The following is a 222,849-nucleotide window of genomic DNA, read 5'->3' as shown; positions in this document are numbered from 1 at the left end:
ATGGACCCGCTCTTGCCGCAGCCCTCGCGGATTGGCAAGGGGCTCGGCATGACCGACTGGACCCCCCACACGGCGCGCGCCAAGGACTGGTTCGAGACCCTTCGCACGCAGATTTGCACCGAATTCGAATCCATCGAGCGCGAAGCCGGATCGGACGCCGCGTTCGAATACACGCCGTGGAACCGCGAGGAAGACGACAACGACAATCCCGGCGGCGGGGTGCGCGGGGTGATGAAGGGTCAAGTCTTCGAAAAGGTCGGCGTGAACGTCTCGACGGTCCACGGCAACTTCGCACCGGGGTTCGCGGCGACCATCAACGGGGCAGACGAGGACAATCCCGGTTTTACCGCGACCGGCATCAGCCTGGTCGCGCACATGGCCAACCCGCACGTCCCGGCGGTCCACATGAACACCCGCTTCCTGACCACCGGCAAGGCGTGGTTCGGTGGTGGAGCGGATCTCAATCCGCCGATCCCGTACGAAAACGACACCGCTGAATTCCACGCCGCCTTCCGCGCCGCCTGCGCAGGGCACAACCCGACCTACTACGACAAGTTCGCCAAGTGGGCGGACGACTACTTCTTCATCCCCCATCGCGGGGTGCACCGCGGGGTGGGCGGGATCTTCTACGATCACCTCGAATGCGCCGACGATGCCGCGTGGGAACGGCATTTCGCGTTCACGCAGGACGTCGGCCGCGCGTTCCTCGACGTGTTCCCCAAGCTCGTGCGGCGGCGGATGGCAGCGGACTTCACGCCCGAGGACAAGCTGCAGCAGCTCCAGTGGCGCGGGCGCTATGCCGAATTCAACCTCGTATACGACCGGGGGACGCTGTTCGGCCTCAAGACCGGTGGCAATATCGACGCCATCCTGATGAGTCTGCCGCCCGAGGCGGTCTGGTCCTGATCATTCTGGTGCGTAGACCCGCACCCAGTCGACCTCCATCGCCAGTTCGCCGCGCTTGATCCGCTCGGCGGTTTCGGCGGGCAGGCCGGGGTATGGAGTCTTCACGCCGTTGACCTTCAACGGATAGGCGCCGCCGAGTGCGAAATTGACGATCACGTGCTCGGGGTTGTCGAACACCCACTTGCCATAATGCTCGACCATCGGTTTGGAGACGCGGTAGGTCAGCCGCCCGTCGACGAAGAATTCGACCCCGTCCGGCGTCCATTCGGCGGCGTAGACGTGCCAATCGGTCGCGTCCTCGCCCGCCGGGAAATAGAACCGGTCGACGAAGGGCGTTTCGCCCGAATACTTCGGACCGTGCATGGCGACGCCGGTCCAGCTCTTGTCGCCGACATACTCCATGATGTCGATCTCGCCGGTGGTCGGCCAGGGACCGTTACCGAGCAGCCAGAACGCGGGCCAGACACCGACCGCATCGGGCATCCGGAGACGCGCCTCGGCGCGGCCGTACTTGAAGTCGAACTTGCCCTTGCTCTCGATGCGGCCGGAAACGAAGTCGGCCTTGCGCTTGGGGTGCGGGTCGGCGCCGGGAGCGAAGCGGGGGGTGAGGACGAGGTTGCCGCCCTTGACCTCGATCGTGTCGGGCCGGTCGAGATAGGCCTGCTGCTCGTCGTTGACCCAGAAATCCGCGCCGATCACCTGCCACTTGCTTCGATCGAGCGCGGTGCCGTTGAATTCGTCCGAAAACAGCAGCGTGCGGGCGGTGGGTGCGGTTTCGGCATCTGCCGGCACGGTCGCGCATCCGGCAAGCAGGGCGGCGGCAATCAGGGCGAGCGATCTCATGAATGGCCTCTCCGTCTTATCTTGTGAACGTTCCCATAGCGCGCACAAGCCTTGCTGCCAAGACCGCTTTCCGCCACCGGGAGCCGACGCCCGGTCCGTTCGTTGACCGGGTACCGGATCGCCACACAGGAAAACCATGCACCGCTGCCTGACCCCGCTCGCCCTGCTTCTCGCCACCGCCGCTTGCACCACAGCGAGCCCACCTGAAGATAATCGCCGGACGATGGTCGCACCGATCCTGACCAGCGCCGACGCGCGCGATCCGCAGACCTACGCCCAGCCGCAGGTTGCGCGGGTGACGCACGTCGATCTCGACCTCGCGCTCGACTTCGCGGGCAAGGCGGTCGGCGGCACCGCCACGCTGGACGTGCTCGCCGCGCCCGATGCGCGCACGCTTGTGCTCGACGACAAGGGTTTAGCAATCAGCCGCGTCACCGACGGGGCGGGCACCGAACTGCCGTTCACGGTCGGCGCCGCCAGGGAAGGCATGGGCGCTCCGCTGACGATCACGATGGGCCCGGGGCCCGAGTGCCGCAAGGTCCTGATCCAGTACATCGCCGCCCCCGATGCCGAGGCGCTGCAGTGGCTCTCGCCCGAGCAGACCGCGGGCAAGGCGCAGCCGTTCCTATTCAGCCAAGGACAGGCGATCCTCAACCGCACATGGATTCCCACGCAGGACAGCCCCGGCATCCGCCAGACCTGGCGCGCGCGGGTGACCGCCCCCAAGCCGCTGACCGTGGTCATGTCGGGCCTCAAGGTCGGGCAGACCGAGGACCTGGGTGACCGGCGCGCGTTCACTTACGCGATGGACAAGCCGGTCGCGCCCTACCTGATCGCGATCGCAGCAGGCGACATCGCGTTCCAGTCGCTGGGCAAGCGGACCGGTGTCTGGGCCGAGCCCGCGACGCTCGCCGCGGCCGCCCACGAGACCGCCGACACCGAGAAGATGGTCGAGGCGGCCGAGGCGCTCTACGGCCCCTATCGCTGGGGCCGCTACGACATGATCGTGCTGCCACCGAGCTTCCCCTACGGCGGTATGGAGAATCCGACGCTCACATTCCTGACGCCGACGTTCATCGCGGGCGATCGAAGCCTCAACGGCCTCGTCGCGCACGAATTGGCGCACTCGTGGTCGGGCAACCTCGTCACAAACGCCAACTGGGCCGACAGCTGGCTCAACGAGGGCACCACGAGCTACTTCGAGAACCGCATCGTCGAGGCGCTTTACGGCACCAAGCGCGCGCGGCAGGAAGCGGCGCTGAGCTATGCCGACATGATCACCGATCTCGAGGATGCGGGGATGACAGATCTTCGCACCGCTCTCCATTTGTCCGACAGCGTCGCCGATTCCGAAGGCGGTCTCGGCGGTGTGGTCTACGACAAGGGCGCGCTGTTCTATCGCACGGTCGAATCCATCGTGGGCCGCGAACGGTTCGACGCGTGGTTGCGGCAATGGTTTGACAACCACGCCTTCCGGCCGGCGACCAGCGCGATGCTGCTCGCGGACATGAACGCCAACCTCGTGAAGGGCGATGCCGCGCTGGCGCAGCGGCTGATGCTCGACCAGTGGATCTACCAGCCGGGCCTTCCCGCCAACGCGGTCAAGCCCGACCCAGCCGCGTTCGCCGAGGTCGATGGCGCGGCCAACGCCTATGCGTCGAGCGGTTCGGCTCCCGAAGCTGCCTGGGCCGGCTGGACTTCGGCGGAGCGAATGCGCTTCCTTGCCAAGGTGCCCCAAGAGCGCAGCGTCGCGCAGCTCGCCGCTCTTGATGAGGCGCTGGGTCTTTCGCAGACGGGCAACAACGAGGTCCTCTTCCTCTGGCTCAAGCTGGCGATGGCCAACCGCTACGATGCCGCGGTGCCGCTTACTGAGACGTTCCTGTCACAGGTCGGTCGCCGCAAGTTCGTCGCCCCCTTGTTCGAGACGTTGATGGGCGAAGGTGCATGGGGCCAGGCTCACGCCAAGCGCATCTATGCCAAGACGCGCGGCGGATACCATGCGGTGACGCGCGGGACGGTCGACAAGCTGGTGCTTAAGACGGGCTGAGCCAGGCCCGCAGCACCAGCGCGACCGCGCCCAGCGCCGCGATACTCCCGGCCCAGATCGCCGCCATCCAGGCGAGGCGCTTCCACAGCGGTTGCGTCTCGCTCAATGGTAGCCGTCCTCGTCCACCTTGCCCCGGAATACCCAGTACGACCACGCGGTGTAGGCGAGGATCAGTGGCATGGTGATCGCGACGCCCACGAGCATGAACGATTGGCTGCGCGCGGGCGCCGCGGCATCCCAGATGGTAACGACGTTGGGAACGACGAATGGCCACATCGACACTCCGAGGCCCGCCATTCCAAGCAGGAACAGTGCGAGGCTGAGCCAGAACGGGATGGCATCGCGTCCTGCGGCCAGTGAACGAAACAGCGTGTAGGCCACGATGGCAGTCAGGAGCGGGACGTTGGCCGCGAACAGCACGTTGGGCATAGTGAACCAGCGTTGGAAGTACTGGGTCTCGAGGAGCGGGGTATAGAGACTTACCCCGGCCAGCAGCACCAGCGTGGCGATCGCAGCCCGCACGGCGAGCTTGCGCGCGTGATCCTGCGCGGGGCCTTCGAGCTTCCAGACGAGCCAGGTGCTCCCCAGCAGCGCGTATCCCGCCACGGTACCGAGGCCCGTGAGCAGTGTGTACGGGGTCAACCAGTCCCACCAGCTTCCGGCGTAGGCGCGGTCGGCTATCTCGATACCCTGCAGCAGCGCGCCGAGCGTCATCCCTTGCGCGAGCGCGGCGACCAGCGAGCCGCCGGAGAAGGCCATGTCCCAGAATGCGCGGTGACGGGGGTCGCGCCAGCGGAACTCGAACGCCACGCCGCGGAATACAAGGCCGAGCAGCATCGCGATGATCAGCGGGTAGGTCGCCGGGAGAATGACTGCGTAGGCGAGCGGGAAGGCAGCGAACAGGCCGCCGCCCCCTAAAACGAGCCACGTTTCGTTGCCGTCCCACACCGGCGCGATCGAGTTCATCGCCGCGTCGCGCTCGCCGCCCACCTTGAAGGTCGGGAACAGCACCCCGATGCCGAGGTCGAACCCGTCCATCACGACATACATGAACACCGCGAATGCGATGAGAAAAGCCCACGTCACGGGGAGGTCGATCACCGTTCGGTCTCCCCTTCGTGGCGCGGCGCCTGGCCATCGCCGATGTGGTGGGCAGCGGGGGTGATGCCGGCAGCACGGATGGGACCGGCCACGCCGTCCTCAAGGCCGCTTTCTCCGGTCTGCACTCCGTCGGCCATCAGCTTGAGAATGTACCAGACCCCCGCGCCGAACACCGCGAAGTAGATCACCACGAACGCGGCAAGGGAGGTAGCGACGGCGGGCGCGTCGAGCGGGCTGGCGGATTCGGCAGTGCGCAAGAGGCCGTAGATCGTCCAAGGTTGGCGCCCGACTTCGGTCGTCACCCAGCCCGCGATCACCGCGACGAAACCCGCCGGACCCATCGCCACCGCAGCCCGGTGTAGCCAGCGCCAGTCATAGAGCTTCTTGCGAACCCGTCCGAGCAGGCTCCACAGCCCGATTCCGAGCATCGCGAAGCCGATCCCGACCATGATGCGGAATGACCAGAATACGACGCCCACGGGCGGTCGATCCTCGGGCGCGATCGTGTCGAGTCCGGCAAGTGGAGCATTGGGATCGTGCTTCAGGATCAGGCTCGAAGCCTTTGGTATCTCGACCGAATAGCGGACTTCGCCCGCCTTGCTGTCGGGGATCCCGAAGAGGATCAGCGGTGCGCCGTTGGGGTGGCTCTCGAAGTGCCCCTCCATCGCCATGACCTTGGCGGGCTGGTGCTCGAGCGTGTTGAGGCCGTGGGCATCGCCGAGGATGATCTGCACCGGGGTCGCCAGCGCGGCCATCCACATGGCCATGTTGAACATGGTGCGCGCATGCCGCTCTGCGGGGTCCTTGAGCAGGTGCCACGCGCCCACGCCGCCGACGACGAACGCCGTCGTGAGGTAGGCTGCAGTGATGGTGTGGAGCAGACGGTAGGGGAAACTGGGGTTGAACACGATCGCCCACCAGCTCGGCCCCGGCAGGAACTGCCCGTTGGCGGCGATCTCGTAGCCCGCAGGCGTATGCATCCAGCTGTTGACCGACAGGATCCAGAACGCGCTTATGAAGGTGCCGAGCGCCACCATGCAGGTCGCCGCGAAGTGGAGGCCCCTGCCGACCTTCTTCATGCCGAACAGCATGACCCCGAGGAAACCCGCTTCAAGGAAGAACGCGGTGAGCACCTCATAGGCCATCAGCGGCCCGATCACCGGCCCGGCCTTGTCCGAGAAAACCGCCCAGTTGGTGCCGAACTGGTAGGACATGACGATCCCGCTCACGACGCCCATCGCAAACGCCACAGCGAAAATCTTCAGCCAGAATTTGAACAGGTCGAGGTAGCGTTGTTTCCCTGTTTTCAGCCACAGCCCCTCGAGAACCATCAGGTAGCTCGCCAGCCCGATCGAGAACGCCGGGAAGATGAAATGGAAGCTCACCGTGAAGGCGAATTGCAGCCGCGCGAGGAACAGGGCGTCTAGATCCGGCATTTCCCCTCTCCTATGCGCCGTCCCTTCACTCCGCTCAATCCGACTTTCGACACCCTTTGTTGCAAGCCGTGCAACTTGTGCAATGCGGAAAAACACTTGCCAGCGGGCTCCGCGTCCGCACATCAGGTATGACATGCTGCGCCAGTACGAACTCGTAGAGAGGGTCAAGGAATACGACCCTGACGCCGACGAGGCGCTGCTCAATCGCGCCTATGTGTATACTGTCCAGAAACACGGCACCCAGAAGCGCGCGAGCGGCGACCCGTACTTCAGTCATCCGGTCGAAGTGGCGGGACTGATGACCGACCTGAAGCTCGACCAGGAAACGATCATCACGGCACTGCTCCACGACACCGTCGAGGACACGCTGGCGACGATCGAAGAAGTGGAGAGCCTGTTCGGGGAAGACGTCGCGCGCCTTGTCGACGGGGTGACCAAGCTCTCCAAGATCGAGGCGATGCCCGAGAACGAGCGGGCGGCGGAGAACCTGCGCAAATTCCTCCTCGCCATGAGCGAGGACATCCGCGTGCTGCTCGTGAAGCTGGGCGACCGCCTGCACAACATGCGCACGCTCCACTTCATCAAGTCGCCCGAGAAGCGCAAGCGCATCGCGCGCGAGACGATGGAGATCTACGCCCCGCTCGCCGAACGGGTCGGCATGTACGAATACATGCGCGAGATGCAGATGCTCGCGTTCGAGCAGATCGAGCCCGAAGGTTATGCCACGATCACCGGGCGGCTCGCACAGATTCGCAGCGCCGACGGCGGCCAGGTCGATGCGATTGCGCTCGCAATCAAGCAGGCGCTCGCCGAGGCGGGCCTGAAGGTCGAGGTCACGGGCCGCGAAAAGCATCCCTATTCGATCTGGCGCAAGATGGCCGAACGACACGTAACCTTCGAACAGGTGAGCGACATCATGGCGTTCCGCGTCGTCGCGGAGAACGATGAGGACTGTTATCGCGCTCTCGGGGTCCTGCACACGACTTGGCAGTTCATCCCGGGTCGTTTCAAGGATTACATTTCGACACCGAAGACCAACGGCTACCGGTCGCTCCACACCTCGCTGATCTACGAAAATTCGATGCGGGTCGAAGTGCAGATCCGAACCCGCGAGATGCATCGCCGCAACGAATTCGGCCTCGCCGCGCACTGGGCCTACAAGCAGGGCGACCGGCCCGATGGACAAGTGGGCTGGCTGCGCGACCTGATCGAGATCGTCGACGCCAGCCACGATGCCGAGGAACTGCTCGAGCATACGCGGATGGCAATCTACCAGGATCGCATCTTCGCCTTCACGCCTAAGGGCGCGCTTCACCAGATGCCCAAGGGCGCCACCCCGGTCGACTTCGCCTTCGCGGTCCATACCGACCTTGGCGCGCAGACCATCGGCGCCAAGATCAATGGGCGGCACATGCCGCTGCGCACCGTGCTCAACAACGGCGACGTGGTCGAGATCATCAAGGGCAAGAACGCCGAGCCGCAGTTGAGCTGGCTTGGCTTCGTCACCACCGGCAAGGCGCGCGCCTCGATCCGCCGCTCGGTGCGGCTCAAGGAGCGCGAGGAAGTCGCCACTTTGGGGCGCAAGCTGTTCGACGAGATCGCTGCCCGGCTTCCCGCCAAGATCGGCAAGAAGGCCATCCGCGATGCGGTCAAGCGGCTCGAACTCGAGGACGAGGACGAGCTGATGTATCAGGTCGGCGCCAACCGCCTGTCCGACCACAAAGTGATGGAAGCGCTGGTCCCCGGCAGCACGGCCAACCTCGATGCGAACGAAGCGGTGCCGCGTCAGGAGAAGGCAATTTCGATCCGCGGCCTCACTCCAGGCGTCGGCTTCCATCTCGCCGACTGCTGCCATCCGGTCCCCGGAGATCGGATCGTCGGCCTGCGCCGTCCGGATACCTTGGTGGAGGTCCACACGATCGACTGCCTCGAACTTGCGAGCGGGATCGACGCCGACTGGATCGATCTTAACTGGGGCAAGGACAGCCACGGCGCCATTGGCCGGCTACGCGTGACCCTTTACGACCGTCCGGGCACGCTCGCCGAAATGGCGGGTCTGTTCGCGCAAAACCACGCGAACGTGATCGTGATCGAGCAGACGCAGAGCGACCACCCGTTCACGACCTACGACGTCGAACTCGACGTAGACGACCTCGCGCACCTGACCCGTATCCTCAGCGCCCTGCGTGCGAGTGATGCCGTGGCGCAGGCCGAGCGACTGTGAACTGAACCACGGCGGTTTCTCAACCCATGCGCGTCGCGTTGTTCGAACCCGAAATCGCAGGGAATGTCGGTGCGGTGCTGCGGCTTGGTGCGTGCCTAGGGGTGGCGATCCACCTGATCGAGCCGATGGGTTTCGCGTGGGACGACCGGCGAGTCCGGCGCACCGCGATGGATTACATCGACCACGTGGATGTGACCCGCCATGCGGGCTGGGAGGCCTTCGCGCACACATTGGGTGATGCGCGCATGGTACTGTTCACAACCAAGGCGAGTTTGTCGCCCTACGATTTCCGGTTCGAATCGGATGACGTGTTGCTGTTCGGCAAGGAAAGCGCCGGTGTGCCCCCGCATGTTTTCGAGGCAAGCGAGGCACGGCTGCGGATTCCGATGCGACCAGAAGTTCGTTCGATGAACCTCGCCTCGTCGGTCGCGCTGGCGATGGGCGAGGCGCTGCGGCAGGTTGGCGGAATGCCGGTCTAAAGAAGGTCTAGGTCGACTGTCACCAAATCGCCCTCGGCGAGGTCTTCCGCCCGCAACACTGTTTTGCCGACGAGCAGCCACAAATCTTTGCCTTGCCCTGACGATGGGCTGGTCGGGGTGGAGGGGAAGACCGATGTCTTCCACCGTGTGCCACCGATCCGGGCCATTACCTTGACCGAGCCGAACCCGCGCCGGGCGCCGAATTCGAGACGGTGGAGCCGTTCATGGTGCGTGATCACTTCCGCGTCCGCGCCGCTGATGGTGACGAGATGATAGGTCCCTCGCTCGCCGCGCCAGCATTCCAGCGTGGTGGAGTGCGCCAGATCACTCACTTGGCTTCTGGGGGCTGTCGCCGCACCGGGACAGGGATGTTACAGATGTCGGCACCACCGGCGGGGACGTTGAAGAACGGGTCGCGTCGGTTCGCACGCGCTTCGGCGTAGCGGGCGAAGGTCTCACCCTCGGCCGAAAGATATTGATACGTCGGCAGGCCAGGCACATCGCTACCCATCCGGATCGAGGCGATCTGCGTGCGCTCTGCGGGCGTCTCGTAGAAACCGAGCGCGGCGGCCCCTCGGGGCAAGGTGGACTGATGCTCGATCCCCTCGATCACCCGGCCGACCACCGCGATGTTGCGGTCGAGATGACGCGGACCGTGGCCGATAACGGTGTAGAGCTCAGCTCCGGAGCCCGCGTCCGGCGACAGATTGCGACCCACTCCCACCGCACCGTAGCAGTGGATCGGCCACGCCACGTCCGGGCCGTGAGGTACCCGCCGCATGGCCGTCGTGCCGTCGAGGCCGAGTGCAACCGGAAATCCGCCCACGAACGAGAAAGCGCCCGCGTATGGATCGGCGATCTTGAACCCGGGAGCGTCGGGGATGGCCGTACGGATCGGCGAGTATGTTTCGCCCAGCGGGACGCGCCCCGCATTGGTCCACGCGAATTGGGTCCTGAAGTCTTTCGCTGCGGCGACGTAGCCATCCGCGTTAGTCGCCTGCATCCCCTCCGGCAGTGCCCGGGCTTTCGCTGCTTCTTCGCCGTCGGGGTCGCCCCACTGGACCACGTAGTTGTCTTGCGCGCGGACGATCGCGAGCCCGTCCCACCAGTGCGCCTTCGCTAGGGTGCGGATGTTGGCGATCCATGGCTGGCTGAACGGTTTCGGTAGCAGTTGGATGACCACCCGGCGGGCATTGCCCCTCGCATCGGGCGCCAAGTCCATCACCAGCAGGTCATCGGGAGTGATCGCCACCCACTCGCTCGCAGCGGCCCCTGCAACAATCTCGCCGGGCGAGGGCGGGACTGCGGGTACGGACTGGGCAGCTACGGGGGCAGCGGCAGGGGCGGCGAGGAGGGCGACCGTCAGGGCGAAGTGCTTGATCATCCGCGCGTTGTGACACGCCCGCGCCGCAAGGCAAGCCCGTGACCTGTGCTTAGTCGGTCGCGTCTTCCAGCGCGTGCATGTCGGCGTCGCTCAAGCCGAAGTGGTGTCCGATCTCGTGGATGACGACATGCGCGACGAGGTGCTCGAGATCATGGCCGTCTGCGATCCACTCGTCGAGGATCGGCTGGCGAAACAGCCTCACCCGGTTTGGCATCTGGCCGCTGTCCGCGATCGACTGTTCGGTCAGGCCGATACCTTCGAACAGGCCGGTCAACTCGAATGGATCCTCGATGCCCACGGCGGCCAGCGTTTCTTCGTCGGCGAATTCCTCGACGACCAGCACGACGTCACCGACGTGCGCCGCGAACTCCGTAGGCAAGCGCGACAGGGCGACGCGGGCGAGCATCTCGAATTCCTCGGGCGAAGGCGGGGGGCCGAATGAGCGGGTCATATCGCCAAGTTAGGGTGCCGAGCCCCGCTTGTCAGCGCCTCCAACCCCCGCTAGTGCGCGCGGCCTGTCCAGTGCATGCGGAGCGGTGGCCGAGTGGTCGAAGGCGCTCGCCTGGAAAGTGAGTATACGTCACAAGCGTATCGAGGGTTCGAATCCCTCCCGCTCCGCCACGACATAAATATCTGATATGGAACAATTTTCGTCCAACTAGAAAGCGCGCAGTTCCGCGCAATTCTGCGCCTCCGACCGGTCCGCGGAGAGCAAACTCTAGGCCTGAATCTGCCCAATCTGTCGGGGATTCTCTGCAGGCCTTGCGAGTGGACCGGAATCGCAATCGTCGTGCATTTGTTGGACCGCGCGTCTGCGCGCTGCCAGCGAAGTGACGGCCCCCGGCCCATCGCATCGAAGCGGCGGGCAGCACCAACAAGCAGCGGCGCCGAAGCGCCGCGCCGCTAGTTGCTCGTCTCTTGAGTGTCAGCCTGCGAGCAGGTCCCACTGCTCGTCCCAGTTGAGCGGCAGGTCGTTTTGCCTAAGCCACCGAGCGGTGAGGTTGACCGGCTGGGTCCCGGCGAGGATCGCGTCGATGATCCGTGGGGAGAGGAAGTTGATCCGGATCACCCGCGACATCCAGGAATCGTTGACCCCTTCCTTGCGCGAGAGGGTGGCGATGTCGATCTCGCCGGTCGCAAGGTGGTCCCACCAGCGCCTGGCGGTGACCAGCAGCGCGACGAGGCCTGGGTCAGCGGTTCCCGCGGTCGCTGCCAAACCGTTCGAATGAACGAGGCGCACCGCGCGGCCGGTGCGGGTCAACCTGACCTTCGCGATGAGGCTGATGACGTCGGCACGAGTTCTGTTGTCCAGCTCGAGCTTGAGCCTTTCTACGAGCGCTTCAGAAGATAGCTCCACCGTGATCTCGCTCGCCCGGACGCGCACGCTGCTCACGAGTTCGCGGACGAGTTGGTAGTCCTTTGCGCGAACCTGCTCGGCCAGTCCCTCGGCCATCGCCATCGTTTGCCGGAGGTAGCCCGAGTGCAGCGTCAACCCGGCCCTAGCCGTTAGCCCGATCGGGTCGTCGAGCGCCTCGGCGACACGCTCGATGACCGCTGCCTCGATCTCGCGCGCCGGGATGCGCATACCACTGGCGCTGTCTGCGTTCGGGTCATGCTGGAGCGCGCGGCTGACGTAGTAGCGATATCGGCTTCGACCGGGAAGGCCTCGACCCAGTCGGGGGCAGGTTTAAATGCCATGGGATTTCTCCAGGAATCTCGGAATGAAGGAAATACGCCCGACCCCGCGCGACGCGGCCGGGCGGAAAGCAGCAGGTTAGGCGGGCGCTTCGATCGGAATGATCGGCTGGTGCGAACCGGGGAAGGCAAGCGCTTCGTCGCCGCCGTCGCTCACCGCGGGCGCAGCTTCTACGTTGTCTGCGAGAACAGAGCGTTCCTCTGCAACTTCCGCAAATGTCCGTCCGGTGCTTTCCAACAGTGCCTGCTCGCCGGTCATATTTTCCCATCGGCGGATCGCGACATCGACATATTTGGGCTCGATCTCGATCCCGTAGCCCTTGCGCTTGGTCCGCTCGGCAGCAAGTATTGTGGTGCCCGAGCCCATGAAGGCATCGAGCACGATCTCGCCAGGGTGAGTGACGTCCCGGATGGCATCGGCGACGAGAGCTACCGGTTTGACGGTTGGATGATCGGCGAGATCTTCCATCCGGTTCTTTCCGAACGAGTTGACCCCGGCGTAGTCCCAGACGTTGGTCCGGTACCGGCCGTGCTTGCCGAGCTCGACGTTGTTGGTGTGCCGCGCCTTGCCCTTCTTGGCGATGAAGACCAGTTCGTGCTTCGAGCGGTAGAGCGAACCCATTCCGCCGTTGTTCTTATTGAAGATGCACAGGTTGAGGTGAACGAGATCATTGACCTCGAGCGCCGCGACCAGCTCGCCCACGTGGCGGTGGTCCATGCACACGTCGAGCACGGCCCCGTCCTTGAGATGGGGGAGCATCTTGGCGAGAAAGTCCGCCAGGAAGGCCGTGAACTGGGATTTGCTCATCTCGCCAGACGCCATCGCGAATTCGTCGTGGCTGACCTTGCCCAGCCCGCAAATGTGCCCAGAGACGGGTACGTTGTAGGGCGGATCTGTGAACACCATCGCCGCGATTTCGCCAGCCAGCAGGGCCGCCCAGCTCGTGGCATCAAGACTAGATCCGCACAGCAGGCGGTGCGGTCCGAGCTGCCAGAGATCGCCAGGCCGGGTCACCGGGCTACCGGGCGGTGCAACTTGCTCGTCAGCGGAGTCGCTAGGCGCGCCGCTGTCGTCGTTTGCCACCGCGTCTTCGAGGATCAGGTCGATCTCGGCGCTATCCCAGCCGAGCACCTCGATCGGGCTCTCGTCGAACTCGATGATCGCGGCCAGTTCGATCGCCAGCGCGTCGGCATCCCACTGCGCCATGCTGGCAAGCTTGTTGTCTGCAAGCCTGTATGCTCGCACTTGCGCGGCACTCCAATGGTGGGCGACGATCACGGGGACTTCAGTCATCCCGATACGCTTTGCCGCCTCGACCCGCGCCTCGCCGGCAACGATTGTATCATGCTCATCGATAAGCACGGGCATCGTGAACCCGAACTCCTCGATGGAGCCGCCCAACTTGACGAGTTGCTTCTCGGGATGCTTGCGGGGGTTGTTCTCGTACTTCTTGAGTGAGGCAATTGGGCGATACTCGATCGACCCTAAGCGTCGTTCGAGAGCGGCGAGTTCATTGCAAAGGACTGGCGCCGTCCGCGTTCCGTTTTTGGTAGTCATGGAAAATGAGTCCTGCTTGCTGGCCAGCAAGGAGGAGCGACAGGTGCAGAATTGAATGTGAGAAATGCAGTCCAGTCGCCGCCCCCCGCCGTACTGGCGAGTAATTACGTGGCGGTGATGGCGATGCCCTTGCGCGTCGCGCGGGACCTATCGCCGGCGAGAGCAATCGAGCTCTACTGAACTGCAACCATAAGCCGACCTGTGTAAGTGTCTCTGACCCGCCGGATTTGGGTTGCGTATCGCGCAGCACAAGAGGGGGCCGTCTAAATTCCTACCTCTGCGTTGCCTGTTAGCGCCTATTCCCACGAACTGTTCCCTCGTCTGCGTTCAAAAAATCCCAGATATCATTTTAGGGAATTGGGCGGAGGGAATGGCAGGCTTCTGCGGGTTCCAGTGCGTGCGCGACCCACCAACGGCGACTGATTTTAGCGAAATCGCTGTATTTTCCCGCGTAACAGCGATTGCCAACCAGAGAGCGGTTCGCCCCGATCCTGCTGCTCCGCCACGGACTTATGAGCATATCGCAAACGCAACCTGCCCGGCTGCCTCGGTCTGGCCGCCTGGTCCGCCGCTGGATGCGCACCGGGTTGTTGCAAAAATGTAGCGCTTCGGCGGTTGAAGTTCGGACCGGTTGACGACCTCCGCGCCGGTATGAAACCTTCGCGCCCGGCACGATGAAGCATTCGATCGACTATCCGCTCGCCAATCGGCCCGTCATGGGGTTCGCGGACGAGTATCCGGCGGGCATGCTCGACCCGCTGCACAGCCACGCGCGCTCCCAGCTCACCTATTGCACCGCCGGGGTGATGATGGTCATCATCGCCGAAGCCGTGCTGATGTTGCCGCCGCGCCGGGCGATCTGGATACCGGCTGGAACCGAGCACGAGGTGCGTTGTCGGGGCCCGGTCTCGTCGCACACACTATATATCGATCCCGCGCTCGATCCATCGCCTCAGGGCGCCCGCGTGATCGAGGTGACCGACCTCGTGCGGGCGCTGGTCATGGAAGTCGGCAGCTTCGATCCCGATTACGACCTCAACGGCCGCGAGGGCGACATCGCGCGCCTGCTGTTGTCGGAGATACGGCGGATGGCGGTCACGCCGACCGACGTTCCGATGCCGCAGGACGAACGCCTGCTGCGCGTCTGCCATGCGTTGATTGACGATCCGACCGACGATCGCGATCTCGACGAATGGGCATCGCTCGCGGCGATGGGGCGGCGAACCTTCACCCGGGCGTTTCGGCGCGAGACCGGCGCGGGCCTTGCGACCTGGCGCCAGCAGGTGCGGCTGATGGCGGCGATCCCCAAGCTCGAGGCCGGACAATCGGTCACCACCGTCGCCTATGATGTGGGCTACGAGAGCGCCAGCGCCTTCACCGCGACGTTCCACCGCGTCTTCGGCGCCGCGCCGAGCTCCTTTATCGCGCGGCCGCGGGAGGAGCGGATCGACTGATGGCGCAACCGGGGCCGGGCTTTCCATCGCGTCCGATCTCGGCCAGATCCTCGCCCCGATAGAGCCGCCCGCCTTTCATAACGAACGCGATGGCCCGCGCATTGGCGATGTCGAGCCGGGGATCCATGTCGAGGATCACGAGATCGGCGAGCTTGCCGGGCTCCAGCGACCCGAGGTCAGCATCCCGTCCGATCGTGCGCGCGCCGCCGATGGTCGCCGCCTCGAGGATATCGGACGCGGGCCAGCCGCCAAGCTGGTGCGCTTCCATCTCCCAGTGCGTGCCGAGGCCCGGTACTTCGCCGTGCGCGCCGATTGCAACCAGCCCGCCAGCGCGCTTCACCGCCAGCGCGCTCGCGGCAATGGCGGGGAAGGTATAGCCCGACGGATCGCGCCACTCGCGCTGCCAGAACTTCTGGTCGCGAAACCACGAGGGGGCGAAGCGTGCGTACTTGGCATCGTCGTGCGGGGTGTCGCGGGCAATGAAGAAATCCTGCGCGGGATAACCGCCGTGGGTGATCTGCAGCGTCAGGTCGTAGCTGATGCCGCTGCGGGCGAGCAGTTGCACCATGTCGTCGTGCAGCACGGGCGGCGGGATCGCGTGCTCGTTGCCCGAGTAGCCGTCAAGGATCTGCGACAGGTCGAGCTTCGCGGCGAGCGCGCCCTCGGTCGTCGGCTGGAGGCCCAGCGCACGAGCGCGTTCGACGATCCACTGGCGCACGCGTCGATTGCCGGTGCGGTACATCTTGATATTCGAAAGACGATAATGGTCGCGGTAACGCCGGAGCACCGCATCGACTGCCTCGGGCGACCGGAAATCGTTGAACGAGAACAGCGCCGTCGCGGTCGAGAAGATGCGCGAACCCGTCGTCAGCCCTGCGTCGACGGCGTCTTGATAGGCGAGCATGTCGATCGTCAGCGTCGACGGGTCGAACGCGGTGGTCACTCCGTAAGCCAGGTTCGCAGCCGGTCCCCAGGCTGAGAAATCCAGCACGCCGCGGCGGATGTCGGCGACATGGTCGTGCACGTCGACGAGGCCGGGTATCACGAAGCGCCCGGCCAAGTCGCGCACGACCGCGCTCGTTGGCACCTGGATCGAGCCGCGCGGGCCGATCGCGATAATGCGGTCGCCATCCACAAGCAGGTCGGCGTTTTCGACTGCGCCCGCTGGACCCATCGTCAGCACCGTCGCTCCGCGCAGCAGCGTGCGGCTTTGCAGTACGTCGCGCGGAAGGGTGACGACAGCCTCGGTCGCGACCGCCGTGCCGCCTTCAATCGCCTGCCGATACATCGTCGATCCGACCGACCAGAAAATCGAGCGGCCATCGGCACTCCAACCGAAGTAGTCGGCTCCGACGTCGGTCAGCTTGCGGTGGTTTGTCTCGGCGTCCGCGAGATCGATCGGTGAGCCGTCTGCTGGCAGGGTAATCAGATGAAGCTGCTGCGCGATCTGGGCAAGTGCGTGGCGGCCGTCGGGGCTGACCCGAAGGTCGTCCGCCTGCGCGGAGCCTTCGGCGAAGTACCAATTCGCTCCGACTACGCTCGCAACCCGTGTGTCGGTGTCGGCGCGGTGGACGCCGTCGGGCCGGTTCACGAGCACAGTCCCGTCTTCGAGGAAGTGCGGGGTTCCGCCGATCGAGCCCTTGGCGAGGACGCGGCCGGTCCCGAGATCGATCAGTTCCGCCTCCCGAAACAGCCCGAACTCGACATAGCTTGCACGCCGGTCGGCGCTCGATGACCGGATGACCAGAACGTGACCGTCGGGCGAGTAGACCGGATGGGTATAGAAGGCGTCCTGACGGCTCAGTCGCCGGGGCTTGCCGCCGCGTGCGTCGACCTCCCAAACGTGCCCGCCTTCCACCGCGGTCCACGTGACGAACAACAGGCGCTTGCCGTCTTTCGACCACGAGGACTGGAACTGGGGCGGCAGGCTCTCGGCGAGCGGCTTGGGCGCTCCGCCCGCAACGGACTGCGTGTACATCCGCCCGAGCGCCGAGAATGCAAACGTGCGCCCGTCGGGCGACAAGGCGGGCGCCTGCACAATCCGGGCACGCACCGGCCCGGTCTCGACGCGCGTCGGCACGCGGGCCAGCGGTCCAAGTCCCTGCTCGATCTTTGCGGTGAACGGTATGTCGGCAATCGCACCGTCGGCGATTGCGATCCGCTTCAGCTTGCCATCGCGCGTGAACACGATCGACCTGCCGTCCGGAGTAAAAGCCAGGTGCGGCGCGACGTCGCTCCAGTAGGACGCCTGCAGCGAGTCCGGGTCGAGTTCGGTCAGGTCGCGGTCGGTGCCGGCGGCCAAATCGCGCAGTCTGAGCCAGGTCTTGCCGGTGCGCCTTTGGGCGTAGGCGAGCCAGCGACCGTCGTGCGAGAGGGCGGGGCGGAAGGCGCTCGCCTGCACCTTGCCGAGGCGGATGTCGCCGACTGCCTTGACCAGCGTCTCCTCCGGCCCACCTGCCACGGCGCGGCGGACGATGCGCCATTCGACCGGTTCGGCAAGGTCGAGGTCGCCTTCGTGCGATGCGTAGTAGAGCCATTTGCCGTCGGGCGACGCGACCACACCGAGCGCGTGATGGAGCGTGTCTCCGGTCTCCGTCGAACGGTTCGCCACCACCACCGCCGCAGTCCCGCCGCGCACCGGGTATCGCCATAACTCGTAAGCGTTGCGGTCGGGGCGATAGCGCGAGACGAGCAGCGAGCGGCCGTCCGCGCTCCACGCAGGGGACGCGAAGATCGGATCGTCGTCGTGAAGACTGACTTGTCGGGCCTCGCTTCCATCGGGGCGCATGACCCAGAGGTTTTCCGCGCCCGATCGATCGGAGAGGTAGGCGATCCACAGCCCGTCAGGCGAGAACGCGGGCTGCGTCTCGACCGCCATACCGCCCGAGATGCGCGTGGCTTCACCTCCTGAAGCCGGGAGAGTGTAGATGTCGCCGAGGATGGCAAAAGCCAGCGTTCGGCCGTCGGGCGAAAGATCGGGCTGGAGGCCGGTCGCCTCGTCGACTGTGAACGAGACGGTCCGCGCGGGCTGGAGCGGAAGCACCTGGCCCGGCTGCGCGGGCGGCGTGGGCGGCAGGCCCGATTGCCGGTCGTCCTGCGCCAGCGCGGGCAGGGCGGCGGAGCATAACAGGAGGCCGGCAACCGAACGCGCCAGTTGCCGGCCCCTGATCGTCATATTCGATGCGTCCTCAGAACTTGTAAGTCGCGGTCCCGATGACCTGCCGGCCGGCGCCAAAGGTGCAATTGTTCGGACCCGCGCAGCGCGCGACGTAGCGCTTGTCGAACACATTGGAGCCGTTGATCGCGAAACGCCAGTCCGGCGTGTCGAAGTGCAGGATCGCGTCGAACAGGGTCGAGGCGTCGCTGATGTAAACCAGCGGGTTGAACGGACCCGGAAGACTGCCCGCGCTCTTGCTGACGTGGCGCACGCCTGCACCGAACCCGAACCCGGCAAGCCCGCCGCGCTGGAACGTGTAGTCGGCGAACAGCGATGCCTTGTGCTTGGGCGTGACGGGCAGCGGTGCGCCGATCTCGACCGCCACTTCGCTGTCGAGCACCTCGCTGTCGGTGTACGAATACGAGCCGTTGATCGAGAGCTGCTCGCGGATACGCGCGACAAGCTCGATCTCCGCGCCCTTGACCTCGACCTCGCCGCTCTGCGTGGCGGCGAGCGGGGGCGCGGTGACCGGGCCGTACGAGGCGCTGGTGACGTTCTTCTGGGTGATCTTGAACACCGCCGCTGTCGCCAGGATGTCGACGTCGGGACCAAGGCCGCGCCCGTCGTACTTCACGCCGCCTTCCCATTGTTCGCCGGTTGTCGGCTTGAACGCGTTGCCCGCGGCATCGACGCCGAGAGTGGGCTCGAACGAGGTGGCATAGGACACGTACGGGATGAAACCCGACGGCGTGACGTAGCTCGCACCCGCGCGCCAGGTGAACTTGTTCTGGCTGGACGGGGTGCCGAAGGATTCGAGATCGACCCAGTCGTACCGGCCGGACAGGAGAAGCCGCAGCCCGCCGATCGACACTTGGTCCTGCAAGTAGGCGCCGGTCTGGTTCAGGTTCTGGTTGGTGTAGGGAATATTCGTGGCGGGGCGCGGATAGGGCGCGCCGACGTTGTAGACCGGGTTGTAGATATCGATCACGCCTCCCGCGGCGAAGGCGAAGCCGAAGAACGCCTCGTTCGATACGGTCCGGTGATCGACGCCCGCGAGCAGGTTGTGCTCGATCGCGCCGGTGCCGAACGTGCCTGCCAGCCGCCCGTCGATGCCGAACGAGTTCACGTCCTCCGCATAAGGAAAGATCGAGCGGGTGATCGTGCGGTTATCGGCGTTGATGAACGCGTTGTAGATCACGTCCTGGGCTTCGCTGTAGTCGGACCAGCGCGCGTTGATCGTGGCATTCCAGCTTCCGCCGAATTCCTGCACCAACTCGAACCCGGCACCCCACTGGGTCCGTTCGTAGCGATTGTAATCGGGCTCGCCGAGGTTGACCGAGCGCTTGATCGGCCCGTTCGGGTTGGGCAGGAGCGTGCCCTGAACCGGCAGGAAGCCGTTCGTGTCGCCGTTGACCTCGTCGTATTGGTAATAGGCGAGACCGGTCAGTCGGGTGGTCGGGCCGAGGTGGAGCGTGGCCGAAGGCGCGGCGTAGATGCGCTTGGCATGGACGAAATCGCGTTCGGCGTCGCGGTCGCGGATCATCACGGTGCCGCGCACGTCGAGCCAGTCGGTCGCCGCGCCGGTCGCGGTCATGCCGAGCTGCTTGTAATCGTCCTCGCCGTACTTGAGCGAGATCTCGCCACCGAACTCGCTGGAGGGGCGGCGGCTGGTCTGGTTGTAGATGCCGCCCGGCGGGGCGCTGCCGTAGAGGACCGAGGCCGGACCTTTGAGGATGTCGAGGCTTTCGAACGCGTAAAGATCGACGCCGTTCGAGAAGATCGTCGTCGTCACGGGAGTGGCGAGACCGTCGATGAATTGCTTGGGCGGGAAGCCGCGCACCTGGATGAAGTCGAAGCGCAGGTCGGGGCCGTAGTTCTCGCCGGTCGCACCGGCGACATAGCGGACGGCCTGCTGGGCATCGATGAAGTTGAGCAGGTCGATCTGGTCGCGGCTGACGACGCTGACCGATTGCGGAGTCTCGGAAAGCGGAATGTTGCTCTTCGTCGCGGTCGCGGCGCCCTCGGGCACGTAGTTCTTCGCGGTCACGACGATGACCCGCTCGCCCGAAGCGTCGGTCGTCGCAACCGTTTCCACGTCCCCTTGCTCATCGGGAGGGGGTGCATCCTGCGCGCTGGCGGACGAGGCAAAGATCAGGCTGGTGGCGGCGACGGCGATCCCGGCCGTTGTCGCGATGAGAGTGGAAGACTTGCGCATCGAGCGTCCCCTTCTGCTGCTCGTTGAGCGGCGATAGTATCCTACCGCAGCGCAACATGTTTGCGTGATAGGGCCGAACATCGTTCCGAATCGGCCATGTTGACGAAGTAAATCCGACACAAGTCGACTGCAGCCTTCATATGATATTGCGAACTAATTGCAACAACCGTTTCTGTCCCCTTCGCGATGGTCTTTGGCCCCCCGCGCGATGACGCTCGATCGGACCCCGGTTATCACGATCGGGCAACTGGCCGCTCGTCGTGACGGGAACGGCCACGGGTCGACGACCGAGGGGACACGATGCGCAACGCCCTGCTGCAAATCCACCGTTACACCGGGCTGGTGACGTTCGTCTTCCTGGCGATCGCATCGATCACCGGGTGTATTCTCGTGTTCCGCGCGCCGATCGACCATGCCCTCAATCGCGACCTGTTCGAAGCGCGGTCCACCGCCGCCACCGCCGAGGCGAGCATCGCCGCGGTCTCGAAGTGGCAAACGGCCCATCCCGACCTTCAGGCTTTGAGCTTCCCGCTCCATCCCGGCGAGAACCGCTCGATCGCGCTGACCGTCGCTGCCAAGCCCGGCCACACGGCACCCGATTTCGACGAGGTATTCATCGAGCCTGCGACCGGCGCCGAATTGGGTAGGCGAAAGAGCGAGCCGGGCATCGGTCCGCGCTCTTTCGTGAAGGGCGTGGCCGATCTGCACTTCGACCTCGTCGCAGGCGACTGGGGGCGCTGGTTCCTCGGCGTGGTCGCGCTCGGGTGGTTTCTCTCGGCGCTCGCCGGATTCTATCTCACGCTGCCGGAGCGGGGCAGTTTTTGGAAGAGCTGGTGGCGCACCTGGCAATTCCGCCGCTCGAGCCCGACGCCGCGCCTGCTGCTCGACCTTCACCGCGCGAGTGCGCTGTGGCTGTTCCCGTTTCTCCTGCTGCTCGCGGCGACTTCGTTCGTGATGAACTTCTTCGGCGAGCTCTATGCGCCCGCGGTCACCGCGATGTCGCCGCTGAAGCATGATTTGTTCGACGACGAAGCGCCTTTTCCCGAAGGCGCGACACCCTCGATGTCGCTCGCGCAAGGCTTTGCCGCATCGCAGGCGCACGCGGCGCAGACCGGCCTCGAGTGGAAGCCCGCGACGATGCTCTACCTGCCGGAGTGGAACTTCTACGGCGTTAAATACTCGCCCGAGGGTGTGCTCGATTATTCGAACCTCGGCCCGGTGGACTACTACGTCGACGCTAACACCGGCGCCTATCGCCACCAGGTCGATCCCTACAGCGACAGCATGGGCCTGAAGGCGATCCGGGTCGTCTATCCGCTGCACAGCGGCGAAATCTTCGGCGTGGCGACCGTGGTGCTGGTCTTCGTGCTCGGGCTGGCGACGCTGCTGCAATCACTGACGGGAGTCTACATCTGGTGGAAGAAGCGCAAGTCGCGGGTCGCAGCCCGGCGCACCAGGCGGGCGAGGGCGGCAGCATGAACGGCGACGACATCGATCCGGACATCCGGGAGTTCGTCAGCCGCGTGAACGCGGCCTATGCCGAGCACCTCGGTGATGGACCGGCGGACTTTCCGGCGCGCCGCGCCGCCGCCGAAAAGGTGCGCGAGCCGTGGCGTGCCGGCGGCCCGAACATGGCTTCGAGCGAGGACCGCCGGGTCGGTCCGTCGAATGTCGGTGTGCGGATCCACAGACCGACGACGGACGCGCCTTTGCCGACGCTGGTCTACATCCACGGCGGTGGCTGGACGACCTTCAGCCTCGACACCCACGACCGCCTGATGCGCGAATACGCCGCGCGGGCAGGATGCGCGGTGGTCGGGATCGATTACAGCCTGTCGCCCGAAGCGCGGTTTCCTGTGGCGCTCGACGAGATCGCCGAGGTGCTGGCGTGGCTCCGCGAGGAGGGCGCCTCCATCGGTCTCGATTCGCGGCGGCTTGCGATCGGCGGCGACAGCGCGGGCGGCAATCTTTCGGTCGCCAGCATGGTCCGCGCCCGCGACCGGGGCGAGCCGCTCGTCCAGGCCATGCTGCTCAGCTACGGCGCCTTCGACGAAGAGGTACGCGATACCCACGCCCGCTACGGCGGCGATGCCTACATGCTCACTCCGCGGGAGATGGACGACTTCTGGCGGAACTATCGCGGCGAGGATCGCTCGCCCGATCCGGTCGCGCGGCCGCTGCTGGCGGACCTGACCGGATTGCCGCCGACATTCCTGTGCATTGCCGAATGCGACATCCTCGCCGACGAGAACCGCGAGATGGCCCGGCGCATGGAAGCGGCGGGCGTCGACGTGACCGCGGTGGTTTATGGCGGCGCGACACACAGCTTCCTCGAGGCGGTGAGCATCTCCCCGCTCGCCGACCGCGCGCTGGCCGAGGCGTCGGCGTGGCTCAGGAACAAACTCACCGGATGAGGGGACCGTTCACCGACGTCGCGGACGCCGATCTCGACAGGTTCCTGGCGCAAACGCCGATGTGCTGGATCGTCCCGCATACGGCGGTCGAGGCGGCGATCCTGATGCCGGTGGTCGCCAGCCGGGATGGTCAAGGCCTGTCGCTGCTCGGGCACTTGCCGCGCCGCGCCCCGGCCACCGATCGGCTCGGCAGCGATGGACGGGCGAGCTTCCTGTTCTTCGGCGCGAACGGCTACGTCTCGCCCGCGATGGCCGGACGCGACGACTGGGCGCCGACCTGGAACTTCACCTCCGCCCGCCTGACGGGCGAGATCGCGATCGACGAGGCGTTGACGCGCGAAGCCGTCGAGGCGGCCGTGGCGCTGATGGAAGGGCCGGATGGCTGGCGCATCGATGCGGTCGCGCATCGGGCCGAGGCCTTGCTTGCCCGCGTTATCGGGTTTCGAGCCGACATTTCCGAGGCTGTCCCGCGCTTCAAGCTCGGGCAGGACGAAGACCCGGACACTCGCAAATCGATCCGCGCAGCCTATGCCGGAACCTCGCTTGGCGAGTGGCTGGCAGCAGGAGACGGGGCATGATCGCCCGCACGCTCGCCGCGGGAGCGGCGCTGCTTTCCGCGAGCGCAGCGTGGGCGGACCCGCCCGCGCATCCTCCGCCGCTCGAACCGGAAACGGCGGCCAATCCACTGGAATTCGATGTCGTATACACCGCCGATGTGTGGCGCGCCGAAGGGGGCGTCGGCCAAGGCTGGCGTTATCTCGACAATGTCGATGTGACGCTGGCGGCGGACCTCGAACAACTGGCCGGCATCACCGGCACACGCGCCTTCGCCTACGTTCTGTACAACAACGGCAAGTCGCTGAGCGAACTCAACGGCGATGCGTTCGTTGCGAGTAACATCGAGACCGGCGTGCGCGCGCTGCGGCTCTACGAGGCTTGGATCGAACACGACTTCGCGCCCGGTGCCAGCCTGCGCGCAGGCCTCTATGATCTCAATTCCGAGTTCGACGCGCTCGAAACGTCTTCGCTGTTCATCGGCAGCGCGCACGGCATCGGCCCCGACATTTCGCAGAGCGGTGCAAACGGGCCTTCGATCTTTCCCGTGACCAGCCTCGCAGCGCGGCTTGCGGTCGAGGTCGCGCCCGGGGCGACTTTGCGCGCCGCGGTACTCGACGCTGTACCCGGCGATCCGGCGCATCCCGCACGCACGGCCATCATCCTGGGCGAAGGCGCGCTCGGTATCGTCGAGGGTGACGTCGCCTTCGGAGCGGCACGGGTGATCGGCGGTGCGTGGCGCTACAGCGAGGGGCAACCGCGGATCGACGGCACGGGCGCGTCGGCGAGCCAGGGCGCGTACCTGCGAGGCGAGACCTGCCTGTCGGGCGGCGAAGATTGTGCGCTGAACGGCTTCGTGCGCGCCGGCATCGCATCCGGCGCGACCAATCCGTTCAGCGGGTTCCTTGCTGCCGGGCTGACGCTGGCGCTGGGCGAGGCGACCCTCGCGGGCCTTGCGATCGCGCACGGCATTGCGGGCAAGCCGCAGCGCCGCGCAGATTCCGACTTCCGCGACGAGACGGTGATCGAGGCAACCGTTGCCCACCGGCTCGCGCCGTGGCTGACGGTGCAGCCGAATCTGCAACTCATCCGCCGGTCGAGCGCTGCAGGAAATCGTAACGCGCAAGCGCTGGGCCTGCGCGTCACGTTCGAGCCGTTTCGCTTTTAGGCAAGCTCGCGCGCGCCCAAGATCAGGTCTTCGACCACCAGCGGATCGGCCAGCGTAGACGTATCACCGACCTGGTCGGGCGTGCCCTCGGCGATCTTGCGCAGGATGCGGCGCATGATCTTGCCAGATCGCGTCTTGGGCAGGCCAGGCGCGAACTGCAGCGCATCGGGCGAGGCGATCGGCCCGATTTCCCCGCGCACGAACTGGCGCAGTTCCTGTCGCAGTTCGGACGAGCCGTCTTCGCCGGCATTGAGCGTGACGAACGCGTAGATGCCCTGGCCCTTGATATCGTGCGGCATGCCCACGACCGCCGCTTCGGCGACCTTGGGATGCGCGACGAGCGCGCTCTCGATTTCGGCGGTGCCCATGCGGTGGCCGGAGACGTTGATGACGTCGTCGACCCGGCCGGTGATCCAGTAGTACCCGTCCTCGTCGCGGCGGCAGCCGTCGCCGGTGAAGTAGGTGCCGGGATAGGTCGTGAAATAGGTCTGGAAGAACCGTTCTGGATCGCCCCAGACCCCGCGCATCTGGCCAGGCCAGCTCTGCGTGAGGACGAGGTTGCCCTCGGTCGCGCCAGCCAGTTCGTTGCCCTCCGCATCGACGAGGCGTGGGGCCACGCCGGGCAGGGGCAGCGTGGCGCTGCCGGGCTTGGTCGCGGTCGCGCCGGGAACGGGGGCGATCAGGGCGCCGCCGGTCTCGGTCTGCCACCATGTGTCGACGATCTCGCACCGACCTTCACCGACGACGCGGTGATACCATTCCCACGCCTCGGGATTGATGGGCTCGCCCACGGTGCCGAGCAGGCGGATCTTCGACCGGTCGTGCGCGGTGACGAACTGGTCGCCCTCGCGCATCAGCGCGCGGATCGCGGTGGGGGCGGTGTAGAAGATCGTCACGCCGAGGCGACTGGCGGTTTCCCAGAACCGGCCGTGGTCGGGGTAGCTTGGTACGCCGTCGAACATGACCGTCGTCGCGCCGTTGGCGAGCGGACCATAGACGACATAGCTGTGCCCGGTGACCCAGCCCACGTCGGCAGTACACCAGAATAGGTCGCCGTCTCTTGCTCCGAACAGCAGGTCGAACGTGCTCGCGACCCACAGCAGGTATCCGCCGGTCGTGTGCATCACGCCCTTGGGTTTGCCCGTAGAGCCGCTGGTGTAGAGGATGAACAGGGGGTCTTCTGCATTCACCGGCTCGGGCGGACAGTCGGCGGAGACTTCCTCGCGCAGATCGTCCCACCACAGGTCGCGGCCCGCGACGACGTTGACCGGAGATCCGGTGCGGCGAACGAGGATGACCTTTTCCACCTTGGCGCGTTCAAGCGCCTTGTCGGCATTCGCCTTGAGCGCCACCCGCCTGCCGCCGCGCAGTCCCTCGTCGGCGGTGACCAGCACGCGCGCACCGCAGTCCTCGATCCGGTCGGCGAGGCTGTCGGGCGAGAAGCCGCCGAACACCACCGAGTGGACCGCTCCGATCCGCGAGGCCGCGAGCATCGCGATCGCCGCCTCGGGGATCATCGGCATATAGATCGCAACCCGGTCGCCCTTGGCCACGCCGCACGATCTGAGGGCGTTGGCCATCCGGCACACCTCGCCGTGCAGTTCGCGGTAGGTGAGGGTACGCCCTTCGCCGGGCTCGTCGCCTTCGAAGACGATCGCGGGACTGTCGCCGCGGGTCGCAAGGTGGCGGTCGATGCAGTTGACCGAGACGTTCAGCTCGCCGTCTTCGAACCAGCGAATACCGAAGTCCGCTTCGTCAAAGCTGCTGCGGTCGGCCTGCGTTGGAAAGCGCGACCAGTCGAGCCGGGTGGCTTCGCCCAGCCAATAGGATTCGGCGTTGGCGGCAAGCGCGGCATGGCGCGCGGAGAGCGCTTCGGCAGGGGTCATGGCATCCTCCCAGGGTGTCTTGCGGCAACGCTAACGGGGGGAGGGCAGTCAGCGCCATTGCACTTTGGCCGGATGCGGCCGCCGGTTGGACAAAGGTGCAATGTCGCCGGTGTGCGGCGCGTGCGATGCGAGGGCAAAGCACAGTCTTACGTGACGAGAGGACCTGACATGCACTTTCGCCCCATCCTTGCCGGTTCCGTGCTGGCGCTCGCCCTGTCGGCCTGTTCGGGCGGCACCGAAGACGCCGCCGAACCGGCCGCGACTGCTGCCGCGATCGCTCCCGCATCCGAGGCCGCATCCGTGCCGACCGCCGAAGCGACTGCCGCGCCCGATCCGATAGCCAGCGCCACGGCCACCCCGACGCCCACGCCGAGCGCGTCCGCCAAACCGGTCCCGACCCCGACGCCGACACCGGTGAAAGTCGCTGCTGCCGCACCGCCCGCAAGCTGGGCGCGCTGCGCGGTGTGTCACGATGCGACCAAGGGCGGCGCGGACAAGCTCGGCCCGAACCTCTGGGGCACCTATGGCGCGAAAGCCGCGCAAGGCAGCTTCGCGTTTTCCGAACCGCTCAAGAATTCGGGCCTCGTGTTCGACGAAGCGACGCTGCACAAATGGCTCGAGAACCCCCGCGCGCTGGTGCCGGGCAATCGCATGAGCTTCCCCGGCCTCAAGGACGCTGCCAAGCGCCAGGAAATCATCGATTACCTGAAGCAGCAGCGTTGAATGGGAGGCGGCGCGGGCGTCCGCATTCCCGCGCCGCCGACGCCGTTTAACGAGTGCGGTAGATCGTCGGCTGGATGTCTGTGAACTTCGCCACGTCGCCCATGATCTCGGGCGTTCCGGCACTGCCCAACGCGGCGTCGATCGCGGCGTCACTCTCGAAGTCGAGCGCCACCATGCACGCGAAGGGCTGGTCGTCGCCCGCCGGCCACAGAACATCGGCTCCGGTCATTCCGGCGGGAGCCCAGTGCTTCTCCACCAACGGGATATGCGTGCCGGTGTAGTAATTGGCATCGAATTTCGCGCCGTCATGGCGGGGGTAGGCTACGACAATCTTGGGCATCGGGCGTCCTTTCAGGGTTGTGATTGCGGTACCGAAACGGGGCGGGTGGTGACAAGCCTTAGACCGGCCGCGTGCCAGCCGTCGGTCCCTTCGGACAGCCACCAGACGCCCCGTAGACCGCGACTGGCGAGCCGCCGGGCGGCATTCCAGCTCATCCAGCAATCCGCACGGCAAAACACGACGACCGGCCTCGCTGGTTGGCGCTTGCGGGCTTTCGCGACCGCTCGCTCGAGGCCGCGCCAGAGTATCGGGTCGACTGGCGAACGGCCCGTTTCGGGATGCCAGGCGGCCCCCGCGATGGTCTCGTGTTCGAGGGACAAACGCCAGCGACCGGTCGTCGGGTCGCGAACGCCGCCTTCGGCCGGCATGACATCGATGAACAGCGCGTCGCCTTGCTTGGCGAGTTCGATGGCAGTGGGCAGGGCGATGCGGGCTGCGGGCGCGGGATCGGCGGTAACCGGAGTGCGATAGCGTGCGGTGCGGTAGCCGTGTGCGTCGAATACGGTGTCCTGCCCGATACCGGGGGTGCCGAGCGACAGAGCCAGGACCGCCAGCGCTGCCGTCATTCGCACGCAAATCCTCCACGGCACTCCAAGCGCCCTTTGTCCCAAAGTCCTATGTGCGCGTGATCGCGCGCGCGATACATACGACCTTGGTATGATGCGCCCGACGATCCTGCTCGCCTTGCTTTGCGCTGCCGCTCCCGCGATTGCGCAGGACCCGCCCCCCGATCCGCTGGCATCGCCGATGTGGGAATACCATGCGGCCCGCATTTTCGGCGGGGCGCCGGTCGTGTTTGACCCGCGTGTGAAACTTGAATTGCCGATGATCGCCGAGAACCAGCGCGCGCTGCCGGTCACCATCGACGCGCGCGGCCTGGGTGACGTCCAGCGAATCGTGCTCTTCGCCGACCTCAATCCGATCCCGGTCGCAATCGATTATCGCCCGGTCGCCGCCGCGCCGTTCGTGGCGACCCGGATGAAGCTCGACCAGCGCACCCCGGTTCGCGCCGCAGTGCTAACCGCCGACGGCACCTGGCACGTCGCCAGCGAGTGGGTCGACGCGGCAGGCGGAGGATGCTCCGCGCCCCCGCTCAGCCGGGTGAAGGGCGACTGGGCCGAACATCTCGGGGAGATGCGCGGGGCGGCCTGGGCCGAGGGCGGCGAGACGCGCGTGCGGGTCGCCTTCCGGCACCCGATGGACACCGGGCTGGTCGAGAACATCCCGGCCTACAACATCGAAAAGCTGACCGTCACCGGAGCCGGCGGCGAAAAGCTCGCCGAGATGACGGTCTACGGCTCGGTCGCCGAAGATCCCGCCTTCACGGTGATCGTGAACGACGCCTCGGGCGACCCACTGGCGGTCGCGGCGCGCGACACCAACGGCCTCGAATTCACCGGCGCGCTGTCACCCGCAAGCGGCCGCCGGATCGCTTCCGCCCGACCGTGAAGTTCAGCCGCAGGGCCGCTATCGCCGGCGCGCTGGCGCTACCCGCAGCCGCGCGCGCCGAGCAATACGGCGGCACCTACGCGCCTGTCGCGGAGCCGGTCGCCGATGGCGTTTGGCTGGTTCGCGGCGCCGACGAGGCGATCGGTTTCGCCAACGGTGGCGCGATCGCAAATGGCGTCATCCTGGCGAGCGACGCGGGTGCGATCCTTTACGATGCCGGACCCTCGCTCGGTTATGGCAAGGCGCTGGCGAACCTGGCCGAGCAGGTGACCGGCAAGCAGCCCGCCGCGGTCTACCTCAGCCACCTCCATCCCGACCATGCGTTCGGTGCCGGGGCGTTCGGCGCGGCGCAGGTTCATGCGTTACCCGGCACCCGCACCGAGATCGAGCGCGACGGCAGCGGGTTCTCCGATGCGATGTACCGGATGCTGTCGGGCTGGATGACCGGGACCGAAGTCATCCTGCCCACTGGCGACGTCGCCGACGGTCCGGTTACGATCGGCGGGCGGCGGCTGCGCCTGTTCGCACTCGCCGGACACAGCGGCGCCGATCTCGCGCTGCTAGACGAGGCGACCGGCACGCTCATCGCGGGCGACCTCGTCTTCCACGACCGCGCCCCGGCAACGCCGCACGCGCACCTGCCGACATGGCGCGCCAGTCTCTCTGCGCTCAAGGCGATCCCGCACAAGGCGCTCGTCCCCGGCCACGGCCCGCTCGATCGCCAGGGGCGTGCCATCGCGCAGACGCGCGACTGGCTCGACTGGCTCGAGGGCTCGCTGCGCGATGCGGTGGCGCGGGGGTTGGACATGACCGAGGCGGGCGCGATGCCGATCCCCGACCGGTTCGCCAAAATGCAGGCCGCGCGCTACGAACTGCAGCGCAGCGTCGTCCATTTCTACCCTGTGCTGGAAGCGGAGATGCTGCCCCGGGTCGACGGCTAGAACGCGAAGCGGAGCGCGGCGGATATCCTTCGCGGCATCCCCGGCGCATAGGCCCTCGGATCGTCGGCACCGGGCGCTTCGGCCAAGTCGATGTCGTCGATCTCGGCAAAGGTGCCGAAGTTGCCGTACTTGCGGTCCAGCAGGTTGCGCACCTCCCACAGCAGCGTGACACCGCGGGCGATGGCCACGTCGCCGCGCAGGCCGAACACCGCATATCCCGGAACCGGCGCGTTGTCGTTGCCGTCGTCCCCGGCAAGCACCTGACCCGAGCGCAGGCGCGCGTTGGCGGCGACGGTCCACCCTTCACCGGCATATCCGGCGCGCAGGTTCAGCGCATGACGGGGGATGCCGGGGAGCCGGTCGCCCGCCTCTACCTCTATCGTGCCGTCATCGTCCGCTTCCGGGTTCGCCGGGCTGCTGACGGTAAAGTTTGAGCGGAAGCGGGCGTCGGTGAAGGCGTAATCGGCGCCCAGTCGCCAGCGGCCGGGGCGCCACTCGAGCGCGGCTTCTACTCCCTGGCGGCGGCTGCGGCCGAGGTTCACGAAGTAGGCGCGGCCGCGCACGGTGCTGGCGATGTGGCGGATGTCGTCGCGGCTGTCGCTCCGCCAGAGCGACAGATGGCCGTCGAGGCTCTCGCCCGATCGCCGCGCCTCGGCATGAAAGCTGCGCGCCTTGACCGGATCGAGCGGCGGGTCGGCAACGAAGAAGTTGGCGAGCGCGCAGGGGCTGGTCGGCTCAGCGCACGACAGTTCGGCGGGGGTCGGATTGCGGCTCGTCTCGGCATAGCCTGCGCTCACCGACCAGCCATCGGCGGGCCGGAAATCGATCTCGGCCGACGGAGCGAAGTCGCGAAAGCGGTGGCTGCCGTTGAGCGCTGTGCCGATGCGGTCGATCAGACGCACGCGATTGTCCGACCAGCGCGCACCGAGCTCGACCGAAAGAACCTTGGCAAGCGGGATCTCGGCACTGGCGAAAACCGCGAAATCGTGCAGCTTCGACACCACCGAGACGGGGGTCAATGCACCGCTGGCGGAGGAGAGGAGGGTTCCGATTTCCTCGACCGAGCGATCGTCCTCCAGCTCGGACAGCACGCTCTCGGCAGCGAAGACGGTGCGGTAGCTTTCCCAGGCGAAGCCGAGCGCGAAGCGGCGCTCGCCCCCGGCAGTCTCGCGCTCGTCGAGCCATTGCATGCCCGCTCCGCCGCCGCGGGTGCGCTCCTCGCCGCGATTGGTGACCGCATAGTCGTCCACCCCAGGATCGGCCGCGACGGCATTCCCGGCAGGATCGAGCAGCGGATCGCTCGCTTCGTCGTCGGCGCCTTCGAGGCACAGGAAGCGCACGTCAGCGTCGCACGCGTCGAAATCGGCAAGGTCGCCGTTGAGCGCACCGCGCCGCAACGACTGGTAGTGCAGCGTGCCTTCGATGCGGCCCGTCTCGCCGAGGTCGATCCGGGGCAGCAGCGCCGCGCGCCAGTACCGCGAATCGATGATGTCGGGCGTGGTGAATACCGCGTCGTAATCGGCGTCCAGCAGTTCGACCGGGGCGACGCCGTTGCCGTGGAGGCTCGTGTCGGCTCCGACCAGCTTGGCGTCGATCGCCCAGCCGTCGCCCTGGTGCCCGACCGAGGCGAAGCCCCGGAGGAGACGCGAGGGGCTTTCGTCGCGCCAGCCGTGGTCCCGCTGGGCGTCGAGCACTAGCATCCCCTGCGGTCCGCCGACCGACACAGTGCCGCCGAAGCCGCCGAAACTGTCGCCGCCCGCGGTCACTTCGCCGCCGGGCGTCTCGCGCCGCGACACGGTGGTGAGCAGCAGCGCGCCACCGAGCGCATTGCGGCCGTAGACCGGGCTCGCCTCGCGCAATTGGGCGCCGGCCAGTGCCGCTTCGGGTAGCAGGTCGAGCGCCAGCGTATCGCCGAACGGCTGGTTGAAGCGGATTCCGTCGAGGTAGACCGCCATGCCCTGTTCGGTGCCCTGCAGCGCGCCGGCGGTGTAGCCGCGCCAGGTGATCGAGGCGGCCCACGGGTTGCCTTGCGCCTCCGAGATCGAGACGCCCGGTGCCTCGCGCGCAAGGGCGGTGGCAAGGTCTGCGCGAGGGGCGGCGGTGATCGCCTTGCCGTTGACCTCACTCACCTCGTCGGCGTCGACCGACCCGCCGGGCGCGATGACGACGATCTCCTGCGCCGCGGAAGGCGCGGCGACCGCGAGCAGGGGGACCAGGCCGACCAGCCGCATCAGAGCATCCGGCGCAGGACCTCGTCGCGCAGCACGAAGTGATGGCGCAGCGCCGCCGCCACGTGGAGCAGGGCGAGGCCGAGGAAGAGCCAGCCGAACAAGCCGTGCGCCGTGCGGCTGAGCGTGTAGACCGCGCTGTCGCGCACGATCGCCGCCTTCGGCACGTCGAACAGGCCGAACCACTCGAGCGGGTACTTGCCCGCCGACGCCATGACGTATCCGGTCAGCGGCATGGCCAGCATCAGGATGTAGAATATCACATGGACCGCCTGCGCCGCGCCGACTTCCGCTCGCGACATCGTCACCGGGTACGGCGGCCGGGCCCATGTCAGCCGCCAGCCGATGCGGACGAGCGTAAGGACAAGGATCGTCAGGCCGACTGCTTTGTGCAGCGGGATCAGTCGAACAGTGTTTTCAAGCGCTTCATTGACCAGTCCGCTCGCGAGATTGAAGACCACCAGCAGCGCGATCGTCCAGTGCAGCGTGCGGGCGACCGCGTTGTAGCGGACGGCGTCGGGCATCGTCACAGCCCCACCTTGATACCCGCCCAAACGGTGCGCGGGGTGCCGTAGTCGATCGACCCGCCCTGGTTGCGGGTCACGATGTCCTCATCCGTCAGGTTCTCGCCGCGCAGCACGAGCGCGAACCGCTCCGACAGCGGCACCTGCACGAACGCATCGAAGGTCGTCACTGCGGGCAGCCGATCGGTCTCGAGGTCGTCCTCGAACTGGAGGCCGACGTGCCGGACGCTGAGCGAGACCAGCGCGTTCGCGGTCGGTCTCCACGCCAGCGAGCCGCCCGCCGCCCAGCGCGGAGTCTGCGCGGGTCGCTTGCCGTCGAGTGCGGCGGCCACGCCGCTGCCACGCGCCTCGGCGTCGGTGTAGGCGAGCGAGCCGCCGAGCCGGAACGCGCCGAAGGTCAGCCCCGCGCTCGCCTCGATCCCGCGCGCGGCGATCGCGTCGATGTTCTGCCGCTGGCGAAGGTTGGTGCCGATGGTGACGTTGGCGATCGCGCGCTTCACGGTGTTGTCGAAGCCGGTCAGCGACAGGGCGACCGCATCGGAAGGGGCGAAATCGACGCCCGCCTCGAAGCCTTTCAGTCGCTCGTTGCGCAGCGCCGCGTTGGCCTGCGTCGTGACCGGGAAGACGGTGAACGGTCGGTAGAGCTCGTTGAGCGTCGGCAGGCGCAGGCCGGTGTAGGCGGCCGCGCGCAATCGCAACCCGCCGCCGAGCCGCGCGACCGCGCCGCCCCGGAACGAAGCCTCCCAGTCGCCCCGGTCGGGGTAGGCCAGGTTGCTGACCGTCGCCCCCGTCGGCCCGCGGGCGATGAAGAAACCGTCGCGGATGGTCGTGCGATCAGCCCGTGCGCCGCCGGTCAGCGTCAACGCGCCGAGCGTGAGGTCGTTCTCGATAAAGAAACCGAGGTCGGTGTTCGTGCCGCCCGCATTGCGGCGCTGGGTGACCGCGCCGGTCGTCGCATTCAGCGCGGTCTCGTAGAGCTCGCCGACCGACTTGCGGTAATCGACGCCGAGCCGCAGCACGTTGGCCTCACCCATCGGCGGGCGCAGCTCGAGCTTTCCGCCGATGCCGGTGGCCGGCGTGTTGCGCTGATCGAGGGTTGGGCGAAAGCTGGTCGAACTCACCACCACGTTGGTGAAGTTGCGCGCCTGGACGTAGCCGATGAGATCGAACTGCCATTCTCCGCGCCCCACGAGGCGGAGTGAGGCGTCCTGCCCTTCCATCGAGGTGTCCGCGCCCGCGAACCGCAGCGTGCGTTCGTCGCGATAGGCGATGGCGCGGGCCTGCAGCTCGATCGTGTCCGAGACCGGCGCGACCCCGCGCGCCTGGACCGACCACGCGTCGTAAGCCGCGCGCACCGATGCGGGTACGCGCTGGGCGATCGGAGTCGTCCAGAACCCCTGGCCCCGGTCCCAACGCCCCGAAATCGTCGCAAAGCCGCTGCCGAGCCGCGGCGCGACAGTGAGGCTGGTCTCGGTCTCGCCCCGATCGTTGACGAGCGCCTGCCCGCTGACGGGGCCGAGCGCGGCGGCATCGGCGCTGGTCAGCTCGATCGTCCCGGCCAGCGCGCCCGCGCCGAACGGGCCCGACCCGCCGCCTCGCGTCACCCGCGCGCTGGCGAGCCGTTCGGGCGCGATCGCGCTGAACGGGATGTAACCGAAGAACGGGTCCGCCATCGGTACGCCGTCAAGCAGGATCTGCGCCCTGCTCGACGCGTTGCCGCCGAGGGCTCTCAGCGTAGCGCCCTGCGCGCTGGGATTGCTCGAGCGGCTGTCGGAGCGGCGGAACTGCTGGAAACCCGCGACGTTCGCCAGCGCATCCTCGATCCGTCCCGAACCCGTCGAGACGATCTCCTCCCGATCGATGACCTGCGTTCCATAGGCCGGAGTGGCGGGTGTTTCGGGCAGGCCTTCTCCCGTCACCACGATGACCGGACCTTCGGCTTCGTCACCCGCGTTCGCGCGGGCGGGCGTGCCGACGCAAAGGGAGGTCGATGCACAACCGAGCAGGAGGAAAGCCGAACGTGTCACGAGGAAAAGCACCTGTCAGAAAGAGTCGAACCGGCGACCGCCATTGCGACGGCCGCCGGTTCCCTGGTGTGCATAATGCGGCCCGACGGGGCGGCCAAGCTTAGAAGAACAGGATCCCGCCCAGCGCGATCGTGTCGCTCTTCGCCGTGTTGCCGTTGTGTGCTTCGGCCTTCGACGCGGTGTACTCGCCGATGAGCGTGACCCATCTGGTCAGCCCGTAGCGAACCTGGCCGACCCAGCTCGAATTGGTGTCGAGCAGGGCGGGGTTGGCCAGCGCGTCGGCGGCGTTGGCATAGTCCAGCGAGCTTTCGCCGTAGCTGCCGCCCAACGAGAACTTGCCGAACATCGCCATCGCCTGCCCGTAGAAGCCGTGGCTCTTGCGCGGATTGCCGGCCGAGTCGGTGTCGAACAGGTTGAGCACCGTGGTCCCGAGGCCCTTGGCGTCGTAGTAGTAGCCCACCAGTGTGACCGGGCCCGCGGTGATTTTGGACCCCAGGTCGATGCCGCGGCCGGTGTAGCTGACGCCGCCCAGCGAGTTGTGTTTCTGCGACAGGCCCGAGACCCAGAACCGGGTGCCGATCCCGCCCAGCTTGGCGTCGTAGGAGATCTTCGCCTGGTAGCCGGGGTTGCTGTTGGACTGCGCCGGGCCGGTGAGCGACGACAGCGGCTGAAACACCCCGAGCGAGACCTGCGCACCGCCGAAGTTGGGCGAGGAGTAGGTGATCTGCGGCTGGAAGTCGGTGTAGATGTATCCCACCCCGATCCGGCCGAGCGTGGTGTTGCCCGGCGCCACGTTGCTGCCCGGCGTGCCGCCAGACAGAAGCGTGATGTCGTTGAGGATGCCCTCCGACCCGAACAGGCCGATATCGCGCCCGATCTTGAATTCGCCGAACCCGCCGCCGACCGTGAGGTAAGTCTGGCGGAAGTCGATGCCCGCCGTCGCCAGCGCGGTCGGCTGGCCGCCGTTGTTGGCCCCCAGCACGCCCCAGGCGGTGCTGTTGATGCCCGGGTACATCCCGAAATGGGCGCCGATGTCGAGGCCCGCCTGCTTGGTCGTTACGTCGACCTTGAGGAAACCGGGGAGCAGGCCGTTGCGGACCGAGCTGGTGTTGTTGCCGCCCACGTTGGCGACGCCGCCTACTACCGTCGTCGTCGGCCCGGCCGTTTGCGGGCTGTCGTGGACGTAGAATCCGTTGACCGAGCCCGAGAACCTGATCGTCGCCGGACCCACGTTGAGGCCGATACCGCTTTCGGTCATCGTGACCAGGCGGTTGGCATCGAGCGCGCCTTCCGCCTTGGCCATCGCGGGCGCACTGGATGCCGCAACCGCCACGGCCTGGGCCTCGGCCTTTTCCTGCGCCAGCAGCGTCGCGTATTCCTCGTCCGTCAGGATGCCCTTTTCGTGAAGTCGCTTGAGCAGGGCTTCCGAGCTGCCGGCCAGTGCCGGAGTGCTGAAGCCGCAGAGCGCGACGGCCGCAACCGCACCGCGCAGGAGTGTCCTGGAAAGCATGTCCTTCCCCCTTTTCCGTTGTTCGCCGTCTTAAGCGGCCGCGAAAAGGATGCGCCGGGCAGGGGCGCGCAGGAATTGGACTTTGGTTGTGAGACTTTGGGATAAGGCTCGGCGAACGAAGCATCAGGGCGCGATCGCGACGCCCCACGGGCCCTTCCCGGCGGGGATCGTGCCGACCACTTTCATCGCCGCAACATCCACGACCGACACGTCGTCGCTCGTGCCATTGGCGACTATCGCGCGGCGCCCGTCAGCCGTCACTGCCAGGTGCCACGGGCGACCGCCGACCTTGAGATAACCGGTGACCTTGCGGCTGGCGACGTCGATGAACGCGAGCGAATCCGCCCGACCGAGAGCGACGATCGCGGTCTTGCCGTCGGGTGTGAATCGGATGCCGCAGGGCAGCACCTTGTAAGGAACGACGCCGGGTGGGGCGAAGTCGATCGTCTCCACGATCTCGCGGGTGGCAACGTCGATGACGTGGACCTTCTGGCCGATCTCGGCGGCTATCCACACCTGCTTGCCGTCGGGCGTGAACTCGATGTGGCGCGGGCGCACGTCAGTTTCCGTCTCGGCAACCGTCTCCCGCGTGGCGATGTCGATCCACGAGACGATGCTGTCTTCCTCGCTCGCGACGAGCAGCCACTTGCCGTCGGGGCTCTGGGCGATGCCCTCCGGCTCCTCGCCGACCGCGATTTGCCACGCGACTTCGCGCCGGGAGAGGTCGATTGCGGTCGTCGCGGCATCGTCCTCGTTGGCGACGAACAGCAGTTTGCCGTCATGCGAGGCGAAGAACTGTTCGGGATCGTTGCCTGCGGGGAGCTGGGCGATCAAGGCACCCGTCGCGCGGTCGCGGACTTCCACGGTGTTGTCGAGGCTGGCGCAGATGAGCAGGTACTTGCCGTCGCGGCTGAGGGTTATCCCGCGCGGCCTGCGACCGACCGGAAAGTCGGCGACCCTCGTCCCCGTCGCAAGATCGATGACGGTAATCGAGTCGGAGCGTTCGTTGCTGACATAGGCGGTTTCGGCCGACGCCGGCGCAGCCAGCACGAGACCCGCCGCCATTGCCCCCCAGATCACTTTCCCAAGCATGGCGGGGAACTTAGTCCCGCACGAGAGTGCGCGGGTATTGTGCGAAAGTACAATGGGTGAGGCGCCGTGCATCGGGCTATCAGAGGTTCAAACAAGAGCCCTTCGGGAACGCAATCCGGGCGCAGAGGATACCTGATATGAGCAAGACCTTCGGCCGGGCGCTGCTCGGCATCGCATCGATTTCGCTGAGCGTGGCGATGGCCCCGCAGCTTCTCGCCCACGGCGATGTGACGCCGCAGGCGGTTGACACCAGCGCGCTGCCCGACATCGCCGGCGGCAACGACGTCTGGGCGACGACCAATCCCTATTCGGGCAATGCCAAGGCGATCGAAATCGGCGCCTCGGCGTACAACCAGAACTGTGCGCGGTGTCACGGCCTGCAGGCGATCAGCGGTGGCATCGCGCCCGACCTGCGCTACCTCGAACTCGGCGAGTCCGGCGACGAATGGTACCTCGAGCGCTATCAGCATGGCTCAGTTCGCGACGGCAAGGTCTATATGCCCCCATTCGGCGAAGTGCTCGGCCAGAAGGCGGGCTGGGCGATCCGCGCGTGGCTCGAAACCCAGCACTCGGAAGAATAGGCGTGCAGCGGAGGGGGTTTCTCGGCGGCATTGCGGGAACCGTATGCGCTCTCGCATGCGGTGCGCCGATCGCTGCCGCGCCGCTGGAAAAGCTGCGCGAGACAGGCGGAATCCGCATCGGGCTCTACAAGGACAACCGTCCCTGGTCGTGGGAGAGCGAAGGCCGGCCGGCCGGGATCGACGTCGACCTCGGCAAGGCGATTGCGGCCGAACTGGGGCTGCGGCCCGAGATCGTCCTGTTCATGGCGGATGAAAGCGTCTCCGACGACCTGCGCAACGTCGTCTGGCGTGGCGGCCTGCTCGGCTTCCAGGCGTGCGACGTGATGCTGCACGTGCCGTTCGACAAGGAGTTTGCCAAGACCGAGGACCAGGTGGTCTTCGTGGCGCCGTATTACCGCGAGGACTTCACGGCCGTCTGCAGTCCGCAAACCAAAAACTGCGATGCACCGCCGCAGCTGTTCGTCGGCAAGTCGGTCGCGGCGGAGATGGAATCGATCCCCGACATCTACCTCATGGGCAGTTTCGGCGGCGTCCTGCGGGGCGATGTGAAGCACTTCTCCGACGGGTATTCGGCGGCCAGCGCAGTGCATGAAGGGACGGCCGATTTCGCGGTCGCGACCCGCGCGCAGATCGAGGCGGCGATGAAGGATCACCCCGACCAGCGCGCCCAGCTTCGCAAGAGCCCGTTGCCGCTGCTCCCCTCCAAGGGGTGGGACATCGGCATGGCGGTCAAGGAAAACAGCCGCAGCCTGGGTTTCGCTATCGAGGAGTCGGTCGAGACAATGGCTGCCGACGGACGGCTCGCGGCGATTTTCGCTTCGCACGGTGTCGCGTGGCAGGCAGCCGAGATCACCAGACCGCACGCCTGAGGCCCCGCGCCTAAGCCTAAGGTCCAATTGTTGGCTGGCAGGGCGGGGATAGGCTGCCCTTCGTAATCGGAACCGTTCGCGATCAACGCGGCGGGCCGCTTCGACAAGAATGATACAGGAGGGAAGGATGAAGGGCACCTATTCGAAGATGGTCGCGGCTCTCGCGCTTGCCGGCACCGCGCTGGCGAACCCGGCGATGGCCGAAGGGCCAACCAACGCGGACCTGATGAACGACGCCAACACCCCCGGCGACGTCGTCAGCTATGGCATGGGTCCGTGGCAGCAGCGGTTCAGCCCGCTCAAGGAGATCAACACCGGCACGGTCAAGAAGCTGGTGCCGGTTTACTCGGCATCGCTCGGCGGCGAAAAGCAGCGCGGCCAGGAATCGCAGCCGCTGATCTACGACGGCGTGATCTACGTCACCGGCTCGTACTCTCGCCTCTACGCGTTCGACAGCCGCACCGGCGAGAAGCTGTGGCAGTACGATGCCCGCTTGCCCGACGGCATCATGCCCTGCTGCGACGTGGTCAACCGCGGCGCCGCGATCCACGGCGACAAGGTGATCTTCGCCACGCTCGACGCGCACCTCGTCGCGCTCGACCGGAAGACCGGCAAGGTTATCTGGAACAAGGAAACCGCCGATTACAAGGCGGGTTATTCGGCCACTGCTGCGCCGCTGATCGTCAAGGACATGGTCATCACCGGCAACTCGGGCGGCGAATTCGGTGCTGTTGGCGCGGTCCAGGCGCGCAACGTCAATACGGGCGAGCTCGTCTGGAGCCGTCCCGTCATCGAGGGCCACATGGGCACCCTCAACGGCAAGGACAACGGGATCACCGGCAAGACCAACGCGACCTGGCAGGGCGACCTGTGGAAGACCGGCGGCGGCGCGACCTGGCTCGGCGGCACCTACGATCCGGGCACGAACCTGCTTTACTTCGGAACCGGCAACCCGGCGCCGTGGAACAGCCACCTGCGCCCCGGCGACAACCTCTACACCGCGTCGACCGTGGCGATCGACGCCGATACCGGCGTGATCAAGTGGCACTACCAGACCACGCCGCACGACGGATGGGACTTCGACGGCGTGAACGAGTTCATCCCGTTCGACGCGACCATTGGCGGCAAGCCGATGAAGCTGGGCGCCAAGGCCGACCGCAACGGGTACTTCTTCGTGCTCGACCGGACCAACGGCAAGTTCGTCTCGGCCAACAAGTTCGTGATGCAGACGACCTGGGCCAATGGCTTCGACAAGACCGGCCGTCCGAACTTCATCGCCGCCAACCGGCCGGGAGCGCCGAGCGGCAGCGAGAAGGGCACCGTGGTGTTCTCGTCGCCCTCGTTCCTCGGCGGCAAGAACTGGATGCCGATGGCCTACAGCCAGGACACCGGCCTGTTCTACATCCCCTCGAACGACTGGGGCATGGACATCTGGAACGAGCCGGTCGCCTACAAGAAAGGCGCGGCCTATCTCGGCGCCGGGTTCACCATCAAGCCGATCGCGGACGATCACATTGGCGCCCTGCGCGCGATGGATCCCAAGACCGGCAAGATCGTGTGGGAATACAAGAACAAGGCTCCGCTGTGGGGCGGGGTCCTGTCCACCGGCGGCAATCTCGTCTTCACCGGCACGCCCGAAGGCTACCTGAAGGCATTCGACGCCAAGTCCGGTGAGGAACTGTGGAAGTTCAACACCGGTTCTGGCGTGGTCGGCTCGCCGGTGACGTGGACGCAGGACGGCGAGCAGTACGTCGCGGTCATGTCGGGCTGGGGCGGCGCGGTCCCGCTGTGGGGCGGCGAGGTCGCCAAGACCTTCAAGGACATCAGCCAGGGCGGCGCGCTCTGGGTGTTCAAGCTGGCGAAATAGGCGCAGGATAGCCGGGCATCGCGTGGTCTCCCTTCACGCGATGCCCGTGCTTCTGTAACGGAAACATCGATGCTCGCGACGACGACGGAAATGATGGTCCCGGTAAGCGACACGCCCACGCCCGAACGGGTGCTCATCGTCGACGACCATTCGCTGGTCCGTGACGGGATGCGCAGCCTGCTTCAGGCCAGCTTTCCCGACTGCGCGATCTACGAGGCCGCGAGCTTCGAGGAAGCGATCGAGCGGCTCGGCGAAGTGGACGAGGTCGACCTCGTCCTCCTCGACCTCAACATTCCCGATACTTCGCGCCTCTCGGGTCTCCAGCAATTGCGCGACGATTTCCCGAGCACGCCGGTGGTGATGGTCTCGGGCGCCTATGACCGCACCACGGTGCGCGAGGCGCTGGCGGCGGGTGCTGCCGGGTTCGTGCCCAAATCGCTGCGCAGCGAAGCCATCGTCGACGCTCTGATGCAGGTTCTCGCGGGCGAGATCTACGTGCCCGACGTCCTCAACGACGACCCGCAATCGCGCGAGGAGGAGTCGATCCGCAAGCGCATCGACAGCCTGACCCCGCAGCAACGCGTGGTGCTCGGCCATCTCGCAGCCGGTCGGCTGAACAAGCAGATCGCGCACGAGCTCGATGTGTCGATGACGACGGTAAAGGCCCACGTTTCGGCGATCCTGCAGAAGCTCAACGTCTTCAGCCGCACCCAGGCGGTGATACTGGCGAACCGGATCGGAATCGGCGACTGACGGCGATCAGCTGCCGTTCGCGGCACTTCCCGTACCTTCGATCTGCCTGAGCAAGGCGCGCAACTGCGCCGGTTTGACTGGCTTGGTCAGCACCGGAAGGTCCTGCGAGAGCAGGTCCTGCTTCACTTCCTTGCTGCGATCCGCGGTGATCACGATTGCCGGCAGCGTACCTGGGTGAACGGCGCGCAGGCGCCGAATTGCCTCATCCCCGGTCAGTTCGCCATCGAGGTGATAGTCGGCGATCACGAGGCCGGCTCCTGCCCGCGCAGCCGCCAGGGCATTGGGAGCGTCCGGGTCCGTAGCGGTAACCACCTCGATTCCCCAGTTGTCGAGCAGCGCCGCCATGCCTTCGAGGATGTCGCGATCGTTGTCGATCACGATGACCTTGCCGCTGGCAAGGGCTGGGCGGTGGGCCGAGCGGCGTTGCGGCTCGCCAACTGTTTCACCCGGCTCTGCGCGCGGCACCGTCAGCGAGAAAGCCGACCCGTTTCCTATTTCCGATACCAGCGCGATGTCGTGGCCGAGCGCAGCACACATCCGCTTGACGATCGCCAGGCCCAATCCCTTGCCCGGGCGGCCTCGCGCTGGCTCCAGGCGCCGGAACTCCTCGAACACGGTCTCGCGTTCGGTCTCCGGAATGCCCGGACCGGTGTCGGAGATGGTGATCGTGATCGTCTCGTCGCTGTCGGTGGCGGTCACGCGGACTTTACCGGCATCGGTGTAGCGGATCGCGTTCGACACGAAGTTCTGCAGGATACGGCGCAGCATCCGCACATCGCTGGTGACCCAGAGGCCCGTCTGCGGAATGTCGAGCGCCAGCCCGCCCGAGCGTGCGAGTGGACCGAATTCGATCCGAAGCGCATTGAGGATCCGGTCGAGTTCGATGGGCGCGACTTCGGGTTCGATGGCCCCGGCGTCCAGCCGCGAGATTTCGAACAACGCTTCTAGGAGGTCCTCGACCGAATCGAGCGCGACGCCGGCTTGGCCCACGAGGCCACGCGCCTTTTCCGGCAGACGCCGTTCGTCGAGCGCCGATACGAAAAGGCGCGCCGCGTTGAGCGGCTGGAGCAGGTCGTGGCTGGCGGCGGCAATGAAGCTGGTCTTGGAGCGGTTGGCGTGTTCCGCAGCGGTCTTGGCGGCGATCAATTCGGCCTCCACCGCCCGCCGCTCGGTCACTTCGGTTTCGAGCTCGGTGGTTCGTTCGGCGACCCGTCGTTCCAGCGTGGCGGCCACCTCGAGCCGTTCGGTCACGTCCTCGAACGTCATCACCATCCCGCCGCCGGGCATGCTCGCGCGGCGTACCTCGACCACGCGCCCGCTGCTCTGTCGGCGCAGCGCCACGACTTCGGCCGAACCGGCCGGCAGCCAGTCAAGCGGTCGTTCGGAACCCAGCGGCCCGTTAAGCTGTTCGCATGTCTCGAGCATGCGGGGATGCGTAGTGACGAGCGCGAATTCGTCCTCGGCTAGGCCAATCGTGCGCAGGAGTTGGCCATTCCACGCAACCAGGTTCCGCTCCGCATCGAACACCGCCACGCCAAGACGGATCGTGTCGAGCGTGGTCTGCAATATGGCGCTCTTCTCGGCGAGTTCGCGAGCGCGCTCGCGCGCATCCTCGGATTTCACCTCGGTGATGTCGGTATAAATACCGACCGTGCCCCCCTCGCTGGTGCGGAGTTCGTTGATCTGCACCCAACGCCCGTCTGCGAGCGCCTGGACGTGAGCACCCGCAGCGCTGGCATGCTTGGCGAGCCGGTCGGCAATCCACCTCTCGGGCGAAATCAGCGAGCCGACCGTTCCGCCGCTGCGGCCGATCATCTCGGCGATCTGCGCGAATGTCAGCCCGTCCTCGCCGTGCGCTCCAACCTCGGGATAGAACCCGAGATAGGCCCGGTTGTACATCACCAGACGGTCGTCCGCATCGTACAGGGCGAACCCGTCGGACAAGCTTTCGATCGCGTCGCGCAGGCGCGCGCGGGTGGCATCGGCATCGCGGTGCGCGGTCTCGAGAGCGGCGTTGACGACGCCCAGCCGTCCGAGCGCTTCTTCCAGTTCGCCGGTCCGTTCGCGAACCATCGCTTCGAGCGTTATCGCGGTTTCGAACATCGAGAACGCGCTGCCCTGAATGTCGGTCGACCGCTCGACCCGGTCTATGAGCGCCTGGTTGATCTTCTCCAGCCTCCGCATCCTCTCGCGCAGCGCGGCGACTTCGTCCACTTCCCCGGCGACAGGGCGGATTGTGCGCGAGGCCATCAGCGCCCGATCGCCAAACCACTGAAGGTCTGGTTGACGTGGGCCGCGAGGAACTGCTCGCCATATGTGCTGAAGCCGACGACGCCGTGCTCGGAATAGAGCGCCGAGACCGGGCCGACGAGCTGGCGCTGCTCGGCGTCGATCCGGTTGAGCACGCAGTCGAAGCCGACGATGTGATCGACATCGCCGACGTGGTTTTGCAGCTCGCCGAAAAGGTCGCGCATCTGGGCGACGCGATCGATCGGTTCCCCGATGGTCAGCACGATGCCGGTGTCGATCGCGCAGTAGAACGTCAGGCTGCCGTCGGGGTTGGCGGTCTGGATCGACCGAACGTGATAGGTACCCCCGGTGCGAACCATCGGCGGGTGCGCTGCAAAGAATGCCGCATCGAGCGGTTCGGTCGGTCGCCCGGCGAGCCGGCGGTATTCCTCCGCCGCGGGCGCGGCGTTGATCTCGAACACCACGCGGCTTTCGGGATCGGCTTCGGTCACCACCATCTTGGCGGGGCCGGGCCGGTAGTGATTGGCCGAAAAGGCATGAAGTGGGCGGTTGCTGGTGAGGATCGCGATGACTGCGGCATCCTGGTGGAACCGGCCGCCGAACAGCACGAAAGTTTCCTGAAAGAGGAGGCCATCTCCGCTCGACCCCCCGATGAGCTGGATATCGCCGAGCGCATCCTGCGCGGTCATCGTCAGCACTTCCTCGCGGTGCGACAGGCCGTCGACGAGGAACAGGGCAGCCTGATGGAGGTGAGTGCCGAGCGAGCTGCCTTCCTGCCGGGCATTGGCCGCAAGGTGACGGATCTGCCGCTGGGCATTCTCGCGGTCGAAATCGTCGAGGTCGGCGAACGGCAGCACCAACATGGTGAAGCTGTCGGCGGGAAATCCGACAAACAGCAGACTGTCGGTATCGTAACCGCGGGCGGTCAGTTCCCCCGCGCTGGTACAGCCGATCAGCGGTACGGGACCAAGATGGGCGCAAATCGCGCCGGCGAGCTCGTCACGCGCGAAACGGTGCGAGCAAAAGAGCAAGCCGCCGGCGAGCTTGCGATCGCCGACCGCCTCGGCGATCTCGGCCACGGCGCGCGCGGGATCAGCGGCGTGCGAGGATGCCGCTATGATTCCGTCGGTTCCGCCATGGCGTGGCACGTGCACGCGTTTCTCCCAACTTCGGTGCCCGTTTTCGGGTCTTCGATTGTCATGCGCACCGTAGAGGCCTCGTGCGCGCCTTCAAGGCGCAATCGCGCGGTCGTCAGGGTGCGGTATAGGTATCGCCGGTCGGCGGATCGCCGGCCGCTTGAAGAATGCTCGCTTCGTCGTCGGTGAAGATGCGGCTGCGGACAATGAAGCGGACGCCCTCCGGCGCCTCGAGGCTCATCCCTGCGCCGCGGCCCGGTACGACGTCGATCGTCACTTGCGTATGCCGCCAGTATTCGAATTGCGCGCGGCCGATCCACACCGGGGTATCACCCGCGACATGGCCCAGCAGCACGTCTTGCGCGCCGACCCGGAACTCGCCGCGCAGGAAGCACATCGGCGCCGAGCCGTCGCAGCACCCGCCCGACTGGTGGAACATCAGCGGGCCGTGCGTGGCCGCGAGCCGCTCCATCCAGCCGGTTGCCTCGGGCGTGGCAAGGACGCGTGGTGGCAGGGCCTCCGTCATAGCCGCCAGACGGCGAAATGGGCAGGCGAGGAAATCCCCGCCTGCCCGAGATTTCCCTGTCCGGTTCGCCCTGGGAGAGGTCGGGACGTGTAGAACCGGACAGGGATATGCGGCGCTCCGCCGGCTTCCATCAGAAGAAGCCGAGCGCCTTGGTCGAATAGCTGACCAGCATGTTCTTGGTCTGCTGGTAGTGGTCGAGCATCATCTTGTGCGTTTCGCGCCCGATGCCCGACTGCTTGTATCCGCCGAACGCTGCGTGGGCCGGGTAGGCGTGATAGCAGTTGGTCCACACGCGGCCCGCCTGGATCGCCCTTCCGAAGCGGTAGCAGGTGTTCGCGTTGCGGCTCCACACGCCTGCGCCGAGGCCATACAGCGTGTCGTTGGCGATCGAGAGCGCTTCCTCGTCCGACGAGAACTTGGCGACCGACACGACGGGGCCGAAAATCTCCTCCTGGAACACGCGCATCTTGTTATGCCCGGCGAGGATCGTCGGCTTCACGTAGTAACCGTCGCCCAGTTCGCCTTCGTGCCGATGACGCTCGCCTCCGGTGAGGACCTGCGCGCCCTCGTTCTTGCCGATGTCGATGTAGCTGAGAATCTTTTCGAGCTGGTCGTTCGATGCCTGGGCGCCGATCATGGTCGACGGGTCGAGCGGGCTGCCGAGCTTGATCGCCTCGACCCGCGCAACCGCCTTTTCCATGAACCGGTCGTAGATCGATTCATGGACCAATGCGCGGCTCGGGCACGTGCAGACCTCGCCCTGGTTGAGGGCAAACATCGCGAAGCCCTCGAGCGCCTTGTCGAGATAGTCGTCGTCGTGATCCATCACGTCGGCGAAGAAGATGTTCGGGCTCTTGCCGCCCAATTCGAGCGTGCAGGGGATGAGGTTCTCGCTCGCGTACTGCATGATCAGGCGGCCGGTCGTCGTCTCGCCTGTAAAGGCGATCTTGGCGATGCGCGGGTTCGAAGCCAGAGGCTTACCGGCCTCCAGGCCGAAGCCGTTGACCACGTTGAGCACCCCGGCGGGCAGCAGGTCGCCGATGAGCTCCATCAGGACCATGATCGACATCGGCGTCTGCTCGGCGGGCTTGAGCACCACGCAGTTGCCGGCGGCGAGCGCAGGGGCGAGCTTCCACACCGCCATCAGCAGCGGGAAGTTCCACGGGATGATCTGCCCGACCACGCCCAGCGGTTCGTGGAAGTGATAGGCGACGGTGTCGTGGTCGATCTCGGCGATCGAGCCTTCTTGCGCGCGAACGCAGCCGGCGAAATAGCGGAAGTGGTCGATCGCGAGCGGCAGGTCCGCCGCGGTCGTTTCGCGGATCGGCTTGCCGTTGTCGATGGTCTCGACCATCGCCAGCATATCCAGGTTGTCCTCCATCCGCTGCGCCATGCGGTTGAGGACATTGGCGCGTTCGGCGGGCGAGGTGCGGCCCCAGGCTTCCTTCGCGGCGTGTGCGGCGTCGAGCGCCAGCTCGATGTCCTCGGCGGTACCGCGGGCGACCTGGCATACCGACCTGCCGGTGACCGGCGATATATTGTCGAAGTACTGGCCCTTGACCGGGGCGACCCACCTGCCGCCGATGAAGTTATCGAACTTGTCCTTGATCAGCGACTGACCGCTGAACTTGCTCATCGCCTGTTCCAGCATTTCCGACTCCCATACGATAGACGTTATGGGGCCAGCTTGGGCCTCTCGGCAGGGTGCGCCAATTATACCTTCGTCGGAGAAGGTCGGCCCTCAACCTCGCGCAGGACCGAAGCGGGCGACGAGGTCGTAGGCGGAGCCGACGAAGTGCTGGCGGACGTGCGTCACGCCCACGTCGCCGCGCCAGGTGCGCCGCTCGACGAACAGGCACGGCGCGCCATCGGCAATGTCGAGTGCTTGGGCGGTGCGGCGATCGGCGGCGACCGCCGCGATCCGCGTTTCGGCTTCGGTCCAGGGCACGTGGCTCAGGAGCCAGGCGCCGGGAGAGGCTTTGGCGAAAGTCTCGTCTGCGATCGCGGGCACCGCGGCGAGGCTGACATGCCGCAGTTCGTGGGCAAGGGGAGTCTCGTCGGCATAGTGCACGCCCTCGAGCTCGAGAAGTTCGCCCGCAAGCACCGGATCGCCGTTCACCTGTGCACGGCGCACTAGCTCGAACCGGTAGGCTTGCCCGCGCCCGACGACCTCCTGCTCGAGATCGGGAATGTCGAGCACCATCGAATGCACCCGCGGTTGGGCGACGAACGAACCGGCACGCTTGCGACGGCTGACGAGACCGGCGCTGCTGAGTGCCGACAGCGCCTTGTTCACGGTCATCCGCGCGCAGCCGTACTGCTCCATCAGTTCGCGTTCGGTCGGTAGCCGTGCACCCGGCAAGAGCTCGCCCGCCAGGATCGCGCGCTCGATATCGCCGCGGATGCGCTCGTGAAGCGGACCGCTCATGCGAGAATCGCAGCGAGCGTTTCGCGGTAGCGGCGGGCGACGGCTTCGCGGGCGACATGGCGGCCGCCCTGGATCACGGGCTTGCCGCGCCGCCACACAGTGTCGATCGCGCTTTTTCCTGCGGCGAAGACAAACGAATCGATGATTGCCTGTCCATCGCGCGAGACCAGCGAGGGGTGATCGGCGTCAAGCGAGATCATGTCGGCGGGCTGGCCCACGACGATGCCCGGCATCGCGCCAAGAGCCTGCGCTCCGCCTGCGAGGCTTGCCTCGTAGATCGTCTGTCCGGTGGAGCGAACCTCGTCTGCCGCGAGCACGTTGCGCGCGCGGCGCGAGAGGCGCTGGCCGTATTCGAGAAGCCGCAGTTCCTCGGTCATGTCGATCAGGACGTTGGAATCGCTGCCAATGCCGTACCGTCCGCCCGCGGCCTGGAACTCGCCCGCCGGGAACAGCCCGTCGCCGAGGTTCGCCTCGGTGATCGGGCACAGCCCGACGACCGCGCCGCTGCGGGCGATTGCCAGCATTTCACTTTCGGCCAGGTGAGTCGCGTGGACGAGGCACCATGCGGCGCCGACGTCGGCATGGTCGAGCAACCATTCGACCGGGCGTTGCCCGCTCCAGGCAATGCAGTCCTCGACCTCGCGGACCTGCTCTGCGATGTGGATATGCATGGGGGTGGGCCCGGCGAGCTGAGCCAGCATTGTCAGTTCGTCTTCGGTGACCGCGCGCAGACTGTGGGGCGCGACCCCCACCAGCGCATCGGGAACGTCGGTCGCCGCCGACCGGGCGCTGTCGAGAAGGCGCGCAAAGCCGTCGGGATCGTTGACGAACCGCCGCTGCGCCTCGCTGGTCGGCAGTCCGCCGAAACCGCCGTGGGCGTAGAACACCGGAAGGTGCGTGATCGCGATCCCGGTTTCGGCGCTAGCCGCGAGCGAGGCGAGCGACATTTCCGCCGGATCGTCGAACTGCTGCCCCGACAGATCGTGGTGGAGGTAATGGAACTCGCCGACGCGGGTGAACCCGCTCTCCAGCATTTCGACATAGGCCATCGCGGCGATCGCATGGAGGGCCAGCGGATCGAGCCGCCCGACGAAGCGGTACATCGCTTCGCGCCACGACCAGAAGCTGTCGCCGCCGCTGCCGCGCACTTCGGCGAGTCCCGCCATTCCGCGCTGGAATGCGTGGCTGTGGAGATTGCCCATGCCGGGCAGCCCGATCGCGTGGCGCTCGTCGGCAGCAACGGCCGGCGCGCTTTCGGTTATCGCGGCCACCAGTCCCGCGGCATCGACCTCGATCCGCACGTCGCTTCGCCAGCCGGACGGGAGGAGCGCCTGTCGAAAATGAATCGCTTGCTGCATCGGGTTCCTCTTGCGCGGATAATGTCTATACTTTTATAACGCCGCTGGCAACGAGGAGAGAGTCGCCGATGCACGTCGACAGGGTCTGGAGAAACGCGCGGCTCGTGACGATGGCCGGGCCCGACCTCGGCGTGATCGACGACGGCGTGATCGCCGCGAAGGACGGCGTGATCGCCTACGCCGGCCCAAGTTCTGACGCGCCCGCCTTCGAGTCGTCCGAGACTGCCGACTGCGAAGGCCGCTGGATCACCCCCGGCCTGATCGACTGCCACACACACCTCGTCCACGCAGGCAACCGCGCGCACGAATTCGAGTTGCGGCTGGAAGGCGCGACCTACGAGGAGATCGCGCGCGCCGGTGGCGGCATCGTCTCGACCATGAAGGCGACTCGCGCCGCGAGCGAGGACGAACTCGTCGCCTCGGCGCTGCAGCGGCTCGACGCGTTGCTGGCCGAGGGCGTGACGACGATCGAGATCAAGTCGGGCTATGGGCTCGACAGCGACAGCGAACTGAAGATGCTCCGCGCCGCCCGTCGCCTAGGCCACGAGCGCGACGTGTCGGTCTGCACCACGTTCCTCGGCGCGCACGCCGTCCCGCCGGAATTCGCGGGCGATACCGACGGCTACGTCGCGCACGTGATCGGCGATATCCTGCCGGCGGTCGCGGAGGGCGGGCTGGCCGATGCGGTCGACGCCTTCTGCGAAGGTATCGGCTTCACCCCGGCCCAGACTGCGCGCGTGTTCGAAGCGGCGGCGCATTACGGCCTTCCGGTGAAGCTCCACGCCGAGCAGCTCAGCAACCTGTCGGGGGCGGCGCTTGCGGCGCAGCATGGCGCGCTGTCCGCCGATCACCTCGAGCATCTCGACGAGGCCGGCGTGGCCGCGATGGCCAAGGCGGGCACCGTCGCGACGCTGCTACCGGGCGCGTACTACTTCACTCGCGAACACAAGCTGCCTCCCATCGAATTGCTGCGACAAGCGGGCGTGCCGATCGCGCTGGCGACCGACTGCAATCCTGGCACCTCGCCGCTTACCTCTCTGCTGCTGGCGATGAACATGGGCGCGACGCTGTTCCGTCTCACGGTCGCCGAATGCCTCGCCGGAGTTACCCGCAACGCGGCGCGCGCGCTGGGACTTGCCGATCGCGGCGTGCTCGCAGCCGGCCTGCGCGCCGATCTCGCGATCTGGGACATCGAGCGTCCCGCCGAACTCGTCTATCGCATGGGCGCGAACCCGCTCCATGCACGCATCCGGAGTGGTCGATGAACACCGAAACGCTGGTCCCCGGCGCCGTCTCGCTGGCGCAGTGGCGGGCGATCTATCGCAGCGCGCCAATTCGGCTCGATCCGGGTTGCGCCGACGCGGTGGCGAAAAGCGCCGCGACCGTCGCGCGCATCCTCGAAAAGGACGAGCCGGTCTACGGCATCAACACCGGGTTCGGGAAGCTCGCCAGCGTGCGCATCGGGACGGGCGACCTCGCGACGCTCCAACGCAACATCGTCCTGAGCCACGCAGCTGGCACCGGTGCGCCTTCGCCCGACGCGGTCGTGCGGCTGATGATGGCGCTGAAGCTCGGCAGCCTCGCGCAGGGTGCCTCGGGTGTCCGCCCGGAAACGGTCGCGCTGATCGAAGCGATGCTGGTGAAGGGCGTGATCCCGGTCATCCCGTGCCAGGGCTCGGTCGGCGCGAGCGGAGACCTTGCGCCGCTGTCGCACATGGCCGCAACCATGATCGGCGTGGGCGAGGTGACGTTCGACGGCGTGCGCCAGTCGGCGGCGCAGGGCTTGCGCGCGGCGGGGCTCGCGCCGCTCGAGCTCGGTCCGAAGGAAGGGCTGGCGCTGCTCAACGGCACGCAATTTTCGACTGCCAACGCGCTCGCCGGTCTGTTCGAGGCGGAGCGCCTGTTTCAGTCGGCGCTCGTCACCGGAGCGCTCTCGACCGAGGCGGCCAAAGGATCGGACACCCCGTTCGACCACCGCATACACGTGCTGCGTCGCCATCGCGGCCAGATCGAGGTCGCCGATGCGCTGCGCGACCTGATGGCGGGCAGCGCCATCCGTGCAAGCCATCTCGAGGACGATGCCCGCGTCCAGGACCCGTATTGCCTGCGGTGCCAGCCGCAGGTGATGGGCGCTGCGCTCGACGTGTTGCGGCAGGCCGCCGCCACGCTCGAAACCGAAGCGAACGGCGTGACCGACAACCCGCTGATCTTCACCGACACCGGCGAGGCACTATCGGGCGGCAACTTCCACGCCGAGCCCGTTGCCTTCGCCGCCGATATGATCGCACTCACAATCTGCGAGATTGGCTCGATCGCCGAGCGGCGCATCGCGATGCTGGTCGACCCCGCGCTGTCGGGACTGCCGGCCTTCCTCACCCCGCGACCAGGCCTCAATTCGGGCTTCATGATCCCGCAGGTGACCGCGGCCGCGCTCGTCAGCGAGAACAAGCAGCGCGCATACCCCGCGAGCGTCGATTCTATACCGACGTCGGCCAACCAGGAAGACCATGTCTCGATGGCGGCGCACGGCGCGCGGCGGTTGCTCGAGATGGCCGACAACGCGACCGCGGTGATCGGGATCGAACTGCTGGCGGCCGCGCAGGGGATCGATTTCCATGCGCCGCTGGCTTCCAGCACGGCTCTGGAAAACGCGCGCGCGACGGTCCGCGCCGAAGTGCCATCGCTTGACGAGGACCGCCACTTCCACCCCGACATGGAAGCCGCCAACGCGCTGGTCCGTTCGGGCAAGCTCCTTGCCAGCGTCGGTCGGGCGCTGCCGGGCGTCGCATGAGCGACTGGCTCGCCATCCATCGCGGGGAAGCGCCGCTGGTCGTCGCCTTTCCCCACACCGGTACCGGCCTTGCCGACACGGAAGGGCAGTTCCGCTCGCCCTGGCTGGCGCGGCGCGATGCCGACTGGTGGGTGGACGAACTGTATGCCTTCGCCCGCGATCTGGGTGCGACTACGGTGCGGACCGCGATCAGCCGCAGCGTGATTGACGTAAATCGCGATCCGTCTGGCGTCTCGCTCTATCCGGGGCAGGCGACGACCGAGCTGTGCCCCACGACGACGTTCGACGGCGAGCCGCTTTACGAAGGCGATGGTCCGGACGAAGCCGAGATCGCCCGCCGCCGCGATACGTGGTTCGCGCCGTACCACGCCGCGCTGAAGGCCGAGATTGGGCGACTGAGGTCGCAGCACGGCAGCGTGGTGCTCTTTGACGCGCATTCGATCCGTAGCCAGGTTCCGCGCCTGTTCGACGGCGAGCTGCCGCTGTTCAACATCGGCACCAACGGCGGCACGACCTGCGACGCGGCGCTTGAAACTGCGATCGCGGAGATCTGCGCCGCGAGCGGCGAGAGATACGTCGTCAACGGACGCTTCAGGGGCGGCTGGACCACCCGCCACTATGGTCGGCCCGAGCACGGCGTCCATGCCGTGCAGATGGAACTCGCCATGCGGGGCTACCTTGCCGAGCCCGATAGTCCCACCGAGGCCAACTGGCCCGTTCCGCTCGACCCCGCACGCGCCCAGCCGACCCTTGCGGTGCTGCGCAATGTCCTTGCCGCGTGCCTCGCTTTTGCCCGAGAGAAAGCCTGATTCCATGTCCCGTATCGACAACACCCGCGTGATCAAACCCGCGACCGGCACCGAGCTCAGCGCGAAGAGCTGGCTGACCGAAGCACCGCTGCGGATGCTGATGAACAACCTCCACCCCGACGTCGCCGAGCGGCCCGAGGAGCTGGTAGTCTATGGCGGGATCGGCCGCGCCGCGCGCGACTGGCAGAGCTACGACACGATCGTCGAGACGCTGCGCCGCCTCGAGGCGGACGAGACCCTGCTTGTCCAGTCGGGCAAGCCGGTGGGCGTGTTTCGCACCCATGCAGATGCGCCGCGCGTGCTGATCGCCAACAGCAACCTGGTGCCCGAATGGGCGAACTGGGAGCATTTCAACGAGCTCGATCGGCGCGGCCTTGCGATGTACGGCCAGATGACCGCCGGATCGTGGATCTACATCGGCACGCAAGGGATCGTGCAGGGCACGTATGAAACCTTTGTCGAGATGGGCCGCCAGCATTACGGCGGCGACCTGTCGGGCCGCTGGCTGCTGACCGGCGGGCTTGGCGGAATGGGCGGGGCGCAGCCGCTCGCAGCGGTCATGGCGGGCGCATCGTGCCTCGCGGTCGAATGCCAGCCGAGCCGGATCGAGATGCGCCTGCGCACCGGCTACCTCGACAAGGCCGCGAACTCGATCGACGAGGCGATGGCGATGATCGAGGCCGCGAAGACCGAGGGCAAGCCGGTCTCGGTCGGCCTTCTCGGTAACGCCGCGGAAGTGCTGCCCGAGATGTTCGCGCGCGGCATCCGGCCCGACCTGCTGACCGACCAGACCAGCGCCCACGACCCGGTCAACGGCTACCTGCCGATCGGCTGGACCGTAGCCGAATGGATCGAGCGGCGCGAGCGCGAGCCGGACGTCGTCGCCAAGGCCGCCAAGGCATCGATGGCCGAGCATGTCCGGGCAATGCTCGCGTTCCAGGCCGCCGGAGTGCCGACCACCGATTACGGCAACAACATCCGCCAGGTCGCCTTCGACGAGGGCGTGACCGACGCATTCGCCTTCCCCGGGTTCGTCCCCGCCTACATTCGACCGCTGTTCTGCCGCGGCGTGGGGCCGTTCCGCTGGGCCGCCCTATCGGGCGATCCGGACGACATCTACAAGACCGACGCCAAGGTGAAGGAGTTGCTGCCCGACGACGCGCACCTCCACAACTGGCTCGACATGGCGCGCGAGCGGATCCACTTCCAGGGCCTGCCCGCGCGCATCTGCTGGGTCGGCCTCGGCGACCGGCACCGGCTGGGCCTCGCCTTCAACGAGATGGTCGCAAGCGGCGAACTGAAGGCACCGGTCGTGATCGGCCGCGACCACCTCGACAGCGGCTCGGTCGCCTCGCCCAACCGTGAGACCGAGGCGATGAAGGACGGGAGCGATGCTGTCAGCGACTGGCCGTTGCTCAACGCGCTGCTCAACACGGCGAGCGGGGCGACCTGGGTCTCGCTCCACCACGGCGGCGGCGTGGGAATGGGCTATTCGCAGCATTCGGGTATGGTGATCGTCGCCGACGGCACACCGGAAGCGGCGGCGCGGCTCGAGCGTGTTCTGTGGAACGACCCGGCGACCGGCGTCATGCGCCATGCCGACGCGGGCTACGATATCGCCCTGGATTGCGCGCGCGAAAAGGGGTTGGACCTTCCCGGCATCCTCGACTGAGCCGACCCGTCAAGCGGTGGCAGCGCTCAGCAGCACCGCGGCCAGACCCTCCGCCGGGCTCTCGCCAGCGCGGTAGACCAGCCCGATCGTTCGCGCGTGGGCGAAGTCGGCCAGCGGCACGCGCACGACGCCGGGCGCGGTGAAGCGGTCGGGCATCACCGTTACGCCGAGACCCGCCGCGACATAGGCGAGCGCCTGCTGGTCGCGCGTGGTCTTTGCGGAAAAGAACGGGCGCACCCCGCGCTGGGTAAAATGCCGGCTGGTTTCGCTCAGCAGTTCGCAGTGGCGGCGGGCGATCATGGTCTCGGCGGCGAGGTCCGCCGCATCGATCTCCGCTTCGCGCGCGAGCGGATGGCTTTCGGGCAACGCAAGCGAGTAGCCCTCTGTCCACAGCGGCACCGCCTGCCACTGCGCGTCATCAAGGGGAACGATTGTGATCGCGGCATCCAGTCGTCCCGCTGCCAGCCTCTCTGCCAGTTCGCGCTCGCGGCCCTCGACCAGTTCGAGGCGCACCGTGTCGAGCTTCGCAAGATCTGCAGTCGCTGCCCGCACGAAATCGAGCGGCAGGGTAGCCAGCACGCCCAGCCGATAGGTCCGCCGGGGCACGTCCGCCTCGCCCAGCCGCTCGGCGGCGTTGAACTGCGCCTCGATCTGACGCGCGTGGACGGCGAGTCGCGCCCCTGCGGGCGTGGTATCGACGCGGCGGTTGGTGCGGTTGAACAGCGGCGTGCCGACGAGCGCCTCAAGCTTGGCGATTCCGACCGACAGCGTGGGCTGCGACACGTTGCACGCCTCGGCCGCGCGGGTGAAATTCCCACGGTCGATCACGGCAAGGAAATATCGCAGCAGGTAGCGATCGATCATAGACGACTTCTATGATCAAGGGCGGTTACGTTCAATTTCTTTTCCTTGGACGTCCGTGGTATCCGCACCGCCGACAAAGCGAGGGAGAGTTATGCGCGCCACCCCTGATTTCGATTTCCAGCTTGGCGAAAGCGCGACGATGATCCGCGAGGCGACTGCCCGCTTCGCCGACGAGCAAGTCGCGCCGCTGGCCGAGAAGACCGACCGCGAGGACTGGTTTCCGCAGGAACTCTGGCCCGCGATGGGCGAGCTGGGCCTGCACGGGATCACGGTCGAGGAAGAGTGGGGCGGCCTTGGCCTGGGCTATCTCGAACACGTTATCGCGGTTGAAGAGATTAGCAGGGCCAGCGCCTCGGTCGGCCTTAGCTATGGCGCGCATTCGAACCTGTGCGTCAACCAGATCCGCCGCTGGGGCAACGACGAGCAGAAGGCGAAATATCTCCCCAAGCTGGTCAGCGGCGAACACGTCGGCAGCCTTGCCATGAGCGAGGCGAGCGCCGGGTCCGACGTCGTCTCGATGAAGCTGAAAGCCGACGCGGTGCAGGGCGGTTACGTCCTCAACGGCACCAAGTTCTGGATCACCAACGCGACCTACGCCGATACGCTGGTGGTCTATGCCAAGACCGACGGCAGCGCCGGTTCGCGCGGGATCACGGCATTCCTGATCGAGAAGGACGACGCGGGATTCTCGATCGGCCAGAAGATCGACAAGATGGGCATGCGCGGCAGCCCGACCGCCGAGCTTGTGTTCGACGATTGTCACATCCCCGAAGATCGGATCATGGGCCCGCTGAACGGCGGCGTAGGCGTGCTGATGAGCGGGCTGGACTATGAGCGCGTGGTGCTCGCCGGCCTGCAACTCGGCATCATGCAGGCCTGCCTCGACACCGTCATCCCTTACCTTCGCGAGCGCAAGCAGTTCGGCAAGCCCATCGGGGCGTTCCAGCTTATGCAGGCCAAGGTCGCCGACATGTACGTCGCGCTGCAATCTGCGCGCGCATACACATATGCGGTGGCGAAAAGCTGCGACAGCGTACAGACGACCCGCTTCGACGCCGCGGGCGCTATCCTGCTGGCGAGCGAAAACGCCTTCCGCGTGGCGGGCGAGGCGGTGCAGGCGCTGGGCGGCGCGGGCTATACCAAGGACTGGCCGGTCGAACGCTACCTGCGCGACGCCAAGCTGCTCGACATCGGGGCGGGAACGAACGAGATCAGGCGGATGCTGATCGGCCGCGAACTGATTGGGGCGGCCCAATGACCGGACAAGAACAGTGAGTGCGCCCACTCTCACCACCAAGCTCGACCGCGAGAGCGCCGAGGCTAAGGCGCGGTTTGCGCATAGCAAGGGGCTCGCCGACGCGCTGCGCGCCAAGGTCGCCGAGGCGGCGCTGGGTGGGCCGGAGAAGCATCGCGAGCGGCATGTGGCGCGCGGCAAGCTGTTGCCGCGCGAACGGGTGGAGCGCCTGCTCGATCCGGGTTCGCCGTTCCTCGAGATCGGGCAGCTCGCGGCGAACGGGATGTACGAGGGCGACGTCAACGGCGCCTCGGTGATCGCCGGCATCGGGCGCGTGTCCGGGCGGCAGGTGATGATCGTCGCGAACGACCCGACGGTGAAGGGCGGCAGCTATTACCCGATGACGGTCAAGAAGCACCTCCGCGCACAGGAGATCGCGCAGGAGAACCGCCTGCCGTGTGTCTACCTCGTCGATAGTGGCGGCGCGAACCTGCCCTACCAGGCCGAGGTCTTCCCCGACCGCGAGCACTTCGGACGCATCTTCTTCAACCAGGCGAACATGAGCGCGCTGGGCATCCCGCAGATCGCCTGCGTGATGGGGAGCTGCACCGCGGGCGGGGCCTATGTGCCTGCCATGTCCGACGAGACGGTGATCGTGCGCGAGCAGGGCACGATCTTCCTCGCCGGTCCGCCGCTGGTAAAGGCCGCGACAGGTGAGGAAATCACCGCCGAAGACCTCGGGGGCGGTGACCTTCATGCGAGGAAGTCGGGCGTGGTCGACCACCTCGCCGAGAACGACGAGCACGCGCTCACCATCGTGCGCGATATCGTCAGCCATCTCGGCGCGAACCATGCTGGGGCAAAGGACGTGGCACTGAAAGAGCCGCGGCCGCCGAAGTTCGATCCCGAGGATCTTTACGCCGTGATCCCCGACGATGTTCGCGCGCCCTACGACGTGCACGAGGTCATCGCCCGCATCGTCGACGGCAGCGAGTTCCACGAGTTCAAGGCGCTCTACGGCAGCACGCTGGTCTGCGTCTTCGCGCATATCTGGGGCATGCCGGTCGCGATCCTCGCCAACAACGGCGTGCTGTTCTCAGAAAGCGCGCAGAAGGGCGCGCATTTCATCGAGCTTGCCTGCCAGCGCCGCATCCCGCTGCTGTTCCTCCAGAACATCTCGGGCTTCATGGTCGGCGGGAAGTACGAGGCGGAGGGCATCGCCAAGCACGGCGCGAAGCTCGTCACCGCGGTCGCCACCGCCACCGTGCCCAAGGTCACCGTGGTGATCGGCGGGAGCTTCGGCGCGGGCAACTACGGCATGTGCGGCCGCGCCTATTCCCCGCGCTTCCTGTTCACTTGGCCCAATGCTCGCATCTCGGTGATGGGCGGCGAGCAGGCGGCAAGCGTGCTGGCGACGGTCCACCGCGACGCCGACAACTGGACCCCCGAACAGGCCGAGGCCTTCAAGGCGCCGATCCGCCAGAAGTACGAGGACGAGGGCAACCCATACTACGCCACCGCGCGGCTGTGGGACGACGGAGTGATCGACCCCGCGCAGACCCGCGACGTGCTCGGCCTCGCCTTTGCCGCCGCCCTCGAGGCCCCGATCGCCGACCGCCCGGCGTTCGGCGTGTTCCGGATGTAATCGCGATGATGAAGAAGCTCCTGATCGCCAACCGCGGCGAGATCGCCTGCCGGATCATGCGCACCGCGCGCGAAATGAGGATCGCGACGGTCGCAGTCTATTCGGATGCCGACGCGAAGGCGCTGCACGTGCGCAGTGCGGACGAGGCGGTGCATATCGGTCCGTCTCCTGCCGCGGAAAGCTACCTGCGCGGCGAGAAGATCATCGCCGCCGCCAAGGCCACCGGGGCCGACGCGATCCATCCGGGATACGGCTTCCTGTCCGAGAACGCCGACTTTGCGCGGAGCGTGATCGCGGCAGGGCTGATCTGGGTCGGTCCGAAGCCCGAGAGCATCGAGGCGATGGGCCTCAAGGACGCGGCCAAGAAGCTGATGCGTGCCGCCGGGGTTCCGGTGACGCCGGGCTACGAAGGCGAGGACCAGTCACCCGAGCGCCTGCGCCGCGAGGCCGATGCGATCGGCTATCCTGTGCTGATCAAGGCGGTCGCGGGCGGCGGCGGCAAGGGAATGCGCAAGGTCGATGCGGCGGAAGACTTCGAGGCCGCGCTGCAATCGTGCCGGCGCGAGGCCGCCGCGAGCTTCGGCAACGACGAGGTGCTGCTCGAAAAGTGGATCACCTCGCCCCGCCATATCGAGGTGCAGGTGTTCGGCGACAGCCACGGCAATGTCGTCCACCTGTTCGAACGCGACTGTTCCTTGCAGCGCCGCCACCAGAAGGTGATCGAGGAAGCCCCCGCCCCCGGCATGGACGAGGCCACCCGCGAAGCGATCTGCGCCGCCGCCGTCCGCGCCGCCAAGGCGGTCGACTACGAGGGCGCGGGGACGATCGAATTCATCGCCGACGCCAGCGACGGCCTGCGCGCCGACCGCATCTTCTTCATGGAAATGAACACCCGCCTCCAGGTCGAACACCCGGTGACCGAGGAGATCACCGGGGTGGACCTGGTGGAATGGCAGCTAAGGGTGGCGAGCGGCGAGCCGATCCCGCTGAAGCAGGACGAGCTGAGCATCAACGGCTGGGCGATGGAAGCGCGGCTTTATGCCGAAGATCCGCCGAGCGGGTTCCTTCCCTCGATCGGGCCGCTCGACCTGCTCGACCTGCCCGACGACATCATCCGTGTCGACACCGGGGTCGAGGAGTGCGACGCCGTCTCTCCGTACTACGACCCGATGATCGCCAAGCTGATCGCTTATGGCGGCACGCGCGACGAGGCGATGCTCGAGCTGGCGTCGGGTCTCTACGGCCTGCGCGTTTGGCCGGTTAAGACCAATGCCGCGTTTCTTTTGGCCTGCCTCAATGATCCCGATTTCCGTGCCGGAACCGTGACGACCGGGTTGATCGGCGATCGCGGCGATGCGCTGGTCGATGTCGAGCCTGCGGGCGAGAACGAGTGGCAGGTCGCTGCCCTGTCGCTGTTCGCGCCCTATTTCGCGGCGGGCGATGCGCCGGGATCAGGGCCGTGGACGGCCAACATGGGCTTTCGCCTCAACCGCGACGCCGACCCGCGAATCACGATCCAGCATGGCGGCGAGCGTAGGACGATCATGCTCGAGGAGAGCATCGACGCGACCGGCTTTGCCACCGCGATCGACGGCGGCGTTCTCGCCTATCGGCAGGGCCAGCCGTACCTCTTCACCTTTCCCAATTTTGCGGGCGGCCCCCACTCCGCCCACGACGGCGATATCCTCGCTCCGATGCCGGGCAAGGTGATCGCCGTTGACGTAGCCGAAGGTGACAGCGTCGCCGCCGGGCAGCGGTTGCTGGTGCTCGAGGCGATGAAGATGGAGCACGCGCTCACTGCGCCGTTCGACGGGACCGTGGCCGAGCTTTCGGTCAGCGAAGGCAGTCAGGTGCAGGTCGAGGCGTTGCTGGTGCGGGTGGAGGCGGTGGAGGGCTGAGGCCTCCTACTGCTCGACGCCCTTGATCTTCCCCCATTGGCGCGCGGCGGTGTAGCCGAGGTAGCCGGTGCCGAAGAGCGCGTAGAGTTCGTCCGGCAGGCCGCGCAGGTAGGCGGTCATCGACGCGGCGATGCGCGTCGCAGCGTCGGGCTGCATAAGCGACAAGATGCCGATCGGCAGCGCGGCGAGGATCATCGCGTACATCACGTAGAGGAAGCTCGGCCGCGCGCGGCTGGTCCAGGGATCGGTCGACTGCGCCTCGGTCACGATCGCCGACAGGCGCGCCTCGATCTGCTTCAGTTCCTGCGTGCCCTCCAGTTCGAGAACCGCGAGCTTGGCCCGCGCACGCGCCTCCTTGTCCGGGATCACCTTGTCGATGATCGAGGCGAGGGGGCCGATGATCGTTTCGAGGATTGCCATGCCGCTTCTCCGATGATTCGGCCAACCACTAACCAAAACGGTACGTGTAGGAAAATGGATTATCCGATTACGCGCTGATGCTTGCCGTTTGACTTGCTCTGCGCAGCTTCGCAAAAGGCCCAGTGAAAGGGATTGCGGATGCGGAAGATTTCGGGCGCGGCGCTGGGATTGGCGTTGGCGCTGACAGCCACGGCGGCACAGAGCGCCGAAGGCGATACCGACGGTGCACTGAAGGCGCTGTATCAGTCTTACTGGGACTGGCAGGTCGCCGAGCAGGGCGCGATCGAGCGGGCCGACGGCAACCTCGATCCCGGCGCGATCATCCCCGCCGCTACGCCCACCGCCCAACGTGCCCGCGCGGCGAAGGCGGCGGAGTTCCGCACACAGCTCGCCGCGATCGACCGCGCTTCGCTGTCGCCTGCCGAGAAGGTCAACGCCTCGGTGCTCCAGGCGGTACTAACCGAGACGATCGAGGACGCGCGCTTCTCCGAATGGGAAATGCCCTTCGACAGCGATTCCAACTTCTGGTCGTACTGGGAAGCGCCGCGCCGGTACGAGACGGTCGCCGAGTACGAGCGATACATCGCCCGGATGCGCGCCCTGCCGCGCTATTTTGCCGAACAGCAGGCCAATGCCCGGGCCGGGCTGAAGCGCGGGTTCAGCGTCCCCCGCGTCACGCTCACGGGCCGCGAGGCGAGCCTGTCCGCCTATGTCGTCGATGCGCCCGAAAAGAGCCCCTTCTGGCGCGCTTTCGCGGATATGCCCGCGCGCTTTTCCGATGCCGACAAGGCCCGACTGCTCGCCGAAGGCCGCTCCGCAATCGCCGACGCGGTGACCCCCGCATACGCCGGGCTCCTCGCCTTTCTGCGCGACGAGTACATCCCGCAGGCACGCACGACGCTGGCGGCCGAGGCGATGCCCGATGGCAAGGCCTATTACCGCCAGCAGATCCGCCAATACACTACGCTCGACCTCGCGCCCGAGGCGGTCCACAAGATCGGCCTCGATGAGGTCGCCCGGATCGAGGGCGAGATGCGCAAGGTCATGGCCGAGGTCGGCTTCGCCGGCACCATCGCCGAGTTCAGCGAAAAGCTGCGCACCGATCCCAAGTACGTGGCGCGCACGCCCGACGAACTGCTCGGCGTGTCGGCCTACGTGGTGAAGCGGGTCGACGGAAAGCTCGCCGACTACTTCGGCTTCCTGCCCCGTCGCCGGTTCACCATTCGCCCGGTCGCCGATGCGATCGCGCCGTTCTACACCGCGGGCCGCGGCGGGCTCGATGCGTGCCAGATGAACACGCACAACCTGCCCTCCCGCCCGCTCTACAACATTCCCGCGCTGACGCTGCACGAATGCGCGCCGGGGCACAGCTTCCAGATGGCATTCCAGCTCGAACAGGGTGAGCAGCCCAAGTTCCGCCGCAACATCTACTTCAGCGGGATGGGCGAGGGGTGGGGCCTCTACACCGAGTTCCTGGGCGAGGAGATGGGCATCTATCGCACGCCGGAGGAACGGTTCGGCCGCCTGTCGTACGAGATGTGGCGCGCGGCGCGGCTGGTGATTGACACTGGCATCCACCACTACGGCTGGGACCGCGACAAGGCGGTTGCCTATCTCGCGAACCGCACTGCGCTGTCGCGGCACGAGGTCGGTACCGAGGTCGACCGGTACATCTCGTGGCCCGGGCAGGCACTCGCCTACAAGCTTGGCGAGATGACCATCCGCCGGATGCGCACCAAGGCGGAAGGGGCGCTCGGCGACACGTTCGACATCCGCAAGTTTCACGACGTCGTGCTCGCCTTGGGCTCGATACCGTTGACCGAGCTCGAATCGCGGATCGAAGCGTTCATCGCGGATGGCGGGCAGGGGCTTCCCGGTGTAACCTACGACTGACATGGCAGGGGAGGGGCAGGCGTGACCGTGCGGCGAAACCGCGTGACATCGTTCGATGTGGCCGAAGCGGCGGGCGTCAGCCAGTCGACCGTCAGCCGCGCGCTCGCGGGTTCGCCCGCGATCACGACCGAAACCCGCGCCCGGGTAGAGGCGGCCGCGGCAGCGCTCGGCTATCACGTCGATGCCCGCGCCGCCCGGTTGCGCAGCGGCCGGACGGGGACCCTGGCGATCGTGGTCGTGGGCCGCGCGGGGTTCGACCCCACGCGGGTCAGCGGCTTTCACTACGCGCTCCTCGGCAGTACCTGCGCGGCGGTGGCGGAATGCGGCTACCAGTCGCTCGTCTCGTTCCAGTCAGAACCGGGAGAGTTCTCGTGGAACTACGTCGCGCAAGGGCAGGCCGACGGGCTCATCGTGATGGGCACCAGCGTCAACCGCGCGGCGTGGGGCGACCTGCTCGCGGCGGCGCCCGAAGGCCCGGTGGCGGTGTGGGGCGCCCCGTTCGACGACGATCGCTGGGTGCGCGCGAGCAATCGCGAAGGCGCGGTCCTCGCGGTCGAGCGGCTGGTTGCTGCGGGGCACCAGCGCATCGCCTTCTTCGGCTCGGTCGATCCCGAGCATCCCCAGTTCGCTGAACGCTATGCCGCCTATCGCGAAGTGCTCGAGCGGCACGGACTGCCGGTCACCGGTCCGCACGAAGTGCCCGGCGACGACCGCGTCGCTGCGGGACGGACTGCACTTGCATCCCTGCTGGAGGCCGGCGAGCGGCCCGATGCCGTGTTCGCCGCCAACGATGCCATCGCGCTCGGCGTGCTCGAGGGGCTGGGTACAGCGGGCATCCGCGTGCCCGAGGATTTCGGCGTGGTCGGTTTCGATGGCCTTGCCGCCGGGGTCCATTCGCATCCGCCGCTCACGACGATCGAGCCCGATTTCGCCGAGGCGGGTCGGGCGCTCGTCGCACGCATCTTCGCGCTCGACGAAGAGCCGCTGCGGCGCGTTTCGGTCAACCTCATCGAGCGCGGCAGTGTGCGCGCGGCCCGCCCCGACTAGCGCGGGCGTGGGAGCGCCGTCGTTATCTTGAGCGCTTCCATCGAAAAGCTCGAGCTCACGTCGTTGAGGCCCGGCACTTCGGCGATCAGGCGCTGGTAGATGCGGTCGTAGTGCGCGATATCGCGCACGCTCAGCTTGAGCAGATAATCGACTTCTCCCGCCATGCGGTGGCACTCGGTGATCTCGGGGATTCCGGCGATTCCGCTCGCGAATGCTTTGAGCCAATCCGGATCGTGGCGCGCGGTCCGGATGCTCACGAACACCGTCGTCGGCAGGCCGACGGCTACGGGATCGAGGATCGCGACCCGCCGGGCGATGATCCCGGCTTCCTCCATCCGCTTGATGCGCCGCCAGCAGGGGTTGGTCGATAATCCGACCCGCTCGCCGATGGACTGGATCGGCAGCGATGCGTCGCGTTGCAGTTCGCCGAGGATCGCCCAGTCGAGGTTATCGAGTTCCATGAAGATGCCATATCATGGGATGAGATTACCGTGAAGTCGACAAATGCCGCAAAATTTGGGACACTTTTTTAGAGCATTGCTGGTATCATCGCTGCGTCGATCGAAGGGGGACCCAAAATGAGCCTGCGCGGACTGTTCCATGACCACCCGGCCTCGGTGAACGAGACCTATGGCCAGCACTTCGCCCACGCGGGCGGATTCGGAATCCGCATGATCCTCGGCGGGTTTGCTTGTCTTCTCCACGGCATCTTCCCGTTCCTGTTCGTGAAGACGGGTAGCGCACAGGTGACGGTGCTGCATGACCGGATGGTGACCAATCGCACCAAGCCGCTGCCGGGTATCCTCGATTTCGTAATCTGAGCGATCCCGCTCGCATCCACGAGCAAAGGTTGCGGGGAGGCAAGCTGAGATGGGACGACCTCCCCGCGCCGACCAACCTGTCCGCAAATTCCCGGCCATGCCATGATGGCGCGCCGATGATTTGCCGATGGACCGGCACAAATGGCAATTTGAGAGGGGAATGGCGGCTTGTGCCGACGTGCTTTGCGAGGGAATCGGCGGCTTCAGCCGCCGGGGCCACTGGTCGGGACGAGAGGATTCGAACCTCCGACCCCCACACCCCCAGTGTGATGCGCTACCAGGCTGCGCTACGTCCCGAGACCAGTGGAGGCGCGCCTATAGGAGCGGGTCGGCAGCATGGCAAGCGGGGTCGATCCGGTGTGGCGGCGAAGCCACGCTCGACCCGCAATTGCCCTCATCGGGCGATGCTGCTAGGCGCGCCCCCATTGTCGCCGGACGGCTTGACCCCATCTGGCCGCTACCTTCCCTTCGATCGAACGGACCGAACTGACGATGCTCGATATTCTTGCCGCCGCACCCGCCGCGGCCGCACCCCCGGTTTGGATCAGCTGGCTGCCGATCGTCGGCATGATCGCGATCTTCTGGTTCCTCCTCATCCGCCCGCAGATGCGCCAGCAGAAGGCCCACCGCGAGAAGATCGGCGGCCTCAAGAAGGGCGACCAGGTCGTCACCGCAGGCGGCCTCGTGGGCAAGGTACTCAAGGTCGATGAGCATTACGTCGATCTCGAACTCGGCCAGGGCGTGAAGGTCAAGGCGGTGAAGAGCACCATCGGCGACATCATCCCGCCGGGCGGCACCGCGGCCGCGAACGACTGACTTGACGATTTTCCAAGGGCGCTGACCGACCGATGCTCGATTTTCCGACCTGGAGAAAAGCGTGGCTGTGGCTGCTAACCGCAGCTTGCGCGCTGGCCGCCATTCCGTCGCTGTTCGCGCTTGCGAACCTGCCGTGGCCTTCCGCCCTGCCGGAACCCTTGGTCAATCTCGGCCTCGACCTCGCGGGCGGTAGCCACATCCTGCTCGAGGCCGAACCCGGCCAGATCCGCGCGCAGCGGATCGAGAACATGGAAGAGACCGTGCGCACGACGATGCGCCGGGCCGAGCCGCAGATCCGCATCGGCGAGGTGTCCTCTGCCGGCGGGCGCCTCAGCTTCATGGTCGAGGACATGAGCCAGGTCGACCGCGCGCGCGAACTGCTGCTGCCCAACATCAACGGCACGGGCACCGTGCGCGAGTGGGACCTGCAGGTGGTCGACGGGACGCGCTTCGTGCTGACCCCGACGACGCAGGGCCTCACTGTCGCGGTCGACAACGCGATGCAGAGCGCGACCGAAGTCGTCCGCAAGCGCATCGACGCGCTCGGCACGCGCGAGCCGACGATCATCCGCCAGGGCGACACCCGCATCGTGGTGCAGGTTCCCGGCCTGCAGGACCCGCAGGCGCTCAAGGACCTGCTCGGCCAGACCGCCAAGCTCGAATTCAAGCTGGTCGACCAGACCGCGCTGCCGAGCGACGTGGCGCAGGGCATCGCCCCGCCGGGCAGCGAGATCTTCCCGTTCGCCGAAGGCTCCGACACGCCGGGCCAGGCGCTCGCCGTGCGCCGCCTCGGCGGCATCCGCGGCGACAGCCTCGTCAACGCGCAGCAGTCGTTCGATTCGCAGAACAACAACGAAGCCGTGGTGACGATCCAGTTCGACCAACAGGGCGCGTCGAAGTTCGCCCAGCTGACGACGCAGAACGTCGGCAAGCCGTTCGCGATCATCCTCGACAACAAGGTGCTGTCCGCGCCGAACATCAATGAACCGATCCGCGGCGGCACAGCGCAGATTTCCGGCGGTTTCTCGGTCGAAACGGCGAACCAACTCGCGATCGCGCTGCGTTCGGGCGCGCTGCCGGTCGACCTGACCGTGATCGAGGAGCGGACCGTCGGTCCCGACCTCGGTGCGGACTCGATCAAGAAGGGCGGCATCGCACTGTCGGTCGGCCTCGGCCTGCTGATGCTGTTCATGATCGCGACCTACGGCCGGTTCGGAATCTACACCTGCATCGCGCTGATCATCAACGTGCTGATGATCCTCGGCGTGATGGCTTGGCTCGGCGGAGCGGCGGCATTGACGTTGCCGGGTATCGCCGGGCTCGTGCTGACGGTCGGCGCTGCGGTCGACGCGAACGTGCTGATCAACGAACGCATCCGCGAGGAACGCGCGCGCGGCCGCAAGGTCGTGCAGGCGGTGGAAATGGGCTACAAGGAAGCAAGCCGCGCGATCTTCGACGCCAACATCACCAACACGATCGCCGCGGTGATCATGTTCCTGTTCGGCAGCGGCCCGGTCCGCGGCTTCGCGGTGGTCCTTATCATCGGCATCATCACCTCGGTGTTCACCGCCGTGACGCTGACCCGCATGTGGGTCGCCGGCTGGCTGCGGCGCGCCCGTCCGTCCGACATCGTGCTTTGAGGAGCGACATCCCATGAAACTCCTGAAGCTCATCCCTGACAACACCAACATCCGCTTCCTGAGGTGGCGCGTGCCGTTCTACGCGGTCAGCCTGCTGCTGATGGCGGCCTCGTTCGGCCTGCTCGCGACCAAGGGCCTCAACCTCGGCGTCGACTTCGTCGGCGGACAGATGATCCGCATGACCTTCGTCGATCAGAAGGACGCGCCGCTCGCCGACTTGCGCGAGCGGATCGATGGCCTCGGCTATGGCGAGCCGATCCTTCAGCAGTTCGGCCAGCCCAACGAGATTTCGGTGCGCATGCGCCTGCCCGACGATGCGGCCAACCGCACCGCGTTCGCCGAGAAGATGGCGACCGACATCGTCGGCACCGTGCGCCAAGCCTATCCGCAGGTCCGCATAGACGGGGTGGATTCGGTTTCGGGCAAGGTCTCGGGCGAGCTGTTCCGTGACGGTATGCTCGCGCTCGCGCTCGCGGCGCTCGGCATCTCGATCTACATCTGGGTCCGCTTCGAGTGGCAATTCGGCGTCGGCGCATTGTTTGCGCTGGTCCACGACGTAACGCTGACGCTGGGAATGTTCAGCCTGACCCAGATGGAGTTCGACCTCAACATCGTCGCCGCGCTGCTGACGCTGATCGGGTATTCGCTGAACGATAATATCGTGGTGTACGATCGCGTTCGCGAGAACCTGAAGAAGTATCGCAAAATGCCGATCGCCGAACTGCTCGACCTCTCGGTGAACGAGACGTTGAGCCGCACGGTGGTGACGTCGCTGTCGCTGCTGATCACGCTCGTCGCGCTGCTGATCCTCGGCCCCGACGTGATCTTCGGGTTCACCGCGGCGATCACGCTCGGCATTTTCGTCGGCACCTACAGCTCGATCTACATGGCGACTCCGCTTCTGATCTGGCTGGGGGTGAAGTCCGACAGCTTCGTGCCGAACGAAGGGCCGGACAAGGCGGAACTGGTCGCGCGGGGCGAAAGCCCCGCCTGACGAATAGTCTGCTCGGTCTCGCGCGTCAGGTGCGGGCCAGCAGGTCTTCGTAGTATTCCGCGAGCGCGGCGGCGTTGGCTTGCCAGCTGAACCGGTCGGCCATGGCCGAAGTCGCTTCGTGCAGCGGCGGGTCGGCGATGATCTCTCGCACCCCGGCGGCGATTGCGGCGGGGGTCCGTTCGACGATCACGCCTGCCTCGGGTGCGGTCACGACTTCGCGTGCGCCGCCCGCATCGGTGATGACGAGCGGCGTGCCGCAGGCGAGCGCCTCGACCCAGGCGTTCGCGAGGCCCTCGCTGGCGGAGGGCAACACCATCGCATCGGCCGCCGACAGCACCAGCGGAATCAGGTCGTGGTCGAGGTTGCCGAGGAAGTGGACGCGCCCCGCCAGACCGCGCGCGGCGACACGCTCGCGCAGGGTAGGTTCGTCCTCCCCCCGGCCGGCCAGCAGCAGGACGGTATCGGTCGGCAGGTGCGTCATCGCGTCGATCACCAGCGCCTGTCCCTTGCGCGGGATCAGCGCGCCGACCGTCACGAGGATCGGTGCCCTCTCGGGCAGGCCCACTGCGAGTTCCCGCGAAAGGCGGCGGCGGAGCTGCGCGTGCTGGAGTGGGCGGAACCTGTCGCGGTCGAGCCCGGTGTAGTGCCGCACGATCTTGTCGGCGGGCAGGCCGATCGCGGCCATGTCGTTCGCCAGCGCGCCGCACACCGCGAGCAGGCCGTCGGCCGCCTCTCCTGCTGCGAGCACCTGCGCCGCGGTGTCGGGCCGGGTGCCCCAATAGTGAATGTCCGCCCCCCGCGCCTTGATCGACAGCGGCAGGTCGAGGGCGGCGGCGATCTCCGCTGCGGCGGGACCGTCGGGGTAGAAGAACTGCGCATCGACGAGGTCGAACGGCGCCTCCGCGTGCAGACGGCGGGCGATCGGCAGGACCTTGCGGGCGATGAGGCGAGGGTTGAGGCGGGCGCCGAAGCGCGGGATCGTGCGGAATGTCGGGCGATGGACCTCGACCCCGTGTTCGGTCCCGCCGACCGCCGCGCGCTTGAGCAGGCCATAGCGTCCCAGCGCCAGCGGTGGCAGGGCGATCGGGTTGATGACTGTCACCCGCCAGTCGCCGCGCGCGGCCAGGGCCTCGAGACTGCGCGCGACGAAAGTGCCGAACCGCGGCATCGCCGGGTTGGGATAGAGCGTCGCCAGCGAAAGGACCCGGCGCATCGGCGCTAGAGCTTGCGGACGAGCATTTCGGCGACAGCGATCCACGCCGGATCGTCGACCACCTGCTGCTTTTGCCCCGCGCCCACGGGCAGCACGCCCACCTTGCCGCTCTGCCGGTCGATCAGCCGCCCGAAGGCGAAGCGACCGCCCTTGCGCGGCACGAGGACGTCGCGGTTGATCGCCTTTCCCGCGTCGGCGGGCGCGATCTGCCGCAGCCAGAGCTGGTCGCCGGCACGATATTCGCCCGCACTCGTCTCGATCGACAGGACCACGCGAATGTCATCGCCGCCGAGTTCGGTGGGGAGCAGCGCATCGCGCGGCGCACCGAGCGGTTCCGCTCCGCCGTCGCCGAGTTGGGCCACGATCTGGGCGCGGGCCTTGTCTTCGGACCGCACGAGCATCTCGGCATCGACCCCGAGTGCGCCCGCGATACGGTCCATCCACTTGATCGAGAGGTTGCGCATCCCCGTCTCGAGCCGCCCGATCGTTTGGGCGGTGGTCGGCGGTACGCAGGCTTCGGCAAGCTGGGCCAGGGTCAGGCCCTTGTCGCGGCGAATGTCGCGGATGCGGTTGATCACGAAAAGCTCCTAACCAGATCGGTTTTTCACTTTCCTACATGCAACCAAACTTGGCAAGCGCCGAATCCACGCAAACGGAGGAACAGGATGCGCCAACTCGTCGAACGCGAACTCACCAGCGAGGGCCCGCGCCGCAGCGGCGACGTGCGCGGGAAGGCCCGCACGGTCACGGTCAACCTGGCGGAATCGCCGCTCGCCTGGCTCCATGCGCGCGGGCATCTCGACGACCGGCTGTTCGATGCGGGCGAGCGGCTGCGCAGCGATTACGAGCGCGCGCAGCTATCGCCCAGCGTGACGATGCGATGGGAACCGGTTCGGGTGAAGTCGACCGGGGACGCGGGCCTCACCCCTGGCGAGAAACAGATCGCCGCCAAGGCGCGCTTCGACGGTGCGCTCGCGGCGGCCGGGCGTGGGCTCGAGGACGTCCTGTGGCGAGTCGTCTGCGCCGGGGAAGCCTTGCCCGATGCTGAGCGCGCGCTCGCCTGGCCTGCGCGGAGCGGAAAACTGGTGCTGCGACTGGCGCTCGACCGCGTGGCGGACTTCTACCGGATCGCCTGAAAAGGATTCCGGTGTATACTTCGTGTAACCTTCCGGCTCAGCTGCCGATACGATCAGAAGCGGCGAGGTTGCGACCGACGCGCACCGTCTGCACCACGAAAATCGAGATCAGCAGCAGCGCCAATCCGCCGAACAGGATATCGAACGCATTGAATCCAGCGATCCGCCCCACGTCCGGCCCGAGAATCCCCATGGTGATCGTCAGCGCGACGAGGATGATGCGCAGTTCGGTCGGGCCAGCGCCCATGTGCGACAGTGGGAAATCGCCTGCGACCTTGGCCAGCAGAAATGTGTGCACTGCCAGCAGGAGGTACGCGACCACCGCGAACATAGCGACGTCGACCCGCAGGTACGGGCTGAGGCCGATCCCGCCGAGGATCAGGAGCGAGGCGAACCCGTCGGCACTATGGTCGATGAAATAGCCGAACCGGGGTCGCTCGATCCCGCGAAACCGCGCGATCGTCCCGTCGAGCGAGTCGCCGAACCAGTGTACGAAATATCCGACCACCGACACCACGAGCCACGCCGGGTCGTAATTGCTCAAGGCATATCCGAGCCCGATGGCCAGGGCCGCCAGCAGCGCGAGCGAAGTCAGCCGATCGGGGGTAACCGAGGCGGGCAGGCGCGGACAGATCCACGCGAGCAGCCGCTTCTCTCCCTCGGCGAGCACGTTACGCTGGATGCGCCGCGGGCTCTGTAACGGAACAGTCATGCGGGGCGCATTGCGCGCCCGAAGGTGAACGGCAAGCGAATTCGGACGAAGCGAGGAACCGCAAGGCTCCATCCGCCTTCCTCTTGCGAAGGAGTCCGCAGCGATGAAGCTCTACTATTCCCCCGGTGCCTGCAGCCTCGCCAGCCATATCGCGCTCGTCGAGGGCGGCGATGCGTACGAGAAAGTGCGGGTCGACTTGAAAGAGCACCGCACCGAGCACGGCGACGATTTCTACGCGATCAGCCCGCGCGGCTATGTCCCCGCGATCATCGACGGCGAATATGGCTTGGTGACCGAGAATCCCGCTGTCCTAGCCCTCGTCGCGGAGCGCACCGGCAGCCTGCCGACGGGCGAAGCCTATTACCGGATGCTCGAGTGGGTCGGCTTCGTCGGCACCGAGATCCATTCCGGCTACCACCCGCTGTTCGGCGGCGCGCCGACGAGCGAGCAGGCCGAGGCCAAGGTGGCGCTGGCGAAGAAGTATGCGCTCGCCGCGAAGCTGATGGACGGTGCCAATTGGCTTGCCGGTAACGGTCCGACGGTCGCCGACAACTACCTGTTCGTGACGACGCTGTGGGCGCGCAAGTTCGGGGTCGAGCTGCCGGCCGCGATCGTCGAGTTTCAGGATCGCAACCTGGCCCGGCCCGCCGTAAGGCAGGCGATGGCGGAAGAAGGGCTGGGCTAGCCCTCGACCGCCTCGGCGAGTTCGAGCCAGCGTTCTTCTGCCGCGTCCTTCTCGGCGCGGGCGTTGGCGATCCCTTGCGAGATGGTCGCGAACCGCTGCGGATCGCGGGTGTAGAGCGCGGGATCGGCGAGAATGTCCTCGCCCTTTGTTATCGCCTTCTCCAACTCCTCGATCCGCGCGGGCAGCAGCTCGTAGTCGCGCTGGTCCTTGTAGGAGAGCTTGGCGGCGCGCGCAGGCGGCGGGGGCGGGGCGACCGGAGCCGATGCTTTCGCCTGCTTCGCGACCGGAGCAGATGCAGCCCGCCGCCGCGCCGCCCAGTCTTCGTAACCCCCGGCGACGACATCGACCTTGCCGCTGCCGTCGAGGCCCAGCGTCATGGTCACCGTCCGGTCGAGGAAGTCGCGGTCGTGGCTGACGATCAGCACGGTCCCATCGTAATCCGCGATGACCTCCTGCAACAGGTCGAGCGTTTCCAGGTCGAGGTCGTTGGTCGGTTCGTCGAGCACGAGGAGGTTCGACTTGCGGGCGAATTCGCGCGCCAGCAGTAATCGGCTGCGTTCGCCGCCCGACAGGGTGCCGACCTTGGCATCGACGATCGAAGGATCGAACAGGAACTCCTTGAGGTAGCCCTGCACGTGCTTGCGACCGTCGCCGACGTCGATCCAGTCGCCGCCTTCGGCAAGCACCTGTCGGACGGTCTTGTCGGGCGCCATCAGGCTGCGCTGCTGGTCGATCATCACGCCGGTCAGCGTCTTGGCGATCGTTACGGTGCCGGTGTCGGGCGTCATTTCGCCGGTGAGCAGCTTGAGCAGCGTCGTCTTGCCGGTGCCGTTCGCGCCGACGACGCCGATGCGGTCGCCGCGCTGGATGCGCAAGTTGAGGTCGCGGATGATACGGCGCTCGCCGAACGACTTCGACACCGCGTCGGCGACGATGACGGACTTCGACTTGAAGTCTTCCTCCACCGCGAGCTTGAGCTTGGCGGTGCCCTGCGGGTCGATCATCGCCGCGCGCTGGGCGCGCATCTGCCAGAGCTTCTCGAGCCGTCCCTGGTTGCGCTTGCGCCGTGCGGTGACCCCGCGTTCGAGCCAGTGCGCCTCGATCTTCAGCTTCGCGTCGAGCCGTTCGGCGTTGCGCGCTTCCTCGGCGTAGACCTGATCCTCCCACGCCTCGTATCCACCGAAGCCGACGTCCTTGCGCCGCATCGAGCCGCGGTCGAGCCAGAGGGTAGTGGTCGTGAGCCGCTTCAGGAACGTGCGGTCGTGGCTGATCACCACGAACGCACCACGAAAGCGCGTCAGCCAGTCCTCGAGCCAGTCGATAGCGGCGAGGTCGAGATGGTTGGTCGGCTCGTCCATCAGCAGCAGGTCGGGGTCCTGCGCCAGCGCGCGTGCGATCGCCGCGCGCCGCCTTTCGCCGCCGCTGGCCTTGGCCGCCTCGCGTGTCATGTCGATGCCGAGCTGCCCGGCGATCGCTTCGACCTCGTGCACCGCGGGCGGGTGCACACCGGCAAGCGCCCAATCCATCAGCGTGACATGATCGGTGAAGTCGGGCTCCTGCTCCAGCAGGACGATGCGCGTGCCGGGTTTGACCTTGCGCAGCCCTTTGTCCGCCTCGATCTCGCCGTCGATCAGCCGGAATAGCGTGGTCTTGCCCGCTCCGTTGCGGCCGATCAGCGCGATCCGGTCGCGCGGCCCGATGTGGATGTCGAGTCCACCCGTCTCGGGGCCGCCGAACAGCCAGCGCCCGCCCTGTTGCAGGCCGAGACCTTCCCAGCTGAGGATCGGAGGTTGTGCCATGGGCCGGTGCGCCTAGCCGCCGCACCGCCTCGGAACAAGCCGGTTCAGCGGCGCGTAATGACGCCGAGGCCAATCGCCCGGTTGAAGGAGACACTGTAACATGATCCGCACTTTCATTCCGCTTGCCGCAGCCGCCGCCATTGCCGCCCCCGCGATGGCTGCCGATGTCCAAGTCGCGAGCCAGGGTCCGGTGGTCGAATTGTCGATCACCGAAACGGTCAAGGCCAAACCCGACATCGCCGAGGTCAGCGCTGGCGTCACCACACAGGCGCCCACCGCGGTCGAGGCGATGGCAGCGAACGCCAAGGCGATGGATGCGGTGGTCGCGCGGATCAAGGCGCTCGGCATTGCCGCCGCCGACATCCAGACGACCGGCATCAACCTCGGCGCCCAGTACGATTACGACCAGGCGCAGCAGCGGCAGGTCTTCCGCGGCTATCAGGCGTCGAACCGCGTCACCGTGACCTTGCGCGACGTGAAGCGGACCGGCCCGGTGCTCGATGCGCTCGTCGCTGCCGGGGCGACCGACCTCGGCGGACCGAACTTCTCGATCGACGACGATACGGCACCGCGTGCGCAGGCGCGCAAGGCTGCCTTCGACAAGGCGCAGGCCCAGGCGACTGAATATGCGCGCTGGGCGGGTTATACTGGCGTGCGGCTGCTGTCGGTCAACGAGGCGGTGAACCCCGGGCGGCCGATCCCGATGATGGAGCGCGGCATGGTGGCGATGGACGCTAAGGCCACCCCGGTTGAACCCGGCCTTGTGGGTACGGCGGTCACCGTCAACGTCACGTTCGAGATGACTCGCTGAACGGAACGCGGCGGCGACATTCACGGGTTGTTCAATGGGTCAGGGGTAGGCATCACTCCGCCATGAACAAGATCGTTGCCTCGATTGTCGCCGCCGCGCTCCTTGCGCCCGCCGCGCCTGCGCTCGCGCAGCAGCGCAGCGACCAGGGCGAAGCGCGGAAGGAAATGCGCGCGGGTAACGTGCTGTCGCTGCGCCAGATCGAGGGCCGCGTGCTGCCGCAGATGCGCGGGGCCGAGTACCTTGGCCCCGCCTACGATTCGACCGCAATGGCCTATCGCCTGAAGTTCATTCGAGATGGGCGCGTCACCTATGTCGACGTCGATGCCCGCACTGGCCGCGTGCTTGGCGTATCCCGCTAAGCGTCTCCGGAAACTTGTCACTCGGTTGACGCGTTCATGTTGAGCGCCCACATCCGGGTCGCACGATAGAACGGGGACCACTCGCCCATGCGCATTCTGATCGTCGAGGACGAGCCAACCCTCGGCAAACAGCTCAAATCCACGCTCGAGCAGACGGGCTATGCCGTCGATCTTTCGACCGACGGTGAAGACGGGCACTTTCTCGGCGCGACCGAGGAATACGATGCCGTGATCCTCGACCTCGGTCTGCCCGAGATCGACGGGCTGACCGTGCTCGGCATGTGGCGCAAGGAAGGGCGCAAGTTCCCCGTCCTTGTGCTGACCGCGCGCGATTCGTGGTCGGACAAGGTTGCCGGTCTCGACGCCGGGGCCGACGACTACCTCGCCAAGCCGTTCCAGACCGAGGAGCTGATCGCCCGCCTGCGCGCGCTGATCCGCCGCGCATCCGGCAACACTTCGAGCGAACTCACCGCCGGGCCGGTCCGGCTCGACACCCGCTCGGGCCGCGTCACGCTGTCGGGCGAGCCGGTCAAGCTGACCGCGCAGGAGTACAAGCTGCTCAGCTACCTGATGCACCACAAGGGCAAGGTGGTCAGCCGTACCGAGCTGATCGAGCACATCTACGACCAGGATTTCGACCGCGATTCCAACACGATCGAGGTCTTCGTCACCCGCATCCGCAAAAAGCTGGGCGCGGACGTCATCACGACCATCCGTGGCCTCGGTTACAGCCTCGACGACCCCGACGAGCAGCCCCGCGCGAACTGAGCCCGCTGCCGGCGGCGCGGGCGACCAGCCCGTGCCCGACGCAGCGGCGACCGCCGCGCCGGCCTCGCCGCCGCATACCGGCAGCCTGTCGCGCCGGATGCTGCTCATCGCGTTCGGCTGGATCGCGATCCTGCTGCTCGCGGGCGGATTCGCGCTCGACCGGACGCTGACCAACCTCGTCGAGAAGAACTTCGACGATCAGCTCGGCTATATCATGACCGCGATGGTCGCCTCTGCCGAGATCGCATCGGACGGGGAGGTCTATTTCATCCGCCCCTTGGGCGACCAGCGCTTCCTCGAGCCGAACAGTGGGCTCTACTGGCAGATCAGCGGCGAAGGACACGACGATTACCCCAGCCGCAGCCTGTGGGATCGCAGTCTGCAGGTGCGCCGCGACTACACCGATTCGCAGTTGCATATCTATGATTCGAACCAGTTCCCGGGCGAGGAACTGCGGGTTGCGGAACGCTCCATCATCCTGCCGGGAAGCGACGTTCGCTGGTGGTTCACCGTCGCGGCGAGCCGGGGCGAGCTCGATTCGCAGCTCTCGCGCATCCGCTCGATCCTCTACTGGAGTTTCGCGATCCTCGGCTTCGGCTTGTTCGGCATGGCGGTGCTGCAAAGTTGGTATGGCCTCGGCCCCTTGCGCGGCGTGCGCCGGGCAATCCAGCACATGCGCGTGAGCGGGGTGAACCGGGTGACCGATCCGCTGCCGCTCGAAGTGCAGCCGCTGGTCGAGGAATTGAACGGCCTCCTCGCACACTCCGAAAAGCAGGCAGAGGAGGCGCGCACCCATGCGGGCAACCTCGCCCATGCGCTGAAGACGCCACTCACCGTGCTGACCAACGCCGCGACCGCGCACGATCCGCAGCTCTCGGAACTCGTGTGCCGCGAGACCAAGACCATGCAGCGGCACGTGGAGCACCACCTTGCCCGAGCGCGCGCGGTTGGGCGCCGTGCGACGGGCCTGTCGCGCGCCGAGGTCTGGCCGAGCGCGCAGGCAGTGTTGCGCGCGGTCACTCGCATCTACGAGAACACCAGGTTCGACCTCGACGGGAATGCCGAAGCAGTCGTTTCGATCGAGCGGCAAGACCTCGACGAGATTCTCGGCAACCTGATCGAAAACGCCGCCAAGTACGGTGGCGGGAGCGTGTTCGTGACGGTCGATGCCGAGCCGAGCGACACGCACTGCATCATCTGGGTCGAGGATGATGGCATGGGCATCCCAGACGCAGAGCGCACCCGGATTTTCGATCGCGGCGCGCGGCTCGACACCGGCAAGCCCGGCACCGGCCTAGGCCTTTCGATCGTGCGCGACGTGGCGGAAATCTACGGCGGGGATGTCACGCTGGACGAGAGCGAGGACCTTGGCGGACTGCTCGTGCGGCTGATCCTGCCGCGCGCGGCCAGGCAACCGGACTAGCTGGCGCGCGCCTGCTCGTGATGGCGGATGACCTCGTCGATCACGAAGCGGATGAACTTCTCGCTGAATTCGGGGTCGAGGTGCGCGTCTTCGGCCAGCTTGCGCAGGCGGGCGATCTGCGCCGCTTCGCGTCCCGGGTCGGCTGGGGGAAGGTTGGCCTGCGCCTTGTATTCGCCCACTGCCTGCGTGATGCGGAACCGCTCGGCCAGGATGTGGATCAGCGCGGCATCGAAGTTGTCGATGCTCTTGCGATAGGCGGCCAGCACGGGATCGGGGATTTCGCTCATGGTCGGGCCGGGACGATAGCGGCGATTCCGCGCTTGCCAAGAAGCCAAGGCTTTTCCATGGCCAAGCCATGAGTGCGTGCCCATGACAGCAGAGATCGTCCCGCTCCACCGCCCCGGTGCGCAGCCCTCGCTCGACCCGATGCTCGCCCTGACTGCGCCGGGGATGAACGCGGTGAATGCCGTGATCCTCGACCGCATGCAGTCGCGCATTCCGCTGATCCCGGCGCTGGCCGGCCACCTGATCTCGGGCGGCGGCAAGCGGCTGCGACCGATGCTGACGCTCGCTGGGGCGGAACTCGTCGGCTACAACGGGGCGCGGCACCACAAGCTCGCCGCAGCGGTCGAATTCATTCACACCGCGACCCTGCTCCACGACGACGTCGTCGATGGCAGCGATCTGCGGCGGGGGAAGGCTGCGGCCAACATCATCTTCGGCAATCCCGCGACCGTGCTGGTCGGCGATTTCCTGTTCAGCCGCGCGTTCGAACTGATGGTCGAGGACGGCAGTCTCAAGGTGCTCAAGATCCTCTCGAACGCGAGCGCGGTGATCGCGGAGGGTGAGGTCGACCAGCTCACCGCGCAGCGCCAGATCGATACCAGCGAGGAACGCTATCTCGCGATCATCCGCGCCAAGACCGCCGCGCTCTTCGCTGCCGCCAGTCGCATCGCCGCGGTCGTTGCCGAGTGCGACGACCGGCACGAACAGGCGCTCGACGAATACGGCCGCAACCTCGGCGTGGCGTTCCAACTTGTCGACGACGCGATCGATTACGATTCGGATGCCGGCACGATGGGCAAGGCGCGAGGCGACGACTTCCGCGAAGGCAAGATGACCCTGCCGGTGATCCTCGCCTATGCCCGTGGCAGCGAAGAGGAGCGCAAGTTCTGGCAGGCCGCCATAGCCGGTCATAACGCCGGCGACGACGCGCTCGACGAGGCGACCCGGCTGATCGCGAAGCATGACGCACTGGCAGCGACACGCGAACGTGCGCGCCATTTTGCCCAGCGGGCTATCGACGCGCTGTCGATCTTCCCCGACAGCGCCGCGCGCCGGGTGATGACCGAAGCGGCCCAATTCGCGGTTTCTCGCGGGTATTGACCTGCCGCCCGTTGCGCTAGGGCACCGGACGTGAGTTCCGACCTGCCGATCCACGCCGTGTTGCCCGATCTCGTCGCCGCTCTGCGCGAGCGGACGGGGGCGGTCCTGATCGCGCCGCCGGGCGCGGGCAAGACGACCGCTGTCGCGCCCGCGCTGATCGGCGAAGCGTGGTGCACCGGCCAGGTCATCGTTACCTCGCCGCGCCGGGTCGCGGCGCGCGCGGCGGCGGAGCGGATGGCCGAATTGCTCGGCGAGAAGGCGGGCGAGACGATCGGCTACGCCACCCGGATGGACAGCCGACAGTCGGCGCGGACGCGAGTGCTGGTGGTGACCGAGGCGATTCTCGTCAACCGGCTGCTCGACGATCCTGAGCTTGGGGGCGTGTCGGGGATCCTGTTCGACGAGGCGCACGAACGGCACCTCGACGGCGATCTCGGTCTGGCGCTGGCGCTGGAGAGTCAATCGGTGCTGCGCGAGGACCTGCGGCTGGTGGCCATGTCCGCGACGATCGACGGGTCGCGCTTCGCCCGCCTGCTGGGCGAGGGCTCCCCGGTCATCGAGAGCGCTGGAAAGGCCTTTCCGCTCGAAATCAGGTGGCTGGGATCGTCTCCCGACAAGCGCACCGAAGACGCGATGGCGGACGCCGTCGCTGCTGCGTGGCGCGAGAACAAGGGCGACGTGCTCGCCTTCCTGCCCGGCGTCGGGGAAATCGAGCGGACGCGCGAACGGCTGGAAGCGCGGCTGAAAGACGCGATGATCCTACCGCTCCATGGCCAGGTCGACCCTGCCGGACAGCGCCTTGCGATCCGGCGCGATCCGCAAGGTCGACGGCGCATCGTGCTTGCGACGAGCATCGCCGAAACTTCGCTGACGCTCGACGGCGTATCGGTCGTGGTGGACAGCGGCCTTGCCCGGCGGGCGGAGTTCGACAAGGCGGCGGGCACCACCCACCTCGTGACCGGGCGGGCGAGCCAGGCGGCGGCGACGCAGCGCGCGGGCCGTGCGGCGCGGCAGGGACTGGGGGTGGCCTATCGCCTGTGGGAGGAGGCAGCGCATCCGGGGCGCCCGCCGTTCGACCCGCCCGAAATGCTCACCGCCGACCTCGCACCGCTCGTGCTGGCGCTGGCTCAGTGGGGGGCGGGCGATCCGGCGGCCTTAGCGTGGCTCGATCCGCCGCCCCCGGCGGCGCTGGCTGCGGCCCGGGCGCGGCTCGAAGGTCTCGACGCACTCGACGCGGATGGCCGCATCACCGATCGGGGCCGCAAGCTCGCCGCCCTGCCGCTCGACCCGGCCCATGCTGCGATTGTATTGGCCGGCGCGGAGGCAGGGGCGGGGGACACCGCCGCGCGCATCGCGCTGTTGCTGCAGGAGCGCGGATTGGGCGGCCGGGGCGACGACCTCGAACAGCGTCTGTCGCGCTGGAACGGTGATCGCGGTGCTCGGGCGGAAGCAAGCCGCAAGCTGGCGGCTGGCTGGTCACGCAAGGCGGAGTCACTCGTGGGCACGGTAGCACGCTCGGCTGTCCCGCCCGCCGTGCTGCTTTTGGCCGGACTACCCGACAACCTGGCGCGGCGACGCGACGCTTCGGGCGAGCATTGGTTGTCCGCGGGGGGGCGGGGCTACCTCCTCGACCCGGCTAGCTCGCTCGCGCGCGCCGAGTGGCTGGCGATCGGCGACGCCCAAGGGCAGGCGAAGGGCGCGCGGATTACCGCCGCGCTCCCGCTGACCACAACGGAAGTCGAACGCTGGCTGGCGGACCGCATCGAGCGGCGCAGCGTGCTCCAGTGGACTGGAAGCCGGGTCGAGGCGCGCCTCGAGCGAAGGATCGGTGCGATCACGCTCGCCAGCGGACCCGACCCCGCGCCGGACGCGCAAGCGGTTGTGGATATGCTGGTGGAGAAGGCGCTGGATAACCTGTCGGCAGTCGTGCCTGCCGAACTGGCCGCGCGGGCGCAATTTGCCGAGGTTGCTGCATTGAGCGCCGAAGAATTGCGCGGATCGGCGGATATTTGGCTCCGGCCACTGCTCGCAGGTCGGCGCGACCTTGACCTACCGCGCGGAAAGATCGTCGATGCCTTGCTAGGCCTGCTCGACTGGGACGCCCGCCAGCGCCTCGACCGACTGGCCCCGCGCGAATTCGCCAGTCCCGCGGGGACGACACACCCCATCGATTACGCGGGCGACGACTCGCCGAGTGTCGAAGTGCGGGTGCAGGCGCTGTTTGGGCTCGAATCGCATCCGATGGTCGGCGACACGCCGCTGCTGTTGAAACTTACCAGCCCGGCCGGTCGTCCGCTGCAGGCGACCCGCGATCTGCCCGGCTTCTGGCGGGGCAGTTGGAAAGATGTGCAGCGCGACATGAAGGGCCGCTATCCCCGGCATCGCTGGCCCGACGAACCATGGACGGAGAAGCCGAGCCTCAAGACGAAGAACGCCTTTCAACGCTCGGGAAGCTGAATTAAGGGACCCTCATGACCGCCAGAATCTACCAGCGACCCAAGAACGCGATGCAATCGGGCAAGGCGCTCACCGATCAGTGGGTCCTGGAGTTCGAGCAGTCGGAGGCACGCCAGCCTGATCCGCTGATGGGCTGGACCGGCAGCGGCGACACGCAGGCGCAGGTGATGCTGAAGTTCGCCACGCGCGAGGAGGCGCAGGCCTATGCGGCGAAGTACGGCATCCCCGCGCGCGTCCACGCCACCCCGCCGCGGAACCTGAAGATACAGGCCTACGCCGACAACTTTAGATGACCCTCAAGCGCCGGGCGCGGCCCGTCCGGGCCGCTTGGCTTTCCTCGCATAAGCTCGGGCGGCCGTTCGTTTCCTTCGCTTTGCATGAGCTTGATTAGCGTGCGAGTTGCCGCCATATGCGCCGCCGGGAGTCGGTCGGACGTTTGCGTTCGCTCACCGGGTCAGGTCCGGAAGGAAGCAGCCCAGGTGGATTGCGACGGGTCGGCCGGCTCCTCATTATCCCCAATCGCCGACATGACTTTCGCATCGCGAAGCCCTAGCTTCGCCGCATGACCGATTCCGGGGACATGTTCGGCGATACCCCGTCCGACGACGAAGCCGACGATGCGGCCGAGGTAAGACCCACGGCAGCCGAGTTGGAGGCTGCGGGGCAGAACTCGATGTTCGGCGATCCGGCTTCTGCTGCCGCGCCTGAACCTCTCCCTCCGCCACCGCCGCCGCCACGGTCCGCTGCTACACCGTCCGCTGCTACACCGCCCGCGCAGTCGGCTCAGCCCTATCGTGTACTCGCCCGCAAGTACCGTCCGCGCACGTTCAGCGAGCTCATCGGGCAGGAGCCGATGGTGCGTACGCTGGCCAACGCGATCAAGCGGGACCGACTGGCGCACGCGTTCCTGATGACCGGGGTGCGCGGGGTGGGCAAGACTTCGACCGCACGGCTCATCGCCAAGTCATTGAACTGCGTCGGGCCCGACGGGAAGGGCGGTCCGACGATCGACCCGTGCGGCGTGTGCGAACCCTGCGTCGCGATCGCCGAGGGTCGCCACATCGACGTGATCGAGATGGACGCCGCGAGCCACACCGGTATCGACGACATCCGCGAGATCATCGAGGCGGTCCGCTACGCCGCGGTCAGCGCTCGGTTCAAGATCTACATCATCGACGAGGTTCACATGCTGTCGAAGCAGGCCTTCAACGGCCTGCTCAAGACGCTCGAGGAACCGCCCGGCCACGTGAAGTTCCTGTTCGCGACGACCGAGGTCGAGAAGCTGCCGGTGACCGTCCTGAGCCGTACCCAGCGGTTCGACCTTCGGCGCATCCCGGCCGAACTGCTCGAGCAGCACTTCGCGAGCATCTGCCGACAGGAAGGCGTCGAGGCCGATGCCGAGGCGCTGCACCTGATCGCCGCCGCCGCCGAAGGGTCAGTGCGCGACGGACTCTCGATCCTCGACCAGGCGATTGCCCACGCCGATCTCGATACCGAAGGCAAGGTGACCGCCGAGCGCGTGCGCGACATGCTCGGCCTCGCCGATCGCGGCGCGCAGCGGCGCCTATTCGCGAGCCTGCTCGAAGGCGATCCACAGAGCCTCCTCGCCGCGCTTGGCGACCAGCACTCGCTGGGGGTCGAGCCGCTGGCGTTGATGCGCTCGCTGATGGACCTCACCAACCGTATCACGGTCACCCAGGTGGGCGGCAGCGGCGCCGATGCGCCCACCGCCGAGGAACGCGCTACGATCGAGGACTGGGCCGCGCGGCTTGCGCCTGGTCAGCTTCACCGACTGTGGCAGCTCCTCCTCAAGGGTTACGACGAGGTGAGGGGCGCGCCGGACCCGCTCGTTGCGGCGCAGATGGCGCTATTGCGCACGCTCCACGCTGCCGATCTGCCGGATCCGGGCACATTGGCGAAAAAGCTCGAGGAGGTCGCTTCTCGGCCCGCCTCAGCCGCGTCGGTGGCGGGCCAAGGTGGGACCGTGGCGCCGGTCGCCGCCGCTCCGAAGTTCGATTGGGTCGAGCTTGTCGAGCGGATCGAACGCGAGACCGGTTCGCTCCACCTCGCCTCGCGATTGCGGATGCAGGTCCGTCCGGTCGAACTCACCGGCGATCGGCTGGTCTACGCCCGCGCGCCCGGTTTCAGCGATGACCTCGCGCCGGAACTGCGGCAGGCCCTCCTCGACCTTACCGGCCAGCGCTGGACCGTCGAACAGGTCGCCGAGGGCGGCGAGCCCACGCTCGTCGAACGCCAGGCCGAAATGAAGGCCGAGGCGGACGCAAAGATGCGCGCGCATCCGCTGGTCGAGGCGACCTTTGCCGCATTCCCAGATGCCCAGCTCGTCGCTGACGACGATGCGGGCGCACCCCCTTGGAGACGAAACGCATGAAATCGATGGAAGAGATGCTCGCCGCCGCGCAGAAGGCCGCGGAGACCATCCAGCAGCAGATGGGCGATGCCCAGGCCAAGCTCGACAGCCTCGAGGTCGAGGGCGTCGCGGGCGGCGGCCTCGTCAAGATCCGCGCCACCGCCAAGGGTCGCATACTTTCGGTCTCGATCGACGACAGCCTGATCGTGCCCGAGGACAAGCAGATGCTCGAGGATCTCGTCACCGCGGCCTTCAACGACGCGCGGGGCAAGGCGGACCGGGTGGCGGGCGAAGAGATGGCGAAAATCCAGTCGGGGATGGGGCTGCCGCCGGGTTTCAATATCCCCGGCCTCGGCTGAGGGTGAACTTGGCCCTAACGGACACATGCGTGGTTAACCCGATTTAATCTGCGCGCGAAGTGAGGCATTCTGCCGAAATGGGCAGGGCCTCGGTCTCGATCCTGATTGCGGCGAGCGCGGTATTTCTCGCGGCCCCGGCTGCTGCGCAATCCGGCGTGGCGACTTCGTCGATCGACGTGTCGCTGGTGGTCGAGCCGGCGTGCAACGTCACTGCCGCTCCGCTCTCGTTTCGCGGCACTGCCGGTCGAACTATCGATGCCGAGGCCGGGATCGCCGTAACCTGCAACGGCGAGACCGCCGTGGCGGTGCGGATCGACGGAGGCACCAACGCGCTCGGATCCGAACGGCGATTGCGGGGCGAGCGGGACCATGTCTCGTACGCTGTCTATTCCGACCTGGCGCGCGGCCAGCGGTGGGATGCCGGGCGGGCGATCACCGGTGTGGCGCGCGACGGGCTTTTGAACCTGACCGCATACGGTCGGGTCGAGCAAGGCGCGACACTTGCCGCCGCCGGCGCCTACTCGGACACGATCGCGGTCACCGTCGAATTCTGAGAGGTTACCTCCGTCCACAACGGGGGAGCGGATCGGGATTGCACGGCTGCAACCGCGACCCCATATCCGATGCCAAGGACGGATATTTCGCATGAATCAACTTTTCCCCCTGCTTCCTCTTCGCGACATCGTGGTTTTTCCCGGCCAGGTCGTGTCGCTCTTCGTCGGGCGCCAGAAATCGGTCGCCGCGCTCGAGGCCGCGATGGAGGGCGACAAGGACATTTTCCTGCTCGCCCAGCTCGATCCGGGCACCGACGACCCTTCGGACGATGACCTTTACGATGTTGGCGTGGTCGCGCAGGTGCTCCAACTATTGAAGATGCCCGACGGCACCGTCCGTGTGCTTGTCGAGGGCGGTGCGCGCGCCGAGCTCGTCGCGATGCGCGTTGAGAAGGACCATCTCGTCGCCGAGGTCGAGGTCAAGCAGCCGGTCACCGCTGCGGGCAGCGAGGTCGTGGCGATGATGCGCCAGGTCGTCGAACAGTTCGGCGAATACGCCAAGCTCAACAAGAAGCTGGGCGAGAATGCCAACACCGACCTCGGCGAGATCGACGATGCCGGCGAACTCGCGGATACGATTGCCGCCGCGCTGGCGGGCAAGGTGTCCGACAAGCAGTCCATGCTGACCGAGCGCGATCCGCTGAAGCGCCTTGAGATGGTCATGTCGGTGATGGAGGGCGAGCTTTCGGTCCTTCAGGTCGAGCGCAAGATTCGCGGCCGCGTGAAGCGTCAGATGGAGAAGACCCAGCGCGAATATTACCTCAACGAACAGTTGAAGGCGATCCAGAGCGAGCTGGGCGGCAGCGACGGCGAGGATGGCGACGAGATCGCCGAGCTCACCGAAAAGATCGCCAAGCTCAAGCTGTCGAAGGAGGCGCGCGCCAAGGCCGAGGGCGAGCTCAAGAAGCTCAAGACCATGCAGCCGATGAGCGCCGAGGCGACGGTCATTCGCAACTACCTCGACGTGCTGCTCGGCCTGCCGTGGGGCAAGAAGTCGAAGCTGAAGCGCGACATCGCTCGCGCGCAGGCGGTGCTCGACGAGGACCACTACGCGCTGGAAAAGGTCAAGGACCGGATCGTCGAATACCTCGCGGTTCAGGCGCGCACCAACAAGCTGAAGGGGCCGATCCTGTGCCTCGTCGGCCCTCCGGGCGTGGGCAAGACCAGCCTCGGCAAGTCGATCGCCAAGGCGACGGGTCGCGAATTCGTGCGCCAATCGCTGGGCGGCGTCCGCGACGAGGCCGAAATCCGCGGTCACCGCCGGACTTACATCGGCTCGCTGCCCGGCAAGATCGTCTCGAACCTCAAGAAGGCGGGAACCAGCAATCCGCTGTTCCTGCTCGACGAGATCGACAAGCTTGGCCAGGATTTCCGCGGCGATCCCGCTTCGGCGCTGCTGGAGGTGCTCGATCCGGAACAGAACAACAAGTTCCAGGATCACTACCTCGAGCTCGACCTCGACTTGTCGGACATCATGTTCGTCACCACTGCGAACAGCCTGAACCTGCCGCAGCCGCTCCTCGACCGGATGGAGATCATCCGTCTCGAGGGCTATACCGAGGACGAGAAGGTCGAGATCGCCCAGCGCCACCTCGTGCGCAAACAGGTCGAGGCGCATGGCCTCAAGAAGGGCGAGTTCGAGCTGACCGAGGATGCACTGCGCGACCTGATCCGCTACTACACCCGCGAGGCAGGCGTCCGCACGCTCGAGCGCGAAATCGCGCGGCTGGCGCGCAAGAGCTTGCGCAAGATCCTTGAGAAGACGGTCGAAAGCGTCACGATAACGCCGGAGAATCTCGGCGATTTCGCCGGGGTACGCAAGTTCAAGCACGGTGTTTCGGAAGAAGAGGCGCAGGTCGGCGCAGTGACCGGGCTTGCCTGGACCGAAGTCGGCGGCGAGCTGCTGACGATCGAAAGCGTGACGACGCCGGGCAAGGGCGAGGTCAAGACCACCGGCAAGCTCGGTGAAGTCATGAACGAAAGCGTTGCGGCCGCCTTCAGCTTCGTGAAGGCACGCGCGCCTGCCTATGGCATCAGCCCCCGGCTGTTTCAGCGCAAGAACATCCACATCCACTTGCCCGAAGGCGCAGTGCCCAAGGATGGACCGAGCGCGGGCATCGGCATGGTCACCTCGATCGTCTCGACGCTTTCGGGCGTAGCGGTGCGCCCCGACGTGGCCATGACCGGCGAAGTGACCTTGCGTGGCCGTGTGCTCGCGATCGGCGGCCTGAAGGAGAAGCTGCTCGCTGCTCTTCGTGGAGGGATCAAGACGGTCCTCATCCCCGAGGAGAACGTCAAGGACCTCGCGGAGATACCGCAGAATATCAAGGACGGACTCGAGATCGTGCCCGTGGGACACGTCGATCAAGTGCTCGAACGTGCGCTCGTCGCGCCGCTCGATGCGATAGACTGGACCGAGGCTGACGATCTGGCGAGCCAGCCGGGGTCGAATCCCGCTGGAGATGGCGCGACCGCCCATTGATCGGGCGAACATCGGTCCGGATTTGGTGCGGTTTGCGTGCGGTGAGGCGACAAATCGCTCCATCCGCCGCAATCCCATCAATTCTTCCGGATTAATCTTTGACTCACGCCTTTAAAGGCATTCTTCTCCGCGCTTTCGTGCTGGCGATTCTGTCGCGCCGGCTTCGTGCGCTGCAGTGAACAACAAGGGGGAAGGAATGAACAAGAACGATCTCATCGGATCGGTTGCCGAAACCGCGGGTCTCTCCAAGAGCGACGCCGCGAGTGCGGTCGAGGGCGTTTTCGATGCGATCACGGCGGCGCTCAAGAAGGGCGACGAGGTGCGACTGGTCGGCTTCGGCACCTTCTCCGTCGCGCGCCGCAAGGCCTCGACCGGGCGCAACCCCCGCACCGGCGAGCCGATGAAGATCAAGGCGTCGAACCAGCCGAAGTTCAAGGCTGGCAAGGTCCTGAAGGACTCGGTCAACTGACCGGCTGCCGGGGGTTCAAGGAGCGCCCCGGCAATCCACTGACACTTAGTCTATCCGCACGAGTGCCGTCGGTGCGCTCTTCGTTCGTGCGTTGATCGTCCAGCCGAGCGCTCGGCCGTTGGCCGCAGGCTTCGGTCCTTCGTCGGTATTGTTGGCGAGAATTTCGCCATCGGTCGTGATCGTGAAGGTGCCGTCGATACGCGGCATTGCGGGCATCTGTTCACCGTCCTTGCCGGCGGGCATCGGCATCCCGCCCATGCCGGCCATCATGCCCTGGAACGGATTGCCGCTCGATTGGGGCGCGAAGCCCGGGGCGTCGATCCGCACCGTACCGTCCGCGCGCCGCGTCACCGCGACGAACACGTTGACCATCGGGAAGCCTTCCATGGTCGGGAACTGGAAATCGTGGTCGATCTTGCCGGTCAAAGCGAAGCTCACGTCGAACAGGCCGTCACCCTTGTGGTCGACGCGCCTCCAGCCCGCCTGGCGGCGCAGCTTGGCGGCGAGTTCGTCTGCCGCGGCCGGATCGGCCGGGTCGATCCCGCCGAGCATCGCGCGCATCGATTCGGCTTCCTGTGCCTTTTTTTGCGCCCGTTCGGCGGCACCTTCTTCCCAGGCCGCGCGCTGGTCAGCGAGTTCCTCGTCGGTGCATTCGCGCTCTTCGATATCATCGGTGTAGCAGGTGTCGGCGGTAAATTCGTCCGAGCCCGCCTGGTTTCCCATCTGCGCAAGCTTGCTCAGCGCCATGAGATGAATCTCGCCATCGTAGGTGTAGGTGAACGCGCCGCCCTTGCGCAGGTCGAGCGTCGAGGCGAACTTTCCCGGCCACAACAGGCAGCCGCTCAGCACCAATGCCATCGCCACAACGAAACCGGCACCGGCGATCCGGCGCATCGTTAGACTACCCCCCATAAGCCCCCCCTCAGTCGGGCCGCGTGGCGACCGCGTAGAGCGCGACCGCGGCGGCATTGGATACATTGAGACTTTCCATCGCGTCGGAAATCGGCAGTTTGGCCAGTGCGTCGCAGTGACCCGCGATATTGTGCCGCATCCCTTCGCCCTCCGCGCCGAGCACCAGCGCGACGCGGCCCGTGGGTAGGGCCTCGGCGAGTGTCGCCTCGGCCTCGCCGGCCAGCCCGATCCGCCAGTATCCGGCCTCTGCCAGCTCATCGAGCGCGCGGGCAAGGTTTACCACGCGGATCCATGGCACGATCTCAAGCGCGCCACTGGCCGACTTCGCCAGCGTGCCCGATTCGGGCGGGGCATGGCGGTCCTGGGTCACGATCGCCGCCGCGCCGAAAGCCGCCGCCGATCGCATGATCGCGCCGACGTTGTGCGGGTCGGTCACCTGGTCGAGCACGAGGATCGGCGCATCGTCGCCGCCGATCACGTCTTCGAGGAACACGTCGTCGAGCGGGCCGCATTCCAGCACCAGACCCTGGTGCGGTGCGTCGCGAGCGACGAGGCGCGCAAGATCGGCTGCATCCGCCCACTCGACGGGAAAGTCGCTCGGCAATTCGCCGTCGAGCGAAGCGACGCCTTCGCGCGTGGCCCACAACTTGCGGTGGCTGCGTTCGGGGTTCTTGAGCGCGGCCTCGACCGCGTGCCGGCCCCACAGCCGTACCTGCCCGGTGCTCGCGCGGCCGGAACCGCGTCCGCCCTGCATTCGTCCCGCCCGTCCGCGCATCGCGCGCTTCTTCTCGCCTTTCGCCATTCGAGCGCCCTGCCAGCAGGGCCATTGACAGGCAAGCGCCGCTTCGCCATTGCGCGCCTTCCTCGGCCGGCCGGCCCCTAAGCGGGGCTCATTTCAATCGGAACGGCAGGCCCTGTGTGGACAGGTGGCCGAGTGGTTAAAGGCAGCAGACTGTAAATCTGCCCGCGCAAGCGTACGCTGGTTCGAATCCAGCCCTGTCCACCACCTGCCCTCCTAAGCGCCTGTTTTATCATCGTTTTGAGGAGGGTTGGACAAGGCCAGTTCTTCAAGGTTGGACAAAGCGCGGTCCGCCAGGGCGGGGCGGTTGGCCTGGGCGCGGTACTTGGCGAAGGTCGCGGGTTTCTTGTGACCGGTGACTGCCTGGCCTTCGGCGTCGGTCGCGCCACTTTCCGCGAGTCGGCGGCTCGTGGCCTTGCGCAGTCCGTGCAGCGTGCAGTTGGGCAGATCGGCATCGTCGCACCATTTGCGCATCCGGTTGCCGAGGCCGGCGTCCGTGAATGGCTTTCCGAACTGGGTCGTCACGAGGTAGCGGATCGGCGCTGCAGGAAGCGCGTCGAGCGCGGCGCGACAGGCGGCGGTCATTGGCACGCTGGTCTGTTCGTTATCCTTCGCGTGCGCGACGACGATGCGCCCGCCCTGCAGATCTTCACGGGTCAGCTTGGCCACGTTGCAACGCCGCGCGGCGGTGTTCAGCGCGAGCTCGAGCACGAGGCGGGCCATCGAGCCGAGCGGGTGCGCTGCGCGGTACAGGGCGATCTCCGCGTCGGTCCACGTGTGAAAGCCCTTCCCGTCAGGGAACTTCTCGGTCAGCCGGGCTGGATTGTCGGTGCGCCAGCGGAGCCGAATCGCCTGGTCCATCAGGCCCGACAGCATCTTACGCAGCACGTTCGCAGCTCCCGGCGTATCGGCCATGCCCGCGAGAATCGCGTCGAGCCAGGCCACCGTCACCGCTGCGGCAGGACGCTCGCCGTAGCGCCGACCCTTGCGATCGACGCGGTCGAGGAAGCGCTCGATGATGCGGCCGTGCACGTGCTTCGTGTTGTCGGCTTTGCGCTCCCACCGGGGCGTCTTCTTCATTCGGGCGAACAGGTCGTCGAGGCTGCGCGGCGTGACCGGCCGAGCCGATGCCACGGGAGGGGGCACTGTGGGCCCGGCGGTCAGCAGCTCGGCCAGCGCGGCGTGGAATTCGGCGGTGTTCGGTTCGCCGGGCAGATAGCGGCTCGGCCAGCCCGATCGGCGGAAGCGGTAGCGAAGCTTGCCGTGGCGATCGCGCACGGCGTTTACGTTAGCCGGAAGGTCAGGTGTCGTCATCTTCCCAGTCCTCGGGATGCGGCTCGGGCGGCGGCGCCGATTCGCCGAGGATGATCTCGATCCGCTGCGCATTCAAGTCGAGCACGATCCGCGCAGGCACGCCCGAGGCCACGGCACACTCCGTAGCGCGGGCGATGTCGGCCTTCGTGATGCGCGCGGGGGCGGTCATATCAGCTTCGGGGCTGGGTCGCGGGCACGGTCGCGCTCGGCGGCCCATCGGTCGATGGCTGCTTTTTGCTCGGCCTCGGGAGCGGTTTTCAGTTCACTGTTCGCCGCGACGAATCGCGCGATGCAGTGGCCGATCTTCTCCGGGCAGCCGTCCCACCAGTGCCAGCAGCTGCCCGGTCCCAGGGCGGGATCGCGTGAACAGATGGACTTGCGCGCCATCAGGCGGCCTCCGCTTCCCGACAGGCAAGGCTGGGGGCGTCGACCGACAGGCCCTCGCGTGGTAGAGTGTGCGTCACCCCGCGCGCAGGGAAATGCCCGGCCTGCGCATCACCGGCGACCCGGCTGCTGTTCGTCGTCGGCAGGGTCATGCGTCTGCCAGCTCATCGCGCTTGGCGAGCCACAAGAGGCGCATCGCGACCGATGTGCGAGCGCGCCCCATTCGCCGGGCGATCTCGATCTTCGTAACACCCTTGGAAGTGAGATCGATGAGCTGGTCATCCTCGGCCTGTGTGAATAGCCGCATCGTGCGGCCATCGCCGCGGGCGTAGGCAATCGGCCTAGTCGGCACCGGACGAGGCTTCTCGCGCGGGGAGAATGCGCCCTGCTTGAGGCAGTGGTACAGCGCCGCGCCGGGCGAGACGCCGAACTTCATGCCGATCCGCTGGTGCGACCACCCCCGCTCTCGCAGCTCGGCCATCTGGGCGACCTGGTCTTCGGTCAGCTTGCTCATCCGGGCCACCCTTCGATGTGCTTCGCGCAGGCGTTGCGCAGGTCGATCAGGGCTTCGCGGTAATCGTCGTCGCAGGATTCGATCTCTGCCAGGCGCAGGTCGATCGCGTGGACGTTGGCCTCGGCCAGCTTCTCGACCACGCCGAGGTCGCCGAAGTGGCCCTCGTCATCGTGCATCAGCAGACCGGTGACTGCGTCGGCGGCCTGGTGCGCGGCGATCAGGGCGGCGGAGCGGCTCACGGCGCGACCGGGTGCGGGGTGGTGGACCAGGCGCTCGGCACGGCGACGTCCGGCCAGGTGCGGCCGCCGACGACCGCGACCAGCGCGAGGGCGGCGAGGATCGCGCCGGCGATCAGCAGGCGGTCGCCGATGTCGTCGGCGCGGCGCTTGCGCAGCTGGCGATCGTGGAATGGGTCGGGGCTTTCGTACTGCATGGCTTCGGCCTCGCATTGAACGGTGTGGATGGGGTCAATCACGGCGTGGCGGCCGCGAAGAGGGTCGCGAAGGCGCAGAAGCCCAGCAGCAGCGCGGCGGTGCCGAGAGCGTCGCGGATGGCGGCGGCGCGGGTCACGCGGTCCACCATGCGACGATGCCGCCGATCGAGATGAACGCGGCGACGATCGCGCCGGGGATCCAGTGGGGGACGCGGATCATGCAGCCTCCTGCAGTTGGTCGTTGGCGATCACGCGGGGTGGACACCCGCACCAGATCGCGAGGTATTGCAGGCGGGTGGCCTGCTCGGCCCGGCGCGGGTCTGTGGGGTGTTCCATTGCTGACGAGACCGCCGCGTCGCGGCTGCGGGCGAGTTCGGCGCGCATGTCGTTCGGGTCGCACAGGCGCAGCGCGGCGATCGCGCGGGCGTGAGTCTTGCCGTCCGGTTCGTGGCGGCGGATATCCTCGAGCATGCGGGCGGCCTCGGGCGGCTCGGCCCCGGCGTGGAGCGCGAGGGCGAGCCACGGCATCAGGCGCGCGTCGGCCTCCTCGGGCGACCAGCGGTGCGCGGCGACCATGTGGCGCGCGGCGGCGAGGCGTTGCTGCCACTCGGCATCGGCGAGGCGGGCGACGTGGGTCATTGCTTGTCGGCCCCGGCCGAGCGAAATTTCCGATCCAGAAGCTCGTTCGCATTCGCTATCGCATCTTCTACCGAAAGCAGTGGATAGCCGTGGAACGGGCGGGCGTGGAGCGCGAAGAGAAGCGACTTGAGCGCTCGTTCAGTCTGCCCGTGATGGAATGAGGCGCGGTTGGCATCCGCCAGCATCTCTACCAGCAGCCATTTGAGGTTGTCGGCGCTGCGAATGCCAGCCCATGTTGCCATCTGCCGCGCTACTGCGCCCGCTGAAACGGTGCCGTCCTTGCGCTCGTCGGCTACGTCCGCGTCAACGGCGGCATACTGGCTAGCTGGATAGACGAAGACATCGACGCCCTCGATTGTCATGGGTTCGGGCGCGTTGGGCCTCGGCTCAAGCTGCTCTACGATCGACTCGCTTACAGGCTGGTCGGGGGGTGTGGTGGTCATCACCGGCGGCCCCGGGTGCGACGTTGCTTGCGGCCCGCGTGGAGGGCGGCGTCTTCGGTGGGGTAGAGGTCGCGTTCCTCGACCGTGGTGTTTCCGCTCGACCCGCGATCGTCGTACCAGTGGCCGGAAATCCGCGTGTACGTCTTGACCAGGCAGGTGCGCTCTTCGCCCGGTTGTGCGGGCGGGTTGCGGCGGAGCACGAGCACGCGCTGACCGGTGCCGCGGCGGTAGCCGATGCTGCCGACCTGCGGCAGCGGGGTGTCTTCGGTGAATTTCGCGGCGAGCATGGGTTTCTCCACTGGCTGGTGGGTTATCCCGATAATGATGGGTTTTCCCATCGTCAAGCGGTTTCGATGGGAAAACCCATCACGCTTGTTTCACGGCCGGCGGTCGCGCAGTCTGGCCACGCTCGATCGCACGAGTGGCAGGGGAAACAGATGCCGAAGAGTTATTCGGTCGGGATCGTGGGGGAATCGAACTACCAGGCGGCGATCCGCAACTTGCGCGAGGGCGAGCGCGTGTTCCTGCAGCCCGAGCCCGACAATCCGCACGATCCGCGCGCGATCGCGGTGCGCGACGGTGAGGGGCAGACGATCGGATATATCCCGCGCGACAGCTGGCTGACCGGCGCGATCATCGACGAGGGCAAGGGATCCCGCGCGCTGGTCGAGCGGATCGACGGCGGCGACAGGGGGCGGCCGAGCCTGGGCGTGGTGCTGGCGGTGGAGCTGGGCGAGAAGGGGGCGCCGGTCGTGGCGGCAGCGAAGCCCGCGTCCGCCGTCGCTCCGGCGCAAGGGGAGCGCAACCGGCATTCGGTGCGGAACGGGCTGATCGGGATAGGCGGGCTTGTGCTGGTGCTGGCGATGTGCACGCCCGACGATGCGAAGGACGGGGGTGGTGCGGACGCGCTACCCAGCGGAGCGGCATCGTCTGCGCTTGGTGCACCGGTGCCGGAGAGTTCCGCGGGCGCGCGGGGCGCGGAAGCGGCGGCGGCGATCGCGAAGGAAAAGGCCGGATGCGAGAAGGCGCTGGCGGGGCTGACCGACACGGGTCTGATCCGCGAGCGCGAGGGCGACACTGTAGTCGTGGAGGATGCGAACTGGGCGGGGCTACCCTATCGCGACAAGGTCAACGTGCTGCGCGCGGTGGTCTGTGTGCGGACCGGCAAGTTCGAGCCTGTGGGCAGCGACAAGGCATCGGCCTATGCCTATCGCAGCGGAGACCGATTGCTGACGCTGACACCTTCGGGCGCCTTCTGACCCCGTCTGGCTGTGTTTGGTCGGCCTACCGCTGCGCTAGTTGTCCCGGCTTCGCCGGTTCTGCTTCGCGTCGAGGCCCGCTAGAACAGCAGGTCCCTGAAGCAAGTCCAGGGCAGGCAACGATCTCCTAGAAGAGGAGATCGTTGGGCCGCAGGATGGGGTGGATGCGGACGACGTCTTCCTTCGGGATGATGAAGGTCAGTTCCGGGTTGAACTGTTCGAGCACGTATTCGTGGGCGTTCTGGCGGACCAGACGCTTGGCGAGGACGCTGCCGACGGTATTGGTGCCGGGTGCCTCGCGCAGCTGCACGAGCACGTAATCGCCGGCGCGGACCGGGCGGCGGGGATCGACCAGGCCGATGTCGCCGGGTTCGAACCGGCGGACCATGCTGTCGCCGTGGAATTCGATCGCGTAGAGATCGTTCGCTCCCGCGAGCGCGGCGGGGCGGCGGATGAAGCGGCGGGTGTAATCGGGGTCGAAGGTGGAGCGTTCGACCTGCACCCGCTTGCCGCGCGTCCCTTCGACCAGCACCTCGAGCGTGGCGCAATCGCCGGTGCCGACCAGCGGGATCGGCGGCAGTTCGGCGGGCATCCCGCGATAGGGCAGGCGATCGGAGCGGACGATGCCGACCTCGCTCTTCACCTGACCGGGTTCGTCCACCACGCCCATCAAATAATCGGTGGTCGTCTCCAGCTCGATTGCGAGCGCGTGCATGCGGGTCGATGAGGGCACGTTGAACCGCTCCGCATCGAAGAGATCGCGCACGTAGCCCGCGTGGGCGCCGATCGCGAGGCTGACGCTGCGCATCGATTTTCCGGGCAGCGCGTCGATCCGCTCGCGCAGGCGGGCGGGCAGGACCTGTGCAAGATTGCCGTTGTCGGGAACATCCACCATCGGTGGGTTTTCCCACAGATCGGAAAAAACCGCACTAGCGGGAAAACCCACTTGACCGATGGTGGGAATACCCATCATAAGCGGCGCCGCAATGATGGACATGGCACCCCTTTCACTCACCGACCGGCTGCGCATGTGCGCCGATCTGTACGCGGCCACGCCCGAGGGATCGCTGTCGCGGCTCGGCAAGCGGGCGATCAACGACGGCGCGTTCTTCGACCGGATCGGCGATCGCGGGCCGACCACGGCCACGCTCGAAAAGCTGGCGGCATTCCTCGCCGATCCAGCCAACTGGCCTGAAGGCGAGGTTCCGCAGGAGGCGATCGAGCTGGCGCATGTCGTCGGCGTGTCCCCTGTTGCCGTGGTTCCTGATGCCTTGGCCCCTGTCGATGCAGATAGCGCCGACGGGGCGGGGCGGTCAGCGGGAAACGCTGACGAGAGTTCCCCTGCCGTGCGGAGTGCGGCGTGATGCCCGCGGCGCGGCTCAAGCAGGCGGTGCGGCGCGCGATCGCGGCGTGCGGCGGAATCGAGGGCGCGGCGGCGACGGTCGAGAAGTCGACCAGCCACGTCGGCCGGTGGAATTCGCGCAACGACGGCGACCTGCCGACGCTGGGCGATGCGCTGCTGCTCGACGAGATCGCGGTGATGGGCGGCAAGGTGCCCGCCATCCTGTCGAAGCTCGCCAGCGAGCTGGGCCACGTGTGCATCCGCCTGCCCGAGGCACTGCCCGGCGCCGACGCGGTGACGCTGGCGATGATCGACGCGAGCGCGGAGTTCGGCGACGTCGCCACCGCGCTGCGCGATGCGACCGCCGACGGCGCGATCCGGGGCGGCGAGCCGGAAGCGATCGTGCAGCAGATCGACGAGGCGATGGCCAGCCTGGCGCGCATGCGCGCGCTGCTGGTGACGCCCGCCGGGGTGCGCGCGGCGTGAGCGCGGGCTCGATCATCCAGCGGCTGCGGTCGCTCGGTATCGTGGGGCGGGGCGATGTCGTCACGATCGAACGCCCGCGCGCGTACACCGGGCCGTATCCGATCCGGTCGCACCGCACGCTTGCAGAGGTGTGGGGGGCCGAGGTCGATGCGGGGGTGGAAAACTGATGGGCCGCCCGAAGACCAGCTATTCGCGTGGGGAACTGATCGCCATCTGCGAAAGCGCGATCGTTCCTCAAGCGAAGTGGCGCGATCGCGATAGCGAGAGTGCTCATTGCCAGCTTGGAAAATGTTGGGCGCTCCTTCGCGCAGGTTGCGAATTTCAGGTGCTTTACGAACCGAACTCGCGATCTGGTTTGTCTACTGACGATCTAACGATCTGGGTCGAAACTCTAAGCGAAGGGTTTGACTACTTCGAGTCGTGGGCGATGCCTGGGGATGCAGCCGCGCGGCGCGCGGATCTACGGCGGGAAACCCATTACCTGCCCACGCCTAAGCGGCTGAAAAATGCTGCTGGCGAGGATTGGTATTGATGTCGGCCGCGCTCGCCCCTGCCGATCGTGAGCGGTTCGCGGTGCAGCTGGCGTCTTCGGCTTCGGAGGCGGAGCTGCAGGCGTGGTTCGACGGGGCGACACCCGGCAAGTGGGCGGTCTATGCCGCCGGGCCGATGCTGCCCGCCGATGCCGCCGGGGTGCGCCTGGTGCGGGGGTGGGAGGCCGCGGGCCTCGTCAACCTGTCGCAGCAGCGCGACCCGCTCGACGTGCGGCGGTGGCAGTATGTCGTTTCGAAGGTTGCCGGTCGCGCTACCGGCTCCGCCTGCTTGAGCGCATCTGAGAATGGACGGGAGCGGAGCGGCGCGAACGGCGCCGCCGTGCCTTCGGGTCGATCGCCCGCCCCGTCCGGCCCGCTCCGCAATCCCGCGACCACTGCGACCCGGTCGGCGGAGCGGGCCACCAGTTCCAGTGGCGCGAAACACCCTCGCGCGCAGATGAAGCTGCTTGCGGCGTTCTATGCCCGGAATCCCGAGGCCAGCCACGCCGACGCGGCGAAGGCGCTGGGGCTGACCGGCCGCCGCGGGATCGAGCGCGCGCGCTACCTGCTCGTCCGCCTCGTCAGGGAAGGCCGCGCGAGCGTGGCGACCGACGGCACGGCGCGGCGGGTGACGATCAAGGGGCGGACGGCCCCAGGCAGCCACGCGGTTGGCGGAAAGGACACTCCATGATCACTGTCGAACGGACCCAGTTCACGAAGGCGTTGCAGCTCGCCGGGTCGGTTATCGAACGGCGGACGACCATACCGGTCCTCGCAGCGGTGAAGATCAGCGCCAACGGTGTGCTGCGTATTGAGGGCAGCGATCTCGACACGACTGCCGAGGCGTCGATCGAATACGAGGGCGAGGCTCTCGACGGGATCAGCCTGCTCGATCCAACACGCGTCCGCGCGGCTATCGACCGGTCTGGCGGCGCGAAGGTCGCTTTCAGCGTGGACGAAAACCGGTTGGCGGTGAAGAGCGGGAGCCTTGCCGCGTCGCTCTCAACGCTCCCTGCCGACGATCACCCGGGCGCTGATCGAATCGCCGACGAGCGCTTCTCCGCCACCCTCGGCGCGCGCGAGCTGGCGGAAATCGAGCGGATCTCGGCCGCGATCTCGACAGAAGAGACGCGGTATTACCTCAACGGCGTGTGCGTCCACAGGATCGGCGACTGGTTGTTTCGGTTCGCGGCCACCGACGGTCACCGGTTGATGCAGGTCGACGTGCCGCTGCCCGACGCGGACGGCGAGTTGCCCGCCGGCACGATCATCCCGCGCCGGTTTCTCGAGCGGGTCCAGAAGCACCTCGCCAAGGCCAAGGACGGGGTGCGGCTTTCGTTCGGCGGGGTGCGGATCGGCAATGGCGCCGACAAGACGCTGGCGCCCGGTACCGTGGGATCGCCGAGGATTGCGATCGCGGGACAGGTCGGATCGGTGACACTGGCCATCTCGAGCAAGCTGATCGACGGGACCTATCCCGATTATTCGCGGGTGGTGCCCGGTGCACCGAAGTATCACGCGCGACTGAGCAAGGCAGCGTTGGTGCAGGCCGTTCAATCGCTGACGGCGCTGGCTTCGGAGAAGACGCGCGCGGTCAAGCTGACGGCGGGCAAGAAGTCGATCGTCGTGTCGCTGCGGTCGCCCGACCTCGGCGAAGGAACTTTCCCCGTTCCGGCCGAGCACAACCTGCCGAAGGATTTCGAGATCGGCTTCAACGGGCAGTACCTGATCGATTGCCTCAACGCCCTAGACGGCGACGAGGTGGCGATGGGCCTGGACGACGCCTCCGCACCGGCGAGGATCGAAGACCCCGCCGACACGGCGTTCCTGTCCGTTCTGATGCCGATGCGCGTGTGATGGACGTGCTGGCCGCCCCGACAGACGCCGTTGCCGACGTGCTGGCGTACATCGATCGGAAGATCGCGAACGCGCGCGCGGTGGCGGCGGCGAAGGTGGGCTTCGACGACGAGGCGAAGGTGGCGATCCGGCAGCTCGAAATCCTGCGCGACGATCTGAAGGCCGAGTTGCATGTCGGGTGTTCTGGGGAGCCTGCCGAATTCCAGGGGTTCAATCAATGAGCCGCCCGGCGACCACGCGGCTGAAGGTCAATCCGCCGTTGGGGCGGATGCCGGTGTTGCAGTTCGCCATGCCGGGCGAGCTGGCGATCGATGCGGCGTACCAGCGGTCGATCGCGGCTAGCGAATCGCAGGCGTTGATCCGGCGGATCGCGCAGCACTGGAACTGGGACCTGTGCCAGCCCCTCGTGGTGTCGCGCCGGGTGATACCCGCCTCAAGCACCGAGGGGGTAGGCGAACGGGAACAGCTTTACGTGATCGACGGTCAGCACCGGCTCGAGGCGGCCAAGCTTCGCGGCGATATCGCCCAGTTACCGTGCGTGATCGGCAGCTATGCCTGCGCGGCCGACGAGGCGGCGAGCTTTGTCCACCTGAACCAGCAGCGGCGCGCGCTCAACGCGATGGACCTGTTCCGGGCCGCGCTGGCCAGCGAAGACCCGACCGCCTCCGCCATCGTCGGCGCGCTGACCGACGCGTCCCTGTCGCTGGCACCGCACAGCAACCACACCGCGTGGAAGCCGGGCATGGTGTCGAACATCGGCGGGATCCAGCGCGAGTGGCGGCGTTGGGGCGAAACCGTCTGCCGGGCCGCGCTGCGCGTGCTCGGCAGCGCGTTCCCGGGCGAAGTGCTGCAGTACGCGGGGACGATCTTTCCCGGCATCGTGGCGGCATGCCGCGCAGGCGACGACGAGACGCAGCTGATCGCCAAGCTGGGCGAGCATGGCCAGAAGGCACTGCGGCGCGATATCGCGATGGCGCGGGCCGTGGATGCGACACTGGGCCTGTCCGGCGCGTCCGCCTTCGTCGTCCGCGCGCTGGTGGCGGGCAAGCCGCTCGTGCCGCAGGCGAAGGGCAAGGTGGTCGACATTCGGGTCCACACTGCCGTGCCCGCTGCGACGGCACCTGCAACGGATGCCCTGATCACGTTCCGGGGCACGCGCTGGTGCGACCAGTGCGACATGAAAGTGAGCCATGCCGAGGCGATCGGCTGCAAGAGCCGCTGGTGCACGCTGAGGAAGCTCGGCTGATGGATCTCGGGTCGCTTCCATCGCAGCACTTCGGGTGCATCCTGGCCGATCCGCCGTGGGCGTTTCGCACGTTCTCGGGCGAGACCATGACGCCGCACCGCTGTGCCGAGGATCATTATCGCACGATGACGTTCGACGAGATGGCCGCGCTGCCGGTCGGCGAGCGGGCGGCGAAGGACTGTGCGCTGTTCATGTGGATCGTCGGGAGTCACCTGACCGAGGCGATCGCGCTGGCCGAGGCGTGGGGCTTCACGTTCAAGACCGACGCCTTCTACTGGCTGAAGCAACGCCTGATCGGCGCGGACCAGATCGACCTGTTCACCGGTGACATTCCCGAGCCGCGCATGGGGTTCGGATACTGGACCCGCAAGCAGGTGGAGCCGTGCTGGCTGTTCACGCGCGGCAGTCCGCAGCGACTGACCAAGGGCGTGCGGCAGGCGATCGTCGAGCCGCGCCGCGAACACAGCCGCAAGCCCGATTGCCAGTACGACCGGATCGAGAAGCTCGTCGGCGGCCCGTACCTCGAGATGTTCGCCCGCACCGAGCGGCCGGGGTGGACCGCGTGGGGCAACCAGGTGGGGAAGTTCGAGCAGCCTGCGCCAAGCGGCGCTGCGACGGGCGACAAGGAACTGGCGGCGTGAGCGAGCCAGCGTATCTAGCCAACTGGGAGCCGACTTCGGCGCAGCGGGCGGCGCGGGACGCGGTGGCGCGGGCCTTCGGGGTCGATCCGTGCGCCGTCGTGTCGAAGAGCCGCAAGGCGCACGTCGTGCGGGCGCGGCAGGCGGCGGTGTGGGTGCTTCACCGCAAGTGGCCGACGCTGTCGTGGCCGATGATCACGCGGACCTTGAACCTGGGCGACCATTCGAGCGCGATCTATGCCGATCGGAGGATGGAAGCGCGGCGCGCGCGCGAGCCCGACGTGGCGGCGGCGCTCGACGCCCTGCTCGCAGGAATCGAAGTGCCCAAGATCGCGCCGGTGGTGCTGCCGCCGCACATGCGGCCGGGGCCGAACTCGCGTTCCGGTCGGCCGAGCCGACGGCGGACGCTGCTGGGCGAGGGGCCGATCCTGTCAGCGTGCGAGAACCTGGGCGACGGGCCTGACGGGGTGCGCCTTCCCGGTAACGAGATCGAGAGGCGGCGCGAGGAAGTCGCCGCCGCGCGCGCGGCGCACATTGCGCTGTGGCTGGCGCGCGAAGCGGAATCGAAGCTGCGGATCACGCCCTCACGTAGGCGACAGGCGGTAGGGCGAGCGGAGATCGCGGCATGAGCGCGCTGGAACAGCATGCGCGCGTGGTGGCCGAGGCGCTGGTGGCGGGGGTCGATCTCGACTGGCTCGACTGTCCGCTGGCGCGGCAGATGGCGGAGCTTTCGATGCCGTGGGCCGCGGTGCAGGCGCTGATCGGGATGGGGGTGCCTGCGGGCTTCCTCGGCTCGCTGACCGGGCGGGGCGACCTGGCCGTGGCGCAGGTCGAGCTGCACCGGGACGGCACGTTCACCTTCGGCGGGCCCGACCGGCGGCTGATCCTGGCGGTGCGCGATGCGGCGGGCGACCTGGTCGACCTGCTGGCGATCGCGAGCCACTGCGCCGACGAATGGGCGCTGCTGACGCGCGACGGCGACGTGCTGGGCGAGGCGGTTATCGAGGCGGCCGAGGCGCGCGCGGTGGCGCACGGGCGGGCCGAGCTGCGGCTTTACGGCACGCCGCTCGCGTGGATGCGCGCCGGCGGGGATCTTCCGGCCTCAAGTAGCGGCGCGGTAGGCCGACAAAGAGGCATCTGCGTGACCGACTGGGGGCGACCGGCGATCGGCCGGCTGCGGGCGCTGGGCGAACGGGTGACGCTGATCTGCGACGTCGGCGCCAGCGACCGCCTGCGCGCGATGCTGGCGCACGGCGGGCTGCCGATCGTGGCCGAGGATCGAGCGATGCGGAGGGCGGCGTGAGCGTGAGGCCGGGAAATTATTCTACAAAGATCATCGAGCAGCTGCACTGCGGCCAGCTCCAGAACATGGGCGTCGGCGATCAGTCCGTTATGCGCTGGGTGATAAACTCGATCGAGCGAGCGCACCACTTCCTGTTGCCCGATTGTGGCAAGCTGCTGCCGCGCGACACGACGAAGCCGATGTATATCGAGCCGGACCTGATCAATCCACCATTCGACACCATCATGCTCGAATACGCCGCTGAAAGCGGGGTGAACGCGACGTTCGTCAAAGGTAACGGCGAGGGGTTCGTTCACAAGGACTACTCCGTCCAAGCGCCGGCGACCGCATGACAACCCGCAACGTCCTGTCGGGCGGCGGTTCGCCGCGCAAGCCGCAGCGCGCTCAAGTAGCCGGAGGCGGTAGCGCGGACGAACACAACCCCGCGCCCCCAGCGGGCGGCGGCTCTTCCGAAGGTTCCGGCTATGGACCTCCGCCGGCTGATGATCGCGGGGGTGCGGGGTCTGGTGGCGGCAACGGGGCCTCAAGTAGCGGAGCGGTAGGCCCGGCAGGAAACGGGCGCATTCGCGTCAACGTCGATCCCGAGCGCGATCTCGCCTGTGCGCGGCTGCCGCTGACCGACCTCGGCAATGCCGAGCGGTGGCGGGTGCGGTTCGGGCATGACTTTCGCTTCTGCGCGGAGATCGGGTGGTTCGCGTGGGATGGGCGGCGCTGGGCATTGCTGTCCGAGGAAAAGGACGCGTTGCCGGCGCGGGTGATGCAGTCGGTGTTCGCCACGGTGCGCGCGATCCGGAACGAGGCGGCGCTGGTCGCGGCGAGCGGATATCCGCCCGTGCTCGGCATGAGCGACAAACAACTGCGCGAGCTGGAAGCGTGGACCGACGCCGAGAAGACGACGAGCTGGGATTTATACGCCAACGCGGCCGAACGGGCGGGCATCGACGGGCCGGGCGGGGTCGAGGTCGGGGATTGGCTCGCCGGTCTGGAGCCGATGGACGTGGTGCTCGGTAAAAAGCTGTGGTCGCAATCGATCGCGGCCTGGGCGAAGACCAGCGAGGGCGCGGGCAAGCTGCTGTCGATCGCGAAGCTGGCCAAGTCGTTCCCCGACGTGGCGATCGGGCCGGATGCGCTCGACGCGGACCGGATGGCGATCAACGTCGAGAACGGGACGCTGCGGATCGTGGCGAACACGCGCAAGCTGACCGACGAGGAACGTGCGGCTCGCGTCGCCGCGGGCAAGAAGGACGCGGCGTTCGTGACTGAGGGGGTGCGGATCAAGCGATTCCCGCACGATCGCGCCGACCTGCTGACGAAGCTGGCCCCGGTGAAGTATGCGCCGAACGCCGCCTGTCCGCACTATGACACGTTCATCGCCCGGGTGCAGCCCGACGAGACGATGCGGCGGTTCATCCACCAGTGGGGCGGGCTTTCGCTGACCGGCGACATCGGCGAGCAGAAGCTGGCGTTCTTCTATGGCGGCGGGTCCAACGGCAAGGGAACGTGGGTGGAGGCGGTGGCGCACCTGGCGGGCGATTACGCCGGGTCGATCCCGATCGAGAGCTTCCTCGAAAACGGGACCAAGCGGCGCGGCGACCAGGCCACGCCCGATATCGCGCGGCTGCCGGGGGTGCGGTTCCTGCGCGTGTCCGAACCCGAAAAGGGATCGGCGCTGAACGAGGGCTTGATCAAGATGGTGACCGGCGGCGACCCTGTCGATGCGCGGCACCTGAACAAGGGCTTCTTCACGTTCCTGCCCAGTTTCAAGATGACGATCAGCGGCAACCACAAGCCGAAGGTGAAGGACACCAGCGACGGCATCTGGCGGCGCATGCAGCTGGTGCCGTGGGAAGTGAACATCCCGGCCGAGGAGCGCGACCGCCAGCTGGGCGGCAAGCTGCAGGCCGAGGCGAGCGGGATCCTCAACCGGCTGCTCGAGGGGCTGATCGACTGGCGCCAGAACGGGCTGATCGAGCCCGAGCAGGTGAAAAATGCCACGCGCGCCTATCGCGACGCGTCGGACGAGCTGGGGCGGTTCCTGTCGGCCCTGTGCGAGGTGGGCGACGATCCGCTGGCGTGCCGCGTCAAATCGAGCGAGCTGTTCGAATATTACACCGCCTGGTGCGAGGCGGCCGGCGGCAGCTTCTGGAAGGCCAAGGGCTTCGTCGCGGCGATGGAAGACAAGGGCTTCGAGCGCAAGACGAGCAACGGCGTGTGGTGGCTGCGGGTGCGGTTGCGGGACGGTCTATCCGTCGAGGAAGTGAAGGCGGGCTACTGGCCCTCAAGCAGCGGCGCGGTAGGGCCGCAAGGCGCGTGGCCCGAGGGGGGTGGGGGCGGCGGTGCCGAATGGCCGCAACCCCCTGATTATCCGGACGATCCCGCACCGGACGACTGGGTGTGAGGCGGCGGCGCTCCCTTCCAGCCTCCGAATGGTGAAGTGGCCTCTTTTGGCGGAATGGAAGGGAACGCGGCGAGGGTTTTCAAGCACTTGGCCGTGCTTTGGAAGTGTGGAAGGCAAAACCGGCATCTTTCCGTGCGCGAGAATGCAATCGCAAATCTCTCACGGGAGTTACTCACTTTTGCCTTCCATCCTTCCATTTTGCTTATCAAGAGAGAGAAGAATGGGAGGTAACTCTATGAACTGGTTTCGGTTTTCGGGTTTTCGGGGGATCGCCTCGTGACTTCCATTCGGGCCTCGGGCGTGGGTTCCGGCGTTTGGAGCGTGGAGGGCACGGCCTCACGTAGCGCAGCGGTAGGCCGACAAGTCGCCTCGATTGAGGCGGTCGAGGACGCGCTGGTTGAGGTGCACGACCTCGAATGGCGGCAGCCGGGCGGCGGGCGGTGGCCCTATGCGGGCGACGGGCCGTGGCATCTCGTCCAGGGCGAGGCGGGCGATTATGCCGGCGACGGTGTCGACGGGGTGTCCCGGTCGGCGCGGCCGCGCTCGGCGCTCGATGCCGCCGATGTCGGGCGATACGAGGCGACGGTGGCGTGGCTGCGCTTCGTGCCCGATGCCTTCGACCGGCGGCTGTTGTGGCTGGCCACCGAGCGCGTCTATCGCGGGCAGGGACGGGACTGGCGCGGGATCGGGAGGCGGCTCGGGTGTTCGCTGACGACCCAGCGGCTGTTCCAGCGGTACCGGATGGGCCTCGCGCTGGTGGTGTGCGGCCTCAACGGGTGGCCGTCCCGGAGGGCGAAGGCGCTGCTCGGGCGCGATGGGCTGGTCGATGCACCGGTCGCGCGGCCGGCGATGCTGGTGCTGCCCGAGGAAGAGCGGTGATCGTTCGATTTATTCCAAGGCGCGGCGCGGCGGGGAAGCTCGGCTCGCGGGTTCGTCAAGCCTTGGATTTCTGTCCAAGGCCTATCGGCGCGCTTTCATTCCAAGGGTCTGATGGGGCAGGTTCCCGTCAGGCTCGGCGCTTGCCGTGCGGACCGGTGGAGCCGCGCTCCTGGTCCCACTCGCGGCGTCGGGCCACACTCTCAACGATCGGACCGGAGACATGGGGCGGCTGACCGCGCTGCCGGGGCGGCTCTCGCGCCTGCCGTCGCGCATCGCGGCGGCGCCCAAGCGGGCCGATCCGTTCTACCTCTCGGCGGAGTGGAAGGCGCTGCGGGCCGCCAAGCGGGGGCAGGGTCCGGCCTTCTGCCGGGTGTGCGGATGTGGCGGTCGGCTGATCCTCGACCATCGGGTCGAGCGGAAGGACGGCGGGGCGGACCTGCCGTCGCTCGACCAGCTCGATTGGTACTGCACCGCTCACCACAACGCGAAGACGGCGGCGGCCAAGGCGGCTCGCGCTCGCGGCGATGGGGTGGGGGGAGGTCGAAAGTCTGGCAGGTCGGCGCCCTAGAAACCGCTGTCCCCCTCATTCGGAGGTTTTTTTCTTGGCTGAGGTAATTTCGGAGGTCGACCTGTTCGGCGATCCGGTTGTGCCGCGCCGTGAAGGGCCGGGAAGGCCGGAGGCCGTCTGGAACCGCCGGGGTTCGGATCTCGCGATCCTGGGCTTTGCGCGCGGTCTGACGGTGAAGGAAGTGGCGGAGGTCGTCGGGCTCTGTCAGCCGACTTTCCGCAAGGTATATTTTTCAGAGTGCCGGAAGCGCAAGCAGGCCCGGCTCCGGGTCGAGATGCTGCAGCTCCGCCGGCTCAACGAGCAGGCGGCCGAGGGCAACGTCAGTGCCGAGCGCGAGCTCGCGCGGCGGCTCGACCAGCTACGCATGCGCGACTCCGCGACGGCGCAGGCCTCGGCCCCGCCGAGCAAGGAGCCGAAGCTCGGCAAGAAGGCAGAGGCGGAGCAGCGCGCGATCGAGCAGCGGGGGCTTTACGAGCCGCCGCCGGCGCCGTCGCTGATGAACTGATTTCACATGCGGCCCACCGCTACGCTGCTTGAGGCCTGACATGGCGACCTGGTCCACTGCCTGCCCGGACTGGGAGAAGCGGATCGTCGAGCAGCGCAGCCTGGTGCCGTTCGAGCCGCTGTTCCCGGCGGAGGCAGACGCGGCGCTCGAGGTGTTCAAGTCGCTGCGGATGGTGGACGTGCTCGGCCGCCCGACGTTCGGCGAGGCGTGCGAGCCGTTCGTGTTCGATTTCGTGCGCGCCATCTTCGGCGCCTACGATGCGAAGCAGGGGCGACGGCTGATCAGCGAGTTCATGCTGTTGATCAGCAAGAAGAACGGGAAGTCGACGATCGCCGCCGCGATCATGGTCACCGCCATGATCCGCAACTGGCGGTCGTATGGGGAGATGACGATCCTGGCTCCCACCAAGGTGGTGGCGGGGAACAGCTTCAAGCCTGCGGCGGCGATGATCCGCGCGGATCCGAAGCTTAACGACATGTTCCACATTGTCGACAACGAAAAGCTGATCAAGCACCGGGTCACAAAGGCGGAACTGAAAATCATCGCCGCCGACAGCGGCACGGTGGGTGGAAGCAAATCAGGGTTCGTGCTGATCGACGAGCTATGGTTGTTCGGCAAAATCGCCAACGCCGGTGATATGTTCGAGGAAGCCACGGGCGGGCTCGCGTCACGCGACGAAGGGTTCGTGGTGTACCTCACCACACACTCCGACGAGCCGCCGGCAGGCGTGTTCAAGGACAAGCTCGAATACTTCCGCGACGTGCGCGACGGGAGGATCGACGATCCGACCTGCTTCGGGATGCTCTACGAGTGGCCCGAGGCGATGATCGAGTCGCAGGCCTACCTGAAGCCCGAGAATTTCTACGTTACCAACCCGAACCTCGGGCGATCGGTGACCGAGGCGTTCATCAGCGGCAAGATCCGCAAGGCGAACGGCGGCGAGGTCGACGAGGACGAAGACACCGGCAGCATCCAGGTGGTGCTGGCGAAGTACCTGAACGTCGAGATCGGGCTGCGCCTTCGGCGCGACCGTTGGCGCGGAGCCGATTACTGGGACGCCGCGGCGGACCGGTCGCTGACGCTCGAGGCGCTGCTGGCGCGGTGCGAGGTCGTGGTGGTCGGCATCGACGGTGGCGGTCTCGACGACCTTTACGGGTTGTGCGTGGCGGGCCGCGAGAGCGGCACGGGGCGCTGGCTCTACTGGTTCCGGGCATGGGTGTGGCCCGACGTGCTGAAGCTGCGCAAGTCGATCGCCTCAACCCTGAAGGCGTTCGCGGCCGACGGCGACCTGACGATCTGCGAGGCGGCGGAGCAGAAGGCGGACCTCGACGAAGAGGACTCCGAATACGCGCTGCCGCAGGACATCCGCGAGATCGTGGACGTGATCGTGACGGTGATGGCCAGCGGACTGCTGCCGGAGAAGGGCGCGATCGGGCTCGACCCGCAGGGCGTCGCCGACCTGGTCGATGCGCTGGCCGCGGCGGGCGTGAAGGAAGAACAGATGGTCGCGGTCGGCCAGGGTTACCGGCTGATGTCGGCGATCGTCGGCCTCGCGAGGAAACTGAAGTTCGCCGGCGCGGTCCACAACGGATCGCCGATGATGGCCTGGTGCGTCGGCAACGCCAAGGAAGAGCAAGGGAGGCAGACGGTGATGCTCGTCAAGAACGCCTCCGGCACGGCGAAGATCGACCCGCTGATGGCGGGGATGAATGCGACGAAGCTGCTCGAGGCGAACCCTGAGGCTGGGTCGGGAGCTGGGTCCGTCTACAATCAGCGGCCGATGGTGGTGTGCTGATGGCGACGGGGTACAAGCTGTCTGCTGCGGCCGCCGCCCGCGAGGCGCAATGGGATGCGAGCCGGGGCGTTCTGCCCTTGTCGTCAGATCGGCCGTCGCCCGAGCCATTGACGGATGGCCGGTTCTGGGGCGACGAGGACTGGATCGCCGCACTCGGACTGCCGACCGAGGCGAACAAGGCCGAGACGGCGGCGCGAGTTTCGGCGGTTGCGTTCTGTGTCGGCACGATCGCCGACGTGCTCGGCAGTTTCGGAATCGACCTGCTCGATCGCGAACTGCGAACTGTAGAATCGCCGCTGGTGGGCGTTCTCGGCGAGGAGCCGAACCACATCCAGACGGCGCCGGAATTCTGGTCATCGATGGCGTATGTCGCCGCGCTGGAAGGGATGGCGATCGCGGAGCCGGTCGTCGGATTCGACCAGGTCGAGCTGTGGCCGCTCGATCCGCTCGTGACCAAAGTCGACTGGAAGTATCGGCGGTTCACGGTCGAGACATGGGCGGAGGGTCGCCTTCGTCACCTCGTGCCGTCGCAATTGTTCTGGTTCGGCGGGCTCGCGGACGCGACGATGAAGCCGCTGGTACCGTGGAAGATGGCGAAGGGTTCGATCGATTTCCAGCTCGCGCTCGAAGTCGGCGGTCGGCAGTTCTTCCGCAACAATCGGCGGCTCGGCGGCATCCTAAGCACCGAGCAGGCGCTGACCGAAGAGGGTATCGAGCATATCCGTTCGGGCATTGCACGTTGGAAGCGGGGCGGAATCCCGGTGCTGGAGCAGGGTCTCAAGTACCAGGACGTTGCCGGATCGAACGAGGACGCGCAGCTCGCCGAGCTGATCCGTCAGCGGACGCTCGAGATGGCGCGGTACTGGCGCATTCCGAAGTCAATGATCGGCGAGGATGGCGGGACCGCTGCGAGCCAGGAGCAGCAGGCTCTGGAGTTCGTAAAATACACGATGCGTCCGTGGGTGCGACGGATCGAAAAGGCGATTAGCGCACGTCTACTGCCGCCCGACATGAAGGCCGAGGGCATCCGCGCGAAGTTCAACATGGAGGGTCTGCTGCGCGGCGACAGCGCGACCCAGTTTCGCAATGCGGTGCTGGCGCGCACGGCGGGCACCCATTCGCAGAACGAGCTTCGAACCGGATGGTTTGGCATGCCGCGGATTGAGGCCGAGTGGGCCGACGATCCGCGGGCGCCGCTCAACAGCAACCGTGCGGCCGACGGCATCACCGGTGGCGAGACCGCGCCGCAAGACAAGGTAGAGTAGAGAATGGACGCGATGCTTCCTGCCGGTGCCGTGTGGGCCATGCACCCTGACTACCTGTCGGCGATGCTTCGCCAAGGTGCTGTCGAGGCCATGCTGCCCGATGCACTGCGGCATCTTGCCACGGCGTTCGGCGGCAACCAGGCGGCACAGGCAGCGCCCGATCCGATCCGCGATGGCAGCACGATGATCGTGCCTATGAAGGGCGTGATCGCGCCGAAGCAGTTCAATACCCGGGTGGCGAGCGATGTGCTGGCCGACCGCATCCGCGAAATCGCGAGCGACAGCAAGGTCGGCGCGATCGTGCTCGACATCGCCAGCCCCGGCGGTCTCGTGTTCGGGACGGCCGAATTGGGCGATGCGGTGTTCGAAGCGCGGCAGGCGAAGCCGGTCGTCGCGGTGGCGAACAGCTTTGCCTTCTCCGCCGCGTACTGGGTCGCATCGCAGGCCAGCGCGTTCTACGGCAGCACCAGCAGCGAAGTCGGTTCGGTCGGTGTGCGCTCCGGCCACGTCGACGAGAGCGGGTTCGAGGCGAAACTGGGCTTCAAAACCACGCTCGTCGCCAGTCACCCGGACAAGATTTCAGGCCATCCGTATGGCCCGTTGAGCGACGATGACCTCGCCGAAATCCAGTCGGGAGTCGACGAGAGCTATGCCGCATTCAACGCGGCGATCGCGCGCGGACGCGGGATCAAGGCGGGGGACGTTGCCGGTATCCACGGCACAGGCAAGGTCTTCTCCGCCCAGCGAGCGACCGAACGCGGCGCGATCGACGGTGTGATGACGCTGCGCGAGGTGGTCGCGAAGTACGGTTCGAGCCGCAGCCGCCTGCAGTTGATGCGGCGGCAGGCGGCGGTGGCAGAGGCCGCTGCCGGAATTTGACGAGCTTCCCACGACGGGAGGGAGGGGGCGCCATCCGGCGCCCTTTTTGTTTGGGCGCACGCGCCCGCCATTGGCCACGAAAGGAGTTCACTATGAACCTGGCCGTTCTGAGAGCCCAGGCGCGTGACGTTGCCACCCGCCAGGCCAACCGCCTGCAGGCCGCGATCGACGAGAATCGCGACCTGACCGACGACGAAGAAACCGCCGATGCCGCCGATAAGGCGGAGCTGTCGCGGTTGACCGCCCAGATCCAGCGCGGCGAGCAACTAGTCGCGGCGCAGCAGGCAATCGGTGTCGACACCGCCTCGACCGCGCCCTCCACGGTTCCGGCGCAGCCCAAGACCGGCGAGGGGTCCAACGGATTCCGCGACATCGCCGAGTTCGCTCACGCTGTCCGGCATGCCAATCCCGCGGCAGGCTCGGGCTTCCGCGTCGACGACCGACTCGGCGCGCCAACGAACGTCAACATGGAACAGGGCGACGTCGCCGGTTCCTATCTCGTGCCGGCCGATTTCCGACAGGAGATCGTCGACCTGGTCTATTCGGATCGCGATCCGGTGCTCGACCTGATCGACCCTTCGCCGACCAGTTCGAACCGCGTGCAGGGACTCGGCGACGAGACCACGCCGTGGGGCAGCTCGGGCGTGCTCGCCAAGTGGCGGGTCGAAGCCGAGCAGATGACGCCGACCAAGCTCGGCCTCACCCCGCGCGAAACCAAGCTCAACGAATGCTATGCATTCGTGCTGGCGACCGAAGAGCTGCTCGAGGATGCGCCGCGCATCGCCGACCTGCTGACCCGCAAGGCGGGTGCGGCAATCCGCTGGACGGTGGCCGAAGCCTTCATGTGGGGTGACGGCGTCGAGAAGCCGCTGGGCTGGATGGAATCGGGCGCCCTCGTCACAGTGGCGAAGGAAACGAGCCAGACCGCCGACAGCATCGTTGCCGCCAACGCGGCAAAGATGTTCGCCCGCATGATCGACCCCGCCAACGCGGTTTGGCTCGCCAACGCGGATATCATGCCGACGGTTATGGGACTGAAGTCCGATGCCGGCGACCCGGTGTGGTTTCCGAATTACCAGGATGCGCCCGGCGGGACCCTCCTCGGACGGCCGATCCGCTTCACCGAGCACGCGAAAACGGTGGGCGACAAGGGCGACCTGCAGTTCGTCAACCCGAACGGCTACGAAGCCTTCCGCAAGCAGTCGGGCGTACAGTTCGCGGAATCGATCCACCTGTACTTCGACTACAACATCCGGGCGTTCCGCTGGATATTCCGGGTCGGCGGACAGCCGGTGCTTTCGGCGCCGGTGAGCCCCGCCAAGGGGTCGAGCACGAAGAGCCACTTCGTCGCTCTGGCCGACCGCGCCTGATCGACGACGACAAGCTGAGGGCGGCGGGCAACCGCCGCCCTCTCCGTCGCACCCGTGCGCGGGCGCGTCGGAGAGGCGGATGATCCGGCTCCGGCGAGCGAAATGGAGATGCTTATGAACGGGAATTTGCTTCCCTCGGCGCGCGCGGGCGTGGTCGGGGTCATCGATCCGGACGCCTATGCGGCCTCCACGATCACCACTGCATGGATCGACATGCAGGACTTCTTCGCCATCATGGCGATCCTGCTGGCGGGCGACATCGTTTCGACCGGCACGATCGACGCGAAGTTCCAGCAGGCGACCGACGATTCGGGCACCGGCGCGAAAGACGTCAGCGGCACGTCGATCACCCAGCTGACCCAGGCGGGGACCGACAGCAACAAGCAGGTGGCGATCAACCTCGCCCAAGCGGACCTGGACCGAAACAACGGCTTCCGCTTCGCGCGTCTTTCGGTGACGCTCGGCACGGCGGGCGCCGACTTCGGTGCTGTCGTCGTCGCCCTCGATGGGCGTTACGGCGCTGCCACCGCGACCGACCTGACCACGGTCGACGAGGTCGCCTGAACGCACACTGAAGGGTCGCGGGGCCGGGTCGATCCGGCCCCGCTTCTTCCGATCCGCGTTGCGGCGCGGGTCCGATGAGGCGGGATGCAACCGAGGAGTATGGCAAATGGCGATCAAGTTCCTGGTCGATCACAGGGTCGACGGGCCGCCGGTCGAAGCTTTCAAGCAGGGCGACCTGGTCAAGGACCGCTCGCCCGAAAGCGAGCTGGGCTTCGTGCGTCGCCGCGTGGCCGCGTTCGTCGGCGACAAGGGTGCGCTGACGGATCACGAGGGCCTGCCGGTCGTCGCGACCAACGAAGGCGAGACGGTCATTATACCCGCCAAGCCGGATCGGCGCGATGAAGGGCCGCGCAGCGATGGCACTCCGCCGCGCGCACTCGCCGGACCGCGTACGGTAGTGACTTCGGTCGCGAGCGGCGATGTCGAGAAGGCCCCGGCGAAGGGCGCGGCCAAGGCGACAGCACCGAAGCGTTCGCGCGCCAAGTCTGCGAAGGGCAAGTCGACCGCGAAGAAGGCACCTGCGCCTAAGGCCGCGCAGGCCAGCAAGTAAGCCGGTTGGCGCGGGAGCGGGTTTGATGTTCAGGCTCGATCCCTTTGCGCTGTCGGCCGAGTATGTCGAGGCGGTGTTGCCGTTGGCTTTGGTCAAGGCGCACCTGTCGATCGACGACGGCGAGGACGAGTTCGACGCCGAGCTCGCGGTGTATGCGGCGGCTGCCGTAGACCAGGTCGAGAAGTATTGTTCGCTCGCACTCGGGCCGCAGGCGGACCGGGTGTGGCGGGCGGAGAGCCTGCCGGCGCGGATCGTGCTGCCGGGGCCGAATGTCGTAGTCACGGCGGTCGGCTATCTCGACGGGAGCGGGGATCCGCAGACCGTCGACGTGGCGACGCTGCGGCTCGCGGCGGGCGGGGTGCTCGTGGCGAAGCCGGGTCAGTCGTGGCCGGGCGACATGGCGGCGGGGATCGAAATCAGGTTTTCCGCTGGATATGCCGAAGGCGAGGCGCCGCGCTCGCTGGTGCAGGCGGCGCTGCTGTTCACGGGTCATCTGTTCGCCAATCGCGAGGCGGTGATCACTGGCACGATCTCGGGCGAGATCCCGCTCGGGTTCAAGACGCTGTGCTCGGCGTACCGGATGCCGGTGCTTTAGGATGTCCATGACCCCTGCTGCCCGTCGGGACACGCGGGTCGAGTTTCAGCGGGCTGCACCTGCTCGCTCGGCGCTCGGCGGAAAGACCCCGGGTGCGGGTGACTGGGCGGCGATCGGGTCGCGCAAGGCGAAGGTGCTGTACGGCACCGGGGCCGAGCGGCGCGATGCGGCGGTCGAGGGCGGGACGCAGGCGGCGACGTTTCGCTTCCTGCTCGACTCGCTGACGCGCACCGTCACGATCGGCGACCGCGCGGTGTGCAAGGGGTTGACCTACGACCTGACCGGCCGGATCGAGATCGGCCGGACCGAAGTCGAATTCACCGGAACGGCGCGGCGGGGGTGATGGCCAAGTCGTTCGTCAAGACCTCGGGCTTTCGCGAGCTCGAGGCGGCGCTGCTCGACCTGTCGACCCAAGTTGCCCGGCGGCACGGCCGCAAGGCGCTGCTGGACGCTGGCGAGCCGATCCACGAGGCCTACGTCGCGAAGACCAAGGTCAAGAGCGGTACGCTGCGCGACAACGCGAACATCGGCACGCGGCTGAACCGGAACCAGCGCCGCCAGTCACCGCGACCGGGGCCGAGCGAGATCGAGCTGCACATCGGCACCGCCGACCCGGCGGGCATCCAGGAGGAATTCGGCATCCGGCAGGCGGCGAACCCCTCGCTCACCCCTGCATGGGACAGCGAGGGCGGTACGCGGGCGCTCGACCGCATCGGCAAGTCGCTGGGCGAGAGCATCGAGCGATCGGCCCGCCGCGGACGACCGAGGAAGAGCTGATATGGAGGAGGCCTTAGTCGCCCGCCTGGTCGCGGCGAACACGTCGGCCGAGGACCGGATCAGCTGGTTCGGGCGTGCCCGCGGCGATGGCCTGCCAGCGGTGGCGCTGACGCTCGTCTCTCCGGGTGAGGAGTGGACCCACGATGGACCCGACGGGCTCGATCGCCCTCGGGTGCGAATGGACATCTACGCGGCCACGGACCTCGGCGCATTGGCGCTCGGCCGTGAATTGCGCGCTGTCATGCACGGCGAGGCGACGGTGGCCGGGGTGCGGTTTCATCCGGCCCGGCTCGAGGCGTCGCGCACGCTCGACGGCGAGGAGCAGGACGGCGGCGACCCGCTGTTCCGATTGCAACACGAATACCTGTTCTACCACGAGGAGACGTAAGCCATGACGACCGCTGCCAAGACCGCGTTCGGCGCGGAGCTGTGGATGGGTCCGGCGGGAGGCCCGGTCGTAAAGATCGCGGAGCTGCTGTCGGTCAATCCGCCCCGCATCAGCCGCGAGACCATCGACGTGACCACCCATGACAGCCCTGCCGGTGCGCAGGAGTTCATCACGGGCGGGATCTACGATCCGGGCGAAGTGTCGGGATCGATCCACTACATCGCCGGCAGCGCGGGCGACGACGCGATGATCGCGGCTGTCACCGACGGCGTGATCCGCGATTTCAAGATCGTCGCCAAGTCGGCGGCCGACACCGAGGACCTGACGTTCTCGGGCTTCATCACCGAATACGGCGTCGACGAACTGGCGACCAACGGCAAGCAGACCGCCAGCTTCACCGCCAAGGTGAGCGGCGAGATCACGCAGGCCGCGACCGCCTGATGTCTCGCGCTCCGGACGGCGTCGTCGCCTTCGAATACGACGGCAGCCGATACGAGATGGTCTTCGACATGAAGGCGATCGCGTTCTTCGAGCGCGAGGCCGACATGTCGATCATCGAGGTGCTCGGCGACCTGGAAGCGGCGCGAGAGGAAGCGCGTGCGCCCAAGGTCGCCGGGCTCGCCTTCCTGATGCAGGCGGGCCTTCGCCGTCACCATCCCGAGGTGTCGCCCGAGCGTGCGCTGCGCATGGCGGGCGACCCGGCGGTGCAGGCGGCGCTCGGCTCCGGCGTATCGGCGGCGATGCCCGATGCCCCCGCGGACGATGCGGGTGCGGAGGGAAACGCGAAGGCCGCGACCGCGAAGCCGACCAAGGCTTCGACTGGGACGCGGCGATCGAAGGGGCGTTCGAAGCAGGGCTGAGCCTTGCCGAGTTCTGGGAGGCGACTCCGCGCGTGCTGGCAGCGGCGCAGCGCGGGTATCGCCGCCGGCGGGGGTGGCTGGCCTGGCATGTTGCCAGGCTCAATCTCGCCGATCCGAAGGCTTTCCCCGACCTCGCCGACCTGACCGGTGACGCGCGGCCCGACCGCGCCGCGCAGGGCGGGGCGACGATGCTGCACAACATTCGACTGCTGAAGGCCGCGATGGCGGCGAGACGAGGAAACGACGCATGAGCTCGCTGATCGGTGCCCTGCGCGTCACGCTCGGGCTCGACAGCGCGGCGTTCGAGAAGGGCGCGACCGCGACCGAGCGGCGCATGAACAAGATGGAGCGATCCATCGAAGGCTTCGGCAAGAAGCTGTCGGGTGTGGGCCAGACGCTGTCGATCGCGGTGACCGCGCCGATGGTGGCGTTCGGCATCGCGTCGGTGAAGGCCGCCGCCGAAAGCCGCGACGCGATGGCGCAGGTCGAGGCTTCGCTCAAGTCGATGGGCGATGCCAGCGGTCGCACCGCCGCGCAGCTCGGCGACATGGCGAGCGGCATCATGGCGCGCTCGCTCTACGACGACGACGAGGTGCTGCGAAAGGTCACCGCGAACCTGCTGACCTTCGGCAAGATCAGCGGATCCGTGTTCGACCGCGCCCAGCAGGCTGCTGTCGACCTGTCGGCTCGCCTCGGCACCGACCTGCAATCGTCGGCGATCATGCTCGGCAAGGCACTGAACGACCCGGTCAAGGGCGTGACGGCGCTGACCCGTGTCGGCGTAAGCTTCACGGCGCAGCAGAAGGCCCAGATCAAGGCGATGGCCGAGGCGGGCAACGTGGCGGGCGCGCAGTCGCTCATCCTCTCCGAACTCAGCAAGCAGTATGGCGGCTCGGCCGAAGCCGCGCTCAAGGCCGCAGGTCCGCTCGCGGCGCTCAAGAAGCGGTTCGACGCGCTCGCCGAAACGGTGGGCGGCGTCCTGCTCGTCGCGATAGAGCGCATCACCCCCATCATCACCCGTATTGCCGACGGCTTCCTGGCGTTGTCGCCGGGAATGCAGACAGCCATCGTCGCCGGCGGCGCGCTCGTCGCCGTGCTTGGCCCACTCGCGCTCGCGCTCGGCGGGATCATCCAGTTCGCCGCTCCGATGTTGGCGTTCATGGGAACTCTGGGCGGCATCATGGCCAGTGCCGGTTCGGCGGGTGGCGCGGCTGCGGCGGGAATCGCCGGGCTCGGCTCGGTGCTGGGCTCGCTCCTCGCCGTGCTCGGTCCGCTCGCGCTCGCGATAGGTGCGGGTTACATCGCGTGGAAAAACTGGGACGACATCGGGCCGCGCCTCACCCCCATCATCGGCAACCTGCGCGACATCGCAGAGGCGGTCGGCCTGCTGGGCCCGCGCGTCGACGAGGCAGGCCAGAAGACCGACGGTTATGCGACCGATCTCGCCGACCTGGCGCGCGTCGCGACCGAGACCTCCAACACCTTCCAGCGGTGGGCCGATGCCTTCGATGCCTACAACGCTCGCACGGCGGCCGCGGCGCGCGAGAATGGCACGACGATCCAGGCAGGCCTGCGCGACCTTTGGGCCGGGTTCGAGAGCTTCGTCGCGCGTCTGAATGGCTGGGGCGCCGCCGTCAGCAAGGTACTGTCCGACGTGTGGACGATCGGCCGCGACATCGTCGCAGGCATCGCCCGCGGCATACGGCAGGCGCCGACTGCCGTGTGGGACGCGCTCAAGTCGGTGATCTCTTCGGGCATCTCGAATGCGAAGACCTTCCTCGGCATCCAATCACCCTCGCGCGTGTTCATGGAGATCGGCGACTTCATCGGGCAGGGCCTCGCGATCGGGATCGAGGGCGGGAAGAAGAAGGTCGACGCGGCGACCCGCAAGCTGACGGAGGCGGCGCGCAAGGCGGCGGATGAAGTGCGCGACCTGTTCGCGCGGCTGTTCCCCGAGGTCGAGGCGTTCAACAAATACAAGGCCGACCTCGATCGGATCGAGGGCAGCGGGCGATCGGAGGATGCAAAGTCTGAAGCGCGGCGCCGCCTGGGACTCGAGTTCAAGGGCATGACCGGCCCGGTGGAGGTGTTCACCGAGCAGGGCCCGCTCGACGTGACCAAGGGGCTCGACGACGTGCTCGATGCGCTCGACACGTTCAAGAAGCGGGCGGGGACGACGGCGGTCACCGTGGCGAAGTCGTTCAAGGACATGGCCGACGAGACGCTGCGGTCGCTGTCGAACCTCGCGAACTCGATCAAGGGCGGCGGTATTCTCGGCATCCTCGAGGCGGTGATCGGGATCGGGCTGCAGCTCGGATCGATCGGCGTGTTCGGCAAGACGGTGGCAGGGCGGATCAACGCTCCCAAGGTGCCGGGCTATGCCGGCGGCACGAACTTCCACCCCGGCGGCCTTGCGGTGGTCGGTGAGCGCGGGCCGGAGCTGTTGGACCTCCCGCGCGGGTCGAAGGTTTATCCCAACGGCGCCGGGCCGAGTGGCGGCGGGTCAACCGTCCAGGTCATCCCCTCGCCCTATTTCGACGTCGTCGTCGACGGGCGGATCGTGCGCGCAGGCCCCGCCATCATGCAGGGCGGCGCGCAGGTGGCGCAGGCGCAGATGGCGCAGCGGCAGCGGCGTCGGGTTGGGTGATGATCGAGCTGCCCGACAATCCCGCGCCGAACGCGGTCGATCCGGAGTTGATCGATTACGGCATGTTCCTGCGCTCGCCCACGGGCGGCTCCACGTTGCGGGTCGATCGGGCGGGGTCGCGGTACAAGGTGACGGTGGGGTTTCCGCCGATGCGGCCGGAGGTCGCGCGGGTGTTCACCGCGCGCCTGGCACGGGCGAAGCGCGAGGGGCTGCGGATCGAATACCCGCTGCTCGGCGCGTCGCAGGGCAATCCCGGCTCCCCTGTCGTCGATGGCGCGGGGCAGGCGGGCACCACGATAGCGCTGACGGGGCTCAACCCCGGCTACACCGTGCGCGAGGGGTACTGGATGACGTTCGTCGGCAACGGCGGATCGCGCTACCTGCACCAGGCGGTGGGCGTGGCGACGGCGGACGGGGACGGCGCGGTCAGCGTGTCGATCGAGCCGCCTCTGCGCGCGCCCCTGCCCGATGGGGCGGAGGTGCTGCTGGCGAAGCCGACGATCGACGGTGCGCTGATCGATACGCTGGGCTGGTCGCTGTCGGTCGACCGGCTCGTCCGCATCGGCGGCGCCATCGTGATCGAGGAAACCGAGGCGGTCGGCGGGGCGATGACCGTGCCCTCGTTCGACGATGACGACGCGCCCCCCACTTTCGACATGGATTCCTGACGATGGCGCAGCAGACGATCGGCCTCGGCACAGTCGCGAACGACGGCACGGGCGATACGCTGCGGGTCGCGGGCGGCAAGGCCAACGACAACTTCACCGAGCTCTACGCGGCGGTGGCCGACCTGGTCGCGGCGGTCGCGGGCAAGGCGGATTCGTCGGAGATCGCGGCGGCGGTGGCCGCGCTGGTCGATTCCTCGCCCGGCACGCTCGACACGCTGAACGAGCTGGCGGCGGCGCTGGGCGACGATCCGAACTTCGCGACCACGATCGCGACGGCGCTGGCGGGGAAGCTGGCGGCGGCGAACAACCTGTCGGACGTGGCGAACCCGGCGACGGCGCGGGACAACCTCGGTCTGGAGATCGGGGCTGACGTTCAGGCCTACAGCGCCAACCTTGCCGCGCTCGCGTCGGCGGGCGGCCTCAAGCAGGGCACGCATACGATCCCGGTTCTTGCTGGCGCGATGGTCGCCCGCACGACCAACGGCGCGGCCTCGGGCACGACCGAGAGTACGACCAACAAGGTCATGACGCGCACGCTCGACTTCGATCAATCGACCGACGAGTTCGCGCAGGTCTCGATCCCGATGCCGAAGAGCTGGGACGAGGGCAACGTGGCGGTCCAGTTCGTCTGGACGGCGGGCGCGACGGGCAACGTGGTGTGGGGCGCGCAGGCGCAATACCAGCGCGACGACGATCCGGTCGATGGCGCATGGGGCACCGCGCAGACCGTGACCGACGGCGTGACCGCCTCGGGCGACCGGATGGTCTCAGCATTCACCAACGCGATCACCCCGGCGGGCACGGGCGGCAACGAATGCTCGCTGCTGGTGCAGGTCTACCGCGACGCGGACAACGGCAGCGACACCCTCGTCGCCGACGCGAAGCTGCTGGCGATCCGGGTGAACTACACCGTCAACGCGGGCGACGATTCGTGAGCCTGTTCGGCGACTTCGGGATGATGATGGTGGGGGAGGTAGCCGCCACACCTCTGGCAAACTCCATCGTGGCCGTGCAGGACTTCCAGACGGGCACGACGACTGGCAACGTAGACTACACCACCGCGACACTATCGGGCCTAACTCCCAAGGCTGCACTGATCTTTGCCACCCGCAACTCGGTTGCCAATGAGCCGGGTGGAACAGTCGGGGCGCAGATCGGCATCACCCGGATTGGCAGCATCTTGGGAAGCTTCGCGCGCACATTCAGCGAGGACGGTCAGACCACTACCGACGTGACGAGGATTTACGACACTGGCGGCGGCACTGTTCTAAGTTACAACTCAGCCGGTAGCGCAGCGGCTTCATCCGGCAGCGCGACCCTGATAAGCGGCGGCATTCGCGTGAACTACAGCACCGCCACCACCAACTTCCGGGACTTCTACATAGCGTTCGGCGGGTCTGACCTGACGACTGGTGCAGGAGCCGCGAACCTCGGCACAGGCACATCGGCGCTTTCACAGTCGCAGAGCTTCAAACCCGATGCTGTGATCCTGTTCGGCATTTGCGCAACTACCGAATTTCTCAACGAGTCCTTTTTCACGTTCAGCCTGGGCGTGGCCCTCTCTGACGGCACACAAATGTGCTCGCTCATTGCCGAAGCCGATAACGTGGCGGATGGATCGCCTTTGCAGGCGCTTCTTACGAACCGCTGCGGAGGGCAAATAGGCTCCGCAGATGGTTCCCTTTCCTATTCCATCACGGCGGGCAATTTCACCACGAGCGGCTTCGACCTGACACCCAGCGCGAGCGCGGGTAGCGACCGACTGCTTTACACCGCCCTCAACTTCGGTGGGCGGCGCACAAAACTGCAAACCTTCATCACGCCGACCTCGACCGGAAGTCATGCAGTCACGGGCGTCGGGTTCACTCCGCAGTTTGCGCTGGTTGTCCTGACGAGCCTTGAAGCGACCGACCCCACGTTCCCGATCAGCACGTCCAACTTGATGACGGGCCACTCGATTTGCGCGATCGGCGATGAACAGTGGTGCAGCGCAATCTACATCGAAAGCGGCGCTGCCACCACCAACACGGGTTCTCAGGTCAAGAATACCGCTATCCTGCTGCGTTCACCGTCAGGCGCAGCGGTAGAGGCGACACTCACAAGCTTCGACAGCGATGGGATGACGCTCAACTATTCAGCGGTTCAGGCGAACGGCAAGAAGGGTTTCGTGCTGTTCGTGGAATAGAATTGGCCCCCGAGACCATCCATCTCGGGAAGCAAGGACCCCCCATGACCCAGCTTCTCCTCACCCTGCTGTGCGGGCTGACCGCGCTTGTGCCGTCGGCCATCGTGAAGCTGGCGCGCGGCTGACATGAACCGAATCTCCCTCGTCGGCCTGCTCAGGATAGATCTGCCCGATGCCACCGTGCGGCTGTGCGACGGCGGGTTCATCGAGTTCGACGGCGAGACGTACACCAGCGTCGATCCGACGTTCGGCACGATCGCCAGCCTCGCGGCGTTGACCGAGGGCGTGGGCGAGGAAATCCCCGCGCTCGAGCTGGCGCTCAACCCGGCGGCCTCAAGCGCGCCGGCGGACCTGTCGCAGCCGGGCTTCCAGCGGTCGGCGGTGCGGTTGTGGATCGGGGAATACGACGTCGACACCGGGCTGCTGGTCGGCGACCCGGACCTGCTGTTCTTCGGGCAGATCGACCAGACCGTGCTGCGCGTCGGGCGGAATGCGCGCGACCTGAACATGACGATCGTCTCGACGCTCGAGCGGCTGTTCCTGCGGAACGAGGGCAACTCGCTCTCACCGGTGTTCCACAAGTCGGTCTGGCCGGGCGAGACGGGCCACGACAACGCCACCGGGCTGACCGTGGCGGTGGCCTGGGGGGTGGAGAAATCGCCTGCCGCGTCGAGCGCGGGCTATGCCCCGGGCGGGGCTGGCGGCGGCGGTGGCGGCTACGCCGTCTCGCGGTTCGCGTACTGATCGGGCGGACATGGGAAAGAAGCTGAATCCTCTCGTCAAGCGCCAGCGCGCGCTGAAGGCGACGATGGCGAAGTATCGCGACCGGCCCTTTTCCTGGGACCGCAACACGACCTGCATCCACCTGTTCGCGTTCCACGCACGGCGGATGGGGCACCGGTTCGAAAAGGTGCCGAAGCTGGCGGGCCCGAAGGACGCGCTGCGCGAGCTGAAGAAGCGGGGCTGGGCTTCGGTCGAGGCGATGCTCGACGACCTGCTGACACCGATCCCGGTGGCCATGATGCTGCCGGGCGACGTGAGCGTGCTGCCCGGCGACGACGCGCTGGGCGCGATCGTGATCTCGCTGGGAAGCACGGCGATCGGATATTCGGAAGGGGCACCGGGCATGACGATCTTCACCGAGCCGGGCCGCGTGCTTGAGAAGGCGTGGAGAGTCTGATGCGCCCTACCGCTTCGCTACTTGAGGGCTGGGAATGAGCAAGGTCCTGAAAACCGTGGCGACCATCGCGGGGGCGGTGGCACTCGTCGCGGGCACGGTCGCGCTGACGGTCGGCACCGGTGGGGCGTTCCTCGGCGTGAGCGCGGCGCTGTGGGGCACGATTGCCACCGCCGCGAGCATCGCCAGCGCGGTCGCCGCAACCGGCGCGCAGCTGTTGACCAAGCCGCCGCCCTCGCGGGGGAGCGAGACGAAGATCCAGATCGGGGTCGAGCCGCCATCGCCCTACCTGATGGGCGAGGCCTATTCGGCGGGCGTGCTGCGCCACGATGCCGGGTACGGCGCGACGCTGAACAAGGTGCCGAATCCGTACCGCGCGCTGGTGGTGGTGGCCTCGGTCGCCGGGCCGCTGGCCGCGTGCACGCCGATGGTTGATTTCTCCAGCGATCTCAGCTGGTATTCGACCTACCTTTACACCGACACGCAGCTCGGCGCGCAGCCAGAGGCGGCGGCGCTGACGCCGCACTTCGCGGGGCTGCCGGGGTGGGACGCGGATTCGAAGCTCAGCGGGCAGGGCGCGATCCTGTGGAACGCGAAGTTCGACAAGGACGGCAAGCGGTTCGCGAGCGGCCTGCCAAACCTCGGCGCGGTGTGGCAGGGCGTGGCGGTCTACGACCCGCGGCTCGACGATACGTTCCCCGGCGGCGCGGGGACGCACCGGATCGACGACGAATCGACGTGGGAGTATTCGGACAACCCGGCGCTGCACGCGATCGCCTATGCCTATGGCCGGTATGCCAACGGCAAGAAGGTGTTCGGCATCGGGCAGCCGGCGGCGGGGATCGACCTCGCCCGCTTCGCCGCGTGGGCGAACGTGTGCGAGGCCAATGGCTGGAGCATCAGCGGGACGATCTACGAACCCGGAGACCGGTGGGCGAACCTCAAGGACATCATGGTGTCCGGGTGCGGCGAGCCGGTGGTGACCGGGGGCGTGCTGTCGGTCCGCTATCGCGCGCCGCAGGTCAGCCTTGCCACGGTGACCGAGGACGACATCGCCGACGACGACCTGTCGATCACCGCGATGCAATCGTACCGCGCGCGGGTGAACGGCATCTCGCCGAAGTACCGCAACCCGGACGCGAACTGGGAATTCACCGCGGCCGAGACGGTCACCGTGCCGACCTATGTGACCGAGGACGGCGAGGAGCGGGTCGAGGAGCGGCAGTGGAACCTGGTCAAGGACGTCGACCAGGTGGCGCAGCTGGCGGCTTACGCCCTCGTCGATGCGCGCGAGCTGGGGCCGATCGAGGTCACGCTGAAGCCGCAGTGGCGGTGGGTGAAGCCGGGCGATTGCCTGACGCTCGATTTCCCGTCCCTCGATTTCGACGGCGATGCGGTGGTGATCCAGCGCGAGATCGATCCCGCGACGATGAAGGTCAAGCTGACGCTGATCGGCGAGACCGAGGCGAAGCACGATTACGCGCTGGGTCTGACCGGCACCCCGCCGCCGACCCCGGCGCTGGGGCAGACCGCGCAGGAGCGCGACGAGCTGGCGGCGGCGGCCGTGAGCCCGGCGGGGTACGATACCGCGCTGATAACCTCGAGCTATGTCACCGATGCCGACCCGCTCGATGGACTGTTGCAGGCGACGGATACCGCGATCACGGTCGAGGATCACGTGCGAACCTACGCCGACAAGTCGGTTGCGGTGACGGGCGGCACGCTCACCGTCGAGGCGGACGGCGTGACCGCGCTGTCGGACGACACGCTGTACCACGTCTATTACGACGATCCCGATCGGGCGGGCGGTGCGGTGGCGTTGAAGGCAACGCAAGTGAGCACCGATGCCGCGACGAGCGACAGCAACCCGGATCGGCACTACGTCGGGTCGCTCGCTACCGACGTGACTGGCGGCACCGGAACCAGCGGCGGGGGTGCGACCCCTCCGGGCTGGCGCGACAACATCTACGAGAACTGAGGACCATCGATGACCACTTTCGAGGAGTGGCTGCGCCAGTTGCGCGCGGCCGGAAAGCTCGCGCCCAACGGGATCAACATCGATCGGGGGTTGCCGTTCGCGTGGACCTTTGCGCTGGGCGGTGACTGGACCGGGGCGACGATCGCTTCCAGCCTGAGGCTCGATCCCGATGCCGCCGGGGCGACGGTCGAGGACTTTACCTGCTCCAACGACGGATACGACGCGGACGCCGATGCGACCGAGTTCACCCTTGCCCTAACCGATGCGGAAACCGCCGCGCTGATCGCCGACACCGATGGCGATGCGCTGGTGCAACTCGCCTGGGACGTGGTGTTCACGCCCTCGGGCGGCGACACGATGCGCCTGATGGGCGGGATCGCAACCGTAACCGGAAAGGTGACCAATGGCTGACCTGACTGTCAACATCAACGGATCGCCAACGCCGATCTACCTCGGTGAAAGCACCGCGCTGGCATCGGCGAAAGCGGCGATCGCCACGTCTGCCGCCGCCGACGCGCTGGCGAGCAAGGAGGTCTCGCAAGCCGCCGCATTGAGCCTCGCGAACGTGTTCCAGACCACGGCGGCGGGCCTTGCCGCGGTCGGGCCGAACGAGACGTTCTGGGTGTTCTCGGGCGGGCTGCTGTCGCTCTACCGCGACGTTGCGGGGGTGGCGGTGCTGCTCGACAGCCTGCCGCTTTCGACGGCTGTTCTTGCGAAGCGCGCATTCGGCAGCACCGCAATGCAGTCGGTTGATACCGAACTCGCCGGAAGCGACGTGCCCGCCGACATCGGACCCATCTACATCGGGCACAACACGCAAAGTGCCGACGGCATCACGATCGACACTGCCGCGAACTTCCCGCCAGGCGTTGCGTTTCGCCGAGCCTTGGGGACGTTGGCCGCTCCCACGGTGGTCACCAGCAATACCCAACTCGGCTATCTCGACTTTCGCGGTTACAACAGCGGCAAACTGTGGAACGTCGGATCGCTGGACGTGCTGGTCAACGGGGCCATTGCGTTCGGCACCGACCAGCCTCCGCGCACGTTCATGCGGTTCGCGGTCTGCTCGAATGATAACCAAGCGAACGAGGCGATGCGCGTCCAGTCGTATGGTGATAGTGATGGCGTGGTCAAAGGTGCCGGTTTGTGGTCCGGCTTCATTGAGGCGGGCGACCCGGACAACGTATCTTACCTCCCGCGCAACGGTGCGCAGCCGCGCATCTACGCCGTGACCGGTGTGCAGGATTGGGCGGCGGTGTTCGACAGCCGGTTCGAGACCGCGCAGGCGCTCGGCGTGCGGATCGACATGTCGCGCGGGAACAACGAGGATTATGCCCTCGCCTTCGCGCTCGACGGCACCATCCGGGCATCGGTGCGCGGCGACGGAATGGCAGTCTTTCCGCGCGCTCGGCTCGGGATTGAGACCGATCCGCTGTTCGGATCACCGACACTGGCTATTGCCAACACCCTGAACGATTGGGCTTTCACCGCCGAAAGCCGCCCTGCGACGGGTGCTGGCTATGCGGCCCGGTTCCATACGCTCGGCGAATCCAGCGGGGATTACATCTTCGGCGGATCGTCCGGCGCGGGCGCGGGCACGTTCAAATTCTCGGTCAAGGGCAACGGAGACGTAGACACCGTCACAGCCTACAAAGTGGCGGGCACGCAAGTGGTCGGCGCACGGCAGGCGTTCATTCCAGACCCGGCAGGGGGAGCCACGGTCGACACCGAGGGGCGTGCCGCAACGTCTGCGATACTCGACCTGCTCGCCGCACACGGCCTGATGGCCGCGTCGTGACCACCGACGAATCCGTTGCCGTGCTCGGCATCGGCCTCATCATCCTGATCGGCCTCGGCACGATCGGCTTCGTGTTGTGGGGGCGGCTGTGAACGGCAACCAGGTCATCGACGGGCTGCAACTGCTATCGGGCACGTTGTGGCTCAGCGTCATGCTGTCGCGCCTGCCCTCCGTGCTGCGGATCGTGCGCGATCGCGATCCGAGCATCGCCGATTTCTTCGCCGCGTTCCTCGTCGGCAACGGCGCGGTGCAGCTCGGCTTCGTGCTGCGCTGGTGGCTCTACCCCAACGTCAAGGGACTGATGCAGCCGGGCGAGCTGGTGCTGTGGGGCTGCCTCTACCTCGTTTCCTCGATGCTCGCGGGCGCCTCGCACTGGCTCCCGCGCAATGGTTGAGGTGGCGGCACTGGTGCGGGCGCTGCCCGCTGGCACGATCAGCGGTTGGCTGCTGGTCTCGATTGTCCTGCTCGGCCTGATCAAGGCGTGGCCCGTGCTCAAGCGGCTGCGGGTGGAGGAAGACGGGTCGCTGCGCGGCGACCTCCTCCAGCGGATCCGCGCGCTCGAGGAGGCGATGGCCGAGGAACGGCGGCTGTGCCTGCACGAGCTGGCCGAGATGCGTCGCGATTACGAGGGACGGCTGTCCGCCCAGTCGCTGCAGATCGATGGCCTGCAGCGCGAACTCTACAACCTGCGGCTCGCATCGATGACCCACGTCTCGCGCATCGCGACGCCGGGGGAGATGGCCGACCGGGCGCGCAAGCTCGACGAAGGGAAAAGCGAATGAGCCTGCTCGACCAGTTCGACCTTTCGCAGGGCGACCTGCCGCCGTGGATCGTGAAGGCGGTGGCGGTCACTCGACCCCTCACGACGAGCGGCATCATCGCCATTCCGGTGATGGGCGCGTTCAGCGTAGGGCTGATCTCCGGCTTCGAATCGTGGTTCGTGGAAGCGGGCACCGGCGCGCGCATGGCGAAAGACAGCACGGCCTTCCTGCAGGGCATCCCCGATGCGGCCTATGCGATGATCGCCACGATCGCGCTCGGCTACTCGGCATCGAAGACGGCGGAGGCGATCAAGGCGCCGAAGCCGGCGGGCGGGGCCAGCCCCGAGCTGCCGACCGTGCCGGTCGAGACTCCGCCGGCGAGCGACGGAAGGCCCGACTATGCTCGCTGAGACGCAGTGGGCGCAGATATTCGGCGCGGCCAAGCGGCGCGGCGCGCGCTGGTCCGACCTGGCCGACGTCGAGGCGTTCAAACGCGAGGTCGAGGCGGCGCTGCCGCGCGAGCTGCCGGTGCCGACGTTCGGCGTGGCGGATGCCTTTACGCCCAACCTGACCGCGTTCTTCGACACGATGCGCGAAGGGCGCATTCTCGGCCCCACGCTGTCCGCTGACGAGGTTTCCGGGTGCGAGGCGATCATCGCGGCGTGCAGGGGCTGGCCGCTCTCGTGGACCGCCTACGCGCTTGCCACGGCCTATCACGAGACGGCGGGCACGATGCAGCCGATCAAGGAGCACGGCGGCGCTGCCTATTTCCGGCGGATGTACGATCCGCAGGGCGCGCGGCCGCAGGTGGCCAGGCGGCTCGGCAACACGGTCGAGGGCGACGGGGTGAAATTCGCCGGGAGGGGCTATGTCCAGCTCACCGGCCGGGCGAACTACGCCCGCGCGCAGGACAAGCTGGGCGCGCCGTTCGTGTCGGATCCCGATCTCGCGATGCAGCCCGGCCACGCCGCGGCGATCATGCGCGAGGGGATGCGCGACGGTTGGTTCACCGGGAAGTCGCTCAAAACCTACCTGCCCGAGAGCGGCAAGGCCACGCACGCCCAGTTCAAGGACGCGCGGCGGATCATCAACGGCACCGACCGGGCCGCGGACATCGCGACCTATGCGGTCGAGTTTCAGAAGGGACTGACGACATGACCGACCAGCAGATCAAGCAGATGACGGAGCGCTTCCTCGCGTGGAAGCTGCCCGAGAATTTCAACCCTGACGCGGGGATCAGCTTCAAGCGGGAGTTCAATGATAGCCCGGCCGCGATGAAGGCGCTCGGACTGAGCGAGCCGATGCGTCACGAACCGACGGGAACCAACCTCTTCGATTACACACAGGCCGAGGCGATGGTCCGGCACATGGTCGAGGGCCTGTGATCTTCGAATTTTTCCGCAAGCCCCTCGCCTGGGCGATCGCCGCCGTCGTGGTCGTCCTCGGCGTGCTGTGGCTGTTCGGTGCACTGACGAACGGCGAGCGGGCGAAGACCGAGGCGAAGCTCGGCCGCAATTCCGCCGAGGCGGCGATCGAGAGCGGCGGCGATGCGGTCGACACGGTCGGCGCGCAGGGTGGGGCGGAGCGGGCCACCGACACGATCACGATGGAGAATGCCGATGCGATCCGAAACGCCGAGGGCGCGGCTGCGCCTGTTGCTCGTCCTGCCCGCGATGCTGGTTTGCGCAGCCTGTGTCGGCGCGCCGCCTATCATCAGCGCCCCGAGTGCCTGCAGTTCACTCCTGCCCGATGACTGGCGTGGCGGTGTTCCGGGCGCTCCGCTGTCGGCGGGCGAGACGGTCGGCGACTGGATCCAGTTCGCAGACGCCCAGACCGGACAGCTCGACAAGTCCAACGATCGATACCGGGCGGCCGTCGGCATCGTCGAGCGATGCGAGGAACGAGACCGCGCCGCGGTAAAACGCAGTCGTCCGAAGTTCCTCGGGCTGTTCTAGCCGAACCAGCCCCTGACCATCAGCGCGAACCCGGAGAGGGTGACGAGCAGGATGAACGCGGCCTCGAGCTTGAGCTTCACGGCACCAGCCTCGGGACCGACACCCACTCGTCGGGCTCCTCGCGGAAGGCGATGATGTCCATCGGGTCGGTGCTGCCCGGCGACCAGCTCCAGCTATCCTCGGCGCGGTCGCGCCAGTTGCGCGCGTCGTAAGCACCCGACCTGGTGCGCGTGCCGATGCGGAAAATCACGGCGGGGCAGGTCGAGCCGGGCACGGGCATGCCGCTGCCGTCGTGCACGGTCCAACCGGCGGGGATGGCGACAGGCTTGCGGGTCGATCGGCGGGGCATCCCGCCCCGATAGCGCGGCTCAGCGCAGCTTGCACTCCAGCGCGAACAAATCGGGTCCGAAGTCGGCGATCGCGCGGCCCATGTGTAAACCACCTGTAAACCGCCTCCACAGCCTCTCCGCTAAGTCATTGAAAAGTTGGTCGGGGAGACAGGATTCGAACCTGCGACATCCTGCTCCCAAAGCAGGCCCGCTACCCGGCCAAGGCCGCCATGTGAAGAGGCTCCGCCGCGCCGGCCATTCTGCGAAAAGGTTGGACAACGGCCTCACCGGTTACGGAGGGGCGCTTCTTCCGAAAACAGGCGGTTGGACAACGCGAAGTAGCTGAATTCAGGGAATTGCCCCTGACCAGCCCTGTCCACCACCCTCTCCCGCCTCACGGCTCCAGCAGACCCAGCACCGCCACGGCCGCGAGGATCGCAAGCCCGGCGGCGAACTCCAACGCCAGGCTGCGGCGGAGTGTGTCGGCATCGCTGGTCGGTCCCGTGAGTCTCGGGACAAGCTTCCACCGGTGCAGGGCGGCCAGCCCCAACATGAACGTAAAGACACCGAGCTTCATCGCGAGGATCGTGCCGTAGGGTCCGGGCGGCCACCTCAGCGGGTCGCCGATCGCCGTTATCATCCAGACGTTCAGCAGGCCCGTTGCGGCGAGGATAGCGACGAAAGCGGTCCCGGTCAGGGAGAAGCGAGGAAGCTCGCGCGCAGCGACGCTCCCCGCCTCTGAATTCGCGGAGCGGATCAGGAGGAAGAAGGCTGCGATTGCGCCGAGCCATAGACCGGCTGCGATCATGTGAATGGCGTCGGCAGCGCGGTTCAGCGAGCCCGTTCCTCCCTCTCCGACCGCAGCGTGACCGCTCCATGAGAGTGTTCCGAGGGCGATGCTTCCCGCGAGGGTGATGATGGTCGCGGCCAGGGTGGGCTGGCGTCCCAGCAGCACCGCGGCGCAAGTTGAGACAGCGAGCGAGGCGACTTGCACCAGCCATGCCGTCCCGACGCTCGTCTCGAGTACGATCGGAGCCAGCATCGACCTATCGAGCGCAGGAATGGCGACGCCGAATATTCGGGCGGCGAGCGCCAGCATCCATGCGAACGAAAGTGGGAGGGCAAGCGCGCCTAGTACCAGCAGCGACCGGCGAATGGTCTTGACAACAGCGGGGTCGGCGCGCTCGACGGGACGCATCCCGTAGAGGAGAAATGCCGCCAGCCCCATGGCCAGCATCAGGTCGGCGTAAAGCGCGAACCGGACGCCGGCCATGAGCGGCTCGGCCATCGGATTATTTCACCGTAAAGCTGAACTCGTTGCCCACCCGGTGCGTATCGGCACCGGCGGCCGACCACTTTACCTTGTAGGTACCGGCAACCAGCGCGCGCTTGGGCGTCAGAGTCAGCGACTTGCCGTCCTTGCCCATCGCCGATGAGAAAGCGACTTTCATCGGCGGGTGATCCGCCATGCCCGGCATCCCGGTCATCACGAGCTCGGTCTTCACCGTCGAGGCGATCAGCTTTTCGTTGAACTTGAGCTGGATCGCAGTGGCCTTGGCCACCTTCGCGTTCGCCGAAGGCGTGGATGCCACCAGCTTCGCGTGCGCCAGCGCGGTGCCCGGAGCCAGCATCAGCGCCGAAGCGGCAATGGCGGCGAGCATGGAATGGCGGGACTTCATCATAAAAAACTCCAAGTCGGTATTCGTCCTGCTAATACGCATGGATTGGCGGCGCCCCTTGCGGTGATCGCTACGCAATTCCGGGAGGCGGGCGAGGGCTACGCGAATGCGCCGCGTATGTCTCGATTGGAAGGATCCGTGAAGGCAATGCACGACAGGTTTCGCAAATTGGGATCGGCTGCCATGCCGTCTGCGCTCGAATCGCTCGATGACCGGGTGATTGCCGGAGTTGCGCGCCGCAAATCCGAAATGGCCGCAAACCGCCGGCTGATGGCGATTGCCGCTGTGTTCTCGCTTACCGGCGGCATTGTCGCGGGCACGTTTGTACCGGTGAGCGCTACCGCGAACACGCTGACACCGCTCGCTCCCGCGAGCCCACTCGATTCCATCATTCGGTCGGTTGACCGATGAGTTCCACTATGCGGCTCGCCATTATCGGCGCAGTCGCCTTGATCGCCGCCATCGTCGGTGTCGTGCTGGGCCGGGTCCTCATCGAGCCGCCGCGGCAAAACGAGACCGAACTGCATGCCCTCATGCACCGCGAGCTGTCTTTGACCGCGGAGCAGGAGGCTCGCCTCGACGCGATCGAGGCGCGTTACACCGGGCAGCGCGAGGCGCTCGAGCTGGAGTTGCGCGCGGCCAACATCCGCCTGGCGCAGGCGATCGAGGCGGAGCACGGTTACGGCCCCCGGGTCACCCGCGCGGTCGACGACATGCACATGACGATGGGTGCGCTGCAGAAGGAAACCCTGCGGCACCTGTTCGCGATGCGCAGCGTCCTCGACGAGGACCAGGCCGCCATGTTCGATCGGGTCGTGGTCAAGGCGCTGACCGACGAACCGAGGTGACGCTCGATCTGTCGCAATGCAGCGACCGTGAACTCGCGGCGCTGGCCCAGGTCGGGCGGCAGGATGCCTATCGCGAATTCCTTGCTCGCTACAAGGCGCCGGTTTTTCGCCTGATCCGCGGCAACGTGGGCGACGAAGGGGAGGCGATGGACCTGACCCAGGAAACCTTTGTGTCCGGGTTCGCCGCGCTGTCACGATACGACGGGGATCGCCCGTTCAGCACCTGGATTTCGCGGATCGCGCTCAACAAATGCCGCGATTGGGGGCGGCGGCGCGCTGTCCGTTCGTTCTTCACCCGCGCCGTGCCGCTCGAGAGCGCCTACGACATCGCGGGCGACGCGCCCGCTATCGACGACGAGGCGGCGGATCGCGCAGAACTTGCTCGAGTCCAGAGTGCGATCGTCGATCTCCCGGCGAACCTGCGCGAAGTGATCGTGCTGCGCGGAATCGAGGAACTGAGCCAAGCCGAAACCGCGCACACACTGGGGATCACCGAAAAAGCGGTGGAGACCCGACTTTATCGTGCGCGGGCCCGGTTGCGCGCGCTTCTCGGCGACGAAATGGATTGAGGGACAGGCGCGCAGGCTGCGTATCCCTTGCACACTCACTGGATTACGGGTTCCTCATGCACATCGATCGGCGGCGCTTCATCGGCGGAGCAACGGCAGGCGGCGCGACCGCGGCATTGGCCGCGTGGTACCCTGCCTGGGCGCAGCCTGTGTCCGCCGGGTTAGTCTCCACTCTGCCGACGGTGTCGGGCGAGGACATCACGCTACGCGTCGCACGCCAGACGATGCGGATCGACGGGAAGGTCAGCCGGGCGATCGGCATCAACGGGACGATACCGGGTCCGCTGATTCGCCTGCGCGAAAGGCAGCGGGCGAAGCTCACGGTAGTCAACGACCTCGACGAAGACACCTCGATCCACTGGCACGGCCTGATCCTGCCGTTTCACATGGACGGCGTACCGGGCATCAGTTTTCCCGGCATCAAGCCGCGATCCACGTTCACCTATGAGTTTCCGATCCTGCAGGCGGGCACCTATTGGTACCACAGCCATTCGGGATTGCAGGAGCAATTGGGCCACTACGGGCCGATCGTGATCGACCCCAAGGGCGCCGACCCCGTCGGCTACGACCGCGAGCACGTGATCGTCCTGTCGGACCATAGCAGGATGTCGCCGGGGGAAATCTTCCGCAAGATGAAGGTCAACCCCGGCCACTTCAACATGCAGCGCCAGACGCTCGGTGGGCTGCTCGCGGGCAAGGACCAATCGCTCGACGAGCGGGTCGAATGGGGCCGGATGCGGATGGACCCGACCGACATCGCCGACGTCAACGGGTCGACCTACCAGTTCCTCGTCAACGGACACGGGCCTGCCGACAACTGGACTGCGCTGTTCGCGCCGGGCGAGCGGGTGCGCCTGCGCATCGTCAACGCTTCGGCGATGTCGATCTTCAACGTGCGCATTCCCGGCCTTCCGATGAGCGTAGTGCAGTCCGACGGGCTCAACGTGGTGCCGGTCGCGGTCGACGAGTTCCAGATCGGCGTCGCCGAAACCTACGACGTGGTCGTCACGCCAACCGAGGATCGCGCCTATACCTTCGTCGCCGAGGTAAACGACCGATCGGGCATGGCACGCGCGACCCTTGCGCCGCGCGCGGGCATGATTGCGGCGGTCCCGCCCCTTCGCGAGCGGCCGCTCGCCACGATGAAGGACATGGGGATGGGCGGCATGGGCGCGGGCGATGCGGCCTGCGCACCTGAACATGCCGCGATGGGCCACTGCACTCCCGCCGCCGACGCTGGTGGCGACCATGCCGCAATGGGGCATGGAGCCGGCGGAATGGACCACTCGATGCGCGACTTCAGCGTGGCACCGCAGGTGGCGCGCGATCCCGGAGTCCAGACGATTTCGCCGATGCCTGTCGACCGCATGGGCGAGCCGGGCCAGGGACTCGAAAACGTCGGCCACAAGGTACTGACCTATCACGACCTGGTGGCGCTTGATCGCAATCCTGACGTGCGCGCGCCGGATCGCTCGCTCGACATCCACCTGACCGGCAACATGGAACGGTTCATGTGGTCGTTCGACGGCAAGAAGATGTCGGACGTCCATGAGCCCATTCCCTTCATTGAAGGCGAGCGTGTGCGCGTGAACCTCATCAACGATTCGATGATGGTCCACCCGATCCACCTCCACGGGCATTTCTTCGAGCTGGTGACGGGCAAGGGGGACCGCGCGCCGCGCAAGCACACGGTTCTCGTCCAGCCGGGCGGAACCGCGACGTTCGACTTCACCGCCGACGCACTCGGTGACTGGGCGTTCCACTGCCACCTCCTCTACCACATGCACGCCGGGATGATGCGCGTCGTGAGCGTGCGCCCGCGGGAGGACGCGGCATGAAGTCCGCGGTCGTATTTCTCGCCGGCATCTCGGCGCTCGCTGTCGCCGCCCCGGCGGCTGGGCAATCGCATGACGGCCACCACGGCGATCACGCTGCCGAGGCACCGGCACCGCCCAAGGAGGAGATGGGTGAGGAACGCTGCTCGCCCGAGCACGCGGCGATGGGCCATTGCACGCTGGAAGAACCATCCGTTGCGCCGATCGCTCCGGCCGGCGACCCGGAATGTCCACCCGAGCACGCTGCGATGGGGCATTGCACGCCTGCCGAGGTTGAGAAGCCCGCACCGACTGGTGCTGTGGGAACCGACCTGCCTCCCGGCGATGCTCCGGCTCCCCCACCGCCGTCGGACTGGTACGCCGACAGAGTATTCTCCAAGGCGGAAATGGACCATGCCCGTCACGCGATGATGGGCGATCACGGCACGGTGTCTTTCGGCACCATCGCCTTCAACCTCGCCGAGTATCAGGCGCGCAAGGGCGGCGACGGATATCGCTGGGACGCCGAAGGCTGGCTCGGCGGCGACATCGACCGGGTCGTCGTGAAGAGCGAGGGCGAAGGAACGTTCGGCGAAGCGATCGAGGTGGTCGAGACGCAGTTGCTCTACGGCCGCGCGCTCAACCCCTACTTCAACCTGCAGGCGGGTGTACGGCAGGATTTCGGTCACGGACCGGACCGGACTTACGCCGCCATCGGCTTCGAGGGCCTCGCTCCCTACTGGTTCGAGGTGGAGGGCGCGCTGTTCGTTTCGAACAAGGGTGACTTCCACGCCCGTTTCGAGGGATATTACGACCAGCGCATTACCCAGCGATTGATCCTGCAGCCGATGGCGGAGGTGAACTTCGCATTGCAGGACGTGCCCGAACGCGGGACCGGCTCGGGCCTGTCCGATATCGAAGCGGGGTTGCGGCTGCGGTACGAAGTGGTGAAGGAATTCGCGCCTTACGTCGGTGTCGAATGGACCCGCAAGTTCGGAGACACCGCGCGATTCGCGCGTCTTGCCGGGGACGCCGCGAGCGCGACGAGCCTCGTCGCCGGACTTCGGATCTGGTTCTGAAATGGCCGCAGCGCACTTTTTTGTGCGCCGTGTCGATTTCTTGTCGCAAATGTGAGGGGTGAGCTCGCGAATTGCGTATTGCCTACGTCAATCCGCCTTTGACAAACCCCTATAAGCAATTGAAAAAATACACATTTTTCGATTGACCTGTATATACAATTGATGCTCTCTGCTGGCCAAGCAAAGCCAAGAAGGGGGTTTTCGCCATGAGGATCAAGACAATCTTGCTGGCCGGCGCCGCGGCCGTCAGCAGCTTCGCCGCACCCGCTGTCGCTCAGACCGCAAGCGTGCCGGCCACTGCCGACGAAACGACAGCGACTGCCGGCGACATCATCGTCACCGGTTCGCGCATCCGCCGCCAGGACCTGGCCGGGGTCGGACCTGCGACAGTCGTCTCGGCCGAGCAGATCGAGAACACTGGCGTCGTCAACATCGAGACGGTGCTCCAGCGCCTGCCGGCGAACGCCGGGTTCGCGGGCAACCAGACCTCCTCTTACTGGACCGGCAACGGCTACGGCACCGCGCAGGTCAACCTTCGCGGCCTCGGCATCAAGCGCACGCTGGTGCTGCTCAACAACCGCCGCCTCGTGGCGGGTGGCACCGGGGCAAACTCCTCGCCTGACCTCAACATGATTCCGGTCGTCGCGCTGGCGCGGACCGATGTCCTCAAGGACGGTGCTTCAGCGATTTATGGCGCGGACGCGATGGCGGGCGTGGTCAACCTGATCACCCGCACCGATTACGAAGGGCTCGGCGTCAGCCTGCGCCAGGGCATCACGGAGCGCGGTGACGGTGCCGATTTCACCGCCGACCTGCTGTGGGGCATTCGCAACGACCGCGGCGGCGTGCTGGCCGCGGTGACGTACCAGAAGACCGAAGCCGTCAACATGGCGACCCGCGCCCCGTGCTCGCTGGGTGAAACGTCGCCTGGCGTCCTGTCGTGCGTCAACAGCGCCTCGACGATCGGCGGGCGCGCGGTGCTGCCCAATGGCCAGCAGATCAACTTCAACCAGGTGCCGGGTGGCAACGGCAATTTCTTCGAGCCCTACAGCGCCGCGAAACACAACTTCAACTCGGCGCCGTTCCTCAATGCGGTCAGCCCGATCGAACGCGTGAGCACCGCGCTGTTCGCCGACTACGACATCACCGACGGTATCGAGGCGTTCGGCGAATTCCTCTATACGTTCCGCAAGTCGAGCCAGATCGCGACCCCGGGTACACTGCGCAATCTGGCGATTTCGGCCACCAATCCCACGAACCCGACGGGCCAGAACATCGTCCTCGTCCAGCGTCGCCTCGCCGAGCCGGGCCCGCGCCAGTTTTTCCAGGAGACCGACACCTGGCAGGGGACGCTGGGACTTCGCGGAGGCCTTGCAAACGGCTGGGCGTGGGAAGTAGCCGGTGCCTTCGGACGTAACACCGCTGTGGACGGTTCGACCAACATCGCCAACCTCGAACGCGTGCGCAATTCGATCGACACGACGAAGTGCAGCTTGGCGGCTGGCGCGGCCATCCCGTGCGCCGACTACCTCGGCTTCGGCGACCTGACGCCGCAGGTGCTCGACTACATCCTGTTCACCTCGCGCGATCGCGGCGGCAACGAACTCGCGACGGTGACGGCCGACCTCAACGGCGATCTCTTCAGATTGCCTGCCGGTGCGGTGTCGTTCGCCGCAGGACTTGCCTATCGCAAGGAGAAGGGCTGGCGGGACCCCGATCCGCTGACCGTGCTCGGCATCGCCAACACCAACCAGCAAAGTCCTATCTCGGGCAAGAGCGTGGCGAAGGAGGCCTTCGTCGAACTGTCGGTGCCGGTCCTGGCGAACACGCCCTTCTTCGAGGCGCTGACGCTCGACGGCGCGGTCCGCTATTCGGACTACGACCTGTTCGGCAGCGACTGGAACTACAAGGCGGGCGTCGACTGGGTCATCAGCGACACCTTCCGCTTGCGCGGCACCTATGGGACCGGCTTCCGCATCCCGAACGTACCCGAATTGTTCGGCGGCGTGTCCGAAGGCAATCTGACCACGACCGATCCGTGCTCGCGCTACGGCACCAGCACCAACGCCACGCTGGTCGCCAATTGCCGCGCATCGGGAGTGCCGACGAACTACGTCCAGCTCGGCACGACGATCCTGACGACGGTCGGCGGCAACCAGGACCTGCAGCCGGAAAGCTCCACCACTTGGACTGTCGGCACGGTTTTCTCGCCCAAGGCACTGATCCCGGGGCTTACGCTGACCGCGGACTGGTTCGACATCACGATCAAGGATGCGATCCGCGCCATTCCGGGTTCGACCAAGTTGGCGGTCTGCTATGCCGCACCCAACCTCGATCATCCGTTCTGCGACGATTTCACCCGCAGCCCGCTGACCGGCGAAGTGACCTACCTTTCGGCGCAGCCCATCAACACGGGTCGCGAAGAAATGAGCGGCCTCGACCTCGGTCTCGTTTACCAGACCGGGATCGGCGCGGTGGACGTCTCGCTCGACCTCAACGCGACGTACCTCAACAAGTACGTCGTCTATCCCTTCCCGGGCGGTGCGCCGATCTTCTTCGACGGGTTCATCGGCGGCGGCAACGGCGGCTACCCCAAGTGGCGCGGCTATGGCGTGCTGACGGCGGAAAAGGACGGCATCAGCGCGACCTGGTCGACCCAGTGGATCGGCAAGGCGACCGATTTCAACGCGGCGCCCAACCAGATCGGGTACCGGACGCCGAACGTGTTCTACCACAACCTGCAACTGGCCTTCGAGGTCGATGCAAAGACCCGGTTCCAGATCGGCGTCGACAACATGTTCGATCGCAAGGCACCGTACATTCGCAGCTTCACCGATGCGAATACCGACACGATGACTTATGACTTGCTCGGCCGCCGCTTCTACGTCGGCTTCCGCACGGCTTTCTGAGGGTATCGAAATGGCAGTCCGCTGGCCGCTGCTCGTCAGACGAACGCATAAATGGCTAGCCTTGCTGGTTGGCGTCCAGGCTCTGCTCTGGACGGTGACCGGTATGTACATGGTGATCGTCCACATAGACATAATACATGGCGATCACCTCATCCGTCCGGCGACGGTAGAGCCCTTCGGAATGTCGCAACTCGCAGAGCCATCGAAAGTCGTCGCCGCGGCCGCCGGCGCGTCGGAAATCCGCTTGCAGCGGTTTCTCGGCGTGCCGGTCTGGCGTGTTGAAACCCCCGAGGGCGCGAAGCTGTTCGACGGCGCCACCGGGGTGCCGCTCCCGCCACCCACGGAATCACAGATCCGCGCCTTGGCACGGTCTTACTACACGGGCGATCCAGAGATCGTCGCTGTGCGCCTGCTGACCGAGTCCCCGCTTGAGATGCAGTCGAAGAAAGCGCCGTTCTGGCAGGTCGAGTTCGTCGGCTGGAACCGGCCGACATTGTACCTGTCCCCTACCACCGGTGAACTGATCTCTCGCAGGCACGCGCTGTGGCGCATCTTCGACTTCGCCTGGATGCTGCACATCATGGATTACGACACGCGCACCGATGTCAACAATCCGCTGCTTCGCGTGGCGACGTGGTCGACTTTCGCGATGGCGGTGATGGGCGCATGGCTGCTGATCTGGTCGTTCCCGCGCCGCCGCAAGAGGAAGACGGCATGACGCGCCTTCGGCTCAGTCCACTGCTGTTCCGCCGCATCCACAAGTGGGTGGGGCTGATCCTCGGCATCCAGTTCTTGCTCTGGGCGCTCAGCGGCTCGATGATGGCACTGCTCGACATGGACAAGGTCGGCGGCCACGATGGTGGGATGGGCCACGCGCACCCGCTACCTGCGGGAGAGTATGCGGCCCTGGCTTCGCTTCCGCGTGACGAACCGGTGACCGGCCTCGTCCTTCGCGACATTGGTGCGCGCCCGCTCTACGAAGTGCGCAGTGCGAAAGGCGTCCGCCTGATCGATGCGACGACGGGCGAGGCCATCACGGTCGATCAATCGACGGCGCGCGAGGTCGCCGCGATGATGAACGATGCGCCGATCCGCAGCGTGAGCGTGCTGGCGAAGCCCAATCTCGAGGCGCGCGATCACGCGGGTCCGATGTGGCGAGTCGATTTCGCCGACGACGAGAACAGCAGCGCCTATGTGTCGATGGATACCGCGCGCTTCCTGGTGATGCGGGGCGATACCTGGCGCACGTGGGACTTCTTCTGGATGCTCCACAACATGGACTACGTGAACCGCAAGAGCTTCAATCATCCGCTGATCATCGTCGTCGGCTTCAGCGCCTTGTGGATGGCGGGGACGGGCTTCTACCTGCTGTTCAAGAGTTTCAGCCGTGCCGATTTCCGGTGGCTGCGTCGCCGTCGCAGGTTGCAGCCCGCGCGAGGCGCGACCTGACGCGTCAGCCGTTGATCGAGAACGCAGCGGACAACTCGAACCGCGTGCCGGGATGGGTCAGCCAAGCGTGGGAAACCAGCCGGCCCCCGCTCCACGTCCGCCGCATCATGTGCAGCACGGGCTCTTGCGCACCCAGCGCGAGCAGCTCGCGCGTCTTCCCATCGGGCATGATGGCGCTGACGCGATGCTCGACCCGCTCGAGCGGAGCGATCCGGGTGAGGTACTCGTTCGGCGTCGTCGTGGTGAAATCGGTCTCGCCATAGCGCGGCGCAATCGATGCAAGGACGATCCGCTCTTCGAGCTGGATCGGAATTTCGTCTTCGTGATGGACGATGATCGAATGGAACACGCGCGTTCCGGCAGGCACCCCGAGCAGTGCGGCGTTCTCGGGCGAGGCGCGCTGGCCCCGGTTCTGTACCACGGTTGCGCGATGCGCGTGCCCGCGTTCTCGGATTTCCTCGGCGATGTTGCGGATTTCGATCATCTGGCCGATCGGGCGTGGTTCGGCGATGAACGAGCCGCTTCCCGCGCGCCGGACGACCACGCCTGCTGCCTGCAGTTCGCGCAGAGCCCGGTTGGCGGTCATGCGCGAGACGCCGAACTGTTCGACCAGCTCGGCTTCGGAGGGAATCCGATCGCCAGGACCCAGCCTGCCGTCGCGCACCTCTCCCGCGATCCAGAGCTTGATCTTGGCGAAGAGGGGCGCAGCCGCGCCTGTCCCGTCATCGCTCACCCCGGCAGGGTGCGCAGTGTCACGAACGACTTTGCGGCGGTTGGCCGATGTCACGGATTCCATCAGCGGTATATACAGGTTGTGCACGAAAAATTCCAACCCATCAGAATGATTTAGGACCGATTCCTGTCGGGCTTCATCGTCGCTGTTCCCGCGCATCCTGTCCGGCAGTGCAGCGCGGCGTAATTCGCCGGGCATGCATCTCCCCGTCATCTCGGCCACCGGCCTGTTCACTCCCGCCGACAGCATCAGCAACGAAGAACTGGTCGCCAGCTTCAACGCATACGTCGACCGGCACAATGCCGCCAACGAAGCCGCGATTGCATCGGGGGAGGTCGCGGCGCTCGAACCCAGTTCGGTCGAGTTCATCGAGAAGGCGAGCGGGATCAAGGCACGGCACGTGGTCGACAAGGCGAGCGTGCTCGACCCCGCCACTATGTGCCCGCGCATCCCCGAGCGCGCCAACGACGAGCTGTCGATAATGGCCGAGATCGGCACGGCTGCCTCTCGCGATGCGTTGCACCGCGCAGGGCGCGCGCCGTCCGATGTCGACGCCGTGCTCTGCGCCGCGTCGAACATGCAGCGCGCCTATCCTGCGATGGCGATCGAGATCCAGCACGCGCTCGGCATCGACGGGTTCGGCTTCGACATGAACGTCGCGTGCTCGAGCGCCACTTTCGGAATCCAGACGGCGGCCGACTACATCCGGGCGGGCAACGCGCGGAGCGTGCTGGTTGTCAGCCCCGAGATCACCAGCGGCCACCTCAACTGGCGCGACCGGGACAGCCATTTCATATTCGGGGACGTTGCGACCGCGGTGCTCGTCGAAGACGCCGAGATGGCCCCGGCGTCGCACTGGGACATCCTCGGCACCAGACTGAAGACGGTGTTTTCCAACAACATCCGCAACAATTTCGGCTTCCTCAACCGTGCGGCGCCGGACGCGCGCGACACGGCCGACAAGCTGTTCGTCCAGGAAGGCCGCAAGGTGTTCAAGGAGGTCGTCCCGATGGTCGCGCAGATGATCGTCGATGAGGCGGAGCGTCTCGGCATCGATCCGCACGCGCTGAGGCGCCTGTGGCTGCACCAGGCGAATGCGGGCATGAACCGCCTGATCGCGCACAAGGTGCTCGGCCACGAAGCGAGCGCGGACGAGAGCCCGACGGTGCTCGATACCTATGCCAACACCTCGAGCGCGGGGTCGATCATTGCTTTCCACAGGCACTCCGACGACCTCGCAACCGGCGACACCGGTTTGATCTGCTCGTTCGGGGCGGGCTATTCGGCGGGCACCGTGTTCGTACGCAAGTCCTGAAGGGCAGGCAGTTTCGCTTGTGACAATCGGCCTCGCGACCTAAGCCCGCGCCATGGCCGGAGAAATACTCGACAACCGGGGGCGGGGGGATGCGCACTGGGCCTGGCCCGCGATCCACCCCGAAGGGCGCAAGTTCGCGCTGATCACTGCAGCCGCCAGCCTCGTGACCGCGATGCTGGCGTGGGAGACGCTGGCCTGGCCACTGGCATTCCTGACGGTCTGCATCGCGGCGTTCTTCCGCGATCCCGAGCGCGTGGTCCCGCAGGGCGAAAACCTGATCGTTTCGCCCGCCGACGGGATGGTCTCGCTGATCGCGCAGGTCGAACCGCCGCAGGAGTTGGTGGTCGATGACGGCAGCGGAACGCGCGGCCTGACCGCAGGGCCGGTCACGCGGGTCTCGATCTTCATGTCGGTGTTCGACGTGCACATCAATCGCGCGCCCATCGGCGGCACGGTGCGCCGGGTGGTCTACATCCCGGGCAAGTTCATGAACGCCGACCTCGACAAGGCGAGCGAGGACAACGAGCGCCAGCACATACTGATCGAACGGCCCGACGGAAGCGCGATCGGGTTCACCCAGATCGCCGGGCTGTTGGCGCGACGCATCGTTCCGTTCGTGAAGCCGGGTGACCTGGTCGCAGGCGGGCAGCGGGTCGGCCTGATCCGCTTCGGCAGCCGGGTCGACGTCTACCTTCCAGCCGGGACCGACGCGAAAGTCGTGCTGGGCCAGACCGTTGTCGCCGGAGAGACCGTGCTGGCCGAAACCGGCACCCAGAAGCTTATCGAGGGCGTAAACCAGTGACAGACGAAGATCGCCCGCGGATCGGCCCGATGGCGGCCGAGGATGAAGTGCCGATGCGCCCGCGCGGCCGGATGCGCGGTCTGCCGATGCGGGCCGTGCTGCCCAATGCGATTACGGCGGCGGCGATGTGTTCGGGGCTGACCGGCATTCGCTTCGCCATGACCGAGATGTGGGCCGCAGCGGTGATCGCGGTGGTGATCGCGGGCGTGCTCGACGGGATCGACGGCCGCATCGCCCGATTGCTCAAGGCGCAATCGCGCTTCGGGGCGGAGCTTGATAGCCTGGCCGATTCGCTGAGCTTCGGCACCGCGCCCGCGCTGATCCTATTCCTGTGGTCGCTCAACGACCTCACCCGGATCGGCTGGTTTGCGGCGCTCGCCTTCGCGATCTGCGGCGCCCTTCGCCTCGCCCGGTTCAACGCCCAGATCGACGTGAAGGAGCAGCCGCACAAGTCGGCGGGGTTCCTGACCGGCGTGCCCGCACCGGTCGGGGCGGGGCTCGCGTTCCTGCCCGTCTATCTGTGGATGGCGACCGGGAACGACTTGTTCCGCGATCCGCTACTCGTCGCGCCGTGGACCGCGCTGGTGGCGTTCCTGATGGTGTCAAACCTCGCCACGCTGAGTTGGGGCCGTATGCGTCCGCGCAGCGACCTGCGGATCGCCATCATCGCTGTGGTGGGTATGGTGTTCGCAGCCCTGCTTTTGGAGCCGTGGTGGACGCTGGCGGCGATCTGTTTCGTCTACCTGGCAACCATGCCGTGGTCGATCGCGCGCTATGCGCGGATCAGGCGGCAGCGCGCAGCGGCGCCGGTGCCCGCAGGGTTCGACGCGGCGACCGCCGACCTGCACTGACGGCAACTGCGCGAAGAGCCGGCATCCGCACGTCCTCTACGCCGTCCATCGTCACCGTCACCATCCGCACGAGATCGTTGCGAACGAGATCGCCGCGCAACTGCCGCAGCGCGATGCGGCTGCGGACGATTGCATCGGCCAGCGTTATGACACTGGCGAGGGCGACGGTGGCGAACAGCGCGACGAGAAGGATGGCGATCATCTTTTCTGGACCTTCAGGTTGCCGCAGGTCTGTTGACAGCCTGTGGACGAGAAGTGGAAAACTCCACATCGCGAGACGTTCCCGCGACTCGAGCAACGTTCCCTATTTGTTCTCGCCCGTCAAGGGGATTCACGCCGAGCGCCCCGCTGCGCGCGACGAATTGAGGGTGGATTTTCCGTACTCCTAGCGCTAAGGGCCGCGCCGTCCGATGCGAATCCTTCCGTCCGGAGGGGCAATGCAGCGGGCAAATCCACATGGAGAGCGCCACATACCGGTGCCGTTCGCGGGATCTCCGCGAGGGTTCCAGCTCTCCAGAGGCTCAACCGGAAAGGAATTACCTATGGCGGCTCCGACCGTCACCATGCAGCAATTGATCGAGGCCGGTGCCCACTTCGGCCACCAGACCCACCGCTGGAACCCGCGGATGAAGCCGTATATCTTCGGCGCCCGCAACGGGGTTCACATCATCGACCTGTCGCAGACCGTGCCGCTGTTCGCGCGCGCGCTCGACTTCGTGCAGGACACCGTCCGTTCGGGTGGCAAGGTGCTGTTCGTCGGCACCAAGCGCCAGGCTCAGGAGCCGATCGCCGAGGCGGCGCGCCGTTCGGGCCAGCACTTCGTCAACCACCGCTGGCTGGGCGGCATGCTGACCAACTGGAAGACCATTTCCGGTTCGATCAAGCGCCTCAAGACCCTCGACGAGCAGCTCTCGGGCGAAATCTCGGGCCTGACCAAGAAGGAAGTCCTGCAGCTTACCCGTGAACGCGACAAGCTCGAGCTGTCGCTCGGCGGCATTCGCGAAATGGGCGGCATCCCGGACGTGATGTTCGTCATTGACGCCAACAAGGAGGATCTCGCGATCAAGGAAGCCGGCGTGCTCGGCATTCCCGTTGTCGCGGTTCTCGATTCGAACGTCGACCCGACCGGCATCGCGTTCCCGATCCCGGGCAACGACGACGCCGCGCGCGCCGTGCGTCTCTACTGCGACGCCATCGCCGAGGCCGCCTCGAGCGGCAAGGGCCGTGCCACGATCGAATCGGGTGCGGACATCGGCGCCATGGCCGAGCCGCCGGTCGAGGCGGACGCCGCGGAAGCTGCGACCGGAGCGTAACACCCGCTTCGCATTTCCCGAATACCGGCGCCGGGACGCATGTTCCCGGCGCCACACTGCATTTTGAGAAGGAATTCGACATGGCTGCATTCACCGCCGCCGACGTGAAAAACCTGCGCGAGAAGACCGGCGCGGGCATGATGGACGCCAAGAAGGCTCTCGAAGCCGCCAACGGCGACATCGAGGCCGCGGTCGACGCGCTGCGCGCCAAGGGCCTCGCCACGGCCGCCAAGAAGTCCAGCCGCACCGCGGCCGAGGGCCTCGTCGGCGTCGCCGTCGCGGGTACCAAGGGCGTTGCGGTCGAGGTCAACTCGGAAACCGACTTCGTCGCCAAGAACGACAAGTTCCAGGACTTCGTCCGCAACGTGACCGAGGTCGCCCTCAACGACAACGCAGGCGATGTCGACGCGCTGAAGGCTGCTGCCTATCCGGGCGGCGGCACCGTGGGCGACAAGCTGACCGACAACGTCGCTACCATCGGCGAGAACCAGCAGGTTCGCCGCCTGAAGCACGTCGAAGTCTCGAACGGCGTGATCGTGCCCTACATGCACAACGCGCAGGCCCCGAACCTCGGCAAGATCGGCGTGCTCGTCGCGCTCGAATCGACCGCCGACAAGGGTGCGCTCGAAGCACTGGGCAAGCAGCTCGCAATGCACATCGCAGCTGCCTTCCCGCAGGCCCTCGACGCAGCCGGCCTCGATGCCGAAGTGATCGAGCGCGAGCGCAAAATCGCCGCCGAAAAGGCCGCCGAATCGGGCAAGCCCGCCGAGGTCCAGGCCAAGATGGTCGACGGTGCGATCAGCAAGTTCGCCAAGGAGAACGCGCTGCTGAGCCAGGTCTTCGTGATGGACAACAAGACGCCCATCTCCGAAGTCGTCGCGAAGGCCGGCAAGGAAGCCGGTGCGCCGATCGTGCTGAAGGACTATGTGCGCTTCCAGCTCGGCGAAGGCATCGAGAAGGAAGAGACCGACTTCGCCGCCGAAGTGGCTGCGGTATCGGGCATTCCGCAGCCGACGGCCTGATCGCTGCATCTTACCAAAAAGTGGCCGCCGGAGCGATCCGGCGGCCGTTTTTTTTCGTAAGTCCGTCTGCGAAAACCTAGAGTCGGATAGGTCTGTGGAACAATTCGCAGGATCTCTGGATCCGCGTGAATGTGACCTCGAGGTTGCGCTCCGGAAATTTGGCGACGAACCCGCCGGGCCCTCTGGCGTAATATTTCTGCACTTCCTGGCAGTGTGCATCGTTCTCCGATCGCAATGTCACGTCTCTCAGGCTGCGATTGCCGTAGAACCGCAGCCTTGCCTGGAAGGGGAGCCCAAGAAAGGTGTGGGTTCCGACAGCGTCCTCACCCGGACTGTTCGTGCTTGCATCGGGTTTTTCGATCGACAGCGCGCCGCGTGAAGCGGCTACGACCTCGGCAGGCGACATTCTCCACCGGGTGAATGCCCAGTTCAGTCCGGCGGGATAATCCTCGGCCACGCGCGCGGGCGGTGCGGCTGCGAGAGCAGCATTGCTGCGGGCCATGTGCTCTTCGCCGGATAGCGGCTTCTGTCCGCTGCACCGGGTGGCGATCCGTGAAACGAGCGGCGCAAGCTTGGCCCCTTGCGCGGCGTCGTTCATGTATAGTCCGCGCCGCTGCCAGCCTTGGCCACCCGGGCCGAACCGTGCACCCAGCGGCTCGGCGGTCAGCCACTCGACTTTCGCCCATTCCAGAACGTAGGTCTTTGAAATCGGCGCAGGGTTCACCGCATCGCCGACCTTGAATGCGGGTATCGTGGAGGTGAGCCGCATCACACAGGGCGTGGAATTCTTCTCGACCCGATCGGTCTGGTAAACGCCGGGCACCGGCGGCGTATTGGCGCGAAGAGCCACCGGCGATTGCTGTGCCTCCAGCAAGGCATAGAGCGCCTTGAGATCGCGAGTATGTTCGGCATTTGAAACTAGCGCGGCCTCGCCCGCCAGCATCGCTATAAGACCCCAACTCATTCCGACTCCCTTTCCAACGGAAGCGAACGGATAGTTGCTTCACGCGGCCAAGTCGAACACTCCCCGATCGAGATCTGTGGCGGGCAGCCCCTTGCTCCTCGGGAGGTGCGCCGTATAAGGCCCGCCACATCCCCGCTATAATACGAGATACCAGCCCCATGGCTTTGCCACCCCTCAAACGCGTGCTCCTCAAGCTTTCGGGCGAGGTGCTGATGGGCGGGCAGCAGTTCGGCATCGACCCGGCTTTCGTCCTGGAACTTGCGAAGGAAGTGAAGGCGGCGAAGGAAAGCGGGCTCGAGATCTGCCTCGTTATCGGCGGCGGCAACATCTTCCGCGGAATGGCGGGCGCCGCTCAGGGCATGGACCGCGCACAGGCCGACTACATGGGTATGCTCGCGACGGTGATGAACGCGCTCGCGATGCAGAGTGCGCTCGAGCAGCTCGGCGTTCAGACCCGCGTCCAGTCGGCGGTGCAGATGGATACCGTGTGCGAGCCGGTGATCCGCCGCCGCGCCGAACGGCACCTTGAAAAGGGGCGGGTGGTAATCTTCGCGGCGGGCGTCGGCGCGCCGTACTTCACGACCGACAGCGGCGCGGCATTGCGCGCGGCGGAAATGAATTGCGACGCGCTGCTCAAGGGCACCAGCGTGGACGGGGTGTACGACAGCGATCCGAAAAAAAATTCGGAAGCAAAGCGTTTCGATACGGTCACTTATGACAGGGTGTTGGCAGATAATCTCAAAGTTATGGACGCCTCGGCCGTGGCCCTGTGCCGCGACAACGCGATCCCGATCGTGGTCTTCTCGATCCGCGAACAGGGCAATCTCGCGAAAGTGCTGAGCGGTGAGGGCGTCCAGACGATAGTGCAGGGAAGCTGAGACATGGCGAAGTACGACAAGGACGATATCGAGCGGCGCATGAAGGGCGCGGTGGAGAGCCTCAAGGGCGACCTGTCCGGCCTGCGCACGGGACGCGCCAACACCGCGCTGCTCGATCCCGTGGTGGTCGAGGTCTATGGCGCGATGATGCCGTTGAACCAGGTTGCCACCGTCTCCGCGCCCGAGCCGCGCATGCTCAGCGTGCAGGTGTGGGACAAGTCGAACCTGACCGCGGTCGAAAAGGGCATCGCCAAGGCGAACCTTGGCCTCAATCCGATGATCGACGGCCAGACGCTTCGCCTGCCGCTGCCCGACCTGACGCAGGAACGTCGCAAGGAACTGGCCAAGCTCGCCGGCGAATACGGCGAGAAGGCCAAGATCGCGATCCGCAACGTCCGCCGTGACGGCATGGAAGCGCTGAAGGACGACGAAAAGAAGAAGGACATCTCCGAAGACGACCGCAAGCGGTCGGAGGACGACGTCCAGAAGCTGACCGACGCCCACGTCGCCGAGACCGACACCGTCGTCGCGGCGAAGGTGAAGGAAATCCTCAGCCAGTGACGGGGCTGGGTGCCGGAGCGGAGTGATGTCGGGCGGGGACGGAGTCGCACGTCACGTCGCGATCATCATGGATGGCAACGGTCGCTGGGCGAAGGCCCGGCACCTGCCGCGCGCGATCGGTCACCAGCGCGGTGTCGAAGCCGTGCGTAAGCTCGTCCGCAGCCTCAAGGACACGCCGATCGAGTGCCTGACGCTCTATGCGTTCAGCACCGAGAACTGGCGCCGTCCAGAAGACGAGATCGGCGACCTCATGAACCTCATGCGCAAGTTCGTGAAATCGGACCTGCCGGAATTCATCGCCAACGACGTTAAGCTGCACATTCTCGGGGATTGGCAAAGACTTGCACCCGACATCGTGGAAATGCTCGAGGATGCGCTGGTGCGCACCGCGGGCGGATCGCGTACCCTTGCGGTGGCGCTGAACTACGGCTCGCAGGCGGAGATCGTGCACGCTGCCAGGCTCGCGGCGGCGGAGGGTGAGATCAGCAAAGAAGCGCTAGATCGACATCTTTATACCGCTGCATTGCCGCCGCTCGACCTGCTTATCCGCACCAGTGGCGAAGTGCGGCTGTCGAATTTCCTGCTCTGGCAGTGCGCCTATGCCGAGATGATTTTTACCGAAGTGCTGTGGCCGGATTTCACGCCCGCGCATTTGACCGATGCGCTCGACGAATTCGCGCGCCGGGAGAGACGCTATGGCGGACGGTGAGAGCGAAGCGGTGCCGGTTTCGGTAAGGACCAGCGACCTGCCGGTTCGGCTTGCGTCCGCGGTGGTGATGCTCGCGCTGGCGATCGGCGCGATGGTCATGGGAGGGCCGGTGTTCGCGGCTTTCGTGGTTATCGTTGCCGCCATCGCGTTCGTCGAGTTCGTACTGCTGGTCATCCGTGCGACGCCTGGCATCTCTGCAAGGCTGGCGGCGATCGTGGCAGGGGCATTGTACTTCGTTCTGGCGGCAGGCGTGCTGCAAGGTGCGGGGGATTTCCTCGTCGTGCTGATCGTGGGCGTCACGGTTTTTACCGACACGTTCGCTTATTTCGCCGGACGGACGATCGGCGGGCCCAGGATCGCGCCTTCGATCAGCCCGTCTAAGACCTGGGCGGGGCTGTTCGGCGGGATGGCCGGAGCGGCGCTCTGGCTGGTGCTGTGGGTCGTCGCCATCGACGGCGGGATCGTCGGACCGCGGTTCGAGCTTGGTCTGGCGCTCTCGGCAAACAACCTCGGCACTGCGGCCGCACTTGGAGCGGCGCTTGCGGTGCTGGCGCAGGCGGGTGATTTCTTCGAATCGTGGCTGAAGCGCCGGGCAGGGGTGAAGGATTCCTCCAAGCTCATTCCCGGTCACGGCGGGGTGTTCGATCGGATCGACGGGATGCTTCCCGTGGCGATTGCCGTCGGCGCGATCGCAGCGACGCTGGCGAACTGAATGCGCACGATCTCGATCCTCGGCGCGACCGGATCGGTGGGCGCTTCGACTCTCGACCTCGTCCGGCGCAATCGGGATGATTGGCGCGTCGTCGCGCTGACGGCGAACTGCAACGTCGCCGACCTCGCGGCGCTGGCTCGCGAGTTTGCCGCCGAGGTGGCGGTCGTCGCCGACGAGCGCTGCCTTGCCGACCTGCGCGATGCGCTTGCGGGCAGCGGGATCGAGGCGGCGGGCGGTCCCCGCGCGGTGTGCGAAGCGGGCGCGCGCGGGGCCGACCTCACCGTAGCGGCGATCGTGGGTTGTGCGGGCCTCGCCCCGGTCATGGCGGCTGTCGAGCAGGGCGGCACGATCGCGCTCGCCAACAAGGAAGCGCTGGTCTCCGCAGGCGAGGTTCTGACTGCCGCGATCGCGCGCCACGGGGCGACGCTGTTGCCGGTCGACAGCGAGCATAACGCGATCTTCCAGTGCCTCGCGGGCAACCGGATCGAGGATGTCCGCAAGATCACGCTGACCGCCAGCGGCGGCCCGTTCCGCACCTGGAGCCCGGCCCAGATCGAAGCGGCGAAGCCCAAGCAGGCGGTCGCGCATCCCAACTGGGACATGGGCGCCAAGATCAGCGTCGATTCGGCGACGATGATGAACAAGGGTCTCGAATTCATCGAGGCGCATCACCTCTTTCCCGTCGGTCTCGACAGGATCGGCATCGTGGTCCACCCGCAGAGCGTGATCCACTCGATGGTCGAATACCGCGACGGTTCGACGCTGGCCCAGCTCGGCCCGAGCGACATGCGCGTGCCGATTGCCTCGTGCATGGCGTGGCCGCAGCGCATGGATACGCCGATGGGACCGCTCGACCTTGTCGCGCTCGGCACGTTGACCTTCGAAGCGCCCGACGAAGCGCGCTTCCCGGCGACACGGCTGGCCCGCGAAGCGGCCGAGGCGGGCGGTGCGGCTCCGGCGGTGCTCAATGCGGCCAACGAATCCGCCGTAGCCGCTTTCCTTGCTGGAAAGATCGCGTTCACACGGATTGCGCTAACGGTAGAGCGTACGCTCGCGCGCGGACTGCCGCCGCCGCCCTCCTCGCTCGAAGAGGTGCTGGCGGTCGACTTGGAAGCGCGCGTGCGGGCGGACGAATTGCTGGAGCTTGCCTGAATTGATCGAATCGCCCCCATTCTGGTTCTACCTCGTCGGGTTCATCCTGCTGCTCGGGCCGCTGGTGACAGTGCATGAGTTCGGCCACTACCTGATGGGTCGCCTGTTCGGCGTCGGGGTCGAGGCGTTCTCAGTCGGGTTCGGCAAGGAGATCGCCGGCTTCACCGACAAGCGCGGCACGCGCTGGAAGCTCTCTGCGCTGCCGCTCGGCGGCTATTGCCAGTTCAAGGGCGACATGAACCCGGCCAGCATCCCCGACGCCCGGTCGGTAGCCGAACTCACTCCGGCGGAGCGCGACGGCAACTTCCACCTCGCCCCGCTGTGGCAGCGCGCGTTGATCGTGCTGGCAGGGCCACTGACCAATCTGGTGGTCGCAGTCGGTATTTTCGCCGCGTTCTTCATGCTGATCGGCAAGCCGGTGCAGGTCGATCCGGCGGAAACCAATGTCGTTCAGCGGTTCGCCGAAGGCTCGGTCGCGGAAGCCGCCGGGGTACGGGTCGGCGACCGCATCGTCGCGATCGACGGCAAGACGGTCCACGAATTCCGCGACATAACCGAAGCCGTGCTCATGCATCCGGGTAAGCCAATCGTGCTCGGCGTCGAGCGCGAAGGCGATGCCCTGCGCATCCCGGTCACGATCGGCAGCACGATCGAAAAGGACCGGTTTGGTAACGAATCCCGCATCGGACGGCTCGGCGTGTGGTCGAGCCCGATCGAGTACGAGACGGTCGGCCCGCTTGAAGCCGTCGCGCTGGGCGGCAAGGAGTGCGTCGACCTCGTGCGCATGATGGTGACCGGTATCGCCCAGATTTTCACCGGCGAACGGTCGGTGAAGGAGCTGGGCGGACCGATCAAGATCGCCAAGTTTTCGGGCGAGCAGTTGAGCCTCGGGCCGGTGGCCTTCGTCGGTTTCGCCGCCTTGATCTCGCTTAACTTGGCGTTCATCAACCTCTTGCCAATTCCGGCCCTCGATGGCGGGCACCTGGCTTTCTACGCGGCCGAAGCGGTCCGCCGGAAGCCGATCGGTGCTCGCGGTCAGGAAATGGCGTTCCGTGCCGGCGTGGCGGTCATCCTCGCGCTGATGCTGTTCGTCACGGTCAACGACCTGTTGTCGCTCCCCGTATTCGGGCGCTGACGGGTCTGCGAGGGGTCGAACGCGCCAAGGCAACGCATGGGGCACAATGGCCCTGCCACCGCTTGATTGGGGACCGGGTATCGGGCAAGGGCGGCGCACTCGCCGCCCGGCTGCCTGCCGGACCCGGCGAGGTGGAGCATTTCTAGGCGCATGGATTGGTTTATGGACGGGAGTCCCACCTCAATGAAGGCACGCGAAATCGCCGGTAATTCGAACCGGCCGGGTCTGGCGAGGCTGGGCCTTTCGCTGCTCTGCGGGACGATGCTCGCCGGGATGCCGGCTGGCGTCCTGGCGCAGGACGCGCCCGCATCCGCACCCGCACAGGCACCGGCCGCCACGGCGGCCGAAGCGGCGCCCCAGTCCGATGTGATCCGCACCATTTCCGTAGCCGGCGCGCAGCGGCTCGAGCCGACGACGATCGTGTCCTATATCCGCCTGCGTGCGGGCCAGACCTATACCCAGGCCGCAGCCGATCAGGCGCTGAAGGATCTCTACGCGACCGAATTGTTCGCGAGCGCGAACATCGTCAACAACGGTGGCGACGTGGTCGTCACGGTGGTCGAGAACCCGGTCATCAACCGCGTGGTTCTGGAAGGCAACAAGCGGCTGAAGGAGGACAAGATCCTCCCCGAGATCAAGCTCGCCGCGCGCCAGATATTCACCCGTTCCAAGGTTCGCGCCGACGTTGCGCGCATCATCGAGCTCTACAAGCGGCAGGGCCGCTTCGCCGCGACGGTCGAACCCAAGATGGTCGAGCTGTCGCAGAACCGCGTCGACGTGGTGTTCGAGATCAACGAGGGGCCCAAGTCCAAGGTCCGCCAGATCAACATCATCGGGAACGAGGCGTTCTCGGATGGCGACCTCAAGGGCGAGATGCTGACCAAGGAGGCGCGTCTCACCAGCTTCCTGTCGTCGCGCACCAGTTACGACCCCGATCGCCTTGCGTTCGACCAGCAGAAACTGCGCCAGTTCTACCTGACCGAGGGCTATGCGGACTTCCGCGTGGTATCCGCGGTGGCCGAGCTGACCCCCGACAAGCGCGACTTCATCATCACCTATGTCGTGGAAGAGGGCGATCGCTACAAGTTCGGCGATGTCGCCGTGAAGAGCGAGCTGCGCGATTTCTCCAGCGATGCGCTGACCAACAACCTCCCGATGAAGGAGGGCGACTGGTACGACGCCAAGATGGTCGAGGATACGTCGGACCAGTTCAAGGAACTGGCCGGCACCTTCGGCTATGCCTTCGCCGATGTCGAACCCGAGTTCCGCCGGAACAAGGAAGGCCTCACGATGGACGTGACCTTCACCCTGAAGGAAGCGCCGCGGGTCTATGTCGAGCGGGTCGACGTCAACGGGAACACGCTGACGCAGGACAAGGTCGTCCGCCGCGAGTTCCGCCTCGTCGAAGGCGATGCGTTCAATTCGCTGCAGGTGAAGCGGTCGGAAAATCGCATCAAGTCGCTGGGTTTCTTCCAGGAAAACTTCGAGATTTCGCAGAAGGAAGGCACCACGCCCGACCGGATTGCGCTCGAGGCGAACGTGCAGGAGCAGCCGACCGGCCAGCTCCAGCTGTCGGCGGGGTTCTCCTCGATCGAGAGCTTCATCCTCTCCGCATCGATCCAGCAGCGCAACTTCCGCGGCCGTGGCCAGACCGTGGGCGCCGGCGTGAACTATTCGCGCTATTCGAAGAGCGCGAACCTGAGCTTCTCAGAACCGTACGTGTTCGACCGCAACATCTCCGCGGGCGTCGACATCTACCGTCGCGATCTCAACAGTTTCAACTATCTGAACAACGATCGCAACACGACCTTCCAGCAGACCACCACCGGTGGCCAGCTGCGCCTGGGCGTGCCGCTCACCGAATACAGCTCGCTGGTCGGCAGCTACACACTGAACTTCGACGACGTGTCGCTCGATGAGAACCAGTTCTTCTCCGACCGGCTCAGCCCGCCGAACCTGACCTGCGATCCGCTGCTCGCCGGCCGCTATCTCTGCGAAGCGCTGGGCAAGCGGACGAGCTCGATCCTCGGGCTGACCTATGCCTACGACACGCTCGACAGCCGCGTGCGTCCGACCCGGGGCAACTCGATGTCGCTCACGGGCGAATTCGCAGGGCTCGGTGGGTCGGTGAAGTATGCCCGCCTGCGCGCCCGCGCGGCGAAATACTTCCCGCTCGGCAGCGGGTTCATCTTCTCGCTCCAGGCCGAAGGCGGCGCGATCAAGGGTATCGGTGGCGATAGCGTGCAGCTGACCGACCGCTTCTTCCTTGGCGAGCCGCAGTTCCGCGGATTCGACATCCGGGGCGTTGGGCCGCGCGTGCTGCGCTATCCGCTTGTCGATGACAACGGCGATGGTGTCGCCGAAGAGGTCCGCGACCGGAACCGCATCTCGGACGACGCTCTGGGCGGAAACTTCTATTACCTCGGCCGCGCGGAGCTCGACATTCCGCTTGGCAGCGGTGTCCAGGAGCTAGGTCTTCGTCCGTCGATCTTCATGGACGTCGGCGCGCTGTGGGGCAGCAAGTTCAACCGGGCGACGGACCTCAGCAGCTGTCCGTTCAATCCGCCGGCCGGCGCCAATCCCTGCGCGTTCCCGCAGCGCGATGCGAACGGGAACCAGCTCTACACGCAGACCGTGACCAACGCCGACGGCACCACGACCACCACGGTCGTGACCACTCCGACGGCGCCGAGCGGAGCCGCCAATACGGCACTGGTCAATACCGTGCCCCCGTTCAACGAGGATTTCCTCGGCGACACGCCCAAGCCGCGCGTTTCGGTGGGCGTCGGGGTCAACTGGAACTCGCCCTTCGGTCCGTTCAGGATCGATTTTGCCCATGTGCTTTTGAAGCAGCCTGGAGACGATACCAAGCGCTTCACGTTCAACGTAGGAACCCAATTCTGATGTTCAAATTCCCCAAGAGCCTGCTTGCCGCAGGCGTCGCCCTTGCCGCCGTTTCGCCGATCGTCGCGGCCCCCGCCGCCGCGCAGGTGGTCAAGGGCATCGGCGTCGTCAGCCTGCCGGCGGTCGTTGCCAACTCGAACGCCTACAAGGTCGCCGAGCAGCAGCGCCCCGTCACCTACAAGCCGCAGATCGACCAGGCCGAAGCGCGCCGCGCCGCCATCGCCGCGCAGCTGCAGCCGCTGGTGACGAAGTTCAACACCGATCGGCAGGCGAACCCCAACAACCCGGCGCTCAACCAGCAGGCCGCCGCGATCCAGCAGATCCAGCAGTCGGGCCAGCAGGAGCTGCAGCAGCTCGTCGCCCCCGTCGCGCTCAGCCAGGCCTATGTCACGGAGCAGATCGAGGAGAAGCTCGACGCCGCCGTGCAGAACGCCGCGAAGAAGAAGAACATCCAGCTCATTCTCGATCCGACCCAGGGTGCGGTCCTCTATGCCGACGCTGCGTACAACATCACGCAGGACGTGCTGAACGAGCTGAACACGCTGCTTCCCAGCGCGCAGCTCGTTCCTCCGCAGGGCTGGGTGCCGCGCCAGATCCGCGAGCAGCAGGCCGCGCAGGCCGCCGCAACCGGCACGCCCGCACCGACAACGAACCCGCCGGCCACCGTCGGCCGCTAAGACACGGGCGCAAGGGCAGGGCCATGGGCGAGGACGCCGCACAGCAGTACGACATCCTCAAGGTGCTCAAGGCCCTGCCGCACCGCTATCCGCTGCTGCTGGTCGATCGGGTGCGTTCGATCGAGCTGGGCGAGCGGATTCATGCGGTGAAGGCTGTCTCGATGAACGAGCAGTTCTTCCAGGGGCACTTCCCCGGTCGTCCGATCATGCCGGGCGTCCTGCAGATCGAGGCGCTGGCGCAGGCCGCGGGCATCCTCGGCATCGAGACCTTCGAACTCGCGGGCACCGGCAAGCTCGTCATCTTCATGGCGATCGAAAACGCCAAGTTCCGCGCTCCGGTGGAGCCGGGCTGCCTGCTCGACCTCGAGGTCGAGTTCACCCGCAAGTCGAGCCGGGTGTGCAAGTTCAAGGGCCGAGCCAGCGTCGAGGGCAACACGACGTGCGAGGTCGAATTCACCGCGATGATCGCCGACGCGCCTGCTTCTTAGTTTTTTTCGAGCGCGCCTCCGCGCGCTCGTCCTCGGTGCTAATCCTCCGCTTCACTCCGGGCACCTGCGGGCGGGCGTTCGCCCTTGCGGTCGACTGGCGTCGTCGACCGTGCTCTCGCGGCGCTTGCGTTTCACTGCCTAGCCCGCTAACGGCGCCGCTTCTCATTCAACAGCTGGACCGGTCGGAACCGTTCCGAGGCTACGGAGACACGTGATGAAGACCGAAGGTCACCCCGACTACCACATGATCACCGTCAAGATGACCGACGGTACCGAATTCCAGACCCGCTCGACCTGGGGCGCCGAGGGCGACACGCTCGCGCTCGACATCGACCCGACGAGCCACCCGGCCTGGACCGGCGGCAAGCAGCAGCTGCAGGAAGGCGGCCGCGTTGCCAAGTTCAACCAGCGCTTCGGTGGGCTCACCCTCAAGAAGTAAGCCGGTCGGCGATCTGCGAAACACGATGGGGCGGTCCTGCGGGGCCGCCCTTTTCGTTTGCGCTGCCTATCCCCAGGGCCGCTCACGATACCATTTGGTGATCACGTACTTCACGCCCCTGCGCACCTTCATGCCGTGGTGAAGCGTGCTCGGATTGGGGCTGCCGTCGGTGCGGCGGTTGTTCCACGCAAGCAGTTTGCCTGTCTCGGGCTGGACGATCTTCTTCGGCACCCCGAACCGCGTGCCGCCGCCGGCCTCGACATCGTTGAGGTAGATCATGAATGTCCACGTCCGCTGGCCTGCGACCGAGCAGTAGCGCTCGAAATCTGCGCCGTTCGGCTCGAAGTAGTCGGTATGCGCCTTGAATTCCTGGCCGACCTCGTATCGCTGGCCTTGCACCGGTTCGCCATGTGCCGGATCGATGCCGTTCAGCGCGAACAGGCGTTGCTCGAGGTCCAGGACGGCGGGCTCGTCGGCCTCCAGGTCGCAGGTCTCGCTGGTGCGGAAATACTGGTCGCCGTTGGGGTCCGCGATCGTCGACGGGCGGCGGCCGGCATCGATCAGGTCGATCAGGTCGGCGCACAGCGCGGGCGGCAGGAACCCGCGCAACTGGAACAGTTCGAGCTTGGGAAAGGGCGCCCGCTGGATGCCGGGTCGAGCGAGCAGGAGATCGGGCGAAGATTCGCCGGGTGCGGGCATGTAGCAGGCATAGGCGTAATCGGCGCGCGAAACAATCTTGCGCGCAATCGCTCCCCACGCAGTTTTCTCTTCCCAAATAGCAGGCGCTATGCAACAGGCGCTCGCCCGCGCGGGAACCGCCTTGACGGCGTTTCGCGCGGAGCTAATGGCCCCCCTTCACGGCATGCCGGGGGCATGTGGCGATCGTAGCTCAGTTGGTTAGAGCGCCGGTTTGTGGTACCGGAGGTCGGGGGTTCGAGACCCCTCGATCGCCCCATTTCCCCCATCGTTTGCCGAACGATTCCAGCGCGATGCGGGGCACAACTGATGACGGCTTTCTGGACCCAGGCGGATTTCGACGACCATGAGCTGGTTCAGCTCGTGCGCGATGCCAAATCGGGCCTCACCGCGATCATCGCACTCCACTCGACCCACCTCGGCCCCGGCGCGGGCGGCACGCGATTCTGGCATTATGCCGATCCTGCCGACGGTCTGCGCGATGCGCTGCGCCTCAGCCGGGGGATGAGCTACAAGAACGCCATGGCCGGTCTCCCGATGGGCGGCGGCAAGGCGGTGATCCTGGCCGACAAGGCGCGCACCAAGACGCCCGAGCTGCTCGCCGCATTCGGCGATGCGGTCGACGCGCTCGGCGGGAAGTATGTGACGGCGGAAGATGTCGGCATCAGCGAGGGCGATATGGTCGCCGTTTCGCAGCGCACGAAATTCGTGTCGGGCCTGCCGGTCGGCGAAGGGCAGGCGGGCGGTGACCCGGGTCCGTTCACCGCGATGGGCATCTACCATGGCATCAAGGCGGCGGTCGCGCACAAGCTGGGCAAGGACAGCGTAAAGGGCGTGCGCGTGGCGCTGCAGGGCACCGGTAGCGTCGGCGGCGGGGTGGCTCGTCTGCTCGCCAAGGACGGCGCGCGGATCGTACTCGCGGATGTCGATGAGGCGCGCGCGAAGGCACTCGCCAGCGAAGTCGACGGTGAAGCCGTATCGCCCGAGCAGATCATGTCGGTCGCGTGCGACGTGTTCAGCCCGAACGCGCTCGGCGCGATTCTCGACGAAGCGGGCATCGCCGCGCTCGACTGCGCGATCGTCGCAGGCGGAGCGAACAACCAGCTTGCCCGCGCGGAGCATGGCGCCCAGTTGGCCGAGCGCGGCATCCTCTACGCGCCCGACTATGTCATCAATGCCGGCGGCATTATCTCGGTCACGCTCGAATACCTTGCCCGCACGCGCGGCGAGGATTGCGACATCAACGAAGTGCGCAAGCGCATCGCGCTGATCCCCGACCGGTTGCGCACGATCTGGGAGCAGAGCGAGGCTACCGGCGTCTCGTCTGACCGGGTTGCCGATCGCATGGCGCAGGAACTCATTGGCCGTTAGGACAATTCGGCGGTAATTGGCCCCGGCGGCCCTTGCCGCGCTGGGGTGGGGATGCCAAAGCATCGCGAAGGACACCGATGCACGGCTACGCCAATCCCACGCGATTTCTCCGCATCGCCCGCCCGCTTACTCCGTGGCTGCTCGGCCTCGGGCTGGCGCTCACGGGCGGCGCGCTGGCGTGGGGGCTGCTGGCGGTTCCTGCCGAGCGCCTGCAGGGCGATACCGTGAAAATCATGTTCATCCATGTGCCCGCCGCATGGCTCGGCATGGCGGGCTGGTCCGCGATCGCGGGCGCCAGTTTCGCCGAGATCGTCTGGCGTCATCCGCTGGCGTCGATCGCCGGGCGCGCCGCCGCGCTACCGGGCGCGGTGTTCACCGCTCTCTGCCTTGCCACCGGTTCACTGTGGGGGCGCCCTGCGTGGGGCACCTGGTGGGAATGGGACGGTCGGCTGACGAGCATGCTCGTGCTGCTGTTCCTCTATTTCGGATACATATCGCTGGCGGGAGCCGCCGCGCGCGAGGGCGGATCGAGCCGGATCCCGGCGATCTTCGGCCTCGTCGGCATCGTGAACGTGCCGGTCATTCACTATTCGGTGCTGTGGTGGTCGTCGATCCACCAGCCGCCCAGCCTCACCACCGGCGGCTCGGCGATGGCGCCGGCGTTTCTCTGGCCGCTTCTCGCCGCCACGCTCGGCTTTACCCTCCTGTTCGCAGCGGTGATCCTGATGCGGATGCGCGCCTTGCTGGCCGAGGCACAGGCAGAAGCGCGGCTACGGCGGCGGGCGAGGGAGGCCGGCTGATGCGCGAAGCGCTCGATCACTGGCCCTTCGTTCTGGCATCCTATGCCCTGGGTATCGGCGGCACCTTGCTGCTGGTCGGCTGGTCGTGGCTCGCGATGCGCCGCGCCGAGCGTCGCCGCGACGAGGCGCGCGGATGAGCGGTCCGAAGCCAAAACATCAGCGCCTCGCGCTAGTGGTATTCGCGCTCGTGGCGCTGATCGCCGCGGCGGTGATCGCCACTTGGGCGCTGCGCAACCAGGCCAGCTATTTCTATGTCCCGAGCCAGATGGTGAAGGACCCGCCCGCTGCGGGACGCGCGGTGCGCCTCGGCGGCATGGTCGAGGCGAACTCGATCGTGACCCAGCCCGACGGGGTGACGATACAGTTCGTCGTCGGCGACGGGGATGCACGGGTTCCGGTCCGCTATTCGGGCATCGTGCCCGATCTATTCGTCGAAGGCTCCGGCGTGGTCGCCGAGGGGCGGCTTCAGGCGAATGGTACGTTCAACGCCGACACGCTGCTCGCCAAGCACGACGAGAATTACGTCCCGCGCGAGCTCGAGGAAATGACTGCGGCGCAGAAGAAGGCGGCCGTCGCCGAGACCACGCCATGATCGCGGAACTCGGTCTCGCCGCGCTGTGGCTCGCCGCAGCGCTCGCGGCGCTGCAACTTGCGACGGGCTTCCTTGCCGCGCGGCAGGGCGAAGGCGAGATCGCCAGCCTCGTGCGCCCGGCAGCGGTTCTCCAGGGCGCGATCTGCACATTTTCGTTCGCGATGCTGATGTGGCTGTTCGTGCGGACCGACCTGTCGGTGAAGCTCGTCGCGATGAACTCCCATTCGGACAAGCCATTGATATTCAAGCTGGCGGGCACGTGGGGCAATCACGAAGGCTCGATGCTGCTGTGGGTCATGGTGATGAGCGGCGCGGGTGCGCTGATCGCACTGGTCGAGCGCCGCCTTTCCGAGCGCACGATGCAGGCGACGCTCGCGGCGCAGGGGTTCGTCGCGCTGGGCTTCTACGCCTTCCTGCTCTTCAGTTCGAACCCGTTCGAGCGGCTGCCGGTGCCCGCGATCGAGGGCAACGGCCTCAACCCGCTGCTGCAGGATATCGGCCTCGCGTTCCATCCGCCCACGCTCTACCTCGGTTATGTCGGGCTCTCGGTCGCGTTCAGCTTCGCGGTCGGTGCGTTGCTGACGAAGAGCGTGACGCCCGAATTCGCCCGCGCGATGCGCCCGTGGGTGCTCGGCGCGTGGATTTTCCTCACCGTCGGGATCACCGCGGGCAGCTACTGGGCCTATTACGAGCTCGGCTGGGGTGGCTGGTGGTTCTGGGATCCGGTGGAGAACGCCTCGCTTATGCCGTGGCTCGCTGCGACCGCGCTGCTCCATTCGGCTTCGGTGCTGGCAGCGCGCGATGCGCTCAGGGCGTGGACGATCATGCTCGGCGTGGTCGCGTTTTCAATGAGCATGGTGGGCACCTTCCTCGTGCGCTCGGGCATCCTCACGAGCGTTCATGCCTTCGCGGTCGATCCCGAGCGCGGCAGCTTCATCCTCGCGCTGCTGGCGATCTACATCGGCGGCGCGCTCGCGGTGTTCGGCTTGCGGGCAGGGTCGATCTCGGAGGGCGAGAAGTTCGCGCTCGTCAGCCGTGAAGGCGCGCTGGTCGTCAATAACGTCCTGCTCTCGTCGATCCTCGGAGTTGTGCTGCTGGGTACGCTTTATCCGCTGCTGACCGAGGCGATGGGCGTGCGGGTTTCCGTCGGCCCTCCGTATTTCGATCCGGTCGGCGCGATCTTCGTGGTGCCGATGCTGCTGGTCATGATGGTCGGCCCGCTGCTGCGCTGGCGGAGCGATCGGCTCGACCGGGTGAAAAAGCTGGCGGCGGTCGGCTTTCTCGCGCTGCTTGCCGGACTGGCGATCGCGATCGCTCTGGGTGCCAAGATACTTCCGCTGATCGGTCTCGCGCTCGGTCTCGGGCTGGCGGTGGCGAGCGTGCTGCCGCTACGGGGCCGCAATTTGCGCCGCCTGCCGCTGGCGACCTGGGGCATGGTGATCGCGCACCTCGGCATCGCGGTCGCGTTGCTCGGCATGGCGAGCGAGAGCGCTTTCAGCGAAGAAAAACTCGCTGCTGTCCGCACAGGTGAGAGCGCAACTGTCGGCCCCTGGTCGGTGCGGCTCGCCTCTGTCGACCCGGTGGCGGGGCCCAACTGGACCGCGCTCGAGGGAGTCATGCAGGCGAGCTATGCCGGTGGCTCCCCGATCGAATTGCACCCGCAAGCGCGCAGCTTCTGGTCGCCGCCGCAGGAAACGACCGAGAGCGCGCTGGTAACCCGCTGGAACGGCCAGCTCTACGCAGTACTCGGCAAGGCGGCCGACGGCGAGCGTTGGCAGGTTCGCTTGTGGTGGAAGCCGTTCGTGACGCTGATCTGGTACGGCGGATTGATGATCGCGCTGGGCGGAGTGCTCGCGTTGATCGGCCGGGTGAGTGACGACCTTCGCCGCCGTTTCGTTCAGCGCAAGGCCTCGGCGCGGCGCAAGGAACTGGCCGCGTGAAGGGCTGGCGCTTCTTCCTGCCGCTGGCGATCTTCCTGCTGTTCGTCGGCATCGCCGGATATCAGCTGACCCAGCCGAAAGACGAGTTCGTCCATTCGGCGATGATCGGCAAGCCGATGCCGGCCTTCGACATGCGCGGCGCGAGCCCCGACCGGCCCGGCCTCGCGCTCGCCGATCTCAAGGACGGTACGCCCAAGCTGGTCAATATCTGGGCGAGCTGGTGCATTCCCTGCGCCGCCGAAGCGCCCCAACTCGCCGCGCTTGCGCAACAGGGCGTGCCGATCGTCGGCGTCGCGATCCGCGACCGGCCCGAGGACGTCGCCGCGTTCCTGGCCCGCTACGGCAATCCGTTCACTCGCATCGGGGCTGACGACATGAGCGAGCTACAGCTCTCGATCGGCAGTTCGGGCGTGCCCGAGACGTTCGTGGTCGACGGGCAGGGGATCATCCGTTTCCAGCACATCGGCGACATCCGGGCCGAACACGTGCCCCTGCTGCTCGAAGAATTGCGGAAAGCGCGCGGATGAAGCGCTTGATTGCCTTGCTGGCGATGTTCCTTGCCATTCCACTGGCGGCGCAGGATTCTCTGCCACCCGCACCCTACGCCTACCGCCAGCTCGCGGATCCGGCGATGGAGGCGCGCGCGCAAGGCCTCATGGAAGAGCTGCGCTGCCTCAAGTGCCAGAGCCAGTCGATCGCCGACAGCGACGCACCGATGGCGGGCGATATGCGCCACCAGGTCCGCACCCGCATCGCCGCGGGCGAGGAGCCGGAAGCGATCCGCGCGTGGATGATGGAGCGCTACGGCGACTACGTAAGCTACGCGCCTGTGGTCAGCCGCACGACCTGGCCGCTCTACGCCGGACCGCTGGTGCTGCTCGCGCTGGCGGGCCTGCTGCTTTGGCGACGCTTCGGGAGGAAGACATGAGCTTCGTTCCGATACTGCTGCTCGCAGCCGCCGCCTTCGCAGTCGCGGTTCTTGCTTTGCGCCTGCCGCGGACCGGCTGGACACTGCTGGGCGCCGCGCTGCTTTTCGGGCTGGCGGGCTACGCGCTGCAGGGCTCGCCGGGCCAGGCCGGGTCGCCCAAGGACGCTGCGTCCGACCGCAATGCCGAGGGTGCCGAACTGGTCGAGGCGCGCCGGGCGATCTACGGTCCCGCGCCGCCGAGCAACTTCGTCACCGTCGCCGACGGGTTCGCCCGCCGCGGCCAGTTCGCCGACGCGGCGGGCATCCTGCGCGGTTCGCTCGCCAAGTCACCCGACGATCCCGAGGCGTGGCTCGCGCTCGCCAACGCGCTGATGGAGCATGCCGACGGCCAGCTTACCCCGGCGGCGGTCTATGCCTACGAGCAGGCCGAGCGTGCCGACCCCGGCCAACCGGGACCCGGGTTCTTCCTCGGCGTGGCCCTCATTCGCGGCGGTCGGCTCCAGCAGGCCCGCGGACTGTGGGCCGACATGCTCGAGAAGGCTCCACCTGATGCCGAATGGCGCGCGGGCCTGAAGGAACGTCTCGACAGGCTCGACGTTCTCCTCGCGCAAACCGGCGGCCAATAGGGCCCGCCAAGCGCGATTGCGGGGGCCATGACGCAGTGCTAAGCGCCGCCACCTTCATGACGGGAAGCAATCCTCGATGAGCGACGCTGTCGCGCACGGCCACGGCGGTGCGAAAACCACCAGTGCGAAGGTCAAGCTTGCTGTCGGGGCGGTCGGGATCGTCTTCGGCGATATTGGCACGTCGCCGATCTACGCCTTCCGCGAGACGTTCGTCGGGCACCACCCGCTGACACTGGACACGCTGCACCTGATGGGCGTCGTCAGCCTGATTTTCTGGGCGATGACGATCATTGTCTCGATCCAGTACGTCACCATCCTGATGAGCGCCGACAACAAGGGGCAGGGCGGCACGCTCGCGCTCGTCGCGCTGATCTCGCGCAAGATCGGCGGTACCAACCGTGGCTGGATCGCGGTCATGCTCGGTGTCTTCGCGACCGCGCTGTTCTATGGCGACAGCATGATCACGCCCGCGGTCTCGGTGCTGTCGGCGGTCGAGGGCCTCACCACGGTCGAGGCGGAGCTGGCTCCCTTCGTCATTCCCATCGCGCTCACCCTGCTGATCGCGCTGTTCTTCCTGCAGAAACGCGGCACCGCGACGATCGGCAAGCTGTTCGCGCCGATCATGCTGACCTACTTCATCACGCTGGCGGGGCTTGGGATCATGCATATCCTCAGCAACCCCGGCGTGCTGGCAGCACTCAATCCGTGGTACGCGATCCAATTCTTCATCACCGATAAGTGGCTCGCGTTCCTCGCGCTCGGCTCGGTCGTCCTTGCGGTGACGGGCGCCGAAGCGCTCTATTCGGACATGGGCCACTTCGGCCGCGGACCGCTGCGGATCGGCTGGTTCGGGTTCGTGATGCCCTGCCTGCTGCTCAACTATTTCGGTCAGGCGGCGATGATCATGGAGCTGGAGGCGGCTGCTGCGGCCGAGGCGATCAAGAACCCGTTCTTCGTCATGGCGAACGAAAGCTGGCGCCTGCCGCTGGTGCTGCTGGCGACCGCGGCGACCTTCATCGCCAGCCAGGCGGTGATCACCGGGGCATTCTCGGTCACCCAGCAGGCGATCCAGCTCGGCTTCATCCCGCGCCTGTCGATCCTTCACACGAACGAAACCGAGCACGGCCAGATCTACATCCCGTTCGTGAACTGGGTGCTGATGATCGCGGTCGTGTTGCTCGTCGTCACTTTCCGCAACTCGTCGAACCTCGCGAGCGCGTATGGCATCGCGGTGACGGGTGCGATGCTGATCGACACCTGTCTCATGGCGGTGCTGTTCGTCGCCGTGTGGCGGTGGAAGAGCTGGATGGCGCTCTGCGTGGCGGCGGTGTTCTTTGTGGTCGACGGATCGTTCTTCGGCGCGAACCTGCCCAAGGTGCCCGACGGCGGCTGGTTCCCGCTGCTGATCGGCGCGATCGCCTTCACCCTGCTCACCACCTGGGCGCGCGGGCGCAAGCTGATGCGCGACCGGATGAGCGAGGTGGCGCTACCGATCGCGATCTTCGCCAAGAGCGCGAAGAATTCCGCGACCCGCGTGCCGGGCACGGCGATCTTCATGGCGTCGGCCACGGGCGGGGTGCCGAGCGCGCTGCTCCACAATATCAAGCATAACAAGGTGCTGCACGAACGGGTGGTGATCCTGACCGTGCAGATCGCCGACGTGCCCTATGTCGATCCCGGCGAGCGGTTCGAAATCCACGCCGTGGGCGATGGCCTGTACCGCGTGATCCTGCATTACGGCTTCATGGAGGAGACCGACGTGCCGGCCGCGCTCAAAGGCATGGGTGAATGCGGCGGCATGTTCGACATGATGCAGACGAGCTTCTTCCTCAGCCGCCAGACATTGATCGCAAGCAAAAAACCGGGAATGGCGGTCTGGCGCGAAAAGCTGTTCAGCTGGATGCTGCGCAATTCGGCGACCGCGATGGAATTCTTCCGCCTTCCCACCAACCGTGTGGTGGAGCTCGGAAGCCAGGTTGAAATCTAGGGACTAAAATGACTGACAAGATAAAGCTCGAGCTCACGATCGAGGAAATCGAACTGCTCAACGACGCGCTTGAGGCCGACCAGGAAGGCTACCTCGAGTCGGCCAAGGAAGCGCGCGGCAACAACAATCGCGCCGACGTCGAGACCTTTACCGAAGCCGCCGAGCGGATCGGCGCGTTGATGGCGAAGCTCGCCCCCTACATCGAATAATCACGCCGAACGTCGGCAGCGAAAAGGGCCCGGGCCGTACGGCACCGCGCCCTTTCTCATGTCCGCCGGATCAGCCGAGGTTCGCGCTGGTCATGCAGTAGAGCATCGGCAGCGACAGCAGCAGGTTGGTGCGGCTGGCAGCCAGCGCGCGCGGGGCGAGCTTGGCCTTTTCATCGGCGCTCGCCTCGACGATCCCGAGGATCTTCTTCTGCGCCGGCCAGATGATGAACCACACGTTGAACGCCATGATCAGCGCCAGCCACATGCCGATACCGATCAGGTTGATGCCGTCGGCGCCGGTGCCCTGGAAGGTCAGCGCGTCGACCAGGTATCCGCTATGAAAGGCGATGATCAGGCCGAACAGCACGGTCATCGCCGCCGCCCAGCGGAAGAAGAAGAACACCTTCGGCGCGATATGACCGGTAACGCCCGCCTTCAGTTCGGCAGGGATCGACGGCATCGTCGGGACCTGCACGAAATTCAGGTAGTAGAGAAGGCCGATCCACAGGATTCCGAAGAAGGCGTGCAACCAGCGGGTCACATCGTCGGTGATGGCGACCGCGCCTTCCCCGGTCCAGCCGGTGAACGACACGATCAAGACGATCGCGAGTACGAGTCCCGTCACGAGGACGAGGTGTAGATTTCCGAAAAACTTGGCCATTGCGAATTCCCCCAACCCGAATGTGCGACCCAAGCAGGGGCTGTTTGGACGCAGTCGGCGGGAAAATGCAACTCCCGCGAGGTTCAAGTCGGTGGAGGAGTGCCTTCCTCTTCAGCCAACCCTTCCGCGCCGAGCCCATGCTTCAGCAGCATCGGGATCTGGGTGAAGGTGAACAGGAACGACAGCGGCATGAATACCCAGAGCTTGGCCCATAGCCAGTCGCCGAAGGAAAGCTGCATCCGCAGGATCTCGTTCAGCCCTGCGAGGAAGACGAAGAAGAATCCCCAATTGCGGCTGAGCTTGAGCCAACCTTCGCGGTCGAGCCCCTCGAAAGCCGCCTCGAGCAACACCTGCAGCAGCGCATTGCCGCGCATCCAGCCGCCGATAAGCATCACGGCAAAGAACAGGTAGATCACAGTCGGCTTCAACTGGATGAATCGCTCGTCCTGCAGCCAGATGGTGAGCGCGCCGAAACCCACGATCAGCGCAGTCGACAGCAGCAACATCGGCGAGATCCGGCCGAGCTTCCACTTCGAGAAGATCAGCGCGGCGACCGCAGCGACCATGAAGGCGATCGTGCTCTGGATCACTGCGAAGATCTCGCCCGCGGGCGAATCCCCGTGGGGTTTCGACCAGCGATAGACGAGGAAGAACACGAGGATCGGACCGTAGTCGATCGCGAGGTTGAGCCAGCCCGAGGGCTTCTTCTTGGGTACTTCGGTCATCAGGCGACTCCGGCGATGACGCGCGCGACGAGGTCGGGATCGAACGGACGCAGGTCGTCGATCTTCTCGCCGACGCCGATGGCGTGGATCGGCAGGCCGAATTGCTCGGCCGCGGCGACCAGCACGCCGCCGCGCGCGGTTCCATCGAGCTTGGTCATGACGAGGCCGGTGACGCCCGCGACTTCCTTGAAGATTTCGATCTGAGAAAGGGCATTCTGCCCGTTCGTCGCATCGAGCACGAGGATCACGTCGTGCGGGGCTTCGGGGTTGAGACGGCCGAGAACCTTCCGGATCTTCGCCAGCTCGTCCATCAGCTCGCGCTTGTTCTGCAGGCGCCCGGCGGTATCGACCACCAGCGCGTCGATCCCCGTGGCGGTCGCCTCCTTGACGGCGTCGAACACGATCGAGGCGGGATCGCCGCCTTCCGGACCCCTGACGATCGGCACGCCGACCCGCTCGGCCCAGGTGGCGAGCTGGCCGATCGCGGCGGCGCGGAACGTGTCGCCCGCGGCCAGCATGACGCCGTAATCGTCTTCCTGCAGCCAGTGCGCGAGCTTGGCGATGGTGGTCGTCTTGCCGCTGCCGTTCACCCCGATCACGAGGATGACCTGCGGACGGGGGAAGGCGGTGATCTCGAGCGGCTTCGCCACCGGTCGCAGGATCGCGGCGATTTCCTCGGCGACCGCTTCGCGAAGTTCGCGCTCGCTGATGCCGAGTCCGAAGCGCTTTTCGGCGAGCTTGTCGCGGATGCGCCGCGCGGCCGCGGGACCCAGGTCCGACACGATCAGAGCGTCCTCGACATCATCGAGCGTGGCATCGTCCAGCTTCGCCGTGCCGACGACGCCGGTCAGGTTCTCGCTCAGTCGTTCGGACGTCTTGCGGAAGCCGCCGAACAGGCGCTCCGTCCAGGTCGGTTCGCTCATGCCAGAAGGCCTGCCTCGATGCGGGTAGGGGTGACGGTCACGATGGTGCCGGGCGCAGTGTGCGCGGGGATCGCGACGCGCGCGAAATCGGGCGCATGGCCGGTGCCATCGCGCTCGGCGAGGACGCTCAGCGGCTGGCCGATATGCGTCGCGAGCCAGGCGCCTCGAACGTCGGCCACCGCGGCACGCAGTTCCGCTGCCCGCTGCCGGATCGTCTCGCGCCGCAACTGCGGCATCCGCGCAGCCGGCGTGCCGGGGCGCGGAGAATAGGGGAACACGTGACCGTGGACGATCCCAAGCGCGCGCACGATCAAGAGGTTAGCGGCGTGGTGCTCCTCGCTCTCGGTCGGGAAACCGGCGATGAGGTCGGCACCGATCGCAATACCGGGTCGCCGGGAGCGCAGGCGCTCGACCAGCGCTGCGGCTTGTTCTTGCGAATGCCGCCGCTTCATTCGCTTGAGGATCAGGTTGTGCCCGTGCTGGAGCGACAGATGGAGGTGCGGCATCACCCGCGCCTCACCCGCTATCAGCTCTTCGAGCAACGGATCGATCTCGATCCCGTCGACCGACGACATGCGCAGCCGGGGCAGGGTGGGAAAGGCGCGCAGGATCGCTTCGACCAGCGAGCCGAGGCGTGGCGCCTCTGGCAGGTCATGGCCCCAACTCGTCAGATCGACCCCGCTTAGCACAATCTCGGCAGCGCCGCGATCGAGGTCGGTTTCGACCGCGCGAAGGACCGCGTTCACAGGCAGCGAGCGGCTCGGCCCGCGGCCTTGCGGGATCACGCAAAAGGTGCAGGCGTGGTCGCAGCCGTTCTGAACCGCGACGAACCCTCGCGAATGTGAAGTCGAAGCTTTCAAGCGCCGGGGAGATGGCACGTTCCAGGCGCGCGGATCGAGCTTCGCGGCGTTGGGGATGAGGCCGTCAACCTCGGGCATGGCAGAGATTGCGTCGCGTTCGATCTCGGCCGCGCAGCCCGTCACCAGCAGCCGCGCATCGGGCCGCGCGCGGCGCGCACGGCGGATCGCCTGACGCGTCTGGCGCACCGCCTCGGCTGTGACGGCGCATGAATTCACGACGACAACATCTTGGTCCTCGCCAAGAATCTCGCGAATGCGCTCGCTCTCGGACAGGTTCATCCGGCACCCCAACGACACGACGTCTGCGCTCACGCGAAATCGCCCCAGTCGAAGCTCCCGCGGAAGGACTCGGTCGCCGGGCCTGTCATTGCGATACGGCCGTCGTCGCCCCACTCGATCTCGAGCGGACCGCCCGGCAAGGTGACCGTCGCCGCTCGCCCGTCGAGCAGGCCGCGCCGGATCGCCGCCACGGCCGTCGCGCAAGCGCCAGTACCGCATGCCCGCGTCAGGCCCGCGCCGCGCTCCCACACGTGGAGGAGGATTTCCGATGGGCCTGTAACCTGCGCGACCATCACATTGATGCGTTCGGGAAACAGCGGATCGTTCTCGATCTCGGGCCCCAACCGGTCGAGCGGTACGGCTTCGGCATCGTCGACGAAGAAGACGACGTGCGGATTTCCCACCCGCAGGGCCATCGGACTTTCGAGGCCTTCCCACGCGACCGGCATCGCGGCGGTGTCCATCGCGTAGGCGAGGGGGATCTGGTTCCATTCGAACACCGGTTCGCCCATGTCGATCCGCGCGCCGTGGCCGGTCGGTTCGACCGCGATCGTGCCGCCTGCGGTCTCGACACGCGCCGGCACGCCGTGGAGGATCGCGACCGCGCGGCTGGCGTTTCCGCACGCCTCTACCTCGCCCCCGTCGGAGTTGAAGATGCGCATGCGAAAATCGGCGGCTTCGGTGGGCTCCAGCAGGATGAGCTGGTCGCAGCCGATGCCCGTGCGCCGGTCGGCGAGTGCAATCGCCATCGCGCGGCTGATCGGCGGCAGCGCCTCGGTACGCGCGTCGAGCACGACGAAGTCGTTGCCGAGACCGTGCATCTTGATGAAGGGAACGCGCATCGAGGCGCGGCTCTATGCCCGAGCGGGGGCTACGTCCAGTGGCGCGCGTCAGCCCGCCTTGCGCTGGCCCTCGTCGGCGGTGCCGTCGGTATCCACCGTCTTGGCAGGTGGCTCGGCAAGCAGACCCGCCGTCGACAGGCGCGAACGCACCGCATCGATGCTCTCCGGGCGGCCATAGTAATATCCCTGGCCCTTGAGCTGGCCCATCGAACGCAGCTTGGCGAGGATTTCGGTGTCCTCGATGCCCTCGGCCGTGATCGGCAGTTCGAGCCCGTCGCCTAGCGACACGATCGCGCGCACCAGCTTGTCGGCATCGTCCGTCCCCGACAGCTCGGACACGAAGCTGCGGTCGATCTTCAGGCGATCGAACGGCAGGGTGCGAAGCTGGGACAGGCTGGAAAATCCGGTTCCGAAATCGTCGAGGCTGATCGTCACGCCTTGGTTCTTAAGGCTGGTGATAATCGAGCGGACCACGCCGACGTTCTCGTGCAAGCAGCTCTCTGTGATCTCGATGTCGAGGCGGCTGGCCGGGAAATTGTGCTTTACCAGAAGCTTGAGGATTTTCTGCGAGAACCACGGGTCGCGCAGCTGGATCGGCGAGATGTTGACCGACAGCGACAGGCTCGGATCCCAGTCGCGCGCGTCGGCGAGCGCCTGGTCGATCAACGATTCGCTCAGTTCGGCGATGAGGCCGATTTCTTCGGCGACCGGGATGAACACGTCCGGCCCGACCAGCCCCAGCGTCGGCGACTGCCACCGCGCGAGCATTTCGAAGCCCGACAGCTTGCCCGTCTCAAGGTCGATCTGCTGTTCGTAGAATGGCACGAACTCGCCGCGCGGGATGCCGCGCCGGATGCCGGTCTCCAGCTCGCTGCGGAAGCGCAGCTCGCTTTCCATGGGCTCCTCGAACCAGAAATAGCGATTCTTGCCCTGCTTCTTGGCATGGTACATCGCGATGTCGGCGCGATGGATGAGGTCCTGCGTACCGCCGGTCGTTTCGGCATCGCTCCCCTCGGCATTGGCGGTGATGCCCACCGACACCGTGATTTCGAGCGTCAGCCCGTTGTGTTCGACAGAATGGCCCACCCGGTCGATCAACACGGTGACGAACTGGTCGATGCGATCGGGGAAGCGGGAATCGTAGGGCACGACGCAGGCGAACTCGTCCCCGCCCAGACGCGCGAGCAGCGCTTCCTTCGGCAGCAAGGCCCGGATGCGTTCGGCGGTGACCACCAGCAGGCGATCGCCCGCGATGTGTCCGTTGAGGTCGTTGATCGTCTTGAAATTGTCGAGATCGACCATGACGAAGGCGATCGAACGACCATCTGCGCGGGCGCGGGCGAGCAGCGCGTCGGTGGCGGTGCCCATGCTTCGGCGATTGAGACACCCGGTCAGCGGATCGGTTTCCGCAAGCTGGCGTGCACGTTCCTCGGCCTTTCGACGTTCTGCAATCTCGCGTGTCAATTCGGCGTATCGGCGCCAACCGAATATGACGAGCGCTATATTGAGCAGGAGCGCGTTGACGAGGATGGGATCGGGAGCATGGCCAAGTCCTAGGAGAGACTTGAGCGCCTGAGGCAGCACCATGCCGCCGGTCCCGACGAACAGGATGATCGCTGCCACTGCGATGGCAAGGGCGACGAGATCGCGATCCGCGCGCGCCATCGGGCTCTCGCTTTCGTGATCGGTCATTTTCCAGGCGTGCCTGTTCGGCAACTGAGCCCCCAACTGTTGCGAACGCCGTCCTATCGCCTAAGAGGCTGAAAATTGGGTTAAGGCGCGCGCCGCCGATGTCCCTCACCATCCGTCGCACGACCAGGGAATCTAAGCTTGCCTCGCTATTGGCTGATGAAGTCCGAACCCGATGCCTACAGTTGGGACGACCTGGTCGCCGAGGGCGAGGGGACATGGGACGGCGTGCGGAACTACCGCGCCCGCAACAACCTCCAGGCAATGAAGGTGGGCGACAAGGCGTTCTTCTACCACTCCAACATCGGCAAGGAGATCGTCGGCGTGGTCGAAGTCAGCGTGGCAGGGCTTGCCGATCCGTCGGACGACACCGGCAAGTGGGCGTCGGTGAAGGTCAAGCCGGTCGAGCGGCTGGCTCGCCCCGTTACCCTCGCCGAGATCAAGGCGGATGCGAAGCTGGCGGAGATCGAACTGCTCAAGCTCTCGCGACTGTCGGTGGCTGAAATTCGGCCCACAGAGTGGCGCTACATCTTGAAGCTCGCGGCGGGGAAATAAGCAGAGCGCACCGCAGCGTCGTCAACGAACAAGCTTAACGTCCCACGCTGCGACACCGCGGATTTCTGCGGAGCGCAATGGTTTCCGCAGCGTTAAGCTTTCATCATGCGACGCTCACTCGTACTCACCGACGAACAGGCCCGGCACCCCTTCCGGGCTTCCCTTGCACGCCATGTCTGCCGGGGGGGACGGATCGTCCCGATCAGACCGTCATGGGCCATCAGCCGCGACGATGTCGCAGGCTTCGTCGGCGCCTATTTCGCCAGCCTGGTCGCGGTGGCGGTCTTCATCGTCTAGCTCTTCGCGGCCGCGCGTTCCGCGCGCAGCAGCAGCCAACCGAGCCATGCCGAGACGAGGCACATCGACGCGGTGAACAGCAGGTGGTGGACGATGTCCACGCCGAGCGCGCTCAGGCCCGCCGCGACCAGCGAGCCGCCGACCATCGCACCCGAATTGACGATGTTGTTGGCGGCGATCGTCCGCGCAGTCTGCGTCTTGGGCACGAATGTGGTCAGGAACGCATAGAGCGGTACGACGAACATTCCTCCGGCAATCGCGATACCCAGCAGGCAGATCAGCAGCGGTATCGCCATCGAATGCGCGACGAACTCGGACACGTTGAGCAAGGTTCCGTCGGTTTCCGGAATCCACGTCCGGCAGACCACGTAGAACGCAAGAACGAACACGCCCATGACGACCACTGAAATGGGCGAGTAGCGGGCCGACACCGTGCCCTTGAGCAGTGCGTTGACCGACACTGAACCGATCGCCACGCCGATCGAAAAAATCACGAGGAACAGGCTCGCGACTTCCTTGCTGGCCGTGAGCACGTTCTTGGCGAGCGGCAGGAACTGGATGAACAACACCGTTCCGATCGCCCAGAAGAAACTGATCGCCATGATCGCGAGGAACACCCGCCGATCGTGGCTGGTATTGCGGACGAGCGCGATCGAGCTGCGCACGAAGTGAAAGTCGAGCGGCTCCACCTCTCCCTGCGCAGGCGCCGGGGGGACCGCGCGCGAGACGAAATAACCCACGATGGCAACACCGATCACGCCGACGGCCGCCGCCTCGACCGAAATCCAGCCGGCGATAATCGTGCCGAACAGGATTGCGATATAGGTCCCCGCCTCGACCAGGCCCGTACCGGCGAGGACCTCGTCGTCATGCAGGTGCTGCGGCAGGATCGCATACTTGATCGGGCCGAAAAACGTCGAATGGACGCCCATCGCGAACAGCGCGAGCATCAGCAGCGGGATGGCGATCACGTCGACCGCAATCCCCTCTCGCGCGAGGAACAGTCCCGCTGCCCCAACGCACATGATGCCGATTTCCGCCGCTTTGACGATGCGGATGATTCGCGCCTTGTCGCGCATATCGGCAAGTTGCCCGGCGAGCGCCGAGAGCAGAAAGAACGGCAGGATGAACACTGCGCTGGCGACCGAGCTGAACAGCCCTTCGGCGTCTTCCGAGTTGTAGACGCTGTACACGACGAACAGCACCATGGCGTTCTTGTAGAGGTTGTCGTTGAAAGCGCCGAGAAGCTGGGTGACGAACAGCGGAAGGAAGCGACGCCGGTGCAGCATGTGCGTGGAAACGGTCATGCAAATCCTGTGGCCTGCTTCACGGTGGCCGGGTCTAGCGGCTGTGGCGCAGGGGACAAGCGCTAACGGTGCTTTTGCACGGCGGCTTGCTGGTCTAAGCGGCGGGCAATGCTGACGCTGCCGAACCTGCTGACCCTCAGCCGCATATTCGCGGTCCCTCTGCTCGCGTTCCTGCTGTGGTGGCCGGACTGGCGCTTCGGCTACCTGCTCGGCTTCATCCTCTACTGCGTGATCGGTTTCACCGATTACCTCGACGGCTATCTCGCACGGGCGCAGGGAACGGTGAGCAAGCTGGGCGTTTTCCTCGATCCGATCGCGGACAAGATCATGGTCGCTGCCGTGATCCTGGTGCTTGCTGCGCAGGGCTATATGCGCGGACCATACGTGGGCGACCTGCATGTCATCGCAGGATTGATCATCCTCATCCGCGAGATTGCGGTATCGGGCCTGCGCGAGTTTCTTGGGCCGCTGCAAATCTCGATGCCGGTATCCAAGCTCGCCAAGTGGAAGACGACGTTCCAGCTCGTCAGCCTGGGGGCGTTGATTCTGGGCGGCGCGGTGCACGGGGCCCCGTGCGTGGTCCGTGGCGACTGCGGCCCGCTGTCGGGCCAGTGGATACACCTCGTCGGCCTTGCGAGCCTGTGGGCGGCGGCGGCGCTGACGCTCCTCACCGGCTGGGATTATCTTCGCGTCGGCCTCAAGCATATGGATTGACGATCGGAGCGCGGCGGGAACCGCCTTTTCTTGTGGTCGTTAAGCAATCACGTTTTCTGGGAGTTCATGCGGCTGCACCGGCAGGTGCGGCCTCTTTTGCAATTGCGAACAGGGATTCGGCGACCTTGAGCGGAGCGGATACACCACGGCCTGGCCAGGCCTTGAGCACACCTCCCGGGCGACCGGGTGATCGAGCGCGTTTCGAAGGCGCGTCGGGCATGCTGTTCGAGCAGGCCATGGCGCAAACGCGCATGGCAGTCTGTCTGACCGATCCAAATCAGCCGGACGACCCGATCATCTTCTGCAACGAGGCGTTCGAGCACCTGACCGGTTACGATCGCGATGAGATTATCGGTCGCAACTGCCGCTTCCTTCAGGGACCGGAGACCGACACCAAGCAGGTCGATCGCATTCGCGACGCGCTGAAGACCGAAGAGGTCGCCGTCGTCGAACTGCTCAATTACCGCAAGGACGGCACCAAGTTCTGGAACGCGCTCCACCTCGGTCCGATCTACAACGAAGACGGCAGCATCGCCTACTTCTTCGGTAGCCAGTGGGACGTGTCCGATATCCACCTCGCCCGGGCGGAAGAGCGCCACGCCAAGGAGATGGCGCGCGAGGTCTCTCATCGTCTCAAGAACGTTTTTGCCGTGATCGCGGGGATCGTGAACATCACCGGCCGCGCGATGGATGCGCGTCCTGTGTCAGAGCGCATCAACGAGCGGATCAACGCACTGGGCCGAAGCTACGAGCCGACGCTCGACGATGCCTTCCTCGGCACCATAGAGGTCGGGCAGGCGATCCGCGCCGTCCTGCGTCCCTACGATCCCGAAGGCGACCGGATAGAATTCGTCGGGAATGGCGTGCGGACGGAACCGAACGCGATCTCCGCGATCGGCCTCACGCTGCACGAACTCGCCACGAACGCGTCGAAATACGGTGCCTTGTCCAACGATTCGGGCCGTATCACCGTTCAATGGCATCATGACCTCGACAGGCACGGTCGCCGAACACTGATCGTCGACTGGAAGGAAACGGGTGGTCCGGTAATCGACGGTCCGCCAACCGATGTCGGCACGGGTTTCGCGATCGCGGATGCGCTGCTCAGTCACTCGCACGGTGTGTTCGAGCGGTCGTGGGAACCGGATGGACTGCGCGCCGAAATCTCGTTTCCGATCAAAGGTTAGGATCAGCAATAGATGAACTGTGTGCTGATTCTCGAGGACGAGCCATTCATCGCGCTCGACCTGGTTTTCGCCTGCGAGGATGCAGGCGTGAAATCGGTTACCGCGGCGAGCTGCGAGCAGGCGAACGAGGCGATGGAGCTTCATGCCATCGATGGCGCGATACTCGACGTGAACCTGGGGAAAGGCGAAACCTGCGAGCGCGTCGCCCGCACCCTGAAGGATCGCGGCGTACCGTTCGTTCTCAACACCGGCGACCTCAACCGTGCAGGCGAATTCCTGCGCGACATGAACGCCCCGATCATCGGCAAGCCGAGCGCGGCCTCATCGGTCATCGCGAAACTGCTGGAACTCGGAAACGGCGTTTCAGCCCGCGCGTAGCTCCTCGGCAAGCAGGCGAAATTCGTCGGCACGGGGTGAATTGCGCCGCCAGATTAGGGCAATCTGGCGCGTGGGTGCCTTGCCCTTGAGGGGCCGCGCGACGACCTCCGTTTCGTGCAGGATACCGGCGTTGATCGCCATCTCGGGCAGCATCGTAACGCCGAGGCCGTTGTCGACCATCTGCACCAGAGTGTGGAGCGAGGTCCCTATCATCGTCGCCGATGCGCGCAGATCGGGTCGATTGCAGGCGGCGAGCGCGTGGTCGCGCAGGCAGTGGCCATCCTCGAGCAACAAAAGCCGACCCTGGTCGATCATCGAAGCCGGAATCTCGGCTGGTGGATCGCGCGGATCGTTCTTGGGGAACGCGACGAACAGCCGATCGTCGGCGATGTGTGCGCTCTCGATCTCCCCGGTCGCGAAGGGCAGGGCGAGAAGCACGCAATCGGCCCGCCCGTGGTGCAGGCTTTCCACCGCGTGATCGCTGGTTTCCTCGCGCAGGAAGAGCTTCAGCGACGGTCGCTCGCGCCGGAGACGCGGCAGGATCCGGGGCAGCATGAACGGCGCGATCGTGGGGATCACGCTCATCCGCAATTCGCCGGACAGCGGCTTGCCGCTGGCTTGCACGAGGTCAGACAGTTCTTCCGCCTCGCGCAATAGCCTGTGCGCTTTCGCCACCACCTGCTCGCCAAGCGGAGTGAACCGGACGACCCTTCGGCTTCGCTCGACCAGCGTCACCCCCAGCAGCGATTCGAGCTCTCTCAGACCGGCCGACAAAGTTGATTGCGAAACGAAGCTCGCATCGGCGGCGCGGCCGAAATGTCCGTGCTCGTGCAGCGCGACGAGGTACTGCAGCTGCTTGATGGTGGGGAGATAGGTGCTCACTCGGCTGCGATTGCTTCGGGTTCGGCGATCTCGATGCGCGTCATCTTGAGGCGGCCGTTCTCGACCCCAAAGCCGAGCTTGCCCTCGACCAGATCGAGCGCGTCCTTGCCGAACACCTCGTAGCGCCAGCCCTTGAGGACCGGCAGGTCGCGCATGCCGCTTGCGAGCGATTCCATCTCGTCACTGCGGGTGAGCAGCCGCGCGGCGACGTCGATCTCGCGGGCGCGAATCTTGAGCAGCAGCTTGAGAAGGTCGGCGACCAGCACACCTTCCTTGCCCAGCGGCGCACCGCGCTTGGGTTTGTCGGGCAGTTCGTCGGCAGGGAGCGGTTCGGCCTTTTCAATCGCCTTCATCAGCCGCTTGCCGATGTCGTTGTCTTTCCACGCGGTGGAAAGGCCGCGGACCTTCACCAATTCGGGCTGGCTCTTGGGCGGATGCGCCGCAAGGTCCGCGAGGGTCTCGTCGCGCATGATCCGGCCGCGGGGGATGTTCTTGTGCTGGGCTTCCTGCTCGCGCCAGGCGGCGAGCGCCTTGAGGCGGCCGAGCACGGTCGCGTTACGGCTGGGCGCACGGATGCGCTGCCACGCTTCGCCCGCGTCGTTGGCGTAGTTCGCCGGATCGGCGAGCTTGTCCATCTCGGCATCGAGCCACGACCCGCGACCTGTCTTGATCAGTTTCTTGAGAAGACGCGGGAATATCACCGCCAGGTGGGTCACGTCGCCGATCGCGTATTCGATCTGCCGATCGGTCAGCGGGCGGCGGCTCCAGTCGGTGAAACGCGCGCCCTTGTCGACAGTGAAGCCGAGCCAGCTTTCGACGAGGTTGGCATAGCCGATCTGTTCGGACTGGCTGACCGCCATCATCGCGATCTGTGTGTCGAAGATGGGATGCGGGGTCTTGCCGGTCAGGTTGTAGACGATTTCCACGTCCTGCCCGCCCGCATGGAAGACCTTGAGCACGTCCTCGTTCTCGCACAGCAGGTCGAGCAGGGGAGCAAGGTCGATCCCGTCGGCGAGCGGATCGATCGCCGCGGCTTCCTCGGTATTGGCGATCTGCACCAGGCACAGTTCCGGCCAGTAGGTGTTCTCGCGCATGAATTCGGTGTCGACCGTGACGAAATCGGATTTCGCCAGCCGCCCGCACAGATCGGCGAGCGCGGCGGTCGTGGTAATCAGGTCATGTATCTTCATTGTACTTTTCTTGTCCGTCGGGCGGAGTACCGCCCCCGGGACCGCCCAAGACACCTTGCCTAGCTTGACAAAGCCGGAGCGTTCCCCTGTTAGCGCGCGTCGTTTCCGCCTATGGGGCAGCGCGCGACGCGCCCCTAGCGCCATACAGCCGAAAATGGAAAGATTTTAGATGCACGCCTATCGTACCCACAACTGCGGTGCCCTGACCAAGGATGCCGTCGGAGAGACCGTCCGCCTCTCGGGCTGGGTGCACAACAAGCGCGATCACGGCGGCGTGCTGTTCGTCGACCTGCGCGATCATTATGGCATCACCCAGGTCGTCGCAGACAGCGACAGCGCCGCGCTGCCCGTGCTCGAGCGGCTCAAGCTGGAATCGGTCGTCACAATCGATGGCACGGTGAAGGCGCGTGCCGATGCGGCGGTGAACCCGAACCTGCCGACCGGCTCGATCGAGGTGTTCGCGCGCGAAGTCACCGTACAGAGCCGCGCGGACGACCTGCCGCTGATCGTCAACTCGGCCGAGGACTACCCAGAGGAAACCCGCCTCAAGTACCGCTTCGTCGACCTGCGCCGCGAGCGCGTGCACGCGAACATCATGCTGCGTTCGAACGTGATCGCGTCGCTGCGCAAGCGGATGATCGCACAGGGCTTCACCGAGTTCCAGACCCCGATCCTCGGCGCGTCGAGCCCCGAGGGCGCGCGCGACTACCTCGTGCCCAGCCGCCTCCACCCGGGCCGTTTCTACGCGCTCCCGCAGGCGCCACAGATGTTCAAGCAGTTGCTGATGGTCGCCGGCTTCGACCGCTACTTCCAGATCGCCCCCTGCTTCCGCGACGAGGACCTGCGCGCCGATCGCAGCCCCGAATTCTACCAGCTCGATTTCGAGATGAGCTTCGTCACCCAGGAGGACGTGTTCCAGGCGATCGAGCCGGTGCTTGCGGGCGTGTTCGAGGAATTCGCGAACGGCAAGGCCGTGACCCCGGCGGGCACATTCCCGCGCATTCCCTATCGCGAGGCGATGCTCAAGTACGGCACCGACAAGCCCGACCTGCGCAATCCATTGATCATCAGCGACGTCTCCGGCCACTTCACCCAGAGCGGTTTCGGCCTGTTCGAGAAGATCGTCGGTACCGGCGGCGTGGTCCGCGCGATCCCGGCGCCAGCGACGCACGAGAAGAGCCGCAAGTTCTTCGACGACATGAACGATTGGGCGCGCAAGGAAGGCTTCGCCGGCCTCGGCTATGTCACCCGCAAGGGCGGTGAGTTCGGCGGACCGATCGCCAAGAACCATGGTCCCGAAGGCATGGAACAGCTCTATGCCGAACTCGGCCTGGGCGAGAACGACGGCCTGTTCTTTGCTGCCGGCAAGGAAAAGGACGCGGTCAAGCTCGCCGGTGCAGCGCGGACCCGTGTGGGCGAGGAACTCGGCCTGATTCCCGACGATCGCTTCGACTTCTGCTGGATCGTCGACTTCCCGATGTTTGAATACGACGAGGACGCCAAGAAGGTCGACTTCAGCCACAACCCGTTCTCGATGCCGCAGGGCGAGATGGAGGCGCTGGAGAGCAAGGACCCGCTCGATATCCTCGCGTGGCAGTACGACATCGTCTGCAACGGTTACGAGTTGTCCTCGGGCGCGATCCGGAATCACCGGCCGGACATCATGTACAAGGCATTCGAGGTGGCCGGGTACACCCGTGAAGACGTCGAAACCAACTTCGGGGGGATGCTCGAAGCGTTCAAGCTCGGCGCCCCGCCGCACGGCGGCAGTGCCCCTGGCATCGACCGCATCGTGATGCTGCTCGCCGACGAGCCCAACATCCGCGAGGTCATCGCCTTCCCGCTCAACCAGCGGGCGCAGGACCTGATGATGGGGGCGCCGAGCGAGGTGCCCGCGCGAGCGCTGCGCGACGTCCATGTGCGATTGATGGAGCAGCAGAAGCCGGCTTGATGGCAGGCGGGATTTGACCCGCCGCTCACGCAGGCGTATTTCTTTCCATCGGCTCGCGCGTCGACACGGCCTGCGAGCCCTGTACCGAGGGGTCGATAGGGATGAAGTCGCTTCACCTGCGCGTGACCGGAACGTGCGCGGCCATGCTGGCCGTGTTGGCGCTCGCCACGCCGGTCCAGGCGCAATTCGGAGGCATTCTCGGAAAGGCGCTGCAACCCAAGGCGGAAAAAACCACTGACGGGTGCGCAAAGGGCAAGTCGCGCAGCGCCGGATCGCAGATATTCGGTTCGATCGTCGGGTCCGTCGCTGGCGACGCGGCCTCACGTGCAGGTATCTATTCCTGGGTTCCGGTTGCAGGATTCACCGACCAGCTTACTGCGGCGATCGCCTGCAAGCTCGATCCCGAAGAGCAGAAGCAGGCGGCGCAGGCGACGCTCGATGTGACACGGGGTGAAGGCGAGCAGGCGGAGGTGGCGGTAGGCACCTCGGCCGCCTGGACTTCGGGGACCCGCGAGAACGTCACCGGCACTTCGACCGTCGTTGCCCGCAACGACAAGGAACGTGGCGGAATGCAGTGCATCACCGTGTCCGACGTCATCATCGTGCAGGGCGAGGAAACCCGTGCCGACAAGCGCATGTGCCGGAAACCGCCGGCGGCGCGCTACGCTCTTGCCGCGTGAAGCGCCTTCCTCGCCTGGCCGCCGCTGTGGTTGCGTTCGCGCTCCTGGCGGGGGCGACCGACCCCGATAACCCGACGTGTCCTGCATCGCCCGATTGGGGGCCACTCAAGGCAATGACGCTGACCCCGGCAATTCGCAACGGCGCGCATGTCCTACTGGCCGAAGGAAAGATCGACAACGGCCTGCCAGCCCGCCTCAAAGCGGCAATCGAGAAGGACGACCGGATCGGAGAGATCTGGATCCGCTCCAGCGGAGGGGATGCAGCGGCGGGCAATGCTGCGGGAAAGGTGATCCGCTCTTTCCCCGGAATGCTGACGAGGATTCCGGCTGGCTGGACGTGTTTTTCCGCCTGCAACTTCCTCTTCATGGGCGGCGACCGGCGCGTCGTCGATCCGGGCGGCGTGTTCATGGTCCACATGTTTACACACACCAATCAGCGCGACGTTATCCAGGAAACGATCGCCGAGGGGACCAATGCGACCGCCGGGTTGATCGGTGAGATCGAACAATCGAGCGCGCTGCTGGCAAGCGACGACAACGACTTTCTCATTCGTATGGGTATAAGCCGCAAGCTGCTGACCGACATCATGTATCGCCAGCAGGCCGTGAAATCGGCCGAAAACGCCAGCACTCGCTATTGCCTTAGCCAAGAGGAAGTCCGGCGGTACAACGTCATGCCCGACGAGAAGGCAGGCTGATTGGGCCATCGGACGCGGGGCACTTGCCAGCCCCGATGTCGTTCATTAGGGCGACAGGCAACCTGAAACCCCCCAGTAACAGAGGGCACACTCATGAGCGATACCGCCGACCGCGTGCAGAAGATCGTCGTCGAACACCTTGGCGTCGAGGCCGACAAGGTCACCCAGGAAGCCAGCTTCATCGACGATCTGGGCGCGGACAGCCTTGATATCGTCGAGCTGGTGATGGCGTTCGAAGAAGAATTCGGCGTCGAAATCCCCGACGATGCGGCCGAGAAGATCGCCACCGTCGGCGACGCGACCAAGTACATCGAAGAGCACAAGGGCTGATCGCCCATCCCGCCGTGCTCGCCTGACGGCCAGTCGGCGGGACAACGACAGGCTCGACCCTTTGCAGGGCCGGGCCTGTCGCGTTTACGGAGAGTAGCATGCGCCGAGTGGTCGTAACCGGACTGGGCCTCGTCACCCCTCTTGGGGCGGACGTCGAAACGACATGGTCGAACCTGATCGCAGGAAAGAGCGGGATCGGACCGATCACCCGCTTCGACGTCAGCGACCAGAAGGCGAAGATCGCCGGCGAAGTGAAGCCCGCCGACCACGAATGGGGTTTCGATCCCAACAAGCGCGTCGACCACAAAGTCCAGCGCCAGGTCGATCCGTTCATCGTCTATGCGATCGACGCCGCCGGGCAGGCGATCGAAGATGCCGGCCTCGAGAACATGACCCAGGAGGAAAAGGAACGTGCGGGCGTTTCGATCGGCTCGGGCATCGGGGGCCTGCCGGGGATCGAGAGCGAATCGCTGGTCCTTGCCGAAAAAGGCCCGGGCCGCGTGTCGCCGCATTTCGTCCACGGGCGGCTGATCAACCTCACCAGCGGACAGGTTTCGATCAAGTACGGACTCATGGGGCCGAACCACTCGGTCGTGACGGCCTGCTCCACCGGCGCGCACTCGATCGGCGACGCGGCACGCATGATCAAGGACGGCGACGCCGATGTGATGGTCGCGGGCGGGGCCGAGAGCACGATCAATCCGATCGGTATCGCCGGCTTCGCGCAGGCCAAGGCGCTCAACATGAGCATGAACGACGATCCCACACGCGCCAGCCGCCCTTACGACAAGGGCCGCGACGGCTTCGTGATGGGCGAGGGCGCGGGCGTCATGGTGCTCGAGGAATACGAGCACGCCAAAGCGCGCGGCGCGAAGATCTATGCCGAGGTGGTCGGATACGGCCTGTCGGGCGATGCCTATCACGTGACTGCGCCGCACCCCGAAGGCAGGGGCGCCGAGCTTGCCATGAAGATGGCGCTAAGGAAGTCCGGGCTCGAGCCGCAGGACATCGATTACGTCAACGCCCACGGAACCAGCACGATGGCCGACACCATCGAGCTCGCCGCAGTCAAGCGCGTGTTGGGCGACGATCTTTCGGGCGCCTCGATGTCGAGCACCAAGAGCGCGATCGGACACTTGCTCGGCGGCGCCGGCGCTGTGGAGGCGATCTTCTGCGTCCTGGCGATTCGCGACCAGGTCGTGCCGCCGACACTCAACCTCGACGATCCCGACGAGGGGACCGAAGGTGTCGATCTCGTGCCGCACCATGCGAGGAAGCGCGCAGTCGAGGCCGCGCTGTCGAACAGCTTCGGCTTCGGCGGCACCAACGCGAGCGTGATCTTCAAGAAGGTCGACTGACGTGAAACGTCTCGTCCTGCTGGCCGCCGTTTTCGGCGCGCTGGCGTTCGCGTGGTTTGCGTACGGATGGTACGGCAGTGCCAACGTCGACAAGGAGACCGCGTTTACCGTTCCCGACGGCGCGACCCTCACCAGCGTTGCGCGCAAGCTGGAAGAGGACGGCTTGATCGGCTCGGCCGATGCATTCCTGCTCCGAGCCAAAATCCTCGGCAGCGGCGACCCCGTCCAGCGCGGCGAGTTCGCGCTTCCTGCGGGGGCCAGCCCTGCGACGATCCTCGATACGCTCCAGCACGGCCAGGTCATCCGGCGCTTCGTCACCGTGCCCGAGGGACTGCCGTCGATCATGGTCTACGAACGGCTGATGGCAGAGCCGCTGCTGACCGGACCGATCCCGATGCCGGCCGAAGGCTCGGTCATGCCCGACACCTACGACTTCGAGCGCGGCGAAGCGCGCACCGCTGTGCTGGCCCGGATGCAGGCCGCGATGAAAAACTACCTTGCCGAGGCCTGGTCGAAGCGGAAGCCGGGCATCGCGGTCTCGACGCCGGAAGAGGCGGTAACGCTGGCCGCAATCGTCGAGAAGGAGACCGGCGTTGCCAGCGAGCGGCGCATGGTCGCGGGCCTGTACTCGAACCGGGTGAAGACCGGGATGCCGCTGCAGGCCGACCCCACGATCATCTACCCGATCACGAAGGGCAAGCCGCTCGGCCGCCGGATTCGCCAGTCGGAGATCGCCGCGGTCAACGGCTACAACACCTATACGATGAGCGGACTGCCCAACGGGCCGATCACCAATCCAGGGCGCGACAGTATCGCCGCGGTGCTCGACCCGGAAAGGACCGACGCGCTGTTCATGGTCGCGAACGGGAAGGGCGGACACGTGTTTGCCGCGACCCTTGCCGAGCATAACGAAAACGTGCGCAAGTGGTTCGCGATCCGGCGAGCGCGCGGGGAGCTCGACTGATCGACGGCGGGTTTGCCCCGCTGATCGTGACCGCCGAACTGCCGCAGGCATTGCAGTCGCGCGCCGACCAGCTTCGCGCGGCGCATTTCCCGCCCGAGCGCAATTTCCTCAAGGCGCACGTCACGCTGTTCCATGCGCTGCCCCCGTCCATCGAGCCGGAACTGCGTGACGCAATCGCGGAGGAGTCGCGCGGTGCGCCGCTGCCGGCTCGCTTGGAAGGTGTGATGAGCCTCGGTGGCGGAACCGCGCTTAAGATCGCCAGTCCCGCGATGCTCGCGCTGCGCGAGCGGCTGGCGGATCGTTTCCACGGGTTGCTATCCCCGCAGGACCAGCACACGCCGAGGCTGCACGTGACAGTCCAGAACAAGGTATCGCCCGAAGCTGCGCGGGCGCTCCAGGCGGCGTTGGCGGCGCGAATCGAACCGGGCGATTTCCGGTTTCGTGGGCTGGGCTTGCATCGCTACCGCGGGGGCCCGTGGGAAACGGTGCATCGATGGGCGTTTCGCGGTAAGGTCTGAGCGCCGATAATCAGGGGGCGTCATGCAGGTTGATCAAATCTTGCTTTTGGTTGGCAGCGTATTGCTCATTGCGGCCGTGGCAATGACCGGCATGCGCGCGTTGCGCCTGATGGCTCTTGCGGGCGGGCTCGCGATCGCGCTGGCTGCATTTCTCGGCGGGCAGAACGGGGCGGTGATCGCGGTAGCGGCGCTGTTCGTGGGGGTAAATGCATGGCGGCTCGCTCAACTCGAGCAGGCCATGCGGCATGGGACCATGCGCCCCGAGGAACGCGAACTGCTTGAGGGCATACTGCGGGTCGACGATCCGGAAAAGCAGCGGCGATTGATCGGTCTGCTCACCTGGCGCGATGTGCCGGGCGGTGAAGTTCTGATCCGGCAGGGGCAGCCACACCCGCCGCTGATCTATGTCGCATCGGGCGCGGGTGCAGTCGAACTGGATGGACAACTCGTGGCCGTGTGCGGCCACGGCGATTTCCTGGGCGACATGAGCGCGGCGACGGGCGAGCCGGCGAGCACCTCGGTGATCGTCACCGATCCCATGCGCATTGCACTGGTCGATCGCGCTGCTCTGGTGCAATTGGGCGAGGCCGTCCCGGAAATCGGCGCCGCTTTCGACCGTGCAATCAACCGGGCACTTGCAGCGAAAATCCGCCGCATGAACGAAGCGGCGGCTCACGGTTGATACATGCCTTCCAGCGACGTGATTTGACAGGTTGACCCAGCGGGGACCCCGCCCTAAATGCGCCGCCTGCCAGGCCGCCCGACCGCGCCTGGCCAGCCCTTGGGGCGGAGTAGCTCAGCCGGTTAGAGCAGCGGAATCATAATCCGCGTGTCGGGGGTTCGAGTCCCTCCTCCGCTACCACTTGTTCCAATTCTTTGCGTTCGAGTGGCAGGGCGACCCAGAGCGCTGGCTTACCGGTTGCAAACAGACGAACCGGACGCGAGGAAAAGGCGCCGCTGGATTTATGCTGCAAGGCAGCATAAGCGAACCAGGTGCGCATCGCGGTCATCGATACGAGTACTTCGCGTGCGGCGATCATCGCCGAAGGATTGCGTGAAGCGGGGCTGACGGATGTCGCCCTGATCGATCCCCAGTCACCGCTGCTCAGCCAACTGGAGCAAGCGCGGCCCGAGGTCGTCCTCGTCAATCTCGAGAACCCCAGCCGCGATCTGCTTGAAGACTATTTTGCGATGAGTCGCGCGCTGGCCCGTCCGATCGCCATGTTCGTCGATCAGAGCGACAGCGAGGCGACGATGGCCGCGGTCGACGCCGGAGTGTCGGCCTATATCGTCGACGGCCTGACCAAGAAGCGAATCAAACCGGTTCTCGACCTCGCCGTGCGGCGGTTCCAGGCGTTCGCGCGGCTCGAGGACGAGCTGCGTGAGGCGAAGAGCGCGCTCGCCGAGCGCGCGTTGATTGACAAGGCCAAAGCGATCCTGATCAAGCGCCGCGGTCTCGACGAACCGGCCGCCTACAGCCTGCTGCGCAACCACGCGATGCAGAGCAATCGACGGATCGCCGAGATCGCGCAGGCCATCGTCACAAGCGACGAACTCATGGGAGACCTGCCGTGACGACCTTCCGCATCGGATTTCTTCCGCTGGTCGACGCCGCGCTGCCGATCCTTGCGCACGAGCAGGGCTTTGCCGCCGCCGAGGGCGTGAAGATCGCGCTGGTGCGCGACATGACGTGGGCGACGGTGCTCGACCGACTGCTCTACGGCCATACCGATGCGGCGCACCTGGTCGCGCCGCTCGCGATTGCGACTACCCTCGGCCGAGGCCGACCCGCGGCTCCGCTCGCGGTGCCGTTCGTCCTTGGGCTCAACGGCAACGCGGTGACATTCTCGACCGCCCTGGCGGCAGCATGCGGCGTGGAGGACACACTGGGCGAACCGAACGAGCTCGGCGCCGCGCTGAGGGAAGTAGCAGCCGCGCGGCTCGCGGCGGGCAAGCGCCTGCGTTTCGGTGTGGTGCATCGCTATTCGAGCCACAACTACATGCTCCGATACTGGCTCGCCGGCGTCGGCATCAGGCCGGACAGCGATGTGGAAATCGTCGTCACCAGTCCGCCGTTTGCCGCCGACGCACTGGCGGCGGGCGACGTCGACGGGATTTGCGTGGGCGAGCCGTGGAACAGCGTTGCGGTCGATCGCGGTGTTGGCCGGATCGCGCTGGTCACTGCGCAAATATGGCGGCGCGGCGTCGAGAAAGTGCTCGCCACCCGCCAGGATACCGTCGACCAGCGGCCGGAGGAGCTGGCTGCGCTGCTTCGCGCACTCCACGCTGCCGCGGCGCATTTTGTCGAGCCCGATGCTGCCGCCGAGAACGCCGCGATCCTCGCGCGGCCGGAATACTGCAATGCCCCGCTCGATGCGGTGACACGCGCGATCACCGACCGCATCCGGGTCGCAGCCGGCGCGGAGCCGCTGCACGTCCCGGACTTCATGTTCCAATACCGCGAGGCGGCGAACTTCCCGTGGCGCAGCCAGGCGGCGTGGCTCTACGCACAAATGACCCGCTGGGACCGCACCCCGTTCTCGGCAGACGAATCGGCGGCAGCGCAGGATGTGTTCCGCCCCGACATCTATCGCGCTGCCATGGCGGAAGCCGGCGCTACCCTGCCTGGCGCGAGTTCGAAACTGGAGGGGGCGGTCACCGACGCGCTCGGGGTCGGTGCGGCGCAAGGCCGACTCATCCTCGGCCGGGATACCTTTTTCGACGGGCGATCGTTCGATCCCGACCAGATTCCGGATTACCTCGCGTCGCTCAGCTAGGATTCTTGCTGCACCTGCGAAATAACACTTGTGGAAGTGGGCGTAGTTTGGCAGTCTCTTCCAGTCCGGCAACGCTGCCGGGCACGAGATAGACGCTCGATTGCTCCAGCGCCGGGGCGATTGAACGACAGCGGACCGGCCACGCGCCGAACCGCCAATAAGGCAACGAAGCCGTCAGGAGGCCGCCCGGAAGGGCCGCCTTCTGGCGGCTTTTTCTTTTGTCCAAACGCCTCGGAGGCACGACATGGCTACGCAGTTCTGGGACAAGACGGCCGAACCGAAGAAGACCAGTTTCTGGTCGAGCGGCCACACACCGACGCTGATCGCAGCGTTCCTGTATTTCGACCTCGCCTTCATGGTCTGGGTCATGCTCGGGCCGCTCGCGCCCGAGATCTCGAAGACGCTCGGGCTCACCCCGGCCGAGAAAGGCCTGATGGTCGCCACTCCGACGCTTGCGGGCGCGGTGCTCCGGGTCGTGAACGGGCTGCTGGTCGATCGGATCGGCCCCAAGTTGTCGGGTGCGATCAGCCAGGTCATTGTGATCGTCGGGTTGATGACCGCCTACCTGATGGGTGTCGACAGCTTCGCCGGCACGCTGGCGCTCGGCGTGATCCTCGGGTTTGCCGGGGCAAGCTTCGCCATTGCGCTGCCGCTGGCGAGCCGCTGGTACCCCGCCGAGCACCAGGGCAAGGCGATGGGGCTTGCAGGAATGGGCAATTCGGGAACGGTGCTCGCCGCACTGTTCGCCCCGACTCTGGCCAAGCTCTTCGGCTGGAACGCCGTGCTCGGCCTCGCCTGCATCCCGCTGTCGATCGTGTTCGTCGCCTATCTGCTAATGGCGAAGGACGCGCCGAACGCGCCCGCTCCCAAGAGCCTGATTGCTTACCTCGAACCGCTCAAGACGGCGGACGCCTGGTGGCTCATGGGCTTCTATGCCGTGACGTTTGGCGGCTTCGTCGGGCTCGCCGCCAGCCTGCCGATCTACTTCACCGACCGCTTCGGGCTCACTCCGGTAGAGGCAGGCTACCTGACCGCCGCGTGCGTGCTGGCCGGCTCGCTCATTCGTCCGATGGGCGGGGCGCTGGCCGACAAGATCGGCGGCGTGAAGGCGCTCACCGGCGTATTCATCGTCGCCGCGCTCGCGCTCGCCGGAGTGAGTAGTGCGGCTACGGTCGCAACAGCCCTCGGTTTCTTTGTCGTCGCGATGCTCGCGCTGGGCACCGGCAACGGCTCGGTGTTTCAGCTCGTGCCGCAGCGCTTTTCGGCCGAGATCGGGGTGATGACCGGGCTGGTCGGCATGGCCGGCGGCGTAGGCGGGTTCTACCTCGCTTCCTCGCTCGGCTTCGCGAAGCAGTACACCGGCAGCTTTGCGCCCGGGTTCCTGATCTTCGCGGCGCTGGCGGTGCTCGCGCTGGTGGGCCTCACCTTGGTCAAGACCAAGTGGCGCTCCGCTTGGGCTGCTGCCGCGACGGTGCGGATCTGAGCCGATGCGGCTGCTGGCCCCCACCGTGATCGTCGGGCTCGCGGCGGCTAACCCCGCCGCGGCCCAGACGGTCCAGTTGAAACCCCTGCTCGATGCGCGCCTGCGCTACGAGCATGTCGACCAAGACGGGCTCCCGCAGCAGGCGGATGCGGCCACCGCGCGGGTCCGCGCCGGAGTCGAAGCAAAGTCAGGCACGCTCTCCGCTCTGGTCGAAGGGCAGGGCACCCTGGCTTCGGTCGCCGACTACTACGACGGCCTTCAGAGCACCGCGACGCGGCCGCTGGTGGCCGATCCGGAGAACGTTGCGCTCTACCGGGCCCAGCTCCAGTACAAGACCAAACTGCTGACGCTGACCGCCGGGCGTCAGCGGATCGCACTGGACGACGAGCGTTTCGTCGGCGCGGTCAATTTTCGGCAGAACGGCCAGACCTTCGACGCTGTCCGTGCCGAGGTGACCCCGCATGCGGGATTCAAGATCGACGCGGCCTATGCCTGGAGCCACCGCACACTGTGGGGTGTCGAAGGGGTCGGCGCACGCCAGCAGGCGGTCTCAGGCGATTTCGTATTCGCCAACGCCGGCTATGCCTCGACGATCGGGACTTTCAGCGGTTTCGCCTACCTTGTCGATGAAGACGAAGCGGCGATGAACGGCTTTCGCCTCGCCAGCCAGACTTACGGCGTCCGCCTGGCAGGCACGCGTCCAGTGGGGTCGGCCAAGCTGGCGTATCAATTCAGTTACGGCAGCCAGTCCGACTACCATCGCAATCCGAATGACTATCGGGTGGACTACTACCTCGCTGATGCCATGGTCGACGTCGGCGGCTTCAAGCTCGGCGCGGGCTATGAAGTGCTCGGCGCCGCAGACGGTGCGGCCTTCACCTCGTTCCAGACCCCTCTCGCGACCGGCTTCAAGTTCCAGGGCTGGGCCGACAAGTTCCTGACCACGCCGCCCGACGGTGTGCGCGATCTCTACGGCGCGGTCGGCTACGGTTGGAAGAAGTGGGGCGGGATGTCGAACATCGCGCTCCAGGCCGCCTACCACCGCTTCGAAAGCGACCGCATCGTGCGCCACTATGGCAACGAGATCAACCTGCTGGCGAGCGGCAGGCTTGGCAAGACCGCGCTGTCGGTCCGCTACGCCGCCTACGACGCCGACCTTTTCGCCACCGACACGCAGAAATTCTGGCTGCAGATGGACTGGAGCATTTGATGGAACACCAGGCGCTCAAGCTGCGGGACGACGATAGCCGCGAGCACCTCGTCGTGATCGGCAACGGCATGGCCGGCTGCCGCGCGGTCGAGGAATTGCTCGCGCGGGATGCCGGGCGCTATCGCGTGACGATCTTCGGCGCCGAGCCGCGGGTCAACTACAACCGGATCATGCTTTCGCCTGTCCTCGCGGGCGAGAAGAGCTTCGACGATATCGTCATCAACGGCCACGATTGGTACGACGAGCACGGCATTGCGCTGATCGCCGGCGATCCGGTGCTCGCGATCGACCGCGCGGCGAAGACGGTGACCAGCCGCAGCGGGCTGACCACCGTGTACGACCGACTGCTCATCGCGACGGGATCCGATCCGTTTATCATCCCGGTGCCCGGCAAGGATCTGCCCGGGGTCATCGGCTTCCGCGACATGAACGATGTCGAAACCATGCTCGGCGCGGCCGACAAGGGCGGGTGCGCGGTGGTGATTGGCGGCGGGCTGCTCGGCCTTGAGGCGGCGCACGGACTGTCCTTGCGGGGGATGAAGGTCACCGTCCTCCACCTGATGCCGACACTGATGGAACGCCAGCTCGACGAGGCGGCCGGGTGGCTGCTCAAGCAGGAACTCGAGGCGCGCGGTCAGACCGTGCTGACCGGCGCGGACACCGCCGAGATAATCGGGAGCGACAAAGTCGAAGGGGTTCGCCTCAAGGACGGCACCACGATCCCGGCCGACCTCGTGGTCATGGCGGTAGGTATCCGTCCGTCGGTGGCGCTCGCGCGCGATGCCGGGCTAACGGTGGGGCGCGGCATCCAGGTCGACGACCATATGGTCACCAGCGACCCGGCGATCCTCGCGGTCGGCGAGTGCGTCGAACACGACGGTCAGGTCTACGGCCTCGTCGCGCCGCTCTGGGAGATGTGCCGCGCGCTTGCCGACGGGCTGGTGGACCAGCATACCGGCTACACCGGCTCCGTCACTTCGACCAAGCTCAAGGTCAGCGGGATCGACGTGTTTTCGGCCGGAGAGTTCGCCGATGTCGCGGGCGCCGAGGACATCGTCCTGCGAGACGCGGCCCGTGGGGTCTACAAGCGGGTCGTCGTCAAGGACGACAGGATTGTCGGTGCGGTGCTCTACGGCGATACTGCCGACGGGGGTTGGTACTTCGACTTGCTCAAGCGGGGCGAGAACATCTCGGACCTCCGCGATGCTCTTATCTTCGGCCAAGCCTTCGCCTCTGGAGGAGGCGCGCTGGACCCTAAGGCGGCCGTTGCAGCGCTCTCGGACGATGCCGAGATTTGCGGCTGCAACGGCGTTTCCAAGGGCCAGGTCGTCGCCTGCATCGAAAAGGGCGCGTGCAGCCTCGACGCGGTCCGCGCCACCTGCAAGGCTTCCGCGAGCTGCGGTTCCTGCACCGGACTGGTTGAAAACCTGCTCGCCTTGACGCTCGGCGACGAGGTCCAGCAGGGCGCAAAGACGCTGTGCAAATGCACATCTTTCGGCCACGAACACGTCCGCCACGAGATCGTCGCTCAGGATATGCGCTCGATCCCCGAGGTGATGCAGAAGCTGCACTGGTCGTCGCCCGATGGCTGTTCGTCTTGCCGCCCGGCGCTCAATTACTACCTGCTGTGCGCGCTGCCGGGCGAATTCGTCGATGACCAGCAGAGCCGCTTCGTCAATGAGCGGCTCCATGCCAACATCCAGAAGGACGGAACTTATTCTGTGGTCCCGCGGATGTGGGGCGGGCTGACCAACCCGACCGAGCTGCGCGCGATCGCCGACGTGGTCGAGAAGTACGACGCCCCGATGGTCAAGGTCACCGGCGGCCAGCGGCTCGACATCTTCGGAATCAAGAAGGAGGACCTGCCTGCGGTATGGGCCGACCTCAACGCAGCCGGGATGGTCTCAGGACATGCCTATGGAAAGGCGCTGCGCACGGTGAAGACCTGCGTCGGCAGCGAATGGTGCCGCTTCGGCACGCAGGATTCGACCGGGCTCGGAGTCAAGATCGAGCAGGCGACATGGGGCAGCTGGATGCCGCACAAGTTCAAGATCGCGGTCAGCGGTTGCCCGCGGAATTGCGCCGAGGCGACGATCAAGGACTTTGGCGTGGTCTGCGTCGATAGCGGGTATGAACTGCACGTCGGCGGTAACGGCGGCATAAAGGTCCGCGTCACGGACCTCCTGTGCAAGGTCGCCACCGAAGCCGAGGCGATCCAGCACTGCGCGGCGTTCATCCAGCTCTACCGCGAGGAGGCCTGGTACCTCGAACGGACTGCGCCGTGGATCGAGCGGGTTGGATTGGCTTACGTCCAATCGCGGCTGCTCGACGACGCCGACGAGCGCGCCGAGCTCGCGGCACGGTTCTTCCACTCGCAGTCATTCTCGCAGGACGACCCCTGGGCCAAGCGTGCCGAAGGGGCAGAGCGCGAGCACCACGCGCCGATGGCGCGGTTCACTCCGGCGGAGATGGCCTTATGATCGCACAGTGGCTCGATATCGGCTGGGTCGAGGAAATCCCGGTGCGCGGCAGTCGTGTGATTCAGGTTGCGGGCGGCGACGACATCGCGGTGTTCCGCACCGGTGATGGCCAGGTCTTCGCCTTGCGCGACCGCTGTCCGCACAAGCACGGAAGGCTGAGCCAAGGGATCGTGCACGGCGGAGCGGTCGCGTGTCCGCTGCACAACTGGCGTATCTCGCTCGGCACCGGCCAGGCGCTGGGCGAAGACAAGGGTTGCACGCCCACCGTTCCCGTGCGGATCGATTCGGGTCGCATATTGATCCAGCGCGCTGCGACCTTGGCGGCGGCGACCTGAATTGGCCCCCGTCCGTACGACATGCGCCTATTGCGGAGTGGGCTGCGGCATTCGTGCGACCCCGATCGGCGATCGTGAAGTGCGGATCGAAGGTGATCCTGACCATCCGGCCAGCGCGGGGCGCTTGTGCTCCAAGGGCACCCACCTCGGCGAGACCCTGGGGCTCGAGGGCCGGCTGCTCCATCCGATGATCGGCAACCGCCGCGCGAGCTGGGACAAGGCGCTCGACCTCGTCGCCAAGCGGTTCCGGCAAACCATCGCCGAACACGGGCCGGACAGCGTCGCTTTCTACGTATCGGGCCAGCTGCTGACCGAAGACTATTACGTCGCCAACAAGCTGATGAAGGGCTTCATCGGCTCGGCCAACATCGACACGAACAGCCGCCTCTGCATGTCGAGCGCGGTTGCAGGGCACATCCGCGCGTTTGGCGAAGACGTGGTCCCGGCAAGCTATGCCGACCTCGACGAAGCGGACCTGATCGTCCTTATCGGTTCCAACACCGCCTGGTGCCACCCGATCGTTTACCAGCGCATCCAGGCCGCCCGAGCCGCGCGGGGCTCCAAGCTGGTCGTCATCGATCCGCGCCGGACTGAGACTGCCGAAGAGGCCGACCTCCATCTCCCCATCCGCCCCGGCAGCGACGTCGCGCTGATGAACGGGTTGCTGTGGCATTGCGTGGACCACGGCATCGTCGACCAAGCCTATCTGGCGGAGCACGTAGCGGTTCCCGACGAGTTCTGGACCGCGTTGGGAGAGGGAAGCGACCTGTGGTCAGTCGCGCGGACGTGCGATGTTCCGCCGGCGGACCTGAGGGGCTTCTACGATCTGTTCGCGGCGAACCCGCGAACGGTCACCCTGTTCAGTCAGGGGATCAATCAATCGCTTTCCGGCACCGATCAGGTCAACGCGATCATCAACCTTCATCTCGCCACTGGTCGCATCGGCAAGCCGGGAGCGGCGCCGTTCTCGATCACCGGCCAGCCCAATGCCATGGGCGGGCGCGAGGTCGGCGGGCTGGCGACCACACTCGCCGCGCACATGGACTTCGCGCCCGACAATGTTGCGCGTGTAGGGCGCTTCTGGGCGGCGCCGCGGATGGCGACCAAACCCGGGCTCAAGGCGGTCGACCTGTTCCGGCAGATCGGCGAGGGACGGGTGAAGGCGCTCTGGGTCATGGCGACCAATCCAGCGGTGTCGATGCCCGATGCGGCCCGCGTCCGCGATGCGCTCGCCGGATGTCCGTTCGTGGTGGTATCCGACGTGATCGCCGAAACCGACACGACCGCGCACGCTCACGTCCGGCTTCCGGCGGCCGCCTGGGGCGAAAAGGACGGGACGGTCACCAATTCAGAGCGGACCGTGAGCCGCCAGCGGCCATTCCTCCAATTGCCTGGCGATGCGAAGCCGGACTGGTGGATCGTGACCCAGGTCGCCCGGCGAATGGGCTGGAAGACGGCGTTTCCCTACGAAAGCCCGGCCGACGTCTGGCGCGAGCACTGTCGCCTGTCGGTCTACGAGAACGAGGGGCAGCGGCTCTTCGCGCTTCCAGGCCACGCGGGGATGGGCAACCCCGCTTATGACAAGATGGAGCCTTTTCGCTGGGGCGCTGAACCCTTCACGGGCGGTCTGTTCCCAACGCCCGACGGACGTGCACGATTGGTGCCGGTGAAGCAGCGTGATCTGGAGCCCGTTCTGGAGCGCTGGCCGATGACGCTCAACACCGGTCGCTACCGCGATCATTGGCACACGATGACCCGTACCGGTCTCGCGCCCAAGCTGGCACGCCATCGCGACGAGCCAAGGGTGGAGGTTCATCCCGACGATGCCGATCAACTGGCGATCGCCGCTGGGGGACTGGCGAAAGTCTGCACACCGCAGGGCGACAGCGTGTACCGCGTAGAGATCAGCGCGGCACAGCGCCGTGGCGAGGCGTTTGTGCCGATTCACTGGACCGACCGCAACGCGACCGGTGGCCGCACCGGCCTGCTTCCCCGTCCGCTTGTCGATCCCTACTCGGGCCAGCCCGGTTTCAAGAGCACGCCCGCCCGGATCGAGCCGGTGACGACTGCGTGGCGCGGATTCCTGTTGCTCAACCGTGATCTGGAAGTCGTTCCAAAGTGTTTGTGGGCGGTGCGCGTGGCTGCCCGCGGTGGCACCCTCTGGGAGCTTGCTGGCAACGGCGATCCACGAGCACTCGAGAAGCTGCTCCCACGGGGCGAATTGCTCGAGGCAGAGGATCGGGCGATGGGATCACGGAGAGTGGCGGTCCTGACCGACGGCAAGCTCGCCGGCGTGCTGATGGTTACCCGCACCGGCGAGATGCCATCGCGCGACTATCTGCTCGGCGCCCTCGGCGAAGTGGCAACCCCGCCTGCAGTCCTCGCCGGGCGCGCACCAGGCGCGGCCGCTGAGAGGGGCCCAATTGTTTGTGCCTGCTTCGATGTCGGTCTCAACACGCTCGTCGCCGCTATCGCGGAACAGGGGCTTGCCGACGTCGCGGCCATCGGCCGGTCCCTCAGTGCCGGGACGAACTGCGGCTCGTGTCGCCCAGCACTCGCCAAACTCCTGCCTGCGAAGGACATTCACGATGTCGCCTGACGATTTCCCTCCCGGTTCGGTATGGCTCGTCGGCGCTGGCCCGGGCGATCCCGAACTGCTCACCCGCAAGGCGGAGCGACTGCTCCAGCTTGCCGATGTCGTCTTCCACGATGCGCTCGTGGGTCCGGGCGTGCTCGATCTCGTCCCTTCTGGCGTCGTTCGGGTCAGCGTTGGCAAACGGTCGGGCAGACACTCGAAGGAGCAGTCGGCCATCGACGCCCTGCTGGTGCGGGCTGCCCTGGAGGGCAAGCGGGTGATACGCCTGAAAGGGGGCGACCCGGCAATCTTCGCGCGTTCGGAGGAAGAGATCTCAGCGCTTCATGCTGCCGGGATCCGCGTCCGGATTTGCCCGGGCATCACGACTGCCAGTGCTGCGGCGGCCTCGGCAAGAATGTCGCTCTCGTTGCGCGGCATTGCGCGAAGCACCTTGTTCGTCACCGCTCACGCCCGCCGCGGCGAGGATCTCGATCTGGACTGGGATGCGCTCGCCAACGCACAGTCGACGCTCGCGTTCTACATGGGCCGCGAGGCGGCGGGCGAGATCAGCGTCCGGCTGATGGAAGCCGGTATGCCGCCGCAGACATCGGTGCTCGTCGCGTGTGATGTCAGCCTTGAAAGCGAGAGGCTTCTGGCTACTCGTCTCGACTTGCTGCCGCTGGCGGCCGCGGCGCTCGCTCAGAATGCGCCGACGCTTATCCTGATCGGCGAAGCTGTCGCCAAAGCTTACGCTGCGTCGGCGCGATTGCCTTCGCAAGGAACCCGGATTGATCCGCGCAGTGCCGTCGCGAAGTCTGCCTGAGAAATCCTCCCGAGCTTTGGTCGACTTCTACACCGGGTTTCCTCAGATCGCAGGGCCCATTCCGGCGATCAGTTGGTCGACCAGTCGGCGCACCTTGGGCAACAGGTGGCGGCGCTGCGGGTAAACCGCCCACACGGTTTCGTCGGGCGCCCGGAACGGCTCGAGCAGCGGAACAAGTGCCCCTGAGGCAATCGCCTCGCGCAGGTAGAACGAGGGGAGGTGGCAGATGCCCATCCCGGCAATAGCAGCGTCGGCCACGGCGGCCCCGCTGTTGCATTGCCAGCGCGCATTCGGACGCCAGGCGATTGCCTCGCCATCGTTCACGAAATGCCATTGGCGGTTCGAACCGACGAGGCAGTCGTGCGCGGCGAGATCGTTGGGCGATCGCGGCGTTCCGCGGCGCGCGAGATAGGCAGGCGATGCGCATAAATCGACCTGCCGCGTCGAAACTTGGCGCCGAAGCAGTCGCGTGTCGCCTAATGCGCCGGTGCGAATGGCGAGGTCATAGCCTTCGGACACCAGGTCGACGACCCGGTTCGTGAGGTCGAGATCGATGGCAAGACGGGGGTATTCCTGCGCATAGGCACGAACGATCGGGGCGACGAACCTTTCGCCGAGAGAAATCGAGCAGGTTATCCGCAGCCCGCCCTGCGGCTCTCCGCTCGCCTCGACCATCGCGAAAGCCTCTTCGCGCTCCGCGATCAGTCGTTGGAACTGCTCGACCAGCAGACGCCCGGTGTCGGTCAGTCTGACCGATCGGGTCGTACGCGCGAAGACCTGTGTCTGCAGCCGTTCCTCGCACGCTGCGACCCGGCGACTGACATGGCTGACCGATACGTTTAGTCGGCGTGCGGCGGCCACGAAACTGCCGGCTTCGGCGACCGCGACGATTTCATCGAGTCCGTCCCATTGGCTCATGGATTATTCCTGACTGGCAATAGTGTTTTGCCATTCGCAGGATTTTTCCTCACGCGCAATGAAACTAGGGGGATGTCAAAGGAGTTTGCTCAATGAAGACCCGTGCCGCCGTTGCGTTCCAAGCGAAGAAGCCGCTCGAAATCGTCGAGCTCGACCTCGAGGGCCCGAGGGACGGCGAAGTGCTGGTCGAAATCATGGCGACGGGCATCTGCCATACCGATGCCTACACGCTCGACGGGTTCGACAGCGAGGGGATCTTTCCGAGCGTCCTGGGCCACGAGGGCGCGGGTGTGGTGCGCGAGGTCGGTCCGGGGGTCACGTCGGTCAAGCCGGGCGACCATGTGATTCCGCTTTACACCCCCGAATGCCGCCAGTGCAAAAGCTGCCTCAGCGGCAAAACCAACCTCTGCACCGCGATCCGGGCGACGCAGGGCAAGGGCCTCATGCCCGATGGAACGACGCGCTTCAGCTATAAGGGCCAGCCGATCTTCCATTACATGGGCTGCTCGACCTTCTCGAACTTCACCGTGCTTCCCGAGATCGCGGTCGCCAGGATTCGCGAGGACGCGCCGTTCCAGTCGGCCTGCTATATCGGCTGCGGGGTGACGACGGGCGTCGGCGCGGTGATCAACACCGCCAAGGTGCAGGTCGGCGACAACGTCGTCGTGTTCGGGCTCGGCGGGATTGGCCTCAACGTCATCCAGGGAGCACGGCTGGCCGGTGCGAACCGGATCGTCGGCGTCGACATCAATCCGGATCGCGAGGAATGGGGCCGCAAGTTCGGAATGACCGAATTCCTGAACTCGAAGGGCATGAGCCGCGAAGAGGTGGTCGCGAAGATCGTGGAGATGACCGACGGCGGCGCCGACTATACCTTCGACGCGACCGGCAACACCGAGGTCATGCGCACCGCGCTCGAGGCTTGTCACCGCGGCTGGGGCACCTCGATCATCATCGGCGTGGCTGAAGCAGGCAAGGAGATCGCGACGCGCCCGTTCCAACTGGTGACGGGCCGCAACTGGCGCGGCACCGCCTTCGGCGGCGCCAAGGGCCGCACCGACGTGCCGGGGATCGTCGACATGTACATGACCGGCAAGATCGAGATCGATCCCATGATCACCCACGTCATGGGCCTCGAAGAGATCAACACCGCCTTCGACCTCATGCACGAAGGCAAGTCGATCCGCAGCGTCGTGGTGTTCTGACCGGCATGGAGACGGTCTCCACCAATCGCAGTCACGGCGGCACGCAGGGCGTTTACAGCCACCAGAGCGATGCGACCGGTACGCCTATGACGTTCTCTGTCTTTGTCCCCGACCACGACAAGGGAGCGAAGCTGCCGGTGCTCTGGTACCTGTCAGGACTCACGTGCACCCACGCGAACGTGACCGAGAAAGGCGAATATCGCGCGGCCTGTGCGGAGCATGGGGTGATCTTCATCGCGCCCGACACCTCGCCGCGCGGCGATGGTGTGCCCGATGATGAGGGGTATGACTTCGGCAAAGGCGCTGGCTTCTACGTCGACGCTACGGAAGCGCCGTGGGCCTCCAACTTCCGCATGCGCAGCTACATTGAGGACGAACTGCCCGCGTTGATTGCGGCGCAATTCCCTACGGTCGAGATGACGCGCCAGGGGATCACGGGCCATTCGATGGGCGGCCACGGGGCGCTCACTATCGCGTTGCGCAACGCGGATCGGTTCCGTTCGGTCAGCGCCTTCGCGCCGATCGTCAGCCCGCTCCATTGCCCTTGGGGAGAGAAGGCGCTGGGCGGATATCTCGGCGCGGACCGGACCTCATGGCGCGAGTACGACGCCTGCGCGCTGATCGAGGACGGCGCCCGCGTGCCCGAATTGCTGGTCGACCAGGGCACGGCGGACAATTTCCTCGAGGAACAGCTCAAGACGTCGTTGCTGGTCGACGCTTGCAAGGTTGCTGGCATCCCCGCGACGATCCGCATGCAGGACGGCTACGATCATTCCTACTACTTCATCTCGACCTTCTTGGCCGAGCATGTCGCGTGGCATGCCGAGCGAATGCAGGCCTGAATTGGCAGGGATCGCCATTCCGATCCCTCAGCCAGTTGCGCTTTGGGACCGTGCAGGAGTACCGCCTGCATCATGACCAAGGGAGAGCGGATAGGACAGATCTGCACCGAGCAGGCGGACCTTGAGGGTCCGCTGCTGCCGATCCTTCACGCGGTGCAGGCCGAGTTCGGTTGCGTCGATGCCGAGGCGGAACGAGTGATCGCACACGCGCTCAATCTTAGCCGTGCCGAAGTCCACGGCGTAGTCAGCTTCTATCACGACTTTCGGCCTGAATCCGATGTCCGCCCGGAAGTGCAGATATGCCGCGCGGAAGCCTGCCAGGCGCGGGGCATTGAAGGCATCATCGGCCCGGCGGAAGTGGCCGCCGGGGAGCGCGTCAGGCTCACCACGGTATATTGCCTTGGCCTGTGCAGCGTCGGGCCGAACGCGCGGGTCGGCGATCGCTTGCACGCCCGCCTGGACGAGGCTGCGCTGGTCGAACTGGTGCAGTCGGCATGACCACGGTTCGCATTTCCGACGACGCGCTGGCGTTGGCGTGCGGTGCAGACGACGTTGCCCGCGCTTTCGAGGCACTCGGCTGGACGGTCGAGCGTGTTTCGAGCTGGGGCATGCACTGGCTCGAACCCTTGGTCGAGGTCGAGGGGGAAGGGTTCGGACCGGTGACTTCGTCCGATGTTGCGGACGTGGTGCGCGGCAATTGCGGAAAGTCGATTGGCAAAATCGCCGACCACCCGTTTCTTCGCCGCCAGCAGCGGCTGACGTTTTCGCGCGCCGGCCGGACGCGGCCGCTCGGCCTCGACGATTACGAGTCGGCCGGTGGCTGGGTGGGGCTACGCCGTGCGCGAAACTTGGCGAAGGGTCAGATCGTCGAGGAAGTGACCGCTTCGGGATTGCGCGGCCGTGGCGGAGCAGGGTTTCCCGCCGGCATCAAGTGGCGAACCGTCGCCGATGCGCCCGGCGAAACGAAGTACATCGTGTGCAATGCCGACGAGGGCGACAGCGGGACCTTCGCCGACCGCATACTGATGGAGGGCGATCCGTTCGCGCTCATCGAAGGCATGGCAATCGCAGGTCTGGCGGTGGATGCGCGGAAGGGGTTCATCTACGTGCGCAGCGAGTATCCGCATGCCATCGCCAAGCTGCGCGCCGCGATAAAGGTAAGCGCGCACATCGTCGCCCCGTTCGCGATCGAGGTACGTGTGGGTGCGGGGGCCTATGTCTGCGGCGAAGAAACCTCGCTGCTCAATAGCCTTGAGGGCAAGCGCGGCGAGGTGCGTGCGAAGCCTCCGCTCCCGGCGATCGAAGGGCTGTTCGGTTGCCCGACGGTGGTCAACAACGTGCTCACTCTGGCGGCCATTCCGCATATCCTCGCCGAAGGCGGCTCGAGGCAATACGGTGCGCTTGGCTTCGCCAGGTCGAAAGGCACGATGCCGATTCAACTCGCCGGCAATATCAAGCATGGCGGGCTGTTCGAAACCGCATTCGGCGTCACCTTGCGCGAACTCGTCTATGACATCGGCGGCGGAACTACCTCGGGCCGTCCGGTCAAGGCGGTGCAGGTCGGCGGCCCGCTTGGCGCCTATCTCCACCCCGACCAGTTCGACCTCGCGTTCGACTACGAGAGCTATACCGCCGCCGACGCGCTCATCGGCCATGGCGGCATCGTGGTGTTCGACGACACCGCCGACATGGGCAAACTGGCCCGGTTCGCGATGGAATTCTGCGCGGCGGAAAGTTGCGGCAAGTGCACGCCCTGCCGAATCGGCGCGGTACGCGGGGTCGAACTGATCGACCGCATCCGAGCAAATGGCCGCGTGGCCGACGCGGTCGAGGCGCTTCCCCAAATGCACAATGCATCGAAGGGCGGGCGCACGCGCGAGGCCGACGTGGCCCTGCTCGAAGACCTGTGCGAGACGATGAAGTTTGGATCGCTCTGCGCGCTGGGCGGGTTCACGCCGTACCCGGTGATGAGTGCGCTCAGGCACTGGCCAGAGGATTTCGCGTGAAAGGCTCGGCCCCGTTCCCGGTCGTAGAGGTCTCCCATGCGATGGGACGCGAGCGCGCGCTCGATCGTCCGCTCGCGATCGAGATGCCAGTCGCGTTCGAGGTCAACGGCATCGCCTACGCGGTCATGATGGCAACTCCGACCGACCTAGAGGACTATGCAACTGGGTTCGCGCTTGCCGAGGGCATGATCGGGCAACCCAGCGACATTCTGGATCTGTCATTTCACGAGACTGGGGCAGCGTGCCTCGTTCGGCTGACGCTCGATCAAGAGCGCGCGGGGCCACTGCTCGAGCGCGTCCGGATGCGGCTGACCGAAGGAAGCTGCGGGCTTTGCGGTCTGGACAGCATCGAGGAAGTGCTTCGGCCACTGCCGACGGTCGAAGCGGACCTGGCGGTTGAACATTCGGCTGTCCGGCGCGCAGTGAGCGACTTGACGACGTTCCAGATCGAAGGCCGTCGAACCGGTGCGATGCATGCTGCCGCATTCTGCCGAGCCGACGGATCGATCGTGCTTGCTCGCGAAGATGTCGGGCGGCACAACGCTCTCGACAAGCTGGTCGGCGCTTTGGCGCGGGCGGGCACCGATCCGGCGAGCGGTTTCGTGCTGGTATCGGCGCGATGCAGCTATGAGCTGGTCGAAAAGACGGCCCGGGTCGGGTGCCCCATGCTGGTCGCGATCTCTGCGCCGACGACCCTTGCGGTGGAGCGGGCGCGCGGCGCCGGGATGACGCTCATCGCGCTCGCGCGCGACGACAGTATGCTGGTTGTCTGCGACGGGGCCGCGCGGCTGCGGCATTCGCTAGCGGACCATGCGGCATGATGCTGGGCGCGGTCCTTGCTGGCGGACGTGCCACCCGCTTCGGCAGCGACAAGGCGCTGGCCGAGATCGGTGGGCAGACATTGTTGGCACTTGCGATCCAGGCGCTCCAGCGATCCTGCGACCGGGTCGTGGTGGTGGGCCGAGACGGGGCGAGCGTGGATACCATACCGGATTGGCCAGCGCCCGATATGGGGCCGCTGGCCGGAATCGCGGCTTCGCTGCGCCATGCGGAGGCGGCCGGCTTCGACGCCGTTCTCACTTGCGGTGTCGATTCGGTCGGCCTGCCGCCGGATCTGGACCGGATACTCGATCCCGCTCCCGCCTTTCTCACGGGCCAGCCGGTCGTCGGACTCTGGCCCGCTACTGCCGCGAGAGCGGTCGAAGCGATCCTTGCAGGCAACGGCCGTCACTCGATGTTGGCCCTCGCACACGCGATCGGCGCTCGGCCGGTGAACCTTGCCGCCAATCCTGGTAATATCAACACGCCGGCTGACTTGGCCGCTGCGGAGTCGCGACATGGGCTATGAACCGCAACCGGACTTCGGCACCCCCGGGGTGGAGAGCGATGCGCAAGTCTCGTTGAGCATCGACGGCCGCTCGGTAGCGGTTCCTTCGGGGACGAGCGTGATGCGTGCGGCAGCGATCGCCGGGGCCGCCATTCCCAAGCTCTGCGCGACCGACAACATGGCGGCGTTCGGATCGTGCCGCCTGTGCCTGGTCGAGATCGACGGAGTGCGGGGTACACCCGCTTCGTGCACCACTCCCGTCGCCAACGGAATGGCAGTCCGCACCCAGACCCCCCGCCTGCAGAAGCTGCGCAAGGGCGTCATGGAGCTCTACATCTCAGATCACCCTCTCGACTGCCTGACCTGCAGCGCGAACAATGACTGCGAGTTGCAGGACCAGGCCGCGGCGGTTGGTTTGCGCGACGTGCGCTACGGCTATGCGGGCGAGAATCACCTCGACCAGCGGGCGGACACATCCAACCCGTATTTCGACTTCGACCCGTCCAAGTGCATCGTCTGCAGCCGCTGCGTGCGCGCATGCGACGAAGTTCAGGGCACATTCGCGCTGACGATCGACGGACGCGGCTTCGCCTCGGTGGTCTCGGCCGGGCAGGGCGGCGACGATTTCTTGTCGTCCGAGTGCGTCAGCTGCGGCGCCTGCGTGCAGGCTTGCCCGACGGCGACACTCCAGGAAAAGGCGATCACGATAATCGGCAAGCCCGAGCGTTCGGTCGTCACGACCTGCGCCTATTGCGGAGTTGGCTGCACCTTCCGCGCCGAGATGCGCGGCGATCAGCTCGTCCGCATGGTGCCGTGGAAGGACGGCAAGGCGAACCGCGGGCATTCCTGCGTCAAAGGGCGCTTCGCGTGGGGCTACGCCAACCACCAGGACCGGATCCTGTCGCCCATGATCCGCGACAATATCGAAGAGCCGTGGCGCGAAGTCCCGTGGGATGAGGCGCTGGCTTTCGCCGCCGAGCGGCTCGACCGGATCAAGGCCGAGAGCGGGCCGCGTGCGCTGGGCGGGATCACCTCGTCGCGCTGCACCAACGAAGAGACGTTCCTCGTTCAGAAGCTGGTCCGCGCGGGGTTCGGTACCAACAACGTCGACACCTGCGCACGGGTTTGTCATTCGCCGACCGGCTACGGCCTCAAGGCGACCTTCGGAACCAGCGCTGGCACGCAGGACTTCGACAGTGTGATGCAGGCCGACGTCATCCTCGTGATCGGCGCCAATCCGACCGATGCGCACCCGGTCTTCGCCAGCCGCATGAAGCGGCGGTTGCGGCAGGGTGCGAAGCTGATCGTGATCGACCCGCGGCGGATCGACCTCGTTCGCTCGCCGCACGTCGAGGCCGCGTACCACCTGCCGCTGCAGCCCGGCACCAACGTTGCAGTGCTGACCGCGATGGCGCACGTCGTCGTGACCGAGGGCTTGGCGGACGACGCCTTTATCCGCGAACGCTGCGACTGGGACGAGTATCAGGACTGGGCGGCGTTCGTCGCCGAAGAGCGCCACTCACCCGAAGCGCTCGAGGCAGTAACCCGAGTCCCGGCCGGCGATCTGCGTGCTGCCGCGCGTCTGTATGCGACGGGAGGCAATGCCGCGATCTACTATGGCCTCGGCGTCACCGAGCACTCGCAGGGGTCCTCGACCGTGATGGCGATCGCCAACCTCGCGATGGCGACCGGCAACATCGGTCGTCCGGGCGTCGGCGTGAACCCGCTCAGGGGACAGAACAACGTGCAGGGCGCGTGCGACATGGGCAGCTTCCCGCACGAACTGCCCGGCTACCGACATATCTCCGACGGTGAGACCCGCGCGCTTTTCGAGGCTGACTGGGGCGTCGCGCTCGACCCCGATCCGGGCCTGCGCATCCCGAACATGCTCGACGCCGCGCTAGATGGCAGCTTCCGCGCAATATATATCCAGGGAGAGGACATCCTGCAGTCCGATCCCAACACCGCCCACGTCGCTGCGGGGCTTGCAGCGTTGGATTGCGTGATCGTCCACGACCTGTTCCTCAACGAGACCGCGAACTACGCGCACGTGTTCCTGCCGGGCAGCACCTTCCTCGAGAAGAACGGCACGTTCACCAATGCCGAGCGGCGCATCCAGCCGGTGCGCAAGGTGATGGAACCGGCGAACGGAATGGAGGATTGGGAGGTCACGCAGGCGCTGGCAAACGCGCTCGGGCTCGACTGGTCCTACACCCACGCTAGCGAGATCTTGGACGAGGTCGCGCGGCTGACCCCGAGCTTCGCGGGCGTGTCTTTCGCTCGGCTCGACGAGGTCGGATCGCTCCAGTGGCCGGTCAACGAGCAGTTCCCCGACGGCGCGCCGGTCATGCACGTCGACGGGTTCGCAAGCGGGAAGGGCAAGTTCGTCGTCACCGACTACGTCCCTACCGACGAGCGCACCGGGCCGCGCTTCCCGCTGCTGCTCACAACGGGGCGCATCCTCTCGCACTACAACGTGGGCGCGCAGACCCGCCGGACGAAAAACGTCGCATGGCATCCCGAGGACCTTCTCGAGATGCACCCTACGGACGCCGAGAACAGGGGCATGAAGTCGGGCGACTGGGCGCGGTTGGCGAGCCGAACCGGCGAGACGACCCTGCGCGTTCTCGTGACCGAACGGGTCGCCCCGGGCGTCGTCTACACCACCTTCCACCACCCCCAGACGCAAGCCAATGTCGTGACGACCGAGTTCTCCGACTGGGCTACGAATTGTCCCGAGTACAAGGTCACCGCTGTGCAGGTCTCGCCCTCGAACGGCCCGACCGACTGGCAGGAAGACTATGCCGAACGCACCGCCCGGTCGCGGCGGATCGAAAGCCAAGCCGAGGCGGCGGAGTAGCGATGGATATCGCGCGCCTGCATTACATGATCGACCAGATTGCTCGGAACATGGAATCCCGCGGTCACGATCGTGCGGTGGCGGCGACGGCGGATCACATCGCTGCGTTCTGGGAGCCGCGCATGAAGGCGGCGCTGTTCGCCAGTGACCTTTCCGGATTGTCCCCCATTGCACGTGGCGCGGTTGTGCGACTTGAGCGTGGCGCAACCCCGCCGCCGCAGAGCTCCGCGACCGAGTTCAACACGGTCGACGAGATCGGTCACAGCGACGCAGGCTGAACTCGGCCTGCCGAACGGGCTCTCGGAAAACTTGCCGTTAACCGCCGGCGCGCTGCGTTACCCCTTCGCATAGTGGCTCCGGGTCGCTACCGCTCGCAGCAAGAGACGGATGCATAAGAGGACCCGAACGATTTCCATGAACGGCGCGCAGAGCCTTGTTTCCACGCTGGTCGACAACGGTGTCGACGTGTGCTTCGCCAATCCCGGTACTTCGGAGATGCATTTTCTCGCCGCGCTCGGCGATCCGCGGATGCGCGGGGTCCTGTGCCTATTCGAAGGCGTGTGCACCGGTGCGGCGGACGGATATTATCGCATGGCCGACAAGCCGGCGGCGACCTTGCTGCACCTCGGCCCCGGCCTCGCCAACGGTCTTGCGAATATCCACAACGCGCGCCGCGCATCGAGCGGGATGGTCAACGTGGTCGGCGAGCACGCGGCCAAGCACCTGAAGTACGATGCGCCGCTGACGTCCGACATCGAAGGGCTCGCGCGGCCGCTCAGTCATTGGGTGCGGACCGCCGGCAGCGCCACGACGATCGCGTGGGACGCCGCCGCCGCCATCGCCAAGGCGAACGAGCATCCGGGGCGGATCGCGACCCTGATCCTCCCCGGCGACACCGCATGGCAGGACGCCGGTGCGCCGATCGCCACTCCGCCTGTCGCCAGTCCTCGCAAGGCGCCCGATCCGCAGCGCATCGCCGAGGTCGCCAAGGTCCTGCGCTCGGGCGAGCCGACGATGCTGATCCTCGCCAACAAGGCGTGCCGGGTCGAGCCGATGGAACTGGCCGGTAAAGTTTCGGCGGGGACGCAATGTCGTCTGGCCAGCCAGTTCTTTACCACGCGGATCGAGCGCGGGGCGGGGCGGGTGCCGCTCGAGCGCATCCCCTATTCGGTGGCTCCCGCGATGAAGTTCCTGCAAGGCACGAAGCACCTCGTGCTTCTCGAAACAAAGGAGCCGGTCGCGTTCTTCAGCTATCCCGGTCTGCCGAGCCTGCTTAAGGAACCGGGCACGCAGGTGCACATCCTGTCCGAGCCCGACGAAGACTCGACCCTCGCGCTCGAGATGCTGATCGACGAACTGGGCCTCGGCAACGCGCAGGCGGCGTACCAGCCGTCCGCCGAGACCGTCATGCCACAGGGCAAGCTCGACCCGATCTCGATCGCATATGCGCTCTGCGCGGGCATTCCCGAGAATGCGATCGTCGTCGACGAGAGCCTTACGAGCGGGCGCGAGTCGATGAGCTACACGCTCGGCGCGCGGCCGCACGACATGATCAACAACCTGGGCGGCTCGATCGGCTATTCGCCGCCGGTGGCGACCGGTGCGGCGCTTGCGTGTCCCGACCGGCGGACGATCTGCCTCGTGGGTGACGGCAGTGCGATGTACACGATCCAGGCTCTGTGGACGCAGTCGCGCGAGCAGCTTCCGGTGACGACGGTGGTGTTCGCCAACAACACCTACAACATCCTCAAGGCAGAATATTCGAACATGGGCGCGGGCGGCAAGCCGAGCGAGCGGGCGCTGACGATGATCGACATCGACCGACCGACGATCGACTGGATCGCGATGGCGAAATCGATGGGCGTTCCCGGCGTGCAGGTGGATACCGCCGAAGGTCTGGCCAAGGCGCTGCTTAACGCCAATCGCGAAGCGGGTCCGCGGCTGATCGAGGTGAAGCTCTACTGATGGACGCCGCCGCGCTCGATGTCGCCGATCCGCTGCGGCAATTTCGCGAGCGATTCGCTCTTCCTGAAGGAGTAATCTACCTCGACGGAAACTCGCTCGGGTGCCTGCCGCGCGTGACGATCGAGCGGATTTCCCAAGTGGTAAAAAGCGAATGGGGCCAAGGGCTTATCGGCTCGTGGAATTCCGCTGGCTGGGTCGACGCGCCGCAGCGGGTCGGCGACAAGATCGGGCGACTGATCGGCGCGGGTGAAGGCGAAGTCGTTGCCTGCGATTCGACTTCGGTGAACGTTTTCAAGGCGTTGTGTGCGGCGCTTTCGATAAAGCCCGGTCGCTCCACGATCCTCTCGGAACGCGGCAACTTCCCGACCGATGTCTACATGATGCAGGGGATCGAGGCGCTGACCGGCCGTCAGGTCACAGCGCAACTGGTCGAACCAGACGCAATCAATCGCTCGATCGGCCCTGATACAGCCGCTGTTCTACTGACACAGGTCCATTATCGCACGGGTAAGGTGCGCGACATGGCGGAGGTAACCGCAGCGGTGCAGGCGAGCGGTGCAGCGATGATCTGGGACCTCAGCCACAGCACCGGGGCGATCCCGGTCGACCTCACCGCCGCCAACGCCGATTTCGCGGTTGGCTGCGGATACAAGTATCTGAACGGCGGGCCGGGCGCTCCCGGATACATCTACGTCGCCAAACGCCACCAGGCGAAGGCGCAGCCTGCGCTGTCGGGCTGGTTCGGGCATAGGGCGCCGTTCGCGTTCGAGGACGCCTACGAGCCCGCCGAGGGCGTTTCGCGTTTCCTCGTAGGCACGCCGCCGATCCTGGGCCTCGCGGCGCTGGAGGTCGGCGTCGACCTGATGCTCGAAGCCGACATGGCGCTGCTGCGCGAAAAGTCGGTGGCGCTGGGCATGATGTTTGCCGAGGCGATGGGACCGCACTGCGCGAAACACGGCTTTCGGCTCGTCAGTCCCGTTGATCCCGAAGAACGCGGGAGCCAGATCTCCTATGCCCATCCGGAGGCTTACGCGATCGTGCAGGCGCTGATCGCGCGCGGCGTGGTCGGCGACTTCCGCGCACCCGACGTGCTGCGGTTCGGATTCACCCCGCTTTATACCTCATTCGGCGACGTCGCCGGGGCGGTCGCGGCGATCGGCGCGGTGATGGACGAGCGCGCGTGGAACCGGCCGGAGTTCAAGGTGCGGGCGGCGGTCACATGAAGCACGTCGAGTGGTCGCTCACCGGGCACGGCGGGGTCACACTGCAAGCGCAGGGCTGGCTGCCCGATGGCGAGCCGCGCGACGTGATCGCGATCGCGCACGGTTACGCCGAGCACGGCGGTCGCTACGGCAACCTGGTCGAGCGGTTGGTCCCGCTCGGCTACGCGCTCTACGCGGTTGACCACCGGGGGCACGGACGCTCTGGCGGGAAGCGCGCGCTGGTCGACCGGATGGACTTGGTGATCGAGGATTTCCGCGCCTTCGCTGGCGAAGTGCGTGCCCGCCATGGGGGCGTGCAGGTCAAGCTGCTCGGTCATTCGATGGGCGGCAACGTCGCGTTCGGTTATGCGCTGCGCTGGCCGGACGACCTGTCTGGCTTGATCCTCTCGGGACCTCTGATCGGCGGCGAACTTCCCGCCGTCCAGCGCGTCCCGCTGTCGATCCTGTCAGCCATCGCGCCGTCGGCAGGAATGATCGCCCTGCCGCCTGAAGCGGTCAGCCGCGATCCGGCGGTGGTCGAGGCCTACATCGCGGATCCGCTCGTGACGGTCGGCAAGGTTCCCGCGCGAACGGCGTACGAGATGCTGTCGGTGGTCGCTCGCTACCGCGTCGCCGCGCCTACCATGCAGGTGTCGGTACTGATCCAGCATGGCGAAGCCGACAGCCTCGTCCCGCTGGAGGGCAATCGCGACATACTTGCTGCGATCGGCGCGACGGATAAGACGGTGATCACCTATCCCGGCCTGTTCCACGAGATCTACAACGAGCCGGAGAAGGACGCAGTGATCGCCGATCTTGCTAACTGGCTGGAGGCACATCCCCGGCCAGCGTGAAGCGGTTGACCGTGCCGTCATTGGTGAGGGCGACCGAGCGACCGAGCGGATCGTCAGCCACCAAGGCGCCGACCGTCTCCGCATCGTCCGCGCGGGCGATGAATCGGTGTCCGTCCGGCAGACGGCCGATTACGATGGCGTAGTGCGGACGATCCTTAGCGTAGACCACCGTGTAGGTCTCGATCGTGCCCGATCCCTCGACGAGCCCGGCCACGTCCGGCGCGCCGTCATCGGGGCGAAACGCGCTGCTCCATCCCGGAAACGCGGCTGGCGAGTCCGACAGCACGAGCGCCGCGTACTTCGATTGAAAGCCGCCATTGGCTCCGACGAGACCGAATGCGCGGTGCTGCTGGCGCAGCCGACCAACCATTTCCGCAATCGCATGGGAAGAGTAGCCGTTTCCCGCACCGCCAAAATACGGCAGTCCGCCGGTCACCGTAAGCCCGCGCGGGTCATCCGGCGACAGTCCAAAGTGATCGATCGCGGTCGAGAACACAGCGATCGGGAAGCAGGAGTAGAAGTCGAGCAGATCGATATCCGCGATCGACTTCCCCGCTGCCGCAAGGGCGGCATCGAGAGTTGATTCAGCCGCTCGATAGGCACCGGGATCGGCACGCTCGAGGATATCCGGCTCGGCCGCGGTAGCCGCGCCGCGAATGTAGATCCACTTGGCTTCGTCCACCCCTGCTTCGCGCGCAGCGGCGGTCGACATTATCAGGAGCGCTGCGCCCATGTTGACCTGATCGCGCGAGACCACCTTGAGCGGGAAGGGATCGGCGATGATCCGGTTTCGGGACGTGACGGTGGCGATGTCGTGTGCGGACAGAGGTTCGCCGACCGCGCACGCGTTCGGATTTGCCGCAGCAACCGCGTTGAAGGGCGCAAAGAGTTCGCCCATCGCGAGGCGGTAATCCTCGCGGCTCATCCTGAGCCGTGCGCGGCGCGCATTCTCCTGCAAGGCATAGGCGATCGGCGCGCTGACGATCCCGTGAGCGATGCCGTGTTTCGTCAGCATTCGCGCCGAGCCGCGATCTTCGATATCGCCGTCGTCGGCCTCGTGCCAATCGGGCGCCTCGCCTTGGCTTGCGAGATGGCGAGCGGTCGAGATCGCCTCGGCCCCGAACACCATTCCAGCGGGTGTTTTGCCGCGCGCGATCCGTTCCGCCATCTCGACAAGTGCGGTGACAGGCGATTGTCCGCCCACCGCCTCCAGGATTGCGTGGCGCGGTGTCAGGCCGACCCGCCGGGCGACCGCGAGCGGGAACTTGTCGGGCTTGCCGAACGGGGAGGGCGCGGCACCCGAGTCCTCGAATGTCCGGATCGCGCTGACGATCTCGACCATCGGGCGCAGGTCGACCCGGGCACCCGCGTCCGCGAGTGCTTTCTCCGCCGCCCACGCGGCGAGTTCGGCCGCGTTGAGCGCGCGGTAGTTCGGCTCCCCGATCCGCTCGACGACCTGCGCTACGCCGACGATGACCGGGGTCGTGTCGGCGATCACGTCAGTCGAACTTGCCACCCCCGGTCGCTTTCGCGCGAAGGTAATCGCTCACCGGCAGGCCATGTTTTTCAAGCCCGGCGACCACGTTCGCAAGACCGACGTCCTCGGCCCAGTGCATCGGGCCGCCGGTGTAGAGCGGCCAGCCATAGCCGTTGATCCACACCACATCGATGTCGCTGGCGCGCTGGGCCATCTTCTCGTCGAGGATCTTCGCCCCCTCATCGACCATGGGATACAGCAGCCGCTCGCGGATTTCGTCTTTGGAGATTTCGCGCTGCGGCTTGCCGGTCTTGGCGGCCCAATCGGCGATGATCGCCTTCGTCTCGTCCGACGGGGTGCGGGTGCGCGCCTCGTCGTAGTCGTAGAAGCCCTTGCCGACCTTCTGCCCCCAACGACCCTTCGCGCACAGCGCGTCGCGCATGGTTTCGATCCGGTTGGGGTCACGGTGCCAGCCGATGTCCACACCGGCGAGGTCGCTCATCTGGAACGGGCCCATCGGGAAGCCGAATTCGAGCAGCACGTCGTCGACGTCCCAGTAGTTCGCGCCTTCCATGATCAGCGCGTTGGCCTGTTGCTGGCGCGGGCTGAGCATGCGGTTGCCGATGAAGCCGTCGCACACACCGGCAACGACCGCGACCTTGCCGATCGTCTTGGCGAGCTTCATTGCGGTCATCAGCACATCGCCGCGGGTTTCCTTTCCGCGCACGATTTCCAGCAGCTTCATCACGTTCGCGGGCGAAAAGAAGTGCAGACCGAGGACATAGCCCGGGCGCTTGGTCGCGGTCGCGATCTCGTCGACATCGAGATAGCTGGTGTTGGAGGCGAGGATTGCCCCCTGCTTCACCACGTCGTCGAGCTTGGCGAAGACCTGCTTCTTGACGTCCATATTCTCGTAAACGGCCTCGATCACCAGGTCGCAGTCGGCAAGGTCGCCGTAGTCGAGGGTAGAGGTGAGCAGGCCCATCGCGCCTTCCACCTGCTCGGCGGTCATGCGACCGCGCTTGGCGGTGTTCTCGTAATTCTTGCGGATCGTGCCGGTGCCACGCTCTAGCGCGTCCTGCTGCATCTCGAGGATGGTGACCGGGATACCCGCGGACAGGAAGTTCATCGCGATGCCGCCGCCCATCGTGCCGGCGCCGATCACGCCGACCTTTCGGATCGGGATCAACGGCGTGTCGGCGGGAACGTCGTCGATCTTGTTGGCGGCGCGCTCGGCGAAGAAGTAGTGGCGCATGGCCGCGCTCTGCGTGCCGGTCATGAGCTTCATGAACAGCTCACGTTCGCGCTTCACGCCATCTGCATAAGGCAGCTCGCCTGCGGCCTTGACCGCCTCGATCCCCGCGTTGGGTGCATCGAATCCGCGGATCTTGCGCGCCTGGGTGCGGCGGAAATCGTCGAAGATGGCAGGGTTCTTCACGCCGTCCTGGTTGGCCTTGCCTTCGCTCGACCTTGGCACCGGCTGGCCGATCTTGCTGCGGGCAAAGGCGATCGCATCCGCTTCGAGGTTGTCTTCGCTGATGAGCGCGTCGACGAGGCCGATCGCCTGCGCCTTTTTCGCCGAGATGGGATCGCCGCCGACCACGATCGGCAGCGCGGCCTCAGCGCCGACGATCCGCGGAAGGCGCTGGGTGCCGGCAGCCCCGGGAATCAGGCCCAGCTTGACTTCAGGCAGGCCGATCTTTGCGCTCGGCACGGCCACACGGTAGTGACAGGCCAGCGCGACTTCGCACCCCCCGCCGAGGGCGGTGCCGTGGATCGCCGCGACGACCGGCTTGGGGCTCGCCTCGATGGCGTCGCATACCTCGCCAAGGCCCGGCGGGACGAACGGTTTGCCGAATTCGGTGATATCGGCGCCCGCGAAGAAAGTGCGCCCGTCGCAGCGGATCACGACGGCCTTTATTGCATCGTCGCCCGCAGCTTCGGCGATCGCGGCATCGAGGCCGGCACGCACCGCGTGGCCCAATGCGTTGACCGGCGGATTGTCGGACACCACGATCAGGACATCGCCGTCGCGGCGCGTGGAAATCGGACTGGTCATCGGGTTTCTCCTCAGGCGCGGCTGTCGGTCAGCGCGGAATAGATCAGGGTCTTGAGCTGGCGGCGAACCGGATAGGCGCTCGACGGATAGACCTGCGTCATGAACACCATCGTGATCTTCTCGACCGGATCGACGAAGAACGCGGTCGAATAGGCGCCGCCCCAGTAGAATTCGCCCTTGCTGGCGGGCATCAGGGTCTTCGCAGGATCGATCACCGTCGCGAAGCCGAGCCCGAAGCCGACGCCGGCGTTCTGGCTTTCGGAGAACATGCTTTGCGACAATGCCGTCAGGTCCTGCCCGCCCGGCAGGTGGTTGGCGGTCATCAGAGCGAGCGTTTTCGGGCTGACGATCCGCGCGCCATCGAGTTCGCCGCCGTTCACCAGCATCGCGGCGAAACGGTGGTAGTCGGCCAGGCTGGAGATCAGGCCGCCGCCGCCGCTGTCGAAGCTGCCCGGCTGAGAAAGCGAACTGGTCAGTCCTCCGTCGAACAGCTTCGCCGGTTTGCCGGGCACGTACTGATAGGCATCGACCAGACGCTCGCTCTGGCCTTCGGCCAGGCCGAAGGCGGTGTCGTCCATGCCGAGCGGCGCGAAGATGTTGTCGCGGAAATAGTCGCCCAGCCGCATGCCCGAGATGCGCTCCACCGCGATGCCGAGCACGTCGGTCGACACCGAGTAGTTCCAGCGATCTCCCGGCGAGAATTCCAGCGGCAGGCGGGACAGGCGCTCGACGAATTCGGCGCTGTCGAGGTGGCGGCGGGCGAAGTCGAAATTGTGCACGCGATAAGCCGCGTCGACATTGCTGCGGTTCTGCAGGCCGTAGGTGAAGCCCGACATGTGCGTCAGCAGGTCGACGAACCGCATCGGACCGGCAGCGGCGCCGGGCATGAAGGGCAGTTCGCCGCCTCCGCCTCCGGCGAAAATCGACAGGTTGGCGAATTCCGGAAAGATGCGCGTGACCGGTTCCTCGAGCGCGACCTTGCACTGTTCGACGAGTTGCATGAACGCGATCGAGGTGATCGGCTTGGTCATGCTGGCGATGCGGAACAGCGCATCCTCGCGCAGGTCCTCGCGGCCTTCGCCCATCTTGCCGATGTTGAGGTGATCCACCGGCACTCCGTCACGGGCGATCAGCAGCTGCATCATGGGCAGGCGGCCCGTTTCAAGGTAGGCGCTACGCAGGAATGGCTCGATCCTGGCCAGCCGCGACGGGTCGAAACCCGCGGCATGTGCGTCACCCACAGCGATCATCCCGAACTCCCGGTTGCTTATGGCAACTTTCCATACCCGGCTTTCGTCAAACGGCAACCGTCCTCTTGTGAGCGATTGCATACCCGTTCACCGAAAGCGCGCTTGCGCGGCGGCGCTTATGCCGTAAGTTCGACAGTCTACCGATACCCACTGGGGGGAATGGAGACGGGTGCAGGATACGTCGAAAGCCAGCGAGACCGCGCGTTACGAGAAGCGGCGCGATGACGTGATCCGCGCCGCCTCGGTGCTGGTAAACGAGATCGGCGTCAAGGGCACGACCTTTGCCGAGCTTGCCCGCTCGGTGGGGCTCAACGCGACCAGCATCACGTACTACTTTGACCGCAAGGACAAGCTCGTCGCGGCGGTGTTCGCGGCCACGCTCGACTGGCTGGAGGATGCCGCGCGCGAGGCGGCGAGCCTGCCCGAGCCGACCGACAGGCTGCGCGCGTTCATCCATGCCCATGTCGAACTGCGTCGACGGATTCGCGACGGCGAGGACGGCCTGATCACCGTGTTGAGTGAAATCCGCACACTCGACGAGGAGGCGCAGGGGCCGCTGCGCGCGCAATATGGGCGGGTGGTCGAGCAAGTGCGCCATTTCTTCGGCGACGACCGCGCGGGTGAACGGCGCGCGCTCGATACGGCGCGCGCGCACATCCTGCTCGAATCTATGTTCTGGTGGCCGGTCTGGTCGCTGCGCTACTCGGTGCGCGATTTCGATCGGCTCGAGGAGCGGATGTTCGATATCTTCGCGCGCGGGCTTGCGGCGCGTCCGGGCGACTGGAACCCGCAGCTATTGAGCGGGGGCGCCTGGCGGACACCGGAGGGTGAGGGCGGTGAGACGGCCGATGCATTCCTTCGCTCGGCGACGCTGATGATCAACCAGCGAGGCTATCGCGGCGCGTCGGTCAACCGGATTGCTGCGGCACTCAACGTGACCAAGGGCAGCTTCTACCACCATCACAGCGCCAAGGACGACCTCGTCTTCGAATGCTTCCGCAAAAGCTATGCGCGGCTGTCGGAAGTGCAGCTGAAAGCGGGAGAGCTGGAGGCCGACGGTTGGACCCGGATCGCCAGCGCGCTGGCGGAGACGATCGACCTCCAGTTCCACGATGCCATGCCGCTGCTGCGCACCGCCGCACTTCAGGCCTTGCCGAGCGAGGAGCGCGGCAACGTGGTCGTCCGCTCCAATCGCCTTGCCAATCGCTTCGCCGGGATGATCGCCGATGCCATCGCCGACGGCAGCATGCGCGCGGTCGATCCGATGGTCGCGAGCCAGTTGATTATGCCCGCGCTCAACGGTGCCGAGGAGGCGAGGGCGTGGGCTGCGCGGCAGGCCGATCCCGAGACCGCGGTCCGGCTCTACGCGTGGACGCTGTGCGCCGGGATGTTCACCGACCCGCCAGGGCTGGATTGAGATAAATGCTGCACCCCACAGGATGCAGCATATTCTTTCCGGTCAGTAACTTGCGAGTGCCGCGAAGCGATCCTTGAGGTAGCCGCTCGAACCCCAGCTCGCTTCGAGCACACGGGCGCGCTTGAGATAGAAACCGACATCGTATTCGTCGGTCATGCCGATGCCGCCGTGGAGCTGGATGCCCTCGCGGCTCATGGCATGGAGCACGCGGTTTGCCTCCGCCTTCGCGACGCAGGCGGCGCGCGGGAGTCCGGCGCCGCTGTCCAGCGCTTCGAGCCCGCCCTCAACCGCGCTACGCATCATGGCAAGGTCGCCGAACAGGTCGGCCATGCGGTGCTGCAGGGCCTGAAAGCTGGCGAGCACCTGGTTGAACTGAACGCGCTGCTTCAGGTAGTCGAGCGTCACGTCGAACACCTGCTGCGCCATGCCGAGCATCTCGGCGGCAGTGAGGATCCGCGCGCGATCGAGCACCTGGTCGATAAGGTCTTCCGGCCCGCTCGCCAGCCTGTCGGCCGCGGCGCCCGCAAACGTGACGTCGGCATGGCTGCGCTGGTCGGCGAGCTTGCGGCTCGACAGCGCCACGCCGTCGCCTTTTTCGACGAGGTACAGGCCATCGGCTGCCGCGACGACGAACAGCGAGGCACCGTGTGCTTCGTGCACAAAGGCCTTGGTTCCGCTGAGCCTTCCACCATCGACCGTCGCAGCAGCTTTGCCGCCGTGCCGAGATCCTTCGTCGATCGCAAGCGTGCCGACGATCTCGCCGCTGGCCAGCCTGGGCAGCCACTTCGCCTTCTGTTCCTCGCTGCCGCCCAGCGCGATGGCACTGGCGGCAAGCGTGGTGGCGACGATCGGGCTCGCCGTCAGTGTCTTGCCGAGTTCCTCGATCACGAGGCCTGCGGACAGCCAGCCGAAGTCGCTGCCGCCGTAGGCTTCGGGCACGACGATGCCGGTCCAGCCCATCTGCGCCATGGTGGCAAAGGCATCGGTCGAATAGCCTTCGGCGGGCGCTTCGCTGCGGACCTTGCGGAAGGCGGCGACGGGGCTTTCGTTGGTCGCCCATTCGCGCGCCATGTCGCGCAGCATTTCCTGTTCTTCGTTGAGAATGGCCATGTCCTGCGCTCCCCTTACTGGTGGTCCAGCATGCCGAGCACGCGCTTGGCGATGATGTTGTTCTGGATTTCGGTGCTGCCGCCGTAGATCGTGGTGGCCTTGCCGAAGAGCCACGCGCGCGTAGCCTCCAGCTCGCTTTCAGAGAAGCCTTCGCCCTCCCAGCCGAGACCCTGCAGGCCCCTGATCTCGATCAGCAGTTCGCTGCGTTCCTGACCCAGTTTGGTGCCAAGCTTCTTGAGCACCGAGCTGATTTCCGAAACGCCGCCCGCCGCCTTGCTCTCCTCGACCGCGCGCTTGGCGGTCAGGAGGAAGCTCTGCCAGCGGATCTCGAAGTCTGCGATCCTGTCGCGCATGACCTTGTCGGCGATCGCGCCGGTCTCATCGGTTTCGAGATACTTCTTTGCGATTCCGGACAGGCTCTGGCCCATGAGGCGGGCCATGCTGCCGCCGCCCGACAGATTGGTGCGCTCGTGTTGCAGCAGCCGCTTGCCGATCGTCCAGCCCTGGCCTTCCTGTCCCACCAGGTTGCCCTTGGGCACCTTCACGTCGGTGAAGAATGTCTCGCAGAATGGGCTTGTGCCGCTGATCATCGTGATCGGCCGTACCTCGACCCCGGGTGAATCCATGTCGATCAGCAGGAAGCTGATGCCGTGGTGCTTGTCGCTGCGATCGGTGCGGACGATGGCGAAGCACTTGTCCGCCCACTGGCCGCCGCTGGTCCAGGTCTTCTGGCCGTTGACGAGGTAGTGATCTCCCTTGTCCTCGGCAAAAGTCTGCAGGTTGGCAAGGTCGGACCCTGCATTGGGTTCCGAGTAGCCCTGACACCAGCGGATCTCGCCGCGACAGATCGGCGGGATATGTTCCGCCTTCTGCTCCTCGCTGCCGTATTCGAGCAGAGTGGGGCCGAACATCATCACGCCCATGCCGCCGATCGGATTGTACGCGCCGACGCGCGCCATTTCCTCGTTGAGGATCGCCGCCTGTTTGCGGGTCAGACCGCCGCCACCGTATTCCTTGGGCCAAGTGGGCGTGCCCCAGCCGCGGCTGCCCATCGCCTCGCGCCAGGATTTCTCGGCAGGGCTTTCGTTGGTGGGGCCCTCGACGCTGGAGAGCGCGTTGTTCTTGCCCTTCAGTTCGGGTGCGAAATGCTCGGCGAGGAATGCGCGCACGTCTTCGCGGAAAGCGTCGTCGTTCGTCGCCTCGCGCGGTTCGGCCACGGTAGCCATCGGCCCTCTCCTTGATATCGGTTGTCGTTCGCCACCTTACGCCGCTTTACGTAAACGTCAAGCGGGTGGCGGCGGCCGGCAAGCGGACGCGAAGGTCAGGCGGTGACGACCTCCTGCTCGATCTTGCCGAAGATCGAGTGGCCCTGCGCATCGCGCATTTCGACCGAGACGGTGTCGCCGGGCTGCATGAACGGAGTGGTCGGCTTTCCGCCCGCGATCGTCTCGATCATGCGGATTTCGGCGATGCACGAATAGCCCGCACCGCCATCGGCGACGGGCTTGCCCGGACCGCCGTCGGCACCCTTGTTGCTGACCGTGCCCGAACCGATGATCGAACCCGCGCACAGCGAGCGCGTCTTGGCCGCGTGCGCGACGAGATCGGCGAGGTTGAAGGTAGCCTCTTGCTTCGCATTGGCGCGGCCGAAGGGCTGGCCGTTGTAGTCCACCATAAGCGGCAGGTCGATCACGCTGCCGGTCCACGCATCGCCGAGTTCGTCGGGCGTAACTGCGACGGGCGAGAACGCGCTCGCGGGCTTGGACTGGAAGAAGCCGAAGCCCTTTTCGAGCTCGCCGGGGATCAGGCCACGCAGCGAAACGTCGTTGACCAGCATCAGCAACTTGATGTGCCCTGCGGCGTCGGCGGCGGAAACGCCTAGCGGCACGTCGTCGACGATGGCAGCGATCTCGCCTTCCATGTCGCAGCCCCATGCGGTGTCCTTCAGGGGGATGGGATCGCGCGGGCTCAGGAAGCCGTCGCTGCCGCCTTGGTACATCAGCGGATCGTGATAGAAACTTTCGGGTACCTGCGCGCCGCGCGCCTGCCGTACGAGCTCGACGTGGTTGATATAGGCGCTGCCGTCGGCCCACTGGTAGGCGCGGGGGAGCGGGCTCATCGCGTCATGCTCGTGGAACCGGCCGCAGGGCACGCTCCAGTGCTCGACGTCGCGGTACAGCGCTTCGAGGTAGGGCGAGACGCGCTCCCAGTCGTCTAGCGCCGCTTGCAACGTCGGTGCGATGTTGTCGGCCGCGCAGTACCGGGTGAGGTCCTTGGAAACGACGACGAGCTTGCCGTCGCGGCCGTGCTTGAGAGAAGCGAGTTTCATGTCATCCGTCCTTGGGGGGAGTATCCGGCTGGTTGTCGGGATGCGCGCGCTGGAAAGCGGGCAGGGCGAGGCAGGCTGCCTCGATGCGGGTGAGGTGCGGGTGCGCGGTCAGGTCGAACGCGAGCTTGCGGGCGTTGTAGAGCTGCGGCAGCAGCACGACCTCGAACAGGCTGGGTCGTCCGTCGATCAGGAAGTCGCCGCTTCCCAGCGCGGCCAGTCTAACCTCGACCGGGTCGAGCGTGCGGCCGAGCCAGTGGCGGTACCACTCGTCGGTTTCCCCCTCGCTGTGACCCAGCTTCTCGCGCAGGTATTTGAGCACCTGCAGGTTGTTGAGCGCGTGGATTTCGGTGGCGATCGCATAGGCGAGTTCGCGCACGGTGTAGCGATCCTCGACGCTCGCGGGCAGCAACGGCGGATCCGGGTAGGCTTCGTCGAGCCAGGCGAGCAGCGCCATTGATTGCGCCCGGTCGCGACCGTCAGCCTCCAGCACCGGCAGTCCGCCGAACGGGTTCTTTGCGAGAAACGCTGGGTCCTTCTGCTCGCCGGTCCGCAGGTTAACCGGGACAATCTCGTAATCGAGGCCCTTGAGATTGAGCGCAATACGCAGCCGATAGCTGGTCGAACTGCGGAAATAGGCGAACAGGCGCATCACCGCATCCTTAGGAGCGGTTGCGGGTGAAACCAACCCCGCGCCTCAGAATGCCGGGATTCCGGTAATCGCGCGGCCTAGGATGAGCGCGTGAACGTCGTGGGTTCCTTCATAGGTGTTCACCGTCTCCAGGTTCACCATGTGGCGGATAACCTGGTATTCGCCGCTGATCCCGTTGCCCCCGTGCATGTCGCGCGACTTGCGGGCGATATCGAGCGCCTTGCCGACGTTGTTGCGCTTCACGATCGAGATCATCTCTGGCGCGAAGTCGTGGTCGTCCATCAGGCGACCGACGCGCAAGCTGGCCTGCAGTCCCAGCGCAATTTCGCTCATCATGTCGGCGAGCTTCAACTGATAGAGCTGCTTCGAAGCGAGCGGGCCGAACTGGTTGCGGTCGAGGCCGTATTGGCGTGCGGCGTGGAAGCAGAACTCGGCTGCGCCCATCGCGCCCCACGAAATGCCGTAGCGCGCGCGGTTGAGACATCCGAAGGGGCCTTTTAGACCCTGGACCTCGGGGAGCAACGCGTCGGCGCCAACTTTGACCTCGTCCATCACGATCATGCCTGTGGTCGATGCGCGCAGCGAGAGCTTGTTGTCGATCTTGGGCGCGGAGAGTCCGGCCATGCCCTTTTCGAGCACGAAACCGCGAATGCCGCCGCCGTGCGCTTCGCTCTTCGCCCAGACCACGAACACGTCGGCAAAGGGGGCGTTGCTGATCCAGGTCTTCGACCCGGAGATCGAATATCCGTCGCCGTCCTTCCTCGCGTAGGTGCGCATCGATCCGGGGTCGGACCCAGCGTCGGGCTCGGTCAGGCCGAAGCAGCCGATGAGATCGCCGCTGGCGAGGCCGGGCAGATACTTTCTGCGCTGTTCCTCAGACCCGTAAGCGAAGATCGGGTACATCACGAGGCTCGACTGCACGCTGGCCATCGAGCGATAGCCGCTATCGACCCGCTCGATCTCCCGCGCGATGAGGCCGTAGGACACGTAGTTTGCGCCTGCGCCGCCGTACTCTTCGGGCACCGTCGCGCCGAGCAGGCCCGCGCGGCCCATCAGCGGGAAGAGCTCAGGCGCGTCGATCTCGTTGGCGAACGCCTCGATCACGCGCGGCTGCAGTTCGGATTGCGCAAACGCGTGCGCCGCGTCGCGGATCATCCGCTCGTCTTCGGACAACTGCGCGTCGAGGTTGAACGGATCCTGCCAGTCGAATGATGTCATGTGCGGCCCAATCGCAGGACCGCGCAGTGCGCGCAAGTGGGCTGCCGTCAGGCGGTTGCAAGCGCCTCGTGCATCTTGGCGATGATCTGGTCGGGCGGGCAAGGCTTGGCCAGCGCCAGCGCATCGGGATAGCGCGCCGTCACATCCCGCGGTGCCACTTCGCCCGAATGAAAAATCACGGGCACATTCGCCGCGATGAGGCGGTCGGCCAATGGGTAAACTTCCCCGTCGTCGAGACGCACGTCGAGGATGGCAAGGTCGGGCTTGTGCTTCTCGAGCGAGTCGATCGCGGACCGCGCGGTGTCGTAAGGCCCGTCCACTACGAAGCCGGCCTCTTGTACCGTGTCGCACAGGTCGACACCGATGATCATTTCATCTTCGGCCACGAGGACAGATTGCAGGGACATGGGCAGGACTCCGTGTTGGGGTGCGGTTCGGCCCGATCTTAACTTTGTTCGCTCGGTTTCGTTCCCTCAATTCGCGCCGAACCGTTGCTCGAAAGCGGCGGAATCGCCCTTGGCGATGAGGGCGGCTTGCTCCACCCAGGCATCCCGCCGGATACGCCCTTCAAAGCGGCCGAGTTGGGGGTCGATCCGGTCGATATCGGCGTCGGTCCACGCGGCGATCTGGTCGAAACGGGTCACCCCGAGTTCGCCCAGAGCGGCGGCGAGTTTTGGTCCGAGACCCTTGATGCGGGTCAGGTCGTCCCCTGTTCCTGCGGCCGACGCGGTGATTTGCGCTTCCTCCACCGCTGCAGCCACCGCCATTCCCACACCGCCAAGCGCCTCGGGCGTTGCAGGTGGCACCGGTACGGCATCCTTCTGCGCGGCCGGGGCAGCGTCGATCAGCGCCTGATTGCGTGCGGCGGCGGCCGCTCCTTCGTCGAGGGTGTCGCGCCGGTCGACCGAAACCCGGGTGCGCCGCGTAGCCATCACGGCCCACCACAGCACCACGAGAGCGACGAGTGCTCCGATGATGACCAACGGCAGGTTGGCGGCGACGAAATCGGTCATGTGCGGGCCTCCTTGGGCGGTGGGGTTTCATCATCTTCGTCGGAATCGTCGGGATGTTCGATCCGGCGCCGGAAAAGAACGCGGTCTTCGGGGCCGAAGCCATAGCGCCAGATGACCGCGCCATAAGCGAGCAGGATCGCCGGAATGCCGAACGCGAGCTCGGCCCACTCGGGCAATTGCACCACCAGCCAGCCGACGAGGATCGCCGGCGCTGCGGCCCAGATCAGGGCCCAGCGCCAGTTGTTGATCGGCTGGCCGAGGATGCGCGAGAGCAGCCGTGCCTTCACGAACGAGGCGGTGCCGAGTGCCACCATCAAAGCAGCGGCAGCGGCAGCGGCCTTGTAGTTCTCCGGCATGTCGAGCCTCGCGATCGCGATCATCGCAGCGATCGTGAGCACCGCCTGGAATCCGATCGTGGCGACCGAGATCATCAGGTTGCGGACCCGCGCGACGTAGATCAGCGCAGCCTCCGAAACGACCGCCGTCGCTGCCACGACCTCCGCCGCGAGAAGGAATGCGAGCGCACCCGTACCGCCGACGAAGTTCGGTCCGACGAGGCCCATCACGCCTTCGCCCGGGATGCCGAGCGCTAGCCCGATCCCCGCCTGCACGGCGACGATCCAGAACCCCACCTGGCACACCTGCCGGGCGATCGCAGCGTAATTCTCGTCCTTGAGATTGCGGGTGATAACCGGCCCCAGGATCGGCTCGAAACTGGTCTTGAGCTTTTGCGGCAGCGAGGCGACCTGCTGCGCGACATAATAGACGCCGACCGCCGAAGGCGCCGCGAACAAGCCTAGGATGAAGATGTCGAGGCGCCGGGTTCCCCATTCGATCGCGTCCGCGGTCGCCAGCGGCAGCGCCCGCATCGTCAGTTTGCCCAGCGCGCGCGGTCTCGGCTTCCATTGGTGAGGCAGCCCGTACGTCTTCCAGAACGGCCACAGCGCCGCGGCGAGGCCTGCGTAGATCGAGGCGAGATAGGCCATCGACAGACCGGATTCGGGAATGACGAAGTAGAACGCCGCTGCGCAGATCGAGAGCGTCCAAGGCAGCACCACCGAGCGAGCGCGCACGGTGGTGCCGATATCGAATTTGTAGGCCTGCGCGGCGAGCACGATCTCGGTCAGCGCATATCCGGGTATTGCCAGAACGATCAGCCGGTCGAGCTGGGTGTACTCGCCGCTCGGGAACATCGGCGCGGGAACGAGCCAGAAGAATGCCGCGGCAGCGAAACTGGCAACGATAGCGACCAGCATTCCGTCGAAGACGAGATTGGCGGGCTCGGTGTCGGGTGCTTCGGTCAGCCGCTGGGCAAGGCCGCGCTTCTCGCCCATCGAGCAGACCATCGCGGTCAATTCCACGACAACCAGCGCCGAGGCGTACCGGCCGAGCGCGGCGGCGCCGTAGAGGCGCCCGGCGATGAACAGGAACGGCATCATGCCTGCGAGGCGGATGAGGAAGCCGAAGAAGTTCGTCCGCCCGCCCTTGGCGAGCGCCGCGATATCTTCCTGCGGAGTTTCGGGCTGCGTCGCCGGAACGCTCACGCGGCGCTCTCGGTGGTGAGGGGGCGGGCCAGCAACTGGGCGACGATTTCGCGCGCTGGGGCTCCCTGTAGCAGGCGATATACCGCCGCGACGATTGGCATCGCGACACCGTGGCGCGCGGCGAGTTCGGTCAAGACCGGGGCAGTATGCGCGCCCTCCGCAACTGTGCGCCGGTCGGCCATCAGCGCGACCGGATCGCCGCCGGCTCCAAGCGCCTTGCCGAGGCTGAAATTGCGGCTGGAGGTCGAGGAACAGGTCAGGACCAGGTCGCCGAGGCCGCACAGGCCCGCCAGCGTATCCCGTTCCGCTCCGAGCGCCTCCCCGAAGCGCAGCATCTCGGCATATCCGCGCGCAATGAGGGCGGCCCGGGCATTCTGGCCGAGCCCGAGGCCATCCACCACACCGCAGGCAATCGCGAGCACGTTCTTGACCGCACCGCCGATCTCCGCCCCGGTCACATCATCGGAGTAGTAGGGGCGGAACGAGGGGCGAGCGATCGCAGGCCACAGCCGCTCCCATTGCACTTCGCCTCCCCCGCAAGCCAGCGTTACTGCGGTCGGCAGTCCGGCCGCCACTTCATGCGCGAACGTTGGACCAGAAAGCACCGCGATGTCGGAGCCGGGCGCGCTCTCGCGTGCCGCGTGGTTCATCAGACGTCCGGTGCCGGCTTCGATGCCTTTCGAGCAAAGGACGAGGTCGCGGGGATGCGACGGCATCGCGCCGAGTACCGCCGCCATGTGCTGCGCCGGTGTGACGACGAGCAGCATGTCGAGAGCGGCCATCTCTCCCAGGTCGCCGGTCGCGCGGATCGTCGCAGCGATGGTGGTGGACGGGAGGAACAGGCTGTTGGTGCGCCGCGCGTTGATCTCCTCGACGAGTTCGCTCTCGCGCGCCCACAGCAGCACGTCACGCCCATCCGAGGCGAGCATCTGCGCGAGCGCGGTGCCCCATGCGCCGGCGCCCAGCACTCCGATCGCGGTCATCCCTTCACTCCTGCTCCGCGTACCGGCTCCGCGGCTGGGTCGAGCGGCCAGCGAGGGCGAGCGGCGACGTCGAGCGGATCGGCTGCAAGCCCGGCAACAAGGCGTTCTTGCCCGGCCCATGCGATCATGGCTGCGTTGTCGGTACATAACGCCGGGG

At 66.3% G+C, this 222,849-nt stretch carries 230 protein-coding genes, 5 tRNA genes and 1 other RNA gene (2 of these 236 running past the window's edge); 159 read left to right on the top strand and 77 right to left on the bottom strand.

Features of this window, described 5'->3' with window-relative positions:
- On the bottom strand, positions 1-2 hold a 2-nt sliver of the coding sequence (gene pdeM, locus ACWPMX_RS08390; RefSeq protein ID WP_455699579.1) for a ligase-associated DNA damage response endonuclease PdeM. Its footprint begins 691 nt before the window's first position; only 2 of the gene's 693 nt are visible here; its start codon straddles the left edge of the window (only 2 of its three bases are visible, at positions 1-2); its stop codon lies off the left edge, out of view.
- A 46-nt stretch (positions 3-48) separates the two neighbouring features.
- Here pdeM and hemF point away from each other — a divergent pair, with 46 nt between their 5' ends.
- The gene (hemF, locus tag ACWPMX_RS08385) at positions 49-906 is read left to right on the top strand and encodes an oxygen-dependent coproporphyrinogen oxidase (protein WP_455699578.1); all 858 of its coding nucleotides are present in this window, start codon (positions 49-51) and stop codon (positions 904-906) included.
- Here the strand turns inward: hemF and ACWPMX_RS08380 are convergent, their stop codons facing one another.
- Positions 907-1,749 (bottom strand): glycoside hydrolase family 16 protein, encoded by an 843-nt coding sequence (locus ACWPMX_RS08380; RefSeq protein WP_455699577.1) that lies wholly within the window; start codon positions 1,747-1,749, stop codon positions 907-909. It abuts the gene before it with no gap.
- A 136-nt stretch (positions 1,750-1,885) separates the two neighbouring features.
- Here ACWPMX_RS08380 and ACWPMX_RS08375 point away from each other — a divergent pair, with 136 nt between their 5' ends.
- Entirely contained in the window at positions 1,886-3,796 is a 1,911-nt protein-coding gene (locus tag ACWPMX_RS08375; protein ID WP_455699576.1) for a M1 family metallopeptidase, read from the top strand.
- Here the strand turns inward: ACWPMX_RS08375 and ACWPMX_RS08370 are convergent.
- The 3 genes from ACWPMX_RS08370 to ACWPMX_RS08360 are packed head-to-tail and all read right to left on the bottom strand — an operon-like array spanning position 3,783 to position 6,333.
- Positions 3,783-3,902: a DUF2474 domain-containing protein gene (locus ACWPMX_RS08370; protein WP_455699575.1), complete on the bottom strand. Its 120-nt coding sequence runs from the start codon at positions 3,900-3,902 to the stop codon at positions 3,783-3,785. The two genes, ACWPMX_RS08375 and ACWPMX_RS08370, sit on opposite strands and share 14 nt — an antisense overlap.
- Positions 3,899-4,897, bottom strand: a complete 999-nt coding sequence (gene cydB, locus ACWPMX_RS08365) for a cytochrome d ubiquinol oxidase subunit II (protein ID WP_455699574.1) — start codon at positions 4,895-4,897, stop codon at positions 3,899-3,901. Before cydB ends, ACWPMX_RS08370 begins: the two co-directional genes overlap by 4 nt.
- Positions 4,894-6,333, bottom strand: coding sequence for a cytochrome ubiquinol oxidase subunit I (locus tag ACWPMX_RS08360; protein WP_455699573.1), 1,440 nt, complete (start codon positions 6,331-6,333; stop codon positions 4,894-4,896). The genes cydB and ACWPMX_RS08360 overlap by 4 nt, the downstream gene beginning before the upstream one ends.
- 133 nt (positions 6,334-6,466) lie before the next feature.
- On the opposite strand from ACWPMX_RS08360, the gene ACWPMX_RS08355 reads away from it, so the two are divergent.
- Together ACWPMX_RS08355 and ACWPMX_RS08350 are read left to right on the top strand one after the other, a co-directional pair.
- The gene (locus ACWPMX_RS08355; protein ID WP_455699572.1) at positions 6,467-8,557 is read left to right on the top strand and encodes a RelA/SpoT family protein; all 2,091 of its coding nucleotides are present in this window, start codon (positions 6,467-6,469) and stop codon (positions 8,555-8,557) included.
- Positions 8,558-8,583: 26 nt separating this feature from the next.
- The gene (locus ACWPMX_RS08350) at positions 8,584-9,036 is read left to right on the top strand and encodes a tRNA (cytidine(34)-2'-O)-methyltransferase (protein ID WP_455699571.1); all 453 of its coding nucleotides are present in this window, start codon (positions 8,584-8,586) and stop codon (positions 9,034-9,036) included.
- Here ACWPMX_RS08350 and ACWPMX_RS08345 read toward each other — a convergent pair.
- The 3 genes from ACWPMX_RS08345 to ACWPMX_RS08335 are packed head-to-tail and all read right to left on the bottom strand — an operon-like array spanning position 9,033 to position 10,871.
- Positions 9,033-9,368 (bottom strand): DUF1905 domain-containing protein, encoded by a 336-nt coding sequence (locus ACWPMX_RS08345; protein WP_455699570.1) that lies wholly within the window; start codon positions 9,366-9,368, stop codon positions 9,033-9,035. The genes ACWPMX_RS08350 and ACWPMX_RS08345 overlap by 4 nt on opposite strands.
- Positions 9,365-10,420: a peptidylprolyl isomerase gene (locus ACWPMX_RS08340; RefSeq protein ID WP_455699569.1), complete on the bottom strand. Its 1,056-nt coding sequence runs from the start codon at positions 10,418-10,420 to the stop codon at positions 9,365-9,367. The genes ACWPMX_RS08345 and ACWPMX_RS08340 overlap by 4 nt, the downstream gene beginning before the upstream one ends.
- A gap of 49 nt (positions 10,421-10,469) precedes the next feature.
- The gene (locus tag ACWPMX_RS08335; RefSeq protein ID WP_455699568.1) at positions 10,470-10,871 is read right to left on the bottom strand and encodes a metallopeptidase family protein; all 402 of its coding nucleotides are present in this window, start codon (positions 10,869-10,871) and stop codon (positions 10,470-10,472) included.
- A 79-nt stretch (positions 10,872-10,950) separates the two neighbouring features.
- Between ACWPMX_RS08335 and ACWPMX_RS08330 the strand changes: the two genes are divergently transcribed.
- Positions 10,951-11,041, top strand: a tRNA-Ser gene (locus ACWPMX_RS08330).
- Between the two features lie 304 nt (positions 11,042-11,345).
- Here the strand turns inward: ACWPMX_RS08330 and ACWPMX_RS08325 are convergent.
- The gene (locus ACWPMX_RS08325; RefSeq protein WP_455699567.1) at positions 11,346-12,005 is read right to left on the bottom strand and encodes a hypothetical protein; all 660 of its coding nucleotides are present in this window, start codon (positions 12,003-12,005) and stop codon (positions 11,346-11,348) included.
- A 189-nt stretch (positions 12,006-12,194) separates the two neighbouring features.
- Positions 12,195-13,673: a site-specific DNA-methyltransferase gene (locus tag ACWPMX_RS08320; RefSeq protein ID WP_455699566.1), complete on the bottom strand. Its 1,479-nt coding sequence runs from the start codon at positions 13,671-13,673 to the stop codon at positions 12,195-12,197.
- Positions 13,674-14,347: 674 nt separating this feature from the next.
- Here ACWPMX_RS08320 and ACWPMX_RS08315 point away from each other — a divergent pair.
- Positions 14,348-15,127 carry an AraC family transcriptional regulator gene (locus tag ACWPMX_RS08315; RefSeq protein WP_455699565.1) on the top strand — a complete coding sequence of 260 codons (780 nt, stop codon included), beginning with the start codon at positions 14,348-14,350 and terminating at the stop codon, positions 15,125-15,127.
- Here the strand turns inward: ACWPMX_RS08315 and ACWPMX_RS08310 are convergent.
- Positions 15,093-18,302: an amidohydrolase family protein gene (locus ACWPMX_RS08310; RefSeq protein ID WP_455699564.1), complete on the bottom strand. Its 3,210-nt coding sequence runs from the start codon at positions 18,300-18,302 to the stop codon at positions 15,093-15,095. The genes ACWPMX_RS08315 and ACWPMX_RS08310 overlap by 35 nt on opposite strands.
- A 13-nt stretch (positions 18,303-18,315) precedes the next feature.
- Positions 18,316-20,499, bottom strand: coding sequence for a TonB-dependent siderophore receptor (locus ACWPMX_RS08305; RefSeq protein WP_455699563.1), 2,184 nt, complete (start codon positions 20,497-20,499; stop codon positions 18,316-18,318).
- A gap of 300 nt (positions 20,500-20,799) precedes the next feature.
- Here ACWPMX_RS08305 and ACWPMX_RS08300 point away from each other — a divergent pair, with 300 nt between their 5' ends.
- Genes ACWPMX_RS08300 through ACWPMX_RS08285 form a run of 4 tightly spaced genes read left to right on the top strand, consistent with a single transcriptional unit; the run spans position 20,800 to position 24,636 of the window.
- Entirely contained in the window at positions 20,800-21,978 is a 1,179-nt protein-coding gene (locus tag ACWPMX_RS08300) for a PepSY-associated TM helix domain-containing protein (RefSeq protein ID WP_455699562.1), read from the top strand.
- Positions 21,915-22,913 carry an alpha/beta hydrolase gene (locus ACWPMX_RS08295; RefSeq protein WP_455699561.1) on the top strand — a complete coding sequence of 333 codons (999 nt, stop codon included), beginning with the start codon at positions 21,915-21,917 and terminating at the stop codon, positions 22,911-22,913. The genes ACWPMX_RS08300 and ACWPMX_RS08295 overlap by 64 nt, the downstream gene beginning before the upstream one ends.
- On the top strand, positions 22,910-23,491 hold the full coding sequence (locus tag ACWPMX_RS08290) for an FMN-binding negative transcriptional regulator (protein ID WP_455699560.1): 582 nt from the start codon (positions 22,910-22,912) through the stop codon (positions 23,489-23,491). The genes ACWPMX_RS08295 and ACWPMX_RS08290 overlap by 4 nt, the downstream gene beginning before the upstream one ends.
- Positions 23,488-24,636 (top strand): carbohydrate porin, encoded by a 1,149-nt coding sequence (locus tag ACWPMX_RS08285; protein WP_455699559.1) that lies wholly within the window; start codon positions 23,488-23,490, stop codon positions 24,634-24,636. Before ACWPMX_RS08290 ends, ACWPMX_RS08285 begins: the two co-directional genes overlap by 4 nt.
- Here ACWPMX_RS08285 and acs read toward each other — a convergent pair.
- Positions 24,633-26,522 (bottom strand): acetate--CoA ligase, encoded by a 1,890-nt coding sequence (gene acs / locus ACWPMX_RS08280; protein ID WP_455699558.1) that lies wholly within the window; start codon positions 26,520-26,522, stop codon positions 24,633-24,635. The two genes, ACWPMX_RS08285 and acs, sit on opposite strands and share 4 nt — an antisense overlap.
- Before the next feature lie 168 nt (positions 26,523-26,690).
- Between acs and ACWPMX_RS08275 the strand changes: the two genes are divergently transcribed.
- Positions 26,691-27,245, top strand: coding sequence for a c-type cytochrome (locus tag ACWPMX_RS08275; protein WP_455699557.1), 555 nt, complete (start codon positions 26,691-26,693; stop codon positions 27,243-27,245).
- A gap of 46 nt (positions 27,246-27,291) precedes the next feature.
- Here the strand turns inward: ACWPMX_RS08275 and ACWPMX_RS08270 are convergent, their stop codons facing one another.
- Positions 27,292-27,585 carry an EthD family reductase gene (locus tag ACWPMX_RS08270; protein ID WP_455699556.1) on the bottom strand — a complete coding sequence of 98 codons (294 nt, stop codon included), beginning with the start codon at positions 27,583-27,585 and terminating at the stop codon, positions 27,292-27,294.
- Between the two features lie 11 nt (positions 27,586-27,596).
- Positions 27,597-28,151 carry a rhodanese-like domain-containing protein gene (locus ACWPMX_RS08265; RefSeq protein ID WP_455699555.1) on the bottom strand — a complete coding sequence of 185 codons (555 nt, stop codon included), beginning with the start codon at positions 28,149-28,151 and terminating at the stop codon, positions 27,597-27,599.
- 91 nt (positions 28,152-28,242) lie between these two features.
- Between ACWPMX_RS08265 and ACWPMX_RS08260 the strand changes: the two genes are divergently transcribed.
- Together ACWPMX_RS08260 and ACWPMX_RS08255 are read left to right on the top strand one after the other, a co-directional pair.
- Entirely contained in the window at positions 28,243-29,034 is a 792-nt protein-coding gene (locus ACWPMX_RS08260) for a quinoprotein dehydrogenase-associated SoxYZ-like carrier (protein ID WP_455699554.1), read from the top strand.
- Positions 29,031-29,975 (top strand): quinoprotein relay system zinc metallohydrolase 1, encoded by a 945-nt coding sequence (locus ACWPMX_RS08255; RefSeq protein ID WP_455699553.1) that lies wholly within the window; start codon positions 29,031-29,033, stop codon positions 29,973-29,975. The genes ACWPMX_RS08260 and ACWPMX_RS08255 overlap by 4 nt, the downstream gene beginning before the upstream one ends.
- On the opposite strand, the gene ACWPMX_RS08250 is transcribed toward ACWPMX_RS08255, so the two are convergent.
- The 5 genes from ACWPMX_RS08250 to ACWPMX_RS08230 form a co-directional block, all read right to left on the bottom strand.
- Positions 29,972-32,206: a TonB-dependent receptor gene (locus ACWPMX_RS08250; protein ID WP_455699552.1), complete on the bottom strand. Its 2,235-nt coding sequence runs from the start codon at positions 32,204-32,206 to the stop codon at positions 29,972-29,974. The two genes, ACWPMX_RS08255 and ACWPMX_RS08250, sit on opposite strands and share 4 nt — an antisense overlap.
- Positions 32,206-32,727: a cytochrome b gene (locus ACWPMX_RS08245; RefSeq protein ID WP_455699551.1), complete on the bottom strand. Its 522-nt coding sequence runs from the start codon at positions 32,725-32,727 to the stop codon at positions 32,206-32,208. The genes ACWPMX_RS08250 and ACWPMX_RS08245 overlap by 1 nt, the downstream gene beginning before the upstream one ends.
- A 2-nt stretch (positions 32,728-32,729) precedes the next feature.
- Positions 32,730-34,754: a TonB-dependent receptor plug domain-containing protein gene (locus tag ACWPMX_RS08240; RefSeq protein ID WP_455699550.1), complete on the bottom strand. Its 2,025-nt coding sequence runs from the start codon at positions 34,752-34,754 to the stop codon at positions 32,730-32,732.
- 100 nt (positions 34,755-34,854) lie between these two features.
- Positions 34,855-36,264 carry a porin gene (locus tag ACWPMX_RS08235; protein WP_455699549.1) on the bottom strand — a complete coding sequence of 470 codons (1,410 nt, stop codon included), beginning with the start codon at positions 36,262-36,264 and terminating at the stop codon, positions 34,855-34,857.
- 123 nt (positions 36,265-36,387) lie between these two features.
- Positions 36,388-37,356, bottom strand: a complete 969-nt coding sequence (locus tag ACWPMX_RS08230) for a PQQ-dependent catabolism-associated beta-propeller protein (protein ID WP_455699548.1) — start codon at positions 37,354-37,356, stop codon at positions 36,388-36,390.
- A gap of 137 nt (positions 37,357-37,493) precedes the next feature.
- Between ACWPMX_RS08230 and pedF the strand changes: the two genes are divergently transcribed.
- The 4 genes from pedF (at position 37,494) to ACWPMX_RS08210 (ending at position 41,426) form a co-directional block, all read left to right on the top strand.
- Complete coding sequence (gene pedF, locus ACWPMX_RS08225; RefSeq protein ID WP_455699547.1) at positions 37,494-37,937, top strand: cytochrome c-550 PedF; 444 nt, start codon at positions 37,494-37,496, stop codon at positions 37,935-37,937.
- A 2-nt stretch (positions 37,938-37,939) separates the two neighbouring features.
- Positions 37,940-38,806, top strand: coding sequence for a substrate-binding periplasmic protein (locus tag ACWPMX_RS08220; RefSeq protein ID WP_455699546.1), 867 nt, complete (start codon positions 37,940-37,942; stop codon positions 38,804-38,806).
- Positions 38,807-38,954: 148 nt separating this feature from the next.
- A complete protein-coding gene (locus ACWPMX_RS08215) occupies positions 38,955-40,673 on the top strand; it encodes a methanol/ethanol family PQQ-dependent dehydrogenase (RefSeq protein WP_455700750.1) in 1,719 nt (572 codons plus the stop codon).
- Between the two features lie 69 nt (positions 40,674-40,742).
- Positions 40,743-41,426, top strand: a complete 684-nt coding sequence (locus ACWPMX_RS08210) for a response regulator (RefSeq protein ID WP_455699545.1) — start codon at positions 40,743-40,745, stop codon at positions 41,424-41,426.
- A gap of 6 nt (positions 41,427-41,432) precedes the next feature.
- Here the strand turns inward: ACWPMX_RS08210 and ACWPMX_RS08205 are convergent, their stop codons facing one another.
- The 6 genes from ACWPMX_RS08205 to ACWPMX_RS08180 all read right to left on the bottom strand — a co-directional run bounded on the left by ACWPMX_RS08205 (position 41,433) and on the right by ACWPMX_RS08180 (position 49,124).
- Positions 41,433-43,676, bottom strand: coding sequence for a PAS-domain containing protein (locus ACWPMX_RS08205; RefSeq protein ID WP_455699544.1), 2,244 nt, complete (start codon positions 43,674-43,676; stop codon positions 41,433-41,435).
- A complete protein-coding gene (locus tag ACWPMX_RS08200) occupies positions 43,676-44,824 on the bottom strand; it encodes an FIST N-terminal domain-containing protein (protein WP_455700749.1) in 1,149 nt (382 codons plus the stop codon). The genes ACWPMX_RS08205 and ACWPMX_RS08200 overlap by 1 nt, the downstream gene beginning before the upstream one ends.
- A 103-nt stretch (positions 44,825-44,927) precedes the next feature.
- A complete protein-coding gene (locus ACWPMX_RS08195; protein WP_455699543.1) occupies positions 44,928-45,338 on the bottom strand; it encodes a DUF779 domain-containing protein in 411 nt (136 codons plus the stop codon).
- Between the two features lie 130 nt (positions 45,339-45,468).
- Positions 45,469-46,989, bottom strand: a complete 1,521-nt coding sequence (adh, locus tag ACWPMX_RS08190) for an aldehyde dehydrogenase (RefSeq protein ID WP_455699542.1) — start codon at positions 46,987-46,989, stop codon at positions 45,469-45,471.
- A 90-nt stretch (positions 46,990-47,079) separates the two neighbouring features.
- Positions 47,080-47,766, bottom strand: coding sequence for a UTRA domain-containing protein (locus ACWPMX_RS08185; RefSeq protein WP_455699541.1), 687 nt, complete (start codon positions 47,764-47,766; stop codon positions 47,080-47,082).
- A complete protein-coding gene (locus ACWPMX_RS08180; protein ID WP_455699540.1) occupies positions 47,763-49,124 on the bottom strand; it encodes a formimidoylglutamate deiminase in 1,362 nt (453 codons plus the stop codon). Before ACWPMX_RS08180 ends, ACWPMX_RS08185 begins: the two co-directional genes overlap by 4 nt.
- A gap of 68 nt (positions 49,125-49,192) precedes the next feature.
- Here ACWPMX_RS08180 and hutI point away from each other — a divergent pair, with 68 nt between their 5' ends.
- The 4 genes from hutI to hutU are packed head-to-tail and all read left to right on the top strand — an operon-like array spanning position 49,193 to position 54,396.
- Entirely contained in the window at positions 49,193-50,389 is a 1,197-nt protein-coding gene (hutI, locus tag ACWPMX_RS08175) for an imidazolonepropionase (RefSeq protein ID WP_455699539.1), read from the top strand.
- The gene (gene hutH / locus ACWPMX_RS08170) at positions 50,386-51,915 is read left to right on the top strand and encodes a histidine ammonia-lyase (protein ID WP_455699538.1); all 1,530 of its coding nucleotides are present in this window, start codon (positions 50,386-50,388) and stop codon (positions 51,913-51,915) included. The genes hutI and hutH overlap by 4 nt, the downstream gene beginning before the upstream one ends.
- The gene (gene hutG / locus ACWPMX_RS08165) at positions 51,912-52,724 is read left to right on the top strand and encodes an N-formylglutamate deformylase (protein WP_455699537.1); all 813 of its coding nucleotides are present in this window, start codon (positions 51,912-51,914) and stop codon (positions 52,722-52,724) included. The genes hutH and hutG overlap by 4 nt, the downstream gene beginning before the upstream one ends.
- 4 nt (positions 52,725-52,728) lie before the next feature.
- Positions 52,729-54,396, top strand: coding sequence for a urocanate hydratase (gene hutU, locus ACWPMX_RS08160; protein WP_455699536.1), 1,668 nt, complete (start codon positions 52,729-52,731; stop codon positions 54,394-54,396).
- Positions 54,397-54,405: 9 nt separating this feature from the next.
- Here hutU and ACWPMX_RS08155 read toward each other — a convergent pair whose 3' ends face one another.
- Positions 54,406-55,260, bottom strand: coding sequence for a LysR family transcriptional regulator (locus ACWPMX_RS08155; RefSeq protein ID WP_455699535.1), 855 nt, complete (start codon positions 55,258-55,260; stop codon positions 54,406-54,408).
- A 91-nt stretch (positions 55,261-55,351) separates the two neighbouring features.
- On the opposite strand from ACWPMX_RS08155, the gene ACWPMX_RS08150 reads away from it, so the two are divergent.
- The 3 genes from ACWPMX_RS08150 to ACWPMX_RS08140 are packed head-to-tail and all read left to right on the top strand — an operon-like array spanning position 55,352 to position 60,037.
- The gene (locus ACWPMX_RS08150) at positions 55,352-56,518 is read left to right on the top strand and encodes an isovaleryl-CoA dehydrogenase (RefSeq protein ID WP_455699534.1); all 1,167 of its coding nucleotides are present in this window, start codon (positions 55,352-55,354) and stop codon (positions 56,516-56,518) included.
- A gap of 13 nt (positions 56,519-56,531) precedes the next feature.
- Positions 56,532-58,139, top strand: coding sequence for a carboxyl transferase domain-containing protein (locus tag ACWPMX_RS08145; protein WP_455699533.1), 1,608 nt, complete (start codon positions 56,532-56,534; stop codon positions 58,137-58,139).
- A 5-nt stretch (positions 58,140-58,144) separates the two neighbouring features.
- Positions 58,145-60,037 carry an acetyl/propionyl/methylcrotonyl-CoA carboxylase subunit alpha gene (locus ACWPMX_RS08140; protein WP_455699532.1) on the top strand — a complete coding sequence of 631 codons (1,893 nt, stop codon included), beginning with the start codon at positions 58,145-58,147 and terminating at the stop codon, positions 60,035-60,037.
- Positions 60,038-60,043: 6 nt separating this feature from the next.
- Here the strand turns inward: ACWPMX_RS08140 and ACWPMX_RS08135 are convergent, their stop codons facing one another.
- Positions 60,044-60,457 (bottom strand): holin family protein, encoded by a 414-nt coding sequence (locus ACWPMX_RS08135; protein WP_455699531.1) that lies wholly within the window; start codon positions 60,455-60,457, stop codon positions 60,044-60,046.
- Positions 60,458-60,595: 138 nt separating this feature from the next.
- On the opposite strand from ACWPMX_RS08135, the gene ACWPMX_RS08130 reads away from it, so the two are divergent.
- Both ACWPMX_RS08130 and ACWPMX_RS08125 read left to right on the top strand, forming a co-directional pair.
- A complete protein-coding gene (locus ACWPMX_RS08130) occupies positions 60,596-62,350 on the top strand; it encodes a DUF885 domain-containing protein (protein WP_455699530.1) in 1,755 nt (584 codons plus the stop codon).
- A gap of 21 nt (positions 62,351-62,371) precedes the next feature.
- Positions 62,372-63,397: a LacI family DNA-binding transcriptional regulator gene (locus ACWPMX_RS08125; protein ID WP_455699529.1), complete on the top strand. Its 1,026-nt coding sequence runs from the start codon at positions 62,372-62,374 to the stop codon at positions 63,395-63,397.
- Here the strand turns inward: ACWPMX_RS08125 and ACWPMX_RS08120 are convergent.
- The gene (locus ACWPMX_RS08120; protein ID WP_455699528.1) at positions 63,394-63,858 is read right to left on the bottom strand and encodes an Lrp/AsnC family transcriptional regulator; all 465 of its coding nucleotides are present in this window, start codon (positions 63,856-63,858) and stop codon (positions 63,394-63,396) included. The genes ACWPMX_RS08125 and ACWPMX_RS08120 overlap by 4 nt on opposite strands.
- Positions 63,859-63,975: 117 nt before the next feature.
- On the opposite strand from ACWPMX_RS08120, the gene ACWPMX_RS08115 reads away from it, so the two are divergent.
- The gene (locus ACWPMX_RS08115; protein WP_455699527.1) at positions 63,976-64,218 is read left to right on the top strand and encodes a DUF6356 family protein; all 243 of its coding nucleotides are present in this window, start codon (positions 63,976-63,978) and stop codon (positions 64,216-64,218) included.
- A 220-nt stretch (positions 64,219-64,438) separates the two neighbouring features.
- Here ACWPMX_RS08115 and ACWPMX_RS08110 read toward each other — a convergent pair.
- Positions 64,439-64,515: transfer RNA gene (locus ACWPMX_RS08110), tRNA-Pro, on the bottom strand.
- Between the two features lie 195 nt (positions 64,516-64,710).
- Here ACWPMX_RS08110 and yajC point away from each other — a divergent pair.
- Genes yajC through secF form a run of 3 tightly spaced genes read left to right on the top strand, consistent with a single transcriptional unit; the run spans position 64,711 to position 67,668 of the window.
- Entirely contained in the window at positions 64,711-65,034 is a 324-nt protein-coding gene (yajC, locus tag ACWPMX_RS08105; protein WP_455699526.1) for a preprotein translocase subunit YajC, read from the top strand.
- A 32-nt stretch (positions 65,035-65,066) separates the two neighbouring features.
- Entirely contained in the window at positions 65,067-66,674 is a 1,608-nt protein-coding gene (secD, locus tag ACWPMX_RS08100; protein ID WP_455699525.1) for a protein translocase subunit SecD, read from the top strand.
- Between the two features lie 13 nt (positions 66,675-66,687).
- On the top strand, positions 66,688-67,668 hold the full coding sequence (gene secF / locus ACWPMX_RS08095) for a protein translocase subunit SecF (RefSeq protein WP_455699524.1): 981 nt from the start codon (positions 66,688-66,690) through the stop codon (positions 67,666-67,668).
- A 25-nt stretch (positions 67,669-67,693) separates the two neighbouring features.
- Here secF and ACWPMX_RS08090 read toward each other — a convergent pair whose 3' ends face one another.
- Both ACWPMX_RS08090 and ACWPMX_RS08085 read right to left on the bottom strand, forming a co-directional pair.
- The gene (locus ACWPMX_RS08090) at positions 67,694-68,881 is read right to left on the bottom strand and encodes a glycosyltransferase (RefSeq protein WP_455699523.1); all 1,188 of its coding nucleotides are present in this window, start codon (positions 68,879-68,881) and stop codon (positions 67,694-67,696) included.
- A 5-nt stretch (positions 68,882-68,886) separates the two neighbouring features.
- Positions 68,887-69,459 (bottom strand): helix-turn-helix domain-containing protein, encoded by a 573-nt coding sequence (locus ACWPMX_RS08085; RefSeq protein WP_455699522.1) that lies wholly within the window; start codon positions 69,457-69,459, stop codon positions 68,887-68,889.
- Positions 69,460-69,546: 87 nt separating this feature from the next.
- Between ACWPMX_RS08085 and ACWPMX_RS08080 the strand changes: the two genes are divergently transcribed.
- Complete coding sequence (locus ACWPMX_RS08080; protein ID WP_455699521.1) at positions 69,547-70,017, top strand: DUF6456 domain-containing protein; 471 nt, start codon at positions 69,547-69,549, stop codon at positions 70,015-70,017.
- Positions 70,018-70,054: 37 nt separating this feature from the next.
- Here ACWPMX_RS08080 and ACWPMX_RS08075 read toward each other — a convergent pair whose 3' ends face one another.
- On the bottom strand, positions 70,055-70,729 hold the full coding sequence (locus ACWPMX_RS08075) for a CDP-alcohol phosphatidyltransferase family protein (RefSeq protein ID WP_455699520.1): 675 nt from the start codon (positions 70,727-70,729) through the stop codon (positions 70,055-70,057).
- Between the two features lie 103 nt (positions 70,730-70,832).
- Between ACWPMX_RS08075 and ACWPMX_RS08070 the strand changes: the two genes are divergently transcribed.
- The gene (locus tag ACWPMX_RS08070) at positions 70,833-71,414 is read left to right on the top strand and encodes a glutathione binding-like protein (protein WP_455699519.1); all 582 of its coding nucleotides are present in this window, start codon (positions 70,833-70,835) and stop codon (positions 71,412-71,414) included.
- Here the strand turns inward: ACWPMX_RS08070 and ACWPMX_RS08065 are convergent.
- A complete protein-coding gene (locus ACWPMX_RS08065; RefSeq protein WP_455699518.1) occupies positions 71,411-73,213 on the bottom strand; it encodes an ABC-F family ATP-binding cassette domain-containing protein in 1,803 nt (600 codons plus the stop codon). The two genes, ACWPMX_RS08070 and ACWPMX_RS08065, sit on opposite strands and share 4 nt — an antisense overlap.
- Positions 73,214-73,313: 100 nt before the next feature.
- Here ACWPMX_RS08065 and ACWPMX_RS08060 point away from each other — a divergent pair, with 100 nt between their 5' ends.
- The 4 genes from ACWPMX_RS08060 (at position 73,314) to ACWPMX_RS08045 (ending at position 76,574) form a co-directional block, all read left to right on the top strand.
- Positions 73,314-74,024 (top strand): SIMPL domain-containing protein, encoded by a 711-nt coding sequence (locus ACWPMX_RS08060; RefSeq protein ID WP_455699517.1) that lies wholly within the window; start codon positions 73,314-73,316, stop codon positions 74,022-74,024.
- Between the two features lie 62 nt (positions 74,025-74,086).
- Positions 74,087-74,383 (top strand): PepSY domain-containing protein, encoded by a 297-nt coding sequence (locus tag ACWPMX_RS08055; protein ID WP_455699516.1) that lies wholly within the window; start codon positions 74,087-74,089, stop codon positions 74,381-74,383.
- Between the two features lie 87 nt (positions 74,384-74,470).
- Positions 74,471-75,151, top strand: coding sequence for a response regulator transcription factor (locus tag ACWPMX_RS08050; protein WP_455699515.1), 681 nt, complete (start codon positions 74,471-74,473; stop codon positions 75,149-75,151).
- A complete protein-coding gene (locus ACWPMX_RS08045; RefSeq protein ID WP_455699514.1) occupies positions 75,099-76,574 on the top strand; it encodes a sensor histidine kinase in 1,476 nt (491 codons plus the stop codon). Before ACWPMX_RS08050 ends, ACWPMX_RS08045 begins: the two co-directional genes overlap by 53 nt.
- Here the strand turns inward: ACWPMX_RS08045 and ACWPMX_RS08040 are convergent.
- A complete protein-coding gene (locus tag ACWPMX_RS08040) occupies positions 76,571-76,861 on the bottom strand; it encodes a chorismate mutase (protein ID WP_455699513.1) in 291 nt (96 codons plus the stop codon). The two genes, ACWPMX_RS08045 and ACWPMX_RS08040, sit on opposite strands and share 4 nt — an antisense overlap.
- A gap of 82 nt (positions 76,862-76,943) precedes the next feature.
- On the opposite strand from ACWPMX_RS08040, the gene ACWPMX_RS08035 reads away from it, so the two are divergent.
- From ACWPMX_RS08035 to ACWPMX_RS07995, 9 genes are all read left to right on the top strand, one after another.
- Positions 76,944-77,960: a polyprenyl synthetase family protein gene (locus ACWPMX_RS08035; RefSeq protein WP_455699512.1), complete on the top strand. Its 1,017-nt coding sequence runs from the start codon at positions 76,944-76,946 to the stop codon at positions 77,958-77,960.
- Positions 77,961-77,990: 30 nt separating this feature from the next.
- Positions 77,991-80,417 carry an ATP-dependent helicase HrpB gene (hrpB, locus tag ACWPMX_RS08030; protein WP_455699511.1) on the top strand — a complete coding sequence of 809 codons (2,427 nt, stop codon included), beginning with the start codon at positions 77,991-77,993 and terminating at the stop codon, positions 80,415-80,417.
- Between the two features lie 14 nt (positions 80,418-80,431).
- The gene (locus tag ACWPMX_RS08025) at positions 80,432-80,710 is read left to right on the top strand and encodes an ETC complex I subunit (protein ID WP_455699510.1); all 279 of its coding nucleotides are present in this window, start codon (positions 80,432-80,434) and stop codon (positions 80,708-80,710) included.
- A 124-nt stretch (positions 80,711-80,834) separates the two neighbouring features.
- An RNA gene (ffs, locus tag ACWPMX_RS08020) (signal recognition particle sRNA small type) lies at positions 80,835-80,929 on the top strand.
- A gap of 50 nt (positions 80,930-80,979) precedes the next feature.
- On the top strand, positions 80,980-82,809 hold the full coding sequence (locus ACWPMX_RS08015; protein WP_455699509.1) for a DNA polymerase III subunit gamma/tau: 1,830 nt from the start codon (positions 80,980-80,982) through the stop codon (positions 82,807-82,809).
- Complete coding sequence (locus ACWPMX_RS08010; protein WP_455699508.1) at positions 82,806-83,147, top strand: YbaB/EbfC family nucleoid-associated protein; 342 nt, start codon at positions 82,806-82,808, stop codon at positions 83,145-83,147. Before ACWPMX_RS08015 ends, ACWPMX_RS08010 begins: the two co-directional genes overlap by 4 nt.
- A 77-nt stretch (positions 83,148-83,224) precedes the next feature.
- Positions 83,225-83,701 carry a Csu type fimbrial protein gene (locus tag ACWPMX_RS08005; protein ID WP_455699507.1) on the top strand — a complete coding sequence of 159 codons (477 nt, stop codon included), beginning with the start codon at positions 83,225-83,227 and terminating at the stop codon, positions 83,699-83,701.
- Between the two features lie 91 nt (positions 83,702-83,792).
- Positions 83,793-86,183: an endopeptidase La gene (lon, locus tag ACWPMX_RS08000; protein ID WP_455699506.1), complete on the top strand. Its 2,391-nt coding sequence runs from the start codon at positions 83,793-83,795 to the stop codon at positions 86,181-86,183.
- Between the two features lie 175 nt (positions 86,184-86,358).
- Positions 86,359-86,652, top strand: coding sequence for an HU family DNA-binding protein (locus tag ACWPMX_RS07995; RefSeq protein WP_455699505.1), 294 nt, complete (start codon positions 86,359-86,361; stop codon positions 86,650-86,652).
- Between the two features lie 45 nt (positions 86,653-86,697).
- On the opposite strand, the gene ACWPMX_RS07990 is transcribed toward ACWPMX_RS07995, so the two are convergent.
- Together ACWPMX_RS07990 and rlmB are read right to left on the bottom strand one after the other, a co-directional pair.
- Positions 86,698-87,564, bottom strand: a complete 867-nt coding sequence (locus tag ACWPMX_RS07990) for a hypothetical protein (RefSeq protein WP_455699504.1) — start codon at positions 87,562-87,564, stop codon at positions 86,698-86,700.
- Positions 87,565-87,574: 10 nt separating this feature from the next.
- On the bottom strand, positions 87,575-88,366 hold the full coding sequence (gene rlmB, locus ACWPMX_RS07985) for a 23S rRNA (guanosine(2251)-2'-O)-methyltransferase RlmB (protein ID WP_455699503.1): 792 nt from the start codon (positions 88,364-88,366) through the stop codon (positions 87,575-87,577).
- Between the two features lie 118 nt (positions 88,367-88,484).
- On the opposite strand from rlmB, the gene ACWPMX_RS07980 reads away from it, so the two are divergent.
- Positions 88,485-88,570, top strand: a tRNA-Tyr gene (locus ACWPMX_RS07980).
- A gap of 9 nt (positions 88,571-88,579) precedes the next feature.
- Here the strand turns inward: ACWPMX_RS07980 and ACWPMX_RS07975 are convergent.
- From ACWPMX_RS07975 to ACWPMX_RS07935, 9 genes are all read right to left on the bottom strand, one after another.
- Complete coding sequence (locus ACWPMX_RS07975) at positions 88,580-89,677, bottom strand: tyrosine-type recombinase/integrase (protein WP_455699502.1); 1,098 nt, start codon at positions 89,675-89,677, stop codon at positions 88,580-88,582.
- Entirely contained in the window at positions 89,664-89,846 is a 183-nt protein-coding gene (locus ACWPMX_RS07970; protein WP_455699501.1) for a hypothetical protein, read from the bottom strand. Before ACWPMX_RS07970 ends, ACWPMX_RS07975 begins: the two co-directional genes overlap by 14 nt.
- Entirely contained in the window at positions 89,843-90,064 is a 222-nt protein-coding gene (locus ACWPMX_RS07965) for a hypothetical protein (protein ID WP_455699500.1), read from the bottom strand. Before ACWPMX_RS07965 ends, ACWPMX_RS07970 begins: the two co-directional genes overlap by 4 nt.
- Before the next feature lie 145 nt (positions 90,065-90,209).
- A complete protein-coding gene (locus ACWPMX_RS07960; protein ID WP_455699499.1) occupies positions 90,210-90,575 on the bottom strand; it encodes a hypothetical protein in 366 nt (121 codons plus the stop codon).
- Positions 90,572-90,814 carry a hypothetical protein gene (locus ACWPMX_RS07955; protein WP_455699498.1) on the bottom strand — a complete coding sequence of 81 codons (243 nt, stop codon included), beginning with the start codon at positions 90,812-90,814 and terminating at the stop codon, positions 90,572-90,574. Before ACWPMX_RS07955 ends, ACWPMX_RS07960 begins: the two co-directional genes overlap by 4 nt.
- Positions 90,811-91,008 (bottom strand): hypothetical protein, encoded by a 198-nt coding sequence (locus ACWPMX_RS07950; RefSeq protein ID WP_455699497.1) that lies wholly within the window; start codon positions 91,006-91,008, stop codon positions 90,811-90,813. The genes ACWPMX_RS07955 and ACWPMX_RS07950 overlap by 4 nt, the downstream gene beginning before the upstream one ends.
- A 216-nt stretch (positions 91,009-91,224) precedes the next feature.
- Positions 91,225-91,647, bottom strand: a complete 423-nt coding sequence (locus ACWPMX_RS07945) for a hypothetical protein (protein WP_455699496.1) — start codon at positions 91,645-91,647, stop codon at positions 91,225-91,227.
- A complete protein-coding gene (locus tag ACWPMX_RS07940) occupies positions 91,644-92,090 on the bottom strand; it encodes a hypothetical protein (protein ID WP_455699495.1) in 447 nt (148 codons plus the stop codon). Before ACWPMX_RS07940 ends, ACWPMX_RS07945 begins: the two co-directional genes overlap by 4 nt.
- Positions 92,090-92,377 (bottom strand): hypothetical protein, encoded by a 288-nt coding sequence (locus ACWPMX_RS07935; RefSeq protein ID WP_455699494.1) that lies wholly within the window; start codon positions 92,375-92,377, stop codon positions 92,090-92,092. Before ACWPMX_RS07935 ends, ACWPMX_RS07940 begins: the two co-directional genes overlap by 1 nt.
- 150 nt (positions 92,378-92,527) lie before the next feature.
- Here ACWPMX_RS07935 and ACWPMX_RS07930 point away from each other — a divergent pair, with 150 nt between their 5' ends.
- Complete coding sequence (locus ACWPMX_RS07930; protein ID WP_455699493.1) at positions 92,528-93,349, top strand: HIRAN domain-containing protein; 822 nt, start codon at positions 92,528-92,530, stop codon at positions 93,347-93,349.
- 127 nt (positions 93,350-93,476) lie between these two features.
- Here the strand turns inward: ACWPMX_RS07930 and ACWPMX_RS07925 are convergent, their stop codons facing one another.
- Complete coding sequence (locus ACWPMX_RS07925) at positions 93,477-94,346, bottom strand: S24 family peptidase (RefSeq protein ID WP_455699492.1); 870 nt, start codon at positions 94,344-94,346, stop codon at positions 93,477-93,479.
- On the opposite strand from ACWPMX_RS07925, the gene ACWPMX_RS07920 reads away from it, so the two are divergent.
- From ACWPMX_RS07920 to ACWPMX_RS07705, 44 genes are all read left to right on the top strand, one after another.
- Complete coding sequence (locus tag ACWPMX_RS07920) at positions 94,339-94,713, top strand: hypothetical protein (RefSeq protein ID WP_455699491.1); 375 nt, start codon at positions 94,339-94,341, stop codon at positions 94,711-94,713. The two genes, ACWPMX_RS07925 and ACWPMX_RS07920, sit on opposite strands and share 8 nt — an antisense overlap.
- Positions 94,713-95,177, top strand: a complete 465-nt coding sequence (locus tag ACWPMX_RS07915) for a phage regulatory CII family protein (RefSeq protein WP_455699490.1) — start codon at positions 94,713-94,715, stop codon at positions 95,175-95,177. The genes ACWPMX_RS07920 and ACWPMX_RS07915 overlap by 1 nt, the downstream gene beginning before the upstream one ends.
- Positions 95,174-95,344: a hypothetical protein gene (locus tag ACWPMX_RS07910; RefSeq protein WP_455699489.1), complete on the top strand. Its 171-nt coding sequence runs from the start codon at positions 95,174-95,176 to the stop codon at positions 95,342-95,344. Before ACWPMX_RS07915 ends, ACWPMX_RS07910 begins: the two co-directional genes overlap by 4 nt.
- Positions 95,344-95,709, top strand: a complete 366-nt coding sequence (locus tag ACWPMX_RS07905) for a hypothetical protein (RefSeq protein ID WP_455699488.1) — start codon at positions 95,344-95,346, stop codon at positions 95,707-95,709. The genes ACWPMX_RS07910 and ACWPMX_RS07905 overlap by 1 nt, the downstream gene beginning before the upstream one ends.
- Complete coding sequence (locus tag ACWPMX_RS07900) at positions 95,709-96,398, top strand: hypothetical protein (RefSeq protein WP_455699487.1); 690 nt, start codon at positions 95,709-95,711, stop codon at positions 96,396-96,398. Before ACWPMX_RS07905 ends, ACWPMX_RS07900 begins: the two co-directional genes overlap by 1 nt.
- The gene (gene dnaN, locus ACWPMX_RS07895) at positions 96,395-97,564 is read left to right on the top strand and encodes a DNA polymerase III subunit beta (RefSeq protein ID WP_455699486.1); all 1,170 of its coding nucleotides are present in this window, start codon (positions 96,395-96,397) and stop codon (positions 97,562-97,564) included. Before ACWPMX_RS07900 ends, dnaN begins: the two co-directional genes overlap by 4 nt.
- A complete protein-coding gene (locus ACWPMX_RS07890) occupies positions 97,564-97,785 on the top strand; it encodes a hypothetical protein (RefSeq protein WP_455699485.1) in 222 nt (73 codons plus the stop codon). The genes dnaN and ACWPMX_RS07890 overlap by 1 nt, the downstream gene beginning before the upstream one ends.
- Complete coding sequence (locus tag ACWPMX_RS07885; protein WP_455699484.1) at positions 97,782-98,810, top strand: DUF6551 family protein; 1,029 nt, start codon at positions 97,782-97,784, stop codon at positions 98,808-98,810. Before ACWPMX_RS07890 ends, ACWPMX_RS07885 begins: the two co-directional genes overlap by 4 nt.
- The gene (locus ACWPMX_RS07880; RefSeq protein WP_455699483.1) at positions 98,810-99,451 is read left to right on the top strand and encodes an MT-A70 family methyltransferase; all 642 of its coding nucleotides are present in this window, start codon (positions 98,810-98,812) and stop codon (positions 99,449-99,451) included. The genes ACWPMX_RS07885 and ACWPMX_RS07880 overlap by 1 nt, the downstream gene beginning before the upstream one ends.
- Positions 99,448-100,077: a helix-turn-helix domain-containing protein gene (locus tag ACWPMX_RS07875; RefSeq protein WP_455699482.1), complete on the top strand. Its 630-nt coding sequence runs from the start codon at positions 99,448-99,450 to the stop codon at positions 100,075-100,077. Before ACWPMX_RS07880 ends, ACWPMX_RS07875 begins: the two co-directional genes overlap by 4 nt.
- A complete protein-coding gene (locus tag ACWPMX_RS07870; protein WP_455699481.1) occupies positions 100,074-100,751 on the top strand; it encodes a hypothetical protein in 678 nt (225 codons plus the stop codon). The genes ACWPMX_RS07875 and ACWPMX_RS07870 overlap by 4 nt, the downstream gene beginning before the upstream one ends.
- Complete coding sequence (locus ACWPMX_RS07865; protein WP_455699480.1) at positions 100,748-101,083, top strand: hypothetical protein; 336 nt, start codon at positions 100,748-100,750, stop codon at positions 101,081-101,083. Before ACWPMX_RS07870 ends, ACWPMX_RS07865 begins: the two co-directional genes overlap by 4 nt.
- On the top strand, positions 101,080-103,149 hold the full coding sequence (locus ACWPMX_RS07860; RefSeq protein ID WP_455699479.1) for a DNA primase family protein: 2,070 nt from the start codon (positions 101,080-101,082) through the stop codon (positions 103,147-103,149). Before ACWPMX_RS07865 ends, ACWPMX_RS07860 begins: the two co-directional genes overlap by 4 nt.
- 276 nt (positions 103,150-103,425) lie before the next feature.
- The gene (locus ACWPMX_RS07855) at positions 103,426-104,028 is read left to right on the top strand and encodes a hypothetical protein (protein ID WP_455699478.1); all 603 of its coding nucleotides are present in this window, start codon (positions 103,426-103,428) and stop codon (positions 104,026-104,028) included.
- Between the two features lie 145 nt (positions 104,029-104,173).
- Entirely contained in the window at positions 104,174-104,596 is a 423-nt protein-coding gene (locus ACWPMX_RS07850; RefSeq protein WP_455699477.1) for a hypothetical protein, read from the top strand.
- 34 nt (positions 104,597-104,630) lie between these two features.
- Complete coding sequence (locus tag ACWPMX_RS07845; protein WP_455699476.1) at positions 104,631-105,101, top strand: hypothetical protein; 471 nt, start codon at positions 104,631-104,633, stop codon at positions 105,099-105,101.
- 40 nt (positions 105,102-105,141) lie between these two features.
- On the top strand, positions 105,142-106,896 hold the full coding sequence (locus tag ACWPMX_RS07840) for a terminase large subunit (protein ID WP_455699475.1): 1,755 nt from the start codon (positions 105,142-105,144) through the stop codon (positions 106,894-106,896).
- Positions 106,896-108,161: a phage portal protein gene (locus tag ACWPMX_RS07835; RefSeq protein WP_455699474.1), complete on the top strand. Its 1,266-nt coding sequence runs from the start codon at positions 106,896-106,898 to the stop codon at positions 108,159-108,161. Before ACWPMX_RS07840 ends, ACWPMX_RS07835 begins: the two co-directional genes overlap by 1 nt.
- A gap of 3 nt (positions 108,162-108,164) precedes the next feature.
- Positions 108,165-109,040 carry a S49 family peptidase gene (locus ACWPMX_RS07830; protein ID WP_455699473.1) on the top strand — a complete coding sequence of 292 codons (876 nt, stop codon included), beginning with the start codon at positions 108,165-108,167 and terminating at the stop codon, positions 109,038-109,040.
- 92 nt (positions 109,041-109,132) lie between these two features.
- Positions 109,133-110,410: a phage major capsid protein gene (locus ACWPMX_RS07825; RefSeq protein WP_455699472.1), complete on the top strand. Its 1,278-nt coding sequence runs from the start codon at positions 109,133-109,135 to the stop codon at positions 110,408-110,410.
- 114 nt (positions 110,411-110,524) lie between these two features.
- Positions 110,525-110,974, top strand: a complete 450-nt coding sequence (locus ACWPMX_RS07820; RefSeq protein ID WP_455699471.1) for a hypothetical protein — start codon at positions 110,525-110,527, stop codon at positions 110,972-110,974.
- Positions 110,975-111,080: 106 nt separating this feature from the next.
- Positions 111,081-111,524 carry a hypothetical protein gene (locus ACWPMX_RS07815; protein WP_455699470.1) on the top strand — a complete coding sequence of 148 codons (444 nt, stop codon included), beginning with the start codon at positions 111,081-111,083 and terminating at the stop codon, positions 111,522-111,524.
- A gap of 25 nt (positions 111,525-111,549) precedes the next feature.
- Positions 111,550-112,119 (top strand): head-tail connector protein, encoded by a 570-nt coding sequence (locus tag ACWPMX_RS07810; protein WP_455699469.1) that lies wholly within the window; start codon positions 111,550-111,552, stop codon positions 112,117-112,119.
- A 7-nt stretch (positions 112,120-112,126) separates the two neighbouring features.
- Positions 112,127-112,462, top strand: a complete 336-nt coding sequence (locus ACWPMX_RS07805; RefSeq protein ID WP_455699468.1) for a phage head completion protein — start codon at positions 112,127-112,129, stop codon at positions 112,460-112,462.
- A complete protein-coding gene (locus ACWPMX_RS07800) occupies positions 112,462-112,896 on the top strand; it encodes a hypothetical protein (RefSeq protein ID WP_455699467.1) in 435 nt (144 codons plus the stop codon). Before ACWPMX_RS07805 ends, ACWPMX_RS07800 begins: the two co-directional genes overlap by 1 nt.
- 1 nt (position 112,897) lies before the next feature.
- On the top strand, positions 112,898-113,284 hold the full coding sequence (locus tag ACWPMX_RS07795; protein ID WP_455699466.1) for a hypothetical protein: 387 nt from the start codon (positions 112,898-112,900) through the stop codon (positions 113,282-113,284).
- A gap of 3 nt (positions 113,285-113,287) precedes the next feature.
- Positions 113,288-113,725, top strand: coding sequence for a phage tail tube protein (locus tag ACWPMX_RS07790; RefSeq protein WP_455699465.1), 438 nt, complete (start codon positions 113,288-113,290; stop codon positions 113,723-113,725).
- A complete protein-coding gene (locus ACWPMX_RS07785) occupies positions 113,725-114,144 on the top strand; it encodes a hypothetical protein (RefSeq protein ID WP_455699464.1) in 420 nt (139 codons plus the stop codon). Before ACWPMX_RS07790 ends, ACWPMX_RS07785 begins: the two co-directional genes overlap by 1 nt.
- 32 nt (positions 114,145-114,176) lie before the next feature.
- Complete coding sequence (locus ACWPMX_RS07780) at positions 114,177-114,395, top strand: hypothetical protein (RefSeq protein ID WP_455699463.1); 219 nt, start codon at positions 114,177-114,179, stop codon at positions 114,393-114,395.
- On the top strand, positions 114,392-116,791 hold the full coding sequence (locus ACWPMX_RS07775) for a phage tail length tape measure family protein (RefSeq protein ID WP_455699462.1): 2,400 nt from the start codon (positions 114,392-114,394) through the stop codon (positions 116,789-116,791). The genes ACWPMX_RS07780 and ACWPMX_RS07775 overlap by 4 nt, the downstream gene beginning before the upstream one ends.
- On the top strand, positions 116,791-117,459 hold the full coding sequence (locus ACWPMX_RS07770; RefSeq protein WP_455699461.1) for a hypothetical protein: 669 nt from the start codon (positions 116,791-116,793) through the stop codon (positions 117,457-117,459). Before ACWPMX_RS07775 ends, ACWPMX_RS07770 begins: the two co-directional genes overlap by 1 nt.
- Before the next feature lie 2 nt (positions 117,460-117,461).
- Positions 117,462-118,394, top strand: coding sequence for a hypothetical protein (locus ACWPMX_RS07765; protein WP_455699460.1), 933 nt, complete (start codon positions 117,462-117,464; stop codon positions 118,392-118,394).
- Complete coding sequence (locus ACWPMX_RS07760; protein ID WP_455699459.1) at positions 118,391-119,644, top strand: hypothetical protein; 1,254 nt, start codon at positions 118,391-118,393, stop codon at positions 119,642-119,644. The genes ACWPMX_RS07765 and ACWPMX_RS07760 overlap by 4 nt, the downstream gene beginning before the upstream one ends.
- A gap of 126 nt (positions 119,645-119,770) precedes the next feature.
- Positions 119,771-120,388 (top strand): hypothetical protein, encoded by a 618-nt coding sequence (locus tag ACWPMX_RS07755; protein ID WP_455699458.1) that lies wholly within the window; start codon positions 119,771-119,773, stop codon positions 120,386-120,388.
- A 10-nt stretch (positions 120,389-120,398) separates the two neighbouring features.
- The gene (locus ACWPMX_RS07750; RefSeq protein ID WP_455699457.1) at positions 120,399-120,824 is read left to right on the top strand and encodes a DUF6950 family protein; all 426 of its coding nucleotides are present in this window, start codon (positions 120,399-120,401) and stop codon (positions 120,822-120,824) included.
- Between the two features lie 34 nt (positions 120,825-120,858).
- Positions 120,859-122,799 (top strand): hypothetical protein, encoded by a 1,941-nt coding sequence (locus ACWPMX_RS07745; RefSeq protein ID WP_455699456.1) that lies wholly within the window; start codon positions 120,859-120,861, stop codon positions 122,797-122,799.
- Positions 122,800-122,808: 9 nt separating this feature from the next.
- The gene (locus ACWPMX_RS07740; RefSeq protein WP_455699455.1) at positions 122,809-123,210 is read left to right on the top strand and encodes a hypothetical protein; all 402 of its coding nucleotides are present in this window, start codon (positions 122,809-122,811) and stop codon (positions 123,208-123,210) included.
- Positions 123,203-124,597: a hypothetical protein gene (locus tag ACWPMX_RS07735; RefSeq protein ID WP_455699454.1), complete on the top strand. Its 1,395-nt coding sequence runs from the start codon at positions 123,203-123,205 to the stop codon at positions 124,595-124,597. Before ACWPMX_RS07740 ends, ACWPMX_RS07735 begins: the two co-directional genes overlap by 8 nt.
- Positions 124,598-124,685: 88 nt before the next feature.
- Positions 124,686-124,991, top strand: coding sequence for a hypothetical protein (locus tag ACWPMX_RS07730; protein ID WP_455699453.1), 306 nt, complete (start codon positions 124,686-124,688; stop codon positions 124,989-124,991).
- The gene (locus ACWPMX_RS07725; protein WP_455699452.1) at positions 124,984-125,379 is read left to right on the top strand and encodes a hypothetical protein; all 396 of its coding nucleotides are present in this window, start codon (positions 124,984-124,986) and stop codon (positions 125,377-125,379) included. The genes ACWPMX_RS07730 and ACWPMX_RS07725 overlap by 8 nt, the downstream gene beginning before the upstream one ends.
- The gene (locus ACWPMX_RS07720) at positions 125,376-125,768 is read left to right on the top strand and encodes a hypothetical protein (protein WP_455699451.1); all 393 of its coding nucleotides are present in this window, start codon (positions 125,376-125,378) and stop codon (positions 125,766-125,768) included. Before ACWPMX_RS07725 ends, ACWPMX_RS07720 begins: the two co-directional genes overlap by 4 nt.
- Complete coding sequence (locus tag ACWPMX_RS07715) at positions 125,758-126,516, top strand: hypothetical protein (protein ID WP_455699450.1); 759 nt, start codon at positions 125,758-125,760, stop codon at positions 126,514-126,516. The genes ACWPMX_RS07720 and ACWPMX_RS07715 overlap by 11 nt, the downstream gene beginning before the upstream one ends.
- Positions 126,513-126,743 carry a hypothetical protein gene (locus tag ACWPMX_RS07710; RefSeq protein WP_455699449.1) on the top strand — a complete coding sequence of 77 codons (231 nt, stop codon included), beginning with the start codon at positions 126,513-126,515 and terminating at the stop codon, positions 126,741-126,743. Before ACWPMX_RS07715 ends, ACWPMX_RS07710 begins: the two co-directional genes overlap by 4 nt.
- Positions 126,740-127,111, top strand: coding sequence for a hypothetical protein (locus ACWPMX_RS07705; RefSeq protein ID WP_455699448.1), 372 nt, complete (start codon positions 126,740-126,742; stop codon positions 127,109-127,111). The genes ACWPMX_RS07710 and ACWPMX_RS07705 overlap by 4 nt, the downstream gene beginning before the upstream one ends.
- A gap of 278 nt (positions 127,112-127,389) precedes the next feature.
- Here the strand turns inward: ACWPMX_RS07705 and ACWPMX_RS07700 are convergent, their stop codons facing one another.
- The 3 genes from ACWPMX_RS07700 to copC all read right to left on the bottom strand — a co-directional run bounded on the left by ACWPMX_RS07700 (position 127,390) and on the right by copC (position 129,321).
- The gene (locus ACWPMX_RS07700; protein WP_455699447.1) at positions 127,390-127,662 is read right to left on the bottom strand and encodes a hypothetical protein; all 273 of its coding nucleotides are present in this window, start codon (positions 127,660-127,662) and stop codon (positions 127,390-127,392) included.
- Positions 127,663-128,036: 374 nt separating this feature from the next.
- Positions 128,037-128,930, bottom strand: a complete 894-nt coding sequence (copD, locus tag ACWPMX_RS07695; RefSeq protein ID WP_455699446.1) for a copper homeostasis membrane protein CopD — start codon at positions 128,928-128,930, stop codon at positions 128,037-128,039.
- Between the two features lie 4 nt (positions 128,931-128,934).
- Entirely contained in the window at positions 128,935-129,321 is a 387-nt protein-coding gene (copC, locus tag ACWPMX_RS07690; protein WP_455699445.1) for a copper homeostasis periplasmic binding protein CopC, read from the bottom strand.
- On the opposite strand from copC, the gene ACWPMX_RS07685 reads away from it, so the two are divergent.
- From ACWPMX_RS07685 to ACWPMX_RS07650, 8 genes are all read left to right on the top strand, one after another.
- Positions 129,307-129,732, top strand: coding sequence for a hypothetical protein (locus ACWPMX_RS07685; protein ID WP_455699444.1), 426 nt, complete (start codon positions 129,307-129,309; stop codon positions 129,730-129,732). The two genes, copC and ACWPMX_RS07685, sit on opposite strands and share 15 nt — an antisense overlap.
- Entirely contained in the window at positions 129,729-130,169 is a 441-nt protein-coding gene (locus tag ACWPMX_RS07680) for a periplasmic heavy metal sensor (RefSeq protein WP_455699443.1), read from the top strand. Before ACWPMX_RS07685 ends, ACWPMX_RS07680 begins: the two co-directional genes overlap by 4 nt.
- Positions 130,166-130,738 (top strand): RNA polymerase sigma factor, encoded by a 573-nt coding sequence (locus ACWPMX_RS07675; protein WP_455699442.1) that lies wholly within the window; start codon positions 130,166-130,168, stop codon positions 130,736-130,738. The genes ACWPMX_RS07680 and ACWPMX_RS07675 overlap by 4 nt, the downstream gene beginning before the upstream one ends.
- Before the next feature lie 56 nt (positions 130,739-130,794).
- Positions 130,795-132,576 carry a copper resistance system multicopper oxidase gene (locus tag ACWPMX_RS07670; RefSeq protein ID WP_455699441.1) on the top strand — a complete coding sequence of 594 codons (1,782 nt, stop codon included), beginning with the start codon at positions 130,795-130,797 and terminating at the stop codon, positions 132,574-132,576.
- A complete protein-coding gene (locus ACWPMX_RS07665; protein WP_455699440.1) occupies positions 132,573-133,631 on the top strand; it encodes a copper resistance protein B in 1,059 nt (352 codons plus the stop codon). The genes ACWPMX_RS07670 and ACWPMX_RS07665 overlap by 4 nt, the downstream gene beginning before the upstream one ends.
- 206 nt (positions 133,632-133,837) lie before the next feature.
- The gene (locus tag ACWPMX_RS07660) at positions 133,838-136,540 is read left to right on the top strand and encodes a TonB-dependent receptor domain-containing protein (protein WP_455699439.1); all 2,703 of its coding nucleotides are present in this window, start codon (positions 133,838-133,840) and stop codon (positions 136,538-136,540) included.
- A gap of 10 nt (positions 136,541-136,550) precedes the next feature.
- Positions 136,551-137,258, top strand: coding sequence for a hypothetical protein (locus ACWPMX_RS07655; RefSeq protein ID WP_455699438.1), 708 nt, complete (start codon positions 136,551-136,553; stop codon positions 137,256-137,258).
- Positions 137,255-137,989 carry a PepSY domain-containing protein gene (locus ACWPMX_RS07650; protein ID WP_455699437.1) on the top strand — a complete coding sequence of 245 codons (735 nt, stop codon included), beginning with the start codon at positions 137,255-137,257 and terminating at the stop codon, positions 137,987-137,989. The genes ACWPMX_RS07655 and ACWPMX_RS07650 overlap by 4 nt, the downstream gene beginning before the upstream one ends.
- A gap of 4 nt (positions 137,990-137,993) precedes the next feature.
- Here the strand turns inward: ACWPMX_RS07650 and hutC are convergent, their stop codons facing one another.
- Positions 137,994-138,809: a histidine utilization repressor gene (gene hutC / locus ACWPMX_RS07645; protein WP_455699436.1), complete on the bottom strand. Its 816-nt coding sequence runs from the start codon at positions 138,807-138,809 to the stop codon at positions 137,994-137,996.
- A 109-nt stretch (positions 138,810-138,918) separates the two neighbouring features.
- Between hutC and ACWPMX_RS07640 the strand changes: the two genes are divergently transcribed.
- From ACWPMX_RS07640 to ACWPMX_RS07630, 3 genes are read left to right on the top strand one after another with little or no spacing between them, the layout of a single operon-like run.
- On the top strand, positions 138,919-140,037 hold the full coding sequence (locus ACWPMX_RS07640) for a beta-ketoacyl-ACP synthase III (RefSeq protein WP_455699435.1): 1,119 nt from the start codon (positions 138,919-138,921) through the stop codon (positions 140,035-140,037).
- Between the two features lie 52 nt (positions 140,038-140,089).
- Positions 140,090-140,839, top strand: coding sequence for a phosphatidylserine decarboxylase (locus ACWPMX_RS07635; protein ID WP_455699434.1), 750 nt, complete (start codon positions 140,090-140,092; stop codon positions 140,837-140,839).
- A 29-nt stretch (positions 140,840-140,868) separates the two neighbouring features.
- Positions 140,869-141,690 (top strand): CDP-alcohol phosphatidyltransferase family protein, encoded by an 822-nt coding sequence (locus tag ACWPMX_RS07630; protein ID WP_455700748.1) that lies wholly within the window; start codon positions 140,869-140,871, stop codon positions 141,688-141,690.
- On the opposite strand, the gene ACWPMX_RS07625 is transcribed toward ACWPMX_RS07630, so the two are convergent.
- The gene (locus ACWPMX_RS07625; protein WP_455699433.1) at positions 141,623-141,892 is read right to left on the bottom strand and encodes a hypothetical protein; all 270 of its coding nucleotides are present in this window, start codon (positions 141,890-141,892) and stop codon (positions 141,623-141,625) included. The genes ACWPMX_RS07630 and ACWPMX_RS07625 overlap by 68 nt on opposite strands.
- A 340-nt stretch (positions 141,893-142,232) precedes the next feature.
- Here ACWPMX_RS07625 and rpsB point away from each other — a divergent pair, with 340 nt between their 5' ends.
- Positions 142,233-143,003: a 30S ribosomal protein S2 gene (rpsB, locus tag ACWPMX_RS07620; RefSeq protein WP_455699432.1), complete on the top strand. Its 771-nt coding sequence runs from the start codon at positions 142,233-142,235 to the stop codon at positions 143,001-143,003.
- Between the two features lie 80 nt (positions 143,004-143,083).
- Positions 143,084-144,025 (top strand): translation elongation factor Ts, encoded by a 942-nt coding sequence (gene tsf, locus ACWPMX_RS07615; RefSeq protein WP_455699431.1) that lies wholly within the window; start codon positions 143,084-143,086, stop codon positions 144,023-144,025.
- A gap of 76 nt (positions 144,026-144,101) precedes the next feature.
- On the opposite strand, the gene ACWPMX_RS07610 is transcribed toward tsf, so the two are convergent.
- Complete coding sequence (locus ACWPMX_RS07610) at positions 144,102-144,989, bottom strand: hypothetical protein (protein WP_455699430.1); 888 nt, start codon at positions 144,987-144,989, stop codon at positions 144,102-144,104.
- 158 nt (positions 144,990-145,147) lie between these two features.
- On the opposite strand from ACWPMX_RS07610, the gene pyrH reads away from it, so the two are divergent.
- From pyrH to rpmE, 10 genes are all read left to right on the top strand, one after another.
- Positions 145,148-145,867 (top strand): UMP kinase, encoded by a 720-nt coding sequence (pyrH, locus tag ACWPMX_RS07605; RefSeq protein WP_455699429.1) that lies wholly within the window; start codon positions 145,148-145,150, stop codon positions 145,865-145,867.
- Positions 145,868-145,870: 3 nt separating this feature from the next.
- Positions 145,871-146,428, top strand: a complete 558-nt coding sequence (frr, locus tag ACWPMX_RS07600; RefSeq protein WP_455699428.1) for a ribosome recycling factor — start codon at positions 145,871-145,873, stop codon at positions 146,426-146,428.
- A 25-nt stretch (positions 146,429-146,453) separates the two neighbouring features.
- The gene (gene uppS, locus ACWPMX_RS07595; protein ID WP_455699427.1) at positions 146,454-147,137 is read left to right on the top strand and encodes a polyprenyl diphosphate synthase; all 684 of its coding nucleotides are present in this window, start codon (positions 146,454-146,456) and stop codon (positions 147,135-147,137) included.
- Positions 147,124-147,849 (top strand): phosphatidate cytidylyltransferase, encoded by a 726-nt coding sequence (locus tag ACWPMX_RS07590; RefSeq protein ID WP_455699426.1) that lies wholly within the window; start codon positions 147,124-147,126, stop codon positions 147,847-147,849. The genes uppS and ACWPMX_RS07590 overlap by 14 nt, the downstream gene beginning before the upstream one ends.
- Positions 147,850-149,001: a 1-deoxy-D-xylulose-5-phosphate reductoisomerase gene (locus ACWPMX_RS07585; RefSeq protein ID WP_455699425.1), complete on the top strand. Its 1,152-nt coding sequence runs from the start codon at positions 147,850-147,852 to the stop codon at positions 148,999-149,001.
- A gap of 1 nt (position 149,002) precedes the next feature.
- A complete protein-coding gene (rseP, locus tag ACWPMX_RS07580) occupies positions 149,003-150,136 on the top strand; it encodes an RIP metalloprotease RseP (protein WP_455700747.1) in 1,134 nt (377 codons plus the stop codon).
- 183 nt (positions 150,137-150,319) lie between these two features.
- Positions 150,320-153,040 (top strand): outer membrane protein assembly factor BamA, encoded by a 2,721-nt coding sequence (gene bamA / locus ACWPMX_RS07575; RefSeq protein WP_455699424.1) that lies wholly within the window; start codon positions 150,320-150,322, stop codon positions 153,038-153,040.
- Positions 153,040-153,717: an OmpH family outer membrane protein gene (locus tag ACWPMX_RS07570; protein ID WP_455699423.1), complete on the top strand. Its 678-nt coding sequence runs from the start codon at positions 153,040-153,042 to the stop codon at positions 153,715-153,717. The genes bamA and ACWPMX_RS07570 overlap by 1 nt, the downstream gene beginning before the upstream one ends.
- Before the next feature lie 23 nt (positions 153,718-153,740).
- Positions 153,741-154,205 (top strand): 3-hydroxyacyl-ACP dehydratase FabZ, encoded by a 465-nt coding sequence (fabZ, locus tag ACWPMX_RS07565; RefSeq protein WP_455699422.1) that lies wholly within the window; start codon positions 153,741-153,743, stop codon positions 154,203-154,205.
- A gap of 214 nt (positions 154,206-154,419) precedes the next feature.
- Positions 154,420-154,644 (top strand): 50S ribosomal protein L31, encoded by a 225-nt coding sequence (gene rpmE, locus ACWPMX_RS07560; RefSeq protein WP_067680754.1) that lies wholly within the window; start codon positions 154,420-154,422, stop codon positions 154,642-154,644.
- Between the two features lie 66 nt (positions 154,645-154,710).
- Here rpmE and ACWPMX_RS07555 read toward each other — a convergent pair whose 3' ends face one another.
- Entirely contained in the window at positions 154,711-155,343 is a 633-nt protein-coding gene (locus ACWPMX_RS07555; protein ID WP_455699421.1) for a prolyl hydroxylase family protein, read from the bottom strand.
- 179 nt (positions 155,344-155,522) lie between these two features.
- Here ACWPMX_RS07555 and ACWPMX_RS07550 point away from each other — a divergent pair.
- The 11 genes from ACWPMX_RS07550 (at position 155,523) to ACWPMX_RS07500 (ending at position 163,793) form a co-directional block, all read left to right on the top strand.
- Positions 155,523-155,599: transfer RNA gene (locus ACWPMX_RS07550), tRNA-His, on the top strand.
- Positions 155,600-155,649: 50 nt separating this feature from the next.
- On the top strand, positions 155,650-156,711 hold the full coding sequence (locus ACWPMX_RS07545) for a Glu/Leu/Phe/Val family dehydrogenase (RefSeq protein WP_455699420.1): 1,062 nt from the start codon (positions 155,650-155,652) through the stop codon (positions 156,709-156,711).
- A gap of 77 nt (positions 156,712-156,788) precedes the next feature.
- Entirely contained in the window at positions 156,789-157,511 is a 723-nt protein-coding gene (gene ccmC / locus ACWPMX_RS07540; RefSeq protein ID WP_455699419.1) for a heme ABC transporter permease CcmC, read from the top strand.
- Positions 157,511-157,648: a hypothetical protein gene (locus ACWPMX_RS07535; RefSeq protein ID WP_455699418.1), complete on the top strand. Its 138-nt coding sequence runs from the start codon at positions 157,511-157,513 to the stop codon at positions 157,646-157,648. The genes ccmC and ACWPMX_RS07535 overlap by 1 nt, the downstream gene beginning before the upstream one ends.
- The gene (gene ccmE / locus ACWPMX_RS07530; protein WP_455699417.1) at positions 157,645-158,103 is read left to right on the top strand and encodes a cytochrome c maturation protein CcmE; all 459 of its coding nucleotides are present in this window, start codon (positions 157,645-157,647) and stop codon (positions 158,101-158,103) included. Before ACWPMX_RS07535 ends, ccmE begins: the two co-directional genes overlap by 4 nt.
- Positions 158,100-160,043 (top strand): heme lyase CcmF/NrfE family subunit, encoded by a 1,944-nt coding sequence (locus ACWPMX_RS07525; protein WP_455699416.1) that lies wholly within the window; start codon positions 158,100-158,102, stop codon positions 160,041-160,043. Before ccmE ends, ACWPMX_RS07525 begins: the two co-directional genes overlap by 4 nt.
- On the top strand, positions 160,040-160,570 hold the full coding sequence (locus tag ACWPMX_RS07520) for a DsbE family thiol:disulfide interchange protein (RefSeq protein ID WP_455699415.1): 531 nt from the start codon (positions 160,040-160,042) through the stop codon (positions 160,568-160,570). The genes ACWPMX_RS07525 and ACWPMX_RS07520 overlap by 4 nt, the downstream gene beginning before the upstream one ends.
- Entirely contained in the window at positions 160,567-160,971 is a 405-nt protein-coding gene (locus ACWPMX_RS07515; RefSeq protein ID WP_455699414.1) for a cytochrome c-type biogenesis protein, read from the top strand. Before ACWPMX_RS07520 ends, ACWPMX_RS07515 begins: the two co-directional genes overlap by 4 nt.
- Positions 160,968-161,597: a tetratricopeptide repeat protein gene (locus ACWPMX_RS07510; protein ID WP_455699413.1), complete on the top strand. Its 630-nt coding sequence runs from the start codon at positions 160,968-160,970 to the stop codon at positions 161,595-161,597. Before ACWPMX_RS07515 ends, ACWPMX_RS07510 begins: the two co-directional genes overlap by 4 nt.
- A gap of 76 nt (positions 161,598-161,673) precedes the next feature.
- Positions 161,674-163,584 (top strand): potassium transporter Kup, encoded by a 1,911-nt coding sequence (locus ACWPMX_RS07505; RefSeq protein WP_455699412.1) that lies wholly within the window; start codon positions 161,674-161,676, stop codon positions 163,582-163,584.
- Between the two features lie 8 nt (positions 163,585-163,592).
- Positions 163,593-163,793 carry a hypothetical protein gene (locus tag ACWPMX_RS07500; protein ID WP_455699411.1) on the top strand — a complete coding sequence of 67 codons (201 nt, stop codon included), beginning with the start codon at positions 163,593-163,595 and terminating at the stop codon, positions 163,791-163,793.
- A 70-nt stretch (positions 163,794-163,863) separates the two neighbouring features.
- On the opposite strand, the gene ACWPMX_RS07495 is transcribed toward ACWPMX_RS07500, so the two are convergent.
- The 6 genes from ACWPMX_RS07495 to ACWPMX_RS07470 form a co-directional block, all read right to left on the bottom strand.
- Positions 163,864-164,454, bottom strand: coding sequence for a urate hydroxylase PuuD (locus ACWPMX_RS07495; RefSeq protein ID WP_455699410.1), 591 nt, complete (start codon positions 164,452-164,454; stop codon positions 163,864-163,866).
- Between the two features lie 83 nt (positions 164,455-164,537).
- A complete protein-coding gene (locus tag ACWPMX_RS07490; RefSeq protein WP_455699409.1) occupies positions 164,538-165,179 on the bottom strand; it encodes an inner membrane-spanning protein YciB in 642 nt (213 codons plus the stop codon).
- Positions 165,179-166,102 carry a signal recognition particle-docking protein FtsY gene (ftsY, locus tag ACWPMX_RS07485; protein ID WP_455699408.1) on the bottom strand — a complete coding sequence of 308 codons (924 nt, stop codon included), beginning with the start codon at positions 166,100-166,102 and terminating at the stop codon, positions 165,179-165,181. The genes ACWPMX_RS07490 and ftsY overlap by 1 nt, the downstream gene beginning before the upstream one ends.
- A complete protein-coding gene (locus ACWPMX_RS07480; RefSeq protein ID WP_455699407.1) occupies positions 166,099-167,274 on the bottom strand; it encodes a MiaB/RimO family radical SAM methylthiotransferase in 1,176 nt (391 codons plus the stop codon). Before ACWPMX_RS07480 ends, ftsY begins: the two co-directional genes overlap by 4 nt.
- Complete coding sequence (gene dapF, locus ACWPMX_RS07475; protein WP_455699406.1) at positions 167,271-168,083, bottom strand: diaminopimelate epimerase; 813 nt, start codon at positions 168,081-168,083, stop codon at positions 167,271-167,273. The genes ACWPMX_RS07480 and dapF overlap by 4 nt, the downstream gene beginning before the upstream one ends.
- A 48-nt stretch (positions 168,084-168,131) precedes the next feature.
- The gene (locus ACWPMX_RS07470) at positions 168,132-169,775 is read right to left on the bottom strand and encodes a putative bifunctional diguanylate cyclase/phosphodiesterase (protein ID WP_455699405.1); all 1,644 of its coding nucleotides are present in this window, start codon (positions 169,773-169,775) and stop codon (positions 168,132-168,134) included.
- 156 nt (positions 169,776-169,931) lie between these two features.
- Between ACWPMX_RS07470 and ACWPMX_RS07465 the strand changes: the two genes are divergently transcribed.
- Together ACWPMX_RS07465 and ACWPMX_RS07460 are read left to right on the top strand one after the other, a co-directional pair.
- Positions 169,932-170,327, top strand: a complete 396-nt coding sequence (locus ACWPMX_RS07465; protein ID WP_455700746.1) for an EVE domain-containing protein — start codon at positions 169,932-169,934, stop codon at positions 170,325-170,327.
- 105 nt (positions 170,328-170,432) lie between these two features.
- Entirely contained in the window at positions 170,433-170,624 is a 192-nt protein-coding gene (locus ACWPMX_RS07460) for a hypothetical protein (protein ID WP_455699404.1), read from the top strand.
- Here the strand turns inward: ACWPMX_RS07460 and ACWPMX_RS07455 are convergent.
- A complete protein-coding gene (locus ACWPMX_RS07455) occupies positions 170,621-171,931 on the bottom strand; it encodes an MFS transporter (protein WP_455699403.1) in 1,311 nt (436 codons plus the stop codon). The genes ACWPMX_RS07460 and ACWPMX_RS07455 overlap by 4 nt on opposite strands.
- Before the next feature lie 108 nt (positions 171,932-172,039).
- Between ACWPMX_RS07455 and pgsA the strand changes: the two genes are divergently transcribed.
- From pgsA to ACWPMX_RS07440, 3 genes are all read left to right on the top strand, one after another.
- Positions 172,040-172,645 carry a CDP-diacylglycerol--glycerol-3-phosphate 3-phosphatidyltransferase gene (pgsA, locus tag ACWPMX_RS07450; RefSeq protein ID WP_455699402.1) on the top strand — a complete coding sequence of 202 codons (606 nt, stop codon included), beginning with the start codon at positions 172,040-172,042 and terminating at the stop codon, positions 172,643-172,645.
- Between the two features lie 125 nt (positions 172,646-172,770).
- Positions 172,771-173,832: a PAS domain-containing protein gene (locus ACWPMX_RS07445; protein WP_455699401.1), complete on the top strand. Its 1,062-nt coding sequence runs from the start codon at positions 172,771-172,773 to the stop codon at positions 173,830-173,832.
- A 12-nt stretch (positions 173,833-173,844) separates the two neighbouring features.
- The gene (locus ACWPMX_RS07440; RefSeq protein ID WP_455699400.1) at positions 173,845-174,210 is read left to right on the top strand and encodes a response regulator; all 366 of its coding nucleotides are present in this window, start codon (positions 173,845-173,847) and stop codon (positions 174,208-174,210) included.
- Here ACWPMX_RS07440 and ACWPMX_RS07435 read toward each other — a convergent pair.
- Both ACWPMX_RS07435 and rnd read right to left on the bottom strand, forming a co-directional pair.
- Positions 174,196-175,092: a hydrogen peroxide-inducible genes activator gene (locus ACWPMX_RS07435; RefSeq protein ID WP_455699399.1), complete on the bottom strand. Its 897-nt coding sequence runs from the start codon at positions 175,090-175,092 to the stop codon at positions 174,196-174,198. The two genes, ACWPMX_RS07440 and ACWPMX_RS07435, sit on opposite strands and share 15 nt — an antisense overlap.
- Positions 175,089-176,282 carry a ribonuclease D gene (rnd, locus tag ACWPMX_RS07430; protein ID WP_455699398.1) on the bottom strand — a complete coding sequence of 398 codons (1,194 nt, stop codon included), beginning with the start codon at positions 176,280-176,282 and terminating at the stop codon, positions 175,089-175,091. Before rnd ends, ACWPMX_RS07435 begins: the two co-directional genes overlap by 4 nt.
- A gap of 169 nt (positions 176,283-176,451) precedes the next feature.
- On the opposite strand from rnd, the gene aspS reads away from it, so the two are divergent.
- From aspS to cobA, 17 genes are all read left to right on the top strand, one after another.
- Positions 176,452-178,233: an aspartate--tRNA ligase gene (gene aspS, locus ACWPMX_RS07425; protein ID WP_455699397.1), complete on the top strand. Its 1,782-nt coding sequence runs from the start codon at positions 176,452-176,454 to the stop codon at positions 178,231-178,233.
- Positions 178,234-178,334: 101 nt separating this feature from the next.
- Complete coding sequence (locus tag ACWPMX_RS07420) at positions 178,335-178,913, top strand: hypothetical protein (RefSeq protein ID WP_455699396.1); 579 nt, start codon at positions 178,335-178,337, stop codon at positions 178,911-178,913.
- A complete protein-coding gene (locus tag ACWPMX_RS07415; RefSeq protein ID WP_455699395.1) occupies positions 178,910-179,611 on the top strand; it encodes a hypothetical protein in 702 nt (233 codons plus the stop codon). The genes ACWPMX_RS07420 and ACWPMX_RS07415 overlap by 4 nt, the downstream gene beginning before the upstream one ends.
- Positions 179,612-179,704: 93 nt before the next feature.
- Positions 179,705-179,941 carry an acyl carrier protein gene (locus ACWPMX_RS07410; protein WP_057883643.1) on the top strand — a complete coding sequence of 79 codons (237 nt, stop codon included), beginning with the start codon at positions 179,705-179,707 and terminating at the stop codon, positions 179,939-179,941.
- Positions 179,942-180,039: 98 nt separating this feature from the next.
- Complete coding sequence (fabF, locus tag ACWPMX_RS07405) at positions 180,040-181,299, top strand: beta-ketoacyl-ACP synthase II (RefSeq protein WP_455699394.1); 1,260 nt, start codon at positions 180,040-180,042, stop codon at positions 181,297-181,299.
- Between the two features lies 1 nt (position 181,300).
- On the top strand, positions 181,301-182,263 hold the full coding sequence (gene mltG / locus ACWPMX_RS07400) for an endolytic transglycosylase MltG (protein ID WP_455699393.1): 963 nt from the start codon (positions 181,301-181,303) through the stop codon (positions 182,261-182,263).
- Positions 182,224-182,781, top strand: a complete 558-nt coding sequence (locus ACWPMX_RS07395) for a 2'-5' RNA ligase family protein (protein ID WP_455699392.1) — start codon at positions 182,224-182,226, stop codon at positions 182,779-182,781. Before mltG ends, ACWPMX_RS07395 begins: the two co-directional genes overlap by 40 nt.
- An 82-nt stretch (positions 182,782-182,863) precedes the next feature.
- Positions 182,864-183,463: a Crp/Fnr family transcriptional regulator gene (locus ACWPMX_RS07390; RefSeq protein ID WP_455699391.1), complete on the top strand. Its 600-nt coding sequence runs from the start codon at positions 182,864-182,866 to the stop codon at positions 183,461-183,463.
- A 103-nt stretch (positions 183,464-183,566) separates the two neighbouring features.
- Positions 183,567-183,643 (top strand) — tRNA-Met (locus ACWPMX_RS07385).
- Positions 183,644-183,774: 131 nt separating this feature from the next.
- Positions 183,775-184,356, top strand: a complete 582-nt coding sequence (locus ACWPMX_RS07380; RefSeq protein WP_455699390.1) for an ANTAR domain-containing response regulator — start codon at positions 183,775-183,777, stop codon at positions 184,354-184,356.
- Positions 184,353-185,558 (top strand): CmpA/NrtA family ABC transporter substrate-binding protein, encoded by a 1,206-nt coding sequence (locus ACWPMX_RS07375; RefSeq protein ID WP_455699389.1) that lies wholly within the window; start codon positions 184,353-184,355, stop codon positions 185,556-185,558. The genes ACWPMX_RS07380 and ACWPMX_RS07375 overlap by 4 nt, the downstream gene beginning before the upstream one ends.
- Positions 185,559-185,802: 244 nt before the next feature.
- The gene (locus tag ACWPMX_RS07370; protein ID WP_455699388.1) at positions 185,803-187,041 is read left to right on the top strand and encodes a nitrate/nitrite transporter; all 1,239 of its coding nucleotides are present in this window, start codon (positions 185,803-185,805) and stop codon (positions 187,039-187,041) included.
- Between the two features lie 4 nt (positions 187,042-187,045).
- The gene (locus ACWPMX_RS07365; RefSeq protein WP_455699387.1) at positions 187,046-188,251 is read left to right on the top strand and encodes an alginate export family protein; all 1,206 of its coding nucleotides are present in this window, start codon (positions 187,046-187,048) and stop codon (positions 188,249-188,251) included.
- The gene (nirB, locus tag ACWPMX_RS07360) at positions 188,251-190,731 is read left to right on the top strand and encodes a nitrite reductase large subunit NirB (RefSeq protein WP_455699386.1); all 2,481 of its coding nucleotides are present in this window, start codon (positions 188,251-188,253) and stop codon (positions 190,729-190,731) included. The genes ACWPMX_RS07365 and nirB overlap by 1 nt, the downstream gene beginning before the upstream one ends.
- Positions 190,728-191,066 (top strand): nitrite reductase small subunit NirD, encoded by a 339-nt coding sequence (gene nirD / locus ACWPMX_RS07355; RefSeq protein ID WP_455699385.1) that lies wholly within the window; start codon positions 190,728-190,730, stop codon positions 191,064-191,066. Before nirB ends, nirD begins: the two co-directional genes overlap by 4 nt.
- Before the next feature lies 1 nt (position 191,067).
- Entirely contained in the window at positions 191,068-193,665 is a 2,598-nt protein-coding gene (locus ACWPMX_RS07350; RefSeq protein ID WP_455699384.1) for a molybdopterin-dependent oxidoreductase, read from the top strand.
- Complete coding sequence (gene cobA / locus ACWPMX_RS07345; RefSeq protein ID WP_455699383.1) at positions 193,655-194,464, top strand: uroporphyrinogen-III C-methyltransferase; 810 nt, start codon at positions 193,655-193,657, stop codon at positions 194,462-194,464. Before ACWPMX_RS07350 ends, cobA begins: the two co-directional genes overlap by 11 nt.
- 42 nt (positions 194,465-194,506) lie before the next feature.
- On the opposite strand, the gene ACWPMX_RS07340 is transcribed toward cobA, so the two are convergent.
- Positions 194,507-195,382 carry a LysR family transcriptional regulator gene (locus tag ACWPMX_RS07340; protein ID WP_455699382.1) on the bottom strand — a complete coding sequence of 292 codons (876 nt, stop codon included), beginning with the start codon at positions 195,380-195,382 and terminating at the stop codon, positions 194,507-194,509.
- Between the two features lie 92 nt (positions 195,383-195,474).
- On the opposite strand from ACWPMX_RS07340, the gene ACWPMX_RS07335 reads away from it, so the two are divergent.
- From ACWPMX_RS07335 to ACWPMX_RS07285, 11 genes are all read left to right on the top strand, one after another.
- On the top strand, positions 195,475-196,587 hold the full coding sequence (locus tag ACWPMX_RS07335) for an S-(hydroxymethyl)glutathione dehydrogenase/class III alcohol dehydrogenase (RefSeq protein WP_455699381.1): 1,113 nt from the start codon (positions 195,475-195,477) through the stop codon (positions 196,585-196,587).
- A 5-nt stretch (positions 196,588-196,592) separates the two neighbouring features.
- Complete coding sequence (gene fghA, locus ACWPMX_RS07330; RefSeq protein ID WP_455699380.1) at positions 196,593-197,429, top strand: S-formylglutathione hydrolase; 837 nt, start codon at positions 196,593-196,595, stop codon at positions 197,427-197,429.
- Between the two features lie 72 nt (positions 197,430-197,501).
- Positions 197,502-197,927 (top strand): NAD(P)H-dependent oxidoreductase subunit E, encoded by a 426-nt coding sequence (locus ACWPMX_RS07325; protein WP_455699379.1) that lies wholly within the window; start codon positions 197,502-197,504, stop codon positions 197,925-197,927.
- Entirely contained in the window at positions 197,924-199,435 is a 1,512-nt protein-coding gene (locus ACWPMX_RS07320) for an NADH-ubiquinone oxidoreductase-F iron-sulfur binding region domain-containing protein (protein WP_455699378.1), read from the top strand. The genes ACWPMX_RS07325 and ACWPMX_RS07320 overlap by 4 nt, the downstream gene beginning before the upstream one ends.
- Positions 199,432-200,256 carry a formate dehydrogenase accessory sulfurtransferase FdhD gene (gene fdhD / locus ACWPMX_RS07315; protein WP_455699377.1) on the top strand — a complete coding sequence of 275 codons (825 nt, stop codon included), beginning with the start codon at positions 199,432-199,434 and terminating at the stop codon, positions 200,254-200,256. The genes ACWPMX_RS07320 and fdhD overlap by 4 nt, the downstream gene beginning before the upstream one ends.
- On the top strand, positions 200,253-200,783 hold the full coding sequence (gene mobA / locus ACWPMX_RS07310) for a molybdenum cofactor guanylyltransferase (RefSeq protein ID WP_455699376.1): 531 nt from the start codon (positions 200,253-200,255) through the stop codon (positions 200,781-200,783). Before fdhD ends, mobA begins: the two co-directional genes overlap by 4 nt.
- Entirely contained in the window at positions 200,773-203,622 is a 2,850-nt protein-coding gene (gene fdhF / locus ACWPMX_RS07305; RefSeq protein ID WP_455699375.1) for a formate dehydrogenase subunit alpha, read from the top strand. The genes mobA and fdhF overlap by 11 nt, the downstream gene beginning before the upstream one ends.
- Before the next feature lie 2 nt (positions 203,623-203,624).
- A complete protein-coding gene (locus tag ACWPMX_RS07300; protein WP_455699374.1) occupies positions 203,625-203,900 on the top strand; it encodes a formate dehydrogenase subunit delta in 276 nt (91 codons plus the stop codon).
- 109 nt (positions 203,901-204,009) lie between these two features.
- Complete coding sequence (locus ACWPMX_RS07295; RefSeq protein ID WP_455699373.1) at positions 204,010-205,587, top strand: acetolactate synthase large subunit; 1,578 nt, start codon at positions 204,010-204,012, stop codon at positions 205,585-205,587.
- Complete coding sequence (gene kynU, locus ACWPMX_RS07290) at positions 205,587-206,810, top strand: kynureninase (protein ID WP_455699372.1); 1,224 nt, start codon at positions 205,587-205,589, stop codon at positions 206,808-206,810. The genes ACWPMX_RS07295 and kynU overlap by 1 nt, the downstream gene beginning before the upstream one ends.
- Complete coding sequence (locus ACWPMX_RS07285; protein ID WP_455699371.1) at positions 206,807-207,643, top strand: alpha/beta hydrolase; 837 nt, start codon at positions 206,807-206,809, stop codon at positions 207,641-207,643. The genes kynU and ACWPMX_RS07285 overlap by 4 nt, the downstream gene beginning before the upstream one ends.
- Here ACWPMX_RS07285 and ACWPMX_RS07280 read toward each other — a convergent pair.
- The 3 genes from ACWPMX_RS07280 to ACWPMX_RS07270 are packed head-to-tail and all read right to left on the bottom strand — an operon-like array spanning position 207,609 to position 212,429.
- The gene (locus tag ACWPMX_RS07280; RefSeq protein WP_455699370.1) at positions 207,609-209,159 is read right to left on the bottom strand and encodes an acetyl-CoA acetyltransferase; all 1,551 of its coding nucleotides are present in this window, start codon (positions 209,157-209,159) and stop codon (positions 207,609-207,611) included. The genes ACWPMX_RS07285 and ACWPMX_RS07280 overlap by 35 nt on opposite strands.
- Positions 209,143-211,179, bottom strand: a complete 2,037-nt coding sequence (locus ACWPMX_RS07275) for a 3-hydroxyacyl-CoA dehydrogenase NAD-binding domain-containing protein (protein ID WP_455699369.1) — start codon at positions 211,177-211,179, stop codon at positions 209,143-209,145. The genes ACWPMX_RS07280 and ACWPMX_RS07275 overlap by 17 nt, the downstream gene beginning before the upstream one ends.
- 11 nt (positions 211,180-211,190) lie before the next feature.
- Positions 211,191-212,429 carry a serine hydrolase domain-containing protein gene (locus tag ACWPMX_RS07270; RefSeq protein WP_455699368.1) on the bottom strand — a complete coding sequence of 413 codons (1,239 nt, stop codon included), beginning with the start codon at positions 212,427-212,429 and terminating at the stop codon, positions 211,191-211,193.
- Positions 212,430-212,598: 169 nt separating this feature from the next.
- On the opposite strand from ACWPMX_RS07270, the gene ACWPMX_RS07265 reads away from it, so the two are divergent.
- Positions 212,599-213,846 (top strand): TetR/AcrR family transcriptional regulator, encoded by a 1,248-nt coding sequence (locus ACWPMX_RS07265; protein WP_455699367.1) that lies wholly within the window; start codon positions 212,599-212,601, stop codon positions 213,844-213,846.
- A 42-nt stretch (positions 213,847-213,888) separates the two neighbouring features.
- Here the strand turns inward: ACWPMX_RS07265 and ACWPMX_RS07260 are convergent, their stop codons facing one another.
- The 10 genes from ACWPMX_RS07260 to tsaD form a co-directional block, all read right to left on the bottom strand.
- Positions 213,889-214,956, bottom strand: coding sequence for an acyl-CoA dehydrogenase family protein (locus ACWPMX_RS07260; RefSeq protein WP_455699366.1), 1,068 nt, complete (start codon positions 214,954-214,956; stop codon positions 213,889-213,891).
- A 14-nt stretch (positions 214,957-214,970) separates the two neighbouring features.
- Entirely contained in the window at positions 214,971-216,182 is a 1,212-nt protein-coding gene (locus tag ACWPMX_RS07255; protein ID WP_455699365.1) for an acyl-CoA dehydrogenase family protein, read from the bottom strand.
- A 95-nt stretch (positions 216,183-216,277) separates the two neighbouring features.
- Positions 216,278-217,285, bottom strand: coding sequence for a fumarylacetoacetate hydrolase family protein (locus ACWPMX_RS07250; RefSeq protein WP_455699364.1), 1,008 nt, complete (start codon positions 217,283-217,285; stop codon positions 216,278-216,280).
- A gap of 1 nt (position 217,286) precedes the next feature.
- Entirely contained in the window at positions 217,287-217,934 is a 648-nt protein-coding gene (maiA, locus tag ACWPMX_RS07245; protein ID WP_455699363.1) for a maleylacetoacetate isomerase, read from the bottom strand.
- Between the two features lie 45 nt (positions 217,935-217,979).
- Entirely contained in the window at positions 217,980-219,152 is a 1,173-nt protein-coding gene (locus ACWPMX_RS07240) for an acyl-CoA dehydrogenase (protein ID WP_455699362.1), read from the bottom strand.
- Between the two features lie 47 nt (positions 219,153-219,199).
- Positions 219,200-219,559 carry a response regulator gene (locus ACWPMX_RS07235; RefSeq protein ID WP_455699361.1) on the bottom strand — a complete coding sequence of 120 codons (360 nt, stop codon included), beginning with the start codon at positions 219,557-219,559 and terminating at the stop codon, positions 219,200-219,202.
- 66 nt (positions 219,560-219,625) lie between these two features.
- A complete protein-coding gene (locus tag ACWPMX_RS07230; protein ID WP_455699360.1) occupies positions 219,626-220,165 on the bottom strand; it encodes a hypothetical protein in 540 nt (179 codons plus the stop codon).
- Entirely contained in the window at positions 220,162-221,709 is a 1,548-nt protein-coding gene (locus tag ACWPMX_RS07225; RefSeq protein WP_455699359.1) for a lipopolysaccharide biosynthesis protein, read from the bottom strand. Before ACWPMX_RS07225 ends, ACWPMX_RS07230 begins: the two co-directional genes overlap by 4 nt.
- Entirely contained in the window at positions 221,706-222,692 is a 987-nt protein-coding gene (locus tag ACWPMX_RS07220; RefSeq protein ID WP_455699358.1) for an NAD(P)H-dependent glycerol-3-phosphate dehydrogenase, read from the bottom strand. The genes ACWPMX_RS07225 and ACWPMX_RS07220 overlap by 4 nt, the downstream gene beginning before the upstream one ends.
- Positions 222,689-222,849, bottom strand: partial view of a tRNA (adenosine(37)-N6)-threonylcarbamoyltransferase complex transferase subunit TsaD gene (gene tsaD / locus ACWPMX_RS07215; protein WP_455699357.1) — the final stretch only. Its footprint extends 877 nt past the window's final position; the window shows 161 of its 1,038 coding nt (coding positions 878-1,038); its start codon lies beyond the right edge, outside the window; its stop codon occupies positions 222,689-222,691. The genes ACWPMX_RS07220 and tsaD overlap by 4 nt, the downstream gene beginning before the upstream one ends.

The organism is Tsuneonella sp. HG094, from assembly GCF_053819285.1.
The sequence above is the reverse complement of the archived record's forward strand: the minus strand, read 5'-3'. Positions and strand labels throughout refer to the sequence as shown.

Coding starts and splice junctions, on each gene's coding strand:
- copC (WP_455699445.1), bottom strand. CDS start 129,321: ATGAAGTCCCGCCATTCCATGCTCGCCGCCATTGCCGCTTCGGCGCTG.
- ACWPMX_RS08120 (WP_455699528.1), bottom strand. CDS start 63,858: ATGGAACTCGATAACCTCGACTGGGCGATCCTCGGCGAACTGCAACGC.
- ACWPMX_RS08270 (WP_455699556.1), bottom strand. CDS start 27,585: ATGCCCAAGATTGTCGTAGCCTACCCCCGCCATGACGGCGCGAAATTC.
- ACWPMX_RS07700 (WP_455699447.1), bottom strand. CDS start 127,662: ATGCCCCGCCGATCGACCCGCAAGCCTGTCGCCATCCCCGCCGGTTGG.
- ACWPMX_RS07745 (WP_455699456.1), top strand. CDS start 120,859: ATGAGCAAGGTCCTGAAAACCGTGGCGACCATCGCGGGGGCGGTGGCA.
- ACWPMX_RS07320 (WP_455699378.1), top strand. CDS start 197,924: ATGACCACGGTTCGCATTTCCGACGACGCGCTGGCGTTGGCGTGCGGT.
- secD (WP_455699525.1), top strand. CDS start 65,067: ATGCTCGATTTTCCGACCTGGAGAAAAGCGTGGCTGTGGCTGCTAACC.
- ACWPMX_RS08265 (WP_455699555.1), bottom strand. CDS start 28,151: ATGACGGCAGCGCTGGCGGTCCTGGCTCTGTCGCTCGGCACCCCCGGT.
- ACWPMX_RS07465 (WP_455700746.1), top strand. CDS start 169,932: ATGAAGTCCGAACCCGATGCCTACAGTTGGGACGACCTGGTCGCCGAG.
- ACWPMX_RS07815 (WP_455699470.1), top strand. CDS start 111,081: ATGGCGATCAAGTTCCTGGTCGATCACAGGGTCGACGGGCCGCCGGTC.
- ACWPMX_RS08230 (WP_455699548.1), bottom strand. CDS start 37,356: ATGCTTGGGAAAGTGATCTGGGGGGCAATGGCGGCGGGTCTCGTGCTG.
- ACWPMX_RS07660 (WP_455699439.1), top strand. CDS start 133,838: ATGAGGATCAAGACAATCTTGCTGGCCGGCGCCGCGGCCGTCAGCAGC.
- ACWPMX_RS07905 (WP_455699488.1), top strand. CDS start 95,344: ATGGGCCGCCCGAAGACCAGCTATTCGCGTGGGGAACTGATCGCCATC.
- tsf (WP_455699431.1), top strand. CDS start 143,084: ATGGCTGCATTCACCGCCGCCGACGTGAAAAACCTGCGCGAGAAGACC.
- ACWPMX_RS08375 (WP_455699576.1), top strand. CDS start 1,886: ATGCACCGCTGCCTGACCCCGCTCGCCCTGCTTCTCGCCACCGCCGCT.
- ACWPMX_RS08380 (WP_455699577.1), bottom strand. CDS start 1,749: ATGAGATCGCTCGCCCTGATTGCCGCCGCCCTGCTTGCCGGATGCGCG.
- pedF (WP_455699547.1), top strand. CDS start 37,494: ATGAGCAAGACCTTCGGCCGGGCGCTGCTCGGCATCGCATCGATTTCG.
- ACWPMX_RS07235 (WP_455699361.1), bottom strand. CDS start 219,559: ATGTCCCTGCAATCTGTCCTCGTGGCCGAAGATGAAATGATCATCGGT.
- ACWPMX_RS07770 (WP_455699461.1), top strand. CDS start 116,791: ATGATCGAGCTGCCCGACAATCCCGCGCCGAACGCGGTCGATCCGGAG.
- ACWPMX_RS08050 (WP_455699515.1), top strand. CDS start 74,471: ATGCGCATTCTGATCGTCGAGGACGAGCCAACCCTCGGCAAACAGCTC.
- fghA (WP_455699380.1), top strand. CDS start 196,593: ATGGAGACGGTCTCCACCAATCGCAGTCACGGCGGCACGCAGGGCGTT.
- ACWPMX_RS08260 (WP_455699554.1), top strand. CDS start 28,243: ATGATGCGCCCGACGATCCTGCTCGCCTTGCTTTGCGCTGCCGCTCCC.
- ACWPMX_RS08325 (WP_455699567.1), bottom strand. CDS start 12,005: ATGCGCATCCCGGCGCGCGAGATCGAGGCAGCGGTCATCGAGCGTGTC.
- maiA (WP_455699363.1), bottom strand. CDS start 217,934: ATGCGCCTGTTCGCCTATTTCCGCAGTTCGACCAGCTATCGGCTGCGT.
- ACWPMX_RS07775 (WP_455699462.1), top strand. CDS start 114,392: ATGAGCTCGCTGATCGGTGCCCTGCGCGTCACGCTCGGGCTCGACAGC.
- ACWPMX_RS08005 (WP_455699507.1), top strand. CDS start 83,225: ATGGGCAGGGCCTCGGTCTCGATCCTGATTGCGGCGAGCGCGGTATTT.
- ACWPMX_RS07720 (WP_455699451.1), top strand. CDS start 125,376: ATGAGCCTGCTCGACCAGTTCGACCTTTCGCAGGGCGACCTGCCGCCG.
- ACWPMX_RS07630 (WP_455700748.1), top strand. CDS start 140,869: ATGGCGGCCGAGGATGAAGTGCCGATGCGCCCGCGCGGCCGGATGCGC.
- acs (WP_455699558.1), bottom strand. CDS start 26,522: ATGACCCCTGCCGAAGCGCTCTCCGCGCGCCATGCCGCGCTTGCCGCC.
- rnd (WP_455699398.1), bottom strand. CDS start 176,282: ATGAAGATACATGACCTGATTACCACGACCGCCGCGCTCGCCGATCTG.
- ACWPMX_RS07785 (WP_455699464.1), top strand. CDS start 113,725: ATGTCTCGCGCTCCGGACGGCGTCGTCGCCTTCGAATACGACGGCAGC.
- ACWPMX_RS07825 (WP_455699472.1), top strand. CDS start 109,133: ATGAACCTGGCCGTTCTGAGAGCCCAGGCGCGTGACGTTGCCACCCGC.
- ACWPMX_RS07460 (WP_455699404.1), top strand. CDS start 170,433: ATGCGACGCTCACTCGTACTCACCGACGAACAGGCCCGGCACCCCTTC.
- ACWPMX_RS08040 (WP_455699513.1), bottom strand. CDS start 76,861: ATGAGCGAAATCCCCGATCCCGTGCTGGCCGCCTATCGCAAGAGCATC.
- ACWPMX_RS07710 (WP_455699449.1), top strand. CDS start 126,513: ATGACCGACCAGCAGATCAAGCAGATGACGGAGCGCTTCCTCGCGTGG.
- ACWPMX_RS08245 (WP_455699551.1), bottom strand. CDS start 32,727: ATGCCCGACGCCGTCCGCTACAACGCGGTCGCCCGCACGCTGCACTGG.
- ACWPMX_RS07970 (WP_455699501.1), bottom strand. CDS start 89,846: ATGACCGCCCCCGCGCGCATCACGAAGGCCGACATCGCCCGCGCTACG.
- dapF (WP_455699406.1), bottom strand. CDS start 168,083: ATGCGCGTTCCCTTCATCAAGATGCACGGTCTCGGCAACGACTTCGTC.
- ACWPMX_RS08355 (WP_455699572.1), top strand. CDS start 6,467: ATGCTGCGCCAGTACGAACTCGTAGAGAGGGTCAAGGAATACGACCCT.
- ACWPMX_RS07370 (WP_455699388.1), top strand. CDS start 185,803: ATGGCTACGCAGTTCTGGGACAAGACGGCCGAACCGAAGAAGACCAGT.
- ACWPMX_RS08275 (WP_455699557.1), top strand. CDS start 26,691: ATGCACTTTCGCCCCATCCTTGCCGGTTCCGTGCTGGCGCTCGCCCTG.
- ACWPMX_RS07590 (WP_455699426.1), top strand. CDS start 147,124: ATGGCGGACGGTGAGAGCGAAGCGGTGCCGGTTTCGGTAAGGACCAGC.
- ACWPMX_RS07810 (WP_455699469.1), top strand. CDS start 111,550: ATGTTCAGGCTCGATCCCTTTGCGCTGTCGGCCGAGTATGTCGAGGCG.
- ACWPMX_RS07455 (WP_455699403.1), bottom strand. CDS start 171,931: ATGACCGTTTCCACGCACATGCTGCACCGGCGTCGCTTCCTTCCGCTG.
- yajC (WP_455699526.1), top strand. CDS start 64,711: ATGCTCGATATTCTTGCCGCCGCACCCGCCGCGGCCGCACCCCCGGTT.
- ACWPMX_RS08285 (WP_455699559.1), top strand. CDS start 23,488: ATGATCGCCCGCACGCTCGCCGCGGGAGCGGCGCTGCTTTCCGCGAGC.
- ACWPMX_RS07610 (WP_455699430.1), bottom strand. CDS start 144,989: ATGAGTTGGGGTCTTATAGCGATGCTGGCGGGCGAGGCCGCGCTAGTT.
- ACWPMX_RS08070 (WP_455699519.1), top strand. CDS start 70,833: ATGAAGCTCTACTATTCCCCCGGTGCCTGCAGCCTCGCCAGCCATATC.
- ACWPMX_RS08315 (WP_455699565.1), top strand. CDS start 14,348: ATGAAGCATTCGATCGACTATCCGCTCGCCAATCGGCCCGTCATGGGG.
- ACWPMX_RS07515 (WP_455699414.1), top strand. CDS start 160,567: ATGAAGCGCTTGATTGCCTTGCTGGCGATGTTCCTTGCCATTCCACTG.
- hutI (WP_455699539.1), top strand. CDS start 49,193: ATGCACGTCGACAGGGTCTGGAGAAACGCGCGGCTCGTGACGATGGCC.
- ACWPMX_RS07490 (WP_455699409.1), bottom strand. CDS start 165,179: ATGACCGAAGTACCCAAGAAGAAGCCCTCGGGCTGGCTCAACCTCGCG.
- rpmE (WP_067680754.1), top strand. CDS start 154,420: ATGAAGACCGAAGGTCACCCCGACTACCACATGATCACCGTCAAGATG.
- ACWPMX_RS08150 (WP_455699534.1), top strand. CDS start 55,352: ATGCGCGCCACCCCTGATTTCGATTTCCAGCTTGGCGAAAGCGCGACG.
- ACWPMX_RS07625 (WP_455699433.1), bottom strand. CDS start 141,892: ATGATCGCCATCCTTCTCGTCGCGCTGTTCGCCACCGTCGCCCTCGCC.
- ACWPMX_RS07470 (WP_455699405.1), bottom strand. CDS start 169,775: ATGACCGATCACGAAAGCGAGAGCCCGATGGCGCGCGCGGATCGCGAT.
- ACWPMX_RS08300 (WP_455699562.1), top strand. CDS start 20,800: ATGCGCAACGCCCTGCTGCAAATCCACCGTTACACCGGGCTGGTGACG.
- ACWPMX_RS08140 (WP_455699532.1), top strand. CDS start 58,145: ATGATGAAGAAGCTCCTGATCGCCAACCGCGGCGAGATCGCCTGCCGG.
- ACWPMX_RS07365 (WP_455699387.1), top strand. CDS start 187,046: ATGCGGCTGCTGGCCCCCACCGTGATCGTCGGGCTCGCGGCGGCTAAC.
- ACWPMX_RS07275 (WP_455699369.1), bottom strand. CDS start 211,179: ATGACCAGTCCGATTTCCACGCGCCGCGACGGCGATGTCCTGATCGTG.
- ACWPMX_RS07835 (WP_455699474.1), top strand. CDS start 106,896: ATGGCGACGGGGTACAAGCTGTCTGCTGCGGCCGCCGCCCGCGAGGCG.
- ACWPMX_RS07925 (WP_455699492.1), bottom strand. CDS start 94,346: ATGTCCATCATTGCGGCGCCGCTTATGATGGGTATTCCCACCATCGGT.
- ACWPMX_RS07965 (WP_455699500.1), bottom strand. CDS start 90,064: ATGGCGCGCAAGTCCATCTGTTCACGCGATCCCGCCCTGGGACCGGGC.
- ACWPMX_RS07585 (WP_455699425.1), top strand. CDS start 147,850: ATGCGCACGATCTCGATCCTCGGCGCGACCGGATCGGTGGGCGCTTCG.
- ACWPMX_RS07820 (WP_455699471.1), top strand. CDS start 110,525: ATGAACGGGAATTTGCTTCCCTCGGCGCGCGCGGGCGTGGTCGGGGTC.
- ACWPMX_RS07735 (WP_455699454.1), top strand. CDS start 123,203: ATGGCTGACCTGACTGTCAACATCAACGGATCGCCAACGCCGATCTAC.
- ftsY (WP_455699408.1), bottom strand. CDS start 166,102: ATGAGCGAACCGACCTGGACGGAGCGCCTGTTCGGCGGCTTCCGCAAG.
- ACWPMX_RS07805 (WP_455699468.1), top strand. CDS start 112,127: ATGACCCCTGCTGCCCGTCGGGACACGCGGGTCGAGTTTCAGCGGGCT.
- ACWPMX_RS08080 (WP_455699521.1), top strand. CDS start 69,547: ATGCGCCAACTCGTCGAACGCGAACTCACCAGCGAGGGCCCGCGCCGC.
- ACWPMX_RS08215 (WP_455700750.1), top strand. CDS start 38,955: ATGGTCGCGGCTCTCGCGCTTGCCGGCACCGCGCTGGCGAACCCGGCG.
- ACWPMX_RS07495 (WP_455699410.1), bottom strand. CDS start 164,454: ATGGCCAAGTTTTTCGGAAATCTACACCTCGTCCTCGTGACGGGACTC.
- ACWPMX_RS07500 (WP_455699411.1), top strand. CDS start 163,593: ATGACTGACAAGATAAAGCTCGAGCTCACGATCGAGGAAATCGAACTG.
- ACWPMX_RS08135 (WP_455699531.1), bottom strand. CDS start 60,457: ATGGCAATCCTCGAAACGATCATCGGCCCCCTCGCCTCGATCATCGAC.
- kynU (WP_455699372.1), top strand. CDS start 205,587: ATGGACGCCGCCGCGCTCGATGTCGCCGATCCGCTGCGGCAATTTCGC.
- rpsB (WP_455699432.1), top strand. CDS start 142,233: ATGGCGGCTCCGACCGTCACCATGCAGCAATTGATCGAGGCCGGTGCC.
- ACWPMX_RS08130 (WP_455699530.1), top strand. CDS start 60,596: ATGCGGAAGATTTCGGGCGCGGCGCTGGGATTGGCGTTGGCGCTGACA.
- ACWPMX_RS07960 (WP_455699499.1), bottom strand. CDS start 90,575: ATGAGCAAGCTGACCGAAGACCAGGTCGCCCAGATGGCCGAGCTGCGA.
- ACWPMX_RS08075 (WP_455699520.1), bottom strand. CDS start 70,729: ATGACTGTTCCGTTACAGAGCCCGCGGCGCATCCAGCGTAACGTGCTC.
- ACWPMX_RS07670 (WP_455699441.1), top strand. CDS start 130,795: ATGCACATCGATCGGCGGCGCTTCATCGGCGGAGCAACGGCAGGCGGC.
- ACWPMX_RS08035 (WP_455699512.1), top strand. CDS start 76,944: ATGACAGCAGAGATCGTCCCGCTCCACCGCCCCGGTGCGCAGCCCTCG.
- ACWPMX_RS08055 (WP_455699516.1), top strand. CDS start 74,087: ATGAACAAGATCGTTGCCTCGATTGTCGCCGCCGCGCTCCTTGCGCCC.
- copD (WP_455699446.1), bottom strand. CDS start 128,930: ATGGCCGAGCCGCTCATGGCCGGCGTCCGGTTCGCGCTTTACGCCGAC.
- mobA (WP_455699376.1), top strand. CDS start 200,253: ATGATGCTGGGCGCGGTCCTTGCTGGCGGACGTGCCACCCGCTTCGGC.
- ACWPMX_RS07950 (WP_455699497.1), bottom strand. CDS start 91,008: ATGCAGTACGAAAGCCCCGACCCATTCCACGATCGCCAGCTGCGCAAG.
- ACWPMX_RS07975 (WP_455699502.1), bottom strand. CDS start 89,677: ATGACGACACCTGACCTTCCGGCTAACGTAAACGCCGTGCGCGATCGC.
- ACWPMX_RS07930 (WP_455699493.1), top strand. CDS start 92,528: ATGCCGAAGAGTTATTCGGTCGGGATCGTGGGGGAATCGAACTACCAG.
- nirD (WP_455699385.1), top strand. CDS start 190,728: ATGATCGCACAGTGGCTCGATATCGGCTGGGTCGAGGAAATCCCGGTG.
- ACWPMX_RS08305 (WP_455699563.1), bottom strand. CDS start 20,499: ATGCGCAAGTCTTCCACTCTCATCGCGACAACGGCCGGGATCGCCGTC.
- ACWPMX_RS07915 (WP_455699490.1), top strand. CDS start 94,713: ATGCCCGCGGCGCGGCTCAAGCAGGCGGTGCGGCGCGCGATCGCGGCG.
- ACWPMX_RS08115 (WP_455699527.1), top strand. CDS start 63,976: ATGAGCCTGCGCGGACTGTTCCATGACCACCCGGCCTCGGTGAACGAG.
- ACWPMX_RS07650 (WP_455699437.1), top strand. CDS start 137,255: ATGACGCGCCTTCGGCTCAGTCCACTGCTGTTCCGCCGCATCCACAAG.
- cobA (WP_455699383.1), top strand. CDS start 193,655: ATGTCGCCTGACGATTTCCCTCCCGGTTCGGTATGGCTCGTCGGCGCT.
- ACWPMX_RS07255 (WP_455699365.1), bottom strand. CDS start 216,182: ATGGCTACCGTGGCCGAACCGCGCGAGGCGACGAACGACGACGCTTTC.
- ACWPMX_RS07505 (WP_455699412.1), top strand. CDS start 161,674: ATGAGCGACGCTGTCGCGCACGGCCACGGCGGTGCGAAAACCACCAGT.
- ACWPMX_RS07685 (WP_455699444.1), top strand. CDS start 129,307: ATGGCGGGACTTCATCATAAAAAACTCCAAGTCGGTATTCGTCCTGCT.
- ACWPMX_RS08235 (WP_455699549.1), bottom strand. CDS start 36,264: ATGCTTTCCAGGACACTCCTGCGCGGTGCGGTTGCGGCCGTCGCGCTC.
- rlmB (WP_455699503.1), bottom strand. CDS start 88,366: ATGGCGAAAGGCGAGAAGAAGCGCGCGATGCGCGGACGGGCGGGACGA.
- ACWPMX_RS07940 (WP_455699495.1), bottom strand. CDS start 92,090: ATGACCACCACACCCCCCGACCAGCCTGTAAGCGAGTCGATCGTAGAG.
- uppS (WP_455699427.1), top strand. CDS start 146,454: ATGTCGGGCGGGGACGGAGTCGCACGTCACGTCGCGATCATCATGGAT.
- frr (WP_455699428.1), top strand. CDS start 145,871: ATGGCGAAGTACGACAAGGACGATATCGAGCGGCGCATGAAGGGCGCG.
- ccmE (WP_455699417.1), top strand. CDS start 157,645: ATGAGCGGTCCGAAGCCAAAACATCAGCGCCTCGCGCTAGTGGTATTC.
- ACWPMX_RS08185 (WP_455699541.1), bottom strand. CDS start 47,766: ATGAGCGGTCCGCTTCACGAGCGCATCCGCGGCGATATCGAGCGCGCG.
- ACWPMX_RS08350 (WP_455699571.1), top strand. CDS start 8,584: ATGCGCGTCGCGTTGTTCGAACCCGAAATCGCAGGGAATGTCGGTGCG.
- adh (WP_455699542.1), bottom strand. CDS start 46,989: ATGCTGGAACAGGCGATGAGCAAGTTCAGCGGTCAGTCGCTGATCAAG.
- hutU (WP_455699536.1), top strand. CDS start 52,729: ATGTCCCGTATCGACAACACCCGCGTGATCAAACCCGCGACCGGCACC.
- ACWPMX_RS08310 (WP_455699564.1), bottom strand. CDS start 18,302: ATGACGATCAGGGGCCGGCAACTGGCGCGTTCGGTTGCCGGCCTCCTG.
- ACWPMX_RS07990 (WP_455699504.1), bottom strand. CDS start 87,564: ATGGGGGGTAGTCTAACGATGCGCCGGATCGCCGGTGCCGGTTTCGTT.
- ACWPMX_RS07750 (WP_455699457.1), top strand. CDS start 120,399: ATGGGAAAGAAGCTGAATCCTCTCGTCAAGCGCCAGCGCGCGCTGAAG.
- ccmC (WP_455699419.1), top strand. CDS start 156,789: ATGCACGGCTACGCCAATCCCACGCGATTTCTCCGCATCGCCCGCCCG.
- fabZ (WP_455699422.1), top strand. CDS start 153,741: ATGGGCGAGGACGCCGCACAGCAGTACGACATCCTCAAGGTGCTCAAG.
- ACWPMX_RS08290 (WP_455699560.1), top strand. CDS start 22,910: ATGAGGGGACCGTTCACCGACGTCGCGGACGCCGATCTCGACAGGTTC.
- lon (WP_455699506.1), top strand. CDS start 83,793: ATGAATCAACTTTTCCCCCTGCTTCCTCTTCGCGACATCGTGGTTTTT.
- ACWPMX_RS07765 (WP_455699460.1), top strand. CDS start 117,462: ATGGCGCAGCAGACGATCGGCCTCGGCACAGTCGCGAACGACGGCACG.
- ACWPMX_RS07295 (WP_455699373.1), top strand. CDS start 204,010: ATGCATAAGAGGACCCGAACGATTTCCATGAACGGCGCGCAGAGCCTT.
- ACWPMX_RS07900 (WP_455699487.1), top strand. CDS start 95,709: ATGTCGGCCGCGCTCGCCCCTGCCGATCGTGAGCGGTTCGCGGTGCAG.
- ACWPMX_RS07440 (WP_455699400.1), top strand. CDS start 173,845: ATGAACTGTGTGCTGATTCTCGAGGACGAGCCATTCATCGCGCTCGAC.
- ACWPMX_RS07570 (WP_455699423.1), top strand. CDS start 153,040: ATGTTCAAATTCCCCAAGAGCCTGCTTGCCGCAGGCGTCGCCCTTGCC.
- fabF (WP_455699394.1), top strand. CDS start 180,040: ATGCGCCGAGTGGTCGTAACCGGACTGGGCCTCGTCACCCCTCTTGGG.
- ACWPMX_RS07740 (WP_455699455.1), top strand. CDS start 122,809: ATGACCACTTTCGAGGAGTGGCTGCGCCAGTTGCGCGCGGCCGGAAAG.
- ACWPMX_RS07335 (WP_455699381.1), top strand. CDS start 195,475: ATGAAGACCCGTGCCGCCGTTGCGTTCCAAGCGAAGAAGCCGCTCGAA.
- ACWPMX_RS08320 (WP_455699566.1), bottom strand. CDS start 13,673: ATGACTACCAAAAACGGAACGCGGACGGCGCCAGTCCTTTGCAATGAA.
- ACWPMX_RS07945 (WP_455699496.1), bottom strand. CDS start 91,647: ATGACCCACGTCGCCCGCCTCGCCGATGCCGAGTGGCAGCAACGCCTC.
- pyrH (WP_455699429.1), top strand. CDS start 145,148: ATGGCTTTGCCACCCCTCAAACGCGTGCTCCTCAAGCTTTCGGGCGAG.
- ACWPMX_RS07885 (WP_455699484.1), top strand. CDS start 97,782: ATGAGCCGCCCGGCGACCACGCGGCTGAAGGTCAATCCGCCGTTGGGG.
- aspS (WP_455699397.1), top strand. CDS start 176,452: ATGCACGCCTATCGTACCCACAACTGCGGTGCCCTGACCAAGGATGCC.
- ACWPMX_RS07795 (WP_455699466.1), top strand. CDS start 112,898: ATGGAGGAGGCCTTAGTCGCCCGCCTGGTCGCGGCGAACACGTCGGCC.
- hemF (WP_455699578.1), top strand. CDS start 49: ATGACCGACTGGACCCCCCACACGGCGCGCGCCAAGGACTGGTTCGAG.
- fdhF (WP_455699375.1), top strand. CDS start 200,773: ATGGGCTATGAACCGCAACCGGACTTCGGCACCCCCGGGGTGGAGAGC.
- ACWPMX_RS08360 (WP_455699573.1), bottom strand. CDS start 6,333: ATGCCGGATCTAGACGCCCTGTTCCTCGCGCGGCTGCAATTCGCCTTC.
- ACWPMX_RS08090 (WP_455699523.1), bottom strand. CDS start 68,881: ATGCGCCGGGTCCTTTCGCTGGCGACGCTCTATCCCAACCCGGCGATG.
- ACWPMX_RS08210 (WP_455699545.1), top strand. CDS start 40,743: ATGCTCGCGACGACGACGGAAATGATGGTCCCGGTAAGCGACACGCCC.
- ACWPMX_RS07655 (WP_455699438.1), top strand. CDS start 136,551: ATGGCAGTCCGCTGGCCGCTGCTCGTCAGACGAACGCATAAATGGCTA.
- bamA (WP_455699424.1), top strand. CDS start 150,320: ATGAAGGCACGCGAAATCGCCGGTAATTCGAACCGGCCGGGTCTGGCG.
- ACWPMX_RS07935 (WP_455699494.1), bottom strand. CDS start 92,377: ATGCTCGCCGCGAAATTCACCGAAGACACCCCGCTGCCGCAGGTCGGC.
- ACWPMX_RS08205 (WP_455699544.1), bottom strand. CDS start 43,676: ATGGCCTCGCGCACAATCCGCCCTGTCGCCGGGGAAGTGGACGAAGTC.
- ACWPMX_RS08015 (WP_455699509.1), top strand. CDS start 80,980: ATGACCGATTCCGGGGACATGTTCGGCGATACCCCGTCCGACGACGAA.
- ACWPMX_RS07420 (WP_455699396.1), top strand. CDS start 178,335: ATGAAGTCGCTTCACCTGCGCGTGACCGGAACGTGCGCGGCCATGCTG.
- ACWPMX_RS07715 (WP_455699450.1), top strand. CDS start 125,758: ATGCTCGCTGAGACGCAGTGGGCGCAGATATTCGGCGCGGCCAAGCGG.
- ACWPMX_RS07840 (WP_455699475.1), top strand. CDS start 105,142: ATGGCGACCTGGTCCACTGCCTGCCCGGACTGGGAGAAGCGGATCGTC.
- ACWPMX_RS08155 (WP_455699535.1), bottom strand. CDS start 55,260: ATGATCGATCGCTACCTGCTGCGATATTTCCTTGCCGTGATCGACCGT.
- ACWPMX_RS08065 (WP_455699518.1), bottom strand. CDS start 73,213: ATGGCACAACCTCCGATCCTCAGCTGGGAAGGTCTCGGCCTGCAACAG.
- ACWPMX_RS07890 (WP_455699485.1), top strand. CDS start 97,564: ATGGACGTGCTGGCCGCCCCGACAGACGCCGTTGCCGACGTGCTGGCG.
- ACWPMX_RS07325 (WP_455699379.1), top strand. CDS start 197,502: ATGACCAAGGGAGAGCGGATAGGACAGATCTGCACCGAGCAGGCGGAC.
- ACWPMX_RS07390 (WP_455699391.1), top strand. CDS start 182,864: ATGACCGGCATGCGCGCGTTGCGCCTGATGGCTCTTGCGGGCGGGCTC.
- ACWPMX_RS07525 (WP_455699416.1), top strand. CDS start 158,100: ATGATCGCGGAACTCGGTCTCGCCGCGCTGTGGCTCGCCGCAGCGCTC.
- ACWPMX_RS08195 (WP_455699543.1), bottom strand. CDS start 45,338: ATGACGGAGGCCCTGCCACCACGCGTCCTTGCCACGCCCGAGGCAACC.
- dnaN (WP_455699486.1), top strand. CDS start 96,395: ATGATCACTGTCGAACGGACCCAGTTCACGAAGGCGTTGCAGCTCGCC.
- ACWPMX_RS07545 (WP_455699420.1), top strand. CDS start 155,650: ATGACGGCTTTCTGGACCCAGGCGGATTTCGACGACCATGAGCTGGTT.
- ACWPMX_RS07640 (WP_455699435.1), top strand. CDS start 138,919: ATGCATCTCCCCGTCATCTCGGCCACCGGCCTGTTCACTCCCGCCGAC.
- hutH (WP_455699538.1), top strand. CDS start 50,386: ATGAACACCGAAACGCTGGTCCCCGGCGCCGTCTCGCTGGCGCAGTGG.
- ACWPMX_RS07755 (WP_455699458.1), top strand. CDS start 119,771: ATGAACCGAATCTCCCTCGTCGGCCTGCTCAGGATAGATCTGCCCGAT.
- ACWPMX_RS07260 (WP_455699366.1), bottom strand. CDS start 214,956: ATGGCCATTCTCAACGAAGAACAGGAAATGCTGCGCGACATGGCGCGC.
- ACWPMX_RS07340 (WP_455699382.1), bottom strand. CDS start 195,382: ATGAGCCAATGGGACGGACTCGATGAAATCGTCGCGGTCGCCGAAGCC.
- ACWPMX_RS08250 (WP_455699552.1), bottom strand. CDS start 32,206: ATGCGGCTGGTCGGCCTGGTCCCCCTGCTCGCGGTCGCCGCGCCTTCC.
- ACWPMX_RS07510 (WP_455699413.1), top strand. CDS start 160,968: ATGAGCTTCGTTCCGATACTGCTGCTCGCAGCCGCCGCCTTCGCAGTC.
- ACWPMX_RS07240 (WP_455699362.1), bottom strand. CDS start 219,152: ATGACATCATTCGACTGGCAGGATCCGTTCAACCTCGACGCGCAGTTG.
- secF (WP_455699524.1), top strand. CDS start 66,688: ATGAAACTCCTGAAGCTCATCCCTGACAACACCAACATCCGCTTCCTG.
- ACWPMX_RS07250 (WP_455699364.1), bottom strand. CDS start 217,285: ATGAAACTCGCTTCTCTCAAGCACGGCCGCGACGGCAAGCTCGTCGTC.
- ACWPMX_RS07665 (WP_455699440.1), top strand. CDS start 132,573: ATGAAGTCCGCGGTCGTATTTCTCGCCGGCATCTCGGCGCTCGCTGTC.
- ACWPMX_RS08340 (WP_455699569.1), bottom strand. CDS start 10,420: ATGATCAAGCACTTCGCCCTGACGGTCGCCCTCCTCGCCGCCCCTGCC.
- ACWPMX_RS07920 (WP_455699491.1), top strand. CDS start 94,339: ATGGACATGGCACCCCTTTCACTCACCGACCGGCTGCGCATGTGCGCC.
- ACWPMX_RS07870 (WP_455699481.1), top strand. CDS start 100,074: ATGAGCGCGCTGGAACAGCATGCGCGCGTGGTGGCCGAGGCGCTGGTG.
- nirB (WP_455699386.1), top strand. CDS start 188,251: ATGGAACACCAGGCGCTCAAGCTGCGGGACGACGATAGCCGCGAGCAC.
- ACWPMX_RS07220 (WP_455699358.1), bottom strand. CDS start 222,692: ATGACCGCGATCGGAGTGCTGGGCGCCGGCGCATGGGGCACCGCGCTC.
- ACWPMX_RS07270 (WP_455699368.1), bottom strand. CDS start 212,429: ATGATCGCTGTGGGTGACGCACATGCCGCGGGTTTCGACCCGTCGCGG.
- ACWPMX_RS08025 (WP_455699510.1), top strand. CDS start 80,432: ATGACCGCCAGAATCTACCAGCGACCCAAGAACGCGATGCAATCGGGC.
- ACWPMX_RS08335 (WP_455699568.1), bottom strand. CDS start 10,871: ATGACCCGCTCATTCGGCCCCCCGCCTTCGCCCGAGGAATTCGAGATG.
- ACWPMX_RS07410 (WP_057883643.1), top strand. CDS start 179,705: ATGAGCGATACCGCCGACCGCGTGCAGAAGATCGTCGTCGAACACCTT.
- ACWPMX_RS07300 (WP_455699374.1), top strand. CDS start 203,625: ATGGATATCGCGCGCCTGCATTACATGATCGACCAGATTGCTCGGAAC.
- ACWPMX_RS08060 (WP_455699517.1), top strand. CDS start 73,314: ATGATCCGCACTTTCATTCCGCTTGCCGCAGCCGCCGCCATTGCCGCC.
- ACWPMX_RS07680 (WP_455699443.1), top strand. CDS start 129,729: ATGAGTTCCACTATGCGGCTCGCCATTATCGGCGCAGTCGCCTTGATC.
- ACWPMX_RS07880 (WP_455699483.1), top strand. CDS start 98,810: ATGGATCTCGGGTCGCTTCCATCGCAGCACTTCGGGTGCATCCTGGCC.
- ACWPMX_RS07800 (WP_455699467.1), top strand. CDS start 112,462: ATGGCCAAGTCGTTCGTCAAGACCTCGGGCTTTCGCGAGCTCGAGGCG.
- ACWPMX_RS08180 (WP_455699540.1), bottom strand. CDS start 49,124: ATGCAGCAAGCGATTCATTTTCGACAGGCGCTCCTCCCGTCCGGCTGG.
- ACWPMX_RS07790 (WP_455699465.1), top strand. CDS start 113,288: ATGACGACCGCTGCCAAGACCGCGTTCGGCGCGGAGCTGTGGATGGGT.
- ACWPMX_RS07555 (WP_455699421.1), bottom strand. CDS start 155,343: ATGCCCGCACCCGGCGAATCTTCGCCCGATCTCCTGCTCGCTCGACCC.
- hutG (WP_455699537.1), top strand. CDS start 51,912: ATGAGCGACTGGCTCGCCATCCATCGCGGGGAAGCGCCGCTGGTCGTC.
- ACWPMX_RS07830 (WP_455699473.1), top strand. CDS start 108,165: ATGGACGCGATGCTTCCTGCCGGTGCCGTGTGGGCCATGCACCCTGAC.
- ACWPMX_RS07535 (WP_455699418.1), top strand. CDS start 157,511: ATGCGCGAAGCGCTCGATCACTGGCCCTTCGTTCTGGCATCCTATGCC.
- pgsA (WP_455699402.1), top strand. CDS start 172,040: ATGCTGACGCTGCCGAACCTGCTGACCCTCAGCCGCATATTCGCGGTC.
- ACWPMX_RS07635 (WP_455699434.1), top strand. CDS start 140,090: ATGGCCGGAGAAATACTCGACAACCGGGGGCGGGGGGATGCGCACTGG.
- ACWPMX_RS08010 (WP_455699508.1), top strand. CDS start 82,806: ATGAAATCGATGGAAGAGATGCTCGCCGCCGCGCAGAAGGCCGCGGAG.
- ACWPMX_RS07725 (WP_455699452.1), top strand. CDS start 124,984: ATGGTTGAGGTGGCGGCACTGGTGCGGGCGCTGCCCGCTGGCACGATC.
- ACWPMX_RS07860 (WP_455699479.1), top strand. CDS start 101,080: ATGACAACCCGCAACGTCCTGTCGGGCGGCGGTTCGCCGCGCAAGCCG.
- ACWPMX_RS07230 (WP_455699360.1), bottom strand. CDS start 220,165: ATGACCGATTTCGTCGCCGCCAACCTGCCGTTGGTCATCATCGGAGCA.
- ACWPMX_RS07285 (WP_455699371.1), top strand. CDS start 206,807: ATGAAGCACGTCGAGTGGTCGCTCACCGGGCACGGCGGGGTCACACTG.